201 protein-coding genes, 1 tRNA gene and 1 pseudogene (2 of these 203 cut by a window edge) are annotated in these 230,686 nt (G+C 48.3%); 104 read left to right on the top strand and 99 right to left on the bottom strand.

Annotated elements, in window-relative coordinates:
- Together cls and K7B07_RS06770 are read right to left on the bottom strand one after the other, a co-directional pair.
- On the bottom strand, window positions 1–51 hold the 5' portion of the coding sequence (cls, locus tag K7B07_RS06775) for a cardiolipin synthase (RefSeq protein ID WP_223708455.1). It extends 1,410 nt beyond the left edge of the window; 51 of the gene's 1,461 nt are visible here — the first part of the coding sequence; it begins with the start codon at window positions 49–51; its stop codon lies beyond the left edge, outside the window.
- 192 nt (window positions 52–243) lie between these two features.
- Window positions 244–1,260, bottom strand: a complete 1,017-nt coding sequence (locus K7B07_RS06770) for an LLM class flavin-dependent oxidoreductase (RefSeq protein WP_223708454.1) — start codon at window positions 1,258–1,260, stop codon at window positions 244–246.
- 967 nt (window positions 1,261–2,227) lie between these two features.
- Here K7B07_RS06770 and K7B07_RS06765 point away from each other — a divergent pair.
- Window positions 2,228–3,457: an MFS transporter gene (locus K7B07_RS06765; RefSeq protein WP_223708453.1), complete on the top strand. Its 1,230-nt coding sequence runs from the start codon at window positions 2,228–2,230 to the stop codon at window positions 3,455–3,457.
- 54 nt (window positions 3,458–3,511) lie between these two features.
- Here the strand turns inward: K7B07_RS06765 and K7B07_RS06760 are convergent, their stop codons facing one another.
- The 9 genes from K7B07_RS06760 to K7B07_RS06720 form a co-directional block, all read right to left on the bottom strand.
- Window positions 3,512–5,101, bottom strand: a complete 1,590-nt coding sequence (locus tag K7B07_RS06760) for an ATP-dependent DNA ligase (RefSeq protein WP_223708452.1) — start codon at window positions 5,099–5,101, stop codon at window positions 3,512–3,514.
- The gene (locus tag K7B07_RS06755) at window positions 5,102–6,115 is read right to left on the bottom strand and encodes a ligase-associated DNA damage response exonuclease (protein ID WP_223708451.1); all 1,014 of its coding nucleotides are present in this window, start codon (window positions 6,113–6,115) and stop codon (window positions 5,102–5,104) included.
- A 107-nt stretch (window positions 6,116–6,222) separates the two neighbouring features.
- Complete coding sequence (locus K7B07_RS06750) at window positions 6,223–7,833, bottom strand: Na+/H+ antiporter (RefSeq protein ID WP_223708450.1); 1,611 nt, start codon at window positions 7,831–7,833, stop codon at window positions 6,223–6,225.
- 187 nt (window positions 7,834–8,020) lie between these two features.
- Window positions 8,021–8,698, bottom strand: coding sequence for a hypothetical protein (locus tag K7B07_RS06745; RefSeq protein WP_223708449.1), 678 nt, complete (start codon window positions 8,696–8,698; stop codon window positions 8,021–8,023).
- Window positions 8,699–8,800: 102 nt separating this feature from the next.
- Window positions 8,801–9,340 (bottom strand): SRPBCC family protein, encoded by a 540-nt coding sequence (locus tag K7B07_RS06740; protein WP_223708448.1) that lies wholly within the window; start codon window positions 9,338–9,340, stop codon window positions 8,801–8,803.
- Window positions 9,341–9,376: 36 nt separating this feature from the next.
- Window positions 9,377–9,883 (bottom strand): class I SAM-dependent methyltransferase, encoded by a 507-nt coding sequence (locus K7B07_RS06735; RefSeq protein ID WP_223708446.1) that lies wholly within the window; start codon window positions 9,881–9,883, stop codon window positions 9,377–9,379.
- 1 nt (window position 9,884) lies between these two features.
- Complete coding sequence (locus K7B07_RS06730) at window positions 9,885–10,343, bottom strand: YciI family protein (RefSeq protein ID WP_223708445.1); 459 nt, start codon at window positions 10,341–10,343, stop codon at window positions 9,885–9,887.
- Between the two features lie 15 nt (window positions 10,344–10,358).
- Window positions 10,359–10,811, bottom strand: coding sequence for a DUF1569 domain-containing protein (locus K7B07_RS06725; protein ID WP_223708443.1), 453 nt, complete (start codon window positions 10,809–10,811; stop codon window positions 10,359–10,361).
- Between the two features lie 495 nt (window positions 10,812–11,306).
- The gene (locus K7B07_RS06720) at window positions 11,307–12,071 is read right to left on the bottom strand and encodes a glycine-rich domain-containing protein (RefSeq protein WP_223708441.1); all 765 of its coding nucleotides are present in this window, start codon (window positions 12,069–12,071) and stop codon (window positions 11,307–11,309) included.
- A gap of 99 nt (window positions 12,072–12,170) precedes the next feature.
- On the opposite strand from K7B07_RS06720, the gene K7B07_RS06715 reads away from it, so the two are divergent.
- Window positions 12,171–13,061, top strand: a complete 891-nt coding sequence (locus K7B07_RS06715; protein ID WP_223708439.1) for a hypothetical protein — start codon at window positions 12,171–12,173, stop codon at window positions 13,059–13,061.
- 14 nt (window positions 13,062–13,075) lie between these two features.
- On the opposite strand, the gene K7B07_RS06710 is transcribed toward K7B07_RS06715, so the two are convergent.
- The gene (locus tag K7B07_RS06710; RefSeq protein ID WP_223708438.1) at window positions 13,076–16,219 is read right to left on the bottom strand and encodes an ATP-dependent helicase; all 3,144 of its coding nucleotides are present in this window, start codon (window positions 16,217–16,219) and stop codon (window positions 13,076–13,078) included.
- A 152-nt stretch (window positions 16,220–16,371) separates the two neighbouring features.
- Between K7B07_RS06710 and K7B07_RS06705 the strand changes: the two genes are divergently transcribed.
- A complete protein-coding gene (locus tag K7B07_RS06705) occupies window positions 16,372–16,809 on the top strand; it encodes a nucleoside deaminase (protein WP_223708437.1) in 438 nt (145 codons plus the stop codon).
- Window positions 16,810–17,010: 201 nt separating this feature from the next.
- Here K7B07_RS06705 and K7B07_RS06700 read toward each other — a convergent pair whose 3' ends face one another.
- On the bottom strand, window positions 17,011–18,450 hold the full coding sequence (locus tag K7B07_RS06700) for a SusD/RagB family nutrient-binding outer membrane lipoprotein (RefSeq protein WP_223708436.1): 1,440 nt from the start codon (window positions 18,448–18,450) through the stop codon (window positions 17,011–17,013).
- 11 nt (window positions 18,451–18,461) lie between these two features.
- Entirely contained in the window at window positions 18,462–21,656 is a 3,195-nt protein-coding gene (locus tag K7B07_RS06695; protein ID WP_223708435.1) for a SusC/RagA family TonB-linked outer membrane protein, read from the bottom strand.
- 280 nt (window positions 21,657–21,936) lie between these two features.
- Between K7B07_RS06695 and K7B07_RS06690 the strand changes: the two genes are divergently transcribed.
- Together K7B07_RS06690 and K7B07_RS06685 are read left to right on the top strand one after the other, a co-directional pair.
- A complete protein-coding gene (locus K7B07_RS06690; RefSeq protein WP_223708434.1) occupies window positions 21,937–22,515 on the top strand; it encodes a hypothetical protein in 579 nt (192 codons plus the stop codon).
- A 153-nt stretch (window positions 22,516–22,668) separates the two neighbouring features.
- A complete protein-coding gene (locus K7B07_RS06685) occupies window positions 22,669–23,274 on the top strand; it encodes a superoxide dismutase (RefSeq protein WP_223708433.1) in 606 nt (201 codons plus the stop codon).
- Window positions 23,275–23,455: 181 nt separating this feature from the next.
- Here K7B07_RS06685 and K7B07_RS06680 read toward each other — a convergent pair whose 3' ends face one another.
- The gene (locus tag K7B07_RS06680) at window positions 23,456–24,769 is read right to left on the bottom strand and encodes a Gfo/Idh/MocA family protein (RefSeq protein ID WP_223708432.1); all 1,314 of its coding nucleotides are present in this window, start codon (window positions 24,767–24,769) and stop codon (window positions 23,456–23,458) included.
- Window positions 24,770–24,794: 25 nt separating this feature from the next.
- Complete coding sequence (locus K7B07_RS06675; RefSeq protein ID WP_223708430.1) at window positions 24,795–25,745, bottom strand: formylglycine-generating enzyme family protein; 951 nt, start codon at window positions 25,743–25,745, stop codon at window positions 24,795–24,797.
- A gap of 131 nt (window positions 25,746–25,876) precedes the next feature.
- Here K7B07_RS06675 and K7B07_RS06670 point away from each other — a divergent pair, with 131 nt between their 5' ends.
- On the top strand, window positions 25,877–26,791 hold the full coding sequence (locus K7B07_RS06670; RefSeq protein WP_223708428.1) for a hydroxypyruvate isomerase family protein: 915 nt from the start codon (window positions 25,877–25,879) through the stop codon (window positions 26,789–26,791).
- A 58-nt stretch (window positions 26,792–26,849) separates the two neighbouring features.
- Window positions 26,850–27,677, top strand: a complete 828-nt coding sequence (locus tag K7B07_RS06665; protein ID WP_223708426.1) for an alpha/beta hydrolase — start codon at window positions 26,850–26,852, stop codon at window positions 27,675–27,677.
- A gap of 6 nt (window positions 27,678–27,683) precedes the next feature.
- Here K7B07_RS06665 and K7B07_RS06660 read toward each other — a convergent pair whose 3' ends face one another.
- The 4 genes from K7B07_RS06660 to K7B07_RS06645 form a co-directional block, all read right to left on the bottom strand.
- On the bottom strand, window positions 27,684–28,307 hold the full coding sequence (locus tag K7B07_RS06660) for a GyrI-like domain-containing protein (RefSeq protein ID WP_223708425.1): 624 nt from the start codon (window positions 28,305–28,307) through the stop codon (window positions 27,684–27,686).
- Window positions 28,308–28,436: 129 nt separating this feature from the next.
- Entirely contained in the window at window positions 28,437–30,485 is a 2,049-nt protein-coding gene (locus tag K7B07_RS06655) for an OPT family oligopeptide transporter (protein WP_223708424.1), read from the bottom strand.
- Window positions 30,486–30,540: 55 nt separating this feature from the next.
- Window positions 30,541–32,184 carry a peptide MFS transporter gene (locus tag K7B07_RS06650; protein WP_223708423.1) on the bottom strand — a complete coding sequence of 548 codons (1,644 nt, stop codon included), beginning with the start codon at window positions 32,182–32,184 and terminating at the stop codon, window positions 30,541–30,543.
- 105 nt (window positions 32,185–32,289) lie between these two features.
- Complete coding sequence (locus K7B07_RS06645) at window positions 32,290–33,957, bottom strand: peptide MFS transporter (protein WP_223708422.1); 1,668 nt, start codon at window positions 33,955–33,957, stop codon at window positions 32,290–32,292.
- Between the two features lie 114 nt (window positions 33,958–34,071).
- Between K7B07_RS06645 and purD the strand changes: the two genes are divergently transcribed.
- Both purD and K7B07_RS06635 read left to right on the top strand, forming a co-directional pair.
- Window positions 34,072–35,346, top strand: coding sequence for a phosphoribosylamine--glycine ligase (gene purD / locus K7B07_RS06640; RefSeq protein WP_223708421.1), 1,275 nt, complete (start codon window positions 34,072–34,074; stop codon window positions 35,344–35,346).
- Window positions 35,347–35,376: 30 nt separating this feature from the next.
- A complete protein-coding gene (locus tag K7B07_RS06635) occupies window positions 35,377–37,704 on the top strand; it encodes a M60 family metallopeptidase (protein ID WP_223708420.1) in 2,328 nt (775 codons plus the stop codon).
- On the opposite strand, the gene K7B07_RS06630 is transcribed toward K7B07_RS06635, so the two are convergent.
- From K7B07_RS06630 to K7B07_RS06610, 5 genes are all read right to left on the bottom strand, one after another.
- The gene (locus tag K7B07_RS06630; protein WP_223708419.1) at window positions 37,691–38,476 is read right to left on the bottom strand and encodes a GLPGLI family protein; all 786 of its coding nucleotides are present in this window, start codon (window positions 38,474–38,476) and stop codon (window positions 37,691–37,693) included. The genes K7B07_RS06635 and K7B07_RS06630 overlap by 14 nt on opposite strands.
- A 6-nt stretch (window positions 38,477–38,482) precedes the next feature.
- Window positions 38,483–41,212, bottom strand: a complete 2,730-nt coding sequence (locus K7B07_RS06625; protein ID WP_223708418.1) for a TonB-dependent receptor — start codon at window positions 41,210–41,212, stop codon at window positions 38,483–38,485.
- 85 nt (window positions 41,213–41,297) lie between these two features.
- Window positions 41,298–41,510, bottom strand: a complete 213-nt coding sequence (locus K7B07_RS06620) for a helix-turn-helix domain-containing protein (RefSeq protein WP_223708417.1) — start codon at window positions 41,508–41,510, stop codon at window positions 41,298–41,300.
- Window positions 41,511–41,513: 3 nt separating this feature from the next.
- Window positions 41,514–42,059 (bottom strand): DUF2975 domain-containing protein, encoded by a 546-nt coding sequence (locus K7B07_RS06615; protein ID WP_223708416.1) that lies wholly within the window; start codon window positions 42,057–42,059, stop codon window positions 41,514–41,516.
- A gap of 47 nt (window positions 42,060–42,106) precedes the next feature.
- Window positions 42,107–42,721 carry a DUF2975 domain-containing protein gene (locus K7B07_RS06610; protein ID WP_223708415.1) on the bottom strand — a complete coding sequence of 205 codons (615 nt, stop codon included), beginning with the start codon at window positions 42,719–42,721 and terminating at the stop codon, window positions 42,107–42,109.
- Window positions 42,722–42,891: 170 nt separating this feature from the next.
- Between K7B07_RS06610 and K7B07_RS06605 the strand changes: the two genes are divergently transcribed.
- A complete protein-coding gene (locus tag K7B07_RS06605; RefSeq protein WP_223708413.1) occupies window positions 42,892–44,712 on the top strand; it encodes a hypothetical protein in 1,821 nt (606 codons plus the stop codon).
- On the opposite strand, the gene K7B07_RS06600 is transcribed toward K7B07_RS06605, so the two are convergent.
- Together K7B07_RS06600 and dusB are read right to left on the bottom strand one after the other, a co-directional pair.
- The gene (locus K7B07_RS06600) at window positions 44,706–46,493 is read right to left on the bottom strand and encodes a MutS-related protein (RefSeq protein ID WP_223708412.1); all 1,788 of its coding nucleotides are present in this window, start codon (window positions 46,491–46,493) and stop codon (window positions 44,706–44,708) included. The two genes, K7B07_RS06605 and K7B07_RS06600, sit on opposite strands and share 7 nt — an antisense overlap.
- Before the next feature lie 74 nt (window positions 46,494–46,567).
- Entirely contained in the window at window positions 46,568–47,608 is a 1,041-nt protein-coding gene (gene dusB / locus K7B07_RS06595) for a tRNA dihydrouridine synthase DusB (protein ID WP_223708410.1), read from the bottom strand.
- Window positions 47,609–47,686: 78 nt separating this feature from the next.
- On the opposite strand from dusB, the gene K7B07_RS06590 reads away from it, so the two are divergent.
- The 4 genes from K7B07_RS06590 to K7B07_RS06575 all read left to right on the top strand — a co-directional run bounded on the left by K7B07_RS06590 (window position 47,687) and on the right by K7B07_RS06575 (window position 50,506).
- Window positions 47,687–48,637 carry a CPBP family intramembrane glutamic endopeptidase gene (locus K7B07_RS06590; RefSeq protein WP_223708408.1) on the top strand — a complete coding sequence of 317 codons (951 nt, stop codon included), beginning with the start codon at window positions 47,687–47,689 and terminating at the stop codon, window positions 48,635–48,637.
- The gene (locus tag K7B07_RS06585) at window positions 48,627–49,562 is read left to right on the top strand and encodes a phosphatidate cytidylyltransferase (RefSeq protein WP_223708406.1); all 936 of its coding nucleotides are present in this window, start codon (window positions 48,627–48,629) and stop codon (window positions 49,560–49,562) included. The genes K7B07_RS06590 and K7B07_RS06585 overlap by 11 nt, the downstream gene beginning before the upstream one ends.
- Window positions 49,516–50,091 (top strand): Crp/Fnr family transcriptional regulator, encoded by a 576-nt coding sequence (locus K7B07_RS06580; protein ID WP_223708405.1) that lies wholly within the window; start codon window positions 49,516–49,518, stop codon window positions 50,089–50,091. Before K7B07_RS06585 ends, K7B07_RS06580 begins: the two co-directional genes overlap by 47 nt.
- Before the next feature lie 76 nt (window positions 50,092–50,167).
- A complete protein-coding gene (locus K7B07_RS06575; protein WP_223708403.1) occupies window positions 50,168–50,506 on the top strand; it encodes a nuclear transport factor 2 family protein in 339 nt (112 codons plus the stop codon).
- A 24-nt stretch (window positions 50,507–50,530) separates the two neighbouring features.
- Here K7B07_RS06575 and K7B07_RS06570 read toward each other — a convergent pair whose 3' ends face one another.
- The 5 genes from K7B07_RS06570 to K7B07_RS06550 all read right to left on the bottom strand — a co-directional run bounded on the left by K7B07_RS06570 (window position 50,531) and on the right by K7B07_RS06550 (window position 55,884).
- Complete coding sequence (locus K7B07_RS06570; protein ID WP_223708401.1) at window positions 50,531–51,853, bottom strand: DUF58 domain-containing protein; 1,323 nt, start codon at window positions 51,851–51,853, stop codon at window positions 50,531–50,533.
- A gap of 62 nt (window positions 51,854–51,915) precedes the next feature.
- Window positions 51,916–52,893 carry an AAA family ATPase gene (locus K7B07_RS06565; RefSeq protein ID WP_223708400.1) on the bottom strand — a complete coding sequence of 326 codons (978 nt, stop codon included), beginning with the start codon at window positions 52,891–52,893 and terminating at the stop codon, window positions 51,916–51,918.
- Between the two features lie 11 nt (window positions 52,894–52,904).
- Entirely contained in the window at window positions 52,905–54,128 is a 1,224-nt protein-coding gene (locus K7B07_RS06560) for a DUF4350 domain-containing protein (protein WP_223708398.1), read from the bottom strand.
- Between the two features lie 12 nt (window positions 54,129–54,140).
- Complete coding sequence (locus tag K7B07_RS06555; protein WP_223708396.1) at window positions 54,141–54,914, bottom strand: DUF4129 domain-containing protein; 774 nt, start codon at window positions 54,912–54,914, stop codon at window positions 54,141–54,143.
- A complete protein-coding gene (locus K7B07_RS06550) occupies window positions 54,907–55,884 on the bottom strand; it encodes a stage II sporulation protein M (protein ID WP_223708395.1) in 978 nt (325 codons plus the stop codon). Before K7B07_RS06550 ends, K7B07_RS06555 begins: the two co-directional genes overlap by 8 nt.
- Before the next feature lie 119 nt (window positions 55,885–56,003).
- On the opposite strand from K7B07_RS06550, the gene K7B07_RS06545 reads away from it, so the two are divergent.
- A complete protein-coding gene (locus K7B07_RS06545; protein WP_223708394.1) occupies window positions 56,004–56,828 on the top strand; it encodes an RDD family protein in 825 nt (274 codons plus the stop codon).
- Here the strand turns inward: K7B07_RS06545 and K7B07_RS06540 are convergent.
- From K7B07_RS06540 to K7B07_RS06505, 8 genes are all read right to left on the bottom strand, one after another.
- Window positions 56,825–57,277: a hypothetical protein gene (locus K7B07_RS06540; protein ID WP_223708393.1), complete on the bottom strand. Its 453-nt coding sequence runs from the start codon at window positions 57,275–57,277 to the stop codon at window positions 56,825–56,827. The two genes, K7B07_RS06545 and K7B07_RS06540, sit on opposite strands and share 4 nt — an antisense overlap.
- Window positions 57,274–57,699 (bottom strand): hypothetical protein, encoded by a 426-nt coding sequence (locus K7B07_RS06535; RefSeq protein WP_223708392.1) that lies wholly within the window; start codon window positions 57,697–57,699, stop codon window positions 57,274–57,276. The genes K7B07_RS06540 and K7B07_RS06535 overlap by 4 nt, the downstream gene beginning before the upstream one ends.
- A 129-nt stretch (window positions 57,700–57,828) precedes the next feature.
- The gene (locus K7B07_RS06530; protein WP_223708391.1) at window positions 57,829–59,253 is read right to left on the bottom strand and encodes an efflux transporter outer membrane subunit; all 1,425 of its coding nucleotides are present in this window, start codon (window positions 59,251–59,253) and stop codon (window positions 57,829–57,831) included.
- A gap of 57 nt (window positions 59,254–59,310) precedes the next feature.
- The gene (locus K7B07_RS06525; RefSeq protein ID WP_223708390.1) at window positions 59,311–62,460 is read right to left on the bottom strand and encodes an efflux RND transporter permease subunit; all 3,150 of its coding nucleotides are present in this window, start codon (window positions 62,458–62,460) and stop codon (window positions 59,311–59,313) included.
- A 3-nt stretch (window positions 62,461–62,463) separates the two neighbouring features.
- Window positions 62,464–63,660: an efflux RND transporter periplasmic adaptor subunit gene (locus K7B07_RS06520; protein WP_223708389.1), complete on the bottom strand. Its 1,197-nt coding sequence runs from the start codon at window positions 63,658–63,660 to the stop codon at window positions 62,464–62,466.
- Window positions 63,661–63,679: 19 nt separating this feature from the next.
- Window positions 63,680–64,141: a GbsR/MarR family transcriptional regulator gene (locus tag K7B07_RS06515; protein ID WP_223708388.1), complete on the bottom strand. Its 462-nt coding sequence runs from the start codon at window positions 64,139–64,141 to the stop codon at window positions 63,680–63,682.
- A 130-nt stretch (window positions 64,142–64,271) separates the two neighbouring features.
- The gene (gene miaA, locus K7B07_RS06510; RefSeq protein ID WP_223708387.1) at window positions 64,272–65,195 is read right to left on the bottom strand and encodes a tRNA (adenosine(37)-N6)-dimethylallyltransferase MiaA; all 924 of its coding nucleotides are present in this window, start codon (window positions 65,193–65,195) and stop codon (window positions 64,272–64,274) included.
- A 127-nt stretch (window positions 65,196–65,322) separates the two neighbouring features.
- Window positions 65,323–65,892: a plasmid pRiA4b ORF-3 family protein gene (locus K7B07_RS06505; RefSeq protein ID WP_223708385.1), complete on the bottom strand. Its 570-nt coding sequence runs from the start codon at window positions 65,890–65,892 to the stop codon at window positions 65,323–65,325.
- 829 nt (window positions 65,893–66,721) lie between these two features.
- Here K7B07_RS06505 and K7B07_RS06500 point away from each other — a divergent pair.
- From K7B07_RS06500 to K7B07_RS06475, 6 genes are all read left to right on the top strand, one after another.
- Window positions 66,722–67,564, top strand: coding sequence for a sugar phosphate isomerase/epimerase family protein (locus tag K7B07_RS06500; RefSeq protein ID WP_223708383.1), 843 nt, complete (start codon window positions 66,722–66,724; stop codon window positions 67,562–67,564).
- Window positions 67,565–67,640: 76 nt separating this feature from the next.
- Complete coding sequence (locus K7B07_RS06495) at window positions 67,641–68,315, top strand: response regulator transcription factor (protein ID WP_223708382.1); 675 nt, start codon at window positions 67,641–67,643, stop codon at window positions 68,313–68,315.
- Window positions 68,316–68,318: 3 nt separating this feature from the next.
- A complete protein-coding gene (gene porY, locus K7B07_RS06490) occupies window positions 68,319–69,647 on the top strand; it encodes a sensor histidine kinase (protein WP_223708380.1) in 1,329 nt (442 codons plus the stop codon).
- 104 nt (window positions 69,648–69,751) lie between these two features.
- Entirely contained in the window at window positions 69,752–71,137 is a 1,386-nt protein-coding gene (locus K7B07_RS06485) for a TolC family protein (protein ID WP_223708378.1), read from the top strand.
- Between the two features lie 35 nt (window positions 71,138–71,172).
- On the top strand, window positions 71,173–74,454 hold the full coding sequence (locus tag K7B07_RS06480) for an efflux RND transporter permease subunit (RefSeq protein ID WP_223708377.1): 3,282 nt from the start codon (window positions 71,173–71,175) through the stop codon (window positions 74,452–74,454).
- Between the two features lie 32 nt (window positions 74,455–74,486).
- Window positions 74,487–75,593, top strand: coding sequence for an efflux RND transporter periplasmic adaptor subunit (locus tag K7B07_RS06475; RefSeq protein WP_223708375.1), 1,107 nt, complete (start codon window positions 74,487–74,489; stop codon window positions 75,591–75,593).
- A 9-nt stretch (window positions 75,594–75,602) separates the two neighbouring features.
- Here the strand turns inward: K7B07_RS06475 and K7B07_RS06470 are convergent, their stop codons facing one another.
- The gene (locus K7B07_RS06470) at window positions 75,603–76,043 is read right to left on the bottom strand and encodes a hypothetical protein (protein WP_223708373.1); all 441 of its coding nucleotides are present in this window, start codon (window positions 76,041–76,043) and stop codon (window positions 75,603–75,605) included.
- A 245-nt stretch (window positions 76,044–76,288) separates the two neighbouring features.
- On the opposite strand from K7B07_RS06470, the gene K7B07_RS06465 reads away from it, so the two are divergent.
- The 3 genes from K7B07_RS06465 (at window position 76,289) to trmD (ending at window position 78,896) form a co-directional block, all read left to right on the top strand.
- Window positions 76,289–77,653: a dipeptidase gene (locus K7B07_RS06465; protein WP_223708371.1), complete on the top strand. Its 1,365-nt coding sequence runs from the start codon at window positions 76,289–76,291 to the stop codon at window positions 77,651–77,653.
- 94 nt (window positions 77,654–77,747) lie between these two features.
- Window positions 77,748–78,137 (top strand): RNA-binding S4 domain-containing protein, encoded by a 390-nt coding sequence (locus K7B07_RS06460; protein ID WP_223708369.1) that lies wholly within the window; start codon window positions 77,748–77,750, stop codon window positions 78,135–78,137.
- An 81-nt stretch (window positions 78,138–78,218) separates the two neighbouring features.
- Window positions 78,219–78,896: a tRNA (guanosine(37)-N1)-methyltransferase TrmD gene (gene trmD, locus K7B07_RS06455; RefSeq protein WP_223708367.1), complete on the top strand. Its 678-nt coding sequence runs from the start codon at window positions 78,219–78,221 to the stop codon at window positions 78,894–78,896.
- Window positions 78,897–78,989: 93 nt separating this feature from the next.
- Here trmD and K7B07_RS06450 read toward each other — a convergent pair whose 3' ends face one another.
- Window positions 78,990–79,412 carry a hypothetical protein gene (locus K7B07_RS06450; RefSeq protein WP_223708365.1) on the bottom strand — a complete coding sequence of 141 codons (423 nt, stop codon included), beginning with the start codon at window positions 79,410–79,412 and terminating at the stop codon, window positions 78,990–78,992.
- A 63-nt stretch (window positions 79,413–79,475) separates the two neighbouring features.
- Here K7B07_RS06450 and K7B07_RS06445 point away from each other — a divergent pair, with 63 nt between their 5' ends.
- From K7B07_RS06445 to K7B07_RS06415, 7 genes are all read left to right on the top strand, one after another.
- On the top strand, window positions 79,476–80,129 hold the full coding sequence (locus tag K7B07_RS06445) for a hypothetical protein (protein ID WP_223708363.1): 654 nt from the start codon (window positions 79,476–79,478) through the stop codon (window positions 80,127–80,129).
- Between the two features lie 113 nt (window positions 80,130–80,242).
- Complete coding sequence (locus K7B07_RS06440; RefSeq protein ID WP_223708361.1) at window positions 80,243–81,220, top strand: HEPN domain-containing protein; 978 nt, start codon at window positions 80,243–80,245, stop codon at window positions 81,218–81,220.
- Window positions 81,221–81,373: 153 nt separating this feature from the next.
- Complete coding sequence (gene ade, locus K7B07_RS06435) at window positions 81,374–83,014, top strand: adenine deaminase (RefSeq protein ID WP_223708359.1); 1,641 nt, start codon at window positions 81,374–81,376, stop codon at window positions 83,012–83,014.
- 155 nt (window positions 83,015–83,169) lie between these two features.
- Window positions 83,170–83,988 (top strand): LiaF transmembrane domain-containing protein, encoded by an 819-nt coding sequence (locus K7B07_RS06430; RefSeq protein ID WP_223708357.1) that lies wholly within the window; start codon window positions 83,170–83,172, stop codon window positions 83,986–83,988.
- A gap of 118 nt (window positions 83,989–84,106) precedes the next feature.
- A complete protein-coding gene (locus K7B07_RS06425) occupies window positions 84,107–85,147 on the top strand; it encodes a sensor histidine kinase (RefSeq protein ID WP_223708355.1) in 1,041 nt (346 codons plus the stop codon).
- Window positions 85,144–85,878: a LytR/AlgR family response regulator transcription factor gene (locus tag K7B07_RS06420; RefSeq protein ID WP_223708353.1), complete on the top strand. Its 735-nt coding sequence runs from the start codon at window positions 85,144–85,146 to the stop codon at window positions 85,876–85,878. The genes K7B07_RS06425 and K7B07_RS06420 overlap by 4 nt, the downstream gene beginning before the upstream one ends.
- Window positions 85,879–85,935: 57 nt before the next feature.
- Window positions 85,936–86,271 carry a YegP family protein gene (locus K7B07_RS06415; RefSeq protein WP_223708352.1) on the top strand — a complete coding sequence of 112 codons (336 nt, stop codon included), beginning with the start codon at window positions 85,936–85,938 and terminating at the stop codon, window positions 86,269–86,271.
- Window positions 86,272–86,303: 32 nt separating this feature from the next.
- Here K7B07_RS06415 and K7B07_RS06410 read toward each other — a convergent pair whose 3' ends face one another.
- Both K7B07_RS06410 and K7B07_RS06405 read right to left on the bottom strand, forming a co-directional pair.
- Window positions 86,304–87,680: an aldehyde dehydrogenase family protein gene (locus K7B07_RS06410; protein ID WP_223708350.1), complete on the bottom strand. Its 1,377-nt coding sequence runs from the start codon at window positions 87,678–87,680 to the stop codon at window positions 86,304–86,306.
- Between the two features lie 97 nt (window positions 87,681–87,777).
- The gene (locus K7B07_RS06405; RefSeq protein WP_223708348.1) at window positions 87,778–88,494 is read right to left on the bottom strand and encodes a class I SAM-dependent methyltransferase; all 717 of its coding nucleotides are present in this window, start codon (window positions 88,492–88,494) and stop codon (window positions 87,778–87,780) included.
- 84 nt (window positions 88,495–88,578) lie between these two features.
- Between K7B07_RS06405 and K7B07_RS06400 the strand changes: the two genes are divergently transcribed.
- The 5 genes from K7B07_RS06400 to K7B07_RS06380 all read left to right on the top strand — a co-directional run bounded on the left by K7B07_RS06400 (window position 88,579) and on the right by K7B07_RS06380 (window position 93,817).
- Window positions 88,579–89,466: a LysR family transcriptional regulator gene (locus K7B07_RS06400; RefSeq protein WP_223708346.1), complete on the top strand. Its 888-nt coding sequence runs from the start codon at window positions 88,579–88,581 to the stop codon at window positions 89,464–89,466.
- A 33-nt stretch (window positions 89,467–89,499) separates the two neighbouring features.
- Window positions 89,500–90,348 (top strand): helix-turn-helix domain-containing protein, encoded by an 849-nt coding sequence (locus tag K7B07_RS06395; RefSeq protein ID WP_223708344.1) that lies wholly within the window; start codon window positions 89,500–89,502, stop codon window positions 90,346–90,348.
- A 77-nt stretch (window positions 90,349–90,425) separates the two neighbouring features.
- Window positions 90,426–91,751: an amidohydrolase gene (locus K7B07_RS06390; protein ID WP_223708343.1), complete on the top strand. Its 1,326-nt coding sequence runs from the start codon at window positions 90,426–90,428 to the stop codon at window positions 91,749–91,751.
- A 10-nt stretch (window positions 91,752–91,761) separates the two neighbouring features.
- Window positions 91,762–92,442 (top strand): ankyrin repeat domain-containing protein, encoded by a 681-nt coding sequence (locus K7B07_RS06385; protein WP_223708341.1) that lies wholly within the window; start codon window positions 91,762–91,764, stop codon window positions 92,440–92,442.
- Window positions 92,443–92,578: 136 nt separating this feature from the next.
- Complete coding sequence (locus K7B07_RS06380) at window positions 92,579–93,817, top strand: MFS transporter (protein WP_223708340.1); 1,239 nt, start codon at window positions 92,579–92,581, stop codon at window positions 93,815–93,817.
- Between the two features lie 51 nt (window positions 93,818–93,868).
- Here K7B07_RS06380 and K7B07_RS06375 read toward each other — a convergent pair whose 3' ends face one another.
- Entirely contained in the window at window positions 93,869–95,284 is a 1,416-nt protein-coding gene (locus K7B07_RS06375; RefSeq protein ID WP_223708338.1) for an aminotransferase-like domain-containing protein, read from the bottom strand.
- An 89-nt stretch (window positions 95,285–95,373) separates the two neighbouring features.
- On the opposite strand from K7B07_RS06375, the gene K7B07_RS06370 reads away from it, so the two are divergent.
- Entirely contained in the window at window positions 95,374–95,847 is a 474-nt protein-coding gene (locus K7B07_RS06370; RefSeq protein ID WP_223708337.1) for a GNAT family N-acetyltransferase, read from the top strand.
- Window positions 95,848–95,922: 75 nt separating this feature from the next.
- Complete coding sequence (gene dprA, locus K7B07_RS06365) at window positions 95,923–97,020, top strand: DNA-processing protein DprA (RefSeq protein WP_223708335.1); 1,098 nt, start codon at window positions 95,923–95,925, stop codon at window positions 97,018–97,020.
- 8 nt (window positions 97,021–97,028) lie between these two features.
- On the opposite strand, the gene K7B07_RS06360 is transcribed toward dprA, so the two are convergent.
- The 3 genes from K7B07_RS06360 to zwf all read right to left on the bottom strand — a co-directional run bounded on the left by K7B07_RS06360 (window position 97,029) and on the right by zwf (window position 103,584).
- Complete coding sequence (locus K7B07_RS06360) at window positions 97,029–99,296, bottom strand: S41 family peptidase (protein ID WP_223708333.1); 2,268 nt, start codon at window positions 99,294–99,296, stop codon at window positions 97,029–97,031.
- Window positions 99,297–99,397: 101 nt separating this feature from the next.
- Window positions 99,398–101,890: a DUF5686 and carboxypeptidase regulatory-like domain-containing protein gene (locus K7B07_RS06355; RefSeq protein ID WP_223708332.1), complete on the bottom strand. Its 2,493-nt coding sequence runs from the start codon at window positions 101,888–101,890 to the stop codon at window positions 99,398–99,400.
- Window positions 101,891–102,057: 167 nt separating this feature from the next.
- Window positions 102,058–103,584: a glucose-6-phosphate dehydrogenase gene (gene zwf / locus K7B07_RS06350; protein ID WP_223708330.1), complete on the bottom strand. Its 1,527-nt coding sequence runs from the start codon at window positions 103,582–103,584 to the stop codon at window positions 102,058–102,060.
- A gap of 302 nt (window positions 103,585–103,886) precedes the next feature.
- Between zwf and guaB the strand changes: the two genes are divergently transcribed.
- The 4 genes from guaB (at window position 103,887) to def (ending at window position 107,310) form a co-directional block, all read left to right on the top strand.
- Window positions 103,887–105,383 (top strand): IMP dehydrogenase, encoded by a 1,497-nt coding sequence (gene guaB / locus K7B07_RS06345; RefSeq protein WP_223708328.1) that lies wholly within the window; start codon window positions 103,887–103,889, stop codon window positions 105,381–105,383.
- 85 nt (window positions 105,384–105,468) lie between these two features.
- Window positions 105,469–106,023 (top strand): hypothetical protein, encoded by a 555-nt coding sequence (locus tag K7B07_RS06340; protein ID WP_223708327.1) that lies wholly within the window; start codon window positions 105,469–105,471, stop codon window positions 106,021–106,023.
- A 79-nt stretch (window positions 106,024–106,102) separates the two neighbouring features.
- Window positions 106,103–106,669, top strand: a complete 567-nt coding sequence (locus tag K7B07_RS06335; RefSeq protein WP_223708325.1) for a Crp/Fnr family transcriptional regulator — start codon at window positions 106,103–106,105, stop codon at window positions 106,667–106,669.
- Window positions 106,670–106,725: 56 nt separating this feature from the next.
- A complete protein-coding gene (gene def, locus K7B07_RS06330) occupies window positions 106,726–107,310 on the top strand; it encodes a peptide deformylase (RefSeq protein WP_223708324.1) in 585 nt (194 codons plus the stop codon).
- Between the two features lie 134 nt (window positions 107,311–107,444).
- Here the strand turns inward: def and K7B07_RS06325 are convergent, their stop codons facing one another.
- Entirely contained in the window at window positions 107,445–108,167 is a 723-nt protein-coding gene (locus tag K7B07_RS06325) for a head GIN domain-containing protein (protein WP_223708323.1), read from the bottom strand.
- Window positions 108,168–108,356: 189 nt separating this feature from the next.
- Here K7B07_RS06325 and guaA point away from each other — a divergent pair, with 189 nt between their 5' ends.
- On the top strand, window positions 108,357–109,892 hold the full coding sequence (gene guaA / locus K7B07_RS06320; protein ID WP_223708322.1) for a glutamine-hydrolyzing GMP synthase: 1,536 nt from the start codon (window positions 108,357–108,359) through the stop codon (window positions 109,890–109,892).
- A 76-nt stretch (window positions 109,893–109,968) separates the two neighbouring features.
- A complete protein-coding gene (locus K7B07_RS06315) occupies window positions 109,969–111,135 on the top strand; it encodes an ABC transporter substrate-binding protein (protein ID WP_223708321.1) in 1,167 nt (388 codons plus the stop codon).
- A gap of 12 nt (window positions 111,136–111,147) precedes the next feature.
- Here K7B07_RS06315 and K7B07_RS06310 read toward each other — a convergent pair whose 3' ends face one another.
- Window positions 111,148–111,753, bottom strand: coding sequence for a hypothetical protein (locus K7B07_RS06310; RefSeq protein WP_223708320.1), 606 nt, complete (start codon window positions 111,751–111,753; stop codon window positions 111,148–111,150).
- 126 nt (window positions 111,754–111,879) lie between these two features.
- Here K7B07_RS06310 and K7B07_RS06305 point away from each other — a divergent pair, with 126 nt between their 5' ends.
- From K7B07_RS06305 to K7B07_RS06290, 4 genes are all read left to right on the top strand, one after another.
- Window positions 111,880–113,388 (top strand): lipopolysaccharide biosynthesis protein, encoded by a 1,509-nt coding sequence (locus K7B07_RS06305; protein ID WP_223708319.1) that lies wholly within the window; start codon window positions 111,880–111,882, stop codon window positions 113,386–113,388.
- Between the two features lie 68 nt (window positions 113,389–113,456).
- Window positions 113,457–115,589, top strand: coding sequence for an ATP-dependent DNA helicase RecG (gene recG, locus K7B07_RS06300; RefSeq protein WP_338041293.1), 2,133 nt, complete (start codon window positions 113,457–113,459; stop codon window positions 115,587–115,589).
- A 243-nt stretch (window positions 115,590–115,832) separates the two neighbouring features.
- Complete coding sequence (locus tag K7B07_RS06295; RefSeq protein ID WP_223708317.1) at window positions 115,833–117,245, top strand: FAD-binding oxidoreductase; 1,413 nt, start codon at window positions 115,833–115,835, stop codon at window positions 117,243–117,245.
- Between the two features lie 28 nt (window positions 117,246–117,273).
- Window positions 117,274–117,948 (top strand): hypothetical protein, encoded by a 675-nt coding sequence (locus K7B07_RS06290; protein WP_223708315.1) that lies wholly within the window; start codon window positions 117,274–117,276, stop codon window positions 117,946–117,948.
- 267 nt (window positions 117,949–118,215) lie between these two features.
- Here K7B07_RS06290 and K7B07_RS06285 read toward each other — a convergent pair whose 3' ends face one another.
- The 3 genes from K7B07_RS06285 to dtd are packed head-to-tail and all read right to left on the bottom strand — an operon-like array spanning window position 118,216 to window position 120,052.
- Window positions 118,216–119,253, bottom strand: a complete 1,038-nt coding sequence (locus K7B07_RS06285) for a YihY/virulence factor BrkB family protein (RefSeq protein WP_223708313.1) — start codon at window positions 119,251–119,253, stop codon at window positions 118,216–118,218.
- Between the two features lie 3 nt (window positions 119,254–119,256).
- Window positions 119,257–119,592: a nucleotide pyrophosphohydrolase gene (locus K7B07_RS06280; protein WP_223708311.1), complete on the bottom strand. Its 336-nt coding sequence runs from the start codon at window positions 119,590–119,592 to the stop codon at window positions 119,257–119,259.
- Window positions 119,593–119,599: 7 nt separating this feature from the next.
- On the bottom strand, window positions 119,600–120,052 hold the full coding sequence (dtd, locus tag K7B07_RS06275; protein ID WP_223708310.1) for a D-aminoacyl-tRNA deacylase: 453 nt from the start codon (window positions 120,050–120,052) through the stop codon (window positions 119,600–119,602).
- A gap of 108 nt (window positions 120,053–120,160) precedes the next feature.
- Here dtd and arfB point away from each other — a divergent pair.
- A pseudogene (gene arfB, locus K7B07_RS06270) lies at window positions 120,161–120,547 on the top strand (alternative ribosome rescue aminoacyl-tRNA hydrolase ArfB); the annotation flags it as partial.
- Window positions 120,548–120,722: 175 nt separating this feature from the next.
- Here the strand turns inward: arfB and K7B07_RS06265 are convergent.
- Window positions 120,723–121,472, bottom strand: a complete 750-nt coding sequence (locus tag K7B07_RS06265; protein ID WP_223708306.1) for an XRE family transcriptional regulator — start codon at window positions 121,470–121,472, stop codon at window positions 120,723–120,725.
- Between the two features lie 157 nt (window positions 121,473–121,629).
- Here K7B07_RS06265 and K7B07_RS06260 point away from each other — a divergent pair, with 157 nt between their 5' ends.
- The 8 genes from K7B07_RS06260 to tssO all read left to right on the top strand — a co-directional run bounded on the left by K7B07_RS06260 (window position 121,630) and on the right by tssO (window position 129,040).
- On the top strand, window positions 121,630–122,034 hold the full coding sequence (locus K7B07_RS06260; protein WP_223708304.1) for a hypothetical protein: 405 nt from the start codon (window positions 121,630–121,632) through the stop codon (window positions 122,032–122,034).
- Between the two features lie 2 nt (window positions 122,035–122,036).
- A complete protein-coding gene (locus tag K7B07_RS06255; RefSeq protein WP_223708302.1) occupies window positions 122,037–122,888 on the top strand; it encodes a J domain-containing protein in 852 nt (283 codons plus the stop codon).
- Window positions 122,889–123,105: 217 nt separating this feature from the next.
- On the top strand, window positions 123,106–123,537 hold the full coding sequence (locus K7B07_RS06250) for a GPW/gp25 family protein (RefSeq protein WP_223708300.1): 432 nt from the start codon (window positions 123,106–123,108) through the stop codon (window positions 123,535–123,537).
- A 9-nt stretch (window positions 123,538–123,546) separates the two neighbouring features.
- On the top strand, window positions 123,547–125,424 hold the full coding sequence (locus tag K7B07_RS06245; RefSeq protein ID WP_223708298.1) for a hypothetical protein: 1,878 nt from the start codon (window positions 123,547–123,549) through the stop codon (window positions 125,422–125,424).
- A gap of 2 nt (window positions 125,425–125,426) precedes the next feature.
- On the top strand, window positions 125,427–126,386 hold the full coding sequence (locus tag K7B07_RS06240) for a type VI secretion system baseplate subunit TssG (RefSeq protein ID WP_223708296.1): 960 nt from the start codon (window positions 125,427–125,429) through the stop codon (window positions 126,384–126,386).
- 45 nt (window positions 126,387–126,431) lie between these two features.
- The gene (locus tag K7B07_RS06235; protein ID WP_223708294.1) at window positions 126,432–127,301 is read left to right on the top strand and encodes a TssN family type VI secretion system protein; all 870 of its coding nucleotides are present in this window, start codon (window positions 126,432–126,434) and stop codon (window positions 127,299–127,301) included.
- Window positions 127,302–127,316: 15 nt separating this feature from the next.
- Window positions 127,317–128,492, top strand: coding sequence for a hypothetical protein (locus tag K7B07_RS06230; protein WP_223708292.1), 1,176 nt, complete (start codon window positions 127,317–127,319; stop codon window positions 128,490–128,492).
- Between the two features lie 35 nt (window positions 128,493–128,527).
- Entirely contained in the window at window positions 128,528–129,040 is a 513-nt protein-coding gene (gene tssO, locus K7B07_RS06225) for a type VI secretion system TssO (RefSeq protein WP_223708290.1), read from the top strand.
- A 20-nt stretch (window positions 129,041–129,060) separates the two neighbouring features.
- Here tssO and K7B07_RS06220 read toward each other — a convergent pair whose 3' ends face one another.
- Complete coding sequence (locus K7B07_RS06220; RefSeq protein ID WP_223708289.1) at window positions 129,061–129,723, bottom strand: C40 family peptidase; 663 nt, start codon at window positions 129,721–129,723, stop codon at window positions 129,061–129,063.
- A gap of 67 nt (window positions 129,724–129,790) precedes the next feature.
- Between K7B07_RS06220 and K7B07_RS06215 the strand changes: the two genes are divergently transcribed.
- The 6 genes from K7B07_RS06215 (at window position 129,791) to tssD (K7B07_RS06190) (ending at window position 136,530) form a co-directional block, all read left to right on the top strand.
- Window positions 129,791–130,864 carry a PKD domain-containing protein gene (locus tag K7B07_RS06215; RefSeq protein WP_223708288.1) on the top strand — a complete coding sequence of 358 codons (1,074 nt, stop codon included), beginning with the start codon at window positions 129,791–129,793 and terminating at the stop codon, window positions 130,862–130,864.
- 26 nt (window positions 130,865–130,890) lie between these two features.
- Entirely contained in the window at window positions 130,891–133,362 is a 2,472-nt protein-coding gene (locus K7B07_RS06210; RefSeq protein WP_223708287.1) for an ATP-dependent Clp protease ATP-binding subunit, read from the top strand.
- Between the two features lie 250 nt (window positions 133,363–133,612).
- Complete coding sequence (locus tag K7B07_RS06205) at window positions 133,613–134,065, top strand: type VI secretion system contractile sheath small subunit (protein WP_223708286.1); 453 nt, start codon at window positions 133,613–133,615, stop codon at window positions 134,063–134,065.
- A 34-nt stretch (window positions 134,066–134,099) separates the two neighbouring features.
- On the top strand, window positions 134,100–135,494 hold the full coding sequence (locus K7B07_RS06200) for a DUF5458 family protein (protein WP_223708285.1): 1,395 nt from the start codon (window positions 134,100–134,102) through the stop codon (window positions 135,492–135,494).
- 156 nt (window positions 135,495–135,650) lie between these two features.
- The gene (gene tssD, locus K7B07_RS06195; protein WP_223708284.1) at window positions 135,651–136,040 is read left to right on the top strand and encodes a type VI secretion system tube protein TssD; all 390 of its coding nucleotides are present in this window, start codon (window positions 135,651–135,653) and stop codon (window positions 136,038–136,040) included.
- Window positions 136,041–136,134: 94 nt separating this feature from the next.
- Window positions 136,135–136,530 (top strand): type VI secretion system tube protein TssD, encoded by a 396-nt coding sequence (gene tssD / locus K7B07_RS06190; RefSeq protein WP_223708283.1) that lies wholly within the window; start codon window positions 136,135–136,137, stop codon window positions 136,528–136,530.
- A gap of 98 nt (window positions 136,531–136,628) precedes the next feature.
- Here tssD (K7B07_RS06190) and K7B07_RS06185 read toward each other — a convergent pair whose 3' ends face one another.
- Window positions 136,629–137,384, bottom strand: coding sequence for a sulfite exporter TauE/SafE family protein (locus tag K7B07_RS06185; protein WP_223708282.1), 756 nt, complete (start codon window positions 137,382–137,384; stop codon window positions 136,629–136,631).
- Window positions 137,385–137,577: 193 nt separating this feature from the next.
- The gene (locus K7B07_RS06180; RefSeq protein ID WP_223708281.1) at window positions 137,578–137,778 is read right to left on the bottom strand and encodes a hypothetical protein; all 201 of its coding nucleotides are present in this window, start codon (window positions 137,776–137,778) and stop codon (window positions 137,578–137,580) included.
- A gap of 265 nt (window positions 137,779–138,043) precedes the next feature.
- Between K7B07_RS06180 and K7B07_RS06175 the strand changes: the two genes are divergently transcribed.
- Complete coding sequence (locus K7B07_RS06175; RefSeq protein WP_223708280.1) at window positions 138,044–138,520, top strand: RNA polymerase sigma factor; 477 nt, start codon at window positions 138,044–138,046, stop codon at window positions 138,518–138,520.
- A 2-nt stretch (window positions 138,521–138,522) separates the two neighbouring features.
- Window positions 138,523–139,056, top strand: a complete 534-nt coding sequence (locus K7B07_RS06170; RefSeq protein WP_223708279.1) for a hypothetical protein — start codon at window positions 138,523–138,525, stop codon at window positions 139,054–139,056.
- A 117-nt stretch (window positions 139,057–139,173) separates the two neighbouring features.
- Here the strand turns inward: K7B07_RS06170 and K7B07_RS06165 are convergent.
- The 3 genes from K7B07_RS06165 to K7B07_RS06155 form a co-directional block, all read right to left on the bottom strand.
- A tRNA-Ser gene (locus K7B07_RS06165) sits at window positions 139,174–139,263 on the bottom strand.
- A gap of 89 nt (window positions 139,264–139,352) precedes the next feature.
- Entirely contained in the window at window positions 139,353–140,117 is a 765-nt protein-coding gene (locus tag K7B07_RS06160) for a TatD family hydrolase (RefSeq protein ID WP_223708278.1), read from the bottom strand.
- A 138-nt stretch (window positions 140,118–140,255) separates the two neighbouring features.
- A complete protein-coding gene (locus tag K7B07_RS06155) occupies window positions 140,256–140,897 on the bottom strand; it encodes a polysaccharide deacetylase family protein (RefSeq protein ID WP_223708277.1) in 642 nt (213 codons plus the stop codon).
- Window positions 140,898–141,040: 143 nt separating this feature from the next.
- Between K7B07_RS06155 and K7B07_RS06150 the strand changes: the two genes are divergently transcribed.
- The 27 genes from K7B07_RS06150 (at window position 141,041) to K7B07_RS06020 (ending at window position 165,818) form a co-directional block, all read left to right on the top strand.
- Window positions 141,041–141,295 carry a hypothetical protein gene (locus tag K7B07_RS06150; RefSeq protein ID WP_223708276.1) on the top strand — a complete coding sequence of 85 codons (255 nt, stop codon included), beginning with the start codon at window positions 141,041–141,043 and terminating at the stop codon, window positions 141,293–141,295.
- 4 nt (window positions 141,296–141,299) lie between these two features.
- A complete protein-coding gene (locus tag K7B07_RS06145; protein ID WP_223708275.1) occupies window positions 141,300–142,220 on the top strand; it encodes a PstS family phosphate ABC transporter substrate-binding protein in 921 nt (306 codons plus the stop codon).
- Window positions 142,221–142,283: 63 nt separating this feature from the next.
- Entirely contained in the window at window positions 142,284–144,038 is a 1,755-nt protein-coding gene (locus tag K7B07_RS06140) for a tetratricopeptide repeat protein (RefSeq protein WP_223708274.1), read from the top strand.
- A 201-nt stretch (window positions 144,039–144,239) separates the two neighbouring features.
- Window positions 144,240–144,548: an NADH-quinone oxidoreductase subunit A gene (locus K7B07_RS06135; protein WP_223708272.1), complete on the top strand. Its 309-nt coding sequence runs from the start codon at window positions 144,240–144,242 to the stop codon at window positions 144,546–144,548.
- Between the two features lie 65 nt (window positions 144,549–144,613).
- Complete coding sequence (locus K7B07_RS06130) at window positions 144,614–145,195, top strand: NADH-quinone oxidoreductase subunit B (RefSeq protein ID WP_223708270.1); 582 nt, start codon at window positions 144,614–144,616, stop codon at window positions 145,193–145,195.
- Between the two features lie 124 nt (window positions 145,196–145,319).
- Complete coding sequence (locus K7B07_RS06125; RefSeq protein WP_223708269.1) at window positions 145,320–145,823, top strand: NADH-quinone oxidoreductase subunit C; 504 nt, start codon at window positions 145,320–145,322, stop codon at window positions 145,821–145,823.
- A gap of 35 nt (window positions 145,824–145,858) precedes the next feature.
- Window positions 145,859–146,050, top strand: a complete 192-nt coding sequence (locus K7B07_RS06120; protein WP_223708268.1) for a hypothetical protein — start codon at window positions 145,859–145,861, stop codon at window positions 146,048–146,050.
- A gap of 78 nt (window positions 146,051–146,128) precedes the next feature.
- Entirely contained in the window at window positions 146,129–147,349 is a 1,221-nt protein-coding gene (locus K7B07_RS06115) for an NADH-quinone oxidoreductase subunit D (RefSeq protein ID WP_223708267.1), read from the top strand.
- A 12-nt stretch (window positions 147,350–147,361) separates the two neighbouring features.
- Complete coding sequence (locus tag K7B07_RS06110; RefSeq protein WP_223708266.1) at window positions 147,362–147,874, top strand: NADH-quinone oxidoreductase subunit NuoE family protein; 513 nt, start codon at window positions 147,362–147,364, stop codon at window positions 147,872–147,874.
- A 13-nt stretch (window positions 147,875–147,887) separates the two neighbouring features.
- Complete coding sequence (locus tag K7B07_RS06105; protein WP_223708265.1) at window positions 147,888–148,310, top strand: VOC family protein; 423 nt, start codon at window positions 147,888–147,890, stop codon at window positions 148,308–148,310.
- Between the two features lie 35 nt (window positions 148,311–148,345).
- The gene (nuoF, locus tag K7B07_RS06100) at window positions 148,346–149,710 is read left to right on the top strand and encodes an NADH-quinone oxidoreductase subunit NuoF (RefSeq protein WP_223708264.1); all 1,365 of its coding nucleotides are present in this window, start codon (window positions 148,346–148,348) and stop codon (window positions 149,708–149,710) included.
- Window positions 149,711–149,792: 82 nt separating this feature from the next.
- On the top strand, window positions 149,793–150,173 hold the full coding sequence (locus tag K7B07_RS06095; protein ID WP_223708263.1) for a GxxExxY protein: 381 nt from the start codon (window positions 149,793–149,795) through the stop codon (window positions 150,171–150,173).
- 43 nt (window positions 150,174–150,216) lie between these two features.
- Window positions 150,217–151,359: an NADH-quinone oxidoreductase subunit G gene (locus tag K7B07_RS06090; protein WP_223708261.1), complete on the top strand. Its 1,143-nt coding sequence runs from the start codon at window positions 150,217–150,219 to the stop codon at window positions 151,357–151,359.
- Between the two features lie 18 nt (window positions 151,360–151,377).
- A complete protein-coding gene (gene nuoH, locus K7B07_RS06085; protein ID WP_223708259.1) occupies window positions 151,378–152,433 on the top strand; it encodes an NADH-quinone oxidoreductase subunit NuoH in 1,056 nt (351 codons plus the stop codon).
- A gap of 124 nt (window positions 152,434–152,557) precedes the next feature.
- Window positions 152,558–153,115, top strand: a complete 558-nt coding sequence (nuoI, locus tag K7B07_RS06080) for an NADH-quinone oxidoreductase subunit NuoI (protein WP_223708258.1) — start codon at window positions 152,558–152,560, stop codon at window positions 153,113–153,115.
- Window positions 153,116–153,135: 20 nt separating this feature from the next.
- A complete protein-coding gene (locus K7B07_RS06075; RefSeq protein WP_223708256.1) occupies window positions 153,136–153,636 on the top strand; it encodes an NADH-quinone oxidoreductase subunit J family protein in 501 nt (166 codons plus the stop codon).
- A gap of 41 nt (window positions 153,637–153,677) precedes the next feature.
- The gene (gene nuoK, locus K7B07_RS06070; RefSeq protein ID WP_223708254.1) at window positions 153,678–154,004 is read left to right on the top strand and encodes an NADH-quinone oxidoreductase subunit NuoK; all 327 of its coding nucleotides are present in this window, start codon (window positions 153,678–153,680) and stop codon (window positions 154,002–154,004) included.
- 22 nt (window positions 154,005–154,026) lie between these two features.
- Window positions 154,027–155,937 (top strand): NADH-quinone oxidoreductase subunit L, encoded by a 1,911-nt coding sequence (nuoL, locus tag K7B07_RS06065; protein ID WP_223708253.1) that lies wholly within the window; start codon window positions 154,027–154,029, stop codon window positions 155,935–155,937.
- A 90-nt stretch (window positions 155,938–156,027) separates the two neighbouring features.
- Window positions 156,028–157,506 carry a complex I subunit 4 family protein gene (locus K7B07_RS06060; protein ID WP_223708251.1) on the top strand — a complete coding sequence of 493 codons (1,479 nt, stop codon included), beginning with the start codon at window positions 156,028–156,030 and terminating at the stop codon, window positions 157,504–157,506.
- Window positions 157,507–157,516: 10 nt separating this feature from the next.
- Complete coding sequence (locus tag K7B07_RS06055) at window positions 157,517–158,890, top strand: NADH-quinone oxidoreductase subunit N (RefSeq protein WP_223708250.1); 1,374 nt, start codon at window positions 157,517–157,519, stop codon at window positions 158,888–158,890.
- Between the two features lie 128 nt (window positions 158,891–159,018).
- Window positions 159,019–160,299 carry an ABC transporter permease gene (locus K7B07_RS06050; protein ID WP_223708248.1) on the top strand — a complete coding sequence of 427 codons (1,281 nt, stop codon included), beginning with the start codon at window positions 159,019–159,021 and terminating at the stop codon, window positions 160,297–160,299.
- A 228-nt stretch (window positions 160,300–160,527) separates the two neighbouring features.
- A complete protein-coding gene (locus K7B07_RS06045; RefSeq protein ID WP_223708246.1) occupies window positions 160,528–161,382 on the top strand; it encodes a MotA/TolQ/ExbB proton channel family protein in 855 nt (284 codons plus the stop codon).
- 72 nt (window positions 161,383–161,454) lie between these two features.
- Complete coding sequence (locus K7B07_RS06040) at window positions 161,455–162,108, top strand: ExbD/TolR family protein (RefSeq protein ID WP_223708244.1); 654 nt, start codon at window positions 161,455–161,457, stop codon at window positions 162,106–162,108.
- A gap of 38 nt (window positions 162,109–162,146) precedes the next feature.
- On the top strand, window positions 162,147–162,779 hold the full coding sequence (locus K7B07_RS06035) for an ExbD/TolR family protein (protein ID WP_223708243.1): 633 nt from the start codon (window positions 162,147–162,149) through the stop codon (window positions 162,777–162,779).
- 57 nt (window positions 162,780–162,836) lie between these two features.
- The gene (locus K7B07_RS06030; protein ID WP_223708241.1) at window positions 162,837–163,667 is read left to right on the top strand and encodes an energy transducer TonB; all 831 of its coding nucleotides are present in this window, start codon (window positions 162,837–162,839) and stop codon (window positions 163,665–163,667) included.
- A 132-nt stretch (window positions 163,668–163,799) separates the two neighbouring features.
- On the top strand, window positions 163,800–164,750 hold the full coding sequence (locus K7B07_RS06025) for a hypothetical protein (RefSeq protein ID WP_223708239.1): 951 nt from the start codon (window positions 163,800–163,802) through the stop codon (window positions 164,748–164,750).
- A gap of 138 nt (window positions 164,751–164,888) precedes the next feature.
- On the top strand, window positions 164,889–165,818 hold the full coding sequence (locus tag K7B07_RS06020) for a TIGR01777 family oxidoreductase (RefSeq protein WP_223708237.1): 930 nt from the start codon (window positions 164,889–164,891) through the stop codon (window positions 165,816–165,818).
- On the opposite strand, the gene K7B07_RS06015 is transcribed toward K7B07_RS06020, so the two are convergent.
- Entirely contained in the window at window positions 165,819–166,637 is an 819-nt protein-coding gene (locus K7B07_RS06015) for an ABC transporter permease (protein WP_223708235.1), read from the bottom strand.
- Between the two features lie 53 nt (window positions 166,638–166,690).
- A complete protein-coding gene (locus K7B07_RS06010; RefSeq protein ID WP_223708234.1) occupies window positions 166,691–167,605 on the bottom strand; it encodes an ABC transporter ATP-binding protein in 915 nt (304 codons plus the stop codon).
- Window positions 167,606–168,035: 430 nt separating this feature from the next.
- On the opposite strand from K7B07_RS06010, the gene K7B07_RS06005 reads away from it, so the two are divergent.
- The 4 genes from K7B07_RS06005 (at window position 168,036) to K7B07_RS05990 (ending at window position 173,710) form a co-directional block, all read left to right on the top strand.
- Window positions 168,036–170,393: a 3-hydroxyacyl-CoA dehydrogenase/enoyl-CoA hydratase family protein gene (locus K7B07_RS06005; protein ID WP_223708232.1), complete on the top strand. Its 2,358-nt coding sequence runs from the start codon at window positions 168,036–168,038 to the stop codon at window positions 170,391–170,393.
- 95 nt (window positions 170,394–170,488) lie between these two features.
- Entirely contained in the window at window positions 170,489–171,619 is a 1,131-nt protein-coding gene (locus K7B07_RS06000; protein WP_223708230.1) for a hypothetical protein, read from the top strand.
- A 133-nt stretch (window positions 171,620–171,752) separates the two neighbouring features.
- A complete protein-coding gene (locus K7B07_RS05995; protein ID WP_223708228.1) occupies window positions 171,753–172,778 on the top strand; it encodes an adenylate/guanylate cyclase domain-containing protein in 1,026 nt (341 codons plus the stop codon).
- Window positions 172,779–172,795: 17 nt separating this feature from the next.
- Window positions 172,796–173,710: a phosphatase PAP2 family protein gene (locus K7B07_RS05990; RefSeq protein ID WP_223708227.1), complete on the top strand. Its 915-nt coding sequence runs from the start codon at window positions 172,796–172,798 to the stop codon at window positions 173,708–173,710.
- Between the two features lie 5 nt (window positions 173,711–173,715).
- On the opposite strand, the gene K7B07_RS05985 is transcribed toward K7B07_RS05990, so the two are convergent.
- The 8 genes from K7B07_RS05985 to eno form a co-directional block, all read right to left on the bottom strand.
- Entirely contained in the window at window positions 173,716–174,303 is a 588-nt protein-coding gene (locus K7B07_RS05985; RefSeq protein WP_223708225.1) for an NAD(P)H-dependent oxidoreductase, read from the bottom strand.
- Between the two features lie 71 nt (window positions 174,304–174,374).
- Window positions 174,375–174,935: a Crp/Fnr family transcriptional regulator gene (locus tag K7B07_RS05980; RefSeq protein WP_223708223.1), complete on the bottom strand. Its 561-nt coding sequence runs from the start codon at window positions 174,933–174,935 to the stop codon at window positions 174,375–174,377.
- Window positions 174,936–175,220: 285 nt separating this feature from the next.
- A complete protein-coding gene (locus K7B07_RS05975; RefSeq protein ID WP_223708221.1) occupies window positions 175,221–176,147 on the bottom strand; it encodes a bestrophin family protein in 927 nt (308 codons plus the stop codon).
- A 42-nt stretch (window positions 176,148–176,189) separates the two neighbouring features.
- Complete coding sequence (locus K7B07_RS05970) at window positions 176,190–176,714, bottom strand: universal stress protein (protein WP_223708219.1); 525 nt, start codon at window positions 176,712–176,714, stop codon at window positions 176,190–176,192.
- A 100-nt stretch (window positions 176,715–176,814) separates the two neighbouring features.
- Window positions 176,815–178,176: a HAMP domain-containing sensor histidine kinase gene (locus K7B07_RS05965; protein WP_223708218.1), complete on the bottom strand. Its 1,362-nt coding sequence runs from the start codon at window positions 178,174–178,176 to the stop codon at window positions 176,815–176,817.
- Between the two features lie 3 nt (window positions 178,177–178,179).
- Window positions 178,180–178,893, bottom strand: coding sequence for a response regulator transcription factor (locus tag K7B07_RS05960; RefSeq protein WP_223708216.1), 714 nt, complete (start codon window positions 178,891–178,893; stop codon window positions 178,180–178,182).
- A gap of 97 nt (window positions 178,894–178,990) precedes the next feature.
- Window positions 178,991–179,377 carry an FtsB family cell division protein gene (locus K7B07_RS05955; protein ID WP_223708214.1) on the bottom strand — a complete coding sequence of 129 codons (387 nt, stop codon included), beginning with the start codon at window positions 179,375–179,377 and terminating at the stop codon, window positions 178,991–178,993.
- Between the two features lie 60 nt (window positions 179,378–179,437).
- Window positions 179,438–180,730, bottom strand: a complete 1,293-nt coding sequence (gene eno / locus K7B07_RS05950) for a phosphopyruvate hydratase (RefSeq protein WP_223708212.1) — start codon at window positions 180,728–180,730, stop codon at window positions 179,438–179,440.
- Between the two features lie 414 nt (window positions 180,731–181,144).
- On the opposite strand from eno, the gene pncA reads away from it, so the two are divergent.
- Window positions 181,145–181,744, top strand: coding sequence for a bifunctional nicotinamidase/pyrazinamidase (gene pncA, locus K7B07_RS05945; RefSeq protein WP_223708211.1), 600 nt, complete (start codon window positions 181,145–181,147; stop codon window positions 181,742–181,744).
- Window positions 181,745–181,919: 175 nt separating this feature from the next.
- On the opposite strand, the gene K7B07_RS05940 is transcribed toward pncA, so the two are convergent.
- The 8 genes from K7B07_RS05940 to K7B07_RS05905 all read right to left on the bottom strand — a co-directional run bounded on the left by K7B07_RS05940 (window position 181,920) and on the right by K7B07_RS05905 (window position 195,781).
- The gene (locus K7B07_RS05940) at window positions 181,920–184,367 is read right to left on the bottom strand and encodes a TonB-dependent receptor (protein WP_223708210.1); all 2,448 of its coding nucleotides are present in this window, start codon (window positions 184,365–184,367) and stop codon (window positions 181,920–181,922) included.
- A 261-nt stretch (window positions 184,368–184,628) separates the two neighbouring features.
- A complete protein-coding gene (locus K7B07_RS05935) occupies window positions 184,629–185,471 on the bottom strand; it encodes a ThuA domain-containing protein (RefSeq protein WP_223708209.1) in 843 nt (280 codons plus the stop codon).
- Window positions 185,472–185,479: 8 nt separating this feature from the next.
- Entirely contained in the window at window positions 185,480–186,721 is a 1,242-nt protein-coding gene (locus tag K7B07_RS05930) for a DUF6807 domain-containing protein (RefSeq protein ID WP_223708208.1), read from the bottom strand.
- Between the two features lie 2 nt (window positions 186,722–186,723).
- The gene (locus K7B07_RS05925) at window positions 186,724–188,115 is read right to left on the bottom strand and encodes a putative oxidoreductase C-terminal domain-containing protein (RefSeq protein ID WP_223708207.1); all 1,392 of its coding nucleotides are present in this window, start codon (window positions 188,113–188,115) and stop codon (window positions 186,724–186,726) included.
- On the bottom strand, window positions 188,116–189,540 hold the full coding sequence (locus K7B07_RS05920) for a Gfo/Idh/MocA family protein (RefSeq protein ID WP_223708206.1): 1,425 nt from the start codon (window positions 189,538–189,540) through the stop codon (window positions 188,116–188,118). It lies immediately after the preceding gene.
- Between the two features lie 250 nt (window positions 189,541–189,790).
- The gene (locus K7B07_RS05915; protein WP_223708205.1) at window positions 189,791–191,626 is read right to left on the bottom strand and encodes a RagB/SusD family nutrient uptake outer membrane protein; all 1,836 of its coding nucleotides are present in this window, start codon (window positions 191,624–191,626) and stop codon (window positions 189,791–189,793) included.
- Between the two features lie 19 nt (window positions 191,627–191,645).
- Window positions 191,646–194,795, bottom strand: a complete 3,150-nt coding sequence (locus K7B07_RS05910; protein WP_223708203.1) for a SusC/RagA family TonB-linked outer membrane protein — start codon at window positions 194,793–194,795, stop codon at window positions 191,646–191,648.
- A gap of 416 nt (window positions 194,796–195,211) precedes the next feature.
- Window positions 195,212–195,781 (bottom strand): RNA polymerase sigma factor, encoded by a 570-nt coding sequence (locus K7B07_RS05905; RefSeq protein ID WP_223708202.1) that lies wholly within the window; start codon window positions 195,779–195,781, stop codon window positions 195,212–195,214.
- A gap of 368 nt (window positions 195,782–196,149) precedes the next feature.
- Between K7B07_RS05905 and uvrA the strand changes: the two genes are divergently transcribed.
- The gene (gene uvrA, locus K7B07_RS05900) at window positions 196,150–198,999 is read left to right on the top strand and encodes an excinuclease ABC subunit UvrA (RefSeq protein ID WP_223708200.1); all 2,850 of its coding nucleotides are present in this window, start codon (window positions 196,150–196,152) and stop codon (window positions 198,997–198,999) included.
- A gap of 50 nt (window positions 199,000–199,049) precedes the next feature.
- Complete coding sequence (locus K7B07_RS05895) at window positions 199,050–199,544, top strand: hypothetical protein (RefSeq protein ID WP_223708199.1); 495 nt, start codon at window positions 199,050–199,052, stop codon at window positions 199,542–199,544.
- Window positions 199,545–199,591: 47 nt separating this feature from the next.
- On the opposite strand, the gene K7B07_RS05890 is transcribed toward K7B07_RS05895, so the two are convergent.
- Window positions 199,592–202,435 (bottom strand): hypothetical protein, encoded by a 2,844-nt coding sequence (locus K7B07_RS05890; protein ID WP_223708198.1) that lies wholly within the window; start codon window positions 202,433–202,435, stop codon window positions 199,592–199,594.
- A gap of 10 nt (window positions 202,436–202,445) precedes the next feature.
- Window positions 202,446–203,405 carry an NAD(P)H-dependent flavin oxidoreductase gene (locus tag K7B07_RS05885; RefSeq protein ID WP_223708197.1) on the bottom strand — a complete coding sequence of 320 codons (960 nt, stop codon included), beginning with the start codon at window positions 203,403–203,405 and terminating at the stop codon, window positions 202,446–202,448.
- A gap of 154 nt (window positions 203,406–203,559) precedes the next feature.
- Between K7B07_RS05885 and K7B07_RS05880 the strand changes: the two genes are divergently transcribed.
- Together K7B07_RS05880 and K7B07_RS05875 are read left to right on the top strand one after the other, a co-directional pair.
- On the top strand, window positions 203,560–204,462 hold the full coding sequence (locus tag K7B07_RS05880) for a lysylphosphatidylglycerol synthase transmembrane domain-containing protein (protein ID WP_223708196.1): 903 nt from the start codon (window positions 203,560–203,562) through the stop codon (window positions 204,460–204,462).
- A gap of 11 nt (window positions 204,463–204,473) precedes the next feature.
- Window positions 204,474–206,423 (top strand): LTA synthase family protein, encoded by a 1,950-nt coding sequence (locus K7B07_RS05875; protein WP_223708195.1) that lies wholly within the window; start codon window positions 204,474–204,476, stop codon window positions 206,421–206,423.
- Between the two features lie 29 nt (window positions 206,424–206,452).
- On the opposite strand, the gene K7B07_RS05870 is transcribed toward K7B07_RS05875, so the two are convergent.
- From K7B07_RS05870 to K7B07_RS05840, 7 genes are all read right to left on the bottom strand, one after another.
- Window positions 206,453–208,204: a glycosyltransferase family 39 protein gene (locus K7B07_RS05870; RefSeq protein WP_223708194.1), complete on the bottom strand. Its 1,752-nt coding sequence runs from the start codon at window positions 208,202–208,204 to the stop codon at window positions 206,453–206,455.
- Window positions 208,205–208,376: 172 nt separating this feature from the next.
- Window positions 208,377–208,766: a DUF1634 domain-containing protein gene (locus tag K7B07_RS05865; protein WP_223708193.1), complete on the bottom strand. Its 390-nt coding sequence runs from the start codon at window positions 208,764–208,766 to the stop codon at window positions 208,377–208,379.
- 6 nt (window positions 208,767–208,772) lie between these two features.
- The gene (locus K7B07_RS05860; RefSeq protein WP_223708192.1) at window positions 208,773–209,609 is read right to left on the bottom strand and encodes a sulfite exporter TauE/SafE family protein; all 837 of its coding nucleotides are present in this window, start codon (window positions 209,607–209,609) and stop codon (window positions 208,773–208,775) included.
- Between the two features lie 207 nt (window positions 209,610–209,816).
- Window positions 209,817–210,707 (bottom strand): ACP S-malonyltransferase, encoded by an 891-nt coding sequence (gene fabD / locus K7B07_RS05855; protein WP_223708191.1) that lies wholly within the window; start codon window positions 210,705–210,707, stop codon window positions 209,817–209,819.
- A 26-nt stretch (window positions 210,708–210,733) separates the two neighbouring features.
- Entirely contained in the window at window positions 210,734–211,330 is a 597-nt protein-coding gene (folE, locus tag K7B07_RS05850) for a GTP cyclohydrolase I FolE (RefSeq protein ID WP_223708190.1), read from the bottom strand.
- A gap of 13 nt (window positions 211,331–211,343) precedes the next feature.
- Window positions 211,344–211,754, bottom strand: coding sequence for a 6-pyruvoyl trahydropterin synthase family protein (locus K7B07_RS05845; protein ID WP_223708189.1), 411 nt, complete (start codon window positions 211,752–211,754; stop codon window positions 211,344–211,346).
- A 23-nt stretch (window positions 211,755–211,777) separates the two neighbouring features.
- A complete protein-coding gene (locus tag K7B07_RS05840) occupies window positions 211,778–212,185 on the bottom strand; it encodes a 6-pyruvoyl trahydropterin synthase family protein (RefSeq protein WP_223708188.1) in 408 nt (135 codons plus the stop codon).
- Window positions 212,186–212,392: 207 nt separating this feature from the next.
- On the opposite strand from K7B07_RS05840, the gene mqnB reads away from it, so the two are divergent.
- Complete coding sequence (mqnB, locus tag K7B07_RS05835) at window positions 212,393–213,040, top strand: futalosine hydrolase (RefSeq protein WP_223708187.1); 648 nt, start codon at window positions 212,393–212,395, stop codon at window positions 213,038–213,040.
- Window positions 213,041–213,094: 54 nt separating this feature from the next.
- The gene (locus K7B07_RS05830) at window positions 213,095–213,904 is read left to right on the top strand and encodes a 1,4-dihydroxy-6-naphtoate synthase (protein ID WP_223708186.1); all 810 of its coding nucleotides are present in this window, start codon (window positions 213,095–213,097) and stop codon (window positions 213,902–213,904) included.
- On the opposite strand, the gene K7B07_RS05825 is transcribed toward K7B07_RS05830, so the two are convergent.
- From K7B07_RS05825 to K7B07_RS05795, 7 genes are all read right to left on the bottom strand, one after another.
- Window positions 213,901–214,707, bottom strand: coding sequence for an aminotransferase class IV (locus K7B07_RS05825; RefSeq protein ID WP_223708185.1), 807 nt, complete (start codon window positions 214,705–214,707; stop codon window positions 213,901–213,903). The genes K7B07_RS05830 and K7B07_RS05825 overlap by 4 nt on opposite strands.
- Window positions 214,708–214,734: 27 nt before the next feature.
- On the bottom strand, window positions 214,735–215,127 hold the full coding sequence (locus K7B07_RS05820; RefSeq protein WP_223708183.1) for a DUF4296 domain-containing protein: 393 nt from the start codon (window positions 215,125–215,127) through the stop codon (window positions 214,735–214,737).
- Window positions 215,124–216,329 (bottom strand): bifunctional phosphopantothenoylcysteine decarboxylase/phosphopantothenate--cysteine ligase CoaBC, encoded by a 1,206-nt coding sequence (gene coaBC / locus K7B07_RS05815; RefSeq protein ID WP_223708181.1) that lies wholly within the window; start codon window positions 216,327–216,329, stop codon window positions 215,124–215,126. The genes K7B07_RS05820 and coaBC overlap by 4 nt, the downstream gene beginning before the upstream one ends.
- Window positions 216,330–216,497: 168 nt before the next feature.
- The gene (locus K7B07_RS05810) at window positions 216,498–216,839 is read right to left on the bottom strand and encodes a DNA-directed RNA polymerase subunit omega (RefSeq protein ID WP_018628385.1); all 342 of its coding nucleotides are present in this window, start codon (window positions 216,837–216,839) and stop codon (window positions 216,498–216,500) included.
- Window positions 216,814–217,632: an outer membrane protein assembly factor BamD gene (locus tag K7B07_RS05805; RefSeq protein ID WP_223708179.1), complete on the bottom strand. Its 819-nt coding sequence runs from the start codon at window positions 217,630–217,632 to the stop codon at window positions 216,814–216,816. The genes K7B07_RS05810 and K7B07_RS05805 overlap by 26 nt, the downstream gene beginning before the upstream one ends.
- A 100-nt stretch (window positions 217,633–217,732) precedes the next feature.
- On the bottom strand, window positions 217,733–218,536 hold the full coding sequence (locus K7B07_RS05800) for a uroporphyrinogen-III synthase (protein WP_223708177.1): 804 nt from the start codon (window positions 218,534–218,536) through the stop codon (window positions 217,733–217,735).
- Window positions 218,537–218,546: 10 nt separating this feature from the next.
- A complete protein-coding gene (locus K7B07_RS05795; protein ID WP_223708176.1) occupies window positions 218,547–219,902 on the bottom strand; it encodes a DUF4271 domain-containing protein in 1,356 nt (451 codons plus the stop codon).
- Window positions 219,903–220,103: 201 nt separating this feature from the next.
- On the opposite strand from K7B07_RS05795, the gene K7B07_RS05790 reads away from it, so the two are divergent.
- Complete coding sequence (locus K7B07_RS05790; RefSeq protein WP_223708174.1) at window positions 220,104–220,796, top strand: basic secretory family protein; 693 nt, start codon at window positions 220,104–220,106, stop codon at window positions 220,794–220,796.
- A gap of 32 nt (window positions 220,797–220,828) precedes the next feature.
- Here the strand turns inward: K7B07_RS05790 and K7B07_RS05785 are convergent, their stop codons facing one another.
- The 5 genes from K7B07_RS05785 to K7B07_RS05765 form a co-directional block, all read right to left on the bottom strand.
- The gene (locus K7B07_RS05785; protein ID WP_223708173.1) at window positions 220,829–221,380 is read right to left on the bottom strand and encodes a GNAT family N-acetyltransferase; all 552 of its coding nucleotides are present in this window, start codon (window positions 221,378–221,380) and stop codon (window positions 220,829–220,831) included.
- 148 nt (window positions 221,381–221,528) lie between these two features.
- A complete protein-coding gene (locus tag K7B07_RS05780) occupies window positions 221,529–223,400 on the bottom strand; it encodes a RagB/SusD family nutrient uptake outer membrane protein (protein WP_223708172.1) in 1,872 nt (623 codons plus the stop codon).
- A 10-nt stretch (window positions 223,401–223,410) separates the two neighbouring features.
- Window positions 223,411–226,593: a SusC/RagA family TonB-linked outer membrane protein gene (locus K7B07_RS05775; protein ID WP_223708171.1), complete on the bottom strand. Its 3,183-nt coding sequence runs from the start codon at window positions 226,591–226,593 to the stop codon at window positions 223,411–223,413.
- Between the two features lie 440 nt (window positions 226,594–227,033).
- A complete protein-coding gene (locus K7B07_RS05770) occupies window positions 227,034–228,941 on the bottom strand; it encodes a S9 family peptidase (RefSeq protein WP_223708170.1) in 1,908 nt (635 codons plus the stop codon).
- A gap of 90 nt (window positions 228,942–229,031) precedes the next feature.
- A protein-coding gene (locus K7B07_RS05765; RefSeq protein WP_223708169.1) for a POTRA domain-containing protein crosses the window boundary here: on the bottom strand, window positions 229,032–230,686 show its 3' portion. Its footprint extends 148 nt past the window's final position; only the last 1,655 of its 1,803 coding nucleotides appear in the window; the start codon falls outside the window, past its right edge; the stop codon is at window positions 229,032–229,034.

Genomic DNA, 230,686 nt, shown 5'->3' with positions numbered 1-230,686 from the left:
CACCAGGATCACATAAAGTACTTCCGCAAAAAGGAGCCAACTCCAGTTCATAACTGTAAGTTACCGTAAGGAATTGAGAATAACCAACGGAAAATAGTTAATGACCAATAACCAAATTTAAAAGTATACAACGGAATCTAACCTTAAATATGCGGCATCGGAACTGGCCTCAGGCCCTTCGGAGCACCTGCTCTGTGGTGCCGCAATTGAAACGATCCGTATCAACGCAAGTCTGCGGGAAAATTATGCGCCTGTAAAAATATCCTTCAGCAGCGAATAGGAATGCAGCTTCTTTTTCTGGTCAAATACCTGCGAGATGACCATGAGTTCCTGTATGCCGGTCTGATCAACAAATGCCTCCAGCTCTTCCTTTACTTTTTCCCTGTTTCCGATAAATCCGTTGGACAGCATATGCATCACTCCGTATTTCTGCTCCGGTGTCCAGAGCTTTTCCAGCTCATCATGAGTAATGGGGGCTTGCAGGGGAGCACGGCTGTTGGTAAAGATACCCAGGAACATCCGGTAAAGTGAAGTGGAGAGGAATGCAGCCTCGGCTGAACTGTCGGCAACGATCACATTCACACAGGCCATGGCGTAGGGTTTACTAAGAACTGCTGAAGGCTGAAAGCGGCTGTGATAGATCTCCATGGCCTGCATCAGCTGTGCCGGGGCAAAATGGGCGGCAAAGGCATAGGGAAGTCCCATTGCAGCGGCAAGGTAGGCGCTGTCCGTGCTGGATCCCAGCACCCATAGCGGGATATCAACACCTTCCCCGGGGAGGGCCCGCACTTTGGAGCGGTGGTTCTCTTTACTGAAATATTGCTGGAGTGCTTCTATGTTTTCTTTGAAATCATAGGGAATATTTACCGGCGCCTGCCGGATGGTCATGGCCGTTAGCGCATCGGTTCCCGGTGCCCGTCCCAGACCCAGGTCGATACGGTTGGGATAAAGGATGCCAAGGGTACCGAACTGCTCCGCGATAATAAGGGGGGAATGGTTGGGTAGCATAATGCCGCCAGACCCCACACGAATGGTATTGGTGCCGCCGGCCACATAGCCGATGAGCACCGATGTAGCGGCGCTGGCAACGCTTTCCATATTGTGATGTTCCGAGAACCAGTACCGGGTGTAACCCAGCTGCTCGGCATAGCGCGCTGTTTCGAGACTGCGCTCAAATGTTTGTTTTAAGGTGTCATCCTGACAAACGGTAGCCAGGTCCAGTATGGAATAGCGGATGTTCTGTAGACGGCTTGTGCCCATATATACGATTTTTTTGCTGCATACCCTGATGATGGCGGGAACAGACAAGTAAAAGAACAATCCGGCCGGGAAAAAGTTCTGTTGTTTAAAGGTTGGTACGCTGCAAAGGTGGAAACCACGAAGGCACAAAGACACAATGCTGCACAAAGATTTTATAGGGTTATAGCAGGCGTCTGCTCTCGCGGATTAAATGGATTGTTACAGTCGGGGAATAGTCTGTGTGATCGGTGCACCCTTTTCAGAGGATCCTGACGGGGGCGCAAAGGTGCGGAGTCACCAGGATGTACGGATGATATTTCCTTTGTATTGCTTCGGGCCTTGGAGTCTTGGTGGCGCAAGGCGAAGAATATGCAGGGATTTGCTCTCACGGATTACACGGATTGTCACAGACAGGGGGGATAGTCTGTGTACGTCTGTGTAATCGTGCGTCGTTTTTAAGGGTCACTGAACGGGTCGCAAAGGCGGGAACCACGAAGAAACAAAGACACAAAGCTGCACAAAGATTTTATAGGGTTATAGCAGGCGTCTGCTCTCGCGGATTAAATAGATTGTTAGAGTCGGGGGAATAGTCTGTGTGATCGGTGCACCCTTTTCAGAGGATCCTGACGGGGGCGCAAAGGCGCGGAGTTGCCAGGATGTACGGAGGATGTTTCCTTTGTGTTGCTTTGGGTCCCGGAGTCTTGGCGGCGTATAAGGTTTTGGCAGTAATGGACCGGGGAGGCGCCGGCAGGCAGGTGGTGTAGTGCCGCTTCCTCAAACACGTTGTAACTGAGTCCGTAAGAAAAGAAATATAGGGAGGTCAGCAAAACCTTAAATGCAAAATAATCGTTGGATATCATGTCGCCGGGGTTATTTTGTAAACTTAAAACCGGTTATTGCGGTTAACTTGCATAGAGGGTTTCTGTTTTACTGCTATTAATGTGTACTAAGTACATATTTAATTATTGAACGACGTTTATAAAAATCAATGAATAAAAAATTATTTCCCCTGGCGCTCGGGGGCCTGGGTATAGGAACTACGGAATTTGTGATCATGGGGCTGCTGCCGGATGTGGCGCAGTCGCTGGGGATTGAGATCCCGGTTGCAGGGTATCTTATTTCCGCCTATGCATTGGGTGTGGTGATCGGTGCGCCGCTGCTGGTAGCATTGTCAGCAAAACATCCCCCCAAACGTATCCTGATCGGTCTGATGATCCTGTTCACGTTATTTAACGGGCTTTCTGCATTGATGCCCGGTTTTTACAGCCTGTTTTTCGCCCGTTTTTTCTCCGGGTTGCCACATGGTGCTTTTTTTGGAGTCGGTGCCATTGTGGCTTCCCGGCTGGCAAAGGAAGGGAAGCAGGCCCGGGCGATCGCGATGATGTTCACCGGACTTACGGTGGCCAATCTTGCGATGGTGCCCCTGGTGACCTTTATCGGGCACCGGTTCGACTGGCGGCTTGCCTTTGGCATGGTTTCCTTTATCGGTGCGTTGACGATTCTTTTTCTGCACCTGTGGATGCCGGCATTGCCCAGCATGAAAACCACCGGTCTGCGGGAGGAACTGCAGTTCTTTAAAACGAAAAAATCCTGGCTGATCATCGCCATTACCGGTATCGGTTTTGGTGGCTTATTTGCCTGGTTCAGCTATATCGCACCGCTGATGACCCATGTATCCGGGTTCAGCGAAAGTGCCATCTCTTACATCATGGTGCTTGCCGGCGGCGGAATGGTGATCGGGAACCTGGCGGGTGGTTATATGGCCGACCGGATGAAGCCGGAGCGTGCAGCAGCGGTGTTATTTTCATTAATGGTTGCGGCACTGATAGCGGTTTTCTTTTTCTCCGGTAACCAACCTGTGTCGCTGGTACTTACTTTTATATGCGGAGCCCTGTCAATGGCAGTGGGCACACCGGTGAATGTGCTGATGCTGCGCTCAGCAAAGAAGTCAGAAATGATGGCTGCTGCTATTATGCAGGCGGCCTTTAATGTAGCCAATTCATTGGGCGCCTACTTTGGCGGTATCCCGCTGAAGCATGGATTCGGGTACCAGTATCCCTCATTGGTGGGCGCAGTAATGGCCTTTGCAGGTCTGGGTCTTTGCGTGCTTTTTATAAAACAATATCAACAGACGGCTTCCGCCATCAGCATTCCTGCTGCTGCGCCCGCTAAAACAGTGGTCATTGCTGCGGAAACTTGCGAAGCGCCCTGTTCCTGATCCCGGTTCATTAATATTTTCTAAACGGGCATGTACCGTTACCTGCCATTGGTTTTACAGGAGGGCAAGCAGGTCGGTTTTGGTATTGGCTTCCGCAGCGGGCTTGTCCTCCCGCCACCGGAGGATCCGTGGAAAACGGAGTGCCACACCGGATTTATGGCGTTTACTTTCCTGGATGCCTTCAAACGCGATCTCAAATACCAGCTCCGGCTGCACACTCCTGACCGGGCCGAATTTTTCGATGGTGTGTGATTTGACCCAGCGGTCCAGCCGCAGGATCTCTTTGTCCGTCAGTCCCGAATACGCCTTGGTAAAAGGTACGAGCTGATCCCCGTCCCAAACGGCAAACGTATAGTCTGTAAACAGATTGGATCTTCTGCCGGATCCGCTTTGCGCGTAGATCAGTACAGCATCCACGGTCATGGGCGCGGTTTTCCACTTCCACCAGTGGCCTCTCCTGCGCCCTGTTTCATAGGGGCTGTTGATCCGTTTGATCATGATCCCTTCGCAAAAGAAATCTCTTGCCCGGGAGCGGAATTGCGCGGCTTCTTCCCAGTTGTCGAATTCAAGCAAATGGGATAACTGCAATACGGAATTGACGGACGGGTGCGCCAGCAGCGAAGTGAGTAATGCTCTTCGCCTTTCCAGTGGTTTGTCGCGAATATCTTCACCATTGTATTCCAGCAGATCGTAACAGATCATGATCAGCGGTACTTCCGTAAGGTGCTTTGCAGTGAGCTTTTTGCGGCCGATGCGTGTCTGCATCTGTGCAAAGGGAAGTACCTGCCCGTCTTTCCAGGGAATGATCTCTCCATCAATTACGGTACCATTGGGAAGGAGCTCCTTCAGCCGGTCGAATTCCGGGAACTTATCGGTCACCAGTTCCTCGCCGCGGCTCCATACAAATACCTGATGATTGCGTACGATGACCTGTCCGCGGATGCCATCAAACTTTTTTTCAAGGTACCATTCCCCGATAGGGCCAAGATTCGCTTCCGGCGGACCTTCCAGCGGATAGGCAAGAAAAAAGGGATACGGAAGGTAAACCTTGTTTTCTGCGATCTGCTCCCCGAAAAGTGATTCCAGCGTTTCGGATGCCGGATCCCATTTTCCCATCAGCCGGTGGGCCACGGCTTTTTCATCCTGGTGAAGGAACTGTGCCAGCGCTTTAATAACCAGTTGCCTGCTGACACCCATCCGGAAATTGCCGGTGATGAGTTTATTAAAAACAAAGTTCTCATCATTGTTGTGATCGGCCCAGAAGCGGGTGATGAACACCTGCTGTTCCAGGGGAGGCAGCCCTGCAAGCTGCTGAAGGGATTGCAGCAAGCCGGTAAGTGTAAGAACCGGTGCACCAGCATTTTCCCCTTTACCGGCCAGCAGGGCCAGCGTTTCTGCAAGGTCTCCCACGATATAGTAGGAATCTTCAATGATCCATAACGGAAGATTGGTGAGTGCTGCCACCCAGGCGCGCAGATCGGTGGTCTTTACCGGTCGCTTCGGACGGTTGCCCATCAGCAAGCTAATGGCCCATAACCGGTCCTGCGGATCCGCATCATTGAAATAGGTAACCAGTGCTGCTATTTTTGCATTGGTCTTTGTGGTGGCATCGATCTCCTGGAACAATTTTACAAAATCTTTCATTCAGACCGTTTTTGGATCCTCTTCTGTAAGGGCTTCTTCGCTGTTTTCAAAATGCGTGGTAAGCTCGATGGCATTCAGGCCGTACTGTTCCCGCAGCCACCTGCTGTACACTGCCTGGTAGCCGTGGGTGACATAAATATTCTGTGCGCCGGTAGCCCTGATGGCCGTGTTCAGCTGTTCAAAATCGCAGTGATCGCTTAAGGCAAACCCTTTATCCACTGAAAGCCGCCGCCGCGGGCCGCGCAGGGCCATCCATCCGCTGCAGACCGCGATCCGGTAGGGCTGGAGCTTCCGCAGCCATGGAGTGCCCAGAACACTTTGAGGGGCCACTACGACCGCATTTTTTAAACGGTCGCCCGGTGTTTCCCCGGTCAGCCATTCACCGGGAAATGATAAACCCGCCCTTGCAAGCGCTTCGTTCATATTGTATACTGCACCATGCAGCAGCGGCACGCCCAGATCGGGATTCAGGTTTGCCAGGATGTTCTGCGACTTACCCAGGGCATAACTGATAAGTATGCTGCTATAACCTTCCCGTGCGTTTTGCGCACACCAGTGGTTGATCGCTTCATAGATGATTGTACAAGGACGAAAGCTGTAAACAGGGAGTCCGAAGGTGCTTTCGGTCACGAAACTATGACAGGTCACCGGTTCGTAGGGTGTGGAGACCCCGTCATCGTGCAGTTTGTAATCGCCGGTGATCACCCATATTTCCCCCTTGTACTCCAGTCGTACCTGTGCAGCGCCGATGATGTGCCCTGCGGGATGAAAGCTCAGCGTGGCGCCGTTGATATGAAGGGGTTCATTATAACCCAGGGGCTGCACCTTTATATCAGCACCAAGACGATGCCGGATGATCTCTTTGGTGAGGGTATGACAAAGGTAACTGCCCATCCCCGGACGGGCATGATCGCTGTGTCCGTGTGTTATCACTGCACGGGCTACCGGCTTCCAGGGGTCTATATAGAGATCCGCCGCAGGAAAATAAATACCTTCTTCCCGGAACGACAGCATAGAATACTTGTTTACGAATGCCTCCTGTTACCGCTAAAAGCGGCCGGGCGACAGAACAGAAGGATCCGGATGTCTGCCAATTATCAGCAGGAGTATAAAGATACCCATTAATGCTCAAAGCCGGTGATCTTGGCTTCCTCCAGGTCCAGTTGCATTTCCTGGTTCCGCAGCACGGTATCTTCAAACTGCTGTTCATGACGCAGGCGCAGCAACTGATCGCGCTGTACACGGATCAGTGCCCGGGCAATGTCTTTATTGGCAGATGCCGCTTCTGCATGGTGACTGGAAGTAGCAATGCATTGTAATTTGTCGGACAGCAGTTCGAGATCGGTTTCCAGCTTTCTTTTCTGATGGTTCACCAGCGAATTTTGCGCGATCTGTTTCTGGAAATCACTGTTCATCGCTGTAAGGGCCGCATGCTTGAGCCGGGCCTGTATAATGGCTTCCTGTTTTTCCCTTGGCAGCACTTCATCAATTTCCTTAATCTTCATCCATTTGATAAATACCGGCAGCAGCAGCCCCTGGCCTACAAGGGTAAGTACAATGATCACGAAAGTGACAAAAAGCAATATATCCCGGTGGGGGAATGGCTGGCCGGAAGGAAGCAGCAAGGGGATGGCCAGGGCGGATGCAAGCGATACCACACCGCGCATGGCGGCAAAGCTCATGATCAGCGGAGCCCGCCATCCGGGGCTGGGTTCGTTATCCCGTATCTTTTTTGAGAACCACCGGGGAGCAAATGCGATCAGGTAGCACCAGATGATCCTTGTGGCCACAATAATGCCTCCGAGAATGACAGCGTATCTGATACCATCGGCAATCGAATAATTTTTCATCCCCTGGATAACGATGGGCATTTCCAGTCCGATCAGCACAAAAATGAGTGCATTGATCAGGAAGATGAGGGTGTTCCAAACATTGCCTGCCTGTATGCGTGTGGTATGACTTAGAAAACAGTGGGAGTGATACGACATCATCAGCCCGCCGGCCACGACCGCCAGCACACCGGAGAAATGAAAATGCTCTGCCACAATGTACATAACATAAGGAACAATGAGCGTAAGCACTGTATCAATATTGGAGTTGGACTTAATACGGTTCAGTAACCATGCAAAAACAAAACCGATGGCCAGCCCGGTAAGCACTCCCATCACTGCCATGATGAAAAAATCTTTCAATGCATCCTGGAATACAAACTGTCCTGTCATTACTGCAGCCAGGGCAAATTTGAACACGATCAGGCTGGACGCATCATTCACCAGGCTTTCCCCCTCGAGGATCGTCATATCCCGTTTGGGAATTTTCATATGCTTCAATACTGAGGTAGCTGCAACCGCATCAGGTGGGGAATTGATCCCTCCCAGCAAAAAACCCATGGCAAGGGTGATGCCGGGGATCAGGGCCGAGGATGCAAATGCCACCACCACCGAGGTAAGCAGTACCAGTCCGAAAGCGAGCAGGAAGATCGGACGTTTCCATTTCCAGAAATCCCTCCAGGAAGTAAACCAGGCTGCTTCAAAAAGAATGGGAGGCAGGAAGATCAGGAACACAATATCCGGGTTGATCTGAAAAACCGGTATCCCGGGAATGAGGCTGATCATCAGTCCGGCAATGACCAGGAAGATGGGATAAGCCACGCGGAGCTTCTGCCCGAGTATCACGAGGAGCATTACGCCTAAAACAACACTTATCGAGATAAGTAAATAATCATGTATCATAAAATGCGGTTTGAAATTGAGTTCCTGAAAATAAATCCTGAAAGGGTAATAACCAAACGAAAACGGTTTTGTTTAATATGCCGTTATTCATGCCTTCTGCTGCCCGAAAATCCGGAACTATTGTCACCGGATTGTCCGGTAGAGATCTTGAAAAGCGCTGAGGGTGCGGATCTGTAAAAAAAACGTTTTACGGAGATGTTCCCGTATCGCCGCTTTTGTCCTGTTGCGGATCCAGGATACCGCTGATTATTGTAACCGTATAGATGCTGTTGTAGTTTGCACCGGGTGTAAAAAAAGAACGGGTCTTTATAAGTGCGGTCCCCTGGTTCTCCGGATTCGTATACCGGTAGTAGTAATACTTTGATTCCTTCGGCTGCATACCTGCCGGGAAGAGGGAATGTTCTTTTCCAAAAAGCCGGTTCAATTCGGGAAAGGACAACTGGGGCCCGTTCGCTGTTTGCTCAAACAGCACGGTGCCGGATGGCGTCATTTTATACGTACTTCTCAGGTTGAACGTGATCTCATAAAAAAGGCTATCCTTCCGGCGCCAGGTTTGCATGGTTCCGGTAGTTACAGGGAGATCGTCCGGATCTGAAGGTGGGGTAACAATACTGTAAATACTGTCCGGATAAAACCCCTCATAGCCGCCGGCTGCTACTGCCGTGTTGCGGAACAGCGGTGCGGGATCCACAGCGGCAAAGGCCAGTATGATCCTGCTCCTGTCGGCTGGGCTGCCGGTGATCAACCGGCACAGGGTTTCCAGCTGGCCGGCGAAATGCTGCGGTACCTGTTCGGTTACCGGCTGCACGCAGGCGGTAACGCCACAAAACAATATAAAAAGCAGTGTCCTTTTCAGAAACAGCATAAACTGTATTTGATCTCAGCAAAGATAAATTTACTGCTTCAAACGGTATTCAGTATATGACAGTGACCGGCAGCAGGACGCTATGGGCAATGATGTACGGGATCAGCGGTGCTCTGCCTGTTCTTTCAGTCGCTGCAGTCCTTTTGTGAAATCCGGTTCCATCATTTTTTCCATATTCGTAAAAAGCTTGATGATCCGGAGGGGGTAAGGCATTTCACTGTTAAAACCCCATGTGGCCCTGGTTCCGGATCCGGCCGGCTCCAGTTTTACATAGGCCTGTGCCTCGCTTTCGTAAGGCGTATAAAATTTAAGATCAGTTTCAATGGAAGCGGGCGCGTTCAATGAACGGATGGTCTGGCAGCCCCTGCCCACCTCTTTTTTCTGGCTTTCCCAGCAAAACCGTGCCCCGGGCGTACCATCGGTACCCTCGCTTGTTTTTTTCATGGCAGGATCCTTGTCGAACCAGGGACTCCAGGTGTTCATGGCGGCAAGGCTGCTGACATGTGTCCACACTGTGTCAACCGGTGCATTGATGTCAACGGATCTTTCGAATTTGATTTTTCCGTCCACAAATGCGGCTACGAGAAGTACCAGCAGGATGAGGACGACGATTACCAGCAGGATTTTTTTCAGAATACGCATGTCTTGATTTTTTATCGTTAAAAAATGAATTGTTTCTTAAGCAGAGAAAGCAGCCGCATACATACCGCTGCTATGATACACTGAGGGGCGGCTTCCCATCAGATAAAAATTCCTGTAACCGCATTGTTCCGCCAGTTGTGCGGCTTTTGCAGGAGGCACCGGAAAGGGTACCCATCTGTTTGCGTTGCTGGTATCGTATTCCACGATCGCCATTGTTCCGCCTTCTTCCAGCTGTAGCCGGAGCCTTTTCAGCAGCGACAGCTGGTCTTTGATATAATGCAGTGAATTGGCCATCAGGATGCCGGACAGGGGAGGCAGCTGCAGCGGTTGTTCTTCAAAATCCAACCGGGAAAAACGGATCCCGGGCTCGTCGAATTGCTGCTGGTTCTTATCAATGGCGTATATAATACTGTCGGGGGGAAGCATGTCGTGGAGCGCATAGGTGAAGGTACCCCCGCCACAACCGAGATCTGCCCAGCGCAACGGCGCAGCAGCGGGCAACCGTAATCCCTGTATCAGTTCACCTGCTTCCTGAATGTTCATGTCAGGGTTTGTTTTTTTCGATCCGGTTGTGAAAGGGAACATACATCGGAAGGGCGGCAGAGCCGTACCAGTCATAGATATCGGCCTTCAGCAGTCCCGATTTTATTGCAGGATCTCCTTCCAGTAAGGTGCGTGTTTCTTCCTTTGTTTTTGTGGTGAAAATGAAAAGGCCCCGGTATTGTTCCGGGTTTTTTGCGAACGGACCTGCCAGGATCAGTTTATGGGCGGCAACCAGTTTCCCTATATTTTCCATGTGTCCTTTAAAAAGCGCCGCCACTTTATCCTTATCGGTAATGGTGCTGTCGCCTGTTTTTAACAGAACGAACTGGTACATACGCATACCGTAAGCGTCCGCTCCGAGGCTGTCGGCCAGGGCCTTGCTGTAACCAGCTTCCGGAGTTTGCGCGGGCAGGCAAATCTGAATCAGAATGCCGAATGCGAAAAGTAATATTGTTTTCATTGGCGAAGATTGAAGTTAAACACCAAACTGTTTTAAATGATGGTCCAGGTGTTTCGAGAACAGGTTATTCCATTCTGTTTCACTGAGCGGTCCGAATGAATGCGATTCTTTACCGTCAAAATGGGCAGCACCCAGTTCCCGGGTCTGGCGGATATAGCCCATCAATCGTTGCTTTTCTTTTTCAAAATCGCGTGGACCGGCGATCCGGAAATGCGGTGCGGTTCTGCCATTGCGTTTATAAGGCGATGCATTCACCACCGTCTTTTTGATAAAGGTCTTCATCATCCATTTTAAAAAACCTGCCGGCTTCGGATGCTTATCGGTATACACCGTTTCGTACATAACACAAAGATGCGCCAGCATCTGGTCGACACTCATTTTGCCCCAGTGTGGCTGGCTTTCCGGTGTAAGCTGTTCAATGCGGCTGATCATGAATTGAGCGCCTTCCTGGGAAAAAATATTGGTCATGATACCGGTCGTTTGGTTTCAGTACTATAAAAGTACTTATTATTATGTAGAATATCCTGGCGGTGAGCTCGAAGTTTTCTGCCATTCCATGTGGAGCTGTTCCACTATTTTCTACCGTGGTTGCCTTTTTTTGGGGCCGGATCTCCTGTAAGGAGCAGAAAACTATTCAGGAGGGTTAACAGGACCAGATAACCAATCGGTTTTAAATGGCTGAGACCCTGTATTATACGTGCCCCGGCAAGAATTGTTGAAATACTGAGGAACAAAAATGAAAGCCTGTTGCCATTGAATGATCTCCGGACCCGGTAAAGGATTAGCAGTCCGGTGACCATATGAATGATGTAAAAAATCAGAAATTGTTTGCCTGTGAGAGAATAAGGGAACCATTTCCGGAAAATGACTTCGATGACCAGACAGGGAACTGCCAGATAGATGAGTCCATACCCCATAGTACGTAGGTAGTATAATTTGTTAGTATGCATTGTATTTATTGAGTTAAGCGCCACCGCATCCACCACCACACCCACCACATCCGCCTCCGCAGCCTCCTCCACCTCCGCAACCGCTGCTGCAACTACTGCCTCCCCCGCTACAGCCGCCACCCGTATCATCCGTTTTCTTTTTTCCCGCATCTGTACTTTTGTTTTCGGAGAGCGAAGCAAGTATCAGGCCTCCGAAAAACAGTAGGAACCCGATTCCCATAACAGGACCAATGGTGCTTATCAGGTTGTTGCAGCCTGCCAGCAGCAATAATAAACAACAGCAGATCACCAGCTTCCAGGTTCCTGGCCTGCGGGTCTTTTGTGCTGTTTTATTGGAGGTATCGTCCCAATAAAGCGCTGGCGGATCAATTCCGAATGTGCTGCGATAGAGCTCCAGGGTTGTTTTGCGCCAATCTGCATGCTTTTTGTTCTCGTCTGTGCCGCCACCGGAAGGATGATGATGTAATTTACGACCGAGTGTTTTTTTGCAGAAGTCCTCCCAGTAATTCTGTGTGTAGAGGAGGTGCAGGTGCCAGACCTTATCCACAATAGTTGAAGGAGATGCTCCCCGAGGAGCGATACAGCAAAGAAAAATAAACCTGCGGTATTCTTCTATGGCACCGCTTGTGAAGCTGTAACTCCAATGCTGCTCACGGGCCAGTTTTCGCGAGAAAGGCAGCGCGGCTTCGTTGTTATCGAGTGTAAAGTCACGGATCCGTTGCCAGAGCAAGGTTTTTTCCGGAGACATATGAACGGGCATTTCGATTATGGTTTTCATACTGTAGTGTTTTATACTGTAAAGTTGTGGAATGCCCAGAATGCTCCTGTATTGGATTTGTCGTAAGAAGATGTATTTTAGTATTAAAATCGTATTATTTTGACCAGAGAAGCATTACAGGATCTCGAGCGGCTGATGAATTACATGGCTGTTTATTTTCTGAAAAAGAATGAATGGGCTGCTGTTTCAAAGGCAGAATGGGCGGGTGTTTCAGAAGAGCTGCGCCTCCGGCTGCAGCAAAAAAAGGAAACCAGCATGCGAAGGGATACCGCTTTGGGCGATCATTATCTCTATGAACACCTGATCATCCGGAGGTTAAAACCCTGGAAATCCGGTAAACCGGCAGCAGGAATCAGCAGCCCCAATTTTTCCAAACTTGGGGGTATAGCACGCGCACTGGGATATGAAAGTTATATTGATTTTATCAATAACACTGCGGCCAGTTTTAGCTTTCACGAATTAAAGATCAATATCCCGCTGGGTGTTGCAAATAATGTTTTACTGGATCACTTGGTGGGATACTGGTATTGTTATAACCGGAACCTTCCCTTAACAACAGATAAACCGGCGGAAGAAAGGGTCTGGCGTTCAGCGATGGAAATTTATAAATCAGGTGATGAATATTTTGTTGAGCGGACCGGAAAGGATAATCACATGTATTATGGGAAAATAACTTCTTACGGTGAGTATGTCTTTATCATTATGAATAGTACCACGTTCATTCGGCAACGTCACTTTATCGGACGTTTGAAAGATGCATCTGAAAAACTGCGCTATAAGAGTTTTTGTGTGGAACAGATGAATTTTGTGAGCACCTGTGTGAGTTTTAATGAAGAGCCCATTGCCTTGTATGAGATCTTTGACCGTGTAAAACGGGTACAGGATTTTGAAAAGATTTCAGTGGATCTTCCGCTGGGAAGCCCGGGGTTACCCGAATACATACGCATGCATCTTAACGACATTACACTCAACCGGATCACGGAACATTAACGGGTAAGGAAACGCTATTCCTCTTCCTCCTCCATTGCTTCCAGGTGGTTATACAGGCCGTTGTCTTTTACAAAATTGCACCAGTGGCAGTCTTCTTTGCCACAGCCCTTGTAGAATTCGCGGTTTTGAATGTGCTGCCAGGTCTCCCGTACCTGCCGGCGTACAATTTCTAGATGCTCCGGCAGGATAACGACCTTTTGTTTGATAAAATTCTTTTTTTCATCCGGTTCAATAAAATCAAACTCAGTGCTCGCAACCGTCCAGCTCTTGGCTTCATAATGGTCCACCAGCAATTTGTAAAATACAGCCTGCCGCCAGTAATCTCCCCCGTTGGGCTCTTTTTCAGAGGGCGGCTGCAGCTTTGCCCGCGCGTATTTCACGCTTCCGGTTTTATAATCCACTACATTCACATCCTTGCCATTGAACTCCAGTTTATCCAGCTTTCCTTTTAATGGTACGCCGTCTACCACCACATTTTTGATGTTCAGCTCCACTACCACTACCTTGTTCCAGGCATCGATATAATTGTTATAATATTCCGGCAGGATAATTCCGCCCTGTTCCATACGGCGTTTAAACGATTCACGGGTAAAGTTCTGCCGGTGGCGCTGCATGTACCATTTAAAATCTTCGTAAAGTGCCTGCACGGACGGGAAATTATTGAATGGCTCTTCCTTCATCTTCCGGAAGAAGCGCTCCAGGGCAAAGTGAATGGCACTTCCGAATTCCGTATTCTCATTTTTGCCGGAGGGGATGCGGATCAGGTTCTGGTAATAGAACCGCAGCGGGCAGTTCAGGTAATTATTAAGCGCGGTTACATTCATTACAAATTTATCCACCAGCGGTGTGATAAAATCTTCCTCCCGCTGTTCAATGGAAGGTGCCTGTGCCGTGAACTGCAACAGCCGGAAGCGCGTCATCTCCTCTTCAGACAGGGAACGGGATTGCGGCTGAAAATCATGCTGCTCCAGGATCTCCGCAATAAACATGGAAGGTTCCAGCTCCTTCCCGGCGCTGTTGCGCTTCGACCAGGAGATCTGCAGGTGTTGCTCTGCCCTAGTAAGTGCCACATAAAACACACGCCGCAGTTCCTCAACGGAATCGCCATCCGGCTGGGAACTGAAGATCGTGTCGGGCAGTTTGAAGATCGCAGGGAAACTTTTCTTTTTTTCCCAGTAGGAAGCATTGGTACCCGCCAGGAATACATATTCAAATTCCAGTCCCTTGCTTCCGTGTGCGGTCAGCAGGTTCACGCCTTTATCATTACCGATGGTGCGCATCATGGAAAGCGGCAGCCCTTCTTTTTCCATCAGGTCGATGATACTGATCAGCCCGTCGAGGCTAAAGGCCGGGTTCCGGCTGTTCTCTTCTTTTACAAAGTCGAAAAAGGCCGAGAGGTACTGCATCAGTTCAACCTTTTCAGCATGCTGCATTATATAAGCCAGCACACCGGCATTGCGGATAACGCTTTCCACCAATTGCTGCAATGTGAGGTTGGATACATCTGCGATCAGCTGTTCATAAGCAGTACTGAACTGTTTCAGCTGCGGATGGATGCCGGTGTCAAACAGATCTTTTGGGGGCGTATTCGCCTTTTCAGCCAGCAGCCGGCGCAGGGAAGTGGCTTCCCCCTTGAACTGCCGGTTATTGACTTGCACCGTAAGTTTGGCAATCTCGATCGGAGGGATCTTATAAAAATCGTAGTGTAATAATTCAAATAACAGCTCATCTCCTCCGTAGGGAATATCATGTTCCGCATTCAGATAACGGAGGATGGTGATGACTTTTTTAATAAAGGCATCCTGCAGCAGGTTAATAGGTCGTTTGCTGAATACCGGCACCTGCATCAGCCGGAAGTAATTGGCCAGTTCTTCCCCGTATTTATTTTCCTTATAGATAACCGCGATACGGCCGGGAGGTATCCCGTCCCTTACCAGCGCGTCGACCTCCATGCAAATGCCGGCCATTTCTTCTTTTTCGCTGTTATATTCGGTCAGCACCGGCAGCGTAACAAGGTGGCTGATGGCGGCATTGGCAGCAGCCAGTTCCTTGCTCAGACCGGGAAGCTGGTTCACCAGCCGCTCCGTATTTTTGGATATGACGGATTTGGATACATTCAGAATGGGCTGTATGCTCCGGTAGTTATCGGTCAGCACGACCGTTTTTAAAGCCTCCTGGTATTGCTGCGCAAAATCCAGCATATTTTGGACATTGGCACCCTGGAAACGATAGATGCTCTGGTCGTCATCCCCCACCACAAATACATTGGGCTGTTCCCAGTAGTTGATCAGCAGCTGTACGATCCGGTTCTGTGTACCGCTGGTATCCTGAAACTCGTCTACAAGAATATATTGATACCGCTCCTGGTAAGTGCGCAGCAAAGCTTCATTTTCTTGAAATACGCGGATGACCCAGTTGATCATATCATCAAAATCATACCGGCGCTTTTCGTTCATTAACTGCTGAAAGGTGTCAAATTCATTGACCGCGGCACGGAGCTTTTCAATTTTTTCGGTGGCCTCTGCAATCTTATCGGTGCGGAGATCCCCCTTTTTAAAATCCTTTGTGGCCCGTTTGGTGATGTATTCATCACGGTTCGGAAGATCATGGATATAGGCATCGATCTTTTCATTGATAAAGGCGGGACTCCAGCCTTCGCGTTTCATCACAGAGAACAGCTGTTGCAGATGGGGCGCATCAAAATACACATCACCCCGGTAGCGCTTTAACGGATGGCTTTTAGGGAAGGCATCGATCAGTTTTTTAAAATATTCGATCCGTTCCAGCTCCGAGACCGGATCGAGCGCATTTTTTTCAAAAAGCGAAAGGTTGTCCTGGATGACATCATTACAAAAAGCATGGAAGGTATAGATGCTTACTTTATAGGCATCCGCGCCGATAAACTGCTGCAGACGTTTGCGCATGGCCACCACACCGGCATCGGTGTAAGTAAGACAAAGGATATTTTCCGGGAGGGCGTCGGTTTCCAGCAGTATTTTCCCGATCCGGGCGGCCAGGATCTGTGTTTTACCGGTGCCGGGGCCTGCAATCACCATTACGGGCCCGTCCAGCGTGTCCACCGCAATGCGTTGCTGACTGTTCAGCCGTTGATATACCTCATTAAATTTTTCTTCCAGCTTTTGTTTGGGAAATGTCATCTTGTTTTATTTATCGGTTGCAACACCGGTTCTTCGGCTGCAACGGCTGTGTTCTCAATTTAAAATACAAGGTAGGGAAAATTAAACTCCCGGAGTCGGAGTCTGTCAATTCTCGGTTCTTATTTCTAATTTTATCCTTTTAAAGCACAAGGATGACAGACGAATATTTTATGCAGCAGGCCCTTAAAGAAGCACAACGGGCATTTGAGGAGGAGGAGATTCCCATTGGTGCAGTAGTAGTGCAGCAGGACCGGATCATTGCCCGGGGATATAATATGACGGAAAAACTAAATGACCCCACGGCACATGCGGAAATGATCGCCTTAACATCCGCCTTCAGTTACCTCAGTGCTAAATACCTGCCGGACGCAACGCTTTTTGTTACGGTAGAGCCCTGCGTGATGTGTGCCGGCGCGCTGTACTGGAGCAAGATCCGCCGGGTGGTATGGGGTGCTTCGGATGTAAAGAATGGATTTAGCCGTGTAAAACCCGGTACTTCGCCGTTCCATCCCAAAACAGAGGTCGTTACCGGCGTGTTGGAGCAGGAATGTGCAGCACTGATGAAGGTGTTTTTTAAAAATAAGCGATAGGCGGTTTTGCCGGGCCTGTGTTAATGAAAGTACCCTGCAACAGTGAAAACGGGTGTTATCGCCCAATATCCGGGAAACAAAAACAGGCGGATACGCAAAATCCAGTCAGTGGGTCCTACAGTGCCTGGATTTTGCTGTTCTCCGGAATCTTCGCTGTACACAGGTACAGGTAATGCTACCTGGTATAACCTTTGCGAAGAATTAAGGCTTGTCCCACCATACCCTGCCTGTAAGATCATCTTTCCCGTTCAGGCCCGGCTGGGCAGCAACAGCTGCTTTGTAGTTGACCGAGTTTATATTGGGCTCCTTGGTGGGATAGCCCTGTCTTCTGGGGATGGGAATATTGTTGTTGTCGGGTGCAGGCGATAACACCGGATAGCCGGTCCTCCTCCATTCAGCCCAGGCTTCATAGCCATTTAAATATAAGTGAACCCATTTCTGGTACCCGATCTGTTTTAAAGCCCCTGCGCTGCTGTATTTTACGGAGGGCTGGTTCATAAAGGTACTCAGCCCAGTTTCGTCATTATTGTTCCATTGTTTTACTGAGTTTTCAACTGCCAGCTTATAGTTGTTTCCGGCTTCCGCATTACCGCCTGGTATCCATCCGGTTTTTGCAGCTTCTGCGATGGCAAACAACACCTCAGGGTAGGTGACAAGGTAGGAGGGGGCGTCTTGCTGCCTCATCTTGGCGCCAAGGAACGATACATTGGCCGCCTGAATATTGCCTGCTGCATTGGCTTCCAATCCGTAAGGCATGCCTACGTATTCACCATTACTGGCGGTGGGATCGGCAAAGGTCTTTAAGCGTGGGTCACCAAGTGGTTTCATATAATTGACCAGGGGCTCGCTGATGCAATACCATTTCCTGTTCAGCACATCAAAAACATTGTACCAGTAGTTTTCGTTGGTGGATTCCGGCAAATGCCGGTAAACCGCGCTTTGATCATTGTCTGTAAAAACACCGGAACTTAATGCGTCTGTAAATTCTGCTTTCCCTCTCTCAGCGTCAACTTTTGACAATCGCAATGCCATCAACAGGCGGATCGAATTGGCAAATCTGCGCCAGTTTTCCATTTCACCGTTATAAAGAATATCCCCGGTTACGCCTTTGCCATTATCGATCTGGGCAGCAGCAGCCTTCAGTTCTTTAAAAAGGGCATCGTAGATATCCTTTTGACTGTCGTATTTATAAGTGAATTTATCTTCGCCTTTCAGCGCCTCTGAATAGGGAATGTCTCCCCAACGGTCTGTGGCATACCAAAAATAATAAGCTTTAAGAATTCTTGCAACGGCATATTGATTTGCTTCTGATCCATTTTCATCATTCTTTATGTCACTCTTAAGAATGGCTTCAAGGTTGATCAACGGCCCGGAATAGATCCAGTAGAAATCGAAATTTGTAGTAGTGTAACGCGAGTTATCTGTATAGATCTTGTCAGATAACTGCTGGGCATAAAGTACAGAATAAGGCGTTTCCAGTGTATACTGCAATTGCGTTATCGCATAGGTGAGTAATTGCGGATTAGATGCTTTTGTAGGCTGATTGGGACTTGTGTTGAAGTCGTCACTGAATTTCGTACATCCCGTAAAAATCAGGCTGGCTGCAGGTATAAGCAGAATATATCGAATGACTTTTTTCATCTTGCAGTTTTTTAAAATGTGATGTTTAAACTGATACCGTAGGAGCGTGTGGTCGCCAACTGGCCTGTTTCTAACCAGTTGAGGGATGAAGCTCCTGTAGAAAGTTCATCAGGATTAAGCCCTTTCGGCGCTTTTTGCCAGATCATAGCCGGATTTCGGGCAATCAGCGACAAGGTAACAGCAGAGAAAGGCATACGCGCAAACTGCTCTTTTGTAAAGCTGTATCCAAGGCTTAATTCCCTTAGTTTAATGTAAGAAGCGTCATAGAGCCACTCTTCATATATCTGAGTTCCCAACCGGTTTCGATAATATGTGCGGGCGTTTACATAAGCCGTTACTTCTTCACCCGTTGCAGCTGATATACCGGTTACCTTTATGCCACCTCCCTGATCTAACGGATCGCGTATGTTTTTACCATTCTCGTTTGTGGCAGCTGTTATAGCGGCTTGTCCGGATTTTACTGCCAGCATCTGCGTCCAGCTGAAGAATTGCCCGCCAGACTGGAAGTCGATCATAGCGCTTAACAGTATGTTTTTATACCGGAAAGTATTTTGCCAGCCACCAGTGAAGCGTGGAAGTACGGATCCGAAGTTGTGATTTTGTTCATATAAGGGTAAATTCTGATCATCCAGCAATATCTTGCCAGTATTGGCATCGCGTTGATAGGCGTTGCCCACTAAGGAACCAAAAGCTTCGTTTTCGTTAGCAAGCAGGAACATGTCAACACTTGAGTACCGGTTTTGATCCAATACCAACGTGGACAAACCGGGCGCCAGTTTTTTAATCATACTTTTATTACGGGCAAAATTCACCACGCTTGTCCAGTTAAAGTGAGTTGTTTTTACAGGAACAGCGTTCAATGTGAGCTCAATCCCCCTGTTCTGGATCAACCCTGCATTGATTACCTGACTGGTATATCCGCTTCCTCCCGGTATGTCCAGTACTACCACTGCATTTTTATTTTGCTGATTGTAATAGGTGACATTGAACCCGAGGCGGTTTTTTAAAAAGTTCAGTTCCAGGCCCGCTTCATATGCAGTGCCCAACGAAGGTTTGAGGTTCGGGTTAGCGAGCTGATCCGGTATGAACATCGGATAATTTGTTTCGTATGGGTTGCCCAGCTCATAAAATGGTGCTGTTTTGTAAATAGGGAGATCCGATCCTGCCTGGGCAAAGCTCAACCGCAACTTACCAAATGAAAGGGCCTGCCATTTCATTAATTCGCTGAATACAAAGCTTCCTGAAAGAGACGGATACCAATAGGAGTTGTTTTTGAGCGGAAGCGCCGAGGAAATATCATTGCGTAGTGAAGCGTCAATATAGTAGGTTTTGTCGTAGCCCAGGGACACAGAACCAAAAGCACTTCTTATTTCCTTTCTGTTAAGGATGTTCTCTACAAAAGGTCGTTCTACAGAATTCTGGATATTGAACCATCCCGGTGTTACAAATCCACCTACAGTTCCCTGATAGAGATAGGTGTATTTTTGCGTTAGGATATTACCTCCCAGGTTAGCGTTGAGAGATAACTTACCAAAGTCTCTGTTATACTGTGCCATGAACTCGTAGTTCATTTCATTGTTTTCGTATTTGCCGATGGTGAAACTTGGCAGGTACCGGCCCCCTTCCGCATTACGGGTATCGATGTTCTGAACATAGGCGTCTTTGCGTACGAAACCACTCACCTGTAGTCCCGGAAAAATTGTATACGTTAAACCGATATTACCCCAGTACCGGCTGCGGCTATCGTGTGAAGGATTTTCATAAGCTTCAAAATAAGGATTGTTCCAGTCGATCGGTTTCATGTCTTCATAAATGCCTTCATCATTAGGATCATTCAGGTTCCAATGATAGAAAGTGCCATCAGGATATTTGTACTGTTTTAGTTTTTTCATATCCAGGTTGCGTTCAAACCATTGGTACATATTACGTGTTCCGTTATAATATCCCTGTGCGGGGCGCTGTCCCTTATTGTCGGCATAATTGATCCCAGTGGAGACGACCAGTTTGGAAGTGATGTTCAGGGAGCCATTGAACGTGATATTGTTCCTTTTTAGATAGGTATTTGGCTCAATTCCTTTTATATCTGTATGGTTGTATGACAGGCGGAATGTAGTATTGGCACCGCCTCCGGCAACAGAAACATTGTTGTTCCAGGTATGTCCTGTCTCGAACCAGTCCTTGATATTGTCCGGGTGCGGAATGAAAGGAGTTGCTTTGCCAAAATCGGGGTCGGCAGGATAAAAACTATATTGTTGTCTTACCGGTGTGCCATCCATTTTTGGTCCCCAGCTTTCATCCCAGCTTCCATCCACATATTTTGTTTCTACACCGTTTATGTCGATCGTGGGAAAGTTCAGGCTGGAGCCTGCGCCATACAGATTCTGTAAGGGCAAAAAATTTGCTGCTTTTTCTATTGAATAAGTGGAGCTGAAGTTGACAACCGGCTTGTTCGCACTTTTGCTTCCTTTTTTTGTCGTGATCATAATGACTCCAAACTGACCACGCAAACCATATAGGGCAGATGCGGCCGGGCCTTTCAGAACGTTCACCGATTCAATATCATCCGGATTGATGTCCTGTGCCAGGTTTCCATAATCAGATCCATTTTTATCACTATAATTTGTGTTGGAGATTGGTGTATTGTCTACCACGATCAGCGGTTCGCCATTTCCTGTAACAGAATTAACACCTCTTATCTGAATTTTTTGAGTACCCCCCATGCTTGCACCCGAAGAGCCGGATACCTGCACCCCGGATATTTTTCCTGCCAGGGCACCAATTACATTTTGCTGCTTAGCAACCGTAAGATTTTGTCCGGATACGGACTGCGTAGCGTAACCAACCGCTCGCTGTTTTTTACCGATTCCCAATGCTGTAACCACCACTTCTTCCATGATGGCCTTGCCATCCGGGATGAGTGTGATGGTAATAAATGTGTTATTTCCAACAGCTATCTTTTGCCGGGCATAAGTAACAGCAGAAACTTCCAGTTCCGCGTCGTTTCCAGTTATCTGGAGGGAAAAGCTTCCATCATCATTTGATGCGACGGCATTCCTGGTACCTGTTTGAAGAATGGTGGCTCCGGCAACCGGCTCACCGGATTCATTTTTAACAGAGCCCTGGATCTGCTGCTGTTGAGCCCAGAGCAGGAGTGGAGACCATGCTAAAAACAAGGCTGCCATACGCAATGCGATCATTCTCTTCATGCAAATTGGTTTTAATTTAAAAAAGTAGAGGTTTGTTAAATATACGTTATTTTATAGTTAAAAGTGCACAAAGCAGATAAAATTCGCAGAAAGCCGCAGTTGGAAAAATAGCAAATTCCCCCAGCCACAATGGATAACAGCAGTATGTAAAATATATATATATTAAATTATATTATGTGTTATTTTTTGCTAATTTTTTTTAATAAATTTGATACTGTTAATAGTAATGACACATGTTATTTTAATATAATTTATTTATTTCAGCAACCAGTGTTTTAAAATGAACACTTCGTCTTTTTTAAAAGAGGTTTATAACCACTACCCTAAAGGCCTTACACCACTGGTAGACCGACAGGAATATGAGGAGGTGTATGCCCGGCGTAAACGATCAGTTCGGGCTCTGAAAGAAGCATTGGGAGAGCAGTGGGAAGCATTCCGGCAAGCACTTGCTGCCGGTTTAACAAGATATGAACTGAATGACCGTACGGATCTTTTTCATAATAAATTCTGTTATTACCTCGACTGTACTTCAAAGGAGGGGCGCGGATTATTTAAAATACATATCCTCCTGAGCGTTCTGATGCCCTGGCACAGCATCGTGGTTACCGATTTCCTGGGCCTCAACGGCACAGCAATGCTGGATCATGATCAGTTTTGCCTGAACAATGAAACCAAACACCGGCAATACCTCGAAACGGTGAAAACGATCAACCGGTTACTCGGAACTTTTTTTAATACCAGGCAGGTGCTCTTCCGGGAACTGAACAAAGTGCCGGTACCCGGCGCCTACCTGCAAACCAAAAAGGCGAATGTGCATCTGTTCGACCTGGTATTTACCAATTACTTTACCAATTTCTGATCGAAGCACCGGTGGCGATAAGTAACAAAATCTTATAACCCGGAGCTGCCGCATGGCTGAATTTTTGCAGTATAAGTGCGCAGATCGCAACGATAATGAGTTAACTTTGTTGCAATTATCAGTTATTGTTTACTAAATAAAAAATAAAGAATCATGGCATTTACACTACCAGCCCTTCCTTATGCACCTGATGCACTGGAACCGCACATTGACAAGCAGACGATGGAGATCCACCACGGAAAGCACCATCAGGCTTATGTGGATAATTTAAACAAAGCCATAGACGGCACTGAGAACGCAGATAAATCGCTGGAAGACCTGGTAAAGAACGCAGGTACTATTTCCCCGGCAGTTCGTAACAACGGAGGCGGTCACTGGAATCATTCCTTTTTCTGGGAAATCCTGGGACCCGGTGGTGAAGGCGCTCCTTCCGGAAAACTGGCAGACGCGATCAATGAAGCCTTCGGATCTCTGGATGCACTGAAGGAAAAAATAAATACAGCTGGCGCAACGCGCTTCGGAAGCGGCTGGGCCTGGCTGATTGTGAAGGACGGCAAACTGGAAGTGACTTCTACTCCTAACCAGGACAATCCCCTGATGGATGTTGCCGAAGTGAAAGGAACTCCTATACTGGGAGTGGATGTTTGGGAACACGCGTACTATCTGAAATATCAGAACAAGCGCCCCGATTATTTAAAGGCGTTCTGGAATGTGGTGAACTGGAAAAAAGTAGAAGAACACTATAATAACGCCCTGTAAAAAGACCGGTTCTGCTGAACCGGTGAAAAAAATATAGTTTGTTATCTAGCAGGAGCTGCGTCTTTAAAATGGAGGCGGCTCCTGTTTTTTGTCCGGACCTTCCGGACGGCCTACGGGAAGGCGGAATATAAAAAAGCCGGGAAAGATCTCCCGGCCCTGGTAATATCATGGAGCATTGGTGCTAAAAATATTTTGTTTTTCCCGGTGTGGCAATGGGATAGAACCCATCGGCGTCCGGAACCACGGGAGGGGTGGCATTAAAGCTGTACTCTTTGGGCATGATATCGATACCGGAGTTAAGCGCTTTATCCCATTCGATCACCTGTCCGCTATATGTTGCCATACGCCCGATGATCGCCGTCAGTGTGCTTTTGGCACCATACTCCGCATTGGCAAACTTGTACTCTCCTTTGGCAATGGCCTCAAACAGCTCATCGTGCTCGGTTTGATAAGGGTTGCGCTCATTCTTTTTATCGAACGCATACAATACCTTTCCGGAGCGGTCTTTGATCACCGCCTGGTCGCAGAAAATAGCGCCCTTGGTGCCTACCAGCAGTTCATCTACCTTACTCATGGTACCGGGTATGTGACGGCACTGGCTGTTCAGGATAGAGCCGTCCGCATAATGGAATTCCACATAGTGGTGATCAAAGATCTCCCCGTATTGTTTTCCGGTTCTTACCTGGCGGCCGCCCATGCCCTGTGCTTTTACGGGGTAGGCATCTTTGAACCAGTTCATTACATCAATATTGTGGATGTGCTGTTCATTGATATGATCTCCGCAAAGCCAGTTGAAATAATACCAGTTACGCATCTGGTACTCCATTTCGGTCTGCTGGGGCTCCCGTTGTTTTACCCATACACCGGCATTGTTCCACCAAACCTGCCCGGAAATGATCTCTCCGATCAGGTCCTTGCGCTCAAATAATGCCCGGTAAGAATCCTGGTACCGGCGCTGCAAGCCTACAACCACATTCAGTTTTTTCTGTTTGGCGATCTCTGCGGCATCCAGTACTTTTTTGATCCCCGCCGGATCCGTGGCCATCGGCTTTTCTGTAAAAATGTGTTTACCCTGTTTTACCGCTTCTTCAAAATGAATGGGGCGGAAGCCGGGAGGTGTGGTAAGGATCACCACATCTGCCAGGGCGATGGCCTTTTTATAAGCATCGAAGCCGGTGAATTTATTGGCCTCGGGAACGCTGATCTTTTCTGCGGCGATCCCGCTGTCGTCCTTGGAAGTAATGGTTTTATAACAGCTGTCGATACGGTCTTTAAAGGCATCGGCCATGGCCACCAGCTTTACATTCTGTTTGGTGGATAGGGCCTGTGTTACCGCCCCGGTGCCCCTGCCGCCGCAGCCGATCAGGGCTATTTTGATCACTCCTTCAGCGCCGGAAAAAAAGTTCACATTTCCCAGTACAGGGGATGCAAGTAAACCGCCTGCGATCAGGGAGCTGCTTTTTACAAAATCTCTTCTTGTTGTTTTGTGATTCATAATATGGTATTTAATCGCTAAAAGTTTATAAGATATATGTTGAGAAAAATTTTTCAATCGCTTCTGCGCTGGGCTGTTTGGCAGGACGTACCAGCCGGAACCCTACAAAGGGCGCATCAGCATTCCACCATTTGCTTTTGGGGATCTGCGGATCGCGCCGGTTCCAGATGGGATCCGATTCGGTCCGGTTGGCACTGCGCAATGCCGGTGCCTCGTCTTTATAATTCCCGCCTCTTACAATACGCGGATTTTTTGCTTCAGGCAATCGTACCGGATTGGCGGCCGTTTGCTTACCCAGTGTTTTATAATAATCCGCCTGGTACTGGTCGAGCACCCATTCGGCCACATTGCCGTAAATATCATAAAGTCCCCAGGGATTGGGTTTTTTTAAGCCGGTCTTGTAATAATGGTCTTCACTGTTTTTTGCATACCAGGCATAATCGTCCAGCTGTTTGGGATCATCCCCAAAAAAATAAGCCGTGCCCGAACCCGCACGCGCTGCATATTCCCATTCCGCTTCTGTAGGCAGCCGGTAAAACACACCTGTTTTTGTATAGAGCCATTTACAGTACATAATGGCGGCGCGCTGTTGCATGCTGTTGGCAGGAAATCCGCCTTCCTTGCCCATACCCAATGTAAGATCAATATAGGGAGCGGTCGGCCTTGTAACAGCATCGGCATCTACATTCTGGCCCAGACTTTCATCGTATTGAAAAAGAGCATACTCATCAAATGTCACCTCATGGGATCCCATATAAAAGGCATCCAGTTTTACGGTCACCGGAGGTTGTTCATCTGCTTCTCCGGAACTGCTTCCCATTTTAAAGGATCCTGCGGGAATGGGAACCATGGTAAATTTTACGGATGAACCGGGAATGGTTTGCTCATATTTTTGAAAACCAGGGTCTTTTTTTTCCTGTGCATATAGGGCACCTGCACCAGCGCAAAGCAATGCTGCAGCAATCAATTTTTTCATCGTTCCGAAGTTAAGTAAATTTCCAGTTTGACAATTAATAAGGCTCAAAATATCATAATTTGAAAATAATTACCAAATCTTTTTTATAAATATCAAAGTTTCCTATTTTTAGTTCGAAAAAATTTGCCACAATGAACCGAAGAAATTTCGTAAAGAACAATGTCCTGACAGCGAGCGCGCTGGGGCTTGGAACCGGCTTATGGGCGCAGCCCGCAAAAAGCGCAAAGGCCGGTAAGCTCTTTAATATGGACTATGCCCCGCATGACGGGATGTTTGCCAACAGCGCCGGTAAAGACTTTATCGACCAGATCAAGTATATGTATGACAAGGGATTCCGGTCGATAGAAGACAATGGGATGACCGGGAGAACACCGGAAATGCAATCTAAGATCGGTGAAACGCTGGCAAAATTAAATATGCGGATGGGCGTTTTCGTAGTGCCAAAGGGCGGTAACGGAGCGAATACCCTAGCTGCAAATAAAAAAGAACACCTTGATATTTTTCTTGACGGCTGCCGACAATCAGTAGAAGTAGCCAAGCGCTGCAATGCCAAATGGGTGACCGTGGTACCGGGCGATTTTCAGCGTGATCTGCCGGTTGAAGTACAGACCGCACATGTCATTGATGCATTGCGGAGAGGCTCGGAGATCTTTGAACCCCACGGCATTGTGATGGTGCTGGAGCCATTGAGTGATACGCCGGACCTGTTCCTGCGCACCTCTGCCCAGACCTACGAAATATGCAGGGGCGTAGACAGCCCATCCTGCAAGATTCTGTATGATATTTATCATATGCAGAAGAATGAAGGCAATATCATAAAAAATATGGAGCTCACCTGGAGTGAGATCGCCTATATCCAGATCGGGGACAACCCCGGAAGAAAAGAGCCGACGACCGGGGAGATCAACTATAAGAACGTATTCAAATGGCTGCACGAAAAAGGTTATAAAGGCGTACTGGGCATGGAGCATGGTATTTCCCAGCCGGGAAAGGCCGGGGAAGACCGCCTGATCGCCGCCTACCGCGAGTGTGATGCTTTTATGTAGCAGATCAGCTGCACGGGCCGGTGCAGCATTGAAGCCGGCACAATGCAAAATCAACAAAATGAGAAAGCCCCTTTTGCTGCTGCTGCTCCTTGGGAGTGCCGCATTCCTAAATGCCGCCACTGTAGATACGGTGAGTATCCACAGCAGTGCCATGAAAAAAAACTCCGGTTGTGTGGTGGTACTGCCACAGGGCTATGTAAAAGGGACGAATTTTCCCGTGGTATACCTGCTGCACGGTTATGATGGTAATTATTCCAGCTGGATCACCCGTATGCCGGAACTGAAAGATCATGCCGACCGCTACGGGCTCATGATCGTATGTCCGGATGGCAGTCGCGACAGCTGGTATTTCGACAGCCATATGAATCCCGCGGTACGGTACGAAACCTATATCGGTACTGAGGTCCCGGCCTATATTGATGCGCATTATAAAACACAAAAAAGCCGCTTTGGCAGAGCCATTACAGGTTTGAGTATGGGCGGCCACGGCGGCATGTTCCTGGGGTTGCGCCATGCCGCCACTTTTGGTGCCTGTGGCAGCATGAGCGGGGGCGTGGATATAAAACTGTTTAAAGACAAATGGAATATCAGGATCTGGATCGGCAATCCGGATTCCACCGGGTTTGACTGGAGGGATGTCACCGTGGCAAATGCCATCGAAAAATATCCCGCCGATTCTGTAGCTATCATTTTTGATTGTGGCGTGGATGATTTTTTCTGTGAAGCAAACCGTGGCCTGCATCAAAAAATGGTACAGTTAAAAATTCCGCACGACTATATTGAACGTCCGGGCGGGCATGACTGGGCTTACTGGAAGAATGCCGTCAAATACCAGCTGCTTTTCTTCAGGGATTTTTTCGATAAAATGAGAACGGCAGGCAGCTAGAACGGATCACTTTACAGGCTCCCTGAGGATGGTCCTCAGTTTTTCGGATGCTGTTTTATTAAAATCGGATAAATAAATTTCGTGATGCACGCCGTTCCTGCGGAGCTGGTGTGCTTCCATAAAACGGCTTATTTTTTCCAATGATTCCGGCTCTGTGGCAAAAGGACCCTGGTGCAGGAGTTGTACACAGCGCCCTTCTTCCATTTGAAACAGTTCTACTTCGGGCACCAGTGTATTATTTTTTTTCCGGAGAACAGCCTCCCTTGCCATAGCCACTTCCGCTGCCGTTATAAATCCGGGAAGACGGATCAGCAGGCGGTATTCCCATTCACTCCTGGGAACTTTTTGCGCGGCTTCTGAAGCCGTACGCACATCGAAACGCTCTTCATCAAACCACCAGAGGCCTTCCAGTTTTGAAACCACAAAATCCCGGCCGTTTGCCTTGGAAGCAAACTTGAGTGTATAGACCGTCGGGTACAGGGCTTCAATATGCATTTTAAAATCTGATCCCGAAGGGTCGCCTTTGCCGGTAACAGAGAGGAACTGAGCGGCTTCGATGGTCACCAGTGCGGGTTCCGGCTTTGCCTTGTAATAATGCGGGTATTCCTTTGTAAGATCCAGTTTTTCCATTGTTTGTCCTGTTTAATTACCACAAAGAAAATAACAGGCGGTGACAAGCGTATGTCAGCAGGGAAGGGCAATAAAAAAGCGCCCCGGTTTTTGAAAACAGAAGCGCTTTTTAAAATCATATCACCTGTTTTAATCCTTGTTCTTGGAAAGTCCTACTTTATAAAGTACAAAAGCCATGGTGGCGAAGGCCAGCGTTCCCAATACATAGTAACCGCCTTCTCCCAGCGCGGTACTCAGGCCATGTTCGGCGTTGACCATTTTCAACGCAGCCGCCGGGCCATCAAAGCCCGAAAGAATGGCAATAACCACACCGGCAACGGCACCTCCGGCCACCAGACCGGTGGCAAAAAGGTTACCCCGTCCCAGTTCTTCCTCTTCAGGATTTACAGGTTTACCTGCCTTTTTATCAACAGCACCCCGGATGAGGCCTCCGATAAAGATGGGCAGGGTGGTAGACAGGGGCAGGTAGGCACCTACTGCAAAGCTCAGTGATTTCACCCCGCAAAGCTCCAGTACGATAGAGATAAATACACCCACCAGCACAAACTGCCAGTCGAGGTTAAAAGAAAGGATGCCTCTTGCCAGGGTAGCCATCAGCGTACCCTGCGGTGCGGGGTAATACTCCGAACCGATGGCATGCTGGGTGACACCTTTAGCTACCATATCCGCCGTTGGTTTATCCAGGAAATTCACGGTAAGTCCAATAACAATAGAAGATACGATCACACCTACGAACAGGGCCAGCTGCTGGTATTTGGGAGTGGCGCCTACGATATAGCCCGTCTTCAGATCCTGCGAAGTGGCACCGGCATTGGCGGCGGCAATACAGATCAGTCCGCCTACCACCAGGGCCATTGGCTCATAGGCCTTGCCGCTCCAGCCCACTGCAATAAAAATTAAACAGGTGCCCATCAAAGTGGCGATGGTCATACCGCTGATGGGATTATTGGAGGAACCGATCAGGCCCACAATGCGTGATGACACGGTAACGAAGAAGGCTCCGAAGATCACCACGAGGATGCCGATCAGTAATTTCTGCAGGATGGTATGTCCGGGGATCTGCGGTAATAAAGCGATCAGTATTACCAGGCCAAGGCTGCCTAAAGCGACTACTTTCATGCTCAGGTCGCGCTCGGTCCTTTTAACAGCGGTTGACGCTGTGGAAGCGCCGCCTTTTATGGAGCCCAGGCTGCCTTTAAACGAGGAGATTATAGTGGGTATGGTCTTGATGAGGGTGATAAAACCACCGGCCGCTACTGCACCCGCACCGATCTGGCGGATATAGGCGTAATAAACAGCAGAAGAAAAATCCTCAAATGTTTTGGCCACAGGGTCCCAGCCACCTTTGCCTCCGGCAGTTGCCGTATCGGTGAGGTAACCCAGTTTTACCAGCTGGGTAGCGATGAGGTCGGGCTGTACCACGGAAGATAACAGCGGGATCAGCACCAGCCAGGCCAGCACCCCGCCGGCTACCAGCACGCCGGCGATCCGGGGGCCGATGATGTAGCCCACACCCAGGTATTCCGGGGTGATCTCTCCGCTTAAGCGGGCAGAGGGGAAAAATCTATTGGTCTGCTTCGTAACAAATGCAGGCGTTTCAGCGATGACGTGAACGATCTTTTGCAGTACGGCATATACAAAGGCAAAGCCGAGTCCCCAGAAAGCGGTCTTGGCAAAGTTGCCTCCTTTTTCACCGGCCTTCAGTACATCGGCGCAGGCGGTACCTTCGGGATAAGGCAGGGTTTTATGTTCATTTACGATCAGGGATTTACGGAGCGGGATCATCATCAGGGTTCCCAGGATGCCACCGATGATGGCGAGGGTGAGGATGGTCATGTAATTAAAAAAATGCTCCCCGCTGCCATCACTTAAAAATAAGAAGCCCGGCAGGGTGAACACCACACCGGCCGCGATGCTTTCACCTGCGGAGCCGGTGGTCTGTATGATGTTATTTTCAAGAATAGTGGTTTTCAAAAATTTCCTTCCCAGGGTGATTGCGATCACAGCAATGGGGATGGAAGCAGATACGGTGAGACCGGCTTTCAGGGCCAGGTATACGGTGGCCGCGCCAAAAATGATACCGAAAGCAGCACCGGTGAGTACTGATTTTAATGTGAACTCTGCCATGCGTGCGTCGTCCGGCACAAAAGGCTTAAATGAAGATTTTGTTTCCTGCATAGATATAGTTAAAAATAATTGTCAAGGTTACATTCCGGTTGCGGGTAGATCCGTCTTATGCGACGCCTTTTTCCCTCATAACTTTGTTCAGCCATTTCAAAATAGCAAAAAGAAACAGGGCCGCACCAAAAAGCAATACGAAATTTAGCCAAAAGTAGCTTTCTTTATTGGTATACTCATCCCATTTACTGGAAAGAATGCCGCTGAGTTTGTTCCCGATCGATATGGCCAGGAACCAGCCGCCCATCATCAGTGAGGTGATCCGAACGGGGCTCAGCTTTGAGACAAGCGATAATCCCATCGGACTGAGGAACAGCTCGCCGATGGTGATCACACCATAGCTGGCTACGAGCCACCAGATGCTTACTTTTTCCGCGCCGTTGTTGCCTGCCTTTACAGCAAGGACCATTACCAGCACCGACAGGGCAGAGATCAGCAGTCCCAGTGCGATCTTGGTGGGGGTGGCCGGCTCTTTTCCTTTTCTGCGGAGCGCAGTGAAAAGGGCCACCAGCAGCGGCGTGAGCACGATCACCCAGAATGGATTGATGGATTGTGATAAGGATGGTGCCCAGGCCTGAACCGTGTCCCCGTCTTTCAGCGGCGTTTCCTGCAGGTCCATGTTTTTAAAATAAGAGGGATAGTTCATACCTTTTACTTCCCTGCCGTTCTCTTTTATTTTCCGGAACTGATTGTCGAGCAGCGCAACAGAATCTTTCCGGTAGGTAATGGTTTCAGTGAGTTTTAATGAGCTCAGAATGGTTCCCTGTGTGCCTTCCACGTGCCGCTCCGTATACCGGCTGGCCCAGGTATTGAGCGCTGAACCATTCTGCTTAAAGATCGCCCAGAACAGGATCACTACCGCAAAAATGGACAGCAGGGCCGCCATGGGCCGCCGCTCTTCCTTCGGACTTCTGAGCAGTAATGCGATAAAAAATACCGCTACGGGGAAACAGGCAAAGATAAAGGCATCCGTACTGCTGCTGTCAAAAAGTGCCCCATCTGCTCCTTTTATAAGATAACCAATGATACCGAATGCCACAGCAGGCAAAACAACAATGCTGAATATCCGCGCAATGGACATATCACCTTCTTTCAGTGGCTTGCGCGTATCAAAGGTCTTATAATGCCGGAGGCCGGCAACAAAGATGATCACTCCCAGGAACATACCCACTCCTGCGGCAATAAAGGCAGCGCCCCAGCCAATGGTGGTATAGAGGGCCGCTCCGAAAAAATTACAGATAAAAGCGCCCAGGTTGATACCCATATAAAAAATGTTATAGCCTTCATCTTTTTTATCCTGGTATTGGGGTGTGGAGTATACATTACCGAGCAGCGTGGAAATATTGGGTTTGAAAAAGCCGTTGCCAATGATGATCAGGCTCATAGACAGGTAAAGCATTGGCAGGGAACGGATGCTCATCAGGCAATAGCCCACACTCATCAGCAATCCGCCCACGATTATAGAATTGCAATACCCGATTTTCCGGTCGGCCAGCATTCCCCCTAAAAAGGGAGTAAAATAGATAAGTGCAATAAAGGTTCCATATAAAGAAGCCGATTCCTTTTCATCCATACCGAATCCTCCGGCGCTGTCTTTAAGATAAAAAGTAAAAATACCCAGCAACAGGTAGAAGCCGAAACGCTCCCACATCTCGCTGAAAAATAAAAAAGGCAATGCCCGGGGATGTCTTTTCCACATGACAGATTGTTTCAGGGGCGAAAGTAACAAATGATCGTTTATAAAATGAAAAATCACGCAATAAATGACGTTGCGTGATTTTTTGTGCTGATAATATAATTTTGCTTAGATGCTTCCTGTTTTGTCTTTGATCACCTGTGCGATCCGTTTGCTTAATATAAAGATGATGATGCCGGCAACCAGGGCACCCACCACCAATATTAAAAAGTAATTACTTTTGTTTTCAAAGCTATCCCAGAAAGTAGCCATCAATCCGGCCACTTTTCCACTCATGGAAATGATAATAAACCAGCAGCCCATCATCAGTGAGGTAACGCGGGCGGGCGCAAGTTTGGAAACCATAGACAGGCCAACCGGACTCACAAATAGCTCCCCGATCGTAAAGATGGCATAGGTACCCACCACCCACCAGGCGGATGTCTTATCATGATAAATATTGGTGCTCATTGCTGCAAATACCATCAGCAAGGCCGATAGTCCTGCGATCCAGGTGCCGAGGCCCGCTTTTACGGGAGTATTGGGCGCCCGCTTGCGTCGCGCCAGCCACCCCAGAAGGCCGATGATCAGGGGAGTGAACACCACTATAAAGAAAGGGTTGATCGATTGAAAGATCTCGGTTGACAGCAGGTTCATTTTGCCGGAGGGCGGCCACTGATCTTTGGGTAAATTATTGAAGTAAAGATCCGGTCCTGTCGTGGTAAGTGCATTTCCTTTCGCATCTGATTGCGTACGCAGCAGGCTGTCTACGCTGGCCACTTCGTGCGGTGTTGTTGAAACGGTCTCCAGCATCCCGAACGGCCGGGCCGCATTTTCCAGATAGGCGGGCATCTCCCGTGAAGTATACTGGTCGGCCCATATGGTAAGCCCGGTGCTGTTCTGGTTATAGATCACCCAGAAAACAAAAGCCCCTATAAAGAAGGTGAACAGCGCCCCCAGGCTTCTTTTATCATTTTTATTTGCTTTGATGTATAAGGTGGCAAAGAATATGATGATTGGGAGGCAGGCAAACATAAAGGCGTCGTTCGACTGTGAACCAAAAATCGTATGCCCGGTCATCGTCTTGATAAACCAGCCAAGGATACCGGTAAGGATGGCAGGAAGGAATACCTGTAGCAGAATGCTGCTCATCGGTATATCATCTTTTTCCACGGTCTTTTTAATATCACCGTCTTTTACATGTTTCAGGCCGGCAATAAACCATATAACGGAGATCACCATACCCACGCCGGCCGCGGCAAAAGCAAAGCCCCACCCGTAATAGTTACGCATGTATGCGGCTACGAAGTTGCAGATAAAGGCACCGACATTCACGCCCATATAAAAGATATTATAGGCAACATCCTTTTTGGGTTTCAGGTCTTCCCGGTTATAAATATTACCCAGTAACGTGCTGATATTGGGCTTAAAAAAACCATTACCGATCATCAGTAATGGCAACGAAACAAACAAGGCCTTGTCTCCTGGAATGGCCAGGCAAAAATAGCCTGCTGCCAGAAGGATCCCGCCCAGGATGATCGCTTTCCGGTATCCCAGGTAGCGATCGGCTATAAGTCCGCCTATGAAAGGCGTCAAATAAACCATAGCGATATAAGTGCCTACCAGATCCGCAGCTTTTTGAGGGGTAAATCCAACGCCTCCGTTTGCAGTACTGTCTTTTAAATAAAGGAGAAAAATACCCACCATCAAATAAAAACCGAAACGTTCCCATAGCTCTGTAAAGAATAAAACATACAACGCACGAGGGTGACGGGATTTTTTGTCAATATTTTCCATAAATGCAAATTGATATAAAAATAACCGGGCCAAAGTACAGAAAAATCGGGAATCGCCTTTTTTTTTCATTTTATGGCTATCTTTCCGCCCTTAATATTGATTAAAAGCAAAAAAATGAAAATACTGGTTTTAGGAAGCGGGGGACGAGAGCATGCCCTGGCCTGGAATATGAAGCAACGCGGTGATCATCAACTGTTCATCGCACCTGGCAATCCGGGAACAGCGGAAATGGGAACCAATGTGAACCTCGGTGTGAATGACTTTGAAGGGATCGGTACTTTCTGCATGCAAAACGGTATTGAAATGGTAGTGGTAGGCCCCGAAGAGCCCCTGGTTAAGGGGATCTGGGATTTTTTCCAGGAAGATGCTGCGCTGAAAGCAATACCCCTTATAGGACCTTCCCGGTTCGGGGCACAGCTGGAAGGCAGCAAGGCATTCGCCAAGGCATTTATGGAGCGGCACAACATTCCTACAGCCGGTTATAAAGAATTTACAGAAGCTAATTTTGAGGATGGTATCCGGTACCTGGAAACGCATGCGCTGCCGGTGGTTCTGAAGGCAGACGGACTGGCCGCAGGCAAAGGAGTGGTGATCTGCCAGACCAATGAGCAGGCAGTGGCGGAATTTGAGGCCATGATCCAGGAAGCAAAATTTGGAGAGGCCAGCCGCAAGGTGGTGGTAGAAGAATTTTTATCCGGTATTGAGATGAGCGTGTTCCTGGTCACGGACGGAAATGAATACGTAGTGTTGCCTGAGGCAAAGGATTATAAACGCATCGGGGAAAAAGATTCCGGTCTGAATACCGGGGGCATGGGCGCCGTTAGCCCGGTACCGTTTGCGGATGCGGCTTTTATGCAAAAGGTGACGGACCGGATCATCAAGCCTACAGTAGACGGGTTGGCAAAGGAAAAGATCGATTATACCGGTTTTGTTTTTATCGGTCTCATAAAAGTAGGAGATGATCCTTTTGTAATTGAATACAACTGCCGCATGGGTGACCCCGAGACGGAAGTGGTGATGCCGCGCCTGAAGAACGATATTGCCGCTGTTTGTAAAGCGGCGGCTGAACACCGTCTTTCTGAAATAACGATCGAAGAGGACCCCCGCACTGCTGTTACGGTAATGGCGGTGAGCGGCGGCTATCCGGGCGACTATGAAAAGGGATTTAAAATAACGGGACTGGATCAGTCCCTGCAGGAGGCGATCCTGTTCCAGGCCGGTACAAAAGAGGCGGATGGACATATCGTTACCAGTGGCGGACGGGTGCTTTGCGCCACCGCTTTCGGGAATACGGTTTCAGAAGCTGTTGGCCGGTCAAGGACGATCCTGGAGCAGATCCGTTTTGATGATATGTACTACCGCCGGGATATCGGCTATGAGTTTGAATAGCAGCTGCCGGATTTTTGCTACATTCATGGGATGAAAAGCAACGCGATCAACTGTTTTATGCACCTGTGGCTGCTTCTGTTGCTGTCGGCTTTTGCAAAAAGCACCCACTCCCAGGAACTAACGGATAGAGCAGCCTTATTAAAAGGTGTCGGAACATTTTACCTGCACGCAGATACTGTTCCTGCAATTATAACCTATCCCGTAGGGTATGATGTACAGGTGATCGCTTCTGTAAATATGGCTGAAGGCTCCGGCCCGCCGATATACGCGCCGGTGATCATCACCGGCCGGTTGGGAACCGGGAAGATACTGGTTATCGGTAATGCCCGTTTTCTTAGTAAACCGGTTGTAAGCCGGCCGGATGTTCATCAATTCTGGAAGAATATATTTCATTGGGCACCTGCCGGAATGGCGGCTGTTGGTTTTAACAGGGAAGCCTTCGGAGCGTTAAGCCGGATCGCCGGGCAGCAGCATTTAACCATCCGGCAACTGACAGGGGACCGTATTCCTGCGGGGATACGAACATTGTTCCTGAACGATATACCGGGTAACGCAGACAGTCTGGAACATATCGGCGATTTTGTTAAGAAGGGAGGCACCCTGGTTTATCTCTCATCAGCATGGGAAACGCTAAAAAACAATAATTATCATTTAGACAGTATTCCCGGAAATCATTTACTGACAAAGGCCGGGTTGTTCCATTCGGGGGATTTTGTTAAGGGAGCTCCGGAAGACACTTTTTATACCGGCCCGGCGCCGGATTACCTGCAGCTGCAGCAGATCCTCCCGAATATCAGCAATTATCAGTACATCCCCCTGTTTTACGACAAGGGTACCGGCGCGATAGCGCTGGGGATATTAAAGCTTATTTATTTCTGGCTCGATTCAAGTGCTGTGACCCGCAAGGACCTGGTACAGTCCGTTTCCGGCCATCAGTTCGACAGTGTCGGTTTCCCGGGGTTGAAGCAGCCGCTGCCTACGGGTTACTGGCCGGATGTGTTCCGTCTTTTTATGCGGGTATCGGATGATGAACGGCAGGCGACGCTGGATCCGCACCACAGATCCGCGAATAATAAAGAGTTTCCCGGGATCGTTTCAGACAGTGTGCCCCGGGTTACAAAGCGTATTGAAATCGCCTATTCCAACCGGTGGAGCGGATTGGCGGAGCCGGATACCAGTTTTAAACGATGGCATAGTACGGGGTTGTATGTGGCTCCGGGGGATATTGTGGAAGTGATCCTGGATCAGCCGGCGGACACATCGCGGCATATCCAGGCCCAGATAGGAGCGCATGAAGACGAAGTGATGCATTTGGACATCTATTTGCGAAACCCGTTTAGCCTGGTAAAAAATTTCAATCTGGATAAAGATACGGTCCGTATCCACTCGCTGTACGGAGGGCTGCTGTATTTCAATATACCGCTGACCGACAGCGCGGATTCCTTTAAAGCAACGGTGGCGGGAGCGGTAAATGCGCCTTATTTTAAACTGGGAACGACCTCCAACCAGGAATGGATAAAGCAGATCCGGAATTATGGCGCGCCCTGGGCGGAGCTGGCAAGCGATAAGATCATCCTTACCGTGCCTTCGGACAGCATCCGGAACCTTGAAGATCCGGAAAAGCTGATGCGGTTCTGGGATGCAGTGATGGATGCCAATGCCGACCTGGCGCAGATCCCGCGAGCCCGGCGGCACCCGGAGCGGATCATCATCGATAACAATGTAGCATATGGGTACATGTATACTTCTGCTTCAAAAATTGTAGCCCCCAACGACAGAAGCCTCTCGCGGCTTTTGAATGAGCGCTGTCTGCGGGATTCGGGATCCTGGGGCCACTTTCATGAGATCGGTCATCGGCATCAGTTCTTTGGGGTCGATTTTGATGAGCTGGGAGAAGTGACCGTGAATTTGTATACTCTTTATACCTATGGAACGATCCTTGGAAAAGACATCTACCAGTCGCGGGAAGGTGCTACAAGAGACAGCATCCAGAAGCTGATAAAGGATTATATCCGCCATCCCGATTATTCCAGATGGCAGAACGATCCGTTCCTGCAGCTTTATACCTTGTTTTATCCCATTATTGACACTTATGGATGGGATGCGATAAAACGATTGAACCAATCCGCCAGAAAGATCTATGAAGAAGAATACAGAGGTACCGATATCAGTTTTAAACAGACAAAAGATAACAATGAAAGAAGAAATACCTATTTCATTTTATTATCAAAGGCGATCGGAAAAAATTTAGGCAGCTACTTCGATAAACTGAAAATACCTGTTTCGGATCCGGCAAAAAGAGAAGTGGCCGGTCTGCCGGTGTGGCTTCCGGATCTGTTCTTAACTACAGGTCCATAAAGAACTGCACCCAGGGCGAAGTAAGCCCGAACTGTTTCAGCATCTTGGATGTGGTAGCATTAAATTCTTTGTTGTTTACCAGCGTGCTTTTGCCCTGTTCCGGCAGTTTCCATTGGGTGGGAGCCGTATCCATGCCGGTAACGGTTTTTGCAAAAATGGTAATGTGCTGATGCGGAATGGCGATGCCAAGAATCATCCCCGGCAACCCGTTAAACGATTCCGGCCCGCCCTTGGTGAGGATCTCATCGGTATAAAAAGCAATCACATAAATGGAATCGAAGAACAGGGCATTGGCCCGGCGGCACTGGTAGCCCGCGATCTCACGGGTTTCATCCGTCAGTTTCCATTTTATATTTTTGAGGGAATCTTTGATAAAAAAAGACTTTTCAAAAGCCTGTTTTACGGTTTGCACTTCTTTTGTTTCAAAATTGCTGTACACCTTATTCTTGTAGGCTACGGGTATGGCAAAGGTTTTTGAAAAATCGATGTCGGGATTCTGCGGCTGGTAAAGACTGTGTGTTTTATCAAAGAACAATTCAAAGCTGTCGGTCCAGAATTGCGGGGAGGAGCTGCGGTATTTTTGCATAAACATACCCAGCTGGTCTTCCGGTACCTGCTTGGTCTCCTTCAGAAAGATCTGCATGGCTGCAAATGTGTTCACTTTCCGTTCAAAGGTGATCCTGCCGCTATTTACAAATGCCGTGAACTGCGCCTTTGCGGGCTGGCAGGCTGTTACGATCAGGATGAATAAAGCTATTGAGATCCGTTTCATGAAAGGTTATTGCTTGATGTTATTAAATTTTGTAAAGCTCCAGGTGGCACCCACCATAAAAAAGCGGCGTATGGTGGTGTACCGGTTCTCGGAGAAGAACGTGTTGCTGGCGGTACGCGAGTAACCGTTGTTCTCATTCAGTATATCATTGCAGGAGATCTTGATCGTCAGCTGATCGTTCTTCAGGAAGTTCCGGCCGATCCAGGCATTCCAGATAGTCCGGCTGAAGTTGTCGCTGAAGGCCCTGCTTTTCTGTTGCCACAGATAATTCAGGTCGGTATGCAACTGGAATTTTTTCAGGAAATAAATGTCTGCCGAAGGCGTAAGGTTGTAAAAGAAATAATTGTTATCGCTCTCCGGCTGCAGCGAAGACGTATTAACCGTGTAACCTCCGTTGCCGGTAAGATAAAAACTGTACTGTTTTATCTTGGTTTTAAAGAATTCCAGCCCCAGCGTATAGGTGGTGTAGTTGAGCTTGTTGACCGCATCATTGATCCGGCTGAAGGTCTTCCCGCCGTTAATACTTCCATAGGCCCCTGCCTGAAGGTCCCAGCCCTGTATCTTTTTCGAGTAATAAAGACTGGCGGTATAATTCTGATTGGTATAACCATTCATATTCACAAACTGATAGGTGTAGGCTCCGGAGCTGTCTACCAGTATGCTGTTAATGATCGGGTTGCTGGTCCTGTTATAATTGGCATATCCGCCGGCATAGGTCTGGGAAACGATCTTTACCGTATTGTAATAGGCCGTCAGGTTATTGGAGAAGCTGTTCTTAAGCTCCAGGTTGGGCAGGTAAGTGGATAGCTGCCCGTTGTTAAAGGCAAAGGGCAACAGCTGTGTACGCTCCGGGTTGGTGGTGTTGCCGTTATAACTGATGTTCAGATTTTTGTAGGTACTGAATTTATAATGGATGCTTGCCTGCGGATTCCAGTTCCAGAACTGCTTCTCAAAGTTCAGCGGGTCAAGCTGATCTTCAATGTTCATTTTTACCAGTTTAACATTATTGCCGATTTTGGCAATTAATTTTTTGGAAGCATAATTCAATGCAGCACCTGCCTGGTTGCCCCAGATGGTTGAACGCATCAGCGTACTGAAATCCCTGTCCAGCGTGGCCCCGGAAGGGTCCTGTACCAGATTGTAAGAGCGTTTATCATCGCGGGATTCGTCATTGTTGAGTTTATAATTTACGATCAGCGACAGCTTCTGGCTCAGCGGTTCCGTATAGTTTGCATTAAAGCTCAGCGTGCGCCAGTCGTCGTTCATCTTCCGCTGCAGGTGGAGCAGCACAGCACTGTCCCGTACACCCTGATCATTATAAAACTCACTCTGGGAGCTGCTTTCGCCGCGTGAGGCATCGTTTGAAAAATTATTGTTCAGATAAAAGGAAATCGTTCTGCCGTATTTTTTTAATTTTTTCTCCCAGGACACATTCAGGTTGTAGGTGTTGAAGTCGTAATCACTGTAACCGGAGGTCTGGTTGTTGTACAGCAGGCTGCTGTCGCCCCGCAGGTTCCGGGTCATCCCGTTGTTTTTGTTCTTATTGTTATTGATGGTACCGTCTGTATAGATCGTTACTGTGGAAGTGGTATCAAATTTATGAATGTACTTGGCGTTGACTTTATGACTGCTGCTGCTGTTTTCAAAATGATTGTCAGCATTACTGAGGATAAGACCGGTTGGCAGGTTGTTCTGGGAAATGGTATTGTCATCCCCTTCTACATTGGTTATATTAAATTTGTAGTTGCCGTTGATGCTGTTCTTATCCTCGCTCCATTTTTTATCATAATGCAGTCCGCCGGAAGTTACTTTGGGCAGCCCTTTGCCGGAATAAGTGCCATTGCCCTCTTCATCACTTCCGATCTTTTCCTTGTCTGCCGAACCCAGGCCTGTACGGCCGATATTGCTGGTAGTACCGTAAACCGCCATTTTCCGTTTGCCTTTAAAGGCATTCAGCATGCCCTGGGCATTATAATGTTGATCTGTGCCGCCGCCGGCCTCCGCCTTGCCAAAAATCCCGTGGTTCTTATCCTCCTTTATCTTCAGATTAATGGTCTTATCCTTTACGCCGTCCTCGATACCGGTGAAAGCAGCCGCATCGGATTTTTTGTCATAAACCTGAACCTTGTCGATCATGTCGGCCCTGAGATTCCGTGTAACAAGGGTAGGGTCATCGCTGAAAAATTCTTCGCCGTCCACCAGTACCTTTTTAACCTTCTGACCCTGCGCTGTGATATTGCCGTACTGGTCTACCTGAAGACCTGGTAATTGTTTCAGCAGGTCTTCTACCGTGGCATTGGGCTGCACCTTAAAACTGTCGGCAGTATACTCGGTGGTATCCCCTTTGAGCTTTATCGCGCTGACCTGGGATTTTACAATAACTTCCTGTAGTAATTTTTCCTTGAGGATCAGTGATAGCCGGTTCATATCGAACAGGTTATTTTTTGCTTCCCGCATGGAAACCCGGTGGGAATAATCGGCGTACCTGGGATAGCTGAAAAAAAGGACATATGCTGCTGTATCGCTGATATTGGGAAAGCGGAAACGCCCGTCCTTATCCGCCCGTGTATCGGCCACTATAAAAGAATCCTTTGCCTGAAGGAGTACGACGGAAGCATTGGTCAGCCGTACATTGGCGCTGCTGTCTACCACAATGCCGGTAATCTCGGTTTTTTGGCCATAGGCTTGGGCGCAGAGGAAAAGCAGCAACACAAATCCCAGGTATGTTCTTGTCATTTAAGGTCAATTTTATTTAAGCTTACTGTTAGTCGTTCTAATGCAAAAAAAGTTACAAATAACTAAAAGAACTATTAAAATTTCTTTAGCTCGTCTCTTTCTGGTATTCCAGGATATCACCCGGCTGGCAATCCAGCGCTTTGCAGATCGCTTCCAGCGTCTCGATCCGGACCGCCTTGGCCTTGCCGTTTTTTAAGATAGAGAGGTTCGAAAGTGTAATGCCCACTTTTTCACTCAGCTCGTTGAGCGACATTTTCCGCCGGGCCATCATCACATCTAAATTGATAATTATGGGCATTGGTTATACGGTTAAATCATTTTCCGTCTGAAGTGCGATCCCTTTTTTAAAGATATGTGCGATCACAAAAAGTATTACGCTCATAAAGATCCATACATCAGCGCCTCCCAGGCTTAATGCCTGAGCATCCGGCATTTTTACGTTCCGTTTTATCAGCCACTCACTGTATTCAACACCCCATAAGGAAAACAGACCGGTGAACAGGGCAATGCAGGCACTTGTAAGGATAAAACGCCGCACTGCCTCATTAAAAGGCTGACTAAGGGTGAGCTTTTTGTTGTACAGGGTTTTTATGATAAGGTAGAACAGCCATGCTTTCATTGTTGTTACAATACCCAGTATCAGGGTCATTACAAAAAAATAGCCCCGGTCGTAATGAAAGAGGTCGGTCAGATCGGCCTGCTGCCAGAGCCGGGTCACTATTGACGGAGCTGCCAGCGCAAAAAAAGAATTGGCAATGAAACCACCGGCTTCAATACATATGCCCACAAATAATATCCATACAACGATCTTCAGGACCGTCAGGACCCAGGTTGTATTTGTTCTCATTTTATAACTATTTATCATGAAAGGTCGTTTATAACAGATGATCGAAATTAAATGGTGAACTCCTGTTCCTGCTGCAGCTCTACGCCGCGTGCATATACAAAGGCGATCACAAAAATGATCAGCCCGGTAATAAGGTCATCGCCGAAATGCATTTCAGGCCGGAACCGCATTGCCGGGAACTGGTGATCAAGGATGGAGCGCATCACCAGGTAGTCCATAATGCCCACAAGTTCGTTGGCAATAAATACCAGCGCCAGCAACCGCAACAGCCGGATGATCTTTAAATGAAAAGGACCCGCCTTGCTGATCGTTTTCAGGATGCGCAGCAGTAATCCCAGTATGGCCAGGCTGATAAAAAGGTAGACGGTCCGTATAAAAACAAGATAATAACCTGCCGGGGTATTGGGATAGGGTTGAAAAAGATAGCTGCTGATCTGCTGATAGAAACCTGTCTGTTTTTCATTGGTGATCACCTGGCTGGCTGCCGTATTGCCGAATGCACGTACTGTAACGGCGTTTGAAGGGTTCAGGTTTTTATCAATATCAACCCCGGATAACTTCAAAGCGGAGATCACCAGGAAAAAGACAATGATCAGCAACAACAGGTAAAAGCCGATACGGATAATGATCTTTAAAACAGTTATTGTGATTTTGAGAGTCATTGGAGATAGTTTTACTCAAAGATAAAGCGATATTTATCATATTTCAAAATAAATTTATTGTAAATCAATAAATATTTTTCGATAAATAAAAAAATATCACTTATTGAAAGCTGATTTTTAAATGTGCGGACATGCCCGGAAATGCGATATTTGTATGAAAATCATTGGGTATGCGCTCTTTTTGGCTAACTGTTTTTTTATTGAATGTTTTATATGGATCCGGCCAGCCAACCGTGAACGGATACCTGGATAACAGCGCCATCAGCAGTACCTATGCAGATACAGCCCTGTACCATACAGGGAATATCTATTCGGTCCGCTATTATAAAATGATCGGGAAAAATGAAGTGAAATCTCCTTTGATGCGGATGAAGAACGGGTTGTCTTTTTTACCGGAGAGCTATACAGAATACCTGCCCGATGGAAGACGCAGCTACCGCGAGACGTATGGGGGAAATACTACCGCAATGGAAACCTACCACTACGACAGGAACTCCGGGATGCTCTTACTGCTGGAACGTACAGGGCAGCCGGAAAGCACGTATTACTGGTTATTTTATGACAGGCACCCGTTCCTGAAGGAAGCGATCACCGTTCAGACCGACAAAAAGAAACGATTCCGGTTTCAATCTTATGAACAGTACCGTGTTACCGCTACCGGTGCAGACACGCTGGTGCGGATCACGGGTTATGGATACGATACCATTGCCGGTTCTGAAAAAAGTTACCGGTTCGCCTATCCCTACCTTGTAAAACAGCTGCCGGAATACCAATCAAAATGGCAGCGCTTCCGGCTGACAGGCGGCAGTTACAGACCGGTTGAGACCAAAGGATATATTTTTGATGACCGCAGCGTGAATTTTACCTATGATGCAAACGGTTTTATTACTGCTGAAGTATGGTATAAACCCGAGGGCAGGCTGGAGAATAAAACAGAATATTATTATACGGATGATTACGCGGAGCGGACGGAACAGCGCTACCATATGCTGGGTACCGAAAAGTCGTTAAAGACTGTTCGCCGCTATAATAAACAGGGCGATATCCTGTTTGAACAGTCAACCGAGTATACCGGCAATCTTCAGAGTATTAACAGCTATGAATATATTTATGACAGCCTGGGTAACTGGGTGGAACGGAGGGCATACTACCAGCCCCGTGAAAATGGTGTATACGGAGAAAAACAACTGATCCGGCATGAGCTCCGGGACATCACCTATTTTTCACCGGGATCAAAAGTGCGGCAGACGGTACTCCCGGAGCAACAATTTGAAAGCTACCTGGCCAGTATAAGAAATCATATTCCCGCGCGTGCTGCGGAAAAGAAACAGCAGGCGGATGCGTTTAACAGGGCGGTGGAAACCGGTGATTATGATACGGCGATCACAAAGACCACCGCAGGAACGCTCACGGCATTTGCCCCGCGCTACTGGACCCTGCGGGACAGCGCCTTCGGCGACCTCGACGGCATAGAAGGGGATGAAGCCGTAGCGGTATATAAAACGCCCCTGCCGGCAGAGATGGGCTTTGCCTCCTGCCTGGCTGTCTTTAAAAAAGAACAGGGTCAATGGAAGCTCTGGCATCAGACCGTTATGCCGCTGCTGGGCGATCAGAACGGGGGCATGATGGGCGATCCTTATGATGGCGTTGCAATTGCAAGACGATGCATTGTGATCAGTCATTTTGGAGGCAGCCGTCAGAAATGGAATTATACCCACCGCTACCGGTTCCAGAGTAACAACTGGTACCTGGTGGGGGCAGCGGTGCATTTCGGTGCGCCCTGTGATTATATGGATCAGCTGGATTATAACCTGTCCACAGGAGATGTGGTGATCCGTCACACGACCGAGGATTGTGAAAAAGAAACGATAAAAGAAGGCGGCTGGACCGAGCGGATGAATTTAAAACGAAAACCCCCATTAATGGATGATTTTATACCCGGTGAAACGGAATTGCGATTGGTGAAACGGAAGCTGACCTACTATTACTGATCGATAACCCCCAGTTTTTTCATAAGATAGGAGGCGCTGAGTTTGGTACAAACTCCGTCTTTTAGTTTATAATCAAAGATCAGTTCATCATTGATGATCTCAGATTCAAACGCTTTGTTGGAAATATAACGGGGATAATCCTGTATAAGATCGGCCACTACCACATCGTGTGTGGCAATGATACCAAATGTGTCGAAGCCGGCCATTTTCCGGATAAGACCGATAGTGCCATTGCGCTTATCGTTGCTGTTTGTACCGCGCAGGATCTCATCCAGGATCACAAATGTGCTGTTCCCTTTTTCGAGATGTTGTACGATCGTTTGCAGCCGTTTCAGTTCTGCATAAAAGAAGGATTCGCTTTCCTGCAACGAATCGGTGATGCGCATGCTCACATAAACATCAAAGGGGTAAAATACAAACCGGGAGGCGGTTACGGCGGCACCGCACCGTGCCAGTACGAGGTTCATGCCAACGGTTCTTAAGAAAGTGCTCTTCCCGCTCATATTGGAGCCGGTAAGGATGATGAATTTCTGTTGCCGGAAATCCACATCATTACAGATTCGCTTCTCTGCTCGGATCAGGGGGTGCCCCAGGGATGTGGCCGCCAGAGTCGGCTGGCTGCTGACCCCGGGAAAACAGTTATCGGGATTGTTGAACGAAAAATTACCCAGACTGCCGAGTGCTTCAAACTGTCCCAGTATTTCTAACCAGGTATGGATGTGTGCACCATGTTGCTTTTTCCAGGTCCCGAGGCGGTACAGGATGTGGATATGAAAAAGAAAAAGGCCATTGAGCAGGATACTTACCAGCAGGTTCACGATGGATTCAAGATATTCAAAAAGTGTTGCCAGTTTTTGTAGCTGCCGGGAAGCGCCGGGGGCATCAATGGTCAGTTGTTGCTGGGCAGTCTTTAGCAACGGTGATTGAAAGGATTGTATTTCGATCAGCTGTAGCTGATGCTTATACGCCGCAAGGATTTTATTTACCGAAGTGGAGACGGTTAGCTGTGCCGCAATTTTTTTTCCGAAAGAGAAGGCGATAAACAGGTTCAGAACAAAACTGATATAGATGATCCGGAACACTTCATTGCTGTCGGAAATAAATACGTAGTACAGCAGGCTGCTGATCGTAACCAGTGGCAGCAGCATCAGCAGCAGGTATAAGGGCTTGCTGATGCCTGTTTTTGCCGAATGCACCCAGCTCATCAGCTGGTTCAGTTCCTTTTCCCTGTTCTCCTGCAGGCTGCCTTTTGCATACAGCTGCTGACGGAAATCATTCATAGCCGCCAGCTCCTTTACGGCTTCCTGCCGCTGAAGAATGGCGGCTGTATCGGGGTTCAGCAGCAGGCGGGCCAGTTCTTCCCTTCCAAAGGAGGTGCTGCAGCGGTTGAGATGGGCATACAGGCCGCCTTCTCCAAACAGATCCAGGTCGTATGAATAAGGGTGATGCGGGTCCTCATATGTTTTGCCGTTCGGATAAGACGAGCGGTTGGTGTCCAGGAAGGTGATCTCATCAGCATTATATTTGGCCAGTGCCTTGTAATAAGCGGTCCTTTGCTGCAAGCGGTCGTACCATTTCACTACTACCAGGAATGCAATAAAAAAAATAACGGTGGACGTGATGGTTACCGGACTTCCTGTCTGGGTGGCGCGGTAGGCCAGGTAAATAAAACTGATAAACAGCAGCAGCCGGGAGAGGCTCAGTAAATTGGATTGCCGGGAGAGCTGGGTTGCTTTGTCGGTATATTGAGCAAGTAACTGTTTATATGTGCTTTGTTGCATGTTTCTTTGTTCATGGTTGATTGTTTATGGTTGATGGACGGCTATGAACGATGCTCCGTATTACCATGAACACATTAATTGACCGGGCATTTTTCATGATAATTCACCAGCTCAATAGGCGTGGCTTCCATTTCAAGACCGGAATATTTTTCAATGATCTCATCCAGTACTTCAAGGATGGGGGCTTCTTCGGCAAGTCGCACCAGCTTACTCCGGTATTCTTTTATATTAGGTAACCCTTTCAGATAGTTGGCATAATGACGGCGCATTTCATTGATACCGACAACGGGACCTTTCCATTCCAGGCTTTTTTGTAAATGCTTGCGCACTACATTTACCCGTTCTTCAACAGTAGGTGGTGCCAGCAATGTGCCGGTCTGTACAAAATGCTTTATTTCCCGGAAGATCCAGGGGTAACCTATAGCGGCACGGCCGATCATGATACCGTCCACACCGTAGCGGTTCTTGTATTCCAGCGCTTTCTCCGGACTGTCGATATCCCCGTTTCCAAAGATGGGGATCTTTATGCGCGGATTGTTCTTTACTTTACCGATCAGGGTCCAGTCGGCCTCGCCCTTGTACATCTGGCAACGGGTACGGCCGTGGATCGCCAGGGCTTTGATGCCCACGTCCTGCAGGCGCTCTGCTACCTCTTCAATGTTTAGCGTGCTATCATCCCATCCCAGCCTTGTTTTTACGGTCACCGGCAGCGAGGTGGCTTTTACCACTGCTTCGGTAAGACGCACCATCAGGTCGATATCTTTCAATACACCCGCCCCTGCTCCCTTCAGGGCCACTTTCTTTACCGGGCAGCCGAAATTAATGTCAAGCAGATCGGGCTGGGTCACATCCACGATCTTTGCGGCCAGGGCCAGGCTGTCCTCATCACCTCCGAAGATCTGGATGCCGATGGGACGTTCATAATCAAAAATGTCCAGTTTCCGGCGGCTTTTTATAGCATCGCGGATCAGTCCCTCGCTGCTGATGAACTCGGTATACATCAGGTCGGCCCCGTTGTCTTTGCACACGGCGCGAAAGGGCGGGTCGCTCACGTCCTCCATGGGAGCGAGCAGGAGCGGAAAATCCGGTAATGATATATTGCCTATGTTTACCATGTTGAGCGATCAGTTGTGCGCTGTCTGCCACCGGCATTCAGCATTTAAAACGGTCTGCTGGAAGAAAATCAACTATTTTTGAGCCGCAAAGGTACGATTTATTTTTTTGATGTTATTATGACGGATCCTTATAAGAAAGATGTGTCCTATTCAGCGGGATTTTTTATGCTGATTGCTTTTGGGGTGGCTGGACTGATGTTCGCCGGGATTTTAGGCGGCGTCGTTTTTAAGCTGATGACCGGAAAAGATGTGCTGACAATGATTAAAGCCCTGGGGGATCCTGCCTACCTGAGGGAAACGCAGGTGATCCAGACACTGACCGCAGTTGTGGGGTTCCTGATCCCTACGATCGTAACGGCTTCATTCTTAAGTAGTAAACCCTTTAAGTTGGTAGGATCTGGTGAAAAAATGGTGTTTGGACAATTGTTATTTACGATCCTGATCATTTTTTGCGGAATGGCGATCAGTGCCGGTCTGGGGCATCTGAGCTACCAGTTGCCGCTGCCCTCCTGGCTGGAGACGCGTTTCCTGAAACTGGAAAATACCTATGTTACGCAGGCTGCCGGAATGGCGAGCTTTAAGAACATTCCGGAGCTGCTGGTTTCGCTGATCGTATTGGCGCTGCTGCCTGCTGTTTGTGAAGAGTTCTTTTTCAGGGGCGGGTTGCAGAATTTTATGTACCGGAGTACAAAAAATGCCTGGGTTTCAGTGATCGTGGTCAGTCTTATTTTCAGCGCTGTACATATGTCGGGATATGGCTTTCTTTCCCGGTTTGCACTGGGTGTGATCCTGGGGCTGATCTATCAGCTGTCCGGCAATATCTGGTTGAACATTACAGCGCATTTTATCAACAATGGTCTGGCCATCATTATGATGTACACCCAGGTACAGGCAGGCAAAACCATTGCTGAAGTGATGAATGATAAAAGCGGCAGCTATGCAGGACTGATCGCGGTTCCCGTAGTGATCCTGCTTTTTGTGCTGATGCACCGGAAAATACAACAAACAAGAAGCACCGATGGCATTTAACTGGAAAACCTTCTGGACCAGGGCCTTTACCGCATTGATCTTTGTGGCGGTAATGATGGCGGGATTGCTCTATAATGAATGGAGTTTTTTACTGCTCATCACACTTATTCATTTCGGATGCTGGTGGGAATACCTGAAACTGATCGAAAAGATCTTTGGTGTTTCTTTTCATGTATATATAAAGCTTGGTTTTTGTCTGACCGGCTATCACCTGCTGCTGCTCTGCTGCGGGTTATTGCAGTTGTCCGGTTATGCGCTCTCTTCCAGTTTCTCACTGCCGTTCCTGCTTGCAGGACTGGTGTTGCTGGTTACCGGCATGTTTAAACAGCGGCTTCATCTGAAGGCATTGGGTGCGGCCGCACTCGGATTGTTTTATATTTCGCTGAGCTGGGCCCTGTTGTTGTTGTTGCGTTATACAACGGATATCAACATCATGAAGGATGCGGCACAGGCGGCCCGTTCCGGTTTCTTTATTCCTGTTTTGCTGATCGCTGCTATATGGATCAATGACACCTGCGCCTATCTTGTGGGCTCGATGATCGGAAGAACACCATTCTCAAAAATATCACCTAAAAAAACAGTGGAGGGAACCATAGGAGGGATGCTGCTTTGTGTTGCGGCCATCACCCTTATACTGCAGTTCTGGTTTCAATGGCAGGTGCTGCTGGCCATCTCACTGATCGCAGCGGTTGCGGGTACTGCCGGTGATCTGCTGGAGTCCAAGCTCAAACGTATGGCTGGTGTGAAGGACAGCGGGAGCATTATGCCCGGACATGGGGGCTTTATGGACCGGTTCGATTCGTTGCTGGTCACCATCCCTTTTGTGTGGTTGTTCTTTGCAGTTTTATCCTGGTTCCTGGGCAATATACAATTACATCATGGAACACCTGTTGCGTTATTTACGATCCCTGGCTCCGGTTACTGAGGAGGGCTGGCAATTGCTGCAGCCTGCGCTTTCTGCAGTGCACTATAAAAAGGGCGCACTGCTGCTGAAGGAAGGCCAGGTGTGTCAATCGCTGTACTTTATTGAAAAGGGATATTGCAGAAGTTATTACCAGCTGGATGGGCTGGAAAAAAATACCGGGTTCTTTTTTGAAAATGATATAGTGACGAATATTACCAGCTTCGGAAACGGACAGCCTTCGGAATATTTTATTGCTGCCGGCGAACCGCTGGAGGTGATTGTTTTTGACAAAGCGCTGTTACAGGAAGCCGCCGGGCGATCACCCGAGATCGAGGCTCTGGGCCGGGCCTGCATCCGGATATTTGCAGCCCGGCAGGAGGCTTTTGCGAACCTCTTCCAGCTATATACGGCAACGAACCGGCTGGAATACCTGGAGCATCATTATCCTTTCATGTTGCAACGTGTGCCGCTTACCCGGCTGGCATCTTTTTTAGGTGTTGCCCGGGAGACCCTGAGCCGGATACGGAGCCGGCGGAGAATAAATCCATGAGATTTTTTTGTGATTATTGTCACAGCCCTTTTTCGGGGGCTGTGTTAGCTTTGCTGTATCGTTAAAACAATAATATATGAAGAATCAGGCTACAGCATTGGTGTTGCGGTTTATCGAAGCACTGAACGCGGAAAATTTCCCGGATGCCCGGGTTTGTTTACGGGAAGATTTTGTATTTGAGGGCGTACTCGGGAAGCGGGAAGGTGCAGACCTCTATATAAAGGAAATGACACAAATGAAGCTGAAATACCAGGTACAACAGGCGTTTGCGGCCGGAGAAGATGTCTGTCTCTGGTATGAGATCGATATGGGCGGAAAAATGGTGCTGGCATCCGGGTGGTACCACACGGAAAACGGGAAGATCCTTTCACTGAAAGTGGTGTTTGATCCGCGGCCTTTGTTGGAGGGAAAGTAAACAAGGTCGTTTCTTTTCCGGAGATCAGATCCGGGCCCTGTTCTTTAGTTCCAGGTATTTATTGATGGTATTTACGGTGAGCTGCTGCGGCGCGGTAAGAATGCTTAAGATCCCGTTCTGCTGCAGCTCCTTGACCATCTGCCGCTTTTCAAAGGCAAATTTCTCCGCAATGGTTTTAATATAAACTTCTTCAAGATCGCCGGCGCTTGTTTCGGTAAGCTCCCGGATCGCCGTGTTTTCAAAGAATACCACCAGAAGCAGGTGATAATGGGCCATCCTTTTTAAGGCCGGCATTTCACGTTGCAGGCTTTCCATGGATTCAAAATTGGTGAACAGCACCAGCAGGCTGCGGCTGGTGATCTTATTACGGATAACGGTATAAAGCTTTTCGTAGTCAGCTTCAAGGAAACGGGTTTCCTGTTTGTACAGCGTTTCCAGCAGCAGGTTCATCTGTCCTGGGCGTTTGTCGGCGGTAAGGAATACATCCTGGTTCTCTGCAAAAGTGATCAGTCCGGCCTTATCCTGTTTTACAAGGGATATATTGGACAATACAAGGGCTGCATTGATGGAATAGTCCAGCAGGGTCATACCTTCAAATGGCATCTTCATCACCCGCCCTTTATTGATAATGCAGTATACCTGCTGGCTGCGTTCGTCTGTGTAATTGTTCACCATGATGCTGCCTTTACGGCCGGTGGCTTTCCAGTTAATGGTGCGGTAGTCATCGCCGCGCACATATTCCTTAATGTGCTCAAACTCCATGCTGTGCCCGAGCCTTGGTGAGCGCTTTACCCCTGCTTCCTGCAGCCGGTTGGCAATAGCCAGTAACTGGAAACGGCGCATCTGGATAAAGGAAGGATAGACCTTTGTGGTCTTTTGCGCGTTAATGGTGAACCTGCGGGTTACCAGCCGCAGCGGTGCGGTAACAAATACATTGATATCGTGAAAAAGGTATTCGCCGCGGGTGAGTGGTTTCAGAAAATAATGGATGTCTGTTCCCTGGCTTCCGGCAAGGGTGGTATTGCGGACCCAGCTCCGCTCCTGGAACTGGACCGGCAGTTCATCGATCACCGAAACGGCAACCGGGTGGTTATAGTTGTTAAAAAGGTGCAATGTGATCCGGTTCTCGTCGCCGATACTCAACCGGTCGGGGGTGGTCCTGGTGGCAATAATGCCGTTTTTTTTCAGATACACCAGCAGCACATCGGCGAGAATGGCAATGAACAGCAGTACCAGCAGCACCGATGCAATGGAATAGAGCTGTGGTGCAAAATAACTGGCAATAAAGCACAATGCGATAGCGCCGCCGATGTAGTAAACGATCTTATTGAGATAGAACGATTGCAAGGATAATTGAGAATTGAGATGGGAGAATCGGGATTTGGAATTTGAGATTTAGGATTTGAGATTTATCTGGGTATTTCCAGGCCATTGATCAGCTGCCTGATGATCTCATTTTCGGTAATACCTTCCATTTCTTTTTCCGGCGACAGGATAATGCGGTGCCTCAGAACGGGAGCGGCCACCGCCAGTACATCGTCCGGTGTTACAAAGTCCCTTCCCCGGATGGCTGCCATAGCTTTCGAAGCGTTCATAATGGAAAGGGAAGCACGGGGTGAGGCACCCAGGTAAATGGCTTTGTTATTCCTTGTCTGGTGGATCAGTTTTGCAATAAAACCCAACAGCTTTTCTTCGATGATGATCTCTTTTACCTGCTGCCGGAGGTGATTGATCTGTGCTCCGGACAGGGCCTGATCGATGCTTTCCAGCGGATTCTGATTCCCCAGCTGATGAAAGCGGCTGAGGATCTGCAATTCCTGTTCTTCAGTAGGGTAAGGTACCTCGATCTTAAACAGGAAACGGTCGAGCTGGGCTTCCGGCAGGCGGTAGGTGCCTTCCTGTTCCACCGGATTCTGTGTGGCAATAACCATAAACGGCGTGTCCATCGTATAGGTCTTTCCATCTACCGATACCTGGCGTTCTTCCATCACCTCCAGCAGTGCTGCCTGGGTTTTTGCCGGGGCCCGGTTGATCTCATCCACCAGTACAATGTTCCCGAACACCGGACCTTTTTTAAATTCAAAACGTGCATCACCCGGGTTGAATACAGGTGTGCCGATAACATCGGAAGGCATCAGGTCGGGGGTGAACTGGATCCTGGAAAAAACAGCATTTACCGAGCGGGCCACCAGCTTGGCGGTAAGGGTCTTTGCCACACCCGGAACCCCCTCTATCAGTACATGACCGTCCGCCAGTAGCGCCGTGATGATGAGCTGGACCATTTCATCCTGACCTATAATGATCTTTTTTATTTCATCGGTGATCTTCATTACCGCCTGGTTCAGGTCGCTGAGGTTGACGCGGTTTTCAAAAATTGGTTCTTCCATGTATCTTGTTTTTAGATGCTGTTATAAAATTTTTCAATATCTGCCTGTAACACGATGAGGTCCGTATCCGAAATAATACCTTCATTGTTTACCTGTTTTATCCGCGCCACAATGCTGTTGATCAATTCCGGATCGGCCCCGCTTTTATGACTGACCTCCTGTATGAATTCCTCATTCAGTTTCTTCGAAAAGATATGATATTTATTGCGAAGGTGTTCCAGAAAATACGCACTCATTTTCTGGGCAAGGTTGATATTATCTTTTTTCTCATAATAAAGCAGCCCCATTGTTTTTACAAAGTCGAGCGTGTCGTTCTTTGGCGGTACGATGGCGGGTATGAAACGCTGCCGCCGGCGCATTTCCAGCAATGCAAAGAGCAACAGCAGCAATAATGCCAGCAGTATCCCGCTCCGGAAGCTTTTCTGCTTCATAATGGAAGCGAACCAGCCTTTATTACTTTTATCATCGTTTCTTCTTTTCCGGTAGTATTCATCCCAAACAATCGTATGGGTAGCTGAGGGAATGAGGGAAAACACCCGGTTGAAATATTCCATATTATTTCCGTAAAGCAGGAAATAATTGCTGAAGCTCAGCGGCGAAAGGTGTATGAACAGCGAGCCTTTCCCTTTTTTCAGTTGTATAAAATTGGCGCGTCCTTCCCGGCCGCGGCCAAGGATCCGCGTGGTGCTTTTGTCGGTGCGTACGAAATAACCTTCCATGGCCACGCCGGGGTAACTGGCAGCATATGCCGGTGACGGAGGTATGGAATCCAGCTCCTGGCGCATGGTATCCGGCCCGTAGTCGGCAAAAGGGTAGGAGTCGATCGGGCCGATGCTGGCCCGCGCATCAACAAGATGCTCCAGTTCATTGCCGGGCCGGAAACAGCTGATGAATACATTGTTGCCGGGCTCTATAAATTCCATCAGCTCATCCAGTTCATACTCATAGAAGCTGGCCTGGGGTGCTATGACAATAAAAAGCTGGCCGCCGGTTTCCCGCGAAAGAGCAGTGTCATTGAGCAATTCCTTCTTATTGATAACAAAACGCGCTTCGGGAAAAAAACGTTTTAAGCCGTTATAGGCCACATAGGTGCCATAGGGATTTTTATCTTCTTTTTTAAGGGAAACAAAAGTACTTGGCTGCTGCTTTGTATCTGTTTTTCCATTCCTTAACAGCACAAAAAGAAGTACGATGATCAGCAGGAAGCCCAGGAGATATGGAAGCTGTTTTTTCAAAAGACGGGTCCGTTAAAGTTTTTGTTTCAGTTGTTGAAAGGTATCGTTTATTTTTTGATACATATTCTCGCTAATATCGAATAAGCCATACCAGCTGTACTCATAATGCCGGGTAGCGGTAAAAAAATCCTGGTAATGCTTGCTGGAACGCATTTGCGTCAGGTACTCAAAATTGGTTTTATCCGGCAGGAAATGGATCAGCTGCCTGTCGGATAATTTTTTCAGCAGTTCAAGGTATTGCAGCCGGATGGCCAGCCGGTAATTTTTCTGCTGTAATGCCTGCCGGATGGATGCCGCATAATCGATGGAAAAAATATCCCGGGATGCCTCTTCTGTATGTGATACGGGAAGCGCGGTGCTTTTTTTGCGGAACAGGATAAACTGATTGGCGGACAGGTACCACACCAGGATGATAATGAACAGCGCAATAGCAATATACGGGAGCAGGGAGAAAAAACCGCTGCCGATGACGGGCCCCCGTGTTTGTTGTGAAGATGCTTTGTTTTCCGGTTTCAGGCCGGTTTTTACATAACCGAAGTCGGCATCATTATGGAGCCGGCGGACAAAACTGTCCGGAACGGAGCGGACCGCAGAGCTGTCGTTTTCAAAATATTCAATGCCTTTGAAGCTGGCAGCCGGTTCTTTATCGGTCGCACTGCCGATATCTACAATGCTTGTTGAATCCTCTGTGATTTCATCCTCTTCATTTGACTGCGAAAAAGCAGCGGCCGGCAGTAACAGAAACAGGATACCACAAAACAGGAACGCATTTTTCAGTTTATACATCGCTTGCAATGCCCCCCTCTGCAGCTCTTTTGCTGCGGCGGGCCAGCTGAACGGGATAAATGATAAAGTACCAGATTACAAAAAGGACCGAGGCAGTTGTTATGAAGGTGGTAAACCAGGAGGCATTATTGTAAAGCCTCGTAAAAAGTCCTTCAAAAAAAGCAGCAATAATGAACGCCGGTAATATACCGATCATGATCTTTACTCCGTCCTTGGCGCCTTCCCGGAAGGCTTCGATGCGTTTCCGGGTACCGGGGAACAGGAAGCTCTTCCCCAGGATAAACCCGGCTGCTCCGGCCAGTATGATAGCGGTTATTTCCAGGGTACCGTGTACAAATACCACCATCCAGAACTGAATGCCAAACCCCTTTGACGTAAAAAGCTGATCAAAAACACCTACCATGGCCCCCGTCTCGGCGAGTTTGTATAAGGTAGGGATCCCGCAGAAAATACCCGATACAAAAAACAGGAAAGCCACCCTGATATTATTGATCATGATGCCCAGCCAGCTTAAGACGGGATTACCGGATTCATAGATCCCGAAGGGATTGCCCTCCTCGATGTTTTCCATTGTTTTCTGCACATAATTTTCTCCGAAAAAATTGTTGGCAACATCCTGGTCTTTTGCCGCAACAAAGAATGCGAGTAAAAAAAAGGTCACAAATACGATAAACGCGAACAACACGGTGCGGTGGTGCTTGTAGATAACCAGGGGCAGCTCATATTTCCAGAAATAAGCGAGCCGGCTCGATTCTTCTTTCCGGTTCTGGTAAATGCTGAGATACATATCGGAAGCCTGTTTGTTCAGGTACTGTGTGGTCTTGCTGGTGGGGTAGAATGTTTTGGCATAAGCCAGATCATCCACCAGCTGGGTAAATGATTTAGCCAAATCATCGGGTGATTCCGGCGGTTGCTGTTGGTTTTTCAGCCAGCGGTCTTTGTTTTTCTTAATGAACAGCGCCTCTCTCAAGCAAATTGATTTTCTGCCAAAGTACAATTTTTATTTAAAAACATCAATTCTGCCGGGTAAAATAAATCATGGTTAATATTAGGATTTAAGTGTATTTTGCCTGACAAAACAACGCGCTCATGCCGGTAATCAGCATCCCTACCTCCTTTAATATCGATGTGGCTTTTGAAGTGCCCAGCTTTGGCCGGCGCATGGCGTCCCTGTTTATCGATATGGCGGTGGAGCTGTGCTATATTATTGCCGCCAGCTGGCTGGTGGGAAAGCTCACCGAGCAGATCGGCCCCTGGGATGAAGACGGGCGGCATAATTTATGGGCCATTCAGCTGCTGGTAATGGCGCCTCTTTTTTTATACCATATCATCATGGAAATTACCACCAACGGGCAAAGCATCGGAAAAAAGATCATGCACCTGCGGGTAGTGAACGACAACGGGGGCAAGGCCAGTATCAGCCAGTTTTTGATCCGGTGGCTGCTCCGGGTGTCCGATCTCTGGATTGTGGTGATCCTTATATTGCTGCTGACCCTGGGAAGCAGCGCCGACTGGCAAACCTTTTTTATCTTCCTTCTGGGCTTCGGATTCCTGGTGACCGATATTGTACTGGTAGCCTCCTCCAAAAAATCCCAGCGTATCGGTGACCTGCTGGCGCATACCATCGTTATCCGGACAAATAAACACGAAGACCTCTCGAATACTATATTCCGGGAGGTACGGGAGGACTATGTTCCCGTTTTCCCGCAGGTGATGCACATTTCCGACCGGGACCTTAACATCATCAAAAACCTGCTGGATAATGCGCACAAGACCCATCGCTATGATTCGCTGAAAATGGCGGCAGACCGGGTAAAGGATTATCTGAAAATTGAAACGGATATGGAACCCTACCAGTTCCTGGACAAGCTGCTGGAGGATTATAACTATCTTTCCACCAATCAGCGTGCTTAGACTGCAGCTCCCAAGCTGATCATCAATGCACTCAGAAAAGAGTAGGCCAGCAAGAAGATCACGGCGATTCCAATTATTTTAAAATAAGAGGCCAGGTGAAAAAGCCCCTTGCTGAGGGTCCGGTGATCGCCGGCCTGCAACGCCTTCCGGGTAAGCCGGGAAAAATTGAAGAGCATGTAAAATAACAGCAAGCTGAAGATCATCGACCCCGCGACAAAAAGTATCGGGCCCCGGGACGTCATTTGAATGGCGGCGTCATCAAACCCTTCTTTGGCTGGCCCTGTTTTTACAGGGGATTTTAGGATCCGGGCAACCAGATTGATGATCGTTCCGGAAATAGAAAGAAGCGCTACAACACCTGCTACCTTTGCGGCGCCCATGATCTGGCGTTTCGCCGCACTGTCAATTGGAATAACTGATTCGTTATTATCGTTCTCCTGCTGGATCATTGGAAGAGGATTGAAAGATTGGCTAAAAGTGAAAATCCTGCAAAAATGGCGATTGCAATAAAGAACCGGCGGAAATTGGCAAAGCCCTCTGCTACCAGTGCTGCGTTTTTCTGCAGCACACCTGCCTTGATATAAGTAGCGGCGTTATACAGAAAATACAATAAAGCGGCCGCGGCAAAAAAGAAAATAAAGAAGGTAATAATCATAGCGCTATAAGCACCTTCCACCTGCACCGGGAGCAGGCCTTCCATCTCTTTCAGGATGGCAGCACCGTTAAACAGCATGGCTACCACCAAAAAAGCACCGAAGCTGAACCCGATCACGGTGATAAACCGCGTCCACCGGCTGACAGTCAGCAACTGGTGTTCCAGTTCCGGATCGGTCTCTGTATCAAAAACGGAATGTGGGTCCTGTTCAGTCATTGTTTATTTTTTAAAGGGTAAAGATAGGTCATGTTTTTAAGAAAGCCGGCAAAGAGCGTTTATTCCTGCGTTTCAAATAAAAAGGGCAGTTTTTAAAACTGCCCTTTTTATTAATATATTACCGGGTCATCACTTCCATCCGCCGCCCAGCGCCTTATACAGCTGGATGACAGCATTCAGTTTGCCATACTTGGCGTCCACATAGTTGAGCTCTGCCTGTAATTTATTGGTCATCGCGGTGATCACATCCAGGTAATTACCCATACCATTATTCACCAGCTCCTGGGAATACTGTGTGGCTGAATCATATTCCTGGAACTCCTGCTTTTTAAAACCGATAAGCTGCTGTTGGGCGTCATAGCTGAATAATGCATCCGATACTTCTTTTGCAGCATTCAGTATGGTCTTTTTATAACCATTATAGGCGATCTGCTGATTGGCCTGTGATACCTCATATTGTGTCCTTATCTGGCGTTTGTTCAGTATAGGCTGTAACAGGGAACCTGTTGCTGTGGCGAAAAGGGAGCTTACACTGAACAGTTTGTCAAAATCCACACTTTGAAGGCCACCGCTGGCGCTAAGGGTCAACGAGGGATAGAACCCTGCCTTTGCAGCATTGGTGAGATGGAATGCATTCATGTAACTGAATTCGGCTTCCTTCACATCCGGCCGGTTGGCCAGCAGCTGTACCGGTACTCCTGTTGCCAGGGGCGTATTGATCTGTTGCTGATCCAGCGTATTCCGTTCAATGGGTTGTGGCGGAATACTCAGCAACATACAAAAATAATTCTCCATCAGTTTGATGCTGTTGTCGAGACTGACCAGGATACCCCGGGAGTTGAGCAACAGTGCTTCGCTTTGCTTTACCGCTACCTGTGTAAGGGTACCGGAATTTTTGAGTGCCTTTGTTGTTTCCAGGTTCTGCTCACGGTAGCGGATCGTTTCCTCCGTGATCTTCTTTTGCTCATCGAGCGACATCAGCTGGTAATAGGTATCGGCAACGGCGGCGATCAGATCTGATTTTACAGCCTGGTGAGCGGCCTGCGATTTCAGGAAATTAGCAACGGCGTCTTCTTTATTGCTTTTTATTTTCCCCCACACATCTGCTTCCCAGGATAAACTGCCACTGATGCTGTACTGAAAGAGGTGCAGGCGGTGTCCGCCGGCAAGCTGTCCCAGCTGTGTGTTCAGGGAGTTGGTCTGGTACATTACGGAAGGACCGGCTGATAAAGTGGGAAAGTAGTTTGCTTTGCCCTGCTTCATGTAGGCCTCTGCTGCAGCGATCTGCTGGATGGCGGTGCGGATGTCCAGGTTCTGTTCCAGCGCTTTGTTGATATATCCCGTGAGCTTGTCATCGGTAAAGATCTCTTTCCAGGAAACATCGGCCATGTTTGCGGAATCAGCAGGGAGCTGGTCGGTGCGGTAGTAGCTGTCGTCTACCAGCTCCTTTGGCCGCTGGTAAGGTTTTGCTACAAAACATCCCGACAGCAGGATCATCATCAGCAATGATCCCGGTAAGACGGTATATATTGTTTTATTGATTCTAGATTTCATATTTATTTTTTTTGACCGGTTGGATCGCCGGCGATCCAACCGGCCGGTTTGGAACGGTTATTCGGATAGTTTTTCTGCCTTGTTGATCTTTGCCGGACGTATCTTTTCCTGCAGCCACTGGAAGATCACAAACAACACGGGAATCACCAGTAATCCTAAAATCGTACCGATCAGCAGGCCCGATGCGGCACCTGTGGCAATGGACCGGTTACCGATGGCGCCGATGCCGGTTGCATAAACCAGCGGCATCATACCGGCGATAAATGCGAACGAGGTCATCAGGATGGGACGCAGCCTTGCCTTGGCAGCATTGATGGCCGCCATGGGAATACTCTCGCCTTTATGCCGGCGCTGCACCCCGAACTCCACGATCAGGATCGCATTCTTTGCGAGGAGCCCCACCAGCATGATCAGTGCGATCTGGAAATAAATATTGTTCTCCAGTCCGAACAGCCATTGCCCGAAGTAGGCGCCCATTACTCCCATCGGCAGTGAAATGATCACCGAAAGGGGAATGATATAGCTTTCATACTGGGCACTGAGGATAAAGTAAACGAATATAAGGCTGAGTGCAAAGATGATCAGGGTTTGTGACCCTGCATTGATCTCCTCCCTGGTCAGGCCGGAATAGTCGATGCCATAGCTGGTGGAAAGAGAGGTCTGCGCCACTTCCTGTACCGCCTTGATCGCGTCACCTGTACTGTAGCCGGCATTAGCCGCACCGGTAAGATCCGCGGAAGAGAACAGGTTGAAGCGGGTTACGGACTGCGGACCATAGGCACGCTCCAGCGTTACAAACTGTGACACCGGCGCCATCTCACCGTTACCGGTCTTTATGAAAAAGGAGTTCAGGCTGTTGACGTCCATCCGTGCGTCCGGCAAGGCCTGTACCATTACCCGGTATTGCTTACCATACTTTGTAAAGTCTGCTGCGTAAATACCACCGATATACCCCTGCATGGTAGCCAGCAGGTTGCTAACGGACACACCGGCTTCGCTGGCCTTGGGCACGTTGATCACCATTTCATACTGCGGATATTTTGTATTAAAGGAGGTTTGCGCAAACTGTATCTCCGGGCGCTTCATCAGCTCGCCGATAAAACGCTGGGTGGTTGCATCCAGTTCATCGATCGATTGTCCTCCCTTATTGAGCAGTGAGAGCTGGAAACCCGCACTGTTACCAAAACCGGGGACACTGGGCGGACTGAAGAAGATCATTCTTGAATCCGGGATCGTTGCACCCACACCAAATAGTTTCTTCGTGATATCGTCCACACTCTGGCCGTCTGCCGAGTTACGGTCCTTGAACGGCGCCAGCTTGATAAATGCCAGGCCGTAGTTGCTGCCGGAACCGGCGATCAGGCTGCGGCCGGTGCTGAAGGTAACACCCTGGATACCGGGTATCTTCGAAGCCTTGGCAGTAAGCTCTTTCATTGCCTGATAGGTACGGTCCATGGTGGCGCTGGGTGGCAGCTCCACATTGGCGAATATGATCCCACGGTCTTCAGCAGGCACAAAGCCGGTCGGCGTGCGGTTGCTGATGAAAAAGATCAATCCGAGTGAGGCCACCAGGATGATCAGGGTCACCCATTTGTGGCGGATCAGGAAAATAAAAGCCTTTCCGTACCGCGTGGTCATTGCATTGAAAGCCGTATTGAAGCTGGCAAAGAAACGCTGCAGGAAGTTCTTCTTTTTGTGTTCGTGGTCTTCCGGATGCGGCCGCAGGATCAGGGCACAGAGTGCCGGACTGAGCGAAAGCGCGTTAACGGCAGAGATCAGGATCGCCACGATAAGGGTGATACCAAACTGCTTATAAAATACCCCGGTCGGACCACTGATAAATGTAACGGGTATAAATACGGCGGCCATTACCAGCGTGATCGAGATGATGGCACCCGTGATCTCATGCATGGCATCCAGCGTCGCTTTTTTGGGATCCTTTTCCCCGTGGTCCATTTTGGCATGGACGGCCTCCACGACGACGATAGCATCATCCACCACGATCCCGATTGCCAGTACCAGCGCAAACAGCGTGAGCAGGTTCAGTGAGAACCCCATCAGATTGAGGAAGAAGAAGGTTCCCACAATAGATACGGGCACCGCGATAGCCGGGATGAGGGTGGAGCGGAAGTCCTGCAGGAAAATATAAACAACGATAAATACCAGGATAAAGGCCTCCACCAATGTGTGGATCACTTTTTCGATAGAGGCTTCCAGGAATTCGTTGGTGTCATAGTTGATCACATAATTGATCCCCTGTGGCAATGTTTTCTCGGTTTCCGCCAGGTACTTTTTAATGTCAACAATGATCTGCTGGGCGTTGGATCCGGGTGTCTGGAAGATACCCATACTGATACCGGGATTACCGGAGCTTTCCCCGACACCTGCATAAGAAAGTGCGTCCAGTTTTACGGAAGCAACGTCTTTCAGGCGTAAGAACTGGCCCTGTCCCAGCGACTTGATGATGATATCCTCATACTGGCTTTGTTCATTGAATTTACCCTTGTACTTGATCACATATTCAAAGGAGCTACCGCTGTTCTGACCCACAGATCCGGCTGCGGCCTCCTGGCTCTGGCTGTTGATGGCTGCTGTTACGTCACTGGGCTGTACCCCATAAGCCGCCAGCTTTTGCGGATCGAGCCAGATCCGCATGGAATAGGATTTTCCCCCGAACACGGTGGCATCACCCACACCATAGATCCGTTTGATACCGGGAATAATATTGATATCAAGATAGTTCTGAAGGAATACGTCATTCAGTTCCTTATTGGTAGTATAAAAGGTAAGGAACATAAGGGCACTGGTCTGTTGCTTTTGCGTAACCACCCCGGCACGTGTCACTTCAGCGGGAAGCAGGGGGGTGGCGCGGGCCACACGGTTCTGCACGTTTACCGCGGCAATGTCCGGATCGATACCCTGTTTAAAGAATACGTTGATAGTGGCGCTACCGTCGTTACCGGCAGTGGACGTGATATAATCCATCCCTTCCACACCATTCACCTGTTCTTCAATGGGGATGATCACGCTTTTCTGTACGGTCTCAGCGTTGGCACCGGTATAGGTCGCCCGCACGTTTACCGTGGGCGGGGCGATATCTGGATACTGTGTTACGGGCAGGGAGATCACTCCCAGGATTCCCAGTAATACGAGTATTACGGAGATAACCGTAGACAGGATCGGTCGGTTGATAAATGTTTTAATCATGTGTTAAAAAACAGGTTTAATGGCGTTAGTAATACTGTCAAAATCTACGGGACGGGGAATTACGGCAGCGCCGTTCCTCAGTCCGCCCACTCCGGCAGCAATGATCGTATCTCCTTTTTTAACGCCGCCACCCAGCAGGGCCATATTGTTAATGCGGTCCAGAACGCCCACCACAACAGAGTTTACTGTATCCTTTCCTACTTTATACACATAGATGATCCCTTGTTGTTCGAAAGTAGCTGCTTCCGGCACCGCCAGCACATCTGTATAGGTTTTTGGAATTTTAATAGTACCGCTGTTCCCGTTTGCCAGCAGGCGCCCCTGGTTGGGGAAGGATACCCGGAACAGGATGGTTCCGGTGCCGGGATCGATCTGTCCGGTTACCGCTTTTACTTTTCCTTTTTGCCCGTATAAGGAGCCGTTTGCCAGTTCCAGGTCAACTGCGGGAATGTTGTTCAGTTTTTGAGCAACGGTAAGCCCTGGTGTCTGCTCCAGGAAGTTCAGGTATTCCTTTTCATTCATTGAAAAATAAGCATAGATCTCGCTTACATCGGATACCGTGGTAATGGGGGTCTGGTCCGTGGGGCCTACCAGGCTGCCCACCCGCAGCGGCAGTTTACCCACGATACCGTCTATCGGGCTGCGGATAACGGAATATTCCACGTTGGCCGCAGCACTGCGGTAGTTGGCCTGGGCCTGGCTGCGGTTGGCCTTGGCCTGCATCAGCTGGCTTTGCGCAGAGCGCAGGTTGGCCTTTGCGGTTTCCAGCTGTACATTGCTGATGATGTTCTTTTCCACCAGCGGCGTTAACTTGTTTACTTCCACCTGGGCCGCATTTACATTGGCCTCCGCCGTGCTGATGCCGGCTTCTGCTGCACCCACACCGCTTCTGGCGGCATCGGCTGTTTGGGAAAGTGTATTGGTTTCGAGGCGGAAAAGGAGCTGTCCCTTGCGAACGGCCTGACCTTCATCCACGAGTACTTCTTTGATATACCCCGAAATTTTTGCGCGTACGTCGTTGTTGTTACGGCCCTGGATGCTGGCCGGATACGTACTGAAACCGGTCACACTTTTAACAGGAACCGCTATTACCGGATAAGGCCGCGCGGCATTGGGGTTGGGGGCTTGTTTCTTTCCTCCGCAGGCAGCTAAAAGCACTAAAATAATGCTGCCTGTTACAATACTGATCTTTGTATTCATATATGTCCTGATTTCGGGGTTATTGGTGTAGGGTTTTGACAGTTGACTCGATTGTTTTTATATGTTTATTGAGAATGCTGATATATTGACTGATCCCTTTGATGGCCGGTTCGTTGGGATGCCGGGTTTGTTTGTTAAACTGTATCATCCGTTGCATCAGCTCTTTTTCACGCAGCAGCTTATCGAGTATATTCCCGAAACGGATGCCCATAAACTTAGGATTGATGCGGTAATACCGTTTCCGGGAATCGATCGGCGTGATGTATTCCACATATTTATTCTGCACCAGCATCTGCAGGCTGTTGGACAGGGAACTTTTGCTGACGTTGAACTTTTCGAGAAGCTCATCAAACGTATAACCGTCCGCTTTCAGATCCAGCATCATGTACACATAGATCTTTGCGTTCAGGGGCGGCAGGCCGTAAAGGTTGCCGTAGAACGCCACCATGTCCTGATATAATTCTTTTTTTGTTGCTACCATGATTAATGAAAAAACGAACCGCAAATTTAGTGTTAGTTCGGTAAATTGCGAACAAACCGGTATTAATATATTTTTAAATTTTGTCCGGGGTACTAACACAGAATCCTTATAAAAGTTTGATAATGAGATGCTATTTTCTTATTTGTTTCAGCCGGGATTTTATAAACGGTAAAATAATCGGGTAAGCGGCAGCGTCCATCCAGTGAAACGCCGGCTGTTTTTTAAACCAGGTCAGCTGCCGTTTGGCGTAGTGCCGGGTATGCTGCTGGATGAGGGCTACAGCGGCTTCGCGCGTAAGCGTACCGTCGAAATACTGAAACAATTCCTGGTAGCCGACCGTCTGCAGGGCATTGTGATGGCGCAGGGGCAGTAATTGGCGTACCTCTTCTTCCAGTCCGGCTTCTATCATGTTTAGGACACGCTGGTTGATGCGCTCGTAAAGCAAAGGCCTTGGAAGCTCCAGTCCGACAGACAATACATCAAAAGGACGGGGTTGTTTTGTGTTCGACTGAAAGCCGATAATGGATTGGCCGGTAGCTTCCATCACTTCCAATGCGCGCATCATACGCTGCGGATTCTGCATTTCGCCCCTGGAAGCAAACAGCGGATCTCTGACCTCCAACTCCTGTTGCAGCCAGGAGATGCCACCGGCTTCATAATTGCGGATGATCCTGTTCCGCAGACCGGGGGCCACAGCCGGCACCGGGTCCAGTCCTTCAAGGAGCGCTTTTATGTAAAGGCCGGTACCGCCTGCCAGCACCACTACCGGATATTGCTGAAACAGGTTTTCCAGTAATTCCAATGCATAGGTTTCATAAAGGGCGGCATTCATTTCATCATGAATGCTGTGGGAGGCAATAAAAAAATGAGGAATGGCTTCCAGTTCAGCTTCAGACGGGCGGGCCACCCCAACCGCCAGTTCTTTAAAACACTGGCGGCTGTCTGCCGAAAGGATCACGGTATTCAATGCACGTGCTACCTCAATAGCAACAGCCGTCTTACCCACAGCCGTGGGGCCTGCAATTACAACCAGTGTATTTTTTTGAAAGGGCATTGTATTTACAGGGCAGTGGTAATGATGCACAACGGGTTATAAACAATCAATCAGGCCGGGTGAGCTGCAGCAACGGAACGGGGTCTGTTGGTCCGGGAGTACAGGCGGTCAAAACAGTAGCACCCTGTTAATCATCCAGCTCATCATTGAACTCCTCACTGCCCTCATCAATACCAACGTCTTCACCATCCGCACCTTTTTCACCGAAGCCTTCTGCCGACCGGGTGAGATCATATTTTTCCTCGATATCGGCAAACTTTTCGCCCAGCAGGCCTTTTGTTCCGTATTGTTTGGGACTGATGCCTTCTGTACGGGTGATCTTGGGATATTCGATCGCCGCATTGCCGTCCTTTGCAACGTTGATGAGCTCAATCAGAAAATCCCAGTGTTTTTGAAAGTCGTAACTGTAGGTAAAACGCTGGTTGGTATTCTTGATCTCGGAACCAATGGTGGTGGTACGCATCAGGAGCGGACCCACCCGGTAAGTCCGGTCAGCATATTGTTCCAGCGTTATTTCCCGGCCCTTCTGCCATTGATCGTTGCTTCTGAAGAAAGTAGCCTGGTGTTTATTGTCAAAATCAAATGCCTTGAGAATCGTTTCGTGCAGGTCAAAAAAGGTTTGGGTATGCAGCACAGCAATATCTCGGTAGACACTGTCATCCTCTTCAAAATATACCCTGAATTTTAAAATAGCCATAAGCCGAAGGTACAAAGAATCTGGAAATAGTGGTCAGAATATACGCGGAAACAGCCGGTGTAAAGGGCCTGCCGGAACGGTCTTCCTGATAAAAAGAATCCGGGGCTGTTTTAAGAGCAGCGCATGCAAGAATGAACAGATGAGCCGGGAATGGTGCCGGAAACAAAAAAGACCCGGAAGAGGGTCTGACGGATAGCTGTTCAGCAGGTGATAAACGGATGGGTCAGCATTATTTTTTAACACGTATGGCCGCCACAATACCCAGGCTGTACAGGATCAGGAAAGCGCCGAATATGATTAAAAGATTGGTCATAGTTGATAGTTTGTATGGTAATATTTTCAAGAACCGGGCCAAACCGGTTTGGTATGAAATGATCAGGATCAAGCTTCGCCCGGTAGGGTATTGCAGCCGTTAAAAAGGCCCGTCCGATCGGTGTAACCGGCTGCAGGCCTTAATCGTATGGGAATGAATGTGAAAAATAGTAGGGGAGGTTTTATTTTTTATGCGGGTGCCGTGGTATCCGGCTGTTAAAACGCCTGCAGGAATAAAGGAATATGGGTACAAAAACTACGGTCTTTTTTGATAATTTTTAGAAATTGGCCCGGTCCAGCGTAGCGGATCCTGATCTATAACGGGAGGAGGGCCGCTTTTCATACTGCTTTTACAGAACGAAATGAAACGGTCTTAAAGCCCCGGCTACAGTGGATCACGGAGGCAGCACGAAAACGTTGTCTTAAAAAATACCTGTTGATTCTGCCCGGACATAAAAACATTTAATATTTTTAGGGCATTGGGTACAACGTATTAAATATAAATTCAATTAAAAATATGAAACGATTTGGTTTGCTTTTGTTGTTAATGACCGGAATGATTATCGGGGCGGCTGCCCAGGGAACCGTAAAACGCCCGGATCCGCAGCCTGCTGCTGATACACGTGAACCCTTTAAGCTGGGAATGGCCGGATATACCTTTGCAAAATTTGGCCTGGACACCGCATTACAGACACTGCAGCGGGCAGATGTGCACTATCTCTGCATCAAGGATTTTCATTTGCCGATCAATAGTACCGACGAAGATATCGCGGCTTTTCATCAAAAACTGAAAGACAAGGGCGTTACCGGTTATGGTGTAGGGCCGATCTATATGAAGACCGAAGCCGAGGTGGACCGGGCTTTTGAATATGCAAAACGGGTAGGGGTAAAACTGATCGTGGGAGTACCCAATTATGACTTGCTGCCTTATGTAAATAAAAAAGTAAAGGAATACGACATGAAATATGCCATTCATCTGCACGGCCCGGATATGCCCCTCTATCCCGATGCAGATGATGTATGGAAAAATGTCAAGAACCTGGATCCCCGGATGGGTATGTGCCTGGACATCGGCCATGATACCCGCAACGGAAAGGATGCAGTTGCCGATCTTAAGAAATACCACACCCGCGTATTTGATATTCATCTGAAAGATGTTACCGGGCCTACAAAACAGGGCTATTCCGTAGAAGTGGGACGGGGCATCATCAATTTCCCCGCTTTTGTAAAGATGCTGCGCCAGGTAGGATACACCGGAGTGGTGAGCCTGGAACACGAGCGGAATATGGACAACCCGTTCATGGGTATTGCTGAATCTGTAGGTTACTTCAGGGCAATGCTGGTGGCTACGAAGAAATAGCGGTCAGCTGTAAGCCTTCAGCAATCAGCTGCCAGCTTCAGAATTTCTTCAAAACTCCTGCTTACTTTTGCAGGGGATGAAAATTTTAATCGTTGAGGATAACATTGCTTTATCTGCCAGCATCCGGGATTACCTGGAAGCAGAGCATTTTATCTGTGAATGCGCATTCGGGGTGGACGAGGCAAGGGAAAAGTTATCCGTATTTACCTATGATTTTATTTTGCTGGACATGATGCTTCCGGACGGCGACGGCCTGGAGGTGCTCCGGTTTATCAAAACCGAAAAGATCGTCAGCAATGTGCTGATCATATCGGCAAGGGACGCGCTGGATGACAAGATAAACGGCCTGGAAGGCGGTGCGGATGATTATATCACCAAGCCTTTTCACCTTCCCGAACTGCATGCCCGGTTGCGGGCCATGTACCGCAGGAACAGTTTGCAGGGCAGTCATATCGTTACTGCCAATGAAATTGAACTGAACACCAATACCATCGAAGCACGGGTGAATTCGGTGCTGCTCGACATTACCCCAAAGGAATTTGACCTGCTGTTGTATTTTGTGGTGAACAAAGACCGGGTGCTTTCCCGGCAGGCCATTGCCACACATCTATGGGGCGACTATACCGATAATCTTGCGAACTTTGACTTTATTTACCAGCACATCAAGAATCTCCGCAAAAAGATCGCCGCAGCAAATGGTAATGATTATATAGAAACGGTGTACGGACTGGGTTACCGTTTTAAACTCTGAAGCATGAAACTGATCAATAAGATATCCCTTTGGTTCCTTTTCATCCTCCTGGTGGTGACACCCGTTACGATGACCATTTCCCAATGGGGGATCAAACGTAAAATGATCGAATTTGAAGTAAAGCGCCTGCAATCTGTAAATGACCGCATTTACCACCTGCTGGAACAGGGCCGGCCGGTGGATGATTTTATAAAGGACCGGGAAATTGAGATCGCCACTGTCCGCGGTCCTGTTCCAAAAGAAAATCCGCAGGTGATCAAACGGCTGAACAATGTGGAAGGAATGAGCGAAAAGGAGGTGGCGCTTTTCGTGATCAGCTACCGGCCGGTGAACGGGGTGGTTTACAAAGTGACCTCCCACAACTATTTCATCAATCCCAATGAGTTTTTCAGCAGCATGTTCATTACCCTGCTCTGGAAAATGCTGCTGGTGAGTGTGGCATTTTTCATTTCTGCCCGGATCCTTTCCCGGACCCTCTTCAAACCGTTTAAAAGCACCATGGAAGCGATCCGGCATTTTAATATCCGGCAGAAACAAAAGCTGCAGCTGGGACGCTCATCCACCAAAGAGTTCAATGAGCTCAATTGTTTTATAGAGACCATGACCAATAAAGCGATGGAGGAATATGCAACCGCCCGGGAGTTCAGTGAAAACGCATCGCATGAGCTGCAGACACCGCTGGCCGTGCTGCGTACAAAAACAGAGTTGCTGACCCAGACATCATTGAACAGCCAGCAGGCCGGACTGATCGAACACATGCAGACGGAAGTGAACAAACTTTCCAATATTACAAAATCACTGGTATTGCTGGCCCGCCTGGAAAATCACGAATTCAATACCCGCGAAAAAATAAGATTCTGCCGGATCGCTAAAAACGTCATCGAAACCTATAGCTATTGGGCGGATCTCAAAAACATCACTGTTACGCGTAATACCGACAGCCGGGTGTTCATCCAGATACATCCTACGCTGGCAGATATCCTGGTGGCCAACCTGATGCGCAATGCCATCCGCTACAATGAGGAAAACGGATCGGTTCATGTAGAACTGACTACCGATTATTTCAGGATCAGTAACACGGGAGATCCCGTAACCATCCCGCATAAGGACCTGTTCCGGCGTTTTAAAAAAGGCAGTCAGAAAAATGAGGGAGTGGGGCTGGGCCTCGCCATCGTAAAGCAGATCTGTGAGGTATGTAATTTCAGGATCTCTTATGCCTATGTGGAACACCGGCATATTTTCTGTGTATACTTCAATGAAAATTATTTATCCGAAATCGATGTAATCCCCTCCAATGCTGCGTTTCAGACGGTTGTTTTTGCAGAAGCCTGAGCAACTGTTCGTAAGCCGCGCGTCATTTTAATTCCAGCTTCAAAATTGCTTCAGAAAGATCCAGTTGTTTTGCGCATTGTTTCCACCAAATAGCGCAAATAACCATGCATAGAAGATTTCTTTTGGTACTGCTCACTGCAACCTTTTCGGTAATGGCGGGTGCGCAACCGCAACTGTCATTGAAGGACGCGATCCGGACTGCAGCGGAAAATTATCCTTCCATAAAAGCCAAGACCGCTTATGCAAAGGCTTCAGAACAATTGATCACAGCTGCGCGGAAAGAACAATTGCCGAATATCAATTTCGGAGTACAGCAGGACTATGGTACCATCAACGGAACCAACGGACCGCTTTATGGTTTTGGCGGGCTGGCCACGGCCTCTTCCGGCCCGGCCCTGGCCACACAGAACTGGAATGCGGCGTTTGGAGCGCTATACCTTACCAATGTGAACTGGGAGTTTTTTGCATTCGGGAAATACCGGGAACGGGTAAAAGTGGCACAACAGGTCTGGCAGCGCGATACAAAGGACCTGGCTCAGGAACTTTTTGAACATAAGGTGCGGGTAGCCGCAGCCTATCTTACACTGGTGGCAGGTCATCAGATCACCAAGTCGTATGAAAAAAATTTAAGCCGTGCCGATTCGATCCGCCGGTTCGTTATTGCCCGTGTAAAAAACGGGCTGATCGCCGGGGTGGATTCCTCTCTTGCCAATGCTGAATATTCCAGCGCCCTGATCCTGCTGACCAACGCGAGGGATAAAGAACAGGAACAAAAAAATATCCTGGCGCAACTGATCGGATCTGAAGATACCGGCTTTACCATTGATACAGCATTTGTTTCCCGGATACCCGGCAGCTATCTCGACACATTAACCCCGGAACAGGAGCACCCGGTGCTTGAATATTACAGGAGCCGGATCGCTGTCAGCGATCAGCAATCGCATTTTATTAAAACGCAGTACTACCCGGCGTTCTCGCTTGTGGGCGTGTGGCAGTCGAGAGGGTCGGGCTTTGAAAGCGACTACATCAATGATCAGCATCATTATTCATCCGACTACTGGAAAGGGATCAACCCCAACCGGTCAAACTATCTCATCGGGGTTGGTGTTACCTGGAACCTCATGCAACCCGTGCGGTTGTCGAAACAGGTAAGCGCGCAGCGGATGATCAGTAATGCCCTGCAGGAAGAGTACAACACGGCAGCATTACAGTTAAAGACGCAGCTGCGCACCGCAACAAATAAAATGACCAACGCACTTTCGAATTACAGGGAAGCCCCGGTACAGGTTAAGGCCGCCAGTGATGCGTATCACCAGAAGTCGGTGCTGTACAAGAACGGCCTTACCAACATGGTAGATGTGATGCAGGCCGGTTATACGCTGATACGGGCGGAGACCGACCGGGATATTGCCAACAACAATGTGTGGCAGGCGCTTTTGCTGAAAGCAGCAGCAGTGGGCGATTTTGACCTATTTGAAGAACAGTTATAATAAAACCGGTAGGAAATTAAAAAGCAGGGACAGTTATGAATTTGATACGTTTTGCATTAAGGAAACCCATTACCATCCTGGTAATGGTGGCAGCGCTTTTCTTTTTCGGCATAAAAGCGGTAAGTACCATAAAGGTGGACATCTTTCCCAAACTGGACCTGCCGGTAATTTATCTCTCCCACCCTTTTGGCGGATATACGGCCCAGCAGATGGAAGCGTATTTCGGAAAGCAATATATTAATATCCTGCTGTATGTAAACGGGGTAAAAAGTATTGAAACAAAAAACATCCAGAGCCTTACGCTGATCAAGATCAATTTTTATCCCGGCACCAATATGGCGCAGGCTGCCGCAGAAGTAAGCGCTTTTTCCAACCGGATACAGGCCATTTTTCCGCCGGGGTCCAATCCACCTTTTATCATCCGCTTTGATGTATCTACATTGCCGGTAGGACAGCTGGTACTGAGCAGCGATAAACGGAGTAACAACGAGCTGCTGGACCTGGCCAACGTATATGTACGTTCTTCCTTTACTTCCATCCCGGGTCTGGTAGGATCTACCCCTTTTGGGGGGAATGTGCGTACGGTGGTGATAAAGGCCAACCCCGAACTGCTGCGGGCACACAGCATGACCGCGGACCAGCTGGTGGCGGCACTTAGGGTGAACAACCTTTCCACTCCTGCGGGTAACGTACGGATCGATGATAAAAACTATGTAACACCCGCCAATACCACGTTGAAAGAAATAAAAGATTTTGAAAACATCCCGCTTTTTACCAATGGGGCAGGTGCGTCCAACCTCTATTTAAGAGATGTGGCCACCGTGGAGGATGGTGCGGATGTAAGCACCAGCTATGCGCTGATCAACGGCCGGCGCTCGGTATATGTGGATATTGCCAAGGCCGCGGATGCCTCTACCTGGGAAGTGGTGCAGAACCTGAAAAAAGCATTGCCCAAAATACAGTCGCAACTGCCGGACGATGTAAAACTAAGCTATGAATTCGACCAGTCTACTTATGTGATGAACTCCGTAAAAAGTCTGCTGAGTGAAGGTGTGATCGGAGCGGTACTGACCGGCCTGATGGTAATGTTATTCCTGGGCGATCTGAGGGGAGCACTTATAGTGATCCTGACAATACCTACATCGATCATCACCGGGGTACTTTTTCTGAGCCTGTTCGGACAGACCATCAACATCATGACCTTAAGCGGACTGGCGCTTGCTATCGGTATCCTGGTAGATGAAAGCACCGTAACGATCGAGAACATCCACCAGCACCTGGATATGGGCAAGCCCAAAGCGCTGGCCATATGGGATGCCTGTAAGGAGATCGCCTTTCCAAAACTGCTGATCCTGTTCTGTATCCTGGCTGTGTTTGCTCCGGCATTTACCATGGGGGGTATTCCCGGTTCCCTGTTCCTGCCGCTGGCCCTCGCGATCGGTTTCAGCATGATCGCTTCTTATTTCCTGGCCCAGACCTTTGTGCCCGTAATGGCCAACTGGATCATGAAGATCAAACATAAAAAGGGCAGGGATGGAAAAGAGCTGACGGAGCAGGAAACTTTTGAAAGCGCCGCCATCGCTGCTGAAGAAGAAGACACCTGGTCGCAGAAAGAAATCCTGCTGAAAAATGAGGACAGTAACCGCGACGGGAAAATCAGCCGGTTTGAGAAATTCCGTATGCGGTATATGCGGTTCATCGACCGGATGATGCCTTACCGGAAATGGATCGTGTCGCTTTACATACTGGTGGCCGGGCTTACTGCCCTGCTTCTCCTGAAACAGATCGGCCGGGATGTACTGCCAAAAGTAAATGGTAAACAGTTCCAGGTACGGCTCCGCGAACCGGATGGAACGCGCATCGAAAAGACGGAACTGAAAACGCTCGACCTGCTGAACGCGATCAATGAGGTAGTGGGAAAAAAGAACATATCGATTACATCTTCCTTTGTGGGCGTGCATCCGCAGCTTTTTTCCACGGCGCCTATTTTCCTCTGGATGGCAGGGCCGCATGAAGCGGTACTGCAGGTAGCATTAAAAGAGGACTATAAAGTAAATCTGGACGAGCTGAAAGACAAGATCCGGAAGCGCGCCGGTGAGATCGCCCCGGAGATGAAACTGTCGTTCGAGCCGATCGAGCTTACCGATAAGATCCTGAGCCAGGGCTCACCCACACCGGTGGAAGTGCGTTTTTCGGGCAGGGACAAAAAACAAAATGAAAAGTACGCCCTGATGATGGTGGAAAAGCTGAAGCAGATCCCTTATTTAAGAGATATACAACTGGGGCAGTCGATCCGCTATCCGTCACTGAATATCAACATCGACCGGATACGGGCAGCCCAGCTGGGTACGGATGTGAATACGATCTCGCGTTCACTGATCGCTTCTACCTCTTCTTCCCGTTTAACAGAGAAGAATATGTGGGTGGACCCCAAATCCAACCTGCCTTACAGTGTGCAGGTGCAGATACCGGAAAATGAGATGACCAGTCACGGGGCGATCGGGGAGATCCCGCTTACGGCAAACAGCGCCCGTCCCTTGCTGGGAGATGTGGCTACCATTGAGCCGGATGTTACCTATGGTGAAGTGGATAACCTGGGTTCTGTGCCGATGTTGACAGTAACTGCCAACCTGAACAACAAGGACCTGGGTGCGGCGGCCCGGGATGTAAAACAGGCAATACAGTCGCTGGGTAAGCTCCCCCGCGGTCTGAATGTGGACCTGATCGGGCTCAGTGATACGCTTACCGATACACTGGACAGTTTACAGGGCGGACTGATCGTTGCCATCGTGGTGATCTTCCTGATGCTTGCGGCCAATTTCCAGTCGTTCAAAGTATCGTTGATCGTACTGGCTACCGTTCCGGCCGTGCTGTTCGGATCTATGGCCCTGCTGATGTTGTGCGGTTCCACGCTGAACCTGCAATCATATATGGGAATGATCATGTCGGTGGGGGTATCCATTTCAAATGCGGTACTTTTGATCACCAATGCAGAGCAGATCCGGAAGCATAATGGCGATGCCGTGAAATCCGCCAGGGAGGCTGCCGCACTGCGGATGCGGCCCATCCTGATGACTGCGCTGGCCATGGTGGTGGGAATGATCCCTATGGCATCGGGCCTGGGAGAAGCCGGTGATCAGTCGTCACCGCTCGGCCGTGCTGTGATCGGCGGATTGATCGCTTCTACATTTGCAGCGTTGTTTATCCTGCCGCTGGCATTTGCCTGGGGACAGGGCAAGGCAACAACAAAAAGTGTATCCCTCGATCCGGAAGATGCGGAAAGCGTTCATCACATACCGAATTTACATCACCGTTAAAACTGATTTGTTTACATTAATCACACTGAATTATGATAAGGACAACAAAAATAATGCTGGCGGGTCTTGTTGCTGTTGCAGCTGCGGGTTTGCAGAGCTGTAGCTCCACCAGTGCAGAAGAAGAAAAAACGCCGGAAAAACAGCCGGTGGTATCTGCGTTCCTGCTTACAGAAGGCGCACTTTCCGATACGTTGTCGATCCCCGGCGAGCTGGTCGCCTTTCAGCATGTAGACCTCTATGCAAAAGTGAGCAGTTTTGTAAAAAGACTGTATGTGGATGTGGGCAGCGAAGTGCGTGCAGGTCAGTTGCTGGCGGTAATGGAAGCCCCGGAACTGAACGCCCAGAGCGAAGGAGCCCAATCAAGGGTGCGGTCGCAGGAGGCGGTTTACCTGGCCAGTAAGGCCACTTACGACCGGCTGCTGGAAACCAGCAAAACACCGGGAACGATCTCTCAGAATGATCTTGATGTGGCAAAAGCACGCCAGCAATCGGATTATGCACAATACCAGGCGGCAAAAGCTGCGTTGCAGGAAGTACACGACAACCGCAATTACCTCGAGATACGGGCACCATTTTCGGGAGTGATTACGGCCCGTAATGTAAGTGCCGGTGCTTATGTAGGGCCGGGGGCAGGAGCAGTGCCTATGTTTACCCTTCAGGAACAGAAGAAACTCCGGCTGGTTGTAAATCTTCCCGAAAGCAATGCGGGCGTGCTGGATCAGAACGGTTCGGTTCGGTTTACGGTAAAATCCTTGCCCGGACAGCATTTTACGGCCAGGACCTCGCGGGTTTCCGGAGCGCTGGACAACCGGCTGCGGGCACAGCATGTGGAAATGGATGTACCGAATGCGGATAAAAAATTATTGCCCGGTATGATCCCTGAAGTACAGATCCCCCTGCAGGCCGGCGCAGCAGCTTCCTTTGTGATCCCGGGCAGTGCGCTGCTGAATTCGAGCCAGGGCGTTTACGTGATAAAGATCATGAACGGAAAAACAGTCTGGGTGCCGGTGCAAACCGGTGTGCAGACAGGCGGCAAAGTGGCGGTGTACGGCGCACTTCATAAAAATGATACACTGGTTACCACGGTCACGGAAGAAGTGCGGAACGGCGCTCCTGCCGATGGAAAGATTGTGCTGTAATAGACGGGCCTACTCCACAGAAAGGATCAGGTAGTCGGCTTCACCCAAATGGATCTCATCTCCTTTTTTCTTGCCTTCCAGGTTGGCATAGGCGGGGGCATCCAGGGGAACACCGGTTACTTTTTTCCCGTTGATCTCCAGCGGAGGAAGCACTACGCCAAACAGGAAAAAATGTTCCGTGGTTTCTACCAGCGCACCGGGGCCTACGGCATCTCTTGATATTCCCTGGTATTTTTTTACTGTGGCGGCCGTATCTTCTGCAACCGCTTTCGGCTGCTGCATCAGGTTGTAAATATCCGTTGCCTGATCCCGCTGGGAAAGGGCATCCAGATCGGTGGTGGCTTCCGTGTCAATACCGGCGTTGGTTTCCTGCGTATCTATTTCTTGTTCAACACCGGTTGTGTTTTGTTGGAGTGTTTTAAGAATGGCATCAAGAATATCTTTTTTCATTGTTACCTGTTTGTTTAAAGTTAAGAATATTTACGCGCTTCCGGCAGCGTTGACATGAATATGTGAAATCTGTAACAGGGTAACCCCGTGTGTGCTGATTGGTTCAATTTTAAACAGATCATCGCGCCGGTGCGTATTAAACAGCGAAGCAGCCGCCCGCATCAGTATCATGCATCCCGGATCTTCCCCTTTTTTCAGGCTCAACCGCTCAATTCCGTACCTTCGCGGGAACAAAAAATTATACTATGTCTGAAGTATGGAAAAAATACCAGGAGGAAAATAAAGAGCGTTTTCTCAATGAGATGATGGATCTTTTGCGCATTCCCTCCATCAGTGCCAAAAGCGAGAACAGGGAGGATATGAAGAAGTGTGCGGAGGCGGTGAAAGCAGCTTTATTGGCATCTGGCTGTGATAAAGCTGAAGTGATGGAAACCGGCGGGCATCCGGCCGTATATGGTGAAAAAATTGTTGATCCGTCCAAGCCGACAGTATTGGTATATGGGCATTATGATGTACAGCCGGTAGAGCCGCTGGAGCTTTGGAATACACCTCCTTTTGAGCCTACGATCAAGGATGGTAAAGTATTTGCACGGGGAAGCGCCGACGACAAGGGACAGTTTTATATGCATGTAAAGGCACTGGAAACGATGGTAAAGACCGATACCATGGCTACCAATATCAAATTCATTCTCGAAGGGGAAGAGGAAGTGGGTTCGCCCAACCTGGCGGCATTTGTGGCAGCAAATAAAGAGTTGCTGAAAGCCGATGTGATCCTGATCAGCGACAGTTCACTGCTGAGTATGGAGAACCCGTCGCTGGATACCGGTGTACGTGGTCTGAGTTATATTGAGGTGGAGGTGACCGCGGCCGCAAGAGACCTGCACAGCGGTACTTATGGCGGGGCAGTGGCCAACCCGATCGTGATCCTTTCTAAAATGATCGCCAGTTGTCATGATGAAAACAACCACATCACCATTCCTGGTTTTTATGATGATGTGCTGGAGATTTCGGCAGAAGAACGAGAGCTTATCAATAAGGCGCCGTTTAATGAACAGGAGTATAAAGATGAAATAGGCATCAAAGAATTATACGGAGAAAAAGGTTTTACGACTTACGAACGCACCGGTATCCGTCCTACCCTGGAACTCAACGGGATCTGGGGTGGTTATACCGGCGAAGGCGCTAAAACCGTGCTGCCTGCAAAAGCAACCGCGAAGATCTCAGCACGGCTGGTTCCGAACCAATCCAGCGAAAAGATCACAAAGCTGCTGCTGGAACATTTCCGCAAGATCGCTCCGTCCTGCGTGGAAGTGCACGCATTTGAGCATCATGGCGGGGAACCTTACGGAACACCTATTGACAGCAAGGGGTACCAGGCAGCTTCCAGGGCACTGGAGACCACATTCGGAAAAACGCCCATTCCTGTAAAAGGTGGTGGCAGCATTCCTATTTGTTCGGTACTGGAAAATGAACTGGGCATCAAGATCATTTTTATGGGCTTTGGACTGGATAATGATGGATTACACAGTCCGAATGAAAAATACAATCTCGAGAACTACTATAAGGGTATTGAGACCATCCCTTATTTTCATAAGTATTTCGGGGAATAAGAAGGAATGCTGCGAATGAATAAAGGTATTCATTCGCAGCATTAAACAGAGCCGTCCTGACATGCTATGGGAATTGTATTCGGGACATTGAAATATGGAAAAAGAAAAATTACGTTTAGATAAATACCTCTGGTCCATCCGGCTTTTTAAAACAAGAAGGCTGGCTACCGACGCCTGCAATGACAACAAGGTGAGGTACCAGGAAGAGTCTGCCAAGCCCGGAAAGAATGTACACCTGGGTGATATCTATGAAGTGCGTACAGAGGGCCGCAAATGGGTGATAAAAGTTACGGGCCTGCTGCATACACGTGTAAAATATGAAGAAGCCATAAAGCATTATACCGATCTGACACCCCCCGAAGAGCTCGAAAAGGCCAAGATCCAGGCAGCATCTTTTTTCAGCGGTAAACGGTTGAGCAAGATCGGCCGGCCTACCAAAAAAGAAAGAAGGGATCTGGATGATTTTATGGAAGGGGAGGATTAAGGCTTTTTGGATTTTTAATTGGTAATTTGCGGCTGTTAATGCCGACAGCTAAAGTTCATTCTCAAATCTCAATTCTCGTTAATGCACATCGATATCATTTCCGTCCTTCCCGAATTACTGACCAGTCCTTTTGAGCACAGTATCATGAAACGCGCGCAGGATAAGGGCCTGTTACAGGTGGCAGTACATCCGCTGCGGAAGTGGGCAGTGAATGAATACGGCCAGGTAGATGATTACCAGTATGGCGGCGGTGCGGGTATGGTAATGATGTGTGAACCGCTGGTGAAAGCCATCGCTGAACTTTCAGCAGTCGGAAAATTTGACGAGATCATTTATGTTACCCCTGACGGGAGCACATTGAACCAACGTATGGCCAACACGCTTTCCCTGAAAGAACGGTTGCTCATTATCTGTGGTCATTACAAAGGGATTGATGAACGCATCCGGCAAAAATATGTGACGATGGAAATCTCTATCGGAGATTATGTACTGAGCGGAGGAGAACTGGCTGCTGCAGTGCTGGTGGATGCTATTGGCCGCCTGCTGCCGGGAGTGCTGAATGATGAAACATCGGCACTGACGGACTCCTTTCAGGACAACCTGCTGGCTCCACCGGTTTATACCCGCCCGGTAGATTTTGAAGGTATGAAAGTACCGGATGTATTGATGAGCGGCAATCATTCAAAAATAGAGGAGTGGCGCTATGAACAGGCATTGCAGCGTACCCGGGAACGCAGACCGGACCTGCTGAAGGATTAAATGACACCCGTTCGGAAGCCATACTTTTTCGGGTACATTTGAGGAATAAAAGCGGCGGGAGCCGCTAAAAAAACGGGGCAGCTGCCGGTAAGCTCAGGGGTTTTTTCTCAGGTTTTTACGGCTTACGATCTCCATGGTCAGCTGCAGGGTATCTGCCTGCCCTTGCAGGGCCTTGATGGTCTGTTTCTGGGATGCGATGATCGCATCACGCAGCTCACATTCCTTACAGGGAGCAGCTTCGTCCGGAGCGGGTACATCGTGTAATACCAGGTCAATCCCCACCAAATGTTTTTCACCCTTGTTAGAGATCAGCCAGTTCAGGTCTGCATTCTCAAACCTGTTTTTAATGTCTTCAATGATCTCAAGGGAAGGTTTCCCTTTACCGCTCCGGAGCCGGTTGAGCTTTTGTGATGATTTGTATTTCAGTCCGTTAATGGCAAAATCGTTGATGGATTTAAAACCTTCGGCAATACTGAAGGCTTCCAGGCGTTCAAAAAAGGTTGTTTTTTTATTCATTTTTGTTTGTTTGTGACAAATGAGTTTGTATCTTTGAAGTGCTAACAGAAAAACAATCAAACTATGATAAACAAAAATAACGAGATTCTTTTTATGGTCTGTGAACCAGACCCCGGCTATAAAACATCCGGAAGATCCCCGAGAGAAATACCCGGTTTCGATGAAGACGATTTTAATCCAGCTTATCATTTCCTGCATCTGGTAAAATCGCATCCGTTTCATTGTCTTTCCCTTGTTCTGAGCAGTTCGCAGCTGGAGCAGCTTCAATCAGAATGGCAGACATGGGCCGAATGTGCAGTTTGTGCCGAACACAGCGTCTTTAGCAACGACAATGACAGGAAATACCTGCTTCGTTTTTCAGAAAATTTCCGGGTGCTTATGGATGCGCTTCATCACACGGTGGGAGAATGGATGAAAATGAAAAAGCAAAAAATGGCCCTCTATGAAAATGATGCCATTTACCGCTATCTGCCGGAAACCGGAGATGCCTGCCGGCTGATCCTTGGTTTTACAGAACGGTACCCCGAGAAGAAAGCACGTATCTATCTCTGGTCCGTGCTGGACTGTGTGCTTGGTGAAGGTGAACATTTTGGTATTGCACGTGAAAATATATTGTTTGATTATGAATCATTGCTCTGTATGCTGCGCGCACCCTATCATATGATCCGGCAATACCCTTCTCTTTTCGGCAGGGCGGAAACACCCGGGCAACTATGATGGTCGCGACCGTATAATCTTTCACAAAGCCTCAAAAGGTATTCCGGTACTAACCGGAGGTACAGCCGGTGCACATCGCTGCTGCACCGGAATCCTGTTAAAAATGCTAACCAATGGAAAAAGATACCTTACCTGTCCCGGCTGCCTGCCCGCAGGAGTGGGATGATGCAGCTAAATACAGGCTGCTGAAACAATTGATCATTAATGAAGCAGAGCGGGGATTTGCTCATTATCTGTATGAACTGCTTCCCGATGTGGAACGGTTGTTTAGCCCGGCAGTACCGGAATATAACCAGCCGGCTGTACACGGAGCCTCTTCAAAAGAATGGATCGTGGCATGGGTCGCCGGGCTATGCGATCCTGTTTTTATTTTTGAACTCGATGGGGATACGGAACAGCGTTTTTTAGATCTTCTTATTGTAGTAGCTTCTACGGGCGAGCGCAGTTTCGAGGAGCTGCAATCCTATATCCGTTCCGCCAGTACCGGCAGTTGGAATATCCGTTTCTCCCTGTGTCAGCTGCAACGTTTTTGCCAGCAACGTAAACAAGGGAACTTCTTTTTTCTGCTCCGTTGTAATGAGGAAAACCTGGTCTACCACGCAGAAGACGCTTTATTTGAACCGGTGAACGGCGATGCGTTGCAGCGCAGGATCACGGCTTCCATCGATGTGTTTACGGCCGGCTGCAGCAAGGCCCGGTTATTTCTGGGGCTGGCCGCCTCATTACAGCACAGCGGGAGTAATGAGCTGGCCTGTTTTGCATTGCACCAGGCTGCAGAACTGACGCTCCGGGGATTTGCTGAAGCTTTTTCGGGAATGCATATCCGGCAGCATTCCATCAAACAACTCCTGCTCCAGTGTGCACGCCAGCATCCCTGTTTTTTATCCTTTTTTCGAACGGAAACAGAATATGAGCTGCTGGCTGCCCTGGAGGCATCCTATACAGGGGCACGATACGACCGGAGCTTTACCATCACGGATCAATGCCTTCTTGCTGCAAAGGAAAAGGTAAATGCGATCCTGGCCGCTGCAGAGCAGGTTGCCGGAACTTACCTTGAAACTTATGTTTTCAAAACACCGGGACGTATTTAATATCAAAAGTGCGCGAATGCACGCCGGTACATTAGAACTTTTTACCGATCCTTTGTGTTTCTTTGCGACTTCCTGTATTCGTATCGACATATACTGCCGGGACCCGAAGCGTTTATCTGAAACATTTTTTACATTTACCCAAATGTTAAAAGAATGGAGCAGGTTAAAGGCAACCTTGTAGATATCATGCGGCGAAAGATCTGTTTTGCGGCAATCGGGTTTGATAAGGAAGGCATCAGGCAGATCGAAATACTGGAAGAAAAAGAGATTGCCGGGGAGCCCTATCTCTTACCGGGTTTTGTAGACAGTCATGTGCACATAGAAAGCAGCATGCTGGTGCCATCGGAATTTGCACGGCTGGCAGTGGTGCATGGTACAGTGGCCACGGTAAGCGATCCGCACGAGATTGCCAATGTTTGCGGGATGGAAGGGGTACAATACATGATCGACAACGGGAATACGGTACCGTTTAAGTTTAATTTCGGCGCCCCCAGCTGCGTCCCGGCTACAGCATTTGAAACGGCCGGTGCTTCGCTTGGAGTGGAGGCGGTAACAACGCTGCTGGCAAATCCTAAAATACGTTACCTCAGCGAGATGATGAACTTTCCGGGTGTACTGGCCGGAGACCCGGAAGTGATCGATAAAATAAAGGCCGCCCATGCGGCAGGAAAACCGGTAGACGGGCATGCTCCGGGATTGCGCGGTGCGGATGCACAGCGGTATGCCGGTTCGATCGCTGCACCCGGCCTTCCGGGAACCGATCATGAATGTTTTACCAGGGAGGAAGCACTGGATAAGCTAAAGGCAGGAATGAAGATCCTTATCCGGGAGGGAAGTGCCGCCAGGAATTTTGAAGCACTTATTGACCTGTTGCGGGATTACCCCAAGGAAATCATGTTCTGCAGTGATGACAAACACCCGGATAGCCTTGAAGCGGGACATATCGATCAGCTCTGTGCGCGGGCCGTTGCAAAGAACATCGACGTATTCCATGTGTTGCAGGCGGCTTGTATCAATCCTGTATTGCATTACAAACTTCCGGTGGGCTTGCTCCGGGAAGGAGATCCTGCGGATTTTATTGTGGTGCAGGATCTGAAGCATTTTAAAACGATCCGGACAGTGATCAATGGGATACCGGTAGCTGCCGACGGACGATCCCTGATCCAGACGCCCGGTGCTGGTATCATTAACCAGTTTAACTGTCTGCCCAAAAAAGCGGCTGATTTCGCGATAACTGCTACCGGGGCAGCACGTATACCCGTGATCGAGGCACTCGACGGACAGCTGATTACCAACCCCTTACAACTAGAGCCAAAAATAGCGGAGGGATTTTTTGTAAGCGATCCTTCCCGTGATCTGTTAAAAATAACAGTAGTAAACCGTTACAAAGAAGCAGTACCGGCTACCACTTTTATAAAGAATTTTGGTTTGAAGACCGGCGCGCTGGCTTCTTCTGTTGCACATGACAGCCATAATATCATTGCCGTAGGTGTTGATGATGAAAGTCTGTGCAGGGCGGTCAACCTGGTGATCGCGGAAAAAGGCGGGGTAGCAGCTGTAAACGGTGATAACGAGGCGATTGTACCGTTGCCGGTGGCGGGTCTGATGAGCAATGCCGATGGTTACAAGGTGGCGGCAGCCTATACCGCCATCGACCGGATGGTGAAAGAAATGGGCTCCACACTTTCGGCTCCGTTTATGACACTGTCCTTCATGGCATTGCTGGTGATACCGGCCTTAAAACTAAGTGATAAGGGCCTGTTTGACGGCCAAAAATTTAAATTTGTGGTCTGAAACAGTGTGTTTTCGCCGGGTGTGGATTTTTTTCCGGATCTCGGTATTGTCATTCGCCGTGGCAATCCGCCCATTTACCGATATCTGGCGTTTACATGCGAAAAATCTGTTGTAAGGCCTATCTTAGGGGGGTATTTTTACATAAAATTTGAACAATGAGTGAAAATAATCCGTACAATACCGAATTCTATAACAAATCAGAAAAGACCGACTTTTCTGATAAAAATGCCCCGCCGCAACCGCCTTCCTTTCGCGAACGCAATGCCAAAGGGCATATCTGGATCGGGCTGTTCCTGGTGCTGATCGGTGTTGTGTACCTGCTGAGAAGAATGGGCTTTATCTTTCCCGACTTTATGCTTTCCTGGCAAATGTTCCTGATCGTGCTGGGACTGTTTATCGGGTTCCGCAAAAATTTCCAGGGCCCCGGCTGGTTGATCCTGATCCTGGTGGGATCCTTATTCCTTGTAAATGAATTCTTTCTTTTTAACTCCCTGCGCAAGTTCATCTTTCCAATAGCCCTGATCGGCGCCGGTTTGTTCTTTATCCTGAGACCCAGAAAATCGTATGATTTTATCACTCAGGATCCCAATACGGGGGAACCGACCGGCAAAAAGACCTACAGGGGAAGTGTCAGCAATGAAGATATCGTTGATGCCACTTCTATTTTTGGCGGAACCAAGAAAAAGGTATTGTCCAAAAACTTCCGGGGAGGAGATATGGTGAATGTGTTCGGAGGCAGCGAGATTGACCTGTTGCAGGCGGATATCAGTGGCACTGCGGTGTTGGAAGTGACGGCTATCTTTGGCGGCGCTACATTGCTGATACCTTCTCACTGGAATGTGATCTCCGAAGCAGTGGCTATTATGGGAGAAGTAAAGGACAAACGCGTTTCTATGGGAAATGTGGATACTACAAAAACGCTTGTGTTGAAAGGTACCGTAATTTTAGGGGGCATTGATATCAAGAGTTTTTAGGAGGACTGAAAAAGTGAAAAGGTGAATAGTGAAAAGTGACTGGGTAAAATACTCTGTAACATATTAAATCGTATCCCGGCGGCAAACCGGGATTCAAATCTCAAACAATCCAATTTAAGTGTCGTCCTCTCCGTTAACAGCAAAACGATTCCTCATCTCCCTGATCATCGGATGGGTGGTGCTGGTAAACCTGCAGGCGTTTTTGCTGAACTCTTTCGAGTTTCCCTTATACATTGTTCTTACCGACAGCTTACTGAGTAATTTCCTTTTATTGTTAAGCGGATTGCTGATGCTGAATATTACAAGGTATTATCTTCCCTCTGCTTACCAGTACTCCAGCGTAATTGCTTCCTGCCTGATCGTTACGGGCCTGTGGCTGTTTGTTTCAAACACCTTCCTGAAAATATTCCTGGATGATTCGGAAGCCTATCTCGCATTCCTCGCCAAATCACTTATCTACCGGGCGGGCTTTGCCTTCCTTGTGCTTACTATATTAACGATCGCTGCTATTTTATGGTACAACTGGGTGGAACGGCAAAAGGTGGAGCAGCGGCGTACCGATGCGGACCGGCTGTCCCGCGAAGCGGAACTGTTTAAACTCCGCCAGCAACTGCAGCCCCACTTTTTATTCAACAGCCTCAATTCGATCAACGCCCTGATCGGGCTGAATCCCCAGCAGGCCCGTAAAATGGTACAGCAACTGTCCGACTTCCTGCGGGGGACATTGAAAAAAGAAGAATCTCAAATGATCTCACTCACAGAGGAGATCAATTATTTGAACTTATATTTGGAGATCGAAAAAGTGCGTTTTGGAAACCGGCTGATGACCTCCATTGTAGTGGAAGAGGATACAAAAGAACTGCAGCTGCCTACATTGCTGCTGCAACCTATTGTTGAGAATGCAATCAAGTTCGGGCTTTATGATACGATCGGGGAAACACTGATCACCATTACAACCACAAGAGAACTATCGGAGCTGTGCATCATGGTAACCAATCCGTTTGATCCTGAAACCTCGCTGCCAAAAACAGGAACGGGTTTTGGTCTGAGCTCTATAAAAAGAAGATTATACCTGCTGTATGGCAGGAATGATCTCCTGGCTACAAAAACAAAAGATAATATCTATTACACAATCGTTAAAATACCGCAACACCCATGAGTAAAGTTATAATTATTGATGATGAGTTTTTGGCAAGAAGCATGGTAAAGGAATACCTTCAGAAATACCCGCAGCTGGAGCTGGTGGCGGAGTGTGGAGACGGTTTTGAAGGAATGAAAGCGATCCAGGAACACAAGCCGGATCTTATTTTCCTGGATATACAGATGCCAAAGATCAGCGGTTTTGAAATGCTGGAACTGATAGAGGAGCCGCCTGCGGTGATCTTTGCCACCGCCTTTGATGAATATGCCATCAAGGCGTTTGAAGCACATGCGGTTGATTACCTGTTGAAACCTTTTGACCAGGAGCGCTTTGATAAGGCGGTAAACAAATTCCTGGCACAGCATAAAACCAGTCAGACTAACACCCAGGAGCTGCTGAATGATGTGCAGCTGCCCAGTTCAAATAACCGTATCGTTGTAAAGAATGGCAGCAAGATCAAGATCATACCTGTTCAGGAAGTACTGTATCTTGAAGCGGCAGATGATTTTGTAAAGATATTTACAAAGGATGGCTATTTTCTCAAGAACAAAACCATGTCCTTTTTTGAGGCATTCCTGCCTACCGATATGTTTGTGCGCAGTCACCGTTCCTATATCGTCAACATCCAGGAGATCACCCGTATTGACCCATATGAGAAAGACGGGCATGTGGCGATCCTCAAAAACGGAACAAAAATTAATGTGAGTCGTAACGGATACGGAAAGCTGAAGGCGGTACTGGGTCTTTAGCCGCGTAAAAAATTATTTGTTTCTGTTTGATTATTGTGCCAACTTTAATAAAAAACTATGGGCAAATTTGTAATCACCAAACGTACCAACGGAGAATTCCAGTTCAACCTGAAAGCCGGTAATGGCCAGGTGATCCTTACAAGCGAAGGATACACTACCCGGGCTGCCTGCGATAATGGCATTGCTTCCGTGAAGAAAAATGCACCGGATGATGCCAATTATGACCGGAAGACATCTACAAACAACAAACCCTTTTTTAACCTGAAGGCCGGCAATGGCCAGGTGATCGGGAAAAGCGAGCTGTATGAATCCGAAGCTGCCCGCGAAAACGGCATTGAGTCCGTTAAAAAAAATGCGCCTGATGCGGACGTGGCAGATGAAACAGGAGCGTAACGTTTCTCTTGTTCCCTTTTAGCAAAGCGATTTTATTTAATGACACGTTTCAGCGTATTGAGTTTCCCTTTTAATGAAGGGTAAGCCAGTGGTATGTCTGGCCAGGTATGGGCTTTTAGAATACCTTTTGCATGGCTGAATGTCTCGAATGAGAACCGGCCGTGATAACGGCCGATACCGCTGTTGCCCCTTCCGCCGAAAGGGAGGTGCTTGTTCAGGTAATGTAATGCTGCGGTATTTACGCAACCGCCGCCAAAGGGTACCTGCTGCAGCCAGCGGTCCGCTTCTTTCTTGTCATTAGTGAATACATAAAAGGCCAGCGGATCCGGATTTTGCCGGATGACTGCCATGGCCGCTTCTTCGGTTTCATAACCGATCACAGGGAGTAGCGGTCCGAATATTTCTTCCTTCATCACCGGGCTTTCCAGGGAAGGGTTATCAATCAGGGTAGGCGCAATAAACAACTGGTCCTCGTTGTGCTCCCCGCCATGCAGCAATTGCTGGCCCTCCATAAGACCTTTAAGCCGATGAAAGTGCTTAGGATTGATGATGCGGCCATAGTCATAGCTGGTAATGGGATTTTCACCATAAAACTTCAGCAGTGTTGTTTTTAACAGCTGGATAAAGGCCGCTTTCACTTCGTTATGCACCAGCAGGTAATCAGGTGTAATGCACATCTGACCTGCATTGGAGAATTTTACATTGATGATCCGACGCGCGGCAACCTTTAAAGGGGCACTGCGGGTAATGATGCACGGACTTTTCCCCCCAAGCTCAAGGGTTACGGGACTGAGTTGTGCAGCTGCTTTCTGATAAATGATCTTCCCCACTGCGGTGCTCCCGGTGTAGAACACATGATCGAACCGGAAGTTGTCCATTAACGCAGGAATGACGGAGGCCCCGTCCCCCGGCACATACCGGATGTATTCAGGAGCAAAAGCCTCATTGATAAGCTGCCCCATTACTTTTTCCGTGGAAGTGGCCAGCTCACTGGGTTTCAGTACCACACAGTTGCCCGCTGCAATGGCGCCGATCAGGGGCATAAATAACAGCTGGAACGGGTAATTCCAGGGGGCGATAATGAGCACCACTCCCAGGGGTTCATAAAGAATGCTGCTTTTTCCGGGCAGATTGACAAAATTGGTAGGAACCGGTTGCGGAGCCGTCCATTCATCAATCCCTTTGATGGCAGTATTGATCTCGGAAAGTACCATTCCGGTCTCTGTTATCCATACTTCTTCCCTGCTTTTATGGAGGTCTTCAAACAGGGCCTGGTTCAGTGCTTCCTCGTATTTCAGGAGCTGTTCTTTTAATAGCTGCAACTGTTTTTTTCTGAATTCAGGAGGGCGGGTGGCTCCTGTATTAAAGAAGCTTCTCATGGCATTGAGATAAGGGGTCAGACCTGTCATGACTATATTTATTTATTAGTGCCTCCGGCGATGCAGACAAATTTCGACAAGATTGCCAAGACTGGCAAATTGTCTTCCTTTTCGGGAACAGGAACTACTATTTAAAAGCCACAAAGGAAGCGAAACAAAGATTTTTATGCAGCAGTTCAACAGACCGGAAGCCCGTTTTGCGTAATAAATCGGTCTGATACAAAACACTTCTGGGGGTATCTTCTTTTTCCACATAAGCGAATACATGATCCCGGTAAGCCTCATCTTTCAGATCCGTCAAATAGTTGCCGTAGTACTGCCTGAAAAACAGCTCCTGTAGTGCGGGCTGATCATGTGCCACAAAATCAAAGATCCAGATGCTGCCACCGGGCTTCAGCAACCGGTAAAATTTTGAGAATGCCGTTTCCCAATCCGCATCGTCTCTCAGGTGATGGAGGGTTGCTGTGGCGATGATGATACAGTAGGTGTTCTCTTCCAGTACGGCTGTCCGGAAATCAGCCTTTACCGTAGTTACTTTCCCGGTGGTAAGGGGCTGTACCCGCTCCAGTGCCCGGTCCAGCATGGGCTGACTCAGGTCCACCAATGTAACTTCAGGATCAGTAGTTAACTTGGAAAGCAGTTTTACGGGATAATTGCCTGCTCCGCAACCGATATCAAGCAGTTTTTTCAGACCGGGTACAGCGGTTGCGATGCCGCTGGTGATCAGTTCCATGTTAAATGCTGCATCCAGTGTGGTCTGCTGCCCGGTTTCAAGGTTTGAAAAACGCGCTACATCCCTGTCAAAACGTTCTTCGATTTCTTTTAAAGTTGATTTGTGTTCCATGCTGCTGTTTTGATTCAAAAGTAGAACGGTAACTGATACTTTAAAAATGCTATTTTTATCATTAAATAATACTTTACAGGTATCATGGAACTCCGGCATCTGATCTACTTTACAACCCTCGCGGAAGAATTGCATTTTGGAAGAGCGGCATCAAGGCTGTTTATTTCCCAGCCACCGCTGAGCCGCCAGATAAAGGAGCTGGAAACAGAATTAGGCGTGCTCCTGTTTGAACGGAATAACAAACGGGTCCGGCTCACAGAAGCGGGGACCTATTTTCTGTCGGAAAGCACGGCACTGTTACGGCAACTGGAAAAGGCAAAGATAAAGGCGCGACAGATCCAGGATTCGGTTGCGGGTACTTTCCGGCTGGGTTATATCAGCGCTACACCTAAAAGTATTCTTGCAGCCGTGCTGAAAACGGTACAAGAACACTACCCTTTTTTACGTGTAAACCTTTATGAAACGTCAACACAACGTCAGCTTACGGCTCTGGAGAGCGGGGCACTGGATCTTGGTATTGTACGGTCACCGGTTTTGGCACCACAACTGGAAAAGCAGGCGTTACTGACAGAACCATTTTGCCTGGCAAAACCCCGCGGGCTGAAGCTGACAGGCACGGGTATAGCAGAGCAGCCCTTTGTTTCGTTCAATAAAGAGTATGCGCCGGACTATCATCAGCAGTTCATTCATTGTTGTCGTCAGCTGGGCTTTGAGCCACACATCCTGCACGAATGCAATAATATGCCATCCATCCTGGAGCTGGTAGCAAATGGAACGGGGATTGCCATTGTGCCGGCGTCTGCGAAACGGTTGTTTCACCACCCCGAGCTGGATTTTAAGTCCCTGCCAAAATTGGGTGTTACTACAACTACACTTGTTGTTTTTGATCCGCAGAACCCCCAGCCGGCACTGCCTGTTTTTCTTCGGCTGCTGAAAGAAGCGTATGCCGGTTTTATGCCTGTCTCAAAATAGCAGCATCCATCCGAAATGTTGTAACTTCCCTGTGTGAGAATAAAGGACGATTTTCCTGTTCTTGGGATCAATGATTTCCGGGATGTGTTGCAGACAGAAAGCAGCCTGCTGTATCATGAGATCCATGGTGAGCGGCACATCGAAAAACCGCATAAGCATGATTTTTTTGTTTTTCTTTTATTTGATAAAGGAAGCGGGGTGCATTCGATCGACTTTACCGATTACAAGATCAGGGGAAGACAACTCCATCTTTTGTTCCCCGATCAGGTACACAGCTGGCACCTGGGTAAGAATACATCCGGCTACCAGCTGATGGTGAGCCGGCCTGTTTTTGAGACGTTCTCCGATTCACTGCGTTTTTCTTTTGTGTTGTACCAGAACCATCCCGTTATTGATCTTTCTCCTGCGGTTTTTCAAAAAATATTGTATGAATTCCGTGCCGTGGAGGAGGAACTTGCCCTGAAGCCGGTGCAATGGGGTATTGTTAACCTCAGAAGCAGGCTGATAGCGGAGCTGGTGAGCCGGGAAGCAGAACGCCGGTTTGAAGATCTTACGGTGTACCGCACCAAACCTGTTTTATACAAATATCATTCGCTTGTCGACCTCCATTTCAGGGACGAGAAATCGGTGGCCTTTTATGCCCGCCAGCTTCACATAACCCCCAATTACCTGAACATACTTTGTAAACGGCATTTTAATGTGCCTGCCACCTTTCTGATACAGAACCGGGTGGTACTTGAGGCCAAACGGCTGATGCAGGCCACGGAAAAATCGGTAAAGGAAATTGCCTTTGAACTGGGTTTTAGCGATCTGGCTTATTTTTCCAATTTCTTCAAGACACAGACCGGATTGTCTCCCAAAGCATTCCGGGGGCAGTTATAAATTTTACAAGTTATGGCATGAATCCTCCATCAGCGGCGACGGGGGCCGGATTACCTTTGTAAACTAAAACAATCATTATGGCTCCCCGGTCTATTTCCAGAAAGGATTTTATCAAGAACTCTTCGATCCTGTTTGCAGCAGGCAGCGGTTTACTGGCAACCGGCCAGACCGTTGCTGCAGGTGAAAAGTTGCCTGCGGCAGGAAAGCTGCTCCGCCTGAAGAATGTGCTGCTGGAAACAGGATTTGAATATGAAGAAGGAGAGGTGAGCGCTACAAAAACGGAGTTGTTCACTATTGAGATCAATGACGGGAAGATCAGCGCGCTATTACCCAACAATACTACAGGTGCCGGTACCGATGCCAAAGGGCTGCTGTTGTTGCCGGCTTTTAAGGAAATGCACATCCACCTGGATAAGACCTATTACGGAGAAAAATGGAAGGCGACCAACCGGAAGGGTGGTGGTGTAAAGGGGATGATCGCGCTGGAACAACAGATCATTCCGGAACTGCTAAAAACTTCTACCTATAAGGCAGAGAAGCTGATCGAATTGCTGCAGTCGAAAGGCAGCAATTTTGCACGGAGCCATGTGAATATTGAGCCTACATCCAAACTGGATTCTTTGCAGCATCTGCAAAAGGCACTGGACAATAAAAAAGACTCCTTCGACGCGGAGCTGGTGGCTTTTCCGCAACATGGCATCTATTATACCGATGCTGCCGGATTGATGAAAGAAGCGGCACAGATGGGCGTGGATTTTATCGGCGGACTGGATCCGGCGACAATAGACGGCAGCATTGAAAAAAGTATGGACTTTGTGGTACAGCTGGCGCTGGATCATCAAAAGGGCATTGACATCCATTTACATGAAGGTGGCGAATCCGGTTTGAAAACGATCCTTTACCTCATTGATAAAGTAAACGAGAATCCCCTGTTGAAGGGAAAGACCTTTATCAGTCACAGCTTTGCCCTGGCAAAACTGGAAAAGCCCAAACTGGAGGAAGTGGCCGAAAAGCTGGCCGGCGCACAAATAGGAATTATTTCAACCATCCCCTTTGGCGGAACGATCATGCCCATTCCCACATTGTATAAGTATGGGGTTGACGTAAGGGCGGGGAACGATTGTATTATCGATCACTGGAGCACTTTCGGTTCGGGAAGTGTGCTGCAAAAAGCAAATCTTGCCGCCCAGTTATATGGATATAACACCGAATTCGGCTTGTCGCGGATATTGAAACTGGCTACACACAATGTACTGCCGTTAGATGATAAAGGCAACCGGCAATGGCCGAAGGTAGGGGATCCGGCCGACCTGGTGCTGGTGGATGCAAGCTGCTCGGCAGAAGCAGTTTCCAGGATCTCTCCGGTGCGTTCGTTGATCCACAAAGGAAGTATTGTATTTTAAATGATATGTTATGCACCAGTTGCTCCTGATATTTTCCATGCTTTTTTTGAACTCCTGTCAAACAAAAACAACTATTTCCGATATGAATGGTCAGAACACGGTTATCATTGAAGCGGTGGAAAAAAACCAGCTGTCTGTTGTGGAGGCCGCATTGAAAAAAGGGGATAATGTAAACACGACTGATAAGAATAAACGATCCCTGTTGCTCATCGCCACACAGGCTAATAACCGGGAAATGGCACAACTCCTGCTGGCACACGGTGCGGATGTGAACCAGCAGGATCAGATACAGGACAGTCCGTTTCTCTATGCCGGGGCTGCAGGATTTACGGAACTGGTAAAGCTGTTTCTTGCGAACGGAGCCCGGTTTGATGTATTTAACCGGTACAACGGAACGGCCCTGATCCCGGCTTGTGAACGCGGTCATCTGGATGTGGTAAACCTGCTGGCGAATACAAAAGGATTCCCCATTGATCATATAAACCGGCTGGGCTGGACTGCCCTGATGGAGGCCGTGCTGCTGGGGGACGGAAGCAAACGGTATGCAGCAGTGGTACAGACGCTTATTGCAGCCGGTTGTAACATCAATATACCGGATCATGATGGTAGTACCGCATTGCAGCATGCAAGGGCAAGAGGATATAAAGAAATCGTAAGTCTTCTCGAAAAGACTTCAAAGAGCGGGTTATAAAAACAACTGAGGATGTGATGGGTACGATTTTTTATAACTGTTCAGCAAAGGAAGAGCCCCCCGGGGCTTTTCCTTATTATACCGGGTAAGATAAGATGCTCCCGCTACGGAGGAATGCTCCGGAAAAAAACTGATAATGGATACAGAGATTATAACAGGAACAGCAGCTCCCGTGCGGGTGCTGAAAAAAATGGAAAGCGCCGCAAGCCCGGCAAAGCCGCCGCTTACACGCGGTGTACTTTGGCTGATGACCGTTGCAACAGGGATAGTGGTGGGTAACAATTACTACAACCAGCCGCTGCTGGGGCTGATGGCACGTGATTTTGGAGTGAGCGAAGGCCGTATCAGCAATATTGCCATGCTGACACAGGTGGGCTTTGCCTTTGGATTATTGTTCATTGTGCCATTGGGGGATATGCTGCGGCGCAAACGCCTGATCATTGCCGCTTTTGGCGGAATCATAGTATCGCTGCTGGGCATGACCGTGGCGCCTTCTGTTGGCGTGCTCTTTGCCGCCAGTTTTATGGTGGGGTTTACTTCGGTGCTGCCGCAGCTGTTTGTGCCGATGGCCGCTGAACTTGCAACAAAAGAAAAACAAAGTGCTGTCATCGGAATGGTAATGAGCGGTCTTTTGCTGGGTATATTGCTGTCGAGAGTGGTCAGCGGGTTTGTGGGTGACCTCTGGGGGTGGAAGATGATGTATTATATAGCCACGGTGGCCATGGTGCTTCTTGCAGGATTACTGGCTGTTAAGCTTCCGGATGTGCATCCTACATTTAAAGGAAGTTACGGATCGTTGATGCGGTCTTTATGGCACCTTACACGCACACAGCCGGTACTTCGGCTGGCCGCTTTTCGCGGAGCCATGGGCTTTGCAGGATTCAGTGTATTCTGGACAACGCTTGTTTTCCATCTGGAAGAGGCCCCGTTCCACGCCGGTGCGGCGGTTGCCGGCTCCTTTGGCATTATCGGAGCGGTAGGTGCACTGGCAGCCGCGGTGGTGGGCAGGATGGCGGGAAAGGTTAGCGCTTTCAATATTGTTTTGTATGCACTGCTGCTGCTGTTACTGAGCTGGATCGTCTTTTATATTGGGGGATACACCTATGTGGGATTGATTCTCGGAGTGATCCTGCTGGACCTGGGGCTCCAGTCGATGCATATCATGAACCAGTCTTCTTTTTTTGCACTGAACCTTGGCGCCAACAACCGGCTGAATACGGTGTATATGTTCAGTTATTTTATCGGAGGATCTGCAGGAACCTATCTTGCCGCGCAGGCCTGGAAGCAGGCACAATGGAACGGAACCGTGCTGGTAGGTCTCGGGTTTACACTGCTGGGATTGATAGCACACCTGCTCTATGCAAAGAAGCAATAGTATTTTGCGAAAAACAACTATTGATGCTGGTCCTCCAGCGGGCATCAATAATTACAAAAGCGCAGCGGTGATCTTTCCCAGCTGTTTAAGTTTTCTTTCCAGCTCATCGGTCCAGGGAAGCCCGATACAAAGCCGCATACAATGATTGTACTGGTCCTGAAGGGTGAACATCCGTCCGGGAGCAATACTGATCTTTTGCCGGATCGCACGTTCATACAACACGGCTGTATCGATAGCAGGATCCAGGGCAACCCAAAGTGCCAGTCCTCCCTGTGGCCGGCTGATCTTTGTGCCCCCGGGAAAGCTGGAAGCAATGGCATCCGTATACCGGTCGCGGTTCAGTTGTAACTGATGCCGTAACTGGCGGAGGTGGTGATCGTAACGGTTGTTTTCAAAAAAACGGGCCACGGTTTCCTGGGTAATTGCAGTGGCAGAAACGGAGTGAACATATTTGAGGTTGAGTAACTGTTCTTTAAATCGCCCCGGCGCCACCCAGCCTACCCGGTAACCCGGTGCCAGGGTTTTGGATACCGAACTGCATAAGAGCACATTCCCGCTTCTGTCGTAGGCCTTGCAACATTGAGGTCGGCTTTTTCCGAAGTACAGATCGCCGTAAAGGTCATCCTCTATAAGCGGGATCTGATGCGTCTCGAGCAGCCGGACCAGTTCCTTTTTATGCGCATCGGGCATCAGGCTTCCCAGCGGATTGCCAAAATTGGTTATCAGTAAACAAAGATCGATGCGGTGGATCATTTTTTTAAGGGCCCCGATCTCAATGCCGGTTTCCGGGTGGGTTGGCAGCTCCAGTACCCGCAGCCCAAGACTCCTTGCAAGCTGCAGGATACCGGGGTAAACGGGGCTTTCCACAGCGATCGTATTACCGGGTCTGCTTATTGCCATCATGCAAAAAGAAAGGGCATTCATTCCTCCTGCGGTCGTAATAATATCTTCCTGGGAAAGGCGGCCACCCCAGAAGAATGACCTGCGGGCGATGGCCTGCCTCAACCTGGAATTCCCCTGCAACGCTTCGTAAGAGGATCCGTTACCTGGAAGTTGCCGCATTGCCCGGGTCATCTCCCGGTTGAGCGTTGAAAGCGGCAGCAGCTTGTCGGAAGGAACGCCTATCGAAAAAAGAGTAAGATCCTTTTCACCCATGGTCGCATATACTTTGCTGATAAGCTGGTTGGGCATCCCGCTGTTTTTGACAGGCATCGGACTCGAAGGCTCCGGCTCCGGCAGCCTGCGCTGTTTACGATTGCTTACAAAATACCCCGATTGGGGCCGTGACTCGATCAGCGCCTGTTTTTCCAGTTCCAGGTAGATCCTTTTTGCTGTGTTGATACTGAAGCCCTGTTCGCTGCACAAGGTGCGGATGGAGGGCAGACGGTCGCCCGCTTTTAAAACACCTGTACGGATCTGAAGTGCCATACTGCGTGCGGCTGTGGCATATAAAAAGTCCTGTTTCATTGCTCTGGTTTGAACTGTGTCCATAAAAATAAAAAAAAATGTAACTGTATCCATTATATCATTTTTATTTTTTTTGTAAAAATTTTACTATGGAGCATTTTGATATCCGGACAGGTGTGGCGCAAATGGATGTGCCGCTGATCCACCGTTTTTTACAGGAAGAATCCTATTGGGCGGAAGGGATCGATTATGAAACAGTGGCCTACTCGCTGCAGCATTCGTTTTGCATCGGTGGTTTTATTGAAGACCGGCAGGTATCCTTTGGCCGGATGATTACGGACTATGCGACGTTTGGGTGGCTGGCGGATTTTTTTGTATTGCCGGCATACCGGGGCAGGGGTATTTCCAAGGCAATGCTTTCTTTTTTAATGGAGCAGCCCTGGACAAAGCGGCTGCGCCGGTTGATGCTTTCTACAAAAGATGCACACGGGCTTTACCGGCAATACCGGTTTGAACCGCCTGTAAATGTTCCGGTACTGATGGAGGTGTATCGTCCGCAGGTGCACCTGAGGCTTGGCGCCGATGTTTTGCCGGTTCCGGACGGGAACGGGAAGGACGTTTAAGAAAAATCCTGCCGGGATGAAAAAAGGGAATGCTGCCACATAAATTCTTTGTATTTTAGTACAAAGAAAAACCTGATGGAACACCCCTTGGTCTACCGCATTGCGCTGACAATGATCCCCAATATCGGGCCGGTGATTGCCCGGCTTTTATTACAGCATTTATCCCCTGAAGAGATTTTTACGGAGCGGAGCAGTACGCTGGAACGGATCGAAGGGCTGGGAAAATTACGGGCGGACCGCATTAAAAAGTTCACAGATTTTGAACGTGCGGAAAAGGAAGCGTTGTTCGTGGAGCAACAGCAGATCACCCCGCTGTTCATCACCGACACAGCTTATCCCCAGCGGCTGCTGAATTGCTATGATGCGCCTGTCCTGTTGTATTACAGGGGTAACGCCTGTTTGAACCGGCCGAAGATCATCGCAGTTGTAGGCTCACGGCTTCATACCGAATACGGAAGGATGATTTGTGAAAAGCTGATAGCGGAATTACAGGACAGCGGTGTGCTTGTGGTAAGCGGACTGGCATACGGGATCGACGCGCTGGCGCATAAGTTCTCGTTAAGCGCGGGGTTGGAAACCGTTGGCGTGCTGGCACACGGATTAGATAAGATTTATCCGCCGGTACATAATTCCCTGGCACAGCAAATGACCACACAGGGAGGATTACTGACGGAATTTGCCAGCAATACCGAGCCGGACCGGCATCATTTCCCCAGTCGCAACCGGATCGTGGCAGGAATGAGTGATGCCGTTGTGGTAGTGGAAACAGAAGTAAAAGGAGGAAGTATGATCACTGCCGAACTGGCCAATGATTATCATAAGGATGTATTCGCCTTTCCGGGGAAGGTGTCGGATAAAAAAAGCGGTGGCTGTAATCATCTGATAAAGACCAACTGTGCACAATTGCTCATAGACGGCAGGCAGCTGCTGGAAACACTGGGCTGGAGGCCGGTTAAAAAGAAATCAGGACGTCAAACAAGAGAACTGTTTATTGAGTTATCTGCTGAAGAAAAGATCCTTGTTGAATTATTGAAGGAACGGAATCAGGCAGGTATTGACGAGCTGCACCTGCGTTCAGGATTAAGCAGCAGCCGTGTGGCGGTGGCCATGCTGAACCTGGAGATGCAGAACATCGTACAGACGCTGCCGGGGAAGAGGTACCAGCTGTTGTAGTCCAACGGTTATTTTGAAACGATCTCCAGCGCCTTATCAAGGAACTCATCTTTCCCCCCACGAATGCCTTTGATGGTCCGTTCCATTGGTACATCGGGTAGGATACCTTTGAGATGGTGCCTGCTGCCATCATGATTCTTCACCAGCATACCGGTCCAGGAAACCGTATATCCGCCCGGTAATGAAAAGGGGTTGATATTCCCATTGGTGCCTGCAGTTGGCTGACCCACGATGGTAGCCAGTTTAAAATCTTTTATAAAGCCCATAAAGCTCTCGGCATAACTGATCGCCCTTCCATCAGTTATGAAGACCACTTTTCCCTTAAACCGCGGGTTTTGAGGTTTCATATTCCATCCTTCTCCCATGAATTCAGTTTTTTCCTGATCGGGGTAGGCCGTTTTGGGAACAAACATCCATTTGGTGTGTTCTTCTTCTTTCAGCAGGTAATTGATCAGGTTGTGGTTGCTGTTCGGGTAGCCCCTCAGGTCGCAGATAATTCCCTTTGAAGCGGCAAGCGCACCGGCCCATTGATCGATCGAATCCTTTGGAAGGGTATTCAGGTTCAGATAATAGATACCCTGTGCGATCTTTCCGCTTTTTCGGCTTGCCTGATTGGTTATTGCATAATACTGATACCGGCTCATGCTTCTGCTCAGTGTCTGTTCCATTTGCTTGCCATCACGCTGCAGGGTAATGGTTACCGCCGGAGCTGCTTTACCGTTTATAAGACCGGAGATCGCTCTGTATGACTTCCATTGCGGCGATCCTGAAACAGTGCCCATGCGTTCTTTATACAGATCCATAACCGCCTGGCCATCGATCTTCTCCAGTAGGTCTCCTTTTCTGACCGTTGTAAGGGCGCTGTCAAGCACAGCATCAACGACAATCCTGTTTTCGGCAAGCGCCAGTTGCAGGGGCAGGAAGTATGCCTCTGTGGTATCACCATCCAGGCTTACCCAGATATGGCCGTCGTTCAATGGCTCGGTCATCTTTAGAAGTGTATTTTTAAATTCCAGGGGAGTTGTATCTGTAAAACATTTGTTGAGTGCCTGATTCAAAATTGCATCGGGATCTTTTGATGCATCATTCCAATAAGGAAAGAAGTGTTTGAAGATGTTCCAGGCAATAACAACGGCGCCAAGCCGTACAGACAGATCATCAGCTGTTTTGTGCTGACGCGCAAACCGGCTGATGTCCTCTTTAAGTATTGCAAGTGCGGTTGTGTCGGCTGCTGGATAGGTAGTTGCCGGAGTTCCGTAAAGTGAGATCGGGATAATGGCTTTTATATCCGGATGGATCTGTTTTTGGACAAATGTGCCTGCGGCAGGAGGTTGTTGGTAGTCGATAGTGCTTACAACGGGCCCCTCCGTGGATGCCGGATCCTCGCTAGATATCTGAAGAATATTCTTAGTATCAGGATGGCTTACTGCAAATTTGTATCCATTTACAGGTCCTGCCGACCATCCGGACGGCAGACTGTCTTCAAGTGTATTGAAATCACCGTTTTTTATACTGACCGGGATCCAGGGATCGCTGTCCTTATCTCTTTGGAACAATGCGATCTCTTCCACCCAGATAATACCCTTTCCCTGCAGGAAGCCACCAAAATAAATTTCATTGGCATCCCTGTCGACCCTGCCTGTAAATTCATAGCTGTTCCAGTTTGTTTGCGTAACAGGCCTGTCGGCCATGTTGTAGAAAAACCCTGTTCCTTCGCTTTTATCCACACGAAGCCAGAAATGACCGCCGCTGTTTTCCGATACGTTGGCTTTCATCCGGCCTACCAGCCGGATTTCTTTATTGCGCAGCGGTGTTGCATCGATACCCTGGCTAAAAGGTGCGAACTCACGTTTTGAATTTTTTTGTATAGGCCTGGGCCGGTTCAGCCGCAAGCTGGAATAAATACTGTTGTCGGATAGTCCAACGCCTGTATGGAACCAGAAAACAGGTTTATAATCAATTGGGTTGGCAGGAGTGATACTTTTAAGCTCAAATTTAGGAGCCTTGCCTATTTGCACAGAAGGCGCTATAGGATCGAATAACCGGTGCAGGACAATGATCAGTTCTTCATCGGAAGTTGCAGCTGACACTGCGTTTGCGCCATAGACCGCAAATTTATTCCAGTCGATGGATGCTGCTTCATCCGAAGGATGAAAATAGCGGACATAACCAAAGAGTTTTGCAAATGCAGCGGCGTTCCGGACTTCCGGTGTTGTTTTTTGAGCGCAGCCGGTCAGTGTTATCTTTAAAAGAAATAAAAGCAGCAAGGGGCGCATAAAAATTATTTTAGGTGAAGCAGATTTCATATGTTCCTCTAAATTTAAATCAGCAATGCCGATTTGTTTGTTAAGCCTTTTGTAATGTTCTTCCGGTATCTTTACTTCTCAAACCGGAAGGCGCTGCCCAGTAAACCACCCAGCCCTACACGCACGCCGTAAGTCGTTTTCAGCAGGGGCTGGTAACCGGCGATCACATCCACCCGGAACAGTTTAAAAATGTTCTCCAGACCCACAAAGGCTTCAGCGTAGTATTGATTCTTATTGACGTAGAATGCATTGCTTCCGGCAACCAGGTTCCATTTGAGTTTGTTGAACAACGGGATCTTATTGGTCAGCAGTCCATTAAAATGATGTTCAATATTTCCTTCGGCATAAAACCGTGCTGCATTGCTGTAGGCATAATAGGGCGCCAGCTGAAAACTGTTCAGGTATTTTATGTTGTAGAAGGTCTGGTTGCCATTGAAATGTTTCATATCCGGAAGATAATATTCCTTTGCGCTTAAGAAGCCCCCGGCACCAAGCCGGTATTTGAACAGGCCCGCCAGTTTCAGGTTCTTCTCGTGGGTCATTTCCACAGCCCATTTGTGATAGTCGACATCGCTGCCCAGCAACTGTGGGATGCCGGCAGTATAGGTAAAAGAGAATACCGGTTTATCGGATCCGATGGAGGCCTTGTAATTGGGGTATTGAATGTACCGCTGCCCGAGCTGATAGGTGATGGTGAGGCCTGCGATCAGCGCCTGGTGCGGATCGAAGGGGATGTGCTGTAAAGCTTCCGGGTGATTAGAAGTGAACCGTTTGTCGCGGTTAAAGAAGGAATAATCCGATCGGTTCTGTAACGGGATACGGTCTTCATACAACAGACTTGCATTAAGGCCGAGACCGTTTTCAAAGCGGTTGTTGTAGCGGATACTTCCAAACCAGTTCTCATAGAGTTTCATAAAATTACTCCGGAGGAACAGGGTGTAGAAGGTATTGGTCAGTGCATCGATCGGCTCATCCGGATTGAACTGCGACACCCGCTTCCCGCCTGAAAAACTTAAATAACGGTTGCGATAGGGAAGTTGCCGGGGTTTTATGGTAAGGGTACCATAGCTGTTGAAATGATGATTTTCAAAACCATACCGAAGGTTCCAGCGCAGGTCATATAAGTAGTTCCCCTTTATAGGCGTGTAGTTCAGGGTCTGATCCACCTTCAATGCTACTCCTTCTACTGTATTGTATTCAAGCCCTTTTAATAAGCCTCTCAGCTTATAGGAGAGTGTATGGTTTTTTGAGTACCAGCGGTATTGCTGGTTGTTCCACAAAATATTAAATACAGAGATCTTCTGATGGCGCCTCAGTGAATCGTAATATGATTTGGGCCGGTTCTTGTTTAAGGCGCTGATGCTGTCGCGGAACGCATAGTATCTTTTTTCATCATCTTCCAGTGTCACCGGCCGTTCCTGTTTCCAGAAATTGGAATCCCTTTTGTAGTATCCCGTATCGTATTTCATTACGATATTGTTGAAATATCCTGAGGGATAAAGGGGATGCAGGTTATAGTCGTAATACACATTCACAAAACTGCCGATGCCCCGGAAGCCAAACTGGTTGAACGAAATGGAAACGATCTGGTTCCGGGTCTTCCATACATCGGGGGCAACCGGGCTGTGAAGCTGTTTGATACGGAGCGTGTCGATTAGTTCCAGTTGGTATTCTTTTGTCAGCAGCAGGTCAAGACTGTAGATCCGCCAGCTGGAATCTGCTATTTCAATGATCCCGGAGAACAGGGGCTCATTTTTTCTCCGGGGTATTACCCGGATGGTTTTTACTGTTGTACCGTCGCGGGTATAGGTGTTCAGCAGTTTGTACCGGTAAAAATTCAAAGCACCGTCGGCAATCGGGGATATGTATCCCCGGGAGCTGCTGTTGATATCAAAGACCGCCACATTGTTGGTGTAAAAAGAAGTGACCTTTGAGAAATTCAGTCCCATATTATTGCCGCGCTCATAGCTGGATTTTACGGTCACTTTCGACTGCCGGGGTCTGATCTCATCCAGCTGAAGCGTGGATTCCGACAACAGCAGTACGCCTTTTCCTGCGGAGTCCAGCCCGTCATTGGTATCGCGTTCCACTTTCTGACCCAGCACTTTTTTAGGAATATTCAGGGTACGGATAATGCCTTTCAGGTAGATCATTACCGACAGGGAATCATTTTGCTGTTCGTAATAGGTCCTTTTTTTTATTGCCTGGCGGATGATCCGGTATGCGGGATCTTCACCTTTGCTCTGCACGACCACTTCGCCCATAAGGTGGTCATTGGTGTAAAGGGTAATGTCCAGCACCTGGTCGTTGTCGGTGGCCGTTATTGTTTTTTCAATGGTAATATATCCCACGTACTCGAATACAAGGGTATAGGTGCCCGGTGTAAGGGCCACCGCATAAAATCCTTTGCTGTTGGCAGTGGTTCCGTTTGGAGTGCCTTTGATGGTAACAGTGGCGTAGGGAAGTGGTGCCCCCTGCTCATCTCTGACAATGCCGTTTATCCGGCCGGCAAAACCAGTGCTGAAGAAAAGAGCGGCTATGGCAGTCAGTATAAATGTTTTCATTGTTATGTTTCGTAACGATTGGTTTAAATGTTACACCGGCCCATTGAATTACAAACCTGCAACGAATCTTTGAAAAGGAAAAGTTAAATGCGCGAAAGTTGCCGTTGGTGCATATAAAAAAGCCCCGGAAATGCTTCCGGGGCCTGTAAACTATGTTTAAGAGGAGGTTATCCTTCTTTTCTCTTTGGGGGGAGGGTGATCCAGTTCCGGCCTTCACGGGCAATCAATGCTTCAGCGTCCTCCGGTCCCCAGGTTCCGGGGGTATAATTGGGAAAATCAACCGGGGGGCGGTTCTCCCAGGTTTCCAGGATGGGCTCGATCACTTCCCAGGCGATCTCTACCTGGTCGCCGCGCATAAACTGGGTGGGGTTGCCCATCATAGCATCCAGCAACAGGGTTTCGTAGGCCTCGGGTTGCGGCGCATCATAGCTGTCGCTGTAACTGAATACCATGTTCACCGGGTTAAGCGACATGGTCTGTCCCGGACGCTTGGCCTGGAACCGCAGCCGGATGTCCATTTCCGGCTGTATGCTGATGGTAAGCCGGTTGGAGCGCCAGGTTTCGGAGGCTTCCGGGGGGAATGCATATTTGGGTGCTTCTTTAAACTGTACAGTGATCAGTGTGGTCTTTTCCTTAAGGAATTTTCCGGTCCTTACATAGAACGGAACGCCCTGCCACCGCCAGTTATCGATATAGAATTTTACAGCGGCAAATGTTTCCACCGATGAATCAGGGGCAACACCTTTTTCTTCGCGGTAGGCCTTTTCTTCCTGGCCCTGTACCCATCCGCGGGAATACTGACCACGTACCGCGTACTGCTGTACCTCCTCTTTTTTGATCTTCCGGATGGCATTCAATACATCCGATTTTTTATTGCGGATCTCATCTGCTTCAAATGATACAGGTGCTTCCATGGCTACCATGCACAGCAGTTGCAGGATGTGGTTCTGCACCATATCGCGCAGGGCGCCGGAACGTTCATAATAACCGCCGCGGTCTTCCACGCCTACAGTCTCCGCTGCGGTGATCTGTACATGATCGATATAGTTCCGGTTCCAGATGGGTTCAAACAAGGCATTGGCAAAACGAAGGGCCAGGATGTTCTGTACCGTTTCTTTTCCAAGGTAATGATCGATACGGTAGATCTGGCTTTCATCAAACATTTCGGTCAGCAGCCGGTTCAGCTCCTCTGCACTCTTCAGGTCATGTCCGAAAGGTTTTTCAATAACGATGCGTGCCTTGTTCTTATCTTTTGCTTTTTCCAGCTTGTTTAAGTTGGTGGTGATCTCCGGCACCAGCTGCGGCGCTACCGCCAGATAAAACAGCACATGCGCTTCCACTCCCCACTCCGCTTCATAATCACTGATGATCTTTCCCATGGCAGCATAATCATCCGCTTTGTCCACATCCATCCGCAGATACGATACATGCGCTGAAAACTTTTCCCAGCTTCCGTTGCCATCACTTTTCCTGCGGGAAAACTCATTGATACCTTCCAGCAGGTGATCCCTGAATTTTTCGTTGGAGTAATCGGTACGTCCCGTGCCAACGATGGAAAACTGATCCGGCATCAGGCCATCCATCCAGAGGTTGTACAGGGCAGGGGTCAGTTTGCGCTGGTTCAGGTCTCCGCTTCCGCCAAAAATAAAAACGACGGTAGGTCCGGGCTTTTTAGTATGATTGGTTTTAAACATGATTCAATGCTGCATTAAAATTTGTTTGCAAAAGTAGGACTAAAAAGAAAAACAGGGTATTGTTTGTGCGTTTCGCTGGTTTTTAACGGGAGTGTAACTACGCAAACGATTGCATGTGCCGTTATGTTAAAGCAGCGGCGGCGGCCGGAAAATACCCGCTCCTTCTGATTATAGGGGGTAAAAAAAATTTATCCTGCGGAAGCCGGCCTTCACAGCGGCTTCCAGCGTCATGGAATTGCAAGATCGGTATGATCAAATTGTGAAACGGTGCATCGTATTTCCATTTTCCCTTACCTTTGCACATGGCAACAAGAAAATCTTCTGCAGCTACTGCAAATAATTCCAAAATCGCCTTTGAAGGCTTAACATTTGATGATGTATTACTGGTGCCGGCATTCAGCCAGGTGTTACCCAGGGAAGTGGATATCCGCACCCGGCTTACAAAGGATATTACACTGAACATCCCTATTTTATCTGCCGCGATGGATACGGTTACCGAAGCGGCGCTGGCCACTGCCATTGCGCGGGAAGGAGGACTTGGTATCCTGCACAAGAACATGAGCATTGAAAAGCAGGCGGAACAGGTGCGCAAGGTAAAACGGAGTGAGAGCGGACTGATCCTGGATCCCATCACCCTACAGGAAGATGCCACCATCGGAGATGCACTGCACCTTATGGCAGAAAATAAGATAGGCGGCATCCCCGTGATCGATAAAAATAAAAAACTGAAGGGCATCCTGACCAACAGGGACCTGCGGTTTGAAGATAACCCCCAGCGTAAGGTGGTAGAGGTGATGACCAGCACCAACCTGATCACTGCTCCGGAGGGAACCGATCTTAAAAAAGCGAAGACCATCCTGCGGCAGCATAAAGTTGAAAAACTGCCGGTAGTGGACAAACAGGGAAAACTCATCGGATTGATCACTTACCGGGACATCCTGCAGGTGACCTCTTTTCCCAATGCGATCAAAGATTCCTTTGGCCGTCTGCTGGTAGGTGCCGGGGTAGGCATCACCGGTGATGTAGAGGCACGCATCGAGGCCCTGCAGCAGGTTGGGGTGGATATCGTGGTGCTGGACAGCGCACACGGGCATACCAGGGGTGTGCTGGATGCATTGAAAAGAGTAAAAAAGAACTTTAAAAAACTCAATATCATCGCAGGCAATGTAGGTACTGCAGCCGGAGCCCTTGCAATGGCCGAAGCCGGTGCCGATGCGGTAAAGGTAGGTATCGGACCCGGTTCGATCTGTACCACGCGTATCGTTGCCGGAGCAGGAATGCCACAGCTGACGGCTATTATGGAAGCGGCTTCCGGTCTGAAGAAAAAAGGGGTACCGATCATCGCTGATGGCGGGATCCGTTATACCGGCGACCTGGTAAAGGCACTTGCCGCCGGAGCCGATTGTGCCATGATGGGAAGCATTTTTGCCGGTACGGAAGAAAGTCCCGGTGAGACCATTATTTTTGAAGGACGTAAATTCAAAACGTACCGGGGAATGGGTTCACTGGGAGCGATGGCCAAAGGCAGCAGCGACCGCTATTTCCAGGATCCGGAAGATGATGTGAAGAAATTTGTACCGGAAGGTATCGAAGGCCGCGTGGCGTATAAAGGCACATTGAAGGAAGTGATCTATCAGTATACCGGCGGGCTGCGCGCAGGAATGGGATATTGCGGTGCAAAAAGCATCAAAGATCTTCAGAACGCGCAATTTGTAAAGATCACCAATGCGGGTATGAATGAAAGCCACCCGCATGATGTGGACGTGACGAAGGAAGCTCCGAACTATAGCCGGAAATGATCTTTTTAAATAACCGATGGGCCATGGTTCACAACAGATGGATCGTGGCCCGTTTTCATATCATTAACCCAAAACAATCAATGCCATGAAACATCGCCTGTTGTTGTTTGCACTTGTTGCAGTGGCCGCTGCAACCAGCGCACAGGTAGCTGTGGTAACACGCGCTGCCGAAGCGTATAAGGATTTTAAATATTCAGGGACACGGCTGCTTAATATCAATGAAGCGGGTATTGAAGGAAAAGAGAACAACGTGTTTCTCTTTTCAAAGGCCGCCAAAGGCAGCAGGCCGGATACCCTGTACCTGCAGCGTTATACGAAAGAAAAAGACCAATGGAGCGTGAAGGCAGATACCGCGCTGGTTCACGATGGGGTTATCATAAACTGGGACGCACGTAAAGGTTTTTTTGATGGCGACCAGGATGGAAGCGTGGATGCCTATTTTGTCTACAGCCTGGCAGACACCGGCCTTCAGCAGCAATCGGTTCACCTGTTGCTTTCAAAAAACACTTCTTTTTACAGCATCAGCGCCTCCGCCTCCGATCGTTATCAGAAAACAACCTACTCCGGAAATTTTAAGACCCTGCCTGAAGCCATCAGAAAACGGCTGCAGGAAGCCTGGGAGCAGCTGGACAAGGAATAAGATTTGAAATTCTAAATACTAAATTCCAAATTCCAAATCTCAGGTCCCAACCCTGCAGTGAACGCAGTATCTTTGATCCATGGGGTATATCCGCGAATATTATGAGCGTTTCCGTAAGCTGGATGAAGCGGAATGGACGTTGATCGCCGCACATTTTAAACGGTGGGTTTTCCGGAAAAATGAACGGGTGGTGAAACTGGGCGAAACCGAAAATTACCTGTCGTTTATCGAATCGGGCCTGATACGCTGCTATATTCCGGGAGAAGAAGAAGAACATACGTTTCACTTTCATTTCGACAGGGAATTTACCTGTGCCTATGATTCCTTTCTGACCCGGAACCCCTCGGAATATGAACTGCAGGCACTTTCGCCCACTGTTGCCTGGCGGATCTCTTATGAGGATCTTCAACAGGTATACGCTGCAACCGTTGCAGGCAATTACCTGGGGCGGTTTACTGCAGAAAAATTGCTGCTGGCCAAAACAAAGCGGGAAATAAACCTGGTCAAGTACAATGCCACCGAACGTTATCTCCGGCTCCTTATCGAGGATCCGCGTGTGGTGCAGCAGGTGCCGCTTAAATACATCGCCTCCTATCTTGGAATGACACCACAGGCGCTGAGCCGCATAAGACGGCAGATTTCTTAACAATTATTCATTGGGGGGATCCGTTCATGTATAGATTTTTGCGAAAAACAACGTCAATGATCTATCCCATTCTGGCCTACGGGCATCCGGTGCTCCGGGAAAAAGGAATAACCGTAAATGCAGAAGAACCGGGTCTGGATCAGCTGATCAGTGATCTCTGGCAGACCATGCAAAACGCCAACGGATGCGGGTTAGCGGCCAATCAGATCGGAAAGAACCTGCAATTGTTCATTATCGACAGCCGGAGTACATTCTTGCAGCTGGATAAAGACGACCGCTGCCATTTTTTTGAAGGAGACGACAGCGGCACCGAAGAAACCTTTATCAATGCAACGATACAAAGCCGGGGAGTCAAGTCCTGGACAGATGATGAAGGCTGTCTGAGCATGCCTGGTTTTTCTCATCCGGTTACCCGGCCCTGGTCGGTTGAGATCACTTACTACAACCGGAATTTTGAGTTGCAACACCGGAATTTCAGTGGCATTACTGCGCGGATGATCCAGCATGAGCATGACCATACACAGGGTATTTTATACCCGGACCATCTTCCGCCACTCACCAGGAAACTGCTTGCCGCCAAACTAAAGCGGATCAGGGATGGAAAGGTGCGCACAACGTATCCGTTGGCATTTTACAGGTGATGCTGGTTGCTGAATAGCGTATTTTCCGATTGCTTATAGCGGAAAGCTGATCACTGCTTTTTCTATAGATCCGGAGTTGAAACCGCAGCACTTAAGTCTCAGGTCTCGAACCTCAACGCTCCAATCTGACAGGCTCAATCTGCCTTGTTCACGCTTCCCGCGCCGTTGGCGGAAGAACTTACTTTGGGGTTGCCCATGTATTTGATGCTGGAAGCGCCGCTGGCGTCAGCGGTGAGCTGAACACTGGCAAATACGTTGGCTGTGCTGGCGCCGCTGGCTTCTATGTTAGTGTTCTCTGCTTTCAGGTCAAAGCCATGGATGGTACTGGCACCGCTGGCTTCCCCTCTGATATCCCTTGTTTCCCCGGAAATAGTAAGGGTGGATGCTCCGCTCACATCCATCTGTACCACGGGTGCTTTCACCTGCAAGCCTGCATTGGATGCCCCGCTGATATCCAGATTGAATCCTTCATCCTGGCTGATCTTATTCTCCCCTTTTAACGTAGAAGCACCTGAAAGCGCTACCTTCCGGATCAGGGGCATGGAGATATAGATCTTTATATCATTTGTGGGTTTCAGATCGTAGCCGTCCTTTTCATCCACATCCAGTTCGCCCTCATCAATACCGGTAACGATATATTGAAAAAGATTTTCATCTGTTTCGATCTTTACGCTGAAGACAGAGTCCTGTTTCAGAAAGACGTTGGAGGCATTGCCGATATCGATACTGCTGAAGCCCTTCAGGTCGTAGGTTTTACTGATGATCTTTCCGTTCCCTTTAATCCGCTGCTGATCAATGATATTACAGGAACCTGCCAGTAAAACGGCAGCAATTGCAACTAAAAATAACTTTTTCATCCGTATGCTTTTTAAGTTTAAGTGATGCCCCCTTTACGGGGGAAACAAGAGCTGCAGCAGTGGAATATGCCGGCGCGTGTTGTTCTGTTTTATAAAAATAAATTTTTATACAGAGATTCCGGTAATTTAACCAAAGGTTCTCCGGATTCTCTACCCATGTGATTTGCAATTTTATTACCTTCGCGCATCATGACCGAAAAAATCCTAATACTTGATTTTGGCTCCCAATATACTCAGTTGATCGCGCGCAGCGTACGGGAGGCCAATGTTTATTGCGAAATCATTCCCTATTCCAAATCATTTGAATTCGAAGGCAATTTAAAAGGAATTATCCTTTCCGGTTCGCCCTTTTCGGTAAATGATGAAAATGCCCCGGTTATCAGCATAAAAAGCCTTGTGGGAAATGTGCCGGTACTTGGTATTTGCTATGGAGCGCAGTTGGCCACCAAATTATTTGGTGGTAAAGTGGAAAAAAGCAGCAAAAGGGAATATGGCCGGGCGCAAATGCAGGTAAAACAAGCCGCAGACCCGCTGATGAAGGGGGTGGAACAAAAAAGCCAGGTCTGGATGAGTCATGGTGACAGCATACTGGAGCTGCCTGCAGGTTTTGAAATACTGGCTACCACCGACAGCATACCGGTGGCTGCTTTTAAATACAGCGGGGCCAGCCATCCGCTTTATGGGTTCCAGTTTCATCCGGAAGTATACCACAGCATTGAAGGAAAAAAACTGCTGAACAATTTCCTTACCGGTATCTGCGGCTGCAGCCAGGATTGGACCCCGGCGCATTTTATTACTGACACGGTAAATGAACTGCGTGAGAAAATAGGGGACCGTAAGGTAATTATGGCCCTGAGCGGTGGCGTGGACAGCACGGTGGCGGCAACCCTTATCCACCGGGCGATCGGTGACCGGCTCTATGGCATCTTTGTAGATAACGGTGTGCTGCGGAAACATGAGTTTGAGCAGGTGTTGGATACCTACAAACAATTGGGATTGAATATAAAAGGTGTTGATGCCAAGGAAATTTTCTATAAAGAACTAAAAGACAACCCCGATCCTGAAACCAAGCGGAAGATTATCGGCCGCCTCTTTATCGATGTATTCCAGGAAGAGGCCAACCAGCTGAAAGATATTGATTTCCTGGGGCAGGGCACTATTTATCCGGATGTGATTGAAAGCGTATCCGTACATGGCCCTTCCGTAACCATCAAATCCCATCACAATGTGGGCGGTTTGCCCGAAAAAATGCACCTGGGCCTGGTGGAGCCGCTGCGGTTCCTTTTCAAGGATGAAGTGCGGAAAGTAGGAAGAGAACTGGGAATACCTGCTGATCTGATCGACCGGCACCCGTTCCCAGGACCGGGACTGGCCATCCGCATACTGGGTGAAGTGACCGAAGAAAAAGTAAAACTGTTGCAGGAAGCCGATCACATCTATATAAACGCCTTAAAAGAAAACGGTCTCTATGCAACGGTTTGGCAGGCCGGAACAATCTTGTTACCAGTAAAGAGCGTGGGTGTAATGGGCGATGAGCGCACTTACGAATACACAGTGGCGCTGCGTGCCGTGACCAGCGTGGATGGAATGACCGCCGACTGGGCACATCTGCCCTACGATTTTCTGGCAAATGTCTCCAACGAGATCTGTAACAACGTACGGGGCATTAACCGGGTGGTTTACGATATCAGCAGTAAACCGCCGGCTACCATAGAATGGGAATAATATTTGCTAAGGATATACGGGTTCCGGCTACGCCCCGCAAAATGGTCCGGACCGCTGATTAAATATTCTTGTAACTATGAAGAAATTATCATTATTTATCCTCCTGGCGTTTTGTAATGCCTTGGTGGTTACTGCACAGGTAAATCCCGGTCAGCGTCATAAAATGGCCCTGTTTACCCCGCTATACCTGGATGCCGCCTTTGGTTCCGATGGTTCCTACAACTATAACGGCAGATCATTTCCCAAGGCTTCCATACCCGGCCTGGAGTTTTATCATGGGGCATCAATGGCGATCGATTCGCTGGATAAACTGAATATTCCGCTGGATATATACATTTACGACTCAAGGTCAGCAAAGCAGTCTCTCGAAAGCCAGGTCAATAAAGCAGCAGCCGACGGGGTGGAGCTGATCATTGCCAACTGTGCCATCAGTGAACTAGATAAACTTTCGAAACTCGCGGCTTCCAAAAAGATCACCCTGATCAATGCGATCGTTCCCAATGACGGAAATGTAAGGGACAATCCCTATTTTGTAGTGATGAATCCCACGCTGCCTACACAGGGAGAACAGATCTATGCCTACCTGAAGAAAAACTATCCCAATCAGCAGATCGTTTATCTTACAAGAAAAGGAGCTTCAGAAAATTATCTCCGGTCGGTTTTTGAAACGCTGAATAAACTGGACCGCACAACAGCCATGCATATAAAATTTACGGATGTAAGGGATTCGCTGTCGCCGGCGCAGATCGCCGCCAATTTTGCAAAAGGACGCTCCTCCCTGTTCGTGATCGGTTCGCTGGACAATAGTTTTTCCGAAAAATTGCTGGGGCAGTTATCAAGGCTCAGTAAAACATACCCGCAGATCACCGTAATGGGTATGCCCACCTGGGATAATCTTAACTTTTCCAAATACAAAGGGCTGAATCTGGTATACAGCAACCCGTTCTATAATTCCAGAACGGATATGACGAGCCGGAACATTGTCAATTATTACAATACGAAAATGTATGCCCGCCCTTCAGATCTGGTATTCCGGGCCTACGATCTCACCTACCGCTTTGGCCGCCTGATCAGCCAGTATGGGAAAGATAATATGGCCGCTGCGCTGGCCAGTAAGGAACACCGGGTTTTTTACGACTATGACATCCAGGCAGTAAGCAAGACCAATAAAATTGACTACTACGAAAACAAAAAACTCTATTTCCTGGAATATTCCAATGGCAGTCTGCGTGCCGTAAAATAACCGTGCTGCCGGTCAGTTGTTCTTCAGATCATCCAGCAGGCTTTTTTGGGAAGCGATAATTTTCGATTGTTTATTCTGTTCCTCGAGATTTTGCTTCATTTTAAGGTCAAGTGCCTCATATTCACCCTTTAAGGTGTTTAATTTTTTCTCTTCCGTTACCAGGAGGTCTTCCTGTTTCTTTATCTGGAAGATCGTGTTGCTCTTTTTTACATTGGCGGTAAGGCCTTCCAGGAATGATTTCCCGTTGGCTGCGAGCACTACGGCATCACCGGCAATATTGTTTCCGCCCTCCATGATCATATATAAGGTTGTTTTTTCCTTACCGGCTTTTGCGGAGGGAACGGTTCTGAAGGTATAGTCGAGGTTGGAGCGGGTGATAGCGGGGATCACGCTGTTGGTATACGTGATAAAGCCTTTGTTGACACTGTATTTAAGGCGGAGATCCGCCATCTGGGCCCTCAGTGCATTTTCCACAACGGGAACGGGGTAATCGTATTCTATGGCAATGGCAGGCTGGTCTGTTTTTTTATATCTGATTTTTCCTTCATAAGCTTTTTGTGCAAAAGAAACAGTGCCGGTCAGGGAAAACAAAGCCAAAATCAACGAAAATTTTTTCATGTTAATTTGTATTTTTATAGAATGATGTATTGCGAAGGTAAAAAGATGTCCTTCGAACCCCAAATTTTACCCGGCAATACCATTTAGCGGAAGTACAGTACATTTGTCAACTAATACAAAGATCCATTGAGCGGCATTAAACAACTGGCAGGACAAACGATATGGTATGGCTTTAGTAATGTAATGGCCAGGCTGTTAAACTTCCTCCTGACTCCTATACTGACCTACCTGATGGTGGACTCAAAGGGGGTTAAGGAATACGGTGATTTTAGCTTGTTGTACGCATGGATCGGGGTGGCAAATATTGTCTATACCTATGGATTGGAAACCGGCTACTTCCGGTTTAGTAATCATGCAGATATTGGACAAAAAAAGCTGTTCAATACGACATTCGGTTCCCACATTGTTTCCACGTTTATACTAAGTGCAGTTTTAATATTCTACAGCGAGCCGATCAGTAAATTTCTTGAAATCGGAAAATTTCCGGAGATCATTACCATCACTGCGCTGATAATAGCATTTGATACTCTGGCCACCATCCCCTTCGCCAAGCTAAGGCAGGAAAACCGGCCGCGCCGTTACGCCTTTATTAAGGTGTTTGGTATTGTGGTAAATATCCTTTTAGTACTGCTGTTTGTATATTTTATTCCTAAATATTATAAGGATACAGATAATTTTCTTATCAGCTGGGTTCTACATCAGAACAGGGTAACGCTGCTGGTGATCGCAAATATGATGCAGGCTTTTTTTGTATTTCTTTTCCTGTTGCCGGAATGGAAGCGCTTCCGGTTTGAATGGGATTGGGATCTTTGGAAACAGATTATCCGTTACAGTACCCCCATGATTATTATCGGCCTGGCGGGTATGGTAAACGAAGTTATGGACCGGCAGTTGTTAAAAAGCTTTCTGCCTTATTCGCCGGATGAAAATATGAGAATCGTAGGTATCTATTCTGCCAATTACAAAATCTCTATTTTTATCACCATGTTTATTCAGGCATTCCGTATGGCCGGTGAGCCTTTTTTCTTCAGACAGAAGAAAGCAGAGAATGCAAAATATACCTACGCCAAAGTGATGAAATGGTTTGTGATCACGCTTTGCATCGCTTATTTGTTTACAGGGTTATATTTACATATATGGCAATACATGATCGGTAAGGAGTACCGGCAGGGGCTGTATATTGTTCCGATCCTGTTAATGGCAAATGTGTTTCTTGGTATCTATTATAATCTTTCTGCCTGGTACAAGCTTACGGATATGATGTATTGGGGCATTATCATAACGGTGATTGGTGCAGTCATTACATTTGTGGGCAATTATCTGTTCATCCCCAAATATGAAATGTATGCCGGCGCCACTGTTACAATGATATGTTATGGAGCGATGGTGGTAATGGCCTTTCTCACGGGGCAAAAATATTATCCGATCCCCTATGCCTGGAAAAAACTTGTAGCGTACCTGGTGATCACGGTGCTGTTATTTTTGATCAACAAAACTGTTGTATCATTTATTTCTAATTTCTGGCTTAAAACGTGCAGTGCGACGCTGTTTATGTTTGTATTCCTGTTTCTTGTGGGAAGGATTGAAAAAAATGAGCTTAAAAACCTGCCCGTTATTGGAAAACTACTTGGCTAAATATAGCTTGTTTTAATAGGTGGATTGCGCTCAGATACCGGCAGCCGATATCTTACTGAAAGCACCTTATTTTTGTTAAAAAACAACCTATTTCTGACAATCAGAACATATTATCAAGTCCCGTCGGATATCTTAAAGGCGTGGGGCCGCAGCGTGCAGAACTTTTGCAGAAGGAGCTGAATGTGTTCACGTTCAATGACCTGCTGCATCATTACCCTTTCCGGCATGTAGATAAAACAAAGCTGACCCTGGTCGGTACCCTTGTTCCGGGCGAAGAATATGTGCAGGTGGCCGGCATCCTTTCCCCGTTTGAGCTGATCGGCGAAAAGAGAGGACGGAGGCTGATCGCGCAGCTGAAAGACAAAACGGGCGTGCTGGAGCTGGTATGGTTTCAAAGCATCCAGCTTATCCAGAAAATGCTCCACCCGGGTCAGGCTTACCTGGTTTACGGGAAGCTGTCTTTTTTTATGGGCAAGCCCCAGATGGTGCACCCGGAGATGGAAGCCTGGGACCCGGAAAAACTAAAAGGCAGGGATTACCTGGAACCGGTATATCCTTCCACAGAAAAATTAAAGGCAAAAAACCTGGGCGGCCGCCAGCTGGGTAAGCTTACGGCAACCCTTGTACAACACCTCACCGAACGGGAACTGCCGGAAAACCTTCCGCAACCAATGCTGGAAGCGCTGCGGCTGATGCCGCGGGCGGAAGCCTACCGGAACATACATTTCCCGAAAACAACAGCGTTGTATGAAGCGGCCGTACGAAGGCTGAAATTTGAAGAGATCTTTTTTGCGCAGCTGCGTATGAACCTGCTGCGCTGGGAACGGCACCGCTTTTCAAAAGGCGTGGTGTTTGAAAAAGTAGGGGAGTTCTTCAACCGGTTCTACAGGGAATGCCTGCCTTTTGAACTGACCAATGCGCAAAAGCGGGTATTGAAAGAGATCCGGGTAGATACGGGGCGCGGAAAGCAGATGAACCGCCTGCTGCAGGGGGATGTGGGAAGCGGAAAGACCATTGTGGCGCTGCTGAACATGCTGCTGGCTGCGGATAACGGCTTCCAGGCCGTATTGATGGCGCCTACCGAGATCCTCGCCCGGCAGCACTACCAGGGCATTAAAGAATTGCTGGAGCCATTGCCGGTGGAAGTCGCCATTTTAACCGGTACCACCAAGGGGAAGGAACGCAGGGCACTGCTCGGGCAGCTGGCAGCGGGAACCATTCATATTCTCGTTGGTACACATGCGGTAATTGAAGACCCGGTGCAGTTCCGCAACCTGGGACTGGTGATCATCGACGAACAACACCGGTTTGGAGTGGCACAGCGGGCAAGACTCTGGGATAAAGCACCCATCCCGCCGCATGTACTGGTAATGACGGCCACTCCCATTCCCCGGACCCTGGCCATGACCGCCTACGGCGACCTGGATTACAGTGTGATTGATGAGCTGCCACCGGGAAGAAAGCCCATACAGACCGTGCACCGCTACGAGAACGACCGCAGCCTGGTGATGGACTTCCTGAAGGCCGAGATTGAATTGGGAAGACAGGTATACATTATTTTCCCGCTGATAGAGGAAAGCGAAAAACTGGATTATGAAAACCTGATGCAGGGATATGAGGAAGTAAAGACCTATTTCTCGGAGCCGCAATACTGGATCAGCATGGTGCACGGAAAAATGCCCGCACTCCAGAAAGAAGAGAACATGCGGCGTTTTGTGACACACGATACCCAGATCATGGTTTCCACCACGGTAATCGAAGTAGGAGTGAACGTTCCTAATGCCTCCGTTATGCTGATCGAGAGTGCGGAAAAATTTGGTCTCTCGCAGTTGCACCAGTTGCGCGGCCGGGTGGGGAGGGGCGCCGAAAAAAGTTATTGTGTGCTGCTGACCGGTAAAAAACTGGGAAATGAGGCCCGTGAAAGGATGAAGATCATGACCAGCACCAGTAACGGCTTTGTGATCGCGGAAAAGGACCTGGAGCTGCGCGGCCCGGGAGATATTGAAGGTACCCGGCAGAGCGGGGCGCTTAGTTTTAAGCTGATCGATATTGTTAACGACCGCCCCATGGTTGAGGCCGCCAAACAGGAATGCGAAAAAATCCTGAAAGACGATCCGGATCTGTCAAAGCCGGAACACCGGACGATCCGGGAGTTTCTGAAAACGCAAAAAGGCAAAACCGCCTGGAGTAAGATCTCCTGATTGTTTTTAGTTATCAGCCTTCAGCAATGGTTGTCCTGAGAATTAAGGACCTGCATCGCAAATCTCAGGTCTCAGATCTGAAATCATAAGTAAAATATGGATCAAACAGGATCCTGTTTGCAGATTGCTGACGGCTGAAAGCTGACAACTCAGGGCTTGCAGCTGAATGCAATTTTTTCCTTTGCCGATTTTCCCCGAATTTTACGCCTCCAAAATTTATAGACGATTTCGTAAAAAAGAATAATGGCAGCGAAAAAGATCACAGCTGAACACATAACGGCTTTTAAGCAGATAGTAGGCGCAGCAAATGTTATTGTAGACACAGAATCCCTGGAATTTTACGCGCATGATGAAACAGAAACCCTCCATTTTGTACCGGATGTGGTGGTAAAACCCGGCTCGGCGGAAGAGGTTTCGGAATTATTTAAGATCTGCAACCGGGACCTGATCCCTGTAACGCCCCGGGGTGGTGGCACCGGGCTTAGCGGTGGTGCCCTGGCGCACCTGGGTGGAGTGGTACTTTCTACTGAGCGCCTGAACCGGATCCTGGATATCGACGAACGGAATCTTCAGGTGACCACCGAACCTGGCGTGATCACGGAAGTGCTGCAGAATACGGTAAAAGAAAAAGGATTGTTCTATCCCCCCGATCCCAGCAGCCGCGGCACCTGCTTTATAGGCGGCAATATCGCGGAGAACAGCGGTGGCCCCAAGGCGGTTAAATATGGCGTGGTAAAGGATTATGTGCTCAACCTGGAAGCGGTATTGCCAACGGGCGAGATCATCTGGACCGGTGCCAATGTGTTGAAAAATGTTACCGGTTATAACCTGACCCAGTTGCTGGTGGGAAGCGAAGGCACACTGGCCGTGGTTACCAAGATCGTTTTAAAACTGATCCCCCTGCCCAAATATGACCTGCTGATGCTGGCGCCCTTCGCCTCGCTCGAAAAGGCAAGTGAAGCGGTGAGTGCTATCTTCAGGGCCGGATTTAACCCTTCTGCGCTGGAGCTGGTGGAGATCGATGCGTTAAAGATCGTAAGCCGGATGGTGGACAGCTATGCGGTTCCTGTAAATGATGAAATAGCGGCACACCTGATCGTTGAAGTAGATGGGAATAATCTGGATGTACTGATGCAGGAAATGGAGCAGATCGCAGGACTGCTGGAGCAATATGAAGCAGGCGAGTTGTTTTTTGCAGATGATGCACAGCAGAAGGAAGAACTCTGGAAACTGCGCAGAAGGACTGCCGAAGCGGTAAAGTCGTCCGGTTATACGATTGAAGAAGATACGGTGGTACCGCGCGCAGAGCTGCCCAAACTGATAAAGGGTGTAAAAGCACTGGGGCAGGCGCATAATTTTCATGCGGTGTGCTACGGACATGCAGGAGACGGTAACCTGCACGTGCGCATCAAAAAAGAAGGAAATAAAAACAGTCTTAATGACCCCGAAATGAATGCGGTGCTGCGGGAATTGTTTAAATTAGTAAAAAGTTTGGGCGGTACCATCAGCGGTGAACATGGCATCGGGCTGATACAAAAGACCTATATGGACATTGTATTCGAAGAGCGCCAGATACAGCTGATGCGGGATATCAAAAAGGCATTTGATCCCAACAATATCCTGAATGCCGGCAAGATATTCGACGCCGGAGCCTGACGGAAAACAAAAAACAAAATTGTTGAATATGAAAAAATTAAGTGCCGGTGCCGGCTTGCTTGGCTTGTTGTTGCTGTCTGTGGTTGTGGTTCATGCGCAGGATGATTCTGTCCGAGTACGGAATGGCAATAACGATCAACCCTATAAAGAAGGAGGCTTCCGGAAAGAAAACCTGTTCACAGGCGGAGGTGTTACGGTATCTTTTTTTTCAGGGGGCAGTGTGTTGGGCGCGAGCCCCGTACTCGGCTATAAGTTCAACGACTATTTCGATGGCGGTATCGTATTGAATTATAATTACTCCGGTTCCCGGGATATCTATGAATATAACGATAAACTGCGCCAGCACGTATTCGGACCTGGTGTCTTTGTAAGGGGTTATCCCATCAGCTTCCTGTTTTTACAGGCCCAGTTTGAACAAAACTTCACCAATGTGCGGTACACTTCCAAAAACGGCGGCACATCCAGTTACAATGCCAATGCCCCGTCCCTGTTACTGGGTGGTGGCTATTCCACCGGCCGGATCAAGGGAGGCACCACCTTTTTTTATATTTCCGTTCTTGCAGATGTGTTGAAGAACCGTAACAGTCCTTATGTGGATATATCTCGGAATCAGCAGACCGGTGAAGAAAGGGTAACAATACTGCCCATTATACGGGCCGGTGTAAATGTGGGCTTATTCCAGGGGCGGTACGGAAGGTATTAAAGGAGGCCGGCAGGGGGCGGTTATAAAAGGTGTAATCACAGGTTAGCCCAGTCTCTTACTTGAATTAAAAACCTTGATCCCTCGTAGAACAAAATTAATACGGACAGCAGCTTTAAAAAATAACGGTTTTCCGGTATTTTTCGCCTGAAAGCCCCGGGTTGCCGGGGAATAAGAACAATTTTGCTTCGGGTGAAGTACCTGCTATTTGGGGCAGGGCGCCCCCACTTCAGTTAAAAACAACCTTACATCCGGCTTATTCCCGGCCGTTTAACGGTCTTCCTCCTTATCCCCGGGTGTGTCTATGTAGATATTCTCCAGGCGGTGTTCCTCAGCGGTTTTTGCCACTACCGGATCATTATGCAGGTTTTGTATGGAATCCTTATTCTCCACTTCCACATGTTCTACCCAAACGGCATACTGGCTGGGGTAGATGTGCATATTGTGATGAATAGCGTAAACACGGGTAAAGACGGCCCCTATATAAAGGATGATCGCTGAGTAATAAACCCATAAAAGAATGACGATAACAGAGCCGGCAGCGCCGTAGGCAGACGACATTTTATTGTGGCCCAGGTAATAACTGATCAGAAATTTTCCGCCCATAAAAAGCAGTGCTGTAACAATAGCGCCGGCCCGTACCGCACGCCATTTTATCTTAGCATCCGGCAGTACTTTAAAGATCATTCCAAACAGAATGGAAGTGATCAAAAAGGTAATAGCCAGATTGGAAACATAGGCCAGCACCCGTTGCGATTCAGGAATGATACGCGTAAGCTGGCTTGTAAGTAGTTCCATCAGACCATTGACCAGCAGGGAAACCAGCAGTAAAAAGCCCAGACTGACCACTACAGAGAAGGACATCAACCGGTCCAGCAACAGCTTCAGCCATCCCTTTCCCTTTTTGGGCCGTGCTTTCAGCCGCCAGATCATGTTGATCGAATCCTGAATCTCTGCAAAGACTCCTGTGGCACCAAAAATAAGCGTGAGCACCCCGATTATTTTTGCAAGCGCTTTATTGGGGAAATGGGCGGCATTATTAATGGTTTGCCAGATCTGGCTGGCATAGGTGGTGCCGATAAATCCCTCTATCTGTTTGTACAAACTGTTTTGTACATCCGCGTGTGAGCTATGACTCAAAAGTGCATCTGCAAAAAAGCTGTCGCCGATCCAGATGATCACGATCAGCAGGCCGGGCAGCGAAAAGATGGTGTAATAGGCCAGGGCTGCGCTTAGCTTAAAAACACGGTTGGTAAAGATCTCTTCAACGGTTTGCTTTGTGATATTCCATGCATGTTTAAAAGCCATCCGCTACAATTTTTTATTGTTCAAATGTCTGGATGCATCCCGGATATTCTTTTTTTCAAAATTCTTTTCCAGTGCGGCTGTCAGGTCCACGCCCGTCTGGTTGGCCAGGCAGATGAGTACCCACAATACATCCGCCATTTCATCTGCCATCAGCTGCGGTGCTTTTTCACGGTCTTCCTCCCTGCGGTAAGACTGATCGCCGTAAATACGTGAAAGGTGCCGGGCCAGTTCACCCACTTCCTCGGTCAGGATCGCCATATTCGTTAATTCGCTGAAATAACGGACCCCAACTGTTTTGATCCAGTGGTCCACGGTTGTCTGTGCTTCCTGAATGGTCATATGTTTTTTATTCTTTGTTTTTTGAATCAATAATAATAGTAACAGGGCCATCATTGATGAGCTGCACCTTCATATCCGCCCCGAACATTCCGGTGCTTATTTTTTTACCCAGGTCCTCTTCCAGCCGGCAGATCATTTTTTCATAGACCGGCAGGGCAATATCCGGTTTACTGGCCTTTATATAAGAAGGTCTGTTCCCTTTTTTGGTGGAAGCCTGCAGGGTAAACTGGCTCACCAGCAGCACGGCGCCGTTGATGTCTTTTACAGACCGGTTCATAACACCGTCGGTATCATCAAAGATCCGCAGCTGGGTAATCTTCTGGCTCAGCCAGCTGATATCTTCCTCAGTATCGGCATCCTCAATGCCTGCTAAAACCAGCAGTCCTCTTCCGATGGATGAAAAAATAGTGCCATCAATGGAGATGGACGCTTCCGACACTCTTTGAATAACCACTTTCATACTGTTGTTCTTCCTTCAAAAATAGCGATACAAAAGATTAGTTTGGGCAAATGTGTAAGAATGAAGTAGTTTTATAGATTCATAAAGAAAAAGAGCATGGATGTTTCAAAAGAGCTGTTGTTCCAGACAACGCGGAGTGGCGGAAAGGGCGGACAAAATGTGAATAAGGTAGAAACCGCAGTAATAGCCCTTTTTCATGTACGGCAATCAGCCCTTCTTACTCCGGCGCAAAAGGACCTCATCACAGCAAAATTACATAACCGCATACAGTCCGGTGGCTGCCTGCAGGTACGATCACAGGAGTACCGGACACAGCTGGAGAACAAGGCCGCGGCGATAGAAAAGATCAATACACTGATCAGCGGCGCACTGCAGAAAAAGAAGGCCCGTATTGCTACGAGGATCCCCCGGGCGGTTGTAGAACAACGCATAAATAATAAAAAGCGCAAAAGCGAGTTAAAGTCCGGCCGGAAGAAAGTACGGAGGGGCGACTAAGGGCGATCAGGTGATTGAACCCTGTGGGATAAAGAAGGCTGTAAGAGTGGGTTGCTGGTCCGTCTGTTTCCTGTTTCCCATTGATCCCTGGTACTCCGGTCCGGGATCCGTTTTAAAAAGGGCCCGCCGGGAAACAGCAGGCCCGTGGGAAATGGGGGTGTTTTTCTAAATCGGTTCAGTTAATTTTCTTCTTCATGCCTGCAACTTCCTGCTGAAGATCGGCTACAATATTTACCAGCTGGCCTACATTCCAGCTTTGAAGGGTATTGGTCTTGGAAATGATAAACTGAGCCTCCCACATTTCCAATACATCTTCAGAACTGATCGAATAAGGTTGAAAAGTAGGATTATCGCTCATCAGCATGAGCTTGTTTTTTGTCTTTCCGTTCTTTTGTACCCGTTTGTATACGATGCCGTCATTTTTCGATACCACAATGCAGGCGGTGTTGTTTTTTACATGATCCATCGCCTCCACTTTTTCGCCTACAATAATGGAGCCGCTGGGTGTGGGCAGCATGGAATCCCCCGAAATTTCAAAGGCCCGGTAATTACCACCGGATACCATGGGAAGGGTAAATGTATTCAGCTCATCAATAAATTCATGGTCAGCATAGCCATTCAGATAACCGGCTGCTGCTTTTACGGGAACAAACGGTATTTTGGCTGCTGTGTCTGAGAGCTTGATCGCACGCCGTTTGGCCAGGTAATTTTCGGTGGTTTCGCTCAGATCTTTTCTCAGCAGTTCATCAAGTGTAAGTTTGAAAAGATCGGAAACGGTCTCCAGTACTTCAAGGCGGGGTTCAGCACGGCCTTCTTCGTAAGCACCGAGAAGCGAACGCTTAATATGCAGTTTGTTCGCAAACTCATCCTGTGTCAATCCTCTGAGCTTTCTCAGGTACTTCAGATTTTTATTGGCAACTGACATGGCTAATAATTTTAGTGCAAATTACTAAATATTTTAACAAATAAAAATTTTTTTTCGATTTTTATCGCTGGCCAAACTATTTTTTTTTTGCAGCATTGCTATTATCTTTGGATGCCTGCAAGGGTAATTAATCTGTCATAATCATCCGAAAGATCCTATGGTCCTTATACCAATAATAATTATCGCCATAACCGCCGGATTTCTCGTTTTCCTGTTTCTGAATAAGCCGTCACCGACGGAACCGCCGGCAGCCGCTACTGAAAGTCTTGCTGCAGGTGTGCAGGAAAAACAAGCGGTCTATGAAAAGCTGGAAACACAACTGTTTGAAATCATTGAGCAATCGTTTGATAAAAAATATACCCGGGAGATCCGCGAGGGTGAGGTTTCCGTTGGCATGCCTGCGGAATTCCTGCTGATGGCCTGGGGCAACCCTGCCCGTACCGGGGATGGTAATGGAGAAGCTGCTACCTGGGTGTACACGCAGCCGGAAAACGGGGAACAGGATAAAGAAACGGAGGTCCGGATTTTTCAAAAAAAGGTTCAGAGCTGGAAAGACATCTAAAAATGGCAGGGACATTAAAGAATTTTTACGAAACACTGGGTGTGCCGCGCTCCGCAACGGACGAGCAGATAAAAACGGCCTACCGGAAACTGATCTTGAAATTTCATCCCGATAAGAATGTAGGAGATGTATATTTCGAAGACTGGTCAAAAAAGATCATCGAAGCATTTGAGGTGCTGAGCGACCCGCAATTACGGGCCGAATACGACCAGGTGTATGATGAACACCGGCGGGCTGCCGGAAGAAATTTCAGGGAATCCGCATCGCGGCCCGAACAGCAGCCGGCACCGGAGCCTGGGGAAACGGCATCCGGACCTGGTGAAACACCCGGCGCTGAAGCCGATGCAGCGCCCGAACCGGTTGCTGAGGAAACAGAAGAGGCAGATGCCGAAACAGCCGCACTGGCGGCAATCAATGAGCAGTTGCCTGCTTACCTGAACGCCAAGCAGGAGTACCTGAAGGCAGAGCGGGACCTGAAAAAGGCCCGGCAGCAGGTTCCGGCTCCCAAAAACAGTTACCGCCTGCCGCTGATGATCCTTTGCCTGCTGGTGATCGCCGCATCAGTTGTATGGCTCATTAATATGCCGCCGGCAACGGAGAAGGTTGCGGTGGCCCCGGAAGGAACGGTAAGCGATATCAGCGGCAGGTTTATCGTGGCGGCAGATAAAGCCTATTTTTTTAAAGATCCCCAAAACCAGGTGCGCACGAATGAATACCTGACAAAAGGGAATAAAATAACCGTTTCAAAAAAATACAGAAATTTCTATTATGCTGTTTTTCAAAGTATTGCAAACCCGGACTACAAGCTCACCGGCTGGGTGAAGGAGGAGGACCTGCAGCCGCTGGAAGAATAGCTGCAGGCCGGCAGATAAGGGAGGAAAGAGGTACTTAGAAACAGGTAATTTTTCAAAAACCTTTGGCAAAACTGGGAAAATCTGGAAAAAAAAATCATATTTGCTTTGGAAGAGGACAGCTATTCCGCGTGTTTACCTATCAAGAAAATATCTTTTGAGCCTGGCAAATCGCAATATCTAGATCACAACTATACAACGATCCTTTTGAACGTCAGGCATGTTACATCAATATTATAAGTTACCACTGGAACTGGAGAAGATCGTGAGCAAGAAGGAGTTGAAGAAATGCTCATTGAAGGAATCCATTGCCCATCACCTGCACCTGATGCTGACCACGGCATTCGGAGAGCTGCTGAGCGACGAACAATTCGGGAATAAGCTCTGGGAAGAAGATTTTGATAATGTTTCTTACCGGAACAGGCAGAAAGAAAAGATATTGCTTTCCCTGGGCAAAACCATCAGCCGTTTTGAGAGAAGGATTGAAAAAGTAAAGATTGAAATGAATGTGCACCAGGAGGAAAACCCCTCCGGTGGCGATCCCCGGATGAAGCGGAGACTCGAATTTGCCATTACAGCGGTAATTGCCGCTACCAATGAGCCGATCACGTATCGGGATGGTTTTTTCATCAGCCCGCTGGCATATAATTAAAGGACCACCATGAATGAAAGCAGGGAACATATCAGAAACAGGATGCTGCAGAATGCGGCAAGGATCTGGGGATACCCCGAAACAGAAGAGGCATCGAGCTTTGATCCGCTGGTAAGTTTACTATTGTCTGTAAATGCGGCAGAGCTGGAGCGGCTTTCCAATGAGATCTATCACTCGCGCAACCGGGTAATGGACCGGATCGTTCAGCTGCTGGCCCCCGATGTATTAACCGGTCCGCGGCTGGCTTCGGCCATTTTAAATGCCAACAGCCTGGAAGAGACCGCTACGTTATCTGTAAAAGAACAATTCTTTATTACACAAACGGTGCGGGATACCAATGCGGAAACCCCCAAAAGCACCGATATCTTTTTTACACCCACAGATCAGTTCACCATTAACAAATCACGCGTGCGGTATGCCGCTACCGGAAATAAAATTTACCGGTACCCCGGGGGCGTTACCAAAGAACTGATCGGACTGGCGGAAGAGCAGCAGTGGTTACCGGCATCCACACTCTGGATCGCCATGGACCACAGGGAGCTGAACCTGAACAATACCCAGTTTTATTTTCAATACCGGAGCGAAGTGAACCGCGCCGTATTTTACAACCAGTTGAAGCATGCGGCATGGGAGGTGAACGGCCATCCGCTTTATACCCGCAAGGGATATAATGTAACATCAAATACGAGTCCCGACTGGTATGCTGCACAGCTCATCCAGCAGGAGGCCAGCGCTACATCGCGCTACATAAAAATGGTGAACGAGCTGTATGAAGAATCGTTCATAAGCATTAAGGATCCTGCTACCCAGCGTTACACCGCAGCAGCAGACGGGATCCCCGAAGCGGTGAAGGCGGTGTTCGGAAGCAAGACGCTGCAGGGGATCAATGAACCGCTGTGCTGGATCCGGATCGCGTTTCCGGAGAATATCACCAGTACCATGCTGGAAGATGTGAGTGTATTTGCAAACTGTTTTCCTGTAGTGAACCGGAGGTTGCATGAGATCACTTACCGCATTCAGGAAATGATCAACGTGATCCCGCTGCTTACGGACGACGAACAGTTCTATGACCTGGCAGAGATCACGGATGAAACCGGCCGTTTTTTACACACCCGTCAGAATACCGAAGAAGAACAGGATAAGATCAATATTCTTTTACGCAATGGTGGTGCGGGCCGTTTTGATGAACGTGATGCAACCGTTGTGGTGGAGAATCTTGTTCAGTTATTGCGGGATGAGAGTGCCGCATTTTCAAAGCTGGGAAAGGACCTGATTTCGCAGGAGATCAAAAGCCTGCAGCAATCCATTACAAAAATCGAACAGCTGGTGGGGGCACATACCTCCAACCAGTCGGCATACACGCCCTATCTCATGGTGCGCAGTGCCCGGCAAAGCAATGCCAAATTCCTGTATATACAATACTGGAGTACCAACGGATATGCGGCCAACGGGTTAAGACCCGGTACGCGCCTGCAGCCTTATAAGACCGGATCGGTCAATCATTCTTCCGTTTTCCTGCTCACCAATACGCAAAGCGGCAAGAACCGGCTCAGCCAGTCGGACAGCGTGGTGGCCTATAAATATGCCCTGCTGTCGAAGGACCGGGTGATGAGCCGTAATGATATTGCCTTGTATTGCCGGCTCTTCCTGGGCGACATGGTACAGGAGGTAACAGTGGAAAAAGGATTTATGGTTTCGGCAGAAACCACCAAAGGCTTTATGAAGACCATTGATGTTACGGTTGCCATAAAGCGGAAAGAATTTATAGAGGCGCAGGAAAAAGGAGAAGTGGCGCAATGGGAAAAGGAACTGGCGCTGCAGTTAACAGAGCGGTCCATGGCCTTTATACCCTACCGGGTGTTTATAAAAGAAGCCCCGGGGATTTAATTATGAAGAAAGAGGAAAAGATACAATACCTGTGGAAACTGTTACAGGAGCGCGACACCGACGTAAAAGCCGAGGTGCTGCTGAACCATGCCATAGAGAACGGATTTCCCGGGCAGGGATATGTGACGCACAACAACGGGTACTTTTACCGGGAATTCGTAAAAGACATTTTTGGTGCCAGTGTAATTGAGGACGACTGGTACCGGATGTTCCTTGAAATAAGATTATCACGTCCCGGATTTTATGATATGCTGCCGGAAGCGCTGTTTCATCAGCCGGAAACCAATGAATTCCGGCAACGTTCCGGTGTGGCGGAGATGATTGACCGCTACAAAAAAAACCAGGCAAAGGAAACCGAGACCCGGAAATTCTTTCAGCCTTTTGAAAATGAATTTTTTTACCAGCAGCTGATGCTTGAAAAAGAAGAGATCAACCTGCTGGACATCCTGAAAAGTAAGATACTTACCCGGTATTTCCTGGACTTCTGGGGATTGCCGCCCTCTTTTAAAATATATGAAGCGGCTTCATTTTTGCTGTTGTTGCCCTATGCGCATCAGATCAGCGGCAATCTTCCGGTTATGGAATCCTGTCTGAAAGCGCTGCTGAACGAACCGGTACAGATCATCCGGAAAGAGCCGGAACTGATTCACGTGGAAGCCGCAGACGGATTGGGTGCGGGAGCCGGACTGGGAGGGGCCGCCCTGGGGGATGCGATGGTGTGCGGAGCAGAATTCATGGAAGACTACCCGGTGCTGCAATACCGGATCGGACCCCTGAAGCACAACAAAGTGAGCGACTTCATAAACAATAAGGAAAAGGACATCCTGATCCAGACCTTTAATGATTACTTTGCACCGGTGGAGGCCGATATTGAAGTGGAGATCCTGGTGGCGCAACAGGCTGGCGAAATGTCTTTTGATGAGGACAGCGAAGTGATCCTTGGCTATTCGTCAATTATGTAAATGGTTTTTTAATTTTTTTAATACAGGAACAACACAGAGACATAAATGGAAAACTGGTTTTCACCATCGTTGAAATCGGCGTTGCCTTACCTGGGGGTAAGCTTTATCAGCATGTCCGTAATAATGGGGCTGATTGTTTCGAAGATACGGGGCAGCTTTAAGCCTTTTACCAAGCCTACCGTGTATTATATCCTGCTATATGCTGCAGGGTTTGCGCTCATCGGGCTGTTGTCCTGGTTCCGTTTTCTTGAAAGCAATACGCAGCAGTTTCTTCTTTTTCAGCTCTTTTTTCTGAGCCTCGGTATCCTGCATGTGTACACACTGCATACCCGCCTTAAATGGGTGAATGAAAAAACATACTGGGCGGAAGTCTTTCTGACACTCGCCATTATGTTTATCGGGGGGCTGTGTTTTATGATGACCTACCGGCTGTTCCGCAAGGATCATATGGATGTAACCATGGCAACGGCGGGGGTTATCTTCTTTATACCTCTGATTGTTTATTACACCTACCGGCAGGCTGTTGCCATTCCTTTCAAGATCCTCAAGCAATGGTATTACCCTGCTCATATGGAAGTGGCCGAAGTAGATGAAAAAAAGCTGCGGAACCTGCTGGTGATCAGTTTTGAGTTTCACAAAAAAGGAGCGGATAAACATTTTACGAATTTCCGGGCAAAAGCGCCGGTGGATATGGAGTTTGGCGAACTGTTCTATTATTTCATCAACGATTACAATGAACGGCATCCCAGCTCCAGCATCGCTTATATCAATGAAAAAGGAGCACCTTCGGGATGGATCTTTTTCAAAAAGCCCAAATGGTATACCTTGTTTACAAAATATATAGATCCTGAAAGAACGATATTTATCAATAAGGTCAGAGAAAATGATATTATCATCTGTTCCAGGGTGTCCTGATAAATTCAAAAAGATATGAATCGCACACAAGAATACAAACCCGTGAATTGGGTAAACGGAATGAAGATCAACAAGAATCATTTCATAGCCCAGCACAATGCTGCTGTATTTCAGCAGGCACTGAGCAACAGCGTTTTCCTGAATGATCACAATTATGGGCTGCTGCCCATCAGCACTGCCATTGAGGCTCCGCGGATATGGGTAAGTGTGGACAATATGCAGCATGTGAATGTACGCATCCTGTCATGCACCGCTATCACACGCGGCGGTTACGTGATCCGGCTGGATACCGATTCAACCGATAATGCCAGTCCACTGAGTGCAAAGATCCCCGGGCTGAGTGTTCCGTTTAAAGAATTACAGGGGAAATCGGAAGCGTATTATGTGATCCTCTCGCTGGATCCTTATAACCCGGTTCCGTCCGGCGCCGCCAACCCGGAAGAACAGCCCATCCGTCTTCCCTTTACCGAACCGGCCTTCGGCGTGTCGCTGCTTCCGGTATCAGAAACCTCACTGAATACACTGGGCGCCTTTCAGCTGCCCGTGGGTAAAGTGATCATCCGCGATCAGACCGTGTCGCTGGAAGAGGACTACCTGCCCCCCTGTACCGCAGTCAACAGTCATGAAAGCCTGGTACAGCATCATGCGGAGACAGAACAGTTTTTTGGACGGATGGAACTGAATGCCCTCCAGATCCTTCAAAAGATCCTTCAGAAAAACCAGCAGAACGAGCTGATCGATCCGGTGCGCCAGCTGAGTGAGCAGGTGCTGTTCTATATTTCACAGGTATACGGCAGCTATCGTCATGATGTTTTATACGGCCCTCCGGTGAACCTGGTATCTGCCGTTTCCGGTTTGGCCCGCACCATAAAAAATGCGATAGACATCTATATCGGTTCTGCAAAAGAAGAGATGATCAATTACTTTACCGAGTGGTGCAACGTGAACCAGGGAGAGCTGGAAGATGAGATCACCGAGATCACCAATTACCGCTACGATCATCTCAATATCCGCCAGGGCATTGATAAGAATGTGAAGTTCTGTGCGCTGATCCTGCAGTTGTTTACCAACCTGGCAGCGCTGGATTATATCGGCAAGAAAAAGGAAACAGGAATTTTTGTAAAGGAAAAACTGGTGATACCCGAAGAAGAGGTACAGGCAAGGAAACGCGGATTCTTCCTGGCCGACTGATCCGATTTGTAACAGCAATTAAAAAATAAAAGAACATGTCGCAAATAGTTATCAATGCAAAGGAGCGCCAGCAGGCTTTCTGGAAATTTTTGTTTCTGTTTATTTTAGCGGTGGGGCTGGTGTTGCTGGCATTTTATTTTGATACGGCAGTGCCCACAAAGGACAATCGTATGATGCGCCAGCAACTGAATAATTTTAAACTGCAGGAGGCTGCACAGGACCGGTTTGTACAAACAATGGATGAAACAAAGGTGCTGATCGATTCGCTGCGGAAACCAGGTGCGCAAAAGGCCTATCTGAACTCCCTGGTGATGGAAAAGATCCGCACCCTGAACAACCTGCAGTATAAGGACAGCAGTATGTATTCACGCCTGAATACAAATGTGATCGATGTATTTCAACGCTACCTGGAAGCTACCAATAAAATAACCGATATCGGTGACATGCCTACAGAAGTAGAGAAGCTCAAGTCCGAAAATGCGCAACTGAGCAGGGATCTTACAGAATGCAGGACCCAGATGAATAATTTATTAACAACGCCCCGTTAGAACAGGGTTCGCTCTTTGACTTAATTTTTTGCCACTTTTCTGGATTTGTTCACGATCAGCCGTCCGGATGCCACATACCGTGTGGCCCAGTAGGGTTTCCGCAGGCTTTCTATGGTAACCCCGCGGGATGCAGAGTTTACAAACCGGCCGTTGCCCAGGTATAGACCCACATGGGTGATGGGGTTGCCGGGAATGGTCTTGAAAAAGATCAGGTCGCCCTCTGCCAGTGATTCCCAGCGTGCAAAACGCTCCACGTTTTCGGTAAAGTATTGCTGATAGGAGGTCCTGGGAATATAGATCTCGTATACCTCGGCCAGCAGGCGCTGCATTAAAGCAGAACAGTCAATACCTCTTTTGGTAGTTCCGCCCCACTGGTAAGGAGTATTCAGCCATTCATCAATAAACCGGTAGAGTTTCAGGTTGGTGATGCTGTCGGCCGGCACCTGTAAATAATAAGCGTATTTGGTTTTGAGAAGTGAATCGGACCGCGACAGGGTGCTTGCGCCGGCCGCACCATTCTTATTGGCTGCGGTTGTTGCGCGGGTATTATTGCTGTCTTTATTTGTGCTGTTGTTTATATAAAGAGAGGTGCTGTAATCATGGGCTACAGGTTTTTTAAAAAGGGTGCAGCCGGATACAATAAGAGTGATTAACAAGGCGCCAACTATTTTTCGTGGTAACATGAGGCAAAATTAAGTTTTAAAGTAAAAAACTTTTATAAAAACTACTAAAAATCGCAAAATCCTTCCTATGCAGAAGAAACAGTTTATGGTTTTTCGCCTGGATGACAATGTGATCATTACATTGCTGGCAGTATGCATCCTTGCTTCACTGGCATTTGTAGTTCGCTTTAAAAATTATAAACCCTGTACGGATTTTAATATCAAGACCATCGGAAACGATCTGCGGGTGGGTACTATTGTGCGCTTTGAAACCGATGTGAAGAATTTTAAACGGCTGCACTGGGATTTCGGCGATAACCAGCGGAGCATCACGGAGGTGGGATCGTCGCTGCATTCATTTGACAGTCCGGGTAATTATACGATCGTGCTCACAGTGGACGGGAAATGTGTGGAATACAAGACCATTACCATAAACGAGGCGCCGGAAATCATTGATTCTACATTGATTGCAAAAGTGATTATGCCGGCTACGGCGGAAGTGGATGCCCCCGTTCTTTTTACGGATACCTCTTCCCGGGCGACCAGCTGGGAATGGCGTTTCGGAGAAACGGCCAATGTGGATGGAACCCTGAGGAATCAATACTATACTTATAAAACACCCGGATGGAAAACGATTTCTGTAGTGATCAACGGCAACCTGAAGACCCCGCTGGTAAGAAAGATATTTGTAAACCCGAAGGCCGCCGCCGAAGTGCCGCGGGCAACGGCAGGAACACCCGGGCCGATCATTCGTCCCCGTGTGAATGATGATCCGCAGACTGCTCCGCTGCCCGATCAGCTGAATCCCAAGCCTCAGCAACCCCAGGCCCAGCCCCAGGTACCCGAACCAGTAGTGATGTACCCGGATGTGGCCGCCGCCGATTTCAACCAGATGCTCCGGAATTCTGCAGGCGGAAAACGGCCGATTTCCACATTTAGTAAATACTTTTGTGAGGGGAATATGAACACGACCGTTATCCTCAACGGGAAAGCCACTACATTCCAGCAGTTTTTTGAAAAAGTGGCCGGGGTTAAAAAAGGGGATAAGCTGTCATTGACCACCACGCTTTATAAGAACAAGCAAAACAATTGTGTCAATAAAATTGATGTGATCGCAAAAGTGAAAACGGGAATGCTGGGAATGTCCTGGAGGGATCTGTAAACAATCTTTAAAATCAACAAACCAAAATGCAATTTTCAAAAACGCTTGAAAAGGCAACACATATCGCCAAAGCTATTGCCAAAGAAAATATGCACAACAGTTACTCGGCAGCACACCTGCTGAAAGCCTTGCTGCATAAGGATGTGGAACTGGATCCCGTATTAGTGCAGGCCGATGTGGATGTATACTACCTGGCCGACTGGGCGGATGTGCGTATTGAATCCAGCCCGAAATCAACCACATTAAAAGACGATATCCCACCGGCGGATGATGTTACCGCCATTCTCGAGGATGCAGACAATATCCGTCTGCAAACCGGCGATGATGCTATAGAACCGATCCATGTACTGGCTTCCATCAGCACCCCGGGCATCGCCTTTTCTTTCGACCAGTTGAAAACATTCCCCGTTCAGCGCCAGCAGGTCATCGATCTGGCTACGGTTTCTGCGGCCGGGGCGCAATTGCTTCATGAAGTAAAAAATGCCACCCAGGCCGGGGAAGCGCCGGCGGGAGGAAACAAGCAGGCATTACAGAAATACGGTATCGATAAAACAATGATGGCTGCCGAGGGTAAACTGGATCCCATCATCGGCAGGGAACAGGAAGTGCGCATGATGGCGGAGATCCTGAGTCGGCGTACCAAGCCCAATGTGCTTTTGATCGGTGAGCCCGGAGTGGGAAAAACCGCGCTGGTGGACGGGTTTGCCATTGCGATCAAAGAAGGGCAGGTGCCGGCATTCTTAAAGAATGCCCGTGTGTTCGAACTGAACAACGGGGCAATGGCTGCAGGCGCTTCCTATAAAGGAGAAACAGAAGAACGGCTGAAATCGGTTCTTAACGAGATCAAACAATTTGAAAAAGGGATCTTATTTATAGATGAGATACATGTGCTGCTGGACAAGAATGGTCCCTTTTCCGGAGCAGCCAACCTGCTGAAGCCCGAGCTGGCAAAGGGCGCCATTACCATTATCGGGGCTACCACCATTGACGAATACCGCAAAAATTTTGAACGGGATGAAGCCTTTGCGCGCCGGTTTGAAACACTGACGGTAGAAGAGCCGGGGGCTGTTGCAGCTTTCCGTATGATGAAGGTGGTAATGCCCCTGTATGAGGCCCACCATAAGATCAGCGCCCCTGACGAGACCCTGCAGGAAGCGATCCGCCTGGCAAAACGCTACATCAAAGACCGGCGGCTGCCGGATGCAGCCATTGACCTGGCCGACCGGTCCATGGCTGCCCTGCGCCTGGTAAAAGATACCGGATCGCCGCTGCTGGAAAGTCGTAAAGCAGAATATGAAGGATTAAAAACCGCAGCGGAAGCGCCAACCGAACTGTCCGAATACCAATGGCATTACCAGCAATTAAAAAATGGTATGAGCCCGGTGATCTGGAGCGCTGTTCCCACATCGGAAAACCCGATGGAAATGAAAACTGCGGAAGCGATCACAGCTTATCTGGATACGGTTTATGAAACACTGAAACCACTGGTGGAGCAGGACCGTACCCAACTGGATAAACATGATGTTATCTCCATCGTGGCCGACAAGACCGGCATCCCGCTGGGTAAGATCCAGGCCCAGGAAAAAGAGCGGCTCCTGAATATAGAAGAGATCCTGCAGCAGCGGGTGGTGGGCCAGGATCATGCCATCAAGATCATCAGTGAGTCGATACTGGAGTCCCGTTCCGGTTTGGGGAAACCCGGACAGCCCATCGGGTCCTTTTTCTTCCTGGGGCCGACTGGTACCGGTAAAACGGAGCTGGCCAAATCGCTGGCCGATTTCCTTTTCCAGGATGAGACGAATATCATCCGGTTCGATATGTCGGAATTTAAGGAAGAACATTCCGCAGCCCTGCTGTACGGAGCACCTCCGGGCTATGTTGGGTATGAGGAGGGCGGCCTGCTGGTCAATAAGATCCGCCAGCAACCCTATTCGGTGGTGCTGTTCGATGAAATCGAAAAAGCCCACCAGTCCGTATTTGATATCTTTCTCCAGCTGATGGATGAGGGCAAGATCCACGACAAGCTGGGAAAGGAAGGAGACTTCTCCAATGCGCTGGTTATTTTTACCTCCAATATCGGCAGCCGGCATGTGGTGGATTCATTTAATACCACCCAGGCCCCGCCGGACCCGGTGAGCCTGCTGAACATTATGAGCAATCATTTCCGTCCTGAGTTCCTGGGTCGTCTTACAGAGATCGTTCCGTTTGCACCCATGAAAGAGCAGATGGTGGAGCGGATCCTCGATATTCATCTCAAATCGCTGTATGCGGCGCTTGAAAAACAGCAGATCCGCATTGAGATCACACCGGAAGCAAAGAAAAAGCTGGCCCTGATGGGCTTCACGCCGGAATACGGTGCCCGCCCGCTGCACGGGGTCATCCGGTCGCAGATCCGCAGGCCCCTGTCGAAAAAGATCATTTCCGGGGAACTGCAGCCCGGCTCCCATGCAAAGCTGCATATCGATAAAGAGGAGCTGATTTGGGAAAATCTGACATAACGGATCGGAAATCAGGGTGTTGGCTCAAATATTGATCTCGCTCAAGCATCGCTATTTCCGGGTATATTTAATAATTATTTATTACCGGATAGTATTTATTTTTTAGATTTGTTTTGAAATTTATCATTATTTTTGAGAGGAGCTGACTCAAGAAAAATACGTCAAACGAGGTCCGAAGCCGACTTGAAATATTTTGAGAGGTGCTTGAAAGAAAAAGAATAAGATTTTTAGACCTGTAAAATTAGTAGCTATGCCTTTAGAACCTTATGGTATTGGTGGTACAGAAGTGAAAACAGATGCGTTTGAAGCTTTTGCAGATATACCTCAGAACCGCGTTTTATTAGCCGAAAAATTGACAGACCTGCCCCCCGTAAAACCCGAGATTGTACAGGGACTTACCAATATTGACGCAGTGTTCAATCATTTTGCACCCTCTGTTTCCATGGACTTTGAAACGGAAGAGGGCGCTACAAAAAGGGAAGACCTGCATTTCAGGGGACTGAATGATTTTGGAGCCGCCGGCATTACTCATCAGAGCACTTACCTGAGTGAGCTGGATATGAAACGTCAGCAATATCAGAAAATTGTAAAGCAGTTAAAGACCAACAAGCTGCTGAAACAGGCACTGGCTGATAAAGAAACAAAGGAGAACCTGCTGGCCGCGCTGAAAGTGCTGGTGCAGGAACTGGACGGCTCTAAATAATAACTTCTATTGATTTATCTTTTGAATAATATATATGGCAACTGCTCAAAATAATCTTACCCCGGAAGAACAAGGTGTGCAAAAAGAGTTTAAACAGCCGGAGGTAAAGGAGCTGGGTTCACTGGATTCCCATCTACAGGCGCTGACGCGGCTGGGTGGTTTTGATCTGCTGGAATCTGCGATCGACAATGTACAGAACCTGAACCCCGAACGTAAGGCCCGGAAAAAGATCTTCCTGGAAGAATCTTCCAAGAAAGCGGACCGTGCAGAATTGAAAAAGACCCTGGAATGGTGGGTGGAAGTACTGGGTAAAACCGATGATCTGAGTGAAATGGTGCACGACTGTGAGCAAAAGGCCCAGACAGCTGAAGCAACGCTTAAGTCGAACCTGAAAAAATCGCTGGAACGCAGCCAGGAACTGGAACGTTCGTACCGGTCGGTGGCATTGTTCTTTAAAAATACCGAAAGCCAGAAGGTAAAAAATATTTCCATAATGAATGCGGAGCTGGACCAGCTAAAAGACCTGGACAACACCCGCTTTATCGATTATGTTCAGGCCGAACTGGTAAATAACTACGACCGCCTGGACCTGCGGAACAACTATGGGATACTGGTATTGCCCGGTTACCTGGGTTCCAACAAGGTGGTGGAAAAATGGGCAAAGATCGCCCATGATAATAAAGTAATGCTGGTGACGGATTTCGAGAACCTCGATACACCGGATGATGTGATGGAGCTGTTTGAAGCGGCCAATCTTACCGGCGGAGATCCTTATCGCTCCAATATCATTATGGCCTGCAACTGGCTGGTAGGCCGGGGCAAGGTGGATGCTGTGGGAGAAGAAGAGCACCTGTATGTTCCACCTTCCAGTTCGTTGGCAGGAAAGATCTATTACACCCTGATGTCTCAGGTTACTGCCGGTAAAAAATACGGAAGTATGAATGAGGTGGATGGGGTGAAATTTGATCTGAAGAAAAGTGAGATCGCCTCACTGGAAAAGCTGGGACTGGTTCCGATGGCAAAGGAATATGGAAAGGTAATGGCCTTTTCTGCCAAAACGCTTTTCAACGGGGATAATATCGGTTTACAAACCTATTCGGTAGTACGGGTATTTGATTATGTGGCCAAGGTGATGATGGATTTCCTGAACCGGAGGGCATTTGAGAATTTCAATGCCAATACGCGGAAAGAGCTGAACTCGCAGATCGTTAAATTCCTGGATGGGATTACCGGTCCGAGCAAGCTCATCGAAAATTTTACGATTAAAAGATTTGAGCAGGACCCGGTACAGAAGGACCGGATCCACCTGGATATACACCTGAAGCCCTATTTCCCGGCAAAAACGTTCCTGATTAAGCTGGAAGGCCAGAAGGGCGATGACCCTGATGGCGTAGAATGGATGTCGAAATACGAACAGGACGGAAAGTAAAAGTTGCAAGAGATTTTGAGGAGCTACCAGAGGGGAACAAAACCGGCATACAACACAGGAATGCAGCGGAGCGGAGAATGTGTTGTGGCCCTGAGTACGTTTTTTTTATTTATAGTTTTTATACTTTTTATTTTTTAACCTAAAAAATGTACAGTTATGTCATTTAAAGCACAATTCGAAGTAGCTGGCAAGAAAGTAAACGTTCTTGACATGAACTACGCTTTGAATCAGGAAACGGACGCAACCGGCCGTCCTTCATCGATCACCCGTGGCGGAAAGATCACGATGACCGTTGAATCAACCGGTGAAACTAATTTCTTCGAGTGGATGTGTAACAATTTCGAAAGAAAAGACGGCAAGATCGTTTTTACTAAGAGAGATTCAGACGCAACCATGAAGGAATTGAACTTCAAAGAAGGATACCTTGTACAGTATCGCGAAAACTTCAACTCCACCAGTGATAACCCTATCACGGAAACGTTTACCATTTCTGCAAAAGAAATCTCAATGGGTAACGCTTCTCACGTAAATCAGTGGGCGGTTTAATACCGGTTGCTACACACTGAGCTGATTGAGCTTTTATCTCTAATGGAATCATAACCCGGTCCACAAAAGGGTCGGGTTATTTAAATAATTATCTATGTCATTTCTAGCAAAATTTACGGCCGATGGCGAGGAGTTAACCGTGCTTAGCTGTCGTTTCCGGTTTTCTCAGGAAACGGACCGCACCAACCGCCCTACCTCCATTCCCATGGGAGGAGTCATTGACATTACTATTGAAAGTAATGGCAACACCAATCTGTTCGACTGGATGATCAGTTCTACACAAACAAAAAGCGGTGAAGTGACTTTTTACCGGCGGGACAGCATGAGTAAACTGAAAACGCTGAAATTTTCGGACGCCCATTGCATCGATTACCAGGAAGAATATAATCACGATGGTGACTTTCCCATGCAGATATCCATGCAGCTGAGCGCCAAGGAAATAAAGCTGAATGATTCAACTTATCGGAACAACTGGCCTGACGAGGCGTAACGCCTGCAGCCAATGTGAAGTGCCAGCCTGAACCTGTTCCGGATGGCACTTTTGTTTTATTGCAGGTGGAAACATTGATGGCCTTTTTTGCAGCACGGTCAGCTGGGGAAGAACAGCTCTCTTGCCAGGATGAAAAGCCCCATTGCAAATACAAAATAGCCAAACAGGGGTTGCAGCTTTTTTCCGTCGATGCGGGTGGAAAGATACAGGCCGCCAAACATCCCGGCCATTGCAGTCGAAGCAACGGTTACCAGCAGCCGTTTATCAAAAGCCACCTGGTTCAGCAGGTCGGCAATAAAACCGCTTAGTGAATTGATCGTAATGATCAGCAGCGAAGTGGCAACCGCATAACGCATCGTCATTCCCCCGTAAAAGATCAGCACCGGAACGATGAGGAAACCTCCGCCTGCTCCAAGAAAACCGGCCACCACTCCTATGAAAAGTCCCAGTACCATCAAACGGCCCGCTGAAGCCTGACCGGAGCGTAGGTTCCCGCTTTTACGGATCATCGAAACCGAAGCCGCCAGCATCAGAACGGAAAACAACACCATCATCAGCATATGCTTGGTGATCCGTATTCCGTGGTCTGCAATAATTTCCGGCAATGCCGGCAGCAGGTATTTGCGGCTCAGCACCAGGCTGATAATGGATGGAATGGCAAAATACAGTGCCGCTTTGATTTTGAGATTGCCCAGGCGGTGATGCCGGGTTACGGCAACGGCGGCAGTGATACCCACGATAAACAGCGAATGCGTGGTGGCATGTTCGGGTGTCAGCCCGAAAAAATAGACCAGTATCGGGATCGCCAGGATGGATCCACCACTGCCGATCAGGCCCAGCGAAACGCCTATCAATAAAGAGCATATGTAGCCTGCTGCCTCCAATGCGTAAAAAATTTTCCCAATATCGGAAGAATAATCTGTATGAAAAAGCAGCCTACAGGAAGGATAGAGTGCAGCCCGGTTGCCGGAAAGCAGCAGGAGTGCGGGTTACGATCAATAAAAAGCCTGCGAAATCCTCCAAATATGGGTTATGATACAAATCATATTATTTGCGTCGAGTACCATCCAGTGTCTTCCGAAGTGCCGCAATGCTATCAAGAATTGCGCTGTTTTGATTTTTTAAACGGTCGATTTCTTTTTGAATGTGTTCATCCCGGACTTGTGCCCTTCCATCGGGAGAGGATTCCCTGGTACAGGCGACTGTAAAAAAAATTGCAATAAGACCAATAAGGAGTGCTTTTATCATTTTTATATATCAGTTGCGGATTGTTTTAAAAACTTACATAAAAAATTATTTGATAACGCTGTAAGTTTTTAAATGATTTTTCTACTGATGCAAAACCGGGGGGGAAAGATCACGTTCTGCTCAGTGACTATTTTAAGTAATTTTCATAACCCCGGAGCAGGGTGATACCTGTCCGTTTTTTCGTTGAACTACTTAACAGGATGGAAATAAAACATGTATCCACGAACTAACCGGGACCGGGTACTATCTTAATCACAAACAGGCAATGGTGCAAGTACAGTTTTTAGAGCATATCGAAGCACATCAGGGAATCCTTCATAAGATCTGTAACTTATACAGAGACAGCAAGGAAGACCGGGAAGACCTGTTTCAGGAAATTGTTTTTCAGCTTTGGAAAGCGTTTCCCACTTTTCAGGGCAATTCTAAAATAAGTACCTGGATCTATCGTATTGCATTGAATACAGCAATAGCAGTATTTCGTAAAAAAAGACCAGCAGTTGAATATCCGGCTGTTTTACCCGATTGGTACGAAGAAGTACCCAGCGAGGAACTGGAACAACGGCAGGAGCGCCTATTCGTTGCCCTGAAACAACTGGATGATGGTGAAAAAGCGATTATAACATTGTATCTGGAAGAATTGACTTATCAGCAAATAGCAGATATAATCGGAATAAATGAAAATTATGTGGGCGTAAAGCTCAACAGGATAAAAAATAAAATTCAAAAATTATTAATAAAATAGAAATGGAATTTGATGAATTAAAACATAACTGGGATGCAGTGAAAACACCCGTAAAATCCATTGAAGCGATCCGGGCGATGCTGGCGGAAAACAGACATCCTGTTTTAAAAGAGATCAGGAAGCAGCTGACGCTGGAAATAGCAGGGTGGTCTGTTTTTCTGCTGTGTTATTATACTATGTTTGACGGACACCTGAAGCCGGTATGGATTAACCTGATACTTATCATTGCGGTTTTGATGCCGTTTATTCATAATATTATGGGATACCGGTTTGTAAAGTATCTTGTAGACGGCAAAACGATAAGGGAATCCCTGGAACATTACCTTGTCAAAATGAGGGTCTATGCCATCGTATCCATTATTTCCCGGGTTTTGTTTATGACGGGGTTGTTGGTCTTTTTTACTTACGGATTGGGCCTGAATGGTAAAAAATATATTTTTATAATAATTGTACCATTGATTTTCCTGTTTATGTTGTTCCGGATTTGGTCAGGGCGACTGGCAAAACTTAAAAAGCAGATCGCAGCGTTCGACTGATTGAGCGCAACAATCTGCGCCGAGAAACCGGCAGTACCGGCCTGCCATATTTGGCTACATTCGCTTGTATTGAAAAAAAAGGAGGGCACAAAAAAAGGAGCTTCTGATGAAACCCCTTGGCGGAGACGGCGAGATTCGAACTCGCGATACAGTTTCCCGTATACACACTTTCCAGGCGTGCTCCTTCAACCACTCGGACACGTCTCCAATAATATTCTGTTCTTTTCAAAAATCTCTTATTCCCGTTTCAACAGCGATCTTTCTGAATTGGGGCTGCAAAAATACGGGATCTCCAGCTATAAAGCGAATAATTTTTTTGCATTGGCCGTAGTAGCTGCAGCAATTCCGGCAAGGTCCATCTCCTTTACTTCAGCCAGTTTTTGAGCTACCTGCAACAGATAGGCCGGCTCGTTCCGCTTTCCGCGGAAAGGAACCGGGGCCAGGTAAGGGGCGTCGGTCTCCAGTACGATCTGATCCAGCGGCAATTGTTTCAGAACCTGGTCCAGCCCGGATTTTTTAAAGGTCAGTACGCCGCCGATACCCAGGTAAAAACCCTGGTCGGTGATGGCCTGCGCCTGGGTAAGTGTGCCACCGAAACAGTGAAAAATACCTTTTAACCCTTTGGGAGTGAATTTTTTGATGATTTCCAAACAGTCGTCAGTGGATTCCCGGCTATGGATAACAATAGGGAGCTGGTAGGCAAGGGCCCATTCGATCTGTTGTTCGAAGGCTGCAACCTGTTGTTCTTTAAAGGTAAGGTCCCAGTAAAAATCGAGTCCCGTTTCCCCGATGGCAACAAACGGACGCCGGGTCAGCAACTGCTCGATCTGTTTCAGTTCTTCCCTGAAGTCTTCTTTTACGGAAACCGGGTGCAGGCCGATCATGCTGATGCAACGGCCCGGATAGTCCGCCTCCAGCTGCAGCATTGCCGCATGAGTCTCGCTGTCGATCGCCGGCATCAGTATGGGAGCAATACCGGCATCAAAAGCCCGTCGGAGCATTTCTGTACGGTCGGCATCAAATTCTTTACTGTATATATGGGAATGGGTATCGATCAGCATGATTTGAACATGGGTTGTTAAAATGGCAATATTAACCAATATTTTTTTGACAAAGTGTTGAAAACAATCTACCTTCACCCCTAAGTTTTCATAGGGTACGGATTAAAAATCGGGCTTGGGTATTTACCCGGGCCCTGTTTATTCAACTGATGATTGCGGTACCGCTTCAAACAAAAATCCTTTTTCAGAAAAATGCTCCAGCATGCGGGGGAGCACAAACGACAGGTTGGGAAATGCCTTTTCACTGTCATGAAAGACAACGATCGAGCCGCTCTGCGCGCTTTTTAATACATGCTGCAGGCATCGCCGGGGTGCGAGTTTCCGGTCAAAATCCCCGCTCAGCACATCCCACATCACTATTTTAAATGCCCGGCCGGCGCCACCCTGCAGCAGCAGGCGGCCCTGTTTTCTCCGGATGCGCCCGTAAGGGGGCCGGAACAGGCCGGAATCAATACTTTCCGCGGCTTTCCGGATATTTTCCAGGTAGGTACCGGTATCCGTTTTCCAGCCGTTCAGGTGGTTATGGGTATGGTTGCCCACCCGGTGCCCTTCTGCCAGGAGTTTTTGGTAGAGCTCCTGTTCTGCGACCACATTTTTACCAAGGCAGAAAAAAGTAGCTTTTGCCTTATAGGCCCGTAATTGCTGCAGTACAAATGGCGTGGCTGTAGGGTGCGGACCGTCATCAAATGTTAAAAAAATCTTTTTTTCTGCAACCGGGATATCCCAAAGGTAACGCGTGTAGACTTTTTTCAGCCACCAGGGGGTTTTTATAAAATACATACAGTCAATAAAAATAACATTTAGTTCAGACAGTTCGGGATTTTAACAGGGGGTTAATTGGTTATTAACATCCCGGATTATGGAATTTTAAAATTTTGTATCTAATTAGAAAAATCAATAAATTGCCGCTCCTCATCAACGATATGACTGTAAAATCAAATGAAGATTATGAAAGGCAACGGAACAAACAGGTTGCCGGGATGCGATCGGTACTGGATTATGCGATGGGGGTGGTAATTATTTGTGTAGGCGTGTTTCTGATCATACGGCACCGGTTTGACATCCCTTTGAATAAGCGGTTCCCGCCGGACGCAATAGATATCTTCCTGGGAGCGTTGTTTGTGATTTATGGGGGATGGCGTATTTACAGGGGCTACAGGAAAAATTATTTTAAATAGAGAAATGAGGATATTGCGCTTCGTAATATGGAACTGTATCATCGTATCCACCCTGTGCGCCTGTTCTTCGGGCAATGAAAAAACGCAGGATTTTACGGATACCCCCAACAAAGGATCCATCACCATCAGTGCGGACGAATCGTTCAAACCCATTGTGGATGCATTGATCCAGGTGTACGAGTCCAATAATGACAGTACACATATCCGGGCAGTATACAAACCGGAATCCGAGTGTATGAAGGACCTGTTCACAGACAGCATCCGGATGGTGATCGCCACTGTTAAGTTGTCTGAAGCGCAGATAAGGTCGGTGGTGGACTCGCTGCATGTGGTGGTAAAGCAGCTGCCGGTGGCAAGGGATGCGGTGGCGGTGATCGTGCCGCCCTCCTCCAGGGATACATTGCTTACAATGGGGGAGATCCGGCAGATCCTGACCGGTACTTACAGCAAACCCCTGGTGCCGGTTCTGGACGGATTGTCGGCGACCAGTACGGTGCGGTTCCTGCTGGACAGCGTATTGAAGGGGCAGAAGATCACGCCCCGGGCCATGGGGGCCAGCACCAGTGACTCGGTGATCCATTTTGTGGCGAATAACCCGGATGCCATTGGTTTTATTGGGGTGAGCTGGATCGGGAATAAGGATGACGCACAGCAGATGAGTTTTTTAAAAAAAGTTAAAATTGTGCAGCTGGAAAGTACCGATAAGCCGGGAAAATACGTCTTACCGGTGCAGGCAAATATCTACACCAGCCGATATCCGATGACGAGAGACCTGGTTTACATATTAAAAGAGGGGCACAGAGGTTTAGGCACAGGGTTTGCAGACTTCGTGGGAGGAGAGATCGGACAGCTGATTTTTAAAAGGGCTTACCTGATGCCGGGACGGCGGAATTTTATCGTCCGGCCGGCCCAAACAAAAGAATAAAACTTAAAAGGATTATTTATATTTACAACATCTATTATTTACTGGTAAAATAAAATTAGAAAAATGATCAACAAAAAAATCGGTCTTTTAGCACTTACAGCAGTTCTGGGGGCAGCGGCAGCAAATGCGCAGTCCATACAGGATGGTGTAAAAGAATTATACTCGGGAAAAGTGCTGGGAGCAAAAGCAATTTTTGAAAAGCAGGGCGATAAACCGGAGGCTACCTACTGGTTGGTACGCACAGATATTGATAATCAGGATAAAGCCGGTGCCCAGCAGGCGCTGGACAAAGCACTGGCGGCCAAACCCAATGATGCCTGGCTGCTGGCGGCAAAAGGCCAACTGCAATTGATTGATGGAAAGGCGGATGAAGCAAAACAAAGTTTTGAAGCAGCGCTTACTGCCAGCAAAGGCAGAAAAGGCAACGATCCCGAGATCCTGAATGCAGTAGGAGCGGCCATTGCCAAGGAATATAACAATATCGATAAAATCGGTGATATCAACTATGCGGTTCAGAAACTGGAGGAGGCAAAAGCCGAAACCGAAAAGACAAAGAATAACTGGTTGAGAGCCGATATCCTGACCAACCTGGGAGATGCTTACCGTAAGGCAAAACCCGGTGACGGTACCCTGGCATTTGGCGCCTACAGCGATGCGGTGACCGCAGAGCCCAGCTTTGCCAAAGCATATTTAAGAAATGCGATGATCTTCAAATCGCAGAAGAACTATGAAGTGTTTCAGCAGAACTTAGATAAGGCGGTAGCTGCCAATCCTGGCTATCTGCCAGCCTACGAAGAGCTGTATCTGTATAAGCTTGGGACAAGAGATAATGAAGGTGCAAAGGCAATCGCAGATAAAATTATTGCAAATTCGGATCCGAATCCAAACAATGATTACTACAAGGCTTCTACCTTATACATTAACAAAGAGTATGACCAAGCTATTGCTGTGGCCAATGGTATCATTCAGAAAGCAGGAGAGCAAACAAAACCTAATGTTTATAAAGTACTGGCATGGAGTTATGTAGATAAAGGTGATGCTAAATCTGCTCTTCCTTTCGTTGAAAAATACTTTGAAAAGGTAGACAAGGAAGATCTGGATCCCCTGGACTATAACCTGAAAGCCACTGTTTACGCAGCTACTCCGGGTAAGGAAGACCAGGTGATGCAGGCCTACGAAGACGGACTGAAAGCAGATACCACTGTGGCCGGTCGTGTGAAAATGCTGCAGGAAGCCGCTAAATTCTTCGGGGATAAAAAACAATTCGGATTACAGGGCGACATGCTGAACAAGATCGCCGAAGTAAAACCGGAAGCTTCGCTTTCTGTGAACGATTTCTGGCTGGCAGGGAACGCCTACCTGCAGGCAAAGGATTACGAAAAAGCCTGGAAGGATTTTGATGTAATGCGTACAAAATACAAACATCCGTACGGATACCTGATGACCTTCCGGTCCAGTTCTAATTTTGACTCCACCAATGCCAAGAACATAATGGTTCCGGATGGTGAAAAACTGATCGAATTTTCCAAAACAGATACTTCTGCAGGTGCTAAAAGCAACCTGTTCACCACGGCAACCACGCTGGCTACCTATTTTGTAAATGTGGCCGGAGATAAGGAAAATGGTGTGAAATACCTTACCATTGCACGTGACAATACAGATGATCAGGGTGTAAAACAACAGCTGCAGGGATATATCGACGCAGTAGGAAAAACCCCTGCCAAAAGCCAGACCGGTGGCACTGCGGCAGAAGCCAAGGATACTACCAGTACGGCACCTAAAAAGGATTCCTCGGGTACCGCACCTCAGAAACAATAGTTAATTTTTTAATAATGTAAACAGCTCCGGAATTTTTCGGAGCTGTTTTAGTTTTAGCCGCCTGAAAAAAAGGATTTGTTAACAGGTTACCTTATTTTTGCGTATTGCATATTTGAGATGGTTAATTTAGCGATACAGACGAATTTAGACACTGCTGGCTCTTATCTGCCCATCGGTTTACAGATTTTATTTGCAGCAGGAATGATAGTTACCCTGATGGGTGTGACCCACCTGCTGGGCCCCAAAAGAAAGACTGCGGATAAACTGCAGAACTTCGCCAGCGGGATCGAATCCCATGGGGAGGCCCGCCAGCCCATAGCCATCAAGTATTTTCTCACGGCGATCCTCTTTGTATTATTTGATGTGGAAGTGATCTTTTTTTACCCGTATGCGGTAAATTTTAAAGAGCTTGGCTGGAGTGGATTTTACGCTGTATTGTTGTTTGTGGCCTTCTTTCTGTGCGGGTTCATTTACATTGTAAAACGGGGTGCATTAAAATGGGAAGACTGATATGCCTGTAAAAACGGTACATCATTACGGCTCCCTTTTGATCCCATTTCCAAATTCTGAACATCATGAGACCAGTATCATATAATATTAAGAAAAAACCGCTTGAGGCCGATATCAGCATGGCAGAAATGCCGGAAGGGCATCAGGGACAGGGTTTCTTCGCTACTACCCTGGACAGTGTCATCGGGCTGGCCCGCAAAAACTCCCTGTGGCCGCTGCCCTTTGCAACCTCCTGCTGCGGTATCGAATTTATGGCAACGATGGGGGCTACCTACGATATTGCGCGCTTTGGCAGTGAGCGGGTTGGCTTTTCTCCGAGGCAATGTGATCTGCTGATGGTAATGGGTACCATTGCTAAAAAAATGGGTCCTGTTGTGAAACAGGTGTACCTGCAAATGGCCGAGCCCCGCTGGGTGATTGCCGTTGGCGCCTGCGCCAGCAGTGGTGGGATCTTTGATACCTACAGCGTATTGCAGGGCATCGACCAGGTAGTGCCGGTAGACGTCTATGTGCCGGGCTGCCCTCCGCGGCCGGAAGCCATACTGGATGGCCTGATGCGGATCCAGGACCTGGTAGGAAAGGAAAGCCTCCGCCGGAGGAATGGTGAGCAGTATAAAGCATTATTGGATAGTTACGGCATACAATAAACAAATTTGAAAATTTGATGATTTGATAGTGAAACAGGATATTGTTAAGCCTGGATTTGGTAGAAGTTGCTGATCGCGGGCCTCATTTTCAAATTTTCAAATTAAAAGTTTTCAAATTAGAATAATGGCATTGACCAATCAATATATTAAGGAAAAGCTGGAGGCGAAATTCGGAGACCAGGTTACGGATTTCGAAGAGCAATACGGCTTGTTGAGCTTTCGGTCCGGTAAGGAAATCAACCTGAAGGTGCTGAACTTTCTGATGGAAGAACCTTCTCTCGGATTTAATTTTCTTACGGACCTCTGTGGTGTTCATTATCCGGATAATAAGGGTCAGGAGATCGCCGTGGTGTACCATCTTCACAATATGCGGGAGAATGTACGCGTGCGCTATAAAGTATTTACGGATGTCAGTCAGCCGGATGTATATACGGCCACCGGAATTTTTGCAGCGGCCAACTGGATGGAGCGGGAAACATATGATTTTTATGGGGTCAATTTTATTGGCCATCCCAATCTCAAGCGGATATTGAATGTGGATGAAATGGATTACTTCCCCATGCGCAAGGAATACCCGTTGGAAGACCAGAGCCGTGTGGATAAGGATGATGAGATGTTTGGCCGGTAGTGCCTGTTAATATTATTGAGTTAAAAACCAAGAGCATGGAACGACTTTACTACTGGTTACAGCTGAACAGGACCCGGATGATGGTTATCCTGGCAACTGTTGCGTTGTTTACGGTGTTCTTTGTGCACTCCGGCACTATGAAAGGAGTAGCAGCAGGGGTTTTAACAGCAGCCGTACTCTATCTGATCGGTTTTGGTAGTTACAGGTTTAAAGGGCCGGGGAAATAAGCCTGATACCGGAGCACTGACCAGGTAATATAAAAAGGGCCTGCAGAAGAAACGAGGGTTAATTTTTGAATATAGATTATGAGCGACAATGTATTATTACCGAGCGGTAGTATCGAGAAACAGACAACCACACTGAACCTGGGTCCGACCCATCCGGCGACCCATGGTGTTTTCCAGAATATTATTGAGCTGGACGGTGAAAAAATTGTTGCAGCTGATTCTACTGTGGGCTATATTCACCGAGCCTTTGAAAAGATTGCGGAACGCCGCCCCTTATACCAGATCACGCCCCTTACAGACCGGCTGAATTATTGTTCCGCCCCCATCAATAATATGGGATGGCACCTTACCTGCGAAAAGCTGCTGAAGGTGCAGGTACCCAAACGGGTGGATTACCTGCGGGTAATTATTATGGAGCTGGCCCGCATCACGGATCACCTGATCTGTAATTCGATCATGGGTGTGGACAGCGGGGCCTATACCGGCTTTTTATATGTAATGCAATACCGCGAGCTGGTATATGAGATATATGAAGAGATCTGCGGCTCCCGGCTTACCACCAATATCGGCCGCATCGGCGGTTTTGAAAGAGACTTTACCAATACCGCGTTTGAAAAAATAGAGCGGTTTTTAAAGGAATACCCCGCAGTACTGAAAGAATTTGAAGACCTGTTCACCCGCAACAGGATCTTTATGGAGCGCGCCATCGGTGCGGGTCCCATCAGTGCGGAGCGGGCGCTGAACTATGGGTTTACGGGTCCCAACCTGAGGGCCGCAGGCGTGGATTACGATGTGCGGGTAGTAGCGCCCTACAGCAGTTATGAAGAGTTTGATTTTGAAGTACCGGTTGGTTCAACCGGTGATTCTTACGACCGCTTCCTGGTGCGTAACGGAGAAATGTGGCAGAGCCTCCGCATTATTGAACAGGCCCTGCGGAAACTGAATGACCTCAAAGGAGAGGAGGCTACGGTATACCATGCGGATGTGCCCGAATACTACCTGCCGCCCAAAAAGGATGTTTATACAAAAATGGAAGCCCTGATCTGGCATTTTAAGATCATCATGGGTGAGATCAATATGCCGGCAGGAGAGGTATATAATGCCGTGGAAGGGGCCAATGGCGAGCTGGGCTTTTACTTTATCAGTGATGGCGGACGTTCCCCTTACCGCCTGCATTTCAGACGCCCCTGTTTTATTTACTATCAGGCTTATGCCGAAATGGTTAAAGGAGCGATGCTGAGTGACGCAATCGTTGTAATGTCGTCCATGAACCTGATCGCAGGGGAAATGGATGCCTAATGGATTTTAATAATGGAGCAAAAGATAATGACACAGTTTTCTCAGGAACAATTGGAAAAAGTGAGCCAGATCACGGCGCGGTATCCGGAGGGTAAGCAAAAGAGCGCCCTGCTGCCGGTATTGCACCTGGCCCAGGAAGCGTTTGGCTGGCTGAGCACGGAAACAATGGACTATGTAGCAACATTGCTGCAAATAGAGCCCATTGAAGTGTATGAGGTGGCTACGTTTTACACGATGTACAACCTGAAGCCGGTGGGAAAATATGTATTTGAAGTGTGTCAGACCGGCCCCTGCATGATACAGGGAAGTGATGATATTATTGCCTATATCGGCGAACGGCTGAATATAAAACCCGGGGAAACCACGGAAGACGGGCTGTTTACACTGAAAACGGCGGAGTGCCTGGGCGCCTGTGGTTATGCGCCGATGATGCAGCTGGGCAAATTTTATAAAGAACATCTTACAAAAGAAAAGGTTGACGCCATTATTGCTGAGTGCAGAAGCAAGGCGTCCGTTAATAATTAAAAAAAATACAGCGATGCAGGCAATTACTCCTTATCTGAATTTTAACGGCGACGCGGCGGAAGCACTGGACTTCTACGCAAATGCCTTCAACGGGCAAATTGTGCACAAGCAGACATTCGGGGATACCCAGGCCGATTTCCCGAGTCCGGATTCGCATAAGGATAAAGTGATGCATGCATTGTTCAATGCCGGTGAAATGAGTTTTATGGTAAGCGACTGTGCGCCGGGGGCGGAACCGGTTACCAGCGGATCAAATGTAAGCCTGGCGCTGAATTTTACTGATGAAGCATCCATCACCCGGGCCTTTGAGGCCGTGGCAGCCGGAGGAACCATCACTATGCCGCTCCAGGATACGTTCTGGGGCGCGAAATTCGGGATGGTGACCGATAAATTCGGTATCAGCTGGATGTTCAACTACGATAAGCCCAAAAATTAGTTGCCCGCAGCTGGTTTTGGAAAAGGAATAAAATAATGAGCAGCAGAAAATTACTTTTAGAGAACGCACATATTGAAGGCATCCGCTATTATGATGTTTACCGTAAGAACGGCGGTTACCGTAGTGTGGAAAAGGCGCTGAAACTGTCGCCGGATGAAGTGGTGGAAGAGGTAAAGAAAAGCGGTCTGAGAGGACGTGGCGGTGCCGGTTTTCCAACCGGGATGAAATGGAGCTTTATCGCCAGGCCGGAGGGGGTACCCCGTCACCTGGTGTGTAATGCAGATGAAAGCGAGCCGGGTACGTTCAAAGACCGTTACCTGATGGAATTCATTCCGCATCTTCTTATTGAAGGGCTGATCGTATCCAGCTATGCACTGGGGTCAAATGTGACCTATATCTATATCCGGGGAGAATATGCATGGATCCCCGATATCCTGGAGCAGGCCATCGCCGAAGCAAAGGCCAATGGCTTCCTGGGTAAGAATATCCTTAACTCGGGTTTTGATTGTGAGATCTATGTACAGCGGGGCGCCGGAGCCTATATCTGTGGAGAGGAAACCGCCCTGATCGAATCCCTGGAAGGCAAGCGCGGCAACCCGCGTATCAAACCGCCCTTCCCGGCGGTTAAAGGCGCCTGGGACCGCCCTACCGTGGTCAACAATGTGGAAACACTGGCCGCCGTAGTGCCCATCATCAATATGGGAGGAGAGGAATATGCCAAAATAGGCGTGGGCCGGTCAACCGGAACAAAGCTGATCTCAGCCTGCGGCAATATCAACAGGCCGGGCGTGTACGAAATAGATATGACCATTTCCGTTGAGGAATTTATTTATAGTGATGAATGGTGCGGAGGGATCAAAAACGGCAAGCGGCTGAAGGCCTGCATTCCGGGCGGATCATCCGTGCCTATACTGCCCGCCAACCTGTTGCTGAAAACGGCAAAAGGAGAATCACGGATGATGAACTATGAAAGTCTGGCGGATGGTGGTTTTGCAACCGGTACCATGATGGGCAGCGGCGGATTTATTGTGCTGGATGAAGATCAGTGCGTGGTGAAACATACTTATACGCTGGCGCGGTTCTACCGTCATGAAAGTTGCGGTCAGTGCTCTCCCTGCCGTGAAGGAACCGGCTGGATGGAAAAATTATTGCTGCGCCTGGACCAGGGACAGGGTAAAACGAGCGATATCGATCTGCTCTGGGATATCCAGGGCAAGATAGAAGGGAACACGATCTGTCCGCTGGGCGACGCGGCCGCATGGCCGGTTGCTGCAGCGATCCGGCATTTCCGTGATGAGTTTGAGTGGCATGTGACCCATGCAGCGGAAGCCCAGCAACGGAATTACGGGTTGGCGCATTATGCGGATCCGTTGCCGGTGGCGGAGCCTGCGGTGGTCTAATTGTTTCTTGCGGCGGGCGCGGTGGAGCTGCGGCGCGGGGATTTTTTAGTGAAGCTGATTAGAAGTATCAAAAAAGAACCGGATGATTGCCGAAAATGATATAGCAACCAAGGTATTGGATCTTTGCTTTAAAATTCATCGGCAATATGGACCGGGGTTATTTGAAAGTGTGTATGAAGAAATATTGTGTTACGAGTTAACAAAAACCGGTCTTTTATTCAAAAGGCAACAGGGAATACCAGTGATTCATGAAGAGATGAAACTGGAGATCGGTTTTAGGGCAGATCTTATTGTATGTGAAAAAGTGTTGTTCGAGTTAAAGAGTATAGAAACTTTCGCAGACATTCATTATAAGCAGGTGCTTACATATTTAAAGCTAACCAATCTGAAGCTTGGTGTGTTGATAAATTTTAATGTAAGTATGTTGAAGAACGGGATAAAAAGAGTTGTGAACAAATTATAAAAATTGCGTCGCTGCTTCGCTGTGAGCGCCGCGAGAAACAAATATGGCAGACGAAATAAAACAGGAACCCCCTGCAAACTTTAAGGTAACGATCGACAATGTTACCCTGGAAGTACCCCCCGGTACCACCATTTTGCAGGCTGCAAGAATGGTAGGCGGTGACGTGGCGCCTCCGGCTATGTGTTTTTACACCCCGCTGAAAGGCAGTGGTGGTAAATGCCGTACCTGCCTGGTGGAAGTAAGCAAGGGGTCCGAAAAAGATCCCCGCCCGATGCCCAAGCTGGTGGCCAGTTGCCGTACCACGGTGATGGATGGCATGGAAGTAAAGAACATTACAAGCGAACGCGTGATCGGTGCCCGGAACAGTGTGGTGGAGTTCCTGCTGATCAACCACCCGCTGGATTGCCCCGTTTGCGACCAGGCCGGGGAATGCCACCTGCAGGACCTGAGCTATGAACATGGAAAGGAAGGGACCCGCTACGAATTCAAGCGGCGCACGTTTAAAAAACATAACCTGGGTAAATACATCCAGCTGCACATGACCCGTTGTATCCTTTGCTACCGCTGCGTGTTCACTGCGGATCAGCTGACCAATAAACGGCAGCACGGAATACTGGACAGGGGCGATCATGCAGAGATCGCTACTTATATCGAAAAGTCGCTGGACAATGAATTCATCGGAAATGTGATCGATGTTTGCCCGGTGGGCGCGCTGACGGATAAAACATTCCGCTTCAAGAACCGGGTCTGGTTTACAAAACCGGTGGATGCACACCGTGATTGTCCCAACTGCTGTGGTAAGGTAACCCTGTGGGAACGGGGCAACGAAGTATTACGTGTTACCGCCCGTAAAGATCAGTGGGGCGAGATCCTGCCGGCAGAAGACGGAAAAACCGGATGGATCTGTAATGAATGCCGGTTTGAAAAGAAGGATATTAAGGACTGGGTGATCGAAGGACCTACCAAAATAGCGCGGCATTCTGTAATTGGGGCCAATCACTATGTAGGAATGGACAAGCCCAAGGAAACCATCAGCGAGGTAATGGGTGGAAGAGCTCCCAAACTGCTGATGGACATTCACAGTGTCAGTGAAGTGAATGATCCTTCCGTGGATCTGAGCAAGATCCCCGGACCTGCTACAGGAGCGGTGTTCAACCATAAAATGATCGGAGAAAAAAAAGATTAACAAGCTATATTTTAGAATATGTACTTACTGGCTATTGATTGGATTTTTATTATTGAGAAACTGGTGCTGATCGCGGGCATCGTTACCTTGTCGATGGTGGTGGCCATGTATGCTACTTATGGAGAAAGAAAGGTGGCGGCATTTATCCAGGACCGTATCGGACCCAACAGGGCCGGTCCTTTTGGATTGCTGCAGCCGCTGGCGGATGGTGGTAAGCTCTTTTTTAAAGAGGAGATCATTCCACTGGCATCTTCAAAATTCCTGTTCATCCTCGGGCCGCTGCTGGCGATGGTGACGGCGCTGCTGACCAGTGCTGTGATCCCCTGGGGGGCGAATATGTCCATCGGTGATCGCGTAGTGCCGCTGCAGGTGGCAGATGTAAACATCGGGATCCTCTATGTTTTTGGGGTCGTGAGCCTGGGTGTATATGGCATCATGCTGGGCGGATGGGCTTCCAATAATAAATTTTCACTGCTGGCTGCCATACGCGGTGCCTCCCAGATGGTGTCTTACGAGCTGGCAATGGGATTATCGCTGATCGCGGTGCTGATGCTGACGGGGTCGTTGCAGATGAGTGTTATTGTGGGTGAGCAATATAATTCCGTATGGAATATTGTTTATCAGCCGATCGGCTTTATCATCTTTTTTATCTGTGCTCTGGCAGAAACAAACCGTACGCCTTTTGACCTGCCGGAAGCGGAAAATGAACTGAACTTCGGATACCACCAGGAATACTCCAGTATGAAGCTGGGTTTTTACCTGTTTGCAGAATACATTAATATGTTTATCAGCGGTGTTATTATGGCAACCCTTTACTTTGGCGGCTATGATATCCCGTTTGTAAACGAGGCCCGCCTGGCAACACATATCGGGGAGAACTGGGTAGCGCTGCTCACCTTCCTTACCCTGATGGCAAAGGCGCTGTTCTTTGTATTTGTGTTTATGTGGATCCGCTGGACGATCCCGCGTTTCCGTTTCGACCAGCTGATGCGCCTGGGCTGGAAACGCCTGATACCACTGGCCCTGGCCAATATGATCATAACGGCGCTGGTGATCCTTTGGCTGAAGAAGTAGTGAAAGGTGATGAGTGGATAGATGACAGGAGTACAGCTGTACAAGAGTGCGACGCAAGGAAGCGGGGATATGCACTGCAGTTGATACCATAAAAAAAATTAAATAAAGCACTGGATAAGAGACCATGAGTGTACAATTAACCAACAGAAGCAAGCCCGTTGACCGGAGACCGATGAACTGGGTGGAACGTCTATACCTGGTAAATATTTTTAAGGGAATGGCCATTACTTTAAAGCATTTCTTTAAAAAGAAGGCCACGATCAAATACCCGGAAGAGACAAGGCCCTTTAGCAAGGTATTCCGCGGGCTCCACATCCTGAACAGGGATGAGGAGGGCCGTGAACGCTGTACGGCCTGCGGTCTTTGTGCTGTGGCCTGTCCGGCGGAAGCCATTACCATGGAAGCCGCCGAGCGTCAGGAAGGTGAGGAGCAACTGTACCGCGAGGAAAAATACGCCGCAAAATATGAGATCAATATGCTGCGTTGCATTTTCTGCGGATACTGCGAAGAAGCCTGTCCGAAAGATGCGATCTATCTGTCGCAGACCTTTACACCGGCAAATTACCAGCGCAAAGGATTTATTTATAAAAAAGAAGACCTGCTGATCCCCAACCCGGTTACCGATCCGGAAGGGTATCAGAAAGCATTGGGTACTATCAGCAGGGAAAAAGAAGGAGTTTAAGGGTTAATATAAGAAACGAAATGAATATCACGCAACTATTATTCTGGGTATTAACGGTGATCGCTATCGGAAGTGCGTTAACGATTGTTACCAGTAAAAATCCCGTTTACTCCGTATTGGGACTGATCGTAACCTTCTTTGCCATTTCCGGTCATTATATCTTGATGAATGCACAGTTCCTCGCTATTGTAAATATCATTGTTTATGCAGGGGCCATCATGGTACTTTTCCTGTTTGTGATCATGCTGATGAACCTCAGCCGGACGGCGGAAACGCTGAAGAACAAATGGCTGCAGATCGTAGGGGCCATTGCGGGCGGCTGTTTGTTTTTGGTACTGATCGCGGCATTGAAGAATACAGAGGTGAAAAAGAACCTGGTGGAAATGGGCACCGGTGATATCGGGCTGGTAAAAAACCTGGGACGCGAACTGTTCACTACTTTTGTGATCCCGTTCGAGATCAGCAGTATCCTGTTTTTAAGTGCCATGGTAGGATCGGTGGTCATCGGAAAAAAAGATTAATCAGCTGACTGCAAACGTTAACGACTAAATCAAAAAAGAACATGCCAATAAATTACTACATCACCCTTGCCCTCTGCCTGTTTTCCATAGGCGTGGTAGGGGTGCTCACCCGCAGGAATGCCATTATTGTTTTTATGTGTATTGAGCTGATGCTGAATGCCGTAAATCTTTTATTGGTGGCCTTCTCCAAAATGCACCATGTGGCAAAGGGAGCTGCCGCCACAGCCGGCTCCGATGGCCAGTTGTTCGTGTTTTTTATTATGGTGGTGGCAGCGGCCGAAGTGAGCGTGGGACTGGCCATCATTGTAATGATGTACCGGAATGTACACTCGATAAATATTAATTTCTTAAACAGGCTGAAACATTAATTGCGCCGGCATTCTCTTTATTATGAATAATGTGTTAGATATCGTTTATTGGATCCCGCTGCTGCCATTGCTGGGGTGTATCATAAACGGATTGGGAAGAAAAAGTTTATCAAAAGGAGCCGTTGGGTTCATCGGGAGCGGGGTGATACTGGCGTCCTTTATTTTAAGTCTCTGGGCGTTTTTCCAGGTAAGCGGAGGCAATGTGCATACCGCCGAGTACTTCCCGTTTATCAATGTCGGGAACCTGAAGATCCCGTTCGCATTCCGGATCGATCAGCTGTCGGCCATCTGGCTGCTGATCATCACGGGTATCGGTTTTCTGATCCATGTGTATTCCACTTCTTATATGCATGATGAAAAGCCGGAACATTTCGGAAGATATTTTGCGTATCTGAATCTTTTTGTTTTCTCGATGCTGCTGCTGGTGATGGGCGCCAATTTTGTGATCATGTTCATCGGCTGGGAGGGCGTTGGCTTGTGCTCTTACCTGCTGATCGGTTTCTGGTTTAAGAAAAAGGAATACAGCAAGGCGGCCAACAAAGCGTTTATCATGAACCGGATCGGTGACCTGGCCTTCCTGATCGCATTGTTCATGCTTATTCATAAAACGGGCACCACTACGTTCAGTGAGATCCTCGCTCCGGATTCCCTGCAGAAGCATTTTTCAGGGAGGGAATTGACCATGATCACCCTGTTGTTATTTGTAGGGGCCACCGGAAAAAGCGCCCAGATACCGCTGTACACCTGGTTGCCGGATGCGATGGCTGGTCCCACGCCGGTGTCTGCGCTGATCCACGCGGCTACGATGGTGACCGCAGGTATCTATATGATCGCCCGGACCAACCTGATGTTCTCAATGGCGCCGGCCACGCTGAACGTGATTGCGGTCATTGGTATCGCTACCGCATTGCTGGCAGCTACGATTGCCCTTAAACAAAATGATATTAAAAAAGTACTGGCCTATTCTACAGTGAGCCAGCTGGGGTATATGTTCCTCGCCCTGGGTAGCGGCGCTTATGTAGCCGCGGTTTTTCATGTAATGACACATGCGTTCTTTAAAGCCCTGCTGTTCCTCGGCAGCGGCAGCGTGATCCATGCCATGGGGGGCGAACAGGACATGCGCAAAATGGGCGGATTGTCGAAATACATGAAGATCACCAATATCACCTTTCTGCTGGGCTGTCTGGCCATTGCAGGAATACCGGGTTTCTCCGGCTTTTTCTCGAAGGATGAGATCCTGGCGGGTGCTTTTGCAAAATCGCCGGTATGGTACGTACTGGGTCTGATCGGCGCTTTATTTACCGCTTTCTATATGTTCCGGTTATACGCCACCACATTTAAAGGCAGTTTCCGTGGCACGCAGGAACAGGAGCATCACCTGCACGAAAGTCCTGCGGCCATTACCGTTCCATTGATCATACTGGCGATCCTTTCCGTTATCGGCGGATTTGTGGGAGTGCCGGAATTTATGGCGCATGGAGCACATGCACTGGCTGATTTTCTGCAGCCGGTATTTAAAGATTCATATGCTGTGCTACCCGCACATGAGGCAAGCCACAGCACTGAATGGCTACTGGCCGGATTGTCCTCCGTCCTGGTGATCATTGTAGTGATCGTTGCCTGGAACCGGTTCTCGAAAAAACCGGACCTGGGGCCTGCTACCGGCCTCGGAAAAGTATTGGAGAACAAATGGTATGTGGATGAACTGTATGATACGGTCATTGTAAAGCCGCTGAATGCGCTGAGCTCATTCCTAGGCAATGTCATCGACCGGAAAGTAGTGGATGGTGTGGTGAACGGTGTGGGCCGCCTGGTCAACTACGGCGGCCGCCAGCTGCGCTGGCTGCAGAGCGGTCAGACGGGGGCTTATATCCTGATGATGGTGCTGGGAATGGTGCTGATTTTTGTTGTGCAGTTCTTTTTGAGGAAATAATAAGCATTGGATCACTGGAGAAATTCGAAACCTGGAGCCTGATCCCGATAGTGATCGGGACACAATACTGAAAAATCTGAATACTGAAATATGATCGCATTGTTGTTGATACTGGTGCCTTTAGTGAGTGGACTGGCTACGTTTCTGATAAAAAAGGAGGAACAGGTAAGGACCTGGTCGTTACTGGCAGCCATTCTGACATTTATCATTGCCCTCCTTGGCGTTGCCGTTTATGCGGCACCGGGTTGCTGGACGTTCCGCGCCAACTGGATGGGATTGCTGAACAGCAGCTTTTCATTAAAAGGCGACGGAATGGGAATTATGCTGTGCCTGCTTACCGCGCTGTGTTATCCCATTATTTTTCTTTCCACCTGGACGACAGCCTATAAGAAGGTGAATAATTTTTTCGGACTGATGTTATTGACGCAGGCCGGCCTTATGGGCGTGTTCCTGGCAATGGATGCCCTGTTGTTTTATTTCTTCTGGGAACTGGCCCTGATCCCTGTTTATTTTATCTGTTCCCAATGGGGCGGGGAGAAGCGCATTGCGGTTATCTTTAAATTCTTTATCTACACCTTTATTGGTTCGCTGTTAATGCTGGTGGGCATTCTTTATGTGTATTCGCGCACTGCCGGCCAGTCTTTTGATATCACTGCTTTTTATAATGCCGGTCTTTCTGTTAAAGAACAATCCTGGCTCTTCTGGCTGTTCTTTGTGGCCTTTGCGGTGAAGATGCCGGTCTTCCCTTTTCATACCTGGCAGCCGGATACGTATCAGCAGTCGCCTACGGCCGCAACAATGGTACTGAGCGCCCTGATGGTGAAGATGGGGGTACTGGGTTTGTTGCGCTGGCTGTTGCCGGTGCTGCCAATGGCTTCTTATCTCAACGGGGATACTGTTTCCCTGCTGGCGGTTACGGGTATTATTTATGCTTCGCTGATCGCGATGCGCCAGGATGATATGAAGCGGCTGGTGGCCTATTCCTCCATTGCGCATATCGGGCTGATGTGTGTGGCCGTTTTTGCGGAAGATAAAAGCGCGCTGCAGGGTACCCTGATCCAGATGTTCTCGCACGGGATTAACATCCTGGGAATGTGGGTAGTGGTGGAAATTATTGAACGCAAATTCGGAACGGTGAAAATATCCGCGCTGGGCGGCATTGCGCAAAAGGCACCGGCACTTACCTTCTTTTTTGTCATTATCGCTTTTGCAAATATCGCCCTGCCGCTCAGCAATGCCTTTATCGGTGAGTTCCTGATGTTCAAAGGCATCCTCGGATCCAGGGTATCGGAGCATGGTACGCTGATGATGGCTACTGCGGGGCTTGGTGTTATCCTGGGAGCCGTATATACCCTTCGTTTGGGCCGGAAAGTGTTTTTTGGCGCTACCAATGCGCTGACCGAAAAAGGCACGGATATCGCTTTTCAGGAGAAAGCGATCCTTACGATCATCATCGGTGCGATCCTGATCGTGGGTATTTATCCGCAGCCATTCCTGAATGCGATGGATCAGATCAGTCAATCAATTTTAAAAAATTCAGATGTGCTGCCCTTGTTGAGGAAGCATTAAGAGAAACAATATGAACGCAGTATTATTTTCAGGTTTGTTAGGTGTAATGATGATGTTCGCCAGCTTTTTGTTTAAAACAAAAGCACCGGTGCGGATACTGGCCATTCTGGGCATTGTGTTATTGCTGGTGGTCAATGTGCTGGAATCCAAAGGCATCCGGTTGTTCCATATGAACACCGCAGGATTTCTTTCATTTACCGGCTATGCGCTGTTCTTCAACACGATCATTATTGCCTGCACGCTGATCTATTTCCTGGTATCTTCAAAGGATATGGAAAAGGTCGGCAGTCATTATGCCGAATATTTTGCGCTGATCTTTTTCATCCTGGCCGGTACGTTCCTGGTAACCTCCTTTACCAACCTGCTGATGTTGTTCCTTGGAATTGAGATCATTTCCATCCCGCTTTATATCCTTACCGGTTCTGCAAAAAAAGACCTGAAGAGCAATGAAGCGGCGCTGAAATATTTCCTGATGGGCGCGTTTTCCACCGGCATTATGCTGATGGGGATCGCTCTGATCTACGGCGCTACGGGTACATTTGAGATCGCCAAAATGAATATAGCGGAGCTGCTGAAATCCAACCTGCTGACCGCCGGCATGCTGATGTTGCTGTTCTCCATGTGTTTTAAGGTTTCGGTAGCGCCTTTTCATTTCTGGACACCGGATGTATACGACGGGGCTCCCAATGTGTTCACCTCTTTTATGGCCACGATTGTTAAAGTGGGCATTTTCGCCGGGTTCCTTCACCTGTTTTATACGGCATTCGACAAAACGACAATTCAATGGAAGCTATGGCTGGCGGTGCTGGCAGCACTGACATTGTTTGTAGGAAATATCACTGCGGTATTCCAGCAAAGCGTAAAACGGATGCTGGCCTATTCCAGTATTTCACAGGCGGGGTTCATGCTGTTTGCGCTGGTAGCTATGAATGAAACGGCACATGAAGGATTGTTGCTCTATGCGGTTGCCTATTGCCTGGCCACCATCGGAGTGTTTGGGGTGATCAGCAAGATGACGGATTACTCCTTCGATGGTTTTAACGGCCTTGCCGGGCATCAGCCGCTTGTGGCGTTATGTGTTACTATTTTTATGTTGTCCCTGGCAGGAATCCCTTTGTCTGCGGGCTTCCTGGCCAAGTTTTATATGCTGAAGGCGGTGATCCAATCGGGCGGATACCTGTGGCTGGTGATCTTTGGGGTACTGATGGCCGCTGTTAGTGCCTACTACTATTTCCGGGTGATACAGGCCATGTATTTCAAACAGGGGCCGAATCATTTTTCAGGGATCAGTTCCTTTGAGAAGTACACACTGGTGGCCATTTGCGTGCTCATCGTTTTTACCGGTCTTTTCCCCAATGTGATCTTCAGCTGGCTGTATTTTTAAAAAACCAGTCACGCTCACTATCTGAATTCCCAATTCTCAATTCTGACAGCTGACAGCTAAATGCTGACAGTTTCGGCTGGCCGGTAATTTAACGCCTGAACCTCAACCATTCCCTGTAACTTAGCAAGGTGAAATTTACAGACACATTGCTGCTTGCGTTCCGGACGGTTAAAAGTAATAAGCTGCGTACCGGACTTACGGTTACCATTATTGCATTTGGCATTATGGCCCTGGTGGGTATCATCACGGCGATCAAGGCCATGAATCAGAAATTTTCCGAAAGCTTTTCTTCCATGGGCGCCAATGGGTTTACCATTCGCTTTAAAGAGCGGAACATGAATTTTGGCGGAGGCCGCAACGATGATCTTGCCGTTTCAAAAAAAGGGAAAAAGGAAAAACAATCTAATCTTAATAAGGTCATTACGAAACAAGAGGCCGAATATTTTATACAGCATTACCGGTTCCCGGGTGCCGTGGCCGGCATCTCCGTATTTGGCGGAAGAAGCAGTATCCTTTCCTTTGGAGATAAGAAGACCAGTCCGAATGTAGTGCTGCTGGCCGGTGATGATCAATACCTGGGGCTGAATGCCTATAAGGTGTTGTATGGCCGGAACTTTACGGCAGGTGAGGTACGGAACGGACAGAATGTATGTGTGCTGGGGTTTGATGTGGCTAAAAGTTTTTTTGGAGAGGCGATGGACAAAGGCGTGAATACGACCATACGTATCAACAATATCCCCTACCGGGTGCTGGGCATCCTGGAGGGCAAAGGGTCCACTTTTGGCTTCAGCCGGGACAATATGGTGGTAACGGGTTACCAGAACTGGGAGCGGAATTTCGGCACTGCCGGGGCCTCCTATGTTATTGCTGTAAAAGTCAATGATTTGAAACAGCTGGATGCCGCCATGGGAGAGGCCGAGAGCTTCTTCCGTTCCGTGCGGAAAAACAATATTACGGAAGCCAGCAATTTTGCACTGGATAAAAGCGACAGTGCCGTGCAAACCGCAATGAATGTGCTGCGCTATATCCGCTGGGCGGCTGTTGTGATCGGGGTGATCACCTTGCTCGGGGCCGCTATCGGATTGATGAATATTATGCTGGTATCCGTCTCCGAGCGGACCAAGGAAGTGGGGCTGGTAAAAGCCCTGGGCGGGAAAAAACGGTCCGTAAAAACACAGTTCCTGCTGGAGGCGGTGATCATCAGTGTGCTGGGCGCTATGCTCGGTATCCTGCTGGGAATCATTATCGGTAACCTGTTTTCAATGGTGCTGAACACCGGTTTTGTAGTGCCCTGGGATTGGGTGTTATATGGAATTGTCATTTGTACAATTGTAGGCCTGGGAGCGGGAATTTATCCGGCTGTAAAGGCTGGAAAACTCAATCCGATCGATGCGTTGCGCTATGAATAAAAAAAACAATACCGGAGGGATTTTATTGAATGCCGTAAAATCAAAAAGGGGTTTAACTAAAATTATGTCAACATTTTTTTGTTTTTTTTGATTAATTGTGAAAAAAGTTTAACTTCAAACGATTAAAAAAAAATAATGACGAAAAATTTTGTTGTTTGATTTTTTTTGTTAGAATTGTACACTCAAATAAACTTGTTCAATATTTAAAAAACTAAAAAAACTAAGATCATGGCTGAGACAAATCAAGCGAAGCCCGTAACGGCTACTACTTCTGTTCAACCTAAAAAAAGCAGTAATCTGATTTCGTGGGTGGCGCCCATTCTGTGTATTGTTGCCGGGTATTGTATATGGCGCTTTGTGATTGGCGCGGATTCTGGGTTTGACCAGCCTGATAAGGCCGGAGGATTTTGGCCTGGCCATAAAGGCCCCAAAGGAGCCTTTCACCGGATCTATGAAGGCGGTATCATCGTACCGTTGCTGATCGGCATGTTGCTGATGGTAATTGTGTTTGCTATCGAAAGATTCCTGACGATCGCTAAAGCGCTGGGTAAAGGGAACAACAGTAATTTTATCCGTAAGGTACAGTACCACCTGGCCAATAAGAATGTGGATGCAGCAATTGCTGAGTGCGACAAACAAAAAGGTTCTGTTGGTAATGTAATGAAAGCAGGGCTGCGTCGCTATAAAGAAATGATCGGGGAAACCGGTTTGGAAACCGAACAGAAAATTGCAGCGATTCAGAAAGAAGTGGAAGAAGCCACTGCACTGGAACTGCCGATGCTTCAGAAGAACCTGGTATTCTTATCCACCATTGTATCTACCGGTACGCTGATCGCGTTGTTAGGTACGGTAATGGGGATGATCAAATCGTTCTCTAACCTGGGTGAAGGCGGCGGCGGTAACGCAGCTGAACTGGCGATCGGTATCTCTGAGGCCCTGTATAACACGGCATTAGGTATCGGTACCTCTGCGCTGGCCCTTATCATTTACAACATGCTTACCACCCGTATTGACAGCATTACACATGGTATTGACGAATCTGGTTTTACCCTGACCCAGTCCTTTGCTTCTCTGTATAAATAATCTTTATACAGGAAGAAAAGAATTTTATGGAATAAAACAGATTTTTCGTCTTATATCAAAATAGAGTCAATAATGGCAAAAGCAAAAATACAAAAGAAGTCGACGGATACGGATATGACGCCCTTTGTGGACGTCGCGTTCCTGATCCTGTCCTTCTTTATCATGGCTACAAAATTCAAACCGGCTGAGCCAGTTCCGATCGAAACGCCTAATTCTGTTTCATCCCAGACGATGCCTGATAACAATGCGGTTATGATGAGCATTGACAAGGATAACAAGGTGTATTTTTCGGTAATGTCCAAATCCGATGTTCAAAAAGGAAAGGAGGTTATCAAAGAAGCCGCTAAAAGAGCAGGACTCACCCTTACGGATGCTGACCTGGCTCAGTACCAGGATGGAGAAATGATCGGAATGCCTCTTAATAAGATAAAAGGATTTATGGCGCTTCCTCCGGCAGAACGGGGAAAAGTTGCACAGGACGGGATCCCCGTTAAAGATTCGGCCACCAGCGAGCTGGTGAACTGGATCGGTGCGGCAAAATATGTTTTCGCCGGTGAGCCATTGAAATATCTTGTTAAAGGAGATAATACTTCAAAGTATCCGACTTTCGGGGCTGTCATTGATGCCATGAAACGCAATGATGAGCAGAAGTACAACCTGGTGACCATGCCGCAGGATGCGCCTGCAGGAACCGAGTTGTACCAGGAGCGGTTAAAAGGAAAATAAATTCAATCACCTACTATAACCAGTAAAAAGAAAAAATTATGGCAAGTTTAGATACTGGCGGCGATGAAGGGCATAAGAAAGGCCCCGGGGTCAAGAAGGCCAAGAAACTGAATACCCGGGTGGATATGACTCCGATGGTGGACCTGGGATTTCTCCTGATCACCTTCTTTATCTTTACGGCAACAATGAGCAATCCGACTACAATGGATTTGAACATGCCGAAGGATACAGACAAGAAGGATGAGGAAACCAAGATCAAGCAATCGGGTTCATTGAGCGTTATACTGGGAAAAGATAACAGCCTCTTTTATTATGAAGGGGAGCTGGATGCAACAGCTTCCGGTTTTAAATCCGCTACATATAAAGAAATCCGGGATATCGTCATCCGTAAAAAGAAAGAAGTGATCTCCCGTTATGTAACAGACCCGGTTTGCGAAAGTGAGGCCAAGGCAAAAGGTAAATCCATTGATGATTGTAAACAAAAGGACTTTTTTGTGGTGATCAAGCCCACGGAGGATGCTACATATAAAAATGTAGTGGACATGCTGGATGAAATGACCATCAATAAAGTAGCCCGTTACGCATTGGTGAAACCTTTTGACTCGGAACTGGAATTAGTCCGTTTGTCCGGTGGTGGTGGGCCCGCAGCAGCAACCCCACCTGCCAAGTAAAAATTCCGTATGGAATTTTTCGAAAAATGCATCATATTAAAAAAAGTAATTTAGATAATGGAAGCCAATAAAATTTTATCCTCTGATCTTCTGGATATAGTGTTTGAAGGGCGGAACAAGGACTACGGAGCCTACGAGCTTCGCCGCACCTATAACAAACGCGTCTGGAAAGCACTGGCGATAACGGTAGTGGCCGCTGTGGTTATTGCTGGTCTGGTGGTGTTAAAAAGCCAGATGAAATCCCCCGTCCAGGAGAAAGTAAAAATGGAGGAAGTTACCATTCAGGAAATTAAGCAGGAAGAGAAGAAGGAAGAGCCGCCACCGCCGCCGCCACCTCCTCCTCCCAAGGTAGAGCCACCTCCCAAAATTGAAACAAAAGCATTTACACCTCCCAAGATTGTAAAGGATGAAGAGGTGAAACAACCACCTCCTGTACAGGAAGAGTTGAAGGAGACCAAGATCGGTACCATCAACCAGGAAGGGGTGAAGGATGTGGGAATCGTTGTTCCTCCGGCGGGTGTTGATGGCGGTAAGGGTATCGTGGAAACGAAACCTGTGGAAAAAGAACCCGAGATCTTTACAAAAGTAGAACAGGATGCCCAGTACAATGGTGATTGGGGCCGTTACCTGCAGACCAACCTCAGAGGGGATGTGCCTGTTGAAAACGGAGCTACAGCCGGGAACTATCAGGTAGTTGTTCAGTTTGTGGTGGATGTACAGGGGAATGTGAGCGATGTAAAAGTGATCAAAGACCCTGGTTTCGGAATGGGTTCAGAAGCTGTTCGTGTAATTAAAAAATCCGGTAAGTGGAAACCTGCCATTCAGAACGGAAGACAGGTAAAAGCCTACAGAAAGCAGCCGATCACCTTCCAGGTTACCGAAGGTTAAGTTTTAAGAATATTGAATCAAAAATCCTCATTTGAAAAAATGAGGATTTTTTTTTAATGGTATAATTGTTGAGGTTAAATTTTAATATTTTTTCTACAGTTCTCTATTGTTCATTATTTAAAACAAAACAGGATGGCAAAGGAAAAAAAAGCGGCTTCAAAAAAAGGAGGCTCCCCCAAGAAAGCAACTGCAAAAAAGACTGATTCCAAAAAAAAGAAAAATGCTGCTCCCAAAAAGGATGATAAGAAAGCAAAAAAAGCGGCAGCCCGAAAACTGAAACAACAGACCAAAGCACAGAAAAAAGCTGTCAAAAAAGAAAAGAAGGCAGGAAAAGCAGTAAAATCTACAGCCTCCCGCGCAGCGACACAAAAATCTGCAGCTCCTAAAACGGTGGCAAAAAAAGCGCCGGCCGGCTCTAAAGGAACAACCGGTAAAGCAGCTGCCAGGAAATCCGCGGCCATAAAGAAATCGGCTCCGGCAACAAAAAAAGCAGCGGTAAAAAAAGCAGCCGCGAAAAAGACCGCAGCCAGGAAAACAACAACAGTGACAGCAAAACCGGCGAAGAAGGTTGCTGTTAAAAAGACCGTGGTAAAGAAAGCAGCGGTTAAAAAAGCCACAGCAAAAAAGGCCGCAACTGTGAAAAAAGCCCCGGTAAAACAAGTGCCGAAAAAGACCGCCATCCGTACCGCAGCAGTAAACGCCCCTAAAAAGAAAGCCCCGGCAAAAAAAGTATCGAAACCGCCGGTTCCGGCAGCGATCGTTAAAGAAAACAGTGTTGCCGAAATAAAGATACCGGCATTAGAAGAACCTATAATTGCGGCGCCGGTGATGGAGCCATCCGAATTGAGCGAAGTGGCAAATGTTGAAAATACCATTCCGGAATTGCCCGCAGCCCCGGAAACAGGTGCAGGCGAAAAAGCCGCTGATGCAGGAATTATAGAAGAACGTCCGCATGATCCCGTTCCGGAAGCATTCCGCGAAAAGCCACATGATCCTTTTCATGGCCATAATGATCCTGTTTCCGGCAAGGGCATGGATACGCCGCTGCCCAAGAAACCGCTGGGCGGAGCGCGAAAGAAATAATTGAATAAGAGATAAGGGGCTGTCTTCAAGAGTCTGTTTGCTATTATGCTGAACCTGGTTCAGCAGCTTTCGATAACCATCGGAAGAATGTGATAATCCAGACTTCTGACGACAGCCTCTTTTTCCTTAACCCGCAGTATGTCCATTGTAATAGTAACCGGAGGTACCGGAATGATCGGCAGGGCCGTTATAACGCAACTCCTGGAAAGGGGGTATGAAGTTGTTGTGTTCACCCGCGACCGGTCCCTTCTGCAGCATACAGAGCAGAGAATACGCTATGCCTACTGGAACATCAAAACCGGGGAAGTGGACCATAAAGTGCTGGAGGCCGCCGATTATATTATCCATCTGGCAGGTGCCAGCCTTATGGAACAGCGCTGGTCGGCCCGCCGGAAAAAGGAGATTGTGGACAGCCGGGTGCAGAGCGGTGTCTTGTTGTCGGAAAACCTGTTGAAGCGGCCGCACCGGTTAAAAGCCTTTATCAGCGCCTCGGCCATCGGCTGGTACGGGCAGGATCCGGAAGTGCCAAATCCTGCGCCTTTCCGGGAGGATCAGCCTGCGGCCTCCGATTTTTTGGGCAACTGCTGTATGCAATGGGAGCAAAGCATTGCCTCACTGGCTGCATCCGGGATCCGCGTGGTGTACCTCAGAACCGGTATTGTGCTGGCACCCCATGGAGGGGTAATGCAGCAATTTGAACGGGCATTGAAATGGAGGATCGCCGCTGTGCCGGGCAATGGCTGCCAGGTGGTAAGCTGGATCCATATCGATGACCTCGTTACATTGTACCTGACAGCAATGGAAAACGGATCTTATCATGGCGCTTATAACGCGGCGGCCCCGCTCCCTGTGTCAAATGCTGTATTGACGGAGGCCTTGGCAACACATAAATATGGCCGGTCCTTTATTACCCTGCCGGTACCGGCGCCCCTGCTGAAATTGGTAATGGGCGAAATGGGCGCGGAAGCGTTAAAAAGCACAACGGTAAGCGCTGCAAAGGTATTATCCCATGGGTTCCGGTTCCGCTATCCGGATATTGATACTGCGCTGGCTCAGCTGATAAAATGATCAGGTCTTGAGATCCGCATTCCTGTAATAGCGGAAGATCCCGTACAACATCAGAGTGCCATAAATGACTGCAGTGATCAGCAGGTTCAGGTCCGGAACGGTGCGAAGCTCGATATTGGATGGTTTGAACGGATTGGGTATGAGTGAATCGGAACTTTCCAGGGGAAGAAAATACCCCAGCTGACTTTTCCGGAACGTAAGTACCAGCCACAGCAGATTATCGATAACAAATACATACCCGAAATATACCACAATGGCGAGCCCGGTCCGCTTGATCAGTATGGCAACCAGAAAAGCCACCACCAGGTACAGCGTGGCCATGAGGGCATAGTAGCCGACGTAGCGTATGTTTTCAAAGATCGATACAGATGACAGATCGGGCGTGAACAACAATCCGCATACCAGTCCGCAAAGGAATACCATCACGGTGGTGCTCACTACAAAAAAGAGCAGCATGCTCAGCTTCGCGGTTATAAAGTCGGTACGGCTCCAGCCGTCGATGATATTCTGCCGGTGGGTCTTATACTGGACCTCATTGGTGACAAGAAGGATAAAGAGCATACCGATGATAATAAAGAACAATCCCCCAAACCAGGCAGCGCCCCGCCACACGTTCGGAAAAATGAATGGAGCGCTGAGCAGGCTCTTCATTATTGCCGTCTCCATGTTTTTCCCTTCCATCTGGTTGATCTGGTGCATGAACCGGTCGGCCGTCATCAGCAATGTAGCCGGAAGGAAAATAAAAAAAGAACCAAACAGTATCCAGAAGGTGCGGTAGCTTTTTACTTTCAGCCATTCGGTTTTAAAAAGTTGTAGCATAAGAAGCATGAATTAGATGTGTGTTAATACAAAGACCGGATCGGAATGTTGCTTTAGCGGTCGCTGCTGGAGCCGGTGATTTCAAGGAACCGGGTCTCAAGACTTTTCTTTTTAAGTGCCAGGTAATGGAGCGTGACGCCTTTTTCAAAACAATACTGGTTGAGCCGTTGCGGTGTCAGCGACGGATCGCCTGCTACCCGGAGGATGCCTGCTTTTACCGTGCATTCTTTTACGCCGCTCATCCCGGTAAGGAGCTGTTGCAATCCCGGCAGGTCATCTGCCGCCACCTCGATCAGTACGGCTCCTTCCGGTTCACCGGCATGCAACACATCGCTTACGGTACCGCTTGCTTTCACATTACCTTTCTGGATAATAGTTACATGAGTGCATACTTTTTCCACTTCATCCAGTATATGACTGGCCATAATAATGGTCTTTCCTGAATCATGCAGCTGAAGAATCAGCTGCCGGATCTCGGCGATGCCGGCAGGGTCCAGGCCATTGGTGGGCTCATCAAAAACAAGTATGTCAGGGTTCCCCAGTAATGCGGCTGCAATGGACAGGCGCTGCTTCATGCCCAGGGAGTAGGTGCTGAAGGCGGAATGGCGGCGTTCGAAAAGATTAACGGTCTGCAACACCCGGGGGATATCGCTTTTATCACGGTTCTTGATAGCGGCCGCAATTTCCAGGTTGCGCTCAGCGCTCAGGTAGGGATAAAAATTAGGCGTTTCCAGCAGCGTGCCGATCCGTTTTCGCTGCTGTTCATTTCCGGTATGACCGTTCCACAGATAGGTACCGGAGCTGGGTTTCAATACATCCATTACGATGCCCAGGAGGGTGGTCTTGCCACTTCCGTTGGGTCCCAGGATCCCGTATACCGATCCCGGAGGCACCTGAAGGCTTACACCGTTCAGCGCCTGTACGGCACCATAGTTTTTTGAAAGTTCCTGTGTTGATAATACACTCATAGATGCTTCGGATTTACTGTATCAAATGTATTATTAATTGATCCGGCACAAGAAATAAAATCGGCAAAGCCACAACAGGAGGAGGTGAACGCCCGGTGCTGTCTTCCGGTGCCGGAACGTAAGCTGCTGAGAACGGACACTTGCCGGCAGCGGCCCGGGTACTTATCAGTAAAAACCGGCTGCAACGCCCTTCCCGCCCGGCGGAAGCGGTATGCTGATTTGGCGGTTGTTTTTTGAATTTTGCTTTTTTTCTCCTTACCTTCACAGTAGATAGTTGTTTATCTAACTAATTGTTGTTTGTTTATTGTTTCAATGAAAAAAGTTGTCCGGTGTTTACAGAAGATGCAGGTGCGAATGGCCGATCAGCGGTTGATTCACTTCCGTTCGCACAGACCTGTTAAGCCCTGCAACTCTTAAACATAAATTGTATATGAAACGAATCATTAAAAAAGTTGCCGTTCTTGGAAGTGGTGTAATGGGCTCGCGCATTGCCTGTCATTTTGCAGGCGTTGGCATTCCGGTATTGTTACTGGATATCGCCGCAGAGGGACCGGATAAAAACAAGATCGTAAAAGATGCCCTGGCAGCGGCCGTTAAAAGCAGTCCGTCCCCGGTTTACACAAAGGATGTGGTGAAGAAGATCACCACCGGGAACTTTGATGAGGATCTTAAAAACATCGCCGGCTGTGATTGGGTGATAGAGGTGGTGGTAGAGCGGCTGGACGTCAAACAACAGTTATTTGAAAAAGTGGAGCAATACCGCAAACCCGGAACCCTTATCACTTCCAATACCTCCGGTATCCCGATCCATTTGATGACAGCCGGGCGGAGTGCGGATTTTACACAACATTTCTGCGGTACGCATTTCTTTAATCCCCCGCGCTATCTGCGCCTGCTGGAGATCATTCCCACACCGGATACCGATCCCGCAGTGATCGATTTCCTGCTGGATTTCGGAAGCCATATCCTGGGTAAAACAACCGTGCTTTGTAAGGACACACCGGCCTTTATTGCCAACCGCGTGGGCGTGTTCAGTATCATGGCCATCTTTTCACTGATGGACCAGTTGGGACTGAGCATTGACGAGATCGAATCCTTGACCGGACCGATGATCGGCCGCCCTAAGTCGGCCACCTTCCGCACAGCGGATGTAGTGGGCATCGATACCCTGGTGAAGGTAGCCAACGGGGTGTTTGAAAACTGCCCGGATGATGAGGCCAAACAGTTATTCGTGATCCCTGCCTGGCTCGAAAAAATGGTAGCCAATAAATGGCTGGGAGATAAAACAGGACAGGGATTTTTCAAAAAAATAAAAAACGATAAGGGCGCTTCGGAGATCTTAACACTCGATCTGAAAAGCTTTGAATACGGCCCGCGGGTGAAACCAAAATTTGCCAGCCTGGAAGCCGCAAAACTGATCGAAGAGCTGCCCGCAAAATTAAAAATGCTGATGACCGGCCAGGACAAGGCCGGTGCGTTTTACCGGCAGTTCCATTACCGCCTGTTTTCCTATGTGAGCCACCGGATACCCGAGATCAGCGATGAGCTGTACCGGATTGATGATGCCATGAAGGCGGGCTTTGGCTGGGAGATCGGTCCCTTTGAAAGCTGGGATGCCGTGGGCGTTGCCAAAACCGTGGAGGCCATGAAGGTCGAGGGGTTTACAGTAGCTGCCTGGGTGGACGAGATGCTTGCTGCAGGTAATAAAACTTTCTATGTTGTTGAAAACGGAAGACGCAAAGCCTATGATCCGGGCAGCAGGACCTATAAGGCATTACCGGGTACGGAAGCTTTTATCATTTTAAGTAATTATTCCGATAAGACCGTCTGGAAGAACAACAGTTGCCGGCTTTATGATATCGGTGATGAGGTGCTGGCGCTGCAATGGAACACCAAGATGGGGACGATCGGCGGGGATGTGCTCAGCGGCATCCAGACCTCCATTGAAAAGGCCGAGAAGGATTTCAAAGGACTGGTGATCGCCAATGAGGGTGCTAATTTTTCAGCAGGCGCCAATGTGGGTATGATCTTCATGCTGGCGATCGAACAGGAATATGACGAGCTGGATATGGCCGTTCGGCTGTTCCAGAACACCACCATGCGGGCCCGGTATGCGGCGGTTCCGGTGGTAGTGGCCCCGCACGGCCTGGCTCTGGGTGGCGGCTGTGAGCTGAGCCTGCACGCCGATAAGGTATGTGCGGCTGCTGAAACCTATACCGGGCTGGTGGAACTGGGGGTGGGGCTGATTCCCGGAGGTGGCGGTACCAAGGAATTTGCACTGCGTGCTGCGGATGAGACCCAGAACGGGGAGCCGGAAAACATTCCGCTGCAAAACCGTTTCCTTACTATTGCAACGGCAAAAGTTGGTACTTCTGCGGCGGAGGCTTATGAACTGGGCATTTACCGGAGGGGTACCGACGAAGTGGTGATCAACCAGGACCTACGGATCGCAGCAGCAAAACGCAGCGTGATAGAATTATACGACAGCGGTTATGTGGCACCGGTGCCCAGGACGGATATCAAGGTGCAGGGACGCAGTGCGCTGGGGGCCCTGCTGGCAGGTATTAATGGCATGCAGAAGGGTAACTATGCTACCGACCATGACGCGCTGGTGGCAAAAAAGCTGGCCTATGTCATGTGCGGCGGTGATCTCAGCGAACCCACGCTGGTATCGGAGCAATACCTGCTGGACCTGGAACGCCAGAACTTTTTATCGCTTTGCGGTGAGCGTAAAACGCTGGAGCGCCTGCAAAGTGTGATCAAGACGGGGAAGCCGGTGCGGAATTAAAACATGACAACAGTGTTATTTATTACGGGGTCATCTGAAGTACTGCTATCAGCTTCGTTGCCACGCTCGCTTGTGCGGCGGAATAATGATCATTTATGAAACGCCTGTCTTTCTTATTGTGTTTTGTAATAACGGGGCATCTTATAAATGCCCAGCGGTTAGCCATTAACCTTTCCGATCAGCACAACATCAACCCGCTTTATAAAAAGGAGTTACTCATCCGGACACTGGACACTTTTTTCACGTATGGGTGGGATGAGCAACGATCGGGACAATACTGGGATAAGGAAGATCTGGATCTTTTCGGTTATCCCTTCGATCTTGGAACCTATGGATACAATGGAAAAGGTGTGAGTTTTCTGACACCCGTTTTTCTCGGCGCAATCGATTTTATCCCGAGGCAGAAATACCTGGTAAAAATAGCCTTTTTACCGGCAGCGGATTCTTTAAAAGGAAATATGGGCCAGGTACTCAATCTTATTGCGAACTACCATAAAAGTACCGATGCGTTTACACTGGAACGATATACGAGTTATTTTATCCGGGACTGGTACAAACAGGAAATAGGGCATATCCTCTTTTACAAGCAAAGTAAGGATGCATTTGATCTGCAGCAGGCCAGGACCTGTAATGCCTATAATGACAGCATTGCCGCGGTTTTCAATGTGCCCCCCAAAAAGTTCGTTTATTACTCCTGTAAGGACCCGGTACAGATGTTTAATTTGATGGGTTATGATTTCCGGTATGAAATGTTTTTGTCCAGGACTGGCGGAATGCGTATCGGGAACGGGCTTTACTCTGCCCGGAATGCAGAACATTATCCTCATGAGATCGCTCATTTTTATATTTCAGATATCGAAGGAGAAAAATCCTGTAGGATCGCCACAGAAGGGATCGCCACTTATTTTGGCGGAAGTGATCCCAGATCCTTTAAAGAGACGGTCAGATCACTATATCAGTATCTGTTGAAATATACAGGTATTACTATTGATGAGCTGCTGTTTAAGGATGTGCGTACGGATGATGATGTCTCCCGGCTGTATGCGACCGGCGGTATCCTGGCAAAACGGATCTATGAAAAACACGGACTGGAGGGATGGAAAAAGTTCCTCGCCTTGCCGTGTAATAAAATAAAGGAGGAGTTGCCGCTACTGCTGGGAACCAGTAAAACACTCAAACAGACGATTATCGAAGAGGCAAAAAAGATAAGTGAAGACCGGCCATAACGAAACCGGCTCTCTGCCTGAGATCGTAAAAGGGACTTTACATCGCATTTCATCCTAATTTTGTACCGGCAGACCATAAGCTGCTGCTGTAACGATCATGCTGTCCAAACGCATACTATATTTCCGGTTGAAAATGCTGCTGATCCTTTCGGTGATCTGGATCCTGTTTGGATTTCTCTTTTTATTTAATATTCTTGAAATTGAAAAGCAGCTGCTCACCAACCGTTCCCTGGTGATCTTCTGTCTTACGTTTGCAGTGATCGGACTGGCCATCTCGGCGGCGCTGATCTTTTATTTAAAATCCGCATTCCGGCATTATCCGCTCTGGGTGTCGTTTATACTGAAGCTGGGGCTGGCTTTCGGCTTATTTGTGCTGGTGGCTTTTTGTATGCTGGCTGCCTATTTTGTATTCAGCTATCATGGCAGCCTGTCGCAGTTTACCGCACGCTTCTTTGAGGACTTCTTTTTTACAAAAGGCTTTCTGATCCTGATGACGGACCTGGCGCTCCTGACCCTTATTTCACTGGTATTATTGGAGGTCACGGATAAATACGGCCCCGGAGGCTTCTGGAGCATGATGCGCGGCGAATACCACCGCCCGCGGCAGGAGCGCCGGATCTTTATTTTCCTGGATATTAATAATGCTACTACCATTGCAGAGAAGATCGGGCATGAAAAATACTTTTTACTGCTGAAGGACTTTTTTGCAGATATCACCAACCCAGTACTGGCTAACGGCGGAGAGATCTACCAGTATGTAGGCGACGAAGTAGTGATCTCCTGGAAAGAGTCGCCCGAAAACAAGATCTATTCCCTGCGCTTTATCCGCCAGGCCTTTTATATTTTAAAACGCCGGGAGAAATACTACCTTGGTCAGTATACCGTGGCGCCTACCTTTAAGGCAGGCATCCACAGCGGGGAAGTGACCTCCGGTTTTATCGGGATCATCAAAAAAGACCTGATCTATAGCGGGGATACGCTGAACACTGCGGCACGATTGCGGGGGAAATGTCATGAATTGCAGCAGGCTTTTATTTTATCCGGAGGCTTTATGAATGATTTTCACCAGCCCTTTGCCTATAAAATTACCGGCATCGGGGAAATGGAGCTGAAGGGCCGGGTAGAGAAAGAGCAGCTTTTTTCGCTGGAATTTGAATGATCAATAAAAATGGCGGTGTGGATGTACGAAGAACACATTCCCCTATTTTTGTAAGAAACAAGTTTAACCTGTACATCCAAAGAAATCTATTTTGTTGCTGGCTGTTTATAGCGCTGGCAAATCTGTGCCGGGCACAAACGGATACGGCCATTGCTCCCGTTCCTGTTATTGCAGATACCTTCCGAACAGTGGTTTCAGACAGCATGCCGGCCGCCCCGGACAGCCTGATCCAATACAAACTGAATGGTGCTTTTTTTAAAAGTATTTTTTCCGATGCAGCGTATGTAGTGAGTCGCCCGGCACACTGGCAGGGAAAGGATTTCCGGAACCTGGGCATTGTCCTGGGCACCACGGGCGCACTGGTACTGGCCGATAAAGAGATAAAGCGGATCGTACAGCGCAATCAAAGCCCGTTTGTAAACAGTGTAGCGAACGTGGTGGAGCCCTTTGGCAACCGTTATTCGCCTTATATTATGGCGGGCATGTTTGTAGTAGGAGCGGCCGTTAAGAACCCGGAATTAAAGAACACGGCATTGCTTACGTTCAAGTCCTATGCCATTGCCACCTCCCTGTACCTGGTTACCAAATCCATGATCCGGAGGAACCGTCCTGCGTATACGGATAACAATATCGATTTTCACGCACCCTTCTCCAACGACCGGTATCATACTTCCTTTCCTTCCGGTCATACCTTAACCGTGATGACGCTGGCTACGGCTGTTTCAGAAGCCTATGGGAAGGAACATCGCTGGGTACCCTGGGTGGCTTACGGCATTGCCGGGCTTACAGGCGTATCGCGTATTTATCACAACCGCCACTGGGCCAGTGATGTATGGGTAGGGGCGGCACTGGGCTATTTTGTAACCCGCTCTGTGTTTAAAAACAACCGGGTAAAGAAAAAGCTGGGTGGTCTGGAAGTGGTGTGGCGTTAGCCGGTTCAGAGCAGTGCATATTGCTGCTCCAGCTTTCTCAGCCATTTGTTTCTTTTTTTGCCGGATGCCTGTTTTACCCCGGACAGGTTGATCCATTTCCGGTTGGGATACCTCATTTTCCAGAAAGTTCCGGTGATCACCGCTTTCCGCACAGCATTGCCAAAAACCAGGCGGTATAAAAAGCCGGGCGTATTCATGGTAGTGATCACTGTGATGCCTTTGATATTTTTAAGGAGTGGTTTCATCCCGTAACCACTGGGCGTATAGTCATAGGCCACACCGGGGAAGATGACCCTGTCAATAAATCCTTTGGTAAGTGCGGGCATCAGCTCCCACCAGATGGGAAAAATAAAGATGAGGTGATCCGCATGCTCCAGCCGCTGTTTGTATTCGATCACTTTGGGATCTACGGGCTGCCGGTTTTTAAAAGCTAACAGATCAGCGGTTGTCATTACCGGGTTAAAGCCTTCCTTATCCAGGTGTATGAGGTCCACTTCATGTTGTGCTGTTTTAAGTCCGGCCATTACAGCAGTTAAAATGGCGGTGCAATAGCTGCCTTCATAAGGGTGATTGAAAACGATAACTACTTTCATGTTATACTTGTTTATTGCCCCACAAAGATGAGATGCCGGGGAAGGATCAAACGATAACAATTGTAAAGAAATCAACGCCGGTTGCGGATGCGGCTGAGGGAAACAGGTGTAATACCCAGGTAGGAAGCAATGTAGTGTTGTGGGATCCGCTGTAATATATCCGGGCGCTGTTCCAACAGTTCTTTATAGCGCTCCTGCGGACTGTTCTTAATACGGGAGAGGAAGAGCTTTTGATAAAAGATCAGCCGCTGTACCATGTGATCTTCAATCTCTTTTTTTATGACAGGGGACTGGTCCAGGATGGATTGAAAATCTTCCCGGGAAATATGGTGCACAATGCAGGGTTCAATGCTTTCAAGATTGAAGAGGCTGGGCTGATTGGTGCGGAAGCTCTCAACAGATGAAACGCCCTCGCCTTCAAAGAAAAACTGGAACGTGATGTCTTTGCCGTTATTGTTGAACCAGATCCGCAGGCAGCCCTTTTCAATAAAATAAGCTGTCTTTGACACCTGTCCTTCCCGCAGCAGTATTTTTCTGGCAGGGAGCTCCAGGCGTTTAAAAAGAGGAAGGTATTTGCCCCACTCGGGTGAATTTGCTGTACTGCCGATGTCCATAATACATGTTTGCGGCATTGCCGGAGCTTAAATGTACGCAACTTTTTAAAATTGTTGTTGCTGCCGATTCTCTGCTGCTTAACGAGGTTTTTCTATCAGGGAAATCCTGTCATCCGCCTCCGTTTTTACAACACAGCCGCCTGTAATGTGATCCGTTACAAAATTTTTTGCAATAAAAAGGAGTGTAACAGATTTTCCGCCCTGGTACCGGCATAAAAAAAACCGGCGCAATGCCGGTTTAACAGTATGTTATAAGCTGCCTGTCTCCTCACTTCATACAGATCCTTCCACATTACAGGCAGCTTACAATACGTAGTATCGGTGTTCGTAAACCATGCCGGCTGTGCCATTGGTATCCTGGTGGTGCGGCTCAAACATGATCTGTTTCAGATCCCTTTCGATGGTAAAGCAGATACTGGACATCGGGGTATCCGTGGGTTTGTTCTCAAACGGATCCTGAAGATGCACCGCCATTTTTTCGATGAGAAAATATACGGCTGCCAGTGCGATCACCATCGGAATGGTAAGCCAGCCGAAGATATCCAGCAACGCAAAGGGCATCAATGCAAAGATGAACATGAGGGATATATGAATATAAAAACTGTACGTGACCGGGAACACGGTTTTCTTGATCCGCTCACAGCCACCCATCTCATTACTGAAACGGGTAAGGGTACCATCCATCTCCATCTGCTGGTAGGTATTGATCCACCCTTTACGGTAGGCTTCCTGAAGGGAATGGGCATGCAATTGCAGGATGCCCATCGGGATGTTATTGAAATTTTTCAGATGCTGGGCATCCTTACGCACAATGTATTTTTCTGCACCTTTTAACGGATCTTTTCCCCGCAGGGTATTGCTGAGACTGATACACCACGCGATCTGCCGCTTGATAAAGGTTTGCTTAAAGAAATAGGCCTCATCACCCGGTATGGAATCCTGTACGTAGTTGCTGATCTGCCGGGCCATGGTGCGACTGTCATTTACAATGGCGCCCCAGATAGTGCGGGCCTCCCACCAGCGCTCATAGGCCTGGTTGCTTTTGAATGCCAGCAGCAGGGAGGTAACGGTGATCATGATCGTGGGCACCGTAAGCGGAATGGTAAGGTGCGACAGGTTATAAAAACCATACAACGATGCCACAATGATGGTGTAAATGGAAACACCAATGATCTCATACCGGATCTTTCCGAAAATATATCTGAAGGGGATGTGCTTTTTTAATAACATAATGCTACAGGTTTTGGGATCGTTTAGAATACGGATAAACGGCTAGGATACGGTTTCTTCCTTGGCGTATTGCCTGTCTTTTCTGAACTCGGGCATCAGCAGCAGGTTCGACAACAGGTTGATGTCTTTAGACACGTGCAATTGCTTGTAACGGTCGATCTTGAAGACCGGCAGCCTGCTGGCTGCAATGTATTGATCCATCCGGATCGATTCTTTAAACGGTGTCTGATAGCTGTACCCGTTCAGCAAATAGATCTCTGTGATATGGTTGGATTCCAGTATATGCCGGAATACCCTGCCGGTATTGCAATAGCAGATCTCGAAGCGGATATGCGCCTGCTCCAAATAACATTTTTTCAGCACCTGAACGGCCTCGCAAAAAGCCTGGGGAAGCTGGCTGTAGAATCTGCGTTTGGAAGACCGCAGCAGATCGCCAATATCATGAACGGGTTGCACCAGATGAAGGAGAATGATCTCAACCTTATGCTCCCGGCTGTGTTGCAATGCCTTATGCACGATGCTGATGGATTCGGTAGAAAGATCTGTGGGAACGAGTATTGTTTTCATTATTTACTGTTTTTTTACAAAGCTGCACTTCCTTTATTAGAAGGGGGTAAGGAAGCGGTTACAGCGGTATAAAAAACAGGTAAGAATCCGGTAAGAAAAATCATTCCAGGGGGAGGCGTATGGTTACTTCAGTACCTACGCCTACTTCGGAGTGGAACTGTATATTGCCTTTGTGAAGTCTCAGTATGTTCTGGGAAAGAGGCAGGCCAATACCATAGCCGATAATGCCTTTGGTGTTGGAGGCACGGAAGAAAGGGTTGAAGATGTTTTTGATCTCTTCCTCCGGGATACCGATACCCTGATCGGTGATAACGGTGATAATGTGTTTTTCAGAAAGCGCCAGGGCCAGCAATACGGGCTTACAGTCGGAATATTTGCAGGCGTTCATCAGTACATTGGAGATGGCGAGTTCCAGCAATTGTTCATTGCCTTTTACCATCAGCGGCTGATCTTTTTTGGGCAACAGGCTCAGGTCTACGCGGATATCACAATCCTGGTATACATCATGTGCATTGGTAATGGCATTATGAATGACCTCATGCATATTTACGGAAAGCATGGAAAAGTTGCCGGTAAAACCGCTGCGGGCCAGTTCTACAAGCCCGTGTGTAATGGCTTTTAACTTTTCCGCCTGCGTGAGAATATTGTACAGGGATTGCTGGTATTGCTGAATGGAGCGCTCTTTGATCAGCGCGTATTCGGTTTCGCCGATGATGGTCGTCAGCGGCGTGTTTAATTCATGCGAAGCATTGCTTACAAAATTGTTCTGACTTTCAAATGCGGTCTCCAGCCGGCTGAGTAATTCATTAAAGCTGTTGCCCAGTTCCGCGATCTCATCCTTCCGGTTCTTAATGTTCAGCCGCTGGTGCAGGGAAGTACCTCCGATCTGCGTGAGGTGTTTCTGCATAATGCGTAAAGGCCCCAGTATCTGCCGGGAAAAAAGAAAGCCCGTTGTAAAGATGAGCGCCAGACCGACGATCGAAGTTATGATCAATATATTGCGCAGGTCTTTTACAAACTCTTCCACATCCGTATTGCGGGCTTTGGCAATGGCCACATAGCTGCTGTTCCGGTAAGGGTAAGTAAAGCCATAATAAAAATCAAATTTGTCCCGGTGATAGGCGCTGCCTTTTTTCAGGATGCTCTGGATGAACTGCCGGTCCATGGTTTCATAAAAGGGGGTATTGTCCAGGCGGTTAAGGGTATCGATGTTGATAATGTATTCGGTTTCATCGGTCAGTTTTTCGAGGTGCTGGTCCTTCAGCTCCTGGTAGGCGTTGCCGTTTACCGCCCTGTCGTCCGCATACGCCTTGGCCATTACTTCTGCGCGCAGTTTCAGGCGGGTACTAAAATCCTTTGAAGCGTGCTTATAGGTAAAATAGTAGATGCCGAAGCTTTGCAGGATCAGAAAACTTATGCAAAGCGCCGTAAAGATCAGTGTTATTTTTGTCTGTATCTGCAACTGTTACTGTTCTTTAAATATATAACCCATACCAATGATGGTATGAATGAGTTTTTGCTCAAAGGGAGTATCCAGTTTTTTTCTAAGGTAGTTCACATACACATCCACCACTTTGGTGTTCATGGCAAAATCATAGCCCCATACCTGCTCCAGTATATCCATACGGGACAGCACTCTTCGTGGATTTTTCAGAAAATATTCCAGCAGACGAAATTCCGTTGCAGTCAGTTCTATGGCCACGCCTTCGCGTTGTACGGTTTTCTCATCCATATTCAGCACTACCGAATATTGTGTGAGCAGGTTTTCGGGCATGGCCTCCTGTTTGGGCGCTGCTACCGGTAGCTGGCCGGCATTCCGGCGGGTAAGAGAGCGCAGCCGGGCCAGCAGCTCTGCTATTTTAAAAGGTTTGGTAAGATAATCATCAGCGCCCATATCCAGTCCCATTACAATATTGTCCGTCGTGCCCAGTGCGGTGAGTAATAAGATAGGGACCGGTTTACCGGCGGTGCGGGTCCGTTTGCAGAGCTCAAGTCCGTTGATATGGGGTAACATGATGTCCAGTACGGCCGCAGCATAATCAAAGCGTTCCAGGTAATCCCAGGCGGTGGCGCCATCGGGAGCGAGGGTCACTTCATATTCTTCCTCCTCCAGGGTGCGTTTTACCAGGTCGGCGATTGTGATGTCGTCTTCGGCTAAAAGAATGCGCTGTCGCTCCATGATTTCTTTAAATGATTTAAGGCTTAAACAGCATTTGAACGGTTTTGTTCAATTAAAAAGCCCGGTAGTACCGGGCTTTCAGTGTGTTCAAAACGGGCTATTCTGCCTGTTTTAATTTGGTATTGTTATCCTCCGTCAGAAAAATGTCTTCATTATCCCGTTTCATCAGGTATTTTTCCCTCGCCAGTTTTTCAATAGTGGCCGGATCGGTTTCCAGATCATTTTTGATCCGGTGCAATTCGATCAGCTCCTTATTGTAGTGGTCTTTGCTCAGTTCCAGGTCGTTCAGCTCCTTGCGGCGTTCCATAATAGAGAACAGGTCGTTCTTATCGAGAAACAGCATGATGGCTAAAAAACCAATGGTGGCCAGAAAAAACTTATTGGTCAGGAACCGCGAAATCCTGCTCAGCGCCTTACGCGGTCTCCTGGGAGCTGCCTCCTGGGCAGGCTCTTTTTCGGGGACAAAGTCAACAAATTCTTCCATCGGTCTACATTTTACTTATTGCAGCCCGGATTTTGCCCGGGTTGCCCAATTCCTGCCGGATTATTTTTTACCAAATTTAATGGTTCCTTTCGGATAAACCGCGCTTTCACCCAGTTGTTCTTCGATGCGGATCAGCTGGTTGTATTTGGCGATCCGGTCGGTACGGCTTGCAGAACCGGTCTTGATCTGTCCGCAGTTCAGGGCTACAGCCAGGTCGGCGATGGTGGTATCTTCCGTTTCACCGCTTCTGTGGCTCATAATGGTATTGTACCCGTTGTGCTGGGCCAGGGTTACGGCATTGATGGTTTCTGTGATGGTACCGATCTGGTTTACCTTAACCAGCAGTCCGTTGGCAATGCTTTTGTCGATACCCTGCTGCAGGCGCGTTACATTGGTAACAAACAGGTCATCACCCACCAGCTGGCATTTATCGCCTACTGCCTGGGTCAGTGAAGCCCATCCTTTCCAATCGTCTTCAGCCATACCGTCTTCTATGCTCGCAATGGGATATTGTTTTACCCAGCTTTCCCAGAATTTTACCAGCTCATCGCTGCTTACAGCTTTGCCGCTGCTTTTATGGAATACGTATTTTTTCTTTTTGGCATCCCAAAGCTCGCTGTTGGCAGCATCCATGGCGATTACGATCTGTGAACCGGCTTTGTAGCCAGCAGCATCGATAGCCGCCAGCACGGTTTCGATGGCTTCTTCATTGCTTTGGATATTAGGGGCAAAACCGCCTTCATCACCCACGTTGGTGCTAAAGCCTTTTTTCTTCAGAACGGATTTCAGGGCATGGAAAATCTCAACACCCCAGCGCAGTCCTTCACTGAAGGTAGAAGCACCGATGGGCATTACCATAAATTCCTGGAAATCGATCTTGTTATCAGCATGCGCACCACCGTTGAGGATGTTCATCATCGGGATGGGAAGAGTTTTGGCATTGGTGCCGCCCACATAGCGGTACAGGGGCAAACCTGCCTCTTCAGCCGCTGCTTTTGCAGCCGCCATACTTACTGCCAGCAGGGCATTGGCACCTAATTTTCCTTTATTTGGAGTACCATCCAGCTCAATCATCAGCTGATCGATGCCGGTCTGATCCGCAACATCATAACCCAGCAATGCAGGCGCGATGGTATTATTAACGTTTTTAACGGCTTTCAAGGTCCCTTTTCCCAGGTATTTTTTCTTGTCGCCATCGCGTAATTCCACGGCTTCATGGATCCCGGTGCTGGCTCCACTCGGAACAGCGGCGCGACCCAGGGCACCTTCGTCTGTAAGAACATCCACCTCGATGGTAGGATTACCGCGACTGTCTAAGATTTGCCTTGCAAAGATCTCTGAAATGTAACTCATTGGAAAAAATTGAAAAATTTTTTAAAATTTGATTTAAGTGGCTGCAAGTTAACGAATCGTTTGCGTACAGGAAACACTATGGGGAAAAATTTAGGATATGGTAACGAACGGTTGAGAGTTTTAGAATTCAGATTACAGAATTGAGTATCCAGAATCCGGCATTGAGCACCCAGGTTCGGAAGGAATCAGTGGGAACTGGGTTGTTGCGATGTGAAATGTAAAGTTTCAGGTTTGACGTTTCAAGTTCCAGGTGCAAAGCAGGTTACGTTTAACGCCGGATGCAGGATCCCCGATCCCGGATTTTCCGTTGCGGCCGGCTGGTTGCTGAAAGCTGAGGGCTGAAAGCCGGCCGCTCAATTCTGGTCCCTCGATTCTCACACCTATATCCTATCTTTCCTTCTAAAATAACGCATTATGAAATGCCTGATCATTGTAGACATGCAGTATGATTTCCTGCCCGGAGGGGCGCTGGCGGTTAAAGGCGGGGACCGGCTGCTTCCTGTTATCAACCGGTTGCAGCAGGGATATGAGCTGGTGGTGGCTACCCAGGACTGGCACCCGGTGGGGCATAAAAGCTTTGCTTCACAGCATGAGGGAAAGCAACCGTTCGATGTGATCCCCTGGGGCAGCGGGAAACAGACCCTCTGGCCGGATCATTGTGTGCAGGAAACACCGGGAGCAATGCTGCACGAGCTGCTGGACCAGCGCAGGATTGAAGCGGTTTTCAGAAAGGGCATGCACGCGGAGATCGACAGTTACAGTGGTTTTTATGATAACGACCACCGGAAGTCCACGGGGCTTGCTGGTTACCTGAAAGAACGGGGCGTGGATGAGGTGCATGTGTGCGGACTGGCCGCTGATTTCTGTGTATATTTTACAGCCAATGACGCACTGGAGCTGGGCTTTCGGGCATCTATTATTGAAAATGCCACATTGCCGATCGATGCGGGGAATTATGAAACAATAAAGCGGGTGTTTACAGAAATGGGCGGAACCGTGAGCGGAGAAAAATGAGATGTCAGGGTTCAGGCTTGAGATATGGGATTTGAGATTTGAGACATGAGACTTGAGATGCGGAATGTTGGAGGAATCTAAATGCAGAGACCCCACTTCCCGTGCTTACAGGACCTCACAACTCATATCTCAATTCTCAACACTCAATTCTCGTTTTTCTTTTTCAAAAAACCGGTCAGAATTTAAATGCTGCGGTCAGTACAAAGTTCCGCGAGGGGATGGGATTGATGCTGTAATTTTCGTGAACGTAGTAGTTAAAGGTATTGGTGACATTGGCCAGTTTTGCCAGCAGCGACCATTTCCTGTAAGTGTAGCCGGCAGAAACGTCAACTGTTGCAAAACCTTTTACTTTAAACAGACGGTCATTCAGATAAACCTCCTTTGTTTTGTCATCCAATGCATATTGGGTATTCCAGCCTGCATTGCGTTCCCCAACATAATAAACACCAGCGCCCAGTTTTAATCCCTTCACGCTTCCTTTTTGAAAAGTATAGAACGTCGTAGCATTTGCCGTATGCGCCGGGCTGTTTACCAGCCGCTCATCTTCTATATAGCTTCCAACTTTGCCGGATGTTTTGGTATAACGCATATTATTGTAACTATATCCCGCCAGGATATCCCATCCTCTGACCGGCTGGCTTTTCAGGTCTATTTCAATACCATCACTGGTGGTTTGCCCGGTAAGTTCCCGCAGTGTTGTTGTTCCGATAACAGGATCCCCATTCTTTAAAAACTGCACCGGCTGAGAAAGATTATTATTAATGATCCTGTAGAGGGTAAGATTGGCACTTAATAATCCGTCAAAGAAGTCATTTTTAATGCCTATTTCAAATTGATCGATGATGGATGGTTTTAGGGTATTGCTGTCTATATCCTGCCCGGAGTTAGGAGAGAAAGAATTGGAATAACTGGCAAAAGCAGTGGTATGATTGGTCGGTTGATACACTAATCCGAGCCTCGGTGAAAAAGCCTTGTCGATCTGCAACAGTGCACCCTCCGTTACCGCGTTGGTGGCAAGTGTTGTGGTCTTGGAACGGTCCGCCTGCTGGAACGACCAACGCAGACCTGCCAGCAACTTGAACTTGGCAGACAAGGTTACCAGATCCTGAACATAAGCGCCGAAGCGGGTTACAGGGTTTTTGGTACTTGTGATCCAATCGGCCTGCGGCATTTCCGTTCTGGGTATATACATTGCAGGATCTAACAGGTTAATGGAATCATAGATGCCTTTGGGGACTACCGTAGCAATATTGGATGCGAGTGCTGTGCTGGTTACTTTCTCAACATCGGCACCGATCAATAGTTTATGACCAATCGCACCGGTTTTTACATCGCCATTCAAATTCAACTGCCCGGTAACATAGTCTTCCTGATTATTGGTTTTACCCAGCGGTCTTTTCCATTTGCCGCTTATATCGGCCTGTATACGTTCTGTAGAAAAGTAGTCCCTTTCATAATTTTGATAACCTCCTAATGCATTCAGTGCCCAGCGATCGTTGAATTGATGATTCAGCTCTACGGAAACTGTTGCCTGTTTTGTTTTTGCATACTGCCAGGGTGCCCCGAAAAAGGTATTTCTCGATACCGGCGTTACTCTTTTGCCGCCCGTAGCCGCCGGCTTGGAGCTATCTGCATTCATCGTACCGATACCAAAGTCCGGTGTAAACTCATGCTGGAGATAATCACCCTGTACCAGCAGTTTTGTTTTTTCACTTAGCTTGAACAGGAGGGAAGGATTGACATAAAAGCGTTCGGAATGTACATTGTCGCGATAGCTGTTTGCCTTTTCATAAGTGCCGTTCAGCCGGTAGGCAATCGATTTGCTGATGGGGCCATAGATATCTACAGCCGGCTTATAAAGATCATAGCTGCCTACGCGCATATTGATCTCCCCTCCGAAGTTAAAACGGGGCTTTTTGGTGATCATATTTATGATCCCCCCAGGTGCTACATTTCCATATAACAGCGCCGCACCCCCCTTTAATACTTCCACGCTTTCAATGGCGCTCATCTCGGGCATGGCGCCGCTGTTTACACGGAAACCATTTTTAAAAGTATTGGTATTTCCCAGGTTGTATCCCCGCGCATAAAAGGTTTCCTGTGTGCTGGCACGTGCTCCACCCAGGTACACCCCGTTCACATTTTTAACCACATCGCTCAGGCGCTGCGCCTGCTGGTTTTCAATGGTCGACTGGCCGATGATGGTTACTGCCTGCGGCAGGTCCATGATGGGGATATGCGCTTTGCCGATATTGGCCGTACCCTGGTTGATGCTGCCGCCGATACGGACGATCACCTCTTTCAGTTCGCGGGCGTTCAGGGAAAGATTGTATTTGCTGGCTTCCGCCGTGGCCGGAGGTACGGTTACCGGTACTTCCTGGCTGGTTTCGCCTTCAAAGGAATAGATAAGAACATAATCGCCATAAGGGATCTGGGTAAATTCAAAATATCCTTTATCATTGGTAACGGCATGCTTTTTCTGCCCCTTAATAGAGACATTCACATTGGGTACCGGATTGCCTTCCGGAGTGGTGATCTCGCCTTCAATATTTCCGGTATTGGTTTGCGCATTTACACTCCCCAAAATCACTACCAATAACAACATCCCTAACAACCTTCTCATTTTGCTTATTTTTCTGGGCGCAAAAGACGCTTTTTGTCGGCTGATTCATTTTCTAAATGCGGAAAATCTATTTACGAAATCGGGAATTTTTTTAAAATGGATACCTGCGGTATGAAAAACAGGAAGTTAGCGGCCGGAGGGAGTTGTCCCCGGATTGAAAAACGGGTCCTGAAGATCATCTTCAGGACCCGTTTGTATTTTGATGGGAGGGGGATAAGTCAGCTATGAGTAATGAGATTTGGGAAACGGGATTCTGATCCCTCAAAACTTCACTTCGTCATCCCGGTGACGGGCATAGGCTTTTTTGAAATCGATCCCCTTTACCTGACCGGCAACAAACCGGATGCCGCCCAGGACATGGTTCAGGTAAACAGGATCGCTATAATCTTTTTTATCATGCCCCAGGGTGGTCACCCAGGTGTGTCCCCCGTCAAACGGATACTCCCAGGCGGTGGGATAGAAATCACCATAATTGCCCCTGTTCTTATTCAGCAGTTCTTTTTGTTTGACATTGGTGGTATCGATGGTGCGCAGATCGTGCACCATCAGTACCCGCGGACCGGGATACATTTCCTTGGCAAAATAACATTCATCTCCTTTTTCCCATACCGCAGGCACCCCATTCATTGAAGGATGTCTGGTATCGATCACCCGTACCATGAAGGATTGAAATTTTGCATGCCAGGAAAAGGTACCGCCCAGCATCATTTTAAACCAGCGCCAGTTCCGTTCCGTTCCGGTTACCGAATGCAGTCCCACAAATCCGCCACCGGCCTCAATATAGCGCCGGAATGCCAGACGCTGTTCATCGGTATCGAATACATCATTGTTGGTACTGGGAAAAATGAGGAGGGTATATTTTTTAAGATTGCCCTCGGTCATTACTTCCGGCTGGGAACTGGTGTCCACACTAAATCCGTGGGTCTTTCCCAGCTGCTGGATGGCCGCTGCAGCAAACGGAACATTCTCATGCACGTACCCCTTTCCATTTTTGGTATAAACGAGCACTTTTACTTTTTTCCAGTTTACAGCAACCTGTGCGCTGACAGCGGCGGCAAGCAACAGCGCGGCCGCAGTAAAAAACAGGGTATAGATTCGTTTCATTCAAGTATTTATTTAAAGGTGACGGAAGGCAGGTGGGCAAAGGACTGCCAGGCTTCTTCTGCCTTTTCTTTTGAAAAACGGTTGTCAAATACCAGGAACCGGTATTTCAGCAGGTATTGTTTACCCGGCTCCAGGAGCCAGTCTTTATTTTTTGTAGGTGAGAAATTCAGGAATACATCCCCCCGTTTGTTCATCGATTCGGGCCATACCCGCAGCGGTTCAGGATAATTATAGTTGGAAGGGTAGCTCATCATTTCCAGTCCGCCGTACTGCTGGTGCAGCTGGCCTTCCGTTACGCACCAGCGGGCCGTGCTGCCGTCCGCTTCCTTACGGTTCTTTCCTTCTGAAGTAAAGGTGATACTGTTATCCTTATTCCAGGCTTCAGTGGCTCTTATGCCCAGTCCGCCATAGCGGTATTCCAACAATTTTACAGGACTCGGGCCGGCACAGCTCAGCTGTATGGTAATGTCCATAATATAATAGCTGTCGTCTTTTGCATCGGGGCGGTAGATCCGTACCGTTTGCAGCTCATTGATGGCATTTTTTTCCGTACCATCCTTTTTAAACGCGATGTGCTGATGCAGTGCTTCGAAACCCGAGTAAACCGGGCCGTTGAAAAGCCCGCCGAATCCTGCAAAACGTACAGTGCCTTTACGATCTCTCAGGTTCCAGAAATCCACGGTATCTTTTTCAAACAACACATGGGTCCAGGGATTCCACATTCCCCAGTGGTGATAATGATCGGGAGCATTGATGCGGGTAAGCTCTTCGCCGTTCGGCGTCCACAACGGATGGATGAACCCGCTGCGTTTGTATGCGGTATCGATGCCCTTGGGCGGGTACACGGTTTCGTAATGATAGCGCAGGAGGTTCTTGCCCTGATAGCCGATGGTGACAGCGCCACCACTCATATCGGTATTCAGTCCTTTTATATCCGTTTGTGTTCTGCCGGTTTTTACCAGCTCATACGAGCGGGTTTTTTGCTGTCCGGGCTCAATCATCCAGTAAAGCCGGCGCCGGTCGCCGGTTTCCACCTGGAAAGGAACCGGCGTTCTTTTGCCGCCGGTTATTTCCATCAGTTGCAGGCTGCTGTCTGCTTCGAATGTGACCGCATCCAGGTCAATGTTCATCGGTATGGAAAAATGCTCCCTGCCCGTTGTTTTTACCTGCCAGCTGCTGATGCGCTGCGCGTGAAGGGTCATTCCCCCGATCAGCAAAGCTGCGGGGAGGAAGAAAATTTTTTTTATCATAATTATTTGCCTGCTGTTTTTTTTGCCAGCTCCAATGCGGAGGTTGTGGTGAAATATTTGGCGATCATGTTGGGTACTTCCCAGTCCGGTAATTTTTTCTCTTTCAGGAACTGGAGGTACCGTTGCATTACCTGGCCGAAATGCGCTTCATGACCGGTATTGTATTTTTCCGGAACGGCCACCTGCCATCCGGCCGCGATCTTTTTCAGTTCAACACCAGGGTATTTTTCCTGGATCGTTTTCAATGCTGCGGCAAGGTCCTTTTCAAAACCGGCATCGCCTTTTTTCACCGGTTCGATGTACAGGACGGGCTTATAATTTTGCTCGGCGCCCTGGCGGATCACCAGGTTGGCCTTTGTACCCCGCATGATGGAATAATGCGTGTCGCCGGTGCCTTCGGGTGCCTTGTATCCCCAGGTTACGGATACTTTTGCATTCACCCCACGGAGTTTGTAGTTGAAGGAACCATTGCTGTACAGATTGAGTATGGAATCTTTCTGAATGTCTTTTTTCAGGTAATCCGGGAAGGCCGGTTGTTTGGTGATCTCCGTGAACTGGCTCAGCGTGATCGGGGTGGTCCAGCGTTTGGCGGAAACCATTTCAATATCGTTTTGATAATCGATGGCCTGTTCCGGAAAACACTCCCATTGTACCAGGTCTACCAGGTGGGTGGTCACATCCACAATGCCTTCGCCCTGCTGGGTAACGTCCAGGAACCAGGCCGGCCGCTGCAATACTGATCCGGAAACAAATTTATAAAGGTAGTGTACGCTTTCCTTGGTGACTGCCGGGTTTTCGGGAGTACCCTTCTCCAGTGTTCCGAATACGCCCGGGATCTGCGAAAACTCCCGTTGTAATGTAGTATTGATCTCAAAACGCTCGGTCATGATATCATAAAGCAGCACCTTGTTTTCCTTCGCTTTTGCAAAGGCGTTTTTAACCAGCTCGAAGCCGGCCTTATCAATGGCCATAGGCTTGTCGGCCAGTACATTCAGCCCGGCGCTTACGGTATTCAGTATGTATTCCGCTTTTTTCTGATTATTGCCGCTCATCACTACTACATTACCTTTTTTTTCATCAATCATTTTCTGAAAAAAATCGGCCCCGGTATAAATGTTCTCCTTCCAGTGGGTGGGATTTTCCGCACGGGTATTATAGGATTCGATCCGTTTCAGGTGCAGGTCCAGGTCCTGACCGGCAGGCGCATATACAAATACATTGCTGTCTACATCCGGGTACATTTCCTTTTGCACCAGGGCTGCATGAAAGTGGCCCGGATCCAGGGTGATCAGGGTGATCTTTGATGAATCCGCCGTTGCAGGCTGGCCCGATTCATTGTTTTTACAGGAAATCATAAACGTGAGCAATGCGAGTGGCAATAAGATCTTCTTCATTTATTTTTTTTGTTTGTTCAATACATAGTTGGTGCCATAGGGATACCGTTGCGGGCGGGACAGCAGTTTATTGGCTTCAATATTGTCCTTAAACTGCTCCTTTTTAGGATCCCAATACAACTTCATTCCCAGCTTCATGGCGGCATGTGCAACCAGGCAGGCGCTGCAGGAGCGGTGTGCTACTTCCGCCGGGCTGATATTGGGTTTTTTGCTGATGATGCAATCCACCCAGTTCAGATGCTGTTCCCTGCTTTCATACAAATGGATCTCGTTGGGCCCGATTACCGATGTCAGGATCCGGGGATCGCTGGCATTGAAGGCCTTGTTCTGCGCTCCGGAACCGGCACCGGGATCGCTTGCTGTTACACCTACGTTACCGCGGGAAACAAAGATCCATCCCTTGCTGCCTTCAAATTTAACACCATTTGGGTTCTTACTGTTAATTAACATGGTAACTCCGTTGGCATATTTTGCGGTTACCTCATAATCGCCATGCACATTCCACAACCCGGTTTTGGGATACTGTGCGGAGCCTTCTACCTCTATCGGCCCTGTTAGCTCCGTATCCATACCCCAATGGGCAATATCGATATGGTGAACGCCCCAGCCGGTGATCATTCCGGCACCAAACTGCTCCTGACGCAGCCAGCCGCCGCGGGATTCGATATCTTTCTGATTGTGCACGCGGTCCAGGGTATAATAGATATAAGGGGTGGATCCCAGCCACATGTCGTAGTTGAATCCTTCCGGTATCGGCATTTCTGTGGTATTTCCCCCTGGAGGATCGGCCGGCAGGCCCACATGTACGGTGTGCAGCTTCCCGATACGGCCGTTGCGTACCAGCTCACAGGCTTTTTTAAACTGCGGCCAGGGCGATACCGAACGTTGCTGGCTGCCCAACTGGAATACCACTCCTGTTTTACGCACGGTGTCGCTCATAGAGCGGCCTTCTTCGATGGTAAGGGAGGTGGGCTTTTGCAGGTAGATGTGTTTTCCGGCGAGTGCCGCTTCCATTGCGGGCTGCGCATGCCAGTGATCGGGGGTGCTGATGATGACTGCATCAATGTCCTTATTCAATAACAGTTCGCGGTAATCATCATACATCTTGATATCTATGTAATTCGATTTTCCTGTTTTCTTGGTGTACCAGCCTTCCACCCTTTTTTTACCGGCTTCGAGGCGGTAGCGGTCTACATCGGCCATGGCCATGATCCGTGCCGACTCGTGTTTAAAGGTTTCCACAGAATCATGCGTCATCGCGATACGGCCGCAACCGATCTGTGCGATATTGATCTTATTGCTGGGAGCGTCCTTTGTAAAAAAGGAGGATGGTACAATCAGGGGTACCTTGGGCAATATGAAGGCCCCTGCCGAAATGCGGGCGGAGTTCTTTATAAAATTTCTTCTGCTTTTTGCGTTGGACATATTTTTTAAGTTTAAACAGGTATTGATTTTGGAAACAATAAAGTTTTGTAATACAATCGTTGCAACCGGTTTTGCTCTTGTTCCGGAAAACTAAAATAGGAACTTTCACCGACAGGCGACGGAAATCGATCCGGAGTTTTTTACTACAACGTTTGAAATAGAAGGGGAGCGGAAGTTTTTAAAGCAGTAATCCCCGGCAACCGTAAAAATGCGTTGCCGGGGATCGCTGATTGTTATATGGAACGGATAATTATTCTTCGGGAATCGCGTCCAGGGGTGGCTTGTTCAGCTCGTAGCCCACATAACCTTTATTCTGATTGATACGTCCGTTGATGTTACCCTGTATAGCATCCGAAGGCACGGGCCAGAGCACATGATAGGGGCTGATGGTATACTGGTCGTTGTGATTGGTGCGGATCCCTTCGCGGTAGAAATTATTTTTTGCGATGATCCTGTCATAAAAATAATTGGCGTCCGAAAAATTATTCAGGCTGTAGGTCTTTCCGTTTTCCGCAGCTTTACCGGTCATTGCAAAAATGTAGGAGATGCGGGTAAGCTCGGTTTTCCGGGGCTCTTCATAAAACAGTTCACGGGCGCGTTCGTCAAGGATGGTAGCCATTGTTACCGGGCCGGTGAGCGGACTGGCGCCTGCACGAGTATGCACCTTGTTCAGGTCCGCCAGGGCATTGGCCTGGTCGCCTTTCCAGAAATAAGCTTCTGCTCTCAATAAATAGGTTTCTGCCAGGCGGAATACATACCAGTCGGTATGACCGCCCTGCATGGGTTTATTTTCATTGTCAGGAATAAATGTTTTGTACTGCGGCCATCCAAACCAGCAGCGGATCGTATCCGATACCAGCAAATTGCCTTTGTCATCCTTGTATTGCAGCGGCTTCAGATAATAGGGATCGTTTGACTCCTTTAACTCCATATCATTATATACCAGGTCTTCCATATTCATCCAGTTGCCTTTGGCGTGGCGCAGATCCTTGGGGTCGTTCCATATTTCAAACTGACTGTAATTGGTGGGGCGGCACCTTCCGATACCACGGCCTACGGAATCCGATTGCACCACATCAATATTGGATACATTATCATTGGTTCCCTTTTTCCCTGTTGGTGTTGTGATATAGGTACCCCAGAAAGGAACGGCCTGGCGCATAATACGCATGCCGCCATCATAGCCGCCATCCCCAAACCGGTCGATGATCAGGAATAAGGCTTCTTTGTTCTCTGCAATGGCTTTGTTTGCCGGCCGGTGCAGGTCCCAGATCACGTTTTTCGGAAAACTGCCATTCGATGGTGCATTGCCGAAGGGCGCGGTCATTAAATGGTAGGTTCCTCCGTCAATGACATTGCTGGCGGATTTGATGGCGGCATCAAAATCGCCCAGGGCCAGGTTCACTTTTGTAAGCAGATGACTTACCGCACCTTTGGTTACTTCGCCTTTGTTAACGTTATCGGGTACCCATTTTTCAGCAAATTCCAGATCGGCTTTCAGCTTTTTCAGGATCACTTCCCGTTTTGTGGTGTAGTAATCCAGTTTGGGCTCGGTAGGTTCTTTCATCACTGCCGGCACGTCTCCAAACTGGTGTACCAGCCGGTAATAGCGGGAGGCCCTGTAAAAGTAGGCAGACCCTAAAATGGCATTCCGCTCTTCTTCGGATTCATAAGTGGCATCATCGATCCGGGTGATAACGGTATTGGCATACTTGATAGCCCGGTATCCTTCCCGCCAGTAATACTGTATCCGGGCATGATCGGCATCATCATACCGTGCGGCAAAATCGGGATTGATCACCAGGTTAAGATCCTGTGCCGGGCCGGATTTGTCGGTAATGCCTTCCACGGTTACTTCGGAAAAAAGCATTTCAGTAAGGATCGGCGGATTGTCGCCATAGTATTCAATACGCTGGTTTCTTGCACAGGCTACCAGGGCCGCGCGCATACCGTTTGCATCTTTATAGGCATTGTCCGGTGTGTAAAAGGATTGCGGTTCTGCATCCAGCCAGCTTTTTTTACAACCGGCAGTTATAAATACCGCCAGACCGGATAAAAGGATCAGTACTATTTTAGAGATACGCATATCTGAATGTTTTAGTGGGTTAGAGGGTTAAATTAAGTCCGAAAGTGAAGTTCCTTGGTGAAGGGATCGGATCGTTGTTGTCTTCGGTAAGATTAAAATCTTCTTTCGCACGGAAATACTCCGGATCCCAGAAGTCCCAGTCGGGCGCAAATACCGCCAGGTTGCTGGCGCTGATATAGAATTTGAGGCCCTGTATCTTTGCCCTTTCAAGGATCCGTTTGGGAACCGTATACGCAAGGGAAATGGTGCTGAGCCTTATGAAAGAAGCCTTACGGTATACGTCATACGAGGCACTGCCGTTGCTGGAAAAAAGACGGGCATAGTCGTTAATGGGATTTTCCGGGGTCCAGTAGGGAAGTGTATAAGAACTGGAGCGGTCGAGAAAACCGGTATTGTTCTTTGCCCGGTTAAAGGGACGCAACTGTCCCCAGTTGGAGTAGATCATAAAGGCAAAATCAAAGTTCTTGTAGATGGTAAATTCATTCCGCAGGGTCCATTGAAAACGAGGCGTTGAATATCCCAGGAATTGCCGGTCGGCATCCGAATATTTATAGTCGCCGTTTACATCTTCGATCTTAAAGTCGCCGGGCGCCACACCATATTTCGCTGCTTCTTCCGCTTCCGATTCCTGCCATACGCCCAGTACTTTTTGATCCCATACTGAATTGATGTCGTGCCCGATGAACCATTTTCTGGCCACGTCATCTTTCTCGCTTTCACCGATCACATTCCCGTTTGCATCATAATCATTCGATTTGCCATAAAGGCTGGTGATCTTATTGCGGTTCAGCCAGAAATTGACCGTACTTCTCCAGGAAAAATTCTCTCCCGTGATATTGGTGGAATTCAGTGCAATTTCAAATCCCCTGTTTTCTACTCCTCCGAGGTTATCCATCCGGTTGTCGAAACCGCCCACATTGGGCAGGGAACGAAGCACCAGGAGGTCTTTTGTTTTTTTCTTGTAAACATCAATCGATCCGCTCAGCCGGTTATTCAGGAAGGCAAAATCAAAACCGATATTGTTGGAGGTGGTCTGTTCCCATTTCAGCCCGGGGTTGGCCATACGGTCTACCCAAAGCTGCGATACCAGCAGGGTTGTTCCATCTGCGGTGATGTATTGATATTTCCCGGTTTCGAGATTGGAGAGCGCCACATACCGGCCGATATCCCGGTTCCCGTTCACCCCCCAGGAATACCGCAGTTTTCCGTAATTGATCCAGGTGGCGTTTTTCATAAAGTTCTCATCTGTAAAGATCCATCCTGCCGCTAATGCGGGGAACGTGGCACGGGGATTTCCCAGACCAAAGGCAGAATAGCCATCCCGTCTTACTGAAGCGGTGAACAGGTACCTGTTCTTGAAGGTATAATTGAGACGGCCCATCAGGGCATCGCCCGTACTTTTCTGATCGTCGCTGGAAACAATGGGTTTGATACCCGCGCCTATGTTGTGCCAGCTGAGCACATCACTTGGCGTAAATCCTTCATTGGTCATTTTTTCCTGCCACGACTGGAACTTTTCTGCATTGACGAGGAAGGTCACATCAAACTGATGTTCTCCGAATGTCCGGTTCCATTTGATCAGATTATCCCATTGCCAGTTATAGGTGGTTTGCGAAGTACGCTCTGCAAAACCCATCCTGGCTCTGTAGTTGGGGTGATCTGCCGAAATGCCGTTGAAGTACCGGTAAAAATCAAAGTTGGGGGTATAATTGATCTGATACGAAAAACCATAGGGCAATGTTCCTTTTAGATAGATGGTTCCGAATAAAGTGTTGTTCTTTCTCAACCGGTTTACATAGTGGTTGTCAGCAAAGGGGTTGGCATTATTACCCAGGTCATCATTCGGACTGTCTCTTAAACTGCCGTCATCATTGTAAACGGAACCATAAGGGGAGGCATTGATCATCTGTCCCCAGTCAACAGGAACCTGGCTTTCATCCCTGTCTGCAAACTGAAAGTTCATACCGGCCGACATCCAGTCAGCGATCTTACCCTCCAGGTTCACGCGGGCACGGATGGTCTTGTACTGATCGCCCACAATGATGCCTTTGTTGTTGGTATAGCCCAGCGACATGTAATAATTAACCGCATCGGACCTGCCGGATAAGCTCAGGGTATGATCCTGCCGCAGTCCCTTTTGAAACATCATGTCATACCAGTCGGTGGTCCTGCCGGCTTTGTAATTTTCTATTTCAACAGGACGCATACCGATTCTTGTCATCCAGATGTCCATCGGATCTCCCGTTTTTCCATCCATCCAGCGATCGAGGGAAACGGTATCGGGCAGCTTGCGCGGATCATCGTAAATGTATTTTTTTGAGGAAGCGGCATTCATACTTTTAAACACGTCGCTTCTCCATCCGAGAAAACCGGGTCCGTCGTAAAGGGGCTCGTTTTTGGAGAGCTCAGCAAACCCCACATTGCTGTTTAACACGATCTGTGGTTTCCGGCTGCTGCCTCTTTTTGTAGTAACCAGTATCACACCACTGGCGGCTTTGGAACCAAAAACTGCCGCAGAACTGGCATCCTTCAGCACATCTATGTTTGCAACATCGTTGGGGTTAATGTCTGCCAGCTGTCCCTGGTAAATAACCCCATCCAGTACGATCAATGGATTGGTTCCGGCGGTGAGGGAGGTCTTTCCCCTGACGGTTAGATTACCGACTCCTTTTGCGGAAACACCCTGTGTGGCGTTAACGCCCGGAACATTGCCCCGCACAATGTCCTGGACACTGGACGGGTTCTCGTTCTCCAGCCGGGAGGCCTTGATAGAAGCCACGGCTCCTGTAAGATCTTTTTTCTGAGCAGTACCATAACCGATGACGACGACCTCACTGAGCGCCGTGGTACTGCCATTCAGCTTTACATCAATGACCGTTCTTGTGCCCACGACTTCTTCCGCAGAAGTAAAGCCAACGAAGCTGAATGAAAGCGTGTCCTGATCTGTGACCCCCGAAAGGGAGTAAGCGCCGGAAGTGCCGGTTACTGTGGACTTTGAGCCGCTACTGATACTGACTGTAACACCGATTAGTGCTTTCCCCAGGGAATCGCGTACATGACCGGTGATGGTGCGGGAGGGCACCTGTGCAATGACAGTGCTTCCGGAATAGAACATACATCCGCAAAACAGCAGACGAAGGAATAATGCAAACGCAATCTTATTTTTCATATGAATAGAATGGTTTAGGGTGAAAATTTCTGTTTATCGGCATAGCATAGCCGCAAAGGCTGTGAAGGGCGAAGGTTTACGATGGAGTGTTTTACCTTATGGCAAACGGTGCATTGAAGATGCATACCGTACGAATACCTACAGATCTCATGCTACTGGCGGCTAATATAGGAACTTAATAAACAAATGCAAGTGCATTGCACCCAACTTATTTACGACAACGTTTGAAATGATTGGTTGAGAAGGAAAAAACAGCACGGGGTAATAATAAAACAGCTCCGCAATTTTGCGGAGCTGTTTCAATTAGTCGTCATCTTGTAACAACCGGGTGGTATTCGGCAAATAAATTCAAACAATCACGAACAGCAATTGCTGAATCTCTTTTCTCCATCAGGAGTTACAAGATGACATTCTCTTTATTTACCTGTCATCATTTTCCTGAGATTCAACAGGCCATAGCGCATCCGTCCCAGTGCAGTGTTGATGCTGCAGCCGGTCATGTCGGCTATTTCCTTAAAACTCAGGTTTGCAAAATGACGCAGGATGATCACCTCTCTCTGTTCTTCCGGCAGTTGCTCCAGCATGTCCTGGGCTTTGCCGATGTTCTGAACCGTGATGATCTTTTCTTCCACATTCTGTTCCGAAGAATTGATCGCGTCCAGCACTTCATGATCCACCGTGTTCTTGGTAAAAGGGATACGTTTCAGCTTTCTGAAATAGTCCACACAAAGATTGTGGGCAATACGCATGGCCCAGGGTAAAAACTTGCCTTCTTCCTTGTATTTGCCATTCTTCAATGTTTCGATGATCTTTATAAAAACATCCTGGCAAATATCCTCGGCATGATATTTATCCTTAACCAAAAACAATACGGTATTGAAAAGCTTATCCTGGTAGCGGTTCAGTAATGAATCCAGCGCAGGTGTATGTCCTTTTGAAAATAAATTTATGAGCTCGTTATCAGTCTTCTTTAAGTAAGTTATCATCCGTTGAACGATTAACCGCGGAAATTACTTTCCGCATTTTAGATTAAAACTTAGTTCAATAACCTCCGAATTTACCCGGCCTTTCCTCCATTTCCAATCTCCCTGGGTAAACGAGTGTTGCGAAAATAGGCGTTTCGCCGTTTACCGGGAGCGCTTTGCGTCCGGAAATTGCCTTCAAAATGTTCAAAATATTGTTAAAATTTTTTAACAATATTTGTAATGAGTTGATTTTTATACTTTTAAAATGATGCTTTGTTGCAAAAACGAAAGAAAGCATCTTGTTAAAATAAGCTGTCATTTGTGGGAAGACGAGCTGTTTTTTCAGGAATTTAAAAGCTAAATTTGTGCCCTCTTAAATTATAAATGGAATGGCGAAGGCAAAAACCGTGGAAAAGAAAGATGAGATTTTTGTGAAAGGCGCCCGGGTACATAACTTGAAAAATGTAACAGTTGGTTTTCCCAGAAATAAATTTATAGTGGTAACAGGTGTTTCCGGATCCGGGAAGTCCTCGCTTACCATTGATACCCTTTATGCGGAGGGACAGCGCCGTTATGCGGAAAGCCTGAGCGCTTATGCCCGCCAGTTTTTAAACCGCATGAACAAACCGGATGTGGATTATATCAAAAATCTTTGTCCGGCCATTGCCATCGAGCAAAAGGTGATCACCCGCACGCCACGCAGTACCGTGGGTACGATGACTGAAATTTATGATTACCTGCGGCTGCTGTTTGCAAGAGCCGGTACTACCATTTCTCCTGTTTCCGGAAAGGAAGTAAAGAAAGATGATGTGTCGGATGTGATTGCGGCTGTTGAAAAACTGGAAGAGGGAAGTAAGGTATTTATACTCGTTGCCTTTAAACAGCATTCGAACCGGAATGTGCGTGAGGAGCTGAACATCCTGCTGCAAAAGGGTTTTACCCGCGTTGCAACTGGGGAAGGCACAGGTGCCACCGACCTGGAAGTGCTGGATATTGAAGACCTGCTGGAGCAGGATGATGCGGCTGTTTCGCGGTTGCTGGGGGGGGCAAAATCGAAGTCGTCCAAACCCGTATATATCCTCATCGACCGGATCATTGCACGCGAACTGGATGAGGACGACCGTCATCGCCTTAGTGATTCCATCGGTACTGCTTTTTATGAAGGTGAAGGTACCGTTTTTGTGCAGACAGTTTCTGCTGCCGGTAAATCGCGGCTGTTTGATTTCAATAACCGCTTTGAACTGGATGGGATCGTATTTGAAGAACCCAATCCTAATTTGTTTTCTTTTAATAATCCACTGGGCGCCTGTCCTACCTGTGAGGGATTCAGTCTGGTGCTGGGTATTGATGCCGACCTGGTGATCCCGGACAAACGGCTGAGTGTTTTTGAAGGAGCGGTGGCCCCCTGGAAGGGTGAAAAACTGGGCAAATGGAAAGACCGTTTTATAAGAGCGGCTGCCAAATATGATTTTCCGATCCATAAACCGGTGGCGGATCTTACAAAAGAGCAATATGAATTACTGTGGAAAGGAGCCAGTTCGGTATATGGCGTGCAGGATTTTTTTAAAGAGGTAGAACAGAATCTTTATAAGGTACAATACCGGGTGCTGCTGAGCCGCTACCGGGGACGCACTACCTGTCCCGATTGTAACGGGTACCGTCTGCGCAAGGAAGCGCTCTATGTAAAGGTGGCCGGTAAACATATTGGCGAGCTGGGGGAAATGCCGGCGCGTGACCTGAAGACCTGGTTCGAAAAATTAAAATTGCCGGCTCATAAAGCAGCCATTGCCAAACGGATCCTGCTGGAAATATCCAACCGGCTGGATACCCTGTTGAAAGTGGGACTGGGCTACCTTACCATGAGCCGTGTGGCCAATACGCTCAGCGGCGGTGAAAGCCAGCGGATCCAGCTGACCCGGAGCCTGGGAAGCAACCTCACCAATTCCCTGTACATACTGGATGAACCTTCCATCGGGCTTCATTCCAGGGATACCGACAACCTGATCCAGGTGCTGAAAGAATTGCGGGATCTGAATAACACGGTGGTGGTGGTAGAGCACGACGACATGGTAATGCGTCATGCAGATCATATCATTGATATGGGACCGCTTGCGGCACATCTCGGAGGAGAAGTGGTAGCGGAGGGCACTTATAAAGAATTGCTGAAAGATAAGAACAGTCTTACCGGTAAATACCTGAGCGGTACTTTTTCCATAGAGCCGCCGGCTGCTACCCGCAAATGGACGCGTTTTATAAAAGTAGAAGGTGCACGTCAGCATAACCTGAAAGATATTACGGTTACCTTTCCGCTGAACGTACTGGCGGTGGTAAGCGGCGTGAGCGGAAGTGGTAAAACCACGCTGGTAAAACAGATCCTGTATCCCGCGCTGCAAAAGTTGAAAGGAGAGCCGGTGGTTTCCGGCGATAAAATCGGTTTTCACAAGGCCATAACGGGTGATGTGGAAAGTGTGCAGCAAATTGAAATGGTGGATCAGAATCCCATTGGTAAATCGTCCCGCAGCAACCCGGTAACCTATATCAAAGCATATGACGAGATCCGCGACCTCTTTGCAAAGCAACCCCTGAGCAAGATGCGGGGTTTTCTTCCCAAACATTTTTCCTTTAATGTGGATGGGGGGCGTTGCGATACCTGCAAGGGCGAGGGAGAACAGATCGTGGAAATGCAGTTCCTTGCGGATGTGCACCTGGTTTGCGAAAGCTGCGGCGGCAAACGGTTTAAAGAAGAAGTGCTGGAAGTAAAATATAAGGATAACAACATTCATGATGTTCTTGAAATGAGCGTGGATGCGGCGCTGGAATTTTTTAAAGAGGATAAAAAAATAAAGGAAGCAATACAGCCGCTGAGCGATGTGGGACTGGGATACATTAAGCTGGGGCAGTCGTCGGATACGCTTTCCGGCGGAGAAGCACAACGGGTAAAGCTGGCTTCGTTTTTAGGTAAGGGAAAAAGCAATCATAAAGTACTCTTTATTTTTGATGAACCCACAACAGGACTTCATTTTCATGACATCAAAAAACTGCTGGCCTCCTTTAACGCATTGATCGAACAGGGGCATACGGTGCTGGTGATTGAACACAATACTGATGTGATCAAAAGCGCCGACTGGCTGATCGAACTCGGTCCGGAAGCGGGCGACGGCGGCGGCGAGCTGGTATATGAAGGAGCACCTTCCGGAATAAAAAAAGTAAAGAACAGTTACACCGGGAAATACCTGTAAAACGGTGCTCTGCTTGTAAAACAATATGGTAACTTCTAAACCCGAATAATATGAAAAGAATGAATGCCACATCGAAGGGATGGATCCTGGCACTGATGACCGGTATTGCCTGTAACAGCCCTCAGCAGGAAGCGGCAACTACAGCCGAAACTTCCGATTCGGCAGCCAAACAGGAAAACAAGGTCATGATCCCGGCCTCGGCCTGTTATACCGGTCAGAGCGGAAAGGATTCTTTCTTTCTTAAAACAGAGATCTTTCCAAATGTAGTGACCGGCACACTTTCCTATAACTTTTTTGAAAAGGACAAAAACCAGGGAGCGATCGAAGGCGTACTGAAAGGCGATACCCTGCTGGCCGACTACACATTTATGTCGGAAGGAAAAAAATCAGTGCGCCAGGTAGCATTCCTGCTACGCGACAGCACGGCTACGGAAGGGTACGGGGAAGTGGAGGAGAAGGAAGGCAAAATGGTATTCAAAGATCCGGCTGCTCTTAGCTTTGCCAAAGGGATCCGGTTACAAAAAACACCCTGCGGCGAGCGCTAGTGCCTCCTGCTTACTTTGTGACGGCAGCAGCTGTTGCCCGTAAACCGCTATTTTGGAGCGGTTTCTTTTTTCCCTGCCTGGAGGGGCTGGTATAATACACCCATTCCGCCGGTAAGATTGATGCCCTGTACAATGATCATATAACCGCTGTTGCTTTCGGAGGTATAAAAGGAAACCGGTGCATTGCCGTCCTCACCTGTAACCACTTCCGGGTTCCAGTACACGGTAGTGCGCAGATCCGGCTCGGCCGTCTGCTCATCGGGGCTTGCATAACGCGGACTGTAAAATTGTTTTGTGATAACGGGTACAACGGGTTTGTACAGGTACATGCCCGGTGTTTTTCTCAGGAACGGACCGGAGCCGGTTTGGGTGGTGATCTCTACAAATGAAAAATCGGTGCGGGCGGGCCCGGAGTTCATTTGTTCGCTGATGCTGAGGTACTGCGACCGGTAAGCAGAGTTGTAGCGGGGATAGTTCATTACCTCTATACCCCGCACGTCTTCCGCTGAAAAATATTTCAGGTAGGAATCCAGGAAAAGCTGATAGTCATTAACGCTCCCCCCGCCGGGCTGATAGAAAAAATTGAGATCAACACCATCGATAATAAAACGCACAATATTGGTGTTGATCATATAAAGCAGCCGGGTGCTTTTGGGAGGTGATCCCAGCCGGAAACCCTTTACCTGTTTATAAAGTACATCCAGCAGCGTGGCCTTCGGTGTTTGGGCCAGCGTTTTTTCATTGATCATCTGATCTGACCCTCCGTTTTTGTTCAGGTTCTTTGATCCGGGTATTCCTTTGTTCGTCTTTATAACTACTTCATCCAGGTATTCCCCGTTCTTTTTGATCAGGTTCCGGAGGGTTGCCTGATTTTTTACATAGAGCAGCGTGGCAGTATCCAGCAGGATGTTCTGATGTTCAAAAACGGCATTGCCGGGATTGTAGGCAGGAAATACCGGCTCATTCACTTCCACTCCGATATTAAATGCCTTGCCTTTTTTATTAACGCCTTTGATCACCATACTCACACTGTCTGTAGTAAAATAAGGGAAATCGGACATCGTGAAGACCCCATTGTTATTGGTGGTGGTATCGGTAAGGAAGATCCCGGTCTGGCCCATTTTTCCAAACAGCGTTACCCTGGTATTGCTAAACGGTTTATTGAAGATGTTCGTGGCCTTTCCGGTTATCTTAAATTGCTGTTCCTTTTCAAATTTGAAATTGCCGGGTTGCCAGTTATAATTCACCCATCCCTGTGTAAGCATCAGCGCGTCCACGGCTTCAGGTGCGGGATCCTGGAAATAATAATAGGGGTCTTCTATGTAACCCCTGAGATCGGAGCTGAGGAGCATATAGCTCAGGATATTTTCCGATTGCGGATTGATTTTAACCTGGCTGGTATCGATGACCGCGAGCGAAAAACTGCCCGGCACGGGTTTGCCATCATTGGTACGCACGCTGAGTAACAGGGACACGCTGTCCTTTTCCCCATATAGTTGTTTGTGCGGGATTACGGATAATTGCAGCTGGTCCTTTTGCCACAGGAAGAGGATCCGTTCGTTTACCGGCCGCATCAGGCTGTCGTAAAGTGTAAACCGCGTAATACCCGAGGGTGTCATATTTCTGGCGATATTAAAATGAGAAGCGTGTCCGGAGAGGATGATGCGGCCTTTGGCAATGGAAAGGCCCCTGGCAAAAGCTGCAAAATAAAATTTCTTTCCCCGCAGATCCGGTGTACCGTCGATGGTAATGCGGATGCTGTCGGAGGCCGGACTATGCTCCGCATGCAGCAAGGTCCCCGATGAGCGGACCGCAGGCAGCGGCACGGGCTTTCCTCCATCGGGAAATGCCGTATAATGGCTGCCGGGTTGCGGCGTGAAGCGCAGGATGCCCATGCCCTTGTGTATGGAAGAAAATGAGGCCACCGTTTGCCCTTGTTCATTTTTGATCACGCCTTTTACATCAGTTCCCTTTCCATACACATTGAGCGCCTTGAACCCCAGTAGTTGTTCCTTGCCCGCGATAAGGCTGCCGCCTTCCGGCAGAAACTGAAGATCAATGGCGGCGGCATCATCGGCTACAGGTATTTGTAATTTAAGATCTTCTTTGTCGGAAATTTCAATGACCAGGTTCCGGTTGCCCGCCCCGCTTTTAAGCAGGGTATCGATATGAAGCTTTCCATCTGCATCCGTCTGTGTTTGTAACCGCAGCAGGCTGCGGTTTTTAGAGCGGATATTTACGGTGACTTTTTTCCAGGAGATGGGCCGGAGTATATTGGTGCTCAAACCTGCAGTAAAGGAAACCCGGTTGCCGGAAAACTGAATCTGGTTGATCCGGGCATTCCACTCCCCGGAGAGCGGGTTGATAACACGGAACCGGCCTTCATATAAAAGTGAATCCCCAAAATTACGCATCCAGTTGGTATAGGCACGCAGGATATAACTGCCCTGCGGAAAATCATCTTCGGTTAAAACAAGGGCGCTTTGAAAGCGGCCCCAGTAGCAGGGCGCAGCGGTCCGCTTTACTACCTGGTTCGCGGTATTAATAATCTCGATGTAGGCAATGCCGGTGCTGTCGGCGATGGTATAGTCGTCTGCCGCCAGGATGTACCCCTTCATCCACAGGGTATCTTTTGTGTTGTAATAAGCACGGTCATAATGAACAAATAATTTTTCCCTCGGGATGTTGAAATGAACCGAGTCACTGGTGTTTAATTGTTTTTCCAGAACCGAAAACTGACCGGAACCATTCAGGGGGGCTGCCATTATAAGGCAGAGACAATACCGGAGGAGCCGGATCCCGGATAAACAAAAGCCGGTCATGGGCGGTATTGGTTGCCGGCAGGGCACCTTCTTTTGCAGTGTGGTTTTGGTATGGTATAAAGTGCTCATTTTTTAAAGATCATTCTTTCAGGTGGATGCCATTGATTAGTTTGTTCAGGCCGGCTTCAAATTCGGCCCATACATTTTTCACGATCACCGCTGCGGGCAGGATGGTATTTAACGAAGCTGCTACCTGTCCTATTTCCAGTTCCCCGTTTTCCAGTTCGCCTTCAAACATTCCCTTTTTCGCCCTTCCTTTTCCCAGCAGCTTCTGTAATTCGGCGGGTGTGGCACCACGGAGTTCCAGTTCTTTTACCTGCCGGTAGAAGCCGTTCTTTAAGAGCCGTACCGGGGTCAGTTGTTTTAATGAGAGTTCGGTATCGCCTTCTTTTGAATCGATCACCCGTTTTTTGAATTCCGGATGGCTGGATGCTTCTTCACTGGCTACAAACCGGCTTCCGAGTTGCACCCCTTCAGCTCCGAGGGCAAAGGCGGCCAGCATTTGTTTTCCGCCGGCAATGCCACCGGCAGCAATAACCGGAATCTGTACGGCTTCCGCTACCAGCGGAATGAGTACCATGGAAGTGGTTTCTTCCCTGCCGTTGTGCCCACCGGCTTCAAAGCCCTCGGCTACAACCGCATCACAGCCGGCTTCCTGGGCTTTTAGCGCAAATTTGCTGCTGCTTACTACGTGAACCACGGTAATCCCTTTCTCTTTTAAGGTACCGGTCCAGGTCTTCGGGTTACCGGCGCTGGTGAAAACAACAGGGACCCGCTCTTCTATGATGGTCTTGATATGTGCTTCAATGTCGGGGTACAAAAGGGGCAGATTGACGCCAAAAGGCTTCGGACAAGCGCTTTTGCATTTCCGTATATGTTCTTTCAATACCTCCGGGTACATCGATCCGGCGCCGATAAGACCCAATCCTCCGGCATTGCTTACGGCACTTGCCAGCCGCCAGCCGCTGGTCCATACCATCCCCGCCTGGATAATGGGATAGCCGATACCAAATAATTTTGTAATGCGATTTGAATACAATGATTGCTGATTTATTGCCGGAGGTTTTTCAATTTTCCTGAAGGTACTAAATTATGGCTTTTCCCGGATCTGTATGCTGCAGAAAGCATACAGGGCAGGGCGCAAAATTTCAGAGAGGGAATTTCACAATTTAGCCGAAGTTTGCAGTTGATTTATGGATAAAAAGAAGGTTTGGAACATTTTAAAACCGGTGCTAAAGGTGGTGTTTACCATCCTGGCCTTATGGTTGGTATATACCAAGGTAGACCTGACTGCAGTGCGGAGACTATGGAAGGAAGCGAATGTCTGGTGGCTTTTGCCTGCGGCGTGCACCTTTATCATCTGCCAGGTAATTACCTCATTCCGCCTTCTGTACTTTTTCAGGAATATTGGTCTGCCGATAACGGCAATGTCTAACTTCCGCCTGTACATACAGGGAATGTTCTACAACCTGTTCCTGCCAAGCGGCATCGGAGGAGACGGGTACAAGATCATCGTATTGAAACGGCGTTATGCTACCACGCATAAGGAAGTGTTTTCGGCGGTTTTTTTCGACCGGCTGGCGGGCTTGTGGGGATTGGGTTTCCTGGTTTCCTGCTTCAGTCTGGCGATGCCGGAAGTGCGGCAATACAGTGCCTGGATCCTCCTGGGGTTTATCGCCGGATCGGTGGTTTATTATTGGGTGCTGCGTAAGTATTTCAACCGTATCAGCCGTCATTTTTTTCAAACACATTTGCTGGGTATCTGTACGCAGTCGCTGCAACTGGCAACGGTGGCTTTTATACTCGCAGCCCTGGGTTGCAGTACCAGTTACTGGCCCTATTTTGCCATCTTTCTGCTCTCATCACTGGCCTCCCTGTTCCCGTTCAGTATTGGCGGACTGGGTGCAAGGGAGGTGGCCATTGTTTGGGGTGCCGGCACTTTTGGACTGAATAAGGATCTGGCTGTATCCGTAAGTCTGAGTTTTTATCTGATCACAATGATCATGGCGCTGTCCGCAATTTTTATATTATTCAGAAAGGAGCGGAGGGAACAGGCAGGTGCTGCCGGCACCGGCCCGGGACAGGGTGCTGATTAAATTTTCGATATATGAACGATAGGAAGAGAAACTGGTTGCGGAGCTATTATGGCGTATTTTTGTATCGCATACTTCTTGTACTGGTATTGTTTGCCCTTTGCAGGTTCCTGTTTTACGGACTTAATGTCCGGTTATTCCCGGGTATCGGGCTATCTGACTGGTTGCCGATTCTTACAGGAGGATTGCGGTTCGATGTGGCTGCGATGTTGTATTTCAACTGCCTCCTGATCTTTTTGATGACCGTCCCTGTCCCTTATAAATGGCGCACCCACAGCAGGTATCAGGTTGTCGTGAAATGGGTGTTTTATATAACCAACGGGATCGCTCTTTCACTGAACTGTATCGATTTTATTTATTACCGCTTCACTTTAAGAAGGACCACCACCAGTGTTTTCAGCGAATTCTCACATGAGCAGAACAAATCCGGACTGGCATTTAATTTCCTGCTCGATTACTGGTATGTGGTGCTGATCTTTATCGGGCTGACCGTACTGATGGTGTTTTTATACCGCCGGGTGAACATAAAAGAGCAACCAGCCCCTGCGCGGAAAACGCTTTATTATATAAAAGCCGCGCTGATCTTTGTAGTGACGGTCGTTCTCGCAATCGGCGGTATCCGTGGCGGATTCAGACACAGCACCCGTCCGATCACAGTTGGGGATGCCGGCGTATATGTAAAACGTTCGCACGAAGTATACCTCGTGTTAAATACCCCGTTTGTTTTTATCCGCACCATGGGCGTAAAACCGCTGCGCGAAGTACACTATTTTACGGATAAAGAGGTGGAACAACTCTATTCACCGCTGCATGCTCCCGCTGCAGATACGGTTCCGTTCACCAAAAAGAATGTGGTCATTGTCATCCTGGAAAGTTTTGGTAAAGAGGCTATGGGTTTTTATAATAAGGACCTGGACAACGGAACCTATACGGGATTCACGCCTTTTCTGGACTCACTGGCTTCCGTCAGCAAGATCTACTGGAATTCGTTTGCCAACGGAAGAAAATCGATCGATGCCATCCCTTCTGTACTTTCCAGTATTCCCAGCGGATTGGATCCTTTTGTGCTGACACCCTATGTATCGGACAGCACAAAAAGTTTGCCGCAGCTACTGGCCCGGGAAGGGTATCACACTTCTTTTTTTCACGGCGCACCCAACGGTTCCATGGGCTTTCTTTCCTATACCAAAATGATCGGTATCGAAAACTATTTTGGTAAGACAGAATATAACAATGACGCTGATTTTGACGGTATCTGGGGGATATGGGACGAACCTTTTTTCCAGTTCTTTGAGCAAAAGCTGAACAACTTTCCACAGCCTTTTTTTTCCAGTATCTTTTCGGTATCCTCACATCATCCGTTTAAAGTGCCAAAACAATACGAAGGGAAATTCAAAAAAGGCCCGTTGCCGGTAATGGAATGTATCGGCTATACCGATATGGCCTTACAGCGTTTTTTTGCAAAAGCGCAGCAACAGCCCTGGTTCCGGAATACAATTTTTGTGATCACGGCAGATCATGCCACTATTTCCTATCATCCCGAATATCAGAATGCCTGGGGCGATATTGCAATCCCCATCCTGCTGTATGCACCGGGTGATACGGCTTTCAGAGGTATTGATCCCGGTGTGATACAGCAACTGGATATCATGCCTACCGTATTGGGATACCTGCATTATGATAAGCCCTACCTGGCCTACGGTGAGAATGTGCTGAACCGGAAAGGCGCCGGGTTTACCTATCAGTATTCGGGCGGGCATCGCTGGATCGAAGGCAACCGCCTGTTATTCTACGATGGAAAGGAGGCTACCGGATTGTATGATTTTAAAACAGACCGCCTGATGAAGACGGACCTCCTGAAGGATTCCGCACAGGCAGCCGCTGCAATGGAGCAAAGGCTGAAGGCCTTTATCCAGCAATACAATAACCGGCTGATCCGGAACCAGCTGATCGCTCCCCGTTAAGAAAAGACAATACCGGCCGGATCGGATGCTTAACCGCCGCGCACGGTGATGTTATAGAAATTACTGGCAAAATTCCCGGGAATGAAGTCGTTTAAAATAGAGAACAGCAACCGGTATTTTCCCGGTTGTTCCGGTGCTTTAACCGGTATGGTCAGTTGTATCGCTGCCCCCGGGGCAAGCTGCTGAAGCGGGAGTGCCAGGGCGGAGTCAGAATTGATATAACGGTATTTCTCTATCAGGAAGGCATAATCCAGCCGCAGCTTTTCTTCCAGCTCCTGCACCCTGTTGCTGCTGTTAGTGATCGTTATAGTGATCAGCTGCGTGCTGCCGGATTTCATTTCTTTGGAAGGCTGTTCCCAGTTAATGTGTAAACCATTCAGGCTATGGTATCGGTGCAGGGGCAGCAACCTGCCGGTATTGTATGAGGTATTTACCGCAATACCGGTGCCTGGCAGCAGCTCGGGGCTTTGAACATAGTAATAAACATCCCTGCCATTGAGCGTACTGTCCTCGGCAATATTAAAATTGGTCTTGCGGTAGCCTTTGTCGTTATATCCCGTGGTATGCACACCGGGGTGGTAAAATTTATAGAGAGAGGGCAATGCATAGGAGTTGGCAAAGACAACGGGTACGCCTCCTGCTTTTTTATAAATGGTGTCTGCCCATAGCTGCGCATGGGAAAAGGAGCGGAAATTCCGGATGAGGTTGGCGGGCCCGTTGGGGATCAGGATCAGGATCCTGGCCAGCAGGATCAGGCCGATATTCCAGTAAGCGACTTTTGTAAAAAGACGACGGAATTTTTCAGTACCGTTCTCCAGCAGGGATAAAAACAGTGCCACATAGGATACACCTGCGATCATGGTCCAGTGCGGCTCCACCGTATTTTTAAAGGAAGAGAACAGGAAGAAGCCGATGGTGCCTGCAAACATGAAGACGTGGGCACGCAGCAGCCGGTCTTTGATTTTCAGTTTAAAAACGGAAGCATAAAATAAGAGAGAGATCAGCGGCCCCCAGATCAGCAGCTGCCCCAGGAGATAGTCCGTCGTATAGTTGATGCGGTATTTCTTGGCGATCCGTTCGATCAAGTGAAAACGTACCGTAGGCCAGTCGTGTGTATACTGCCAGTACAGGTGCGGAAGAAAGAGCAGGGTAACCAGCAGCACGATCAGCCAGAAGTATTTGTTGGCAAGTAATTTAAAGTTCGATAATACCACAAATCCCACCAGGAGGATCCCATGGTATTTGCTGTAAAACATACCGGTGATGGCAATTGCCAGCCAAAGGCTGGTGCTGAAACTGTTTTTTGTTAAAAAGCGCTTGTAGGCCCAGAAGAAAAGTGCGGCAAAAAAGAATAATGCAGCATCCGGCGTGGTGATAAATGCATATACATTCAGGACCAGGGTGGCTGCATAGAGCAAGAGGAATGTCCTTATTTTTTGCAGCTGATCCGGAAGCCCTTTATAGATGAGTGCAATAGAACAGGTAGACAGAAGCACGGTGCCCAGGCGGGTAAAAAACAGGCCATGTCCGAAGGACTCGCCCAGTCGTATGAAAATAGTAACCAGGGGCGGATGATCGAAATACCCCCATTGCAGGTTTTGCGATAACATCCAGTAATAGGCTTCATCCCCGTCAATTCCAAGGAAGGTCGCCTGGAGGCTGTTTATAATGAACCAGCCGGTCATGAACAGGATCAGCAGGCGGTTGTCGGCGGCACCCGGCGGGGCGATCGTGCGCGCTCCGGCAGGAATTAAAGGAATTGTACTTGCGGATCCGGACATAACAGTGCATTACTTTATACGAAAATACTGAAAGACTTTAATGGTTGAAAAACAATCCACCGGCATCAATCATTAAGACATGACGGTGCATTAAGGATCATTGCGTCAACTTAATCGTCCTTAACTCCTCAATGGTTCAAAAAAATAAACCACCAGGGGTTTCAATCCACACCTAATGACCGTATCCCAAAGATATGCTGATGCCGATGATCGCCATAACAATGAGCGTAATGATAACATACAGATAATCCTTTTCGATCAGGAATGAAAAAAAAGATAAAACCAGGCGCAGAGCGGGAGTCAGGAACAACAGCAGGATGCCGAAGAAAATAATCGATGTGCCGCTTCCTTTTTTTACACCATCGATGATATCGCCTGTCAGTGCGCCGATGCTTTTGTCTGTTTCTGTAAAGATGCCGTAGTGAATGGATTCGTGGCCGTGCCGCACCAGGTATACAATGCCTCCGATGGCACCGATGGCAAGGGCGGTCCATACGCCATAACGCAGCAGGTTGCCTACGATCCGCTGCAGGGTTTTATCGGTAAAAGAATCTTTATTCATCGGCTGTTAAATTTTACCGGCAAGGCCGCTATAGATCATGTTAAGGGCGAGCAGGAGAATAATGAATGCAAAGAAGATCCGGAGTTTTCTAGGGTTGGAACGGATGAGGATCCGGGAGCCCGCCATAGAGCCGAAAAGCACCCCGATCATGGTGGGCATGCAGATACCGGGCTGTACATACCCCTTTTGCAGATAAATGACCGTACTGGCAATAGCGGTCACTCCCATCATAAAATTACTGGTGGTAGTGGACACCTTAAAAGGGATGCGCATGATATTATCCATTGCAATGACCTTGAATGCGCCGGATCCGATGCCCAGCAGGCCCGACATCATACCGGCGATGCCCATCATGCCAAAGCCCCCCAGCACATTTTTTGTTCCATAGGCGATGGGTTGCCCCTTGCTGTCGGGATAGCTGCCTTCCAGTTTTAATTTGCGCGCCAGAGGACTGCTTTGTTTGAGTACGTGCTCTTCTTTTTTTCTTAATGAATTGATCGAAGAAAAGATGAGGGTCAGCCCGAAAAGCACTGCAATAAAAGAACCGGGTGCGATGGTGGAGATAAGAGCCCCGCACACGGCTCCGAAGGTGGTGGCAATCTCTAGGAAAATACCAAGCCGCATGTTGGTGATCCCCTCCCGTACATAGGCTGCCGCGGATCCGGAGGAGGTGGCAATAACAGAGACCAGTGCTGCGCCGATCGCATAATGAATGTCTACCCCCAAACCGATGGTGAGCAGGGGAATGATGATGATGCCGCCTCCGAGACCGGACAGGGAGCCGATCATCCCTGCGGCAAAAGCGCCCAGCAACATGATCAATGTAAATGTAAGTATGGTCATCTGAAAAGAGAACGGTGATCGAATGCACCGAAGGTAGGAAGAAATCGATGAATGGAGGGCTGCCGGCTGGATGAACGGCGGCGCATTCCGGAAGAAGCCACGGGTTCGCAAATAATAAGCTATGGTGTGCCATTGTAACTAACAATGACCGGAGCAATGGTGAAAGTTCTCCGATTGGCGAAGCTGAACAGGAAATAAAAAATGGGGTTAACTAACCCCATTTACTTCAACTGTTTTATCGATCTTCTGGATCAGTCCCTGTAACACTTTTCCCGGACCGGCTTCCGTGAACCGGGTGGCTCCGTTGGCGATCATGGCCTGGATGCTCTGGGTCCATTTTACTGCCCCGGTTAGCTGTGCGATCAGGTTCTCTTTTATTTCTTCTTTATCCATTACCGGCCGTGCCACCACGTTCTGATAGATCGGACATACCGGCTGATGAAAGGCTGTCTTTTCAATGGCCGCCTCCAGCTCCTGGCGTGCCGGCTCCATCAGCGGGGAATGAAAGGCACCACCAACAGGTAATACCAGTGCTCGTTTTGCTCCTGCTGCCTTCATGCGTTCTACCGCAATTTCAATACCTTTCATGGTGCCGCTGATCACCAGCTGCCCCGGGCAGTTGTAATTGGCGGGGACCACAATTTCGCCGGTCTCCTCCTGGATAGCTTTGCAGATGTCTTCTACCGTTTCATCGGGAAGGTTCAGTACAGCGGCCATACTAGAAGGCTGCAGCTCGCAGGCCTTTTGCATGGCATTGGCCCGTACGGATACCAGTTGCAGCGCGTCTTCAAATGCGAGTACATTATTGGCCACCAGCGCCGAGAACTCTCCAAGGGAATGCCCGGCAACCATATCGGGCCGGTTATTTTCCATTACCTTGTATGCTACGATCGAATGTAAGAAAACAGCGGGTTGGGTGACGCTTGTTTCCTTCAGTTCTTCGGCAGTTCCGGTGAACATGATGTCTGAAAGCCGGAACCCCAGGATCTCATTCCCCTGTTCAAACAGTTTTTTTGCAAATGCATTGTTTTCATAATGTTCTTTTCCCATCCCGGTGAACTGCGATCCCTGTCCGGGAAATACCACTGCCTGTTTCATATTCACTAATTTATTTTGGTTCGTCTTTAACTTAAACGTGCGCTGATGAGCTTTAAAAATTCGCTTCGGGTCGAGTTCTTCTGGAACTCACCATCGAAAGCCGATGTGGTGGTTTCCGAGTTTTGTTTCTGAACACCCCGCATCATCATGCACAGGTGTTTGGCCTCAATGACCACTGCTACACCCAGCGGATTCAATGTTTCCTTGATCGCATTCATGATCTGTACCGTCAGCCGCTCCTGTACCTGCAGCCGGTGCGAGTAAACGTCCACCACCCGGGCGATCTTGCTCAGTCCGGTGATCCAGCCATTCGGAATATAGGCCACATGTGCCCTTCCAAAAAAAGGAAGCATATGGTGCTCGCAAAGACTGTATAATTCAATATCTTTTACAATGATCATTTCGCTTACATCTTCGTGGAATTTGGCAGAGTTGATGATCTCATGCGCGTCCATATTGTAGCCCTGTGTCAATACCTGCATGGCCTTTGCCACACGCTCAGGGGTCTTCAGGAGGCCTTCGCGCTCAGGTGCCTCCCCCAGCTGCTCAATTACTCCCCTGTAATGGTGTATAAGCGCCTGTGTTACGGATGCGTCGTACTGATCTTCTTTTTTATAAGCCATGGTTACCGCTGGTTTATGATGATGGATACTCTACAAAATTTCTCGGTGTTTCGTATAAACGGATTTTTAAATCGTGCTCACTGTTAATATGCGGACGCAGTATATTGTAGATAACAATTGCAATATTTTCAGCAGTCGGGTTTGTCTGTTTAAATTCTTCCGTATCAAGATTGAGGTTCCGGTGATCAAACCGTTCAATTACCGTTTTTGCCACCAGGCCGCTCAATTCTTTCAGGTCCATTACAAAACCCGTTTCGGGGTTTACCGTCCCTGTTACTTTTATTTCCAGTTCGTAATTGTGTCCATGGTAATGCGGCAGGGAACATTTTCCAAATACTTTTTCGTTGGTGGCATCATCCCATTCCGGATTAAAGAGCCGGTGTGCCGCATTAAAATGTTCTCTCCTGAAAACGGATACTTTCATACTGGATAAAGGTACGTACAAACTTAGCCAAAATACTCCACATAAATCCGTGGCGTTTCATACAGTTTTATACAATGGAGCAATACTCCCTGAGGTAAATGCGGAGTCAGCTCATTCCAGATCGCAATGGCAAGATTTTCCGTACTGCACAATTTGCCTTTCATAAAGGGCACATCTTCATTGAGATTACGATGGTCAAGTGCTTCGATGATATGCTCTTTAATGATTTCGCTCAATTTTTTTACATCGTACACAAAACCTGTGTCCGGATCCGGCTCGCCCTTTACGGTGATATAAAGTTCATAGTTGTGCCCATGCCAGTTTTTATTGGCACATTTTCCAAAAACCTGCTCATTCTGCGCTTCCGTCCACGCCGGATTAAAGAGCTTGTGTGCAGCGTTAAAGTGTTCAATTCTTGTGAGATATACCATACAAAAAAAATAAATAAGCCGGGTTCCTGTACCCGCTGCTGAAGGAATGTGGCATTGTGATCAGCCTGCCTTCAAAAAAATCAGGACTGCAAAGGTAACACTTCCCTCAATTATAAAAATGCCCGATCTTAGCGGCAACAAATTTGCTGCAGCGGGCATTGGGTATAAAAGAGATCCTTACTGTTCCCTGCGGCCTTATAACGGAATATGAGTAAAAGAATATTGCTGGTGGCAGCCACCGAACTGGAGCTCGCGCCTTTGCGTTCTTTTTTGGAAGAAAAAGAGCAGGTGACGGTGCTGGTTGCCGGTATCGGCGGAGTTAGCACGGCTTACGGACTTACGCGCCAGCTGGCGCGGGAACGATATGATCTGGTGCTGCAGGCGGGCATCGGCGGAAGTTTGGTGCAGCAGTATGCACCGGGAAGTATAGCGGTTATTGACAGCGAGTGCTTTGGTGACCTCGGTGTTAACGAAAATGGCCAGTGGAGATCGGTTTTTGATCTGGGACTGGCGGTTCCGGACGATCCGCCGTTTACAAAGGGCTGGCTCAGGAACCCGTATGAGGAATTGATGGCACTTACCCGGCTCAACAGGGCAAAAGGAGTGACCAATAATGAAATTACTACAAGGGAAGATATGCTTCGGCAGTTTAAAGATAACCTGCGGGCAGAAATTGAATCAATGGAAGGAGCGGCTTTCCATTATGTGGCATTGAACGAAGGTGTGCCTTTTCTTCAGATAAGAGCGGTTTCCAATTATGTAGGGGAAAGAGACAAAGCAAAATGGAAACTGCGGGAGTCCATCAGCCTGCTGAATGCGACGGTTCAGCAACTGATCACCGTTATCCTGCAATAATTAATTAAACATTTTTTCGTCTTTTCCTGTTTTATTTTAATAATACGAATCTATATGAAGCTAAAACTGGGTTTCTCTCCCTGCCCGAATGATACCTTTATTTTTGATGCGTTGGTCAATAAAAAGATCGACACCGGCGACCTGGAGTTTGAAGCCGTGCTTGAAGATGTGGAAACCCTCAACCGCTGGGCACTGGAAGGCCGGCTGGATGTGACAAAACTGAGCTTCCCGGCTTATTTTAAAACGGCGGACCGCTATGCGTTACTGGATTCCGGAAGTGCCTTGGGGAAAGGCGTGGGACCGCTGCTGATCAGCAAGGGAAAACAAACATTTTCCGAAACGGAAGTAAATGCCGCAAAGGTACTGTTGCCGGGAGTAAATACCACGGCACACCTGCTTTTCAGTTTTGCTTTTCCGGATGCCCATAACAAAGTATTTGGGGTGTTTCACGGGATTGAGGAGGCCGTAGTGGAGGAGGACGCAGCACTTGGCGTGATCATTCATGAAAACCGGTTTACCTATCAGGACAAGGGACTGATCAAAGTGAAAGACCTGGGTGAGTACTGGGAAGAAAAGATGAACGTTCCGATTCCGCTGGGGGGGATCGTGATCCGGAAATCGCTGGGCACCGACCGTTTCAACCAGGTGAACGACCTGATCCGTGCAAGCCTTCAGTATTCGTTCGACCGTTATCCGGAGGTATCAGCATATGTAAAGGAACATGCACAGGCCATGCAGGAGGAAGTAATGCGGAAACATATCGACCTGTATGTAAATAATTACAGTCTTGACCTGGGAACAGAAGGGAAAAAAGCGGTGGATACGCTATCCGGTATTTACAACCGGATCCATGCCGGTGCTTAAGAAAACAGCTTTGTGTGCTGTTGGAGCAATAGTTCAGTCCGGGCGGTCTTATAACCTGTATCACCGATCTGCTGCACTTTGCGGATCCCCCGCAGGGCATTTGTAAGAAATACTTCGTCTGCATGTTCAAGCGTGCCGGGCAGGCAGGATTGTATAGCAATATGCGGTCCCGTATCCAATAAGTAAGCGCGGAAAACACCGGCTACACAACCATCGGAAACCGGAGGGGTAAAGAGTTGTCCTTCTTTGATCCAGAAAAGGTTCGAAATAACTGTTTCAATAGCCTGATGCCGGGTATTTTCAATGATACAGTCATCCCATCCGCGGAGGCGGCAGGTTTGTGCGGCGCGGCTGTAAATAAAGCTGCTGGCCAGTTTGAGCTCCGAAAAAGCATGCACTTCCTTTTGCAATTCGTCATACCTGCCCAGTAGCAGCCCGTTGCCGGCTGCCGGGGTGGTGAACGCGGTCGCTTCTATTAAATAATGCAGGGGGGCATCGTCAAAAAGGCTTCCGTCCCCATTTGAAAAAGACAGGCGTACCCGGGCACTGTCTGCACAGTTGTTCAGCGTGCACAGGTGCAATATATTGTTGAAAAGTGCTTCGGGATCCTGTGCAAAGGTATAACCGAGCTGTGCGATACTTTTGAGGATCCGGGCCTGATGATACTTCCACAGGGGTATTGCTGAACGGTGTACCCGCAGGGTCTCAAAGAAGCCGTCCCCGTAGCGGTAACTCCTGTTAGCGGCATGGATCACGGGCATACCGGCTGCAGAAAAGGTTCCGTTAAAGCATACATAGCGCATTGTATGAAAATATAAAAAATAAACGGATTATTGGGGGCGTGCTGCCGGCGCAGGTGTTGCCGGCCGGGAGGAGTCTGAACGGTGCAGTGTATCCTGTTTGGCGCGTGTCTGCTGTGCATTGATCGAATCCAGCATACCAACAAAAATATCCGGCTTGCGCTGGTAATACTCCAGGCTTTTCTCAAATTCCTTCTTTGTGATCTTATGCAGTGTAAAAATCTGATTCAGGACCTGCTGGTTCACAAGGGCCCGGTTCAGATCCGGGTGGCGGTAATAAACATACCCGTTTACAAATTCCCCGCCCTTTGCAATATCCCACAGAACCGCCTGCATTTTTTCCCGGGGTAATACATCCCGTGGGCGTCCCCCGCAGGCAAAGCAGGTCAGGGCTACTATCAGCAGGGGTAATAATCGGTTCATGTTGTTTCGCCTTCTTTTAAAATAGTGTTGATAATATCCTGCGCAACGGCATTTTTGGATTTGGAATCAAAGGCAACTTTACTGCCGTTCCTGGAGTAAATAGTTATTTTATTGGTGTCGGCCCCAAAAGCGGCTCCGTCGCTTAGGGAGTTCAGTACAATATAATCTGCGTTCTTTTTGTGAAGTTTCTCTAATGCATGTGATTCTTCATGATCTGTTTCCAACGCAAAGCCCAGCAGGAGCTGCTGCGGGGTTTTAATGGCTCCCAGCGCCGCCAGGATGTCGCGGGTCTTTACCAGCTGTAGTGCAAGATCTACGTTCTGTTTTTTTATCTTGGTAGCGCTGACCGCTGCCGGCCGGTAATCGGCAACGGCCGCCGCCATAAGAGCCATATCGGCAGTTGGAAACTGCTCCATGCAGGCCTGGTACATTTCTTCAGCAGAAGTAACTTTTATGACCGTCATTCCGGAAAGGTCCTGTTGCAATACAGCAGGAGCCGGGCCCAGTACCAGCACTACATTGGCGCCGCGCCTCCGGCATTCGAGCGCAAGGGCATAGCCCATTTTACCGGAAGAGTGGTTGCCGATAAAGCGTACGGGATCCAGCGCTTCCTGTGTGGGGCCTGCAGTGATCAGTACTTTTTTTCCGCTCAGTGCCGTTTGGGTATTGCTGAAAAAGGCTTCAATATGTGAAAGGATGACTTCGGGCTCTTCCATCCGGCCCTGCCCGATCAGTCCGCTGGCCAGCTCTCCGTGATGCGGGGCCAGTATGATATGTCCGAATGTCCGAAGCGTTCCGATATTTTTTTGTGTAGCCGGATGCTGCCACATGTCCTCGTCCATCGCCGGGGATACCATTACCGGACAGGTTGCGGAAAGGTATACCGACAGGAGCAGGTTATCGCAGTGTCCGTGTGCCATTTTTGCCAGGGTATTACAGCTCAGCGGGGCGATCAGCAGCAGGTCCGCCCATCTGCCCAGCGCTACATGATTGGCCCATGTATCGGCAGCAGCCAGGTCTGTAAGCACGTCATTCTTTGAAAGGGTAGACAGGGTCAATGGTGCTACAAAATCCCTGGCAGCAGGTGTCATGATCACTTTTACCTCCGCCTTTTGTTTTATAAGCAACCGTACCAGGTGAACGATCTTGTAGGCTGAAATGCTGCCGCTGATACCGATTGCTATTTTTTTCCCTTCCAACATTTATCAAAAATAAGCCATCGGCCCGGAATTATAATGTAATAAAATAATAAGGGCATTACTAAGGGTTGCGGCAGAAATCGCAGCTTGCTTTGATTAAGATCGGTTCATCTAAATAAAAAGCCACAGCAAGACCTGCTTGCTGTGGCGGAACAATTGCTGTTTGTAATATTAACTGAACAGTTCGTCTTCTGCTTTGCGGTAATAGATCTTGTCATCCAGGAACTCCTGGGTGGCCAGCAATGCAGGATTGGGCATTCTTTCATATGCCTTTGAAATCTCGATCTGTTCTTTATTTTCATGGATCTCTTCCAGCGTATCAGTGTGGCTGGCGAATTCATCCAGTTTGTTGTGCAACTCTTCTTTTATGGAGATATTGATCTGGTTGGCTCTTTTACCAACAATGGCAATGGATTCGTAGATATTGCCGGTTTTGTTTTTTATCTCCTGCAGGCTTTTAGTTTCCACGCTGCTGGGAGTACCAACACTAAGATGCCTTCTTAACTTGCTCATTATTATTAAATTTTTGAATTTGTGTTTGCGACATTGCCAGATAATTCTCAATATCTGTTTTGTATTTACTATCGGGGAAACGGTCCAGGAACTCCCTGCACTCATCCATCACGTCTTTGAACCGCTCTGCTTTTTTATCCACGATGCTGTTTTCTGCAAAAAGATAATAGGCTTTTACCGACATCATTTTATACTCGTCTGCAATCCCGGATTCCGGAAAGTTTTCCAGTAACGCGGCAAAACTTACACCGGCAGCGCGGTAATAGCCCATATCATAATAAAGCTTTGCGCTTTTGTAGTCCTTTACCTCCAGTTTTTTCCTCAGCTCATCCAGTATCCTGTTGGCTTCCGGCAGCCGTACAGAACCGGGATGCGTATTGACAAAGGTTTGCATGGCGCCTATTGCTTTAAAGGTATTACTCTGGTCCAGTTCCGGTTTGGGCGACTGCTGATAATAGGTATAGGCCCGCATATATTCAATCTCTTCAAGTTTCGGGCTGTTGGGAAAACTTTCCATAAAAGTTTTGAAATAGTTTTCAGCCATTGCATAATCCCGCTGATAATAAGCCGAATAGGCGTATTTATAATAGATGTCCTGAAACTGCGGCGTGGTCTTATAAAAAGGCAGTATATCTTCATAGATCAACTGCGCCTTGTTATATTTCTTTTTAGCGTAAAAAGCGTCCGCCATTTTTAATTTGTAGGCCGCATCCTTACTCTTTAAAATTTTATTCATGCCGGGCCCGCAGGACGACATCAGGAACAAGGAGAAAATAATAACAAAAAACCTCATAAAGTCTGCAAAGTTAATTATAACCGTGCAAATATTCGTAAAAACCTTAGCCGCCCAAAAAATGAGTCGTTAAGCTTTTGATAAAGAGAGAATTGACCGCCTATTTCCGGTTATTGCCTGTCAGGAACTGGTCCAGGGCCGTGATCATGCTCGGTGTTTTGGGCGATGGGGCGACAATCTGAGGTTTCAGACCGGCCTTTAGTGCGGCGTCCTTTGTATTGTCTCCGAAAGTGCCGATGACCACATCCTGCTGTACAAAGTCGGGAAAATTATCATACCAGCTTTTAATGCCGCTCGGGGTAAAAAAGCAGAGCACATCAAATTTCTTGTTGCTCAGTGTTTTTTTAACATCATTGCTCTTGGTACGGTACATAAAGGCGAGGTCAAACGAACAGTCGTGCTGTTTGAGCCAGCTGGTGATTTCATTATCCTGCTGATTTTCAGAACACACATACAGAAAATTGAGATTCTCCTTATGTTTATTGATCACATCCAGAAGGCTTTTATTGCTGCCGTCCGTTCCATAGAACACTTTCCGCTTACGGTAGAGGATGAATTTCTGAAGATAAAGTGCCACGGCCTCTGTAATACAAAAATATTTGGTGTCCTGGGATACATTGACCTTCATTTCCTCACAGGTTCTGAAAAAATGATCTATGGCGTTACGGCTTGTAAAAATAACTCCCGTATAATTGGTAATATTGATCTTTTGCCGTCTGAAGTCCTTTCCTGATATAGCTTCCAGCACAATCAGTGTTTCAAAATCCAGGGCTACACCATATTTTTTCTCGAGGTCGAAATAGGGAGATTTTTCGCTCTTTGGTCTTGGCTGGCTGATGAGGATGTGCTTTACTTTTCCAGCTTCAGGTTTTGCCACCGGTTTTGTTGCTACGTTACTTGACATTAAAATTCACCTAAATTGGGTGCAAAGGTACACTATTCCCCGTTAAAAAATGTAAAATAAACTTATAGATTACAAAAGCGGGTAACAGTTCAAATGCAACGAGGTAAACGAAGAAATGAAAAAGACTGATCTTATTACTTTTTTGCGCCATCTGAAGGGCGATCACAAAACGATAGAGAAACAGGGCTGCAATAACGATCCAGCTTAGTGTCCATATAATGGTCTTAACGCCCGTGCCGCCCAAAGCGGTGATCACGATTACGGGAAGCAGGAACAGTACAAGGATCTTGCTTACCAGGAAGATCAGAAAAATATAGGCGTCCGTCAGGTGCTGGATCCGGAAAAGCCAGCCAAATAATTTCAAAAGAAAGAACTTGGCGATGTATACAATGGCTACCAGCAGTACCGCAAATGCGAACAGCTGCCAGAAAGGATAAGGCAGTTCCCGGGAAGAAAGTTGTTCCGCCATCAGGGACAGGTAGTAGCCGGCAACCAACACAAACAGGATATTAAAAAGCAGGGAGGGGAGCGTGTTCTGACTGAGTTGTTGTTCCAGCTGCCGCTGTTTGAGCGTGCGCCGGAAAAACAGGGTGGTCAGGTTCTCAAAATATTTTGCAAAGGCGGTTTTAAATCCTGCAAAGAGCAGCATAATACCGGCAAGCGTATAAAAATAGATCTCTTCGCCGGAAGATTTTTCCCGCTTGCTGTAGGGGGAGATTACCGGCGGTTTGCCAAATGCATAATAAGGATGCTGCTCCAGGATTTGCCGGGTGAGGTTGAAATTCTGTTCCAGGGCAGCCAGCCGCCGTTCTTCTCTAATACTGTCTGCAATGGCAAGGCTCCGCCGGGCGGAGTCTGCGGCAGACAATGGGGGAGCGGACGTTGTGTCTTTTTTAACAGCGGGAGCCGCATTAGCAACACGGCGGACGGAATCCCGCCGTATGCCGGGTGTATGTTGTACTTTTTTTACAGTGGCTGAATCCTTCTTCAGAGCCGGACGACCGGCTGTTCCGGGTTGTATATTTTTTCTGCGCACGGAATCCTTCTGCAGTGATGTTTTTGTATTGACGGCCGGCTGCCGGGTGGTCTTCGTTTTGTTGCCGGCTGTTTTTACGGGTGTTGCAGCCCCTGTATCTTTTTTTGCTGCTGCCTGCTGTTTTGCGCCCGCCTGTTGTTTTGCCGGTTGTGTTTGCTTTGGAGCGGTGGTTTTTTTTGTTGCGGGCGCAGTAGTCCCTGCCTTGCGGTTGGAATCGGGTTTTGCCGTCTGCCGGGATGCTTGCTGTGGTTCTTTGGTACTGTCTTTTTTTTGCCCGGCCGCGCTGATGGCACAACAACTCAGAAGAAATATGATGAATAAACGGGTCAAATCAATGGGATCTTTGAACGCAAAAATAGCAAGCCGGGTTCAATATCCCGGAAAAAGATCAGATCTGTTTTTTTCTGAAAAACGGTTGACGCCGGCATACAGCCCGGAAGGATTTGTTCTGTTAGCAAATTTGTAATATTTTTCTGGTTGAAACGCAGGTGTAAAAAGCCTGCAGCAGTTTAACAAATAAACCGGATTATAATGGGTATGCGCTTTTTTTTACTGGTATCAGGCATTCTGATAGGGGGCAGTTCCGCGGCGGCTGGGAAGGATTCTGTTTTTGACTATGAAGGAAGCCGCTTTGAGCGGAATGGTTATGTGTTGCATTTTACCTCGAATGCTGCTGGTTTCAGCAAGGATGTAAAAAAGAAAATGATCGAAGCTTTTTTCGTGGTGTACCCCCGGCTGGTTGCAGATTTTAATGCGCGGTCGGCAAAGGAAGTGTATTTTAAAATCGATACGGCTTATAAAGGAGTGGCTGCCACAGGTGGAGGTAATGTTGTGTACAGTCCGGAGTGGTTTGCCCGGCATCCGGACGATATTGACGTGGTAACGCACGAGGTAATGCATATTGTTCAGGACTATGGCCGGAGCGTGGGACCCTGGTGGATCACGGAGGGTATAGCAGATTATATCCGTTTCAAATATGGTGTGAATAATGAAGGCGCGGGCTGGAAGCTGCCCGGGTACACGGTAAAGCAAAAATACACGGACAGCTACCGGGTCACTGCCCGCTTCCTCGCCTGGATCGAGTCCAAAGTAAAACCCGGCACGGTAAAGGCGCTGAATAAGGCACTGCGGGAACATACGTACACACCAGAAAGCTGGGAGCAGGTCACCGGAAAATCAATTGATGACCTGTGGGCAGCATATACCAAAGACCCGGTGTTGTAACAGGTACTGCAGCCGGTGGTAATACCGGCTTTTTATTTGGACGCTTCATTAAGGATCCGGTATACAAAATTTAACCGGTCCGGTTCGCCGTGGTAAGCCACCCATTCTTCCCTTAGTTTTACGGCACCCAGTTTTTCTATGGCTTTTTGAGACCGGTAGTTTTCCGCGCCGATGTGAAAATATACGGCGCCGGCAAACCGGAAAATATAATCCAGCATAAGCCGTTTCACCCTTGTGTTCAGGCCTGTTCCCCAGTATGCCGTTGCATAAAATGTATAACCGATAAAGATGCTGTTTTCAACAGCGTCATAATTATAAAACCGGGTGCTGCCCGCCAGGCGGCCATAGGTTTTATCCGCAACAAGAAAGGCACCGCCGCTTTGAAGGGCTCCTTCAAAAAAAGTGTTGAATACTTCCCGCTGGTAGCGGTTCTTATTGGGATGCTGTTGCCAGATCGCCGGGTCGGATGCTACTGCATACAATTGTTCAAAATCGTTTTCCTTTAACGGAATAAGCTGCACCCGTTCGTCTTCCAGTACTGGTTGCAGGGAAAAGTGGGGCGGGGTGGGGAGATGGTCCGTCATAGCTGATCATTCATTTGCGGATGAAGATAAATAAAAAGGAGCGCTTACACAGCCGTGCATTAAAAAGGCCGTCCATTACGGACAGCCTTGCAGCACGGATTGAATCAGCCTATTACATCCGGTGTGTCTGCGAACCGGTTGTATATTCTTATTCCACAGGTAGTGGAGGTACATTTCTGTCGGCTCCGGGGTAGCCGATATTCTGGTTGATAACACCTTTTAAATTTGTATTGATCACATTGGAGGGTACCGGCCAAAGGATATGATGCACACTCACCTTGTACTCTGCCCACTTGTGTTTGACGCCCTTGTTGTAAAAATTACTCCGGCTTACCACCCGGTCGTACCAGAAATTAATACCCATTTGTTTGACATTGGAATTGGCTCCACCCGGACCGCTGATGTTATTCAGTTGATATACATGTCCGCCGAATATTTCGCAGGGCTTGCCCGTTTTTGCGTAGGTGTAGGCGATCCGCACCAGCTCAATATGCCGGTTCTCTTCATAATACAGTTCGCGGGCCCGTTCATCCAGGATCTCCCCGATATTGATATCGGCAGCGGTTAAAGGTTCCGCGCCGGCCCGGGTGCGCACTTCATTCATTGCCGTGGCAGCCGATCCCGGGTCATTCTGCCAATAGTAACACTCTGCCAGCATCAGGTATACTTCTGCGGAACGGTAGATATACCAGGGGGTTTCACCACCCGCCCATTGTGTTTGTAAAGGATCAGGAACAAACAATTTGTAATGCGGCCAGGAGAACCAGAGGCGGATGGTATCCTCCACACTCATGGCGGCAGGTTTTACAAAGTTTTTGCCGTACCAGGGACTGTTGTTTTTCTTTAGATCGGGGTGGTTGTATCTCAGGTCTTCCATCCTGCGCCAGCTGTCGTGGTTCAAAATGCCCCGCATATCATTGGCTTCTTTGTCGGCACGCCAGATTTCATTGGTATAGTACCAGGTAGGCCGCAATCTTCCGATACCCCGGCCATAGGTTTTATTAAGATCCAATTCAGGATCCGTTTCTCCTGCAGCTATGGGTACACTTGTTCCTGCTTTTCCGTCCGGTGTCTTAATATTGCCGCTGTTCCAGAAAGGCACGCCGTTGCGCATGGTCTGTATCCGGTCAGATCCATCTACTTCAGGATAGGATACAACATACATCAATCCTTCTGTGTTTGACATATCAAGCTTGGCTTCCACGCTATGCAGATCAAACATCAGGTTGGTGTGTGCCTTATCCTTGTTGGACGTGAACCGGTTTTTCATCAGGGGGTGGGCCGCAACAATCTCTTTGCCGACCTCGATGGCGCGGGGGAAATCGGTCAGTGCCATACAGACCTTCATCAACAACACGCCACATGCAGCTTTCGAAGTACGGCCGCGATCGACATTATCCGGTACCCATTGATAGGCGAACTCCAGGTCTTTTTTGATGTGTTCCAGGATGCCCCAGCGATCGGAGGAGTAAAAGTCATATTTGGGTTCATTAATTTCTTTATCGATAAACGGCACATCACCGAATTGATGCACCAGTTTAAAATACCGGTACGCTCTTTGAAAATAAGCGGCGCCCAAAATGGCATTCTTTTGATTTTCATCAGTAAAAGTAGCGTCATCGATCCTTGATATCACCGAATTCGCATATTTGACGCCTTTGTATCCTTCATACCAGTACCAGCCTATTTTGGTATAATCGGTACTGTTTAATTGTGCGTCGGGCAGTAATGAGATGTCCATGTCCATCTGAGGACCGGCCTTGTCGGTAGTACCTTCGACAGCAACTTCCGATTGGATGATCTCGGTAAGTATGGGTGCCGCATCTCCAAAATATTCGTGACGCATATTCCGTTCACAGGAGGTAAGAGTTGAATACAGGCCCCGTGCGTCTGAAAGGGCAATACCAGGCTCATAGAACGAGAGCGGCTTGGGTTTTAGCCATTCTTTATTGCAGGCGACTGCGGTGAGCATCAGTATCGAACAAAGCGATATCCTTATATATATATTATTGCAGGTCATTGTCGGAAAATTAAAGTGTAAGATTAAGGCTTAAGTTATAGGTACGGGGTGTGGGTTGTCCCGGTGTATATTCATTGCCGTCACCGTCCCGTGTCCGGTATCCACCGGATTCCGGATCTCCATACTTCCAGTGTGGCGCCCAGAACGCTACGTTTCTTACAGAAGCAGAAATACGCAGGCTCTGCGCTTTTATAGCGTTTAGCCAGGACTGAGGTACGGCATAGGATAGAGACACATTATCTAAACGTATGAATGACCGGTCCACATAGTTGGTACCAATATTCTTGGATCCGATGCGGGCATAATCGTTGATGGGATTTTCCGGCGTCCATCGGGGCTGCACATAATCGGTAGTCCGATCAGGAAAACTGGAGTTGTTGCTGGCCCGGTTGAATTGTTCCCTTTGTCCCCAGTTGGAATAAATGAAGACAGAAAGACTGAACTGTTTATAATTGAAATCATTTCTCCAGGTCCAGCGGAACCGCGGGCTTTTATAGCCCTGGAAGATCCGATCTGCGTCTGTCATTAAGCTGTCCCCATTCTGATCTTTGTATTTAAAATCCCCGGGTTGGTTGCCGTATTTCTGCGCAGCAGCTTCTTCTCCGATCTGCCATACGCCGGTGCGTTCATAGTTCCAGTAGCGATCGGGGTCCTGGCCGATGAACCAGTGGTTTTTAATATCATCCGCTTCTTTTTGCCCGATCACATTTCCACTGGCATCTTTTACATCAATCATATCGCCATATAAATGCACAATTTTGCGGCGGTTCAGCATAAAGATGAAGGAACTGTTCCATCCGAAATCTTTCTTCCGAATAATAATACCATTCAGGCTAACCTCAAATCCCTTGTTGTTCATTTGCCCCAAATTGGCTGCCACACTGTTAAACCCTATAATTTCCGGTAGTGCCCGGTCTACCAGCAGGTCGTAGGTGTTGGCAGTATAGGCATCGATGGTGCCGCTCAGCCTGCTTTTGAACAGGGAAAAATCCAGACCAATATTATAGGAGGCCTTGGACTCCCATTTTAATGCAAGGTTGGCCATGCGGTTTACATAAAGCTGGGAAGCAATGTACACATTGCCTGATTGATCAATGTATGGATGCAGTCCTGAGGTCATATCTGATAATGCTTCATACTGTCCGATATCCCGGTTCCCGTTTTTCCCCCAGGAAAGCCGCAGTTTGGCATAGTCGAGCCAGCCGGAGGTATTTTTCATAAAACTTTCTTCTGAGAAGTCCCAGGCAAACGCCAGCGCCGGAAAAGTTGCCCGTGGATTCTTTGTGCCAAAGGCGGAATAGCCGTCCCTTCTTACAGAAGCGGTCAGCATATATTTATCTTTTAGCGAATAAAACAAACGCGCCATCAGGGCCTCTCCAGTTCTATAAGTGTCGTTGCTTTCATTCAGCGGTACGGTTCCTGCCTGTATGCGATGGTACCCGAGAATATCACTGGGGCTGTAGTTGGAAGTGGTAGCCTTGGTCATCCAGTATTGTCCCTTCTCCGCGTTTTGCAAAAGGGTGACCTCAAAACTATGAATATCAAAGCGGCGCTTCCAGCGAAGTACATTGTCAACCTGCCAGTTGTAAGTTTTTTCAAATCTGCGCTCACTGGCACCTCCTTTTGCGTTCCATTCCAGACTCAGCGAAGACTCATGATTATAATATTCTCTCCAGGTAAAAGAGGGAGTAAAATTCGACTGGAATTCGAAGCCGAACGGAAGGGTAATAATACCATAAAGGCTTGAATTCAGTGTGCTGTACAGATCTTTACGATCCCTGAACTGGTTATCGTAAAACGGGTTTACCGGTGTGGCATCTCCCGTGGGAAGACGCTGGTAGATACTGTTGGGATCATCCAGGTTATTGGAACCATAAGGTGAAATAACGGCGGACTGCCCCCAGTTGGCCTGAAGAAAGCCCTCATTCCGAACGGCAAAATTGGTATTGGCTCCAACTTTCAGAAATGAAGTGACCTTTGATTCTAGGTTCAGCCTCGTCCGGAAATTCTTAAATCGGTTCCCCACAACAATTCCTTCCCTGTCTACATGGTTCAACGAGAAATAATAACTGGAGTTGTCATTTTTATTGGAAACAGCAGCGGTATAATCCTGTTGAAACCCACGTTGGAAAACAAGATCCTGCCAGTCGGTAACCTTGTTCGCCATATAATTGTCTATTTCGGGCGCTTTTAATTCGAGCCGGGTTAACCAGGTACGGATCAGCTGCTCATCAGTAACCGAGGTCACCGGTGTTTTCTGATCATAGTTGTACCAGTCCAGAGAATTTACATTGGTCAGCTTACGGGGGTCTATAAACATCTCCGGATACTGGTTGAGAAACGCGTCGGTTCTTTTTCCCACTTCATAATCGTAGCGCCAGTTCAGGAATTCCTCACCATTCATAACCCGGGGCATGCCTGCTTTTTCCACAAAGCCCAGGTTTGCGTTAAAGGTGATCCGGGGTTTGCCCGCGGCGCCTTTTTTAGTGGTGATCAGTACCACGCCATTTGCGGCCTTTGCACCGTAAACCGCCGTGGCACTGGCATCCTTCAGGATATCGATCGATTGTATGTCATTGGGGTTGAGATCGGCAAATGTTCCGTCGAAAATGACCCCGTCCACCACATTCAAAGGATTGCTTCCTGCTTTGAGTGTGCCCGATCCTCTTACCAGGATATCGGCATCGCCTCTTGCCACATTGCCTGGGTTGCTCTGGCCGATTATGATACCCGCGGCATTGCCCCTTAAGAGATCCTGTACCGACCGGGGGGCTTCTTTTTCCAGCTTTGTTGCCTGTACGGAAGCGACGGCTCCGGTGAGGTCTTTTCTCCGTGCAGTTCCATACCCGATCACCACAACCTCGTCGAGGCCCTTCGTGTCGGCAGTAAGCACTACGTTAATACGCCCATTACCTTCAACGGCCTTTTCCAGCGATTCGTACCCCGTGAATGAAAATTCAAGTGTTGTATTTGCGCGGCTGGGAACCGACAGATTAAATACCCCTTTTGCATCGGTGAGCGTTCCTGTTGTTGTACCTTTTACCAAAACAGAAACGCCCTGTAAGGGTTCACCGGCCTGATTGGTGACCGAGCCGGAGATCCGCTGCCGGTTGTCTTGCGCAACAGAAGGGGTCGCATTCCAAACCCCGATAAGTGTCAAAAAGACAATTATCCAGTTTCTACATCTGCTCATAGTTAAATTGGTTTAATTTAATTTGAATGATTGGTTAAAAAAATAAACTACCTGCCCTTCGATCAATAACCGCAAAGGACCTGCCTGTTAAAAGCAATACAGGAAACATTTCTCCGAAAAAATACAATCGTTATAACATCGTTACATTTCTCAGCAAGCTGAATCGATACAAATGTAGGGGGGAAACAGTGAATAAAATACAGATCAGCAACGAAAGGAGTTAGGAAAACGTTGGAAATTGTTTCCACATGCAGGATAATGTTTCATCCGGGGAAAAAACAGGGCTGCCCGGACCTGCTTTTACGCTGCAGCTTATCATCTCAACAGCCGGCCACCGTCGTCTTTACAGCAGAAGGACCTGCTTTCCGGGGTACAAACGCAAAAGCCGGCTGCATCAGGCAAACCGGCTTTTGAGGAGCGCTGTCTGCCGGCAGATCGCTTTATAAGGTCTCTTTTAACCAGGAAAAGAATTCCCGCTGCCATACCAGGGCGTTCTGCGGTTTTAATACCCAATGGTTCTCATCTGGAAAATAGAGGAACTTGCTTTTAATGCCCCTCAGCTGTGCAGCCTGAAAAGCTCCCTGTCCCTGCTCGACAGGCACGCGGTAATCCTTTCCTCCCTGTACGATCATAATAGGTGTATCCCAGTTGCCAACTGTATTTAACGGAGAAGCAGCATAAGAACGCTGTGCCGCTTTGTTGTCCTTTTCCCAGTAATAGCCACCTTTCTCCCAGTTCTCGAACCAAAGCTCATCGGTGGTTCCGGTCATTGCCGTAAAATCAAAAACACCATCATGGGCGATAAAGGTTTTAAACCGTTTTTGATGACAGCCGGCCAGCGCAAAAACAGAATAACCTCCAAAGCTGGCGCCTACTGCAGCCCTGCTGTCTTTATCCACATAAGGTTCTTTTGATATATCGTCGATGGCATCCAGGTAATCCTGTATCACTTTACCTCCCCAATCTTTGCTCACCGCTTCATTCCATTCTGTTCCGAACCCGGGCATGCCGCGCCGTGAGGGAACGACCACTATATAGCCCTGTGACGCCATTAGCTGAAAGTTCCAGCGATAAGAATAAAACTGCGTGGTGGCGGATTGCGGACCACCCTGGCAATAGAGCAGGGTGGGATATTTTTTTGACGGATCAAAGCCGGGAGGATATACCACCCATTCCATCATTTTTTTATTGTCTGCCGTTGTTATCCACCGGCGCTCGGTTTTAACCGGGGCGATCTTCTGATAGGCTTCATCATTTACATGGCTCAGTTGTTTCAGGGCGCCTGTTTTAATGTTCAGGGTGTAAAGTTCTGCTGCCCGTGAAATATCTTCTTTTGCTACCACCAGCTCGTCGCCTGCCTGGGCAAGGATGGAACTGATATCAAAATCACCTTTCGTAAGTTGCCGGATGCGCGGCAGCATGCGTGTGACGCCGATATCGTTCACCGAAAACACCTGTTCGGTACCATCGACGGGGGCAATAAAGAACAGGGTCTTGTTGTCGTTACCCCAGATAAAAGAGGAGACATTGATCTGGTCGTTATGTCCTGTCAGGTTTACCGTAACGTTCCGTGTCATTACCACCAGGTCGTTCTTGTCGGCTTCATAACCAGCTGTTTTCATTTGGAGCCATGCCATTTTCCCCTCCTGGTTGAAAGCGGGGGCCACATCGTATCCTTTATTGCTTTCTGTAAGATTCGTTGTAGCTCCTGTAGTAATGTCGTATTCATAAATATCTGTATTGGTGCTGACGGCGTATTCGGTACCAAAGGATTTTTTGGTCACATAAATGATCTTTTTGCTGTCGGGCGACCATATAAAATCCTCATCACCGCCAAAGGGTTGCTGCGGGCAGAAATAGGGTTCGTCGGGCATAATGTCTTTTTTCTCCCCGGCCTGTCCGTTAACATAAGGAGCAAAGAACACATGACTGAATTTTCCTTCAAACCATTTGTCCCAGTGGCGGTAATTGAGCGCCGTATATACCTGGGCGCTTGTTTTATCCAGTTCCGGATAGCGGTCCTTACCCATTACTTTTTTTAACAGCACCTCCTCACTGCTCAGGATGTGTTTTCCATCCGGAGCGATCCGGTTATTCTCCACCATTCCTTCGGAGCTGGCGAGCGGGGTTGGCTGGCCGCCGGTCAGCGGAATGATGTATTCCTTTGTATCCATTTTGTTTTCGGCAATATTGGGCGTGGATACTTTGTAAATGACCGATTTTTTGTCTTTGGAGATCCCTACGGCGCTTACCCTGCCCAATTGTAAAAGGGTTTCCGGACTCAGAGGCTGTTGTGCATTCGCTTTTAGCATAAAACATGCAGATACGGTGATCAATAATTTTCTCATGTGAAAAAATTTTGTGCAAAGGTAACCAGAATAGTTGATGGTTTATTGTACAGGGGCTATAGTTTGTGACTCATAACTCGCGGCTGACTGCTAAAAATAATTGATGAATCCGAAATGGATCTTGGATTGCCGCAGGTTGAAGTTGGTGTCATTCCTTTTTCCTACTGCCCAGGCCAGGTTAAATACACCTGCTTTTGTTTCAAACGCAAGACCGATCCCGACCCCCAGGTAATTATAGTTTTTATTGACGCCCCTGCTTCCGTCATAGCCCCAGCCTCCGTCTGCAAAGGCGTTAAGATAGGAGTTCTCTCCAACGAGGTAACGGTACTCCAGCGTAGCAATGGCATAGCGGGACAGGAACTGGCTTTGCTCATCAAACCCACGCAGCAACCGGTATCCCCCGATCTGAAACAATTCGTTCCTGAAAATATTGCCACCGGCAAGGTAACCTCCCTGAAGCGCTGTTTTTAGGGTGCTGATACCCCGCTTTGACAGTGGGAAATAGCGGGCTGCCGAAAGCAGGGTGCGTACCTGCACCGACCGGAGCTTTACTGTATCATATAACCTGGAAAAATCAAAATCCGGATCTTCCGGATCTTCAAGATCGATGATCTGACTGTTCTTTTTTATCTTTTTAATACCTGCAGTACCGGTGAATTTTATATCGAGCCCCGAAACCGGGTTAAAAATGTAGTTGGTGGTATTGATCTGGTATTCGATCCCGACATTGGAGATTTTTACATCGGCTTCTGCCGGAAGCTGCCGGGTCTGCAGCAATTCCGCTTTGTCGATGGTGTTAATAATGGTAGAGAACTGGTTGTAAAACAGCCGGGCATTCTGACGGGTATTAAGGGCGTATTGCATCCCGATGCGATAGTCAAAATTAAGATAGCTGGAGTCCCGTTTCAGCATGTCGATCCCGAAATCCAGCCCGAAACGCGACCGGAACAGGTAAGGCTGCAGGAAGTTCACATTCAGCCGCTGCGAGGCCGCTTCCAGTTTCTGCCATACCAGTCCGATCGTTTCACCACCCCCCAGGGCATTTTTCAGATTTAGTAAACCTTCGCCGGTGATGAGCAGCTTTTTTGATTGTGCCGCATTGCTGTTGGGCAGGAAGCCGATTATGAAATTGACCTGGTTGCTCTTTTTCTGCTGCAGGAACAGTTCCACCACACCCCCGGTGCTGCCCCAGTAAAAACGGGGCGGATAGCTTTCTTCAATATAATTGAGCTTTTTGAGCTCCGAACTGATGCGTTGCAGTTTCTCCTTACTATAGACCGAACCATTCTTTATATCAAGATAATTCTGAAGATAATCATTACTGAGCCGTGCATTACCGGTGATCCGGATGCTGTCCACCCGGTATAACGGACCGGGCTCCACCTTTAAGTGGCCGGAGACCTGATCCCCGTTGATATCAATGGCATCAGCATAGATCCGGGCGAAAGGATGCCCGTGGTTCTCAAAATAATTCAGCATACGCTGTTGTACATCACCCAGCAGGGTATAATCCAGGGAACGGCCGGTAAACAATTGTCCGTCGTAGCCCACCTGCGTCAGCCATTTAAGACTTTCTCCACCAACGGTAAGGTGCTCCCATTTATAACGGACACCGGCAAACAGCTGCATATAAGCCGCAGTGGAGTCAAAGCGGAGCGAGTCCACCGACGCGGTCACAAACCCGCGGGCCTGCAGCAGGGGAATGAGCTGTTCCGTATACTGACGGCAATCTTCCTTATTGATAA

The sequence above is a fragment of the Niabella beijingensis genome, assembly GCF_020034665.1.
Classification (GTDB): domain Bacteria; phylum Bacteroidota; class Bacteroidia; order Chitinophagales; family Chitinophagaceae; genus Niabella; species Niabella beijingensis.
This window is presented reverse-complemented; position numbering and strand designations above follow the sequence as displayed.

What these genes read in the sequence shown, in the direction of transcription:
- K7B07_RS06770 (WP_223708454.1), bottom strand. Translation starts at nt 1,260, where the DNA reads ATGGGCACAAGCCGTCTACAGAACATCCGCTATTCCATACTGGACCTG.
- K7B07_RS06765 (WP_223708453.1), top strand. Translation starts at nt 2,228, where the DNA reads ATGAATAAAAAATTATTTCCCCTGGCGCTCGGGGGCCTGGGTATAGGA.
- K7B07_RS06760 (WP_223708452.1), bottom strand. Translation starts at nt 5,101, where the DNA reads ATGAAAGATTTTGTAAAATTGTTCCAGGAGATCGATGCCACCACAAAG.
- K7B07_RS06755 (WP_223708451.1), bottom strand. Translation starts at nt 6,115, where the DNA reads ATGCTGTCGTTCCGGGAAGAAGGTATTTATTTTCCTGCGGCGGATCTC.
- K7B07_RS06750 (WP_223708450.1), bottom strand. Translation starts at nt 7,833, where the DNA reads ATGATACATGATTATTTACTTATCTCGATAAGTGTTGTTTTAGGCGTA.
- K7B07_RS06745 (WP_223708449.1), bottom strand. Translation starts at nt 8,698, where the DNA reads ATGCTGTTTCTGAAAAGGACACTGCTTTTTATATTGTTTTGTGGCGTT.
- K7B07_RS06740 (WP_223708448.1), bottom strand. Translation starts at nt 9,340, where the DNA reads ATGCGTATTCTGAAAAAAATCCTGCTGGTAATCGTCGTCCTCATCCTG.
- K7B07_RS06735 (WP_223708446.1), bottom strand. Translation starts at nt 9,883, where the DNA reads ATGAACATTCAGGAAGCAGGTGAACTGATACAGGGATTACGGTTGCCC.
- K7B07_RS06730 (WP_223708445.1), bottom strand. Translation starts at nt 10,343, where the DNA reads ATGAAAACAATATTACTTTTCGCATTCGGCATTCTGATTCAGATTTGC.
- K7B07_RS06725 (WP_223708443.1), bottom strand. Translation starts at nt 10,811, where the DNA reads ATGACCAATATTTTTTCCCAGGAAGGCGCTCAATTCATGATCAGCCGC.
- K7B07_RS06720 (WP_223708441.1), bottom strand. Translation starts at nt 12,071, where the DNA reads ATGAAAACCATAATCGAAATGCCCGTTCATATGTCTCCGGAAAAAACC.
- K7B07_RS06710 (WP_223708438.1), bottom strand. Translation starts at nt 16,219, where the DNA reads ATGACATTTCCCAAACAAAAGCTGGAAGAAAAATTTAATGAGGTATAT.
- K7B07_RS06705 (WP_223708437.1), top strand. Translation starts at nt 16,372, where the DNA reads ATGACAGACGAATATTTTATGCAGCAGGCCCTTAAAGAAGCACAACGG.
- K7B07_RS06700 (WP_223708436.1), bottom strand. Translation starts at nt 18,450, where the DNA reads ATGAAAAAAGTCATTCGATATATTCTGCTTATACCTGCAGCCAGCCTG.
- K7B07_RS06695 (WP_223708435.1), bottom strand. Translation starts at nt 21,656, where the DNA reads ATGAAGAGAATGATCGCATTGCGTATGGCAGCCTTGTTTTTAGCATGG.
- K7B07_RS06690 (WP_223708434.1), top strand. Translation starts at nt 21,937, where the DNA reads ATGAACACTTCGTCTTTTTTAAAAGAGGTTTATAACCACTACCCTAAA.
- K7B07_RS06685 (WP_223708433.1), top strand. Translation starts at nt 22,669, where the DNA reads ATGGCATTTACACTACCAGCCCTTCCTTATGCACCTGATGCACTGGAA.
- K7B07_RS06680 (WP_223708432.1), bottom strand. Translation starts at nt 24,769, where the DNA reads ATGAATCACAAAACAACAAGAAGAGATTTTGTAAAAAGCAGCTCCCTG.
- K7B07_RS06675 (WP_223708430.1), bottom strand. Translation starts at nt 25,745, where the DNA reads ATGAAAAAATTGATTGCTGCAGCATTGCTTTGCGCTGGTGCAGGTGCC.
- K7B07_RS06670 (WP_223708428.1), top strand. Translation starts at nt 25,877, where the DNA reads ATGAACCGAAGAAATTTCGTAAAGAACAATGTCCTGACAGCGAGCGCG.
- K7B07_RS06665 (WP_223708426.1), top strand. Translation starts at nt 26,850, where the DNA reads ATGAGAAAGCCCCTTTTGCTGCTGCTGCTCCTTGGGAGTGCCGCATTC.
- K7B07_RS06660 (WP_223708425.1), bottom strand. Translation starts at nt 28,307, where the DNA reads ATGGAAAAACTGGATCTTACAAAGGAATACCCGCATTATTACAAGGCA.
- K7B07_RS06655 (WP_223708424.1), bottom strand. Translation starts at nt 30,485, where the DNA reads ATGCAGGAAACAAAATCTTCATTTAAGCCTTTTGTGCCGGACGACGCA.
- K7B07_RS06650 (WP_223708423.1), bottom strand. Translation starts at nt 32,184, where the DNA reads ATGTGGAAAAGACATCCCCGGGCATTGCCTTTTTTATTTTTCAGCGAG.
- K7B07_RS06645 (WP_223708422.1), bottom strand. Translation starts at nt 33,957, where the DNA reads ATGGAAAATATTGACAAAAAATCCCGTCACCCTCGTGCGTTGTATGTT.
- purD (WP_223708421.1), top strand. Translation starts at nt 34,072, where the DNA reads ATGAAAATACTGGTTTTAGGAAGCGGGGGACGAGAGCATGCCCTGGCC.
- K7B07_RS06635 (WP_223708420.1), top strand. Translation starts at nt 35,377, where the DNA reads ATGAAAAGCAACGCGATCAACTGTTTTATGCACCTGTGGCTGCTTCTG.
- K7B07_RS06630 (WP_223708419.1), bottom strand. Translation starts at nt 38,476, where the DNA reads ATGAAACGGATCTCAATAGCTTTATTCATCCTGATCGTAACAGCCTGC.
- K7B07_RS06625 (WP_223708418.1), bottom strand. Translation starts at nt 41,212, where the DNA reads ATGACAAGAACATACCTGGGATTTGTGTTGCTGCTTTTCCTCTGCGCC.
- K7B07_RS06620 (WP_223708417.1), bottom strand. Translation starts at nt 41,510, where the DNA reads ATGCCCATAATTATCAATTTAGATGTGATGATGGCCCGGCGGAAAATG.
- K7B07_RS06615 (WP_223708416.1), bottom strand. Translation starts at nt 42,059, where the DNA reads ATGAGAACAAATACAACCTGGGTCCTGACGGTCCTGAAGATCGTTGTA.
- K7B07_RS06610 (WP_223708415.1), bottom strand. Translation starts at nt 42,721, where the DNA reads ATGACTCTCAAAATCACAATAACTGTTTTAAAGATCATTATCCGTATC.
- K7B07_RS06605 (WP_223708413.1), top strand. Translation starts at nt 42,892, where the DNA reads ATGCGCTCTTTTTGGCTAACTGTTTTTTTATTGAATGTTTTATATGGA.
- K7B07_RS06600 (WP_223708412.1), bottom strand. Translation starts at nt 46,493, where the DNA reads ATGCAACAAAGCACATATAAACAGTTACTTGCTCAATATACCGACAAA.
- dusB (WP_223708410.1), bottom strand. Translation starts at nt 47,608, where the DNA reads ATGGTAAACATAGGCAATATATCATTACCGGATTTTCCGCTCCTGCTC.
- K7B07_RS06585 (WP_223708406.1), top strand. Translation starts at nt 48,627, where the DNA reads ATGGCATTTAACTGGAAAACCTTCTGGACCAGGGCCTTTACCGCATTG.
- K7B07_RS06580 (WP_223708405.1), top strand. Translation starts at nt 49,516, where the DNA reads ATGGAACACCTGTTGCGTTATTTACGATCCCTGGCTCCGGTTACTGAG.
- K7B07_RS06575 (WP_223708403.1), top strand. Translation starts at nt 50,168, where the DNA reads ATGAAGAATCAGGCTACAGCATTGGTGTTGCGGTTTATCGAAGCACTG.
- K7B07_RS06565 (WP_223708400.1), bottom strand. Translation starts at nt 52,893, where the DNA reads ATGGAAGAACCAATTTTTGAAAACCGCGTCAACCTCAGCGACCTGAAC.
- K7B07_RS06555 (WP_223708396.1), bottom strand. Translation starts at nt 54,914, where the DNA reads ATGTATAAACTGAAAAATGCGTTCCTGTTTTGTGGTATCCTGTTTCTG.
- K7B07_RS06545 (WP_223708394.1), top strand. Translation starts at nt 56,004, where the DNA reads ATGCCGGTAATCAGCATCCCTACCTCCTTTAATATCGATGTGGCTTTT.
- K7B07_RS06540 (WP_223708393.1), bottom strand. Translation starts at nt 57,277, where the DNA reads ATGATCCAGCAGGAGAACGATAATAACGAATCAGTTATTCCAATTGAC.
- K7B07_RS06535 (WP_223708392.1), bottom strand. Translation starts at nt 57,699, where the DNA reads ATGACTGAACAGGACCCACATTCCGTTTTTGATACAGAGACCGATCCG.
- K7B07_RS06530 (WP_223708391.1), bottom strand. Translation starts at nt 59,253, where the DNA reads ATGAAATCTAGAATCAATAAAACAATATATACCGTCTTACCGGGATCA.
- K7B07_RS06525 (WP_223708390.1), bottom strand. Translation starts at nt 62,460, where the DNA reads ATGATTAAAACATTTATCAACCGACCGATCCTGTCTACGGTTATCTCC.
- K7B07_RS06520 (WP_223708389.1), bottom strand. Translation starts at nt 63,660, where the DNA reads ATGAATACAAAGATCAGTATTGTAACAGGCAGCATTATTTTAGTGCTT.
- K7B07_RS06515 (WP_223708388.1), bottom strand. Translation starts at nt 64,141, where the DNA reads ATGGTAGCAACAAAAAAAGAATTATATCAGGACATGGTGGCGTTCTAC.
- miaA (WP_223708387.1), bottom strand. Translation starts at nt 65,195, where the DNA reads ATGCCCTTTCAAAAAAATACACTGGTTGTAATTGCAGGCCCCACGGCT.
- K7B07_RS06505 (WP_223708385.1), bottom strand. Translation starts at nt 65,892, where the DNA reads ATGGCTATTTTAAAATTCAGGGTATATTTTGAAGAGGATGACAGTGTC.
- K7B07_RS06500 (WP_223708383.1), top strand. Translation starts at nt 66,722, where the DNA reads ATGAAACGATTTGGTTTGCTTTTGTTGTTAATGACCGGAATGATTATC.
- K7B07_RS06495 (WP_223708382.1), top strand. Translation starts at nt 67,641, where the DNA reads ATGAAAATTTTAATCGTTGAGGATAACATTGCTTTATCTGCCAGCATC.
- porY (WP_223708380.1), top strand. Translation starts at nt 68,319, where the DNA reads ATGAAACTGATCAATAAGATATCCCTTTGGTTCCTTTTCATCCTCCTG.
- K7B07_RS06485 (WP_223708378.1), top strand. Translation starts at nt 69,752, where the DNA reads ATGCATAGAAGATTTCTTTTGGTACTGCTCACTGCAACCTTTTCGGTA.
- K7B07_RS06480 (WP_223708377.1), top strand. Translation starts at nt 71,173, where the DNA reads ATGAATTTGATACGTTTTGCATTAAGGAAACCCATTACCATCCTGGTA.
- K7B07_RS06475 (WP_223708375.1), top strand. Translation starts at nt 74,487, where the DNA reads ATGATAAGGACAACAAAAATAATGCTGGCGGGTCTTGTTGCTGTTGCA.
- K7B07_RS06470 (WP_223708373.1), bottom strand. Translation starts at nt 76,043, where the DNA reads ATGAAAAAAGATATTCTTGATGCCATTCTTAAAACACTCCAACAAAAC.
- K7B07_RS06465 (WP_223708371.1), top strand. Translation starts at nt 76,289, where the DNA reads ATGTCTGAAGTATGGAAAAAATACCAGGAGGAAAATAAAGAGCGTTTT.
- K7B07_RS06460 (WP_223708369.1), top strand. Translation starts at nt 77,748, where the DNA reads ATGGAAAAAGAAAAATTACGTTTAGATAAATACCTCTGGTCCATCCGG.
- trmD (WP_223708367.1), top strand. Translation starts at nt 78,219, where the DNA reads ATGCACATCGATATCATTTCCGTCCTTCCCGAATTACTGACCAGTCCT.
- K7B07_RS06450 (WP_223708365.1), bottom strand. Translation starts at nt 79,412, where the DNA reads ATGAATAAAAAAACAACCTTTTTTGAACGCCTGGAAGCCTTCAGTATT.
- K7B07_RS06445 (WP_223708363.1), top strand. Translation starts at nt 79,476, where the DNA reads ATGATAAACAAAAATAACGAGATTCTTTTTATGGTCTGTGAACCAGAC.
- K7B07_RS06440 (WP_223708361.1), top strand. Translation starts at nt 80,243, where the DNA reads ATGGAAAAAGATACCTTACCTGTCCCGGCTGCCTGCCCGCAGGAGTGG.
- ade (WP_223708359.1), top strand. Translation starts at nt 81,374, where the DNA reads ATGGAGCAGGTTAAAGGCAACCTTGTAGATATCATGCGGCGAAAGATC.
- K7B07_RS06430 (WP_223708357.1), top strand. Translation starts at nt 83,170, where the DNA reads ATGAGTGAAAATAATCCGTACAATACCGAATTCTATAACAAATCAGAA.
- K7B07_RS06420 (WP_223708353.1), top strand. Translation starts at nt 85,144, where the DNA reads ATGAGTAAAGTTATAATTATTGATGATGAGTTTTTGGCAAGAAGCATG.
- K7B07_RS06415 (WP_223708352.1), top strand. Translation starts at nt 85,936, where the DNA reads ATGGGCAAATTTGTAATCACCAAACGTACCAACGGAGAATTCCAGTTC.
- K7B07_RS06410 (WP_223708350.1), bottom strand. Translation starts at nt 87,680, where the DNA reads ATGACAGGTCTGACCCCTTATCTCAATGCCATGAGAAGCTTCTTTAAT.
- K7B07_RS06405 (WP_223708348.1), bottom strand. Translation starts at nt 88,494, where the DNA reads ATGGAACACAAATCAACTTTAAAAGAAATCGAAGAACGTTTTGACAGG.
- K7B07_RS06400 (WP_223708346.1), top strand. Translation starts at nt 88,579, where the DNA reads ATGGAACTCCGGCATCTGATCTACTTTACAACCCTCGCGGAAGAATTG.
- K7B07_RS06390 (WP_223708343.1), top strand. Translation starts at nt 90,426, where the DNA reads ATGGCTCCCCGGTCTATTTCCAGAAAGGATTTTATCAAGAACTCTTCG.
- K7B07_RS06385 (WP_223708341.1), top strand. Translation starts at nt 91,762, where the DNA reads ATGCACCAGTTGCTCCTGATATTTTCCATGCTTTTTTTGAACTCCTGT.
- K7B07_RS06380 (WP_223708340.1), top strand. Translation starts at nt 92,579, where the DNA reads ATGGATACAGAGATTATAACAGGAACAGCAGCTCCCGTGCGGGTGCTG.
- K7B07_RS06375 (WP_223708338.1), bottom strand. Translation starts at nt 95,284, where the DNA reads ATGAAACAGGACTTTTTATATGCCACAGCCGCACGCAGTATGGCACTT.
- K7B07_RS06370 (WP_223708337.1), top strand. Translation starts at nt 95,374, where the DNA reads ATGGAGCATTTTGATATCCGGACAGGTGTGGCGCAAATGGATGTGCCG.
- dprA (WP_223708335.1), top strand. Translation starts at nt 95,923, where the DNA reads ATGGAACACCCCTTGGTCTACCGCATTGCGCTGACAATGATCCCCAAT.
- K7B07_RS06360 (WP_223708333.1), bottom strand. Translation starts at nt 99,296, where the DNA reads ATGCGCCCCTTGCTGCTTTTATTTCTTTTAAAGATAACACTGACCGGC.
- K7B07_RS06355 (WP_223708332.1), bottom strand. Translation starts at nt 101,890, where the DNA reads ATGAAAACATTTATACTGACTGCCATAGCCGCTCTTTTCTTCAGCACT.
- zwf (WP_223708330.1), bottom strand. Translation starts at nt 103,584, where the DNA reads ATGTTTAAAACCAATCATACTAAAAAGCCCGGACCTACCGTCGTTTTT.
- guaB (WP_223708328.1), top strand. Translation starts at nt 103,887, where the DNA reads ATGGCAACAAGAAAATCTTCTGCAGCTACTGCAAATAATTCCAAAATC.
- K7B07_RS06340 (WP_223708327.1), top strand. Translation starts at nt 105,469, where the DNA reads ATGAAACATCGCCTGTTGTTGTTTGCACTTGTTGCAGTGGCCGCTGCA.
- K7B07_RS06335 (WP_223708325.1), top strand. Translation starts at nt 106,103, where the DNA reads ATGGGGTATATCCGCGAATATTATGAGCGTTTCCGTAAGCTGGATGAA.
- def (WP_223708324.1), top strand. Translation starts at nt 106,726, where the DNA reads ATGATCTATCCCATTCTGGCCTACGGGCATCCGGTGCTCCGGGAAAAA.
- K7B07_RS06325 (WP_223708323.1), bottom strand. Translation starts at nt 108,167, where the DNA reads ATGAAAAAGTTATTTTTAGTTGCAATTGCTGCCGTTTTACTGGCAGGT.
- guaA (WP_223708322.1), top strand. Translation starts at nt 108,357, where the DNA reads ATGACCGAAAAAATCCTAATACTTGATTTTGGCTCCCAATATACTCAG.
- K7B07_RS06315 (WP_223708321.1), top strand. Translation starts at nt 109,969, where the DNA reads ATGAAGAAATTATCATTATTTATCCTCCTGGCGTTTTGTAATGCCTTG.
- K7B07_RS06310 (WP_223708320.1), bottom strand. Translation starts at nt 111,753, where the DNA reads ATGAAAAAATTTTCGTTGATTTTGGCTTTGTTTTCCCTGACCGGCACT.
- K7B07_RS06295 (WP_223708317.1), top strand. Translation starts at nt 115,833, where the DNA reads ATGGCAGCGAAAAAGATCACAGCTGAACACATAACGGCTTTTAAGCAG.
- K7B07_RS06290 (WP_223708315.1), top strand. Translation starts at nt 117,274, where the DNA reads ATGAAAAAATTAAGTGCCGGTGCCGGCTTGCTTGGCTTGTTGTTGCTG.
- K7B07_RS06285 (WP_223708313.1), bottom strand. Translation starts at nt 119,253, where the DNA reads ATGGCTTTTAAACATGCATGGAATATCACAAAGCAAACCGTTGAAGAG.
- K7B07_RS06280 (WP_223708311.1), bottom strand. Translation starts at nt 119,592, where the DNA reads ATGACCATTCAGGAAGCACAGACAACCGTGGACCACTGGATCAAAACA.
- dtd (WP_223708310.1), bottom strand. Translation starts at nt 120,052, where the DNA reads ATGAAAGTGGTTATTCAAAGAGTGTCGGAAGCGTCCATCTCCATTGAT.
- K7B07_RS06265 (WP_223708306.1), bottom strand. Translation starts at nt 121,472, where the DNA reads ATGTCAGTTGCCAATAAAAATCTGAAGTACCTGAGAAAGCTCAGAGGA.
- K7B07_RS06260 (WP_223708304.1), top strand. Translation starts at nt 121,630, where the DNA reads ATGGTCCTTATACCAATAATAATTATCGCCATAACCGCCGGATTTCTC.
- K7B07_RS06255 (WP_223708302.1), top strand. Translation starts at nt 122,037, where the DNA reads ATGGCAGGGACATTAAAGAATTTTTACGAAACACTGGGTGTGCCGCGC.
- K7B07_RS06250 (WP_223708300.1), top strand. Translation starts at nt 123,106, where the DNA reads ATGTTACATCAATATTATAAGTTACCACTGGAACTGGAGAAGATCGTG.
- K7B07_RS06245 (WP_223708298.1), top strand. Translation starts at nt 123,547, where the DNA reads ATGAATGAAAGCAGGGAACATATCAGAAACAGGATGCTGCAGAATGCG.
- K7B07_RS06240 (WP_223708296.1), top strand. Translation starts at nt 125,427, where the DNA reads ATGAAGAAAGAGGAAAAGATACAATACCTGTGGAAACTGTTACAGGAG.
- K7B07_RS06235 (WP_223708294.1), top strand. Translation starts at nt 126,432, where the DNA reads ATGGAAAACTGGTTTTCACCATCGTTGAAATCGGCGTTGCCTTACCTG.
- K7B07_RS06230 (WP_223708292.1), top strand. Translation starts at nt 127,317, where the DNA reads ATGAATCGCACACAAGAATACAAACCCGTGAATTGGGTAAACGGAATG.
- tssO (WP_223708290.1), top strand. Translation starts at nt 128,528, where the DNA reads ATGTCGCAAATAGTTATCAATGCAAAGGAGCGCCAGCAGGCTTTCTGG.
- K7B07_RS06220 (WP_223708289.1), bottom strand. Translation starts at nt 129,723, where the DNA reads ATGTTACCACGAAAAATAGTTGGCGCCTTGTTAATCACTCTTATTGTA.
- K7B07_RS06215 (WP_223708288.1), top strand. Translation starts at nt 129,791, where the DNA reads ATGCAGAAGAAACAGTTTATGGTTTTTCGCCTGGATGACAATGTGATC.
- K7B07_RS06210 (WP_223708287.1), top strand. Translation starts at nt 130,891, where the DNA reads ATGCAATTTTCAAAAACGCTTGAAAAGGCAACACATATCGCCAAAGCT.
- K7B07_RS06205 (WP_223708286.1), top strand. Translation starts at nt 133,613, where the DNA reads ATGCCTTTAGAACCTTATGGTATTGGTGGTACAGAAGTGAAAACAGAT.
- K7B07_RS06200 (WP_223708285.1), top strand. Translation starts at nt 134,100, where the DNA reads ATGGCAACTGCTCAAAATAATCTTACCCCGGAAGAACAAGGTGTGCAA.
- tssD (WP_223708284.1), top strand. Translation starts at nt 135,651, where the DNA reads ATGTCATTTAAAGCACAATTCGAAGTAGCTGGCAAGAAAGTAAACGTT.
- tssD (WP_223708283.1), top strand. Translation starts at nt 136,135, where the DNA reads ATGTCATTTCTAGCAAAATTTACGGCCGATGGCGAGGAGTTAACCGTG.
- K7B07_RS06180 (WP_223708281.1), bottom strand. Translation starts at nt 137,778, where the DNA reads ATGATAAAAGCACTCCTTATTGGTCTTATTGCAATTTTTTTTACAGTC.
- K7B07_RS06175 (WP_223708280.1), top strand. Translation starts at nt 138,044, where the DNA reads ATGGTGCAAGTACAGTTTTTAGAGCATATCGAAGCACATCAGGGAATC.
- K7B07_RS06170 (WP_223708279.1), top strand. Translation starts at nt 138,523, where the DNA reads ATGGAATTTGATGAATTAAAACATAACTGGGATGCAGTGAAAACACCC.
- K7B07_RS06160 (WP_223708278.1), bottom strand. Translation starts at nt 140,117, where the DNA reads ATGCTGATCGATACCCATTCCCATATATACAGTAAAGAATTTGATGCC.
- K7B07_RS06155 (WP_223708277.1), bottom strand. Translation starts at nt 140,897, where the DNA reads ATGTATTTTATAAAAACCCCCTGGTGGCTGAAAAAAGTCTACACGCGT.
- K7B07_RS06150 (WP_223708276.1), top strand. Translation starts at nt 141,041, where the DNA reads ATGACTGTAAAATCAAATGAAGATTATGAAAGGCAACGGAACAAACAG.
- K7B07_RS06145 (WP_223708275.1), top strand. Translation starts at nt 141,300, where the DNA reads ATGAGGATATTGCGCTTCGTAATATGGAACTGTATCATCGTATCCACC.
- K7B07_RS06140 (WP_223708274.1), top strand. Translation starts at nt 142,284, where the DNA reads ATGATCAACAAAAAAATCGGTCTTTTAGCACTTACAGCAGTTCTGGGG.
- K7B07_RS06135 (WP_223708272.1), top strand. Translation starts at nt 144,240, where the DNA reads ATGATAGTTACCCTGATGGGTGTGACCCACCTGCTGGGCCCCAAAAGA.
- K7B07_RS06130 (WP_223708270.1), top strand. Translation starts at nt 144,614, where the DNA reads ATGAGACCAGTATCATATAATATTAAGAAAAAACCGCTTGAGGCCGAT.
- K7B07_RS06125 (WP_223708269.1), top strand. Translation starts at nt 145,320, where the DNA reads ATGGCATTGACCAATCAATATATTAAGGAAAAGCTGGAGGCGAAATTC.
- K7B07_RS06120 (WP_223708268.1), top strand. Translation starts at nt 145,859, where the DNA reads ATGGAACGACTTTACTACTGGTTACAGCTGAACAGGACCCGGATGATG.
- K7B07_RS06115 (WP_223708267.1), top strand. Translation starts at nt 146,129, where the DNA reads ATGAGCGACAATGTATTATTACCGAGCGGTAGTATCGAGAAACAGACA.
- K7B07_RS06110 (WP_223708266.1), top strand. Translation starts at nt 147,362, where the DNA reads ATGGAGCAAAAGATAATGACACAGTTTTCTCAGGAACAATTGGAAAAA.
- K7B07_RS06105 (WP_223708265.1), top strand. Translation starts at nt 147,888, where the DNA reads ATGCAGGCAATTACTCCTTATCTGAATTTTAACGGCGACGCGGCGGAA.
- nuoF (WP_223708264.1), top strand. Translation starts at nt 148,346, where the DNA reads ATGAGCAGCAGAAAATTACTTTTAGAGAACGCACATATTGAAGGCATC.
- K7B07_RS06095 (WP_223708263.1), top strand. Translation starts at nt 149,793, where the DNA reads ATGATTGCCGAAAATGATATAGCAACCAAGGTATTGGATCTTTGCTTT.
- K7B07_RS06090 (WP_223708261.1), top strand. Translation starts at nt 150,217, where the DNA reads ATGGCAGACGAAATAAAACAGGAACCCCCTGCAAACTTTAAGGTAACG.
- nuoH (WP_223708259.1), top strand. Translation starts at nt 151,378, where the DNA reads ATGTACTTACTGGCTATTGATTGGATTTTTATTATTGAGAAACTGGTG.
- nuoI (WP_223708258.1), top strand. Translation starts at nt 152,558, where the DNA reads ATGAGTGTACAATTAACCAACAGAAGCAAGCCCGTTGACCGGAGACCG.
- K7B07_RS06075 (WP_223708256.1), top strand. Translation starts at nt 153,136, where the DNA reads ATGAATATCACGCAACTATTATTCTGGGTATTAACGGTGATCGCTATC.
- nuoK (WP_223708254.1), top strand. Translation starts at nt 153,678, where the DNA reads ATGCCAATAAATTACTACATCACCCTTGCCCTCTGCCTGTTTTCCATA.
- nuoL (WP_223708253.1), top strand. Translation starts at nt 154,027, where the DNA reads ATGAATAATGTGTTAGATATCGTTTATTGGATCCCGCTGCTGCCATTG.
- K7B07_RS06060 (WP_223708251.1), top strand. Translation starts at nt 156,028, where the DNA reads ATGATCGCATTGTTGTTGATACTGGTGCCTTTAGTGAGTGGACTGGCT.
- K7B07_RS06055 (WP_223708250.1), top strand. Translation starts at nt 157,517, where the DNA reads ATGAACGCAGTATTATTTTCAGGTTTGTTAGGTGTAATGATGATGTTC.
- K7B07_RS06045 (WP_223708246.1), top strand. Translation starts at nt 160,528, where the DNA reads ATGGCTGAGACAAATCAAGCGAAGCCCGTAACGGCTACTACTTCTGTT.
- K7B07_RS06040 (WP_223708244.1), top strand. Translation starts at nt 161,455, where the DNA reads ATGGCAAAAGCAAAAATACAAAAGAAGTCGACGGATACGGATATGACG.
- K7B07_RS06035 (WP_223708243.1), top strand. Translation starts at nt 162,147, where the DNA reads ATGGCAAGTTTAGATACTGGCGGCGATGAAGGGCATAAGAAAGGCCCC.
- K7B07_RS06030 (WP_223708241.1), top strand. Translation starts at nt 162,837, where the DNA reads ATGGAAGCCAATAAAATTTTATCCTCTGATCTTCTGGATATAGTGTTT.
- K7B07_RS06025 (WP_223708239.1), top strand. Translation starts at nt 163,800, where the DNA reads ATGGCAAAGGAAAAAAAAGCGGCTTCAAAAAAAGGAGGCTCCCCCAAG.
- K7B07_RS06020 (WP_223708237.1), top strand. Translation starts at nt 164,889, where the DNA reads ATGTCCATTGTAATAGTAACCGGAGGTACCGGAATGATCGGCAGGGCC.
- K7B07_RS06015 (WP_223708235.1), bottom strand. Translation starts at nt 166,637, where the DNA reads ATGCTACAACTTTTTAAAACCGAATGGCTGAAAGTAAAAAGCTACCGC.
- K7B07_RS06010 (WP_223708234.1), bottom strand. Translation starts at nt 167,605, where the DNA reads ATGAGTGTATTATCAACACAGGAACTTTCAAAAAACTATGGTGCCGTA.
- K7B07_RS06005 (WP_223708232.1), top strand. Translation starts at nt 168,036, where the DNA reads ATGAAACGAATCATTAAAAAAGTTGCCGTTCTTGGAAGTGGTGTAATG.
- K7B07_RS06000 (WP_223708230.1), top strand. Translation starts at nt 170,489, where the DNA reads ATGAAACGCCTGTCTTTCTTATTGTGTTTTGTAATAACGGGGCATCTT.
- K7B07_RS05995 (WP_223708228.1), top strand. Translation starts at nt 171,753, where the DNA reads ATGCTGCTGATCCTTTCGGTGATCTGGATCCTGTTTGGATTTCTCTTT.
- K7B07_RS05985 (WP_223708225.1), bottom strand. Translation starts at nt 174,303, where the DNA reads ATGAAAGTAGTTATCGTTTTCAATCACCCTTATGAAGGCAGCTATTGC.
- K7B07_RS05980 (WP_223708223.1), bottom strand. Translation starts at nt 174,935, where the DNA reads ATGCCGCAAACATGTATTATGGACATCGGCAGTACAGCAAATTCACCC.
- K7B07_RS05975 (WP_223708221.1), bottom strand. Translation starts at nt 176,147, where the DNA reads ATGTTATTAAAAAAGCACATCCCCTTCAGATATATTTTCGGAAAGATC.
- K7B07_RS05970 (WP_223708219.1), bottom strand. Translation starts at nt 176,714, where the DNA reads ATGAAAACAATACTCGTTCCCACAGATCTTTCTACCGAATCCATCAGC.
- K7B07_RS05960 (WP_223708216.1), bottom strand. Translation starts at nt 178,893, where the DNA reads ATGGAGCGACAGCGCATTCTTTTAGCCGAAGACGACATCACAATCGCC.
- K7B07_RS05955 (WP_223708214.1), bottom strand. Translation starts at nt 179,377, where the DNA reads ATGGAAGAATTTGTTGACTTTGTCCCCGAAAAAGAGCCTGCCCAGGAG.
- eno (WP_223708212.1), bottom strand. Translation starts at nt 180,730, where the DNA reads ATGAGTTACATTTCAGAGATCTTTGCAAGGCAAATCTTAGACAGTCGC.
- pncA (WP_223708211.1), top strand. Translation starts at nt 181,145, where the DNA reads ATGAAATGCCTGATCATTGTAGACATGCAGTATGATTTCCTGCCCGGA.
- K7B07_RS05940 (WP_223708210.1), bottom strand. Translation starts at nt 184,367, where the DNA reads ATGAGAAGGTTGTTAGGGATGTTGTTATTGGTAGTGATTTTGGGGAGT.
- K7B07_RS05935 (WP_223708209.1), bottom strand. Translation starts at nt 185,471, where the DNA reads ATGAAACGAATCTATACCCTGTTTTTTACTGCGGCCGCGCTGTTGCTT.
- K7B07_RS05930 (WP_223708208.1), bottom strand. Translation starts at nt 186,721, where the DNA reads ATGATAAAAAAAATTTTCTTCCTCCCCGCAGCTTTGCTGATCGGGGGA.
- K7B07_RS05925 (WP_223708207.1), bottom strand. Translation starts at nt 188,115, where the DNA reads ATGAAGAAGATCTTATTGCCACTCGCATTGCTCACGTTTATGATTTCC.
- K7B07_RS05920 (WP_223708206.1), bottom strand. Translation starts at nt 189,540, where the DNA reads ATGTCCAACGCAAAAAGCAGAAGAAATTTTATAAAGAACTCCGCCCGC.
- K7B07_RS05915 (WP_223708205.1), bottom strand. Translation starts at nt 191,626, where the DNA reads ATGCGTATCTCTAAAATAGTACTGATCCTTTTATCCGGTCTGGCGGTA.
- K7B07_RS05910 (WP_223708203.1), bottom strand. Translation starts at nt 194,795, where the DNA reads ATGAAAAATAAGATTGCGTTTGCATTATTCCTTCGTCTGCTGTTTTGC.
- K7B07_RS05905 (WP_223708202.1), bottom strand. Translation starts at nt 195,781, where the DNA reads ATGATAACTTACTTAAAGAAGACTGATAACGAGCTCATAAATTTATTT.
- uvrA (WP_223708200.1), top strand. Translation starts at nt 196,150, where the DNA reads ATGGCGAAGGCAAAAACCGTGGAAAAGAAAGATGAGATTTTTGTGAAA.
- K7B07_RS05895 (WP_223708199.1), top strand. Translation starts at nt 199,050, where the DNA reads ATGAAAAGAATGAATGCCACATCGAAGGGATGGATCCTGGCACTGATG.
- K7B07_RS05890 (WP_223708198.1), bottom strand. Translation starts at nt 202,435, where the DNA reads ATGAGCACTTTATACCATACCAAAACCACACTGCAAAAGAAGGTGCCC.
- K7B07_RS05880 (WP_223708196.1), top strand. Translation starts at nt 203,560, where the DNA reads ATGGATAAAAAGAAGGTTTGGAACATTTTAAAACCGGTGCTAAAGGTG.
- K7B07_RS05875 (WP_223708195.1), top strand. Translation starts at nt 204,474, where the DNA reads ATGAACGATAGGAAGAGAAACTGGTTGCGGAGCTATTATGGCGTATTT.
- K7B07_RS05870 (WP_223708194.1), bottom strand. Translation starts at nt 208,204, where the DNA reads ATGTCCGGATCCGCAAGTACAATTCCTTTAATTCCTGCCGGAGCGCGC.
- K7B07_RS05865 (WP_223708193.1), bottom strand. Translation starts at nt 208,766, where the DNA reads ATGAATAAAGATTCTTTTACCGATAAAACCCTGCAGCGGATCGTAGGC.
- K7B07_RS05860 (WP_223708192.1), bottom strand. Translation starts at nt 209,609, where the DNA reads ATGACCATACTTACATTTACATTGATCATGTTGCTGGGCGCTTTTGCC.
- fabD (WP_223708191.1), bottom strand. Translation starts at nt 210,707, where the DNA reads ATGAAACAGGCAGTGGTATTTCCCGGACAGGGATCGCAGTTCACCGGG.
- folE (WP_223708190.1), bottom strand. Translation starts at nt 211,330, where the DNA reads ATGGCTTATAAAAAAGAAGATCAGTACGACGCATCCGTAACACAGGCG.
- K7B07_RS05845 (WP_223708189.1), bottom strand. Translation starts at nt 211,754, where the DNA reads ATGAAAGTATCCGTTTTCAGGAGAGAACATTTTAATGCGGCACACCGG.
- K7B07_RS05840 (WP_223708188.1), bottom strand. Translation starts at nt 212,185, where the DNA reads ATGGTATATCTCACAAGAATTGAACACTTTAACGCTGCACACAAGCTC.
- mqnB (WP_223708187.1), top strand. Translation starts at nt 212,393, where the DNA reads ATGAGTAAAAGAATATTGCTGGTGGCAGCCACCGAACTGGAGCTCGCG.
- K7B07_RS05830 (WP_223708186.1), top strand. Translation starts at nt 213,095, where the DNA reads ATGAAGCTAAAACTGGGTTTCTCTCCCTGCCCGAATGATACCTTTATT.
- K7B07_RS05825 (WP_223708185.1), bottom strand. Translation starts at nt 214,707, where the DNA reads ATGCGCTATGTATGCTTTAACGGAACCTTTTCTGCAGCCGGTATGCCC.
- K7B07_RS05820 (WP_223708183.1), bottom strand. Translation starts at nt 215,127, where the DNA reads ATGAACCGATTATTACCCCTGCTGATAGTAGCCCTGACCTGCTTTGCC.
- coaBC (WP_223708181.1), bottom strand. Translation starts at nt 216,329, where the DNA reads ATGTTGGAAGGGAAAAAAATAGCAATCGGTATCAGCGGCAGCATTTCA.
- K7B07_RS05810 (WP_018628385.1), bottom strand. Translation starts at nt 216,839, where the DNA reads ATGAGCAAGTTAAGAAGGCATCTTAGTGTTGGTACTCCCAGCAGCGTG.
- K7B07_RS05805 (WP_223708179.1), bottom strand. Translation starts at nt 217,632, where the DNA reads ATGAGGTTTTTTGTTATTATTTTCTCCTTGTTCCTGATGTCGTCCTGC.
- K7B07_RS05800 (WP_223708177.1), bottom strand. Translation starts at nt 218,536, where the DNA reads ATGTCAAGTAACGTAGCAACAAAACCGGTGGCAAAACCTGAAGCTGGA.
- K7B07_RS05790 (WP_223708174.1), top strand. Translation starts at nt 220,104, where the DNA reads ATGGGTATGCGCTTTTTTTTACTGGTATCAGGCATTCTGATAGGGGGC.
- K7B07_RS05785 (WP_223708173.1), bottom strand. Translation starts at nt 221,380, where the DNA reads ATGACGGACCATCTCCCCACCCCGCCCCACTTTTCCCTGCAACCAGTA.
- K7B07_RS05780 (WP_223708172.1), bottom strand. Translation starts at nt 223,400, where the DNA reads ATGACCTGCAATAATATATATATAAGGATATCGCTTTGTTCGATACTG.
- K7B07_RS05775 (WP_223708171.1), bottom strand. Translation starts at nt 226,593, where the DNA reads ATGAGCAGATGTAGAAACTGGATAATTGTCTTTTTGACACTTATCGGG.
- K7B07_RS05770 (WP_223708170.1), bottom strand. Translation starts at nt 228,941, where the DNA reads ATGAGAAAATTATTGATCACCGTATCTGCATGTTTTATGCTAAAAGCG.